This is a genomic window from Reyranella sp., from assembly GCF_017305915.1.
Classification (GTDB): domain Bacteria; phylum Pseudomonadota; class Alphaproteobacteria; order Reyranellales; family Reyranellaceae; genus Reyranella.
Window position 1 is genome coordinate 1 of record NZ_JAFKJN010000011.1, and the last position, 224,420, is coordinate 224,420.

Here is a 224,420-nt window from a genome sequence, read left to right on the forward strand (position 1 = left end):
CCCGCTTCCGCAACGGGCCGGGACGCTGCGGTAGAGGGGGCCTCCGCGCCCCGGCCCGTTGCAACACCGTCCCTCACGGGACATTCAAAGGCACAGGAGACGCCAGGATTCTCAAGTTAAGCGTGGTCCGAAGAAACAGGGCAGGTCACCAATTCCATCAAGTGCAGCGTCTCGCTCGTCCCCATGTTGTCGGGTTTCCCATTGTCGGCAATGCCCAGGCAGTCAACCTATGCAAGGCAGGCTTCTATGAGCACTGGATGGGGTACATGGAGGTCAATTCAATCGGCCTCAGCATAGGGCAGATAGCCTCAGCCCGTTTGCAAGACCGGCGACCTCAAGCTCCCATACCTGCGCCGGCAAAGCAGCCAGTTAAGCACTTCATCAACCAAAAAATGTTCTACTGGAAGGAGTGCTTCTACACGCGGTCGGACGTAATTCGTTGGCTGGCAAATCGATTCGGCGGTGCCCACCTCGATTTTCGGCGGCAAGCTGATGAACAGCACATTGACGAGATCAAGAACTACTTCGGCCTAGAGATGATCGGCACCAACCACAAGATGCTGATCGGCCAAGAGATCGCCGACGGCCGCGCTGACCCGCAAAGGCGTCCACGCATCTACGACGCAACAGAGCTGATTGCAGCGGACTCGGCCCGCATCTTCGCGATCGGCGTCGCGAGTTCGGCGGCGGCCCTGAACTCCCTGCTGCGGTAGACAGGCTCGCGACGAGCAAGCCCGCCCAACGCGCGAACACGCAGGGCGGGGCCGCTGGGGGCACGCAACATGACATCACATGGGAAAAGGCGGTCGTTGGCCAGCGGTTGTTATTGATTATTCTTGTGGTTCTACCCAACGGTTGGTGCGCCTAGCGTAGGCCTCCGCTTCGGCGCGAGTAATGAAGTGGTAGATACCGCCGGAGAACTCGTCCCATCGGTTCGTCCCCCACTTGTCGCTGCGCACGATATTGCCCGCGCGATATTCAGTCGTACCGTCATGCATCGCCACGCCAACCTCGGCGCCGTACACTTTTAGAACTTGGGCGAACTCCGCTCGTGCTCTCCGCGTCGCCGCGCTACTGCGACGGGCTTCTGCCGGGATCAGGAGCTTCACAATGACTTCGTTCTTGCACTTCTTCCAACCGATGTAGCTGCCGACCTCTGGTACAGCCAGAGGGATGGTTGCCTCGGGGAAGGCCACAGCGTCGCAAAGGCGGACCCCATCAACATCGGCGCCTTCGAGGTTGGCGCCAGCCAAGTTCGCCCCAATGAGTGGGACATCCCGCAAGACAGTACCTTTCAGGATCGCTTGCTTAAGGTCAGCGAACGAGAGGTCTGCTCCTCCGAAATAGCAGCCGCTCATGTCCGCCCCGAACAGCAAGGCGCCTTGAAGATTGGCGCCCTGGAGGATCGCCCCCGACATCAAAGCGCCTTGAAGATTGGCGCCCCGCAGGATCATGCCTCCCATGTAAGCGCCCCGCAGAGTAGCTCCACGCAAGATCGAACTCCTGAGATCGGCGTTGCCGAGATCAGCGCCGGCTAAGTTGGCGCCGGATAGGTCGATGCCGGCAAGGTTCATGCTGGACAGGTCGATGCCGGCAAGACTCACGCCCTCTCTAGCGCTTTCCTCAAGGGCCGCCTTCTTTCGGAGTTCTTCCTCCGAAGGGGCCCGGCAAATGTGCTGTGTTGTGTGGTGCAATTGGTCACGTTTGAGTAAGAGGAAAAAAGGGCCCAGCTTTGGATGCCGGGCCCGCTTGTTGGGACTACTGCAGCCGATTGCCCATATGTGGACTATTCGCGAGCATGCGCTCCCGGCTCTTTGCGTCGTTGACGATCATCGTTTCCGATCCACGTCTCGGTTCACGCGCCGGTACTTGCCGCTCTCGCGGTCCAGCTCGACGAGTCCATAGGCGAACCTAGCGGCGTGGTCGGCGGCCATGACGGTGCCGCGGCCGAACGCCATGCGCTCCCCGGCTTCATACAGCCGGTCCATCTCACGAGCAGGGTAGAGTCGACGCCTCAATGGTACTGGCTCCAGCTCGCAATCTCGGAGTCGATGTCCTGGCCCTTGCCGGGCTTTGAGCCTCGGTCGTCGAACGCATCGTAAATCTTGAGCCCCGCCTTGATCGCGGAACCGCCAACGGCCAGCCAAGGGGCCATGGGGTCGGGCTTCACGGTGGAGCTGATGATCGACTGCGCCTTGGTCCGTGAGGCCTCCGCTTGGTTCGTCAGGTCCTGCTGCGTGGTGGCGTAGTTGTAATCGATGTTGCCGCGAGCGCGGCCTTCCCGCGCCTCGTAGTCGGACATGAGGTTGGCGAAGGATACGCCACCTACACCAGCCTCGCCGGCAGAAGCGTTAGCTCTGCCCTTCACCTCGGCCATCTGCCGGGCAACGTCGAAGCTCTCGCTCTGGGCCTTGTCGGCTTCCTGCTGTTGGCGGGTCTGGATCGAGTTGTAGTTCTGCGCCAGGGCGCGGTTGGCGTTGGCGATGGTCTGGTCATAGTTGGTCGCGACGGCGCCCTGCTTGCTGAAAGCGCTGGCAGCAGAGATGCCGACCGAAGCCAACGATGAGGCGGCCGTCAGGGCGGCGAAGGTGGTGGGTTCACACATGAGGTGTTCCTTGGGAGTTGAGGGAGGCTTGGGCGGCGGCATAGCGCCGGCCAAGGTCGAGTAGGGCCCGGTTACCCTCGACAAGGCCAAGGAGCGCGGTCGCGTTGAGCACGCGGCGGCCCTTGGCTAATTGGTCGAACGCTAGAAGCGCCAGCCCGGGCGTCGTCCCGAACTCGGCGGCGGCTTCTTCAAGAGCGGTGGAGAACGCGGTGCCCTCGGTGGTTCCGAGGCAGCGAACCTCTACGGCACGAGCGAGCGCCGCCAGGGCGTCCGCCAAGAGCGAAGCTGTGAGGGGCGGCGGGACGGTACTGGTTTCGGTGGTGTCCATCGTGATGTCTTTGCTGTTAGCGGACAGAGATGAGGCGCTGCCGCACAGCTACACTCCAAGGCATCTCGCCACGACCTGGGACCTTTACGAGTATCTGCTTGCTCGGAGCATCCCACCGGACTGAGCGGCCGGCAGTGGTGTTCGCTTCCAAGATTCGGGCGGGATCGACTTGGTCAAGGTTCGCTACGAAGTCGATCACGAACGACCCATAGTCGGCCCTGCCGCTCTGGAAGTGCGCATTCATCGCGGCGCGGAAGTCGCTCGATCCGGTGCGCCGGAAGTGCTCGAAGGCTTCCGCGACCATTTCTTCCGATGTGCCAGCCGCTTTCGCTGCGCTGGTCGTCGCCTCCTTCGCATAGGCCGCTTGGACGCTCGCAATCTTAGCCCGCACTTGGGAAGGCTCCATGCCGAGTTCAGCCGCGAGCTGCCCGACCTGTGCGTCAGGGACCTCGCCGCCGTTGTCGATGGCCGCCACAGCAACGCCAATCGAAGCGCCGGGCGCTCGCGTAAGCGCATCGGTGATCGTGGCCTCGCTCTCGTCGTCCAGGCGGGTATTCGGCGTGTCCTGCTGGCGCTCGTCCTGCTGAGGCTGCAGAGGCGGTTTCGGGCCCTTGTCATCCGGGGGAGGAGACGAGGGCGGGGCCGCCGCACCCACGGGCACGATGTGCCCTGCAGGACTGCGGGCGAGGAGCCCCATCGCCATCGCCACGGCGACGCTGGTCTCGCCCATGCCATTGCCCAGGTTGACCACGTCATCCGGCTTGATGGCGGCCGGATCATGTACGGCCATGCCGCTGGTCGTGCGGAATGAAAGCTGGTCGCCGGTCGGGGCCGACATCGGTACGGCGTCCGTCGAGCTGACGCGGCCGCTTCCGACGCGCGTCGAGATGCCGAGGTCGTTGGTCTCGGTTGAGGAGGACTGCGTCGCGTAGACGGCGGCGAGCTGATTGTCTGGAGTTTCGTAGGTGCTCATGTGGTGCTGTTGTTGTTGGAGGTGAGGAAAGGCGCGTCGTCATGGGAGACACGCGCGACGGGACGGAGATCGCCTGTGGCTGAGCGGGAGCCGCCTAGGCGCTTGTTGAGTTCGTCGGCGGCGCGGAAGGCGAGGAGGCCTAGGGCGGCGTTGACGCGGTCGAAGGCGAACCTCCGGACACTGAAGTTGATGCGACCAACGGCGGTGCCGTCCGCGCTGCCGTCTTCGGTGTGCTGACGGGCCCATGCGGGTGCACCGAGGGGCTGCGGATGCAGCAGGAGCTTCGCGGCCTGGTGCTGGAAGTGGGAGTCGTCTCGGAAGCTGCGGCGCTGCGATCTCGGCTCCTCGGCGTCGAGCTGCCGGAACGCATACGCGGCGACCCAACGGGCGACGAAGTCGTCGGGACCGACGCCACCGGCTCGGAGCCGGGCGAGGGCACGGCTGTAACCGGTGTGCGGTCGTCGAGGGTCGGAGCGGCGTGCCGCTTTACCGCTTCCGAACAGCTCGCCGGCTGCCCAGGAGACCGCTGCGTCGATGCCGGGATGCGCTAGACGGAGCTGCTGTCCGACGAACGACGCAGCCTCGACCACCCAGGGACGCCATGTGCCGCGCCGGATGGTTCGAGCGGTGGGATGGCCGGTGGCCTCGTAGTGCCGCGCGTGGGCACGGCAGCGCGACCCGAGTTTCCAGCGGGACCGGTGACAGTCGGGCACGTCGCAGCGGTGTTCCTCGTTCCGGGCTATCTGCCCGGTGAGGGGCCGGCAGTCGGGGGCATGGCGAAGCACAAGCCGGCCGCGTGAGATGCGCGACAAGAGCCCGGACTTGGGCTGGATGTTGTCCATTCTGGTTGTCCTGAGGGCGGGGAGGCCGAGTCGGCCGGCCCGCGAGTTAGACGCCAAGTCCCTAAAGAAGAAGAGCCCCTATTAGGGAGCTGGCGTTTAAGTCGGGTGGGGAGTGAACAGCCGGGCAAGGGAGCGCCCAGACAGCGCCCACGGGACGAGGCTCGAGACATCCCGTAGGGCGTGAGTGAAGGACCGCCCGGCCACGCCGCGCAGTCCTGCCGCATCCTTGAGCTTGCGCGTCGAGATGCGGTCAACATCGCCCGGCAGCCCAGCGAGGAACTGGGCTATCCGGCTGGCCGTGGTCGCCACGGTCCCAGCCTTCGCCTCGCTGTGGACTGGCTCCCAGCCCTTCCAAACGGCGCCCGGCATCACCTCCGAGAGTGCCCCACGGATCGCGGGATCTCGGTGGATGATGTAGCCGGTCATCCGTGAGGCCTTGCCATCTTCGATCACCCGACAGGCCCCTCGGGAGAGTGCCTGATAGATGACGTGACACACCTCGGAGCGGGCGACTTGTCGAATGGTCTTGGACGGTACGTCGGAGCGAAGGTCGTTCGCCTGCCCAATATAAGCCCCCGCGAGGTCGAGCGATGATCGCTGAAGCACGCCGGCCAGGATGACATGACGGCAGTGGGCGAAGGAGTTGAGCGAGGTTTCCATTCCCCACGTCACCACGTTGATGCGGTCGAAGTCCTTCGGTTCGCCGTTCTCGACGCCGCGCACCTTGGCGGTCGTGTCTATGCCAGCCTTCTCAAGGTCGGCCAACATGGTGGAGCGATAGTCCACCCGCTCGCCGTGTTTGTGCTTGAAGACGAAGATCAAGACCGACTCGTCAGGAGGAACGTTCTTCACGATCTCCACCACTTCGCGGGTCGTCCTCCGGTCCCCGTGGTCGCGCTCGAAGTCTCGACGCATCGACTCCCGACCGCCGGCAACGAACATCTGATGAAGAGCGACGTTGTCGAAGGTCTTGAGCTGGGACAGCGACACCCCAATACGCTTCACGGCAGGTAGATGTTGCTCGGCGTCGCGGATGGTGCTGTCGGCTTTCACGAGTGCGCGGATGGGATAGCTCGCGTCCAACACGATGATGTTGCGAAGCTCGGCCGGCACTGAGACCTCGTACCAAACCGCGCCGCCGTCATCCGTAGGTAGGACGCGGAGCTGTTCCTTCGCGAGGTCCAGCAAGGTGAACAAGGGTGCCACCGCAGGGCGGCGGGGCAGCATTCGGCGGAACTCCCCGAGTTGCTGGTCGTCGATCTCGGGGAGGGCGATCACGGTGGGTTCGTTTGGTGTGGCCCGTGCGGTGTCCAGCGCGTCGTGAATCGCCTGCTGCGCCTGGGTGAGGTAGGCAAGACACGGCGCATAGCCGGTGTTGTCTAACCAGAGACCTTGGAGAAATCCCAACGCGGCCCTCAGCTCACGCACCGACACACCTTTGGCGTCCGACGCGATCAAGCTCTCGTCGTACAGCATCAGGTCACGCGGCCGGCCCTGGTAGGAGTTGAATCGGGCGAGGCCTGTCCGCGACCGGACGCGAGCATGCGAGACGAGCATGATTTGACGCTCGGAGTTGTCATCGGTGCGGGGCTCGGAATACCTGCCCCCGTCCGCGTACAGCAGGCCGATGCGCTCCTCAGGGATACCGTGGGTGATCATGTCCCGCTTGAGCTGGCACAGGGCCTCGACCTTGGAGGCTGCGACCGACACCGAGATGTGGTCATGGCCCTGGCTCACGAGCGCGGCGCACCACGCGATGATGGCCGAGGTCTTGCCCATGCCGGTCGGAAGGCCGAACGCCCAGCGGCCAGGAAGCTTGCCCTGTGCCGACTCGGTGAAGAGGCCGAGCATGGCGAACAAGGCGGCGCGGTGCTGTTCAGACAGGCGATTGCCGTTGGCGCAGAGGTGTGCCTCCAGCCGAGCGAAGCTCCCCCGCGTCAATGCGCCGTGAGAGATGCCGTTGTGCACGGTGTTGATGCCGGCGCGTGCGGCTTGCTTCGCTGCCGCTCGTCGGGCGGCGCGATTGAGGGTCGCCATTCGGTTCTCCTGGGGAGGCTTTAGGGTGTTGAGGGGTGGGCGGATTCGTCGTCCTCGGCAGGCGCGAAGGATTCACCCGCATGGGCTACCCGTTCGATACCTATTTCGGCGTCCTCGAAGACGGGGAGCTTCGCGAATAGCTCACCCATCCTTTTGGTCATGCCAACCCCGCGCTGAAGAGCGGTGCTGTCGACGCCGTTGTCAGCGAGGAAGGCACGCGCGACGTTCAACAAGGCGGCGGAAGGCTTCTTCTGGAGCGCGGCCAAGAGGGCGATCGCCTGTGCTCCCCAGATGTGGGCTAGAAGCTCCTCGCGGTCGGCTCCAGTCGTCGGCAAATTGGGCAGCGAGTTGAAAACGTCGTCGCTCACGGCGCGACCCTGGTTTCGCCCCGGCGCTCGCGGACGGCGAGAAGTTCAGCCCGAAGACGGGCTTCTTCGACGGGGTCGCGAAGTGCCTGCGTGCACTTCTCCGCGAGGAGATTGAGAGCAAGGCGCAGCACGAGCGGGTTGGAAACGGGCCGCCCAACGTGCAGTGAGAGCGTAGCCCGAACGGCAGTAAGGCCAGCGTGCTCAAGTCTGGTCATCCAGATGCGCTGCTTTACGTGCTGGCCGCGACGGGACCGCAGCTTGGTTGCCGGCGAGCTTGGCAGCGAGTTACGCGTATCGGTGGCAAAGGGCGCTGTCTCGCAAGGCCTGTAGGCCCGCGATGATGGCCGCCCGGTCATTGTCGGTGATGTCCATGGTGGTGTCTGGTGATGTGCGATGGGAAGACCGTTCCACGCGTGGACACATCCACTGGTGGAACAAAGTAGGAAAGATCGTTCTGGAGTTGCACCCTCATCGGACCTACAGTCCGCCGCACTCCGACGGTTCGGAGTGGAATGGAGCGGAGATGATTGAGCGGATGCGGGATGCGTTGGGGCAATTCAGGTTCGAGATGTACGGGCGCCTAGGAAATGGCTTCGGGCTGTACGTGCGAGTGCCTTGGCTTGGCTCGGCGTACGTCGGCCACGGCATGACCACGTTCGACTCTTGGGGCACGTTGCGTGCAGCCCCCGGTGAACGGCTAGGCGGCCTCTAGTCCGTTTGGGGACATTGCCGCGAACTTAAGCGGGCGCTGTTGCAAGGATGTCATTGCCTTGTCGCAGCGCCCGCTTTCGTTTCCGCTCCACTGTTAACCCACGGCCGCGCCGTGCACCTGAACCTAGCGGTCGCGACAGCGGGGGCTTGGGAGAGGTCCTCGGGTTGTGATCATGCACGCCCCTAGAAGAGCCCGAGGTTCTAGGCTGTGCTATGGTGGGTGGTAATGGCCCCATGCGGGTACTCGACCGGCAGGGGCTACGCCATGACAGACACAGCGGACCGCCACGCGCACTACCCCGCGCCACCAGATGCCCCGCCGTGGGCCTGCGGAGTCCACTAGAGGGCATCAGGGGCCGGGCCTAGGGCGGACCTAGCAGCGAGCCGCCATCGACTCTGTACGGGCAGGAAAAGGGCCGCCGCGCGTTGCTCCGCTGTGCGAGTCCGCCCCCGGTCTTGCGCTTGGTGGGCGGCCGGGTCCGATGGTACACGCGCGTCCCCAACGGAGGGCACGCACGCCATGGAAGTCCTAGGCGCACTGCAAGCGCGGCGGGTAGTCGATGTGCGGCCGGGCGAGGTGTTCGTAGGTAACTACGGCGGCGCCAATGGCGTCCTCGCAATGATCGTCCGAAGGGTTCCCGCGGAACGGCCCAGCCGATGCGTCGTGCTATCGCCGCCGAGCAAAGGGGTGCCGTCCCTCGTCGAGTTACAGGACGCGGTTCTGGCAGTACTCCCCGACGTCTTCATAGGGCCCGAGGGGCATCCGACCAAGACCTCCGGGGGCCAGCGGGCGACAGCGGGCGGGCTCTTCCTGACGCCCCGCGCAGCCTACGTCGGAGCGCAGCATGGGGCGAGCACGGTTTGGGTAGACATCGCAACGGGCCTGCTCGTTGAGCATGCTGGTGAAGAACAGCCGGGCTTGTTGTTTATGGCTTGGGACCTTGGAGTACCCAAGCTTCCGCCAACGGAGTGGCTCTATAAATTCGACTTGAGCAGCCAGCGACAGAAGGATGCGGCGAACGCGGGCCTAGAGCCCTAGTCGGCCGCGCAGCCGCGCCACGCCCATCGGGTGCCATGACCCGCCGCGCGGCGCCTCGATCTCTCTCGTGTTCAACTCTGCCGCGACTGCCGAGTGCGAGGTGTGCCCGCCCGCCAGCACATCCGCCAACGTCTCGCGCAACTGTTCGGCCCGCTGTGAGGCAGCAGCCTTGACCGCCGCGACTGCCGCGCGGTTCCCCTTGCGAGCCCTACGGAGCGCCTGAGCGCCGTTGGGATTGCCGAGCGTGCGGCCCTCCTTGGCGAGGCGACGACGCGCTACAGCCAGCGCGGCTTTCGTTCGTTGGCCGATCAACTCGCGCTCCCGTTGGGCGATCACGGCCATGATACCGACCACCGTCTCATCCGCGTTCGGTAGGTCCGCCGCGACGAAGCGCACGCCACTGTCGCGGAGTTGGAGGAGGAACGCGGCACTCCTCGACAACCTGTCTAGCTTCGCGATCACGAGCCGAGCGCCGCTCACCTTGGCGCGAGTGATCGCTCGTTGCAGCTCGGGGCGGTCGTTCCGCTTGCCGCTCTCCACCTCGACGTATTCGGCCAGCAGTCGGCCGCCTTGGTTGCGCACCAGTGCCGTCACCGCGTCGCGTTGGGCGTCGATGCCGAGCCCGTCACGGCCCTGCCGCGCCGTCGACACCCGCAGATACGCCACCCACTTCGTCTCGCCCATGTAGTTCTGCCTCCGCTTCACAAAGCGCCTAACGACGGTTGCGCGGATTGATAAGGCCCGGCTGGTGCCCTGTCTCTGCGGCGGCGTGACTCACTTCGATTGGCTCGGCTCCCAGCGCGGTCCATGATCCCGCTGAGGTTGTGGCGGGGAGGGAAGGCATGGGACCGGATGATGCTGTGACGCGGGCGCTGCGTTCCTGGGGATGGGTGTTCAAGTACGGAGGCATCGCTCTGGCGCTGTGGATCGCGTTCGGCATGGCCGAGAAGGCGATGGAAGGCCTGCGAGCCCAAGGGCGTGCAGAGGTCTGCGAGCAGATCGGTTGGCGTCACCCAGTGTGCTGGAGAGGGAAGCCCTGACGCTCGCTGTCGTCCGGGTGCCCGGCCGCGACCTAGTGACTCACCTTTCGTGGTGACGTTGCTAAGGGCATCGGCCGCAGCGATGTGCCCGGAACCGTGCCCAGAACCCAGCCGCGCGACCGCCGCAGGGCACAAGGCACGCGCGTTGGGGGCACCGGGGGGAGCGGCGCAGCGAGCCGTATCGCGGGGATCAAACAGATTTTTGCTTCGGAATATTCGGCAAGCGTGGATCAGCAATGTACTCGCCTTCATGGAAGAGGGTGCTGAATCCTTTGTCATCCATTGCGTCATCCGAAATGGGATCAGATGCGCCCGACATGAAGAGCTTGCCCCGCCACGGCTGCAGCGCGAAGCGCAGATACTTTCCCCGGATCGCCGGGTCCAAGCCAATAAGCTGCGGATCACTAGGGGGCTCAGCGCGGAGAATCAGACGTTCCTTCGCGGCGTCTATATCGGACATGAAAGAGGGCCGGGGATGAAGGCGGTCGTTTAGGTATGACAACTCTGCGAACACCTCTCGGAGCTGAATTGGGCTAAGCGGGCCGGTGATCCTACTGAGATGGCCCGTATAGTAAGCTCCTGCCTTTCCGCAGTCGTTGAGAGCTGCCACGAAGCCAACGCCATCGAAGCGCAACAGTACGGTTTGGGTTTCATAGATATCGAAATAGTCGAACTTCTCCTGGGCGTCGGCGGCAGGTAGCGCCCAGAGAGAGCCGATGTTCCAACTGTCGACCGGCGCACCAACGTAGATGTTTCGCACCAGCGTGTGGATATGGTGGAGCGCGTGCCACTCATAGAGGTCTGCAATGCGCTTACTTCCTTTACGCTTGTCCAGATGAAACCGGAGATGCCGGTCGTACAAGTGTGTCTTGAGAAATATGAGAGCCATCCAAACAAACAACATCATTGCAGCGCTGGGGCTTTGGATGAGCTTTCGACTTTCGCTTGGGCCCCGCGCCACGGCCTCACTTATCGGCTCTTCGACGCTTGTTCCCAGCAAGGCGTTGCAATCCACGCAGCACGGCACCTTGTACCTGCCATAGGGGAGTTGGATGCCATTGGGCAGCGTGATCTTACGGTCGTACAAATCGTACCGACGCAGCGCCCATTGCGGAATGACATGCTCATCGTTGAATTCAATTGCCGCCCTGTCGCGGCCACAGATGAAGCAGCAATGTCCGAGCCCGATGTCGCTTATGAAGCGGGTGGGGCTGAAATAGATGACTTTACCATCGTCTGCGACAATCGACCCGTCGGCCGTCTTAATCCACATTGATCTCGCCTCTTGGTCGTCCACCGTCTTTGCGTCAGCAGCCGGGGCCTCTTGCGCAAACAGCCCACGGGAGCGGCCCCGTGGGGTCACATGGGATATCGGAGCTTCGCCAGCGCGGCCCGCTTGACTGCGAGCGTTGCACCGCCCGAGTACAGTCCATACGTGATGCGCGGCTTCTCGTGGCCCACGATGTCCGCCGCGAGGTTCTCCGAGACGCCTGCGTTCTCCAGCAGCGTCACCACCGTTTTACGGATCGAGTGGAATACGTGGCTCTTGCCGAACCCCGCCGCCTTCTTGAGGCGACCGAAGCGCTTGCCAATCGCGTTCGACCTGTCACCAAACTTGTTCGGCTTGAGATCGGCCAGGACGTAGCCGTCGCGGCGATCTCCGATGAGGCGCCGCATGGTGGGCAGGAGGCTCTCGTGGATTGGCACCTCGCGGATGCCGGCCTCCGTCTTGGCGTCTGACACGGAGAACGCTTTCCCCTTGAGGCCCACCTCTGCGACCTTGAGGGCACACAGTTCCTCAATGCGTGCACCGGACCACATGCCGAGGTCGATGAGGTCGGCCAGTTCCTTGTCACCTTCCTTCGCGGCCAGCTTCTTAAGCGTGACCACCTGGGTAGGAGAGAAGGGCACCCAGCTCTTGCCCTTGCGGGCCGTCGAGGGCGGCGACAGGCCCGCGAACGGATCGGCGGCAGTGATGCCCTGCTCTCGGAGGTACTTCCAGTAGCCCCGCAGGAACGACAGGATGCGCCCAATGGTCTTGGCCGATGCACCACCCTTGGCGAGCCCAGACAGCCACTTGGCCGCGGCGGGGCCGCCCACGTCCTGCACATGCGCAAATTGCTTCCCGAGCTTCAAGACCTCCGCCCGTTTCATGGCCTTGGTCTTGTCGGTGTCGTCGATGGCCGCCAACCATTCGTCTAAGTGTTCGGTGAGGGGGATAATCCGGCCAGTTGCTAGATGCGCGAACCGGATAGCCTCGTCCGCCGCTGCCTCGTCGCCGCGCGTCAACGCCCGCTCCGCGCGGTCGCGGGCAAGGTCTCCCACATGGTCCTTGAGGCTCTCCCGTTCTTCGTCGGTGTTTGCGTTGCGGATCAGCGCTCGGAAGAACAGGGCCTCCTTGTCGTCCGCGACTGCTGCGGCTTCGCCGTCTATCTGCCGCTTCCAATCGTGTAGCCAAAGGATATTGGCGAGCCGTTCAGCTTGTGATTTGTTGCTTGTGCCGAGCGACTTCGAGAGGCGGCGGCCTAGCTTGTCGTGAAGGCGGCGCGGGACATCGTGCAGCGCCCAATAGGTCTGGTGACGTTTGACGAGATACATGACTCTCCGCCGGGTTCCACACAGGAATTCCACACAGCCATAGAGCCCGGATTCGTAGATTTCAAGCAGCTTGGGCACTCAGGCGGGGCGAGTCGGTAAATCCCTTCCTCTCCGCCATTACCCCAAGTGTGAACGATCTCTGGGATCGCGGCTGGCCAGCAAGAGCTCAACTGCCGCCGGCTTCCGCGAAGGCCGGTCGGGCGGGCGTCAGAGCTTTTCAACCCCGGCGCGGGCACAATCCTCGTCTTCTTGTGCGGACCCACCGCCGACGCCGCAGGCACCGATCGGCACCCCTTGGCGGAAGATGGGCACGGCGCCCTGGCCATAGAACATGTGGTTGCCTTCGGCCGCGGCGATGCCGCGCAAGGTCGGATGGTCGGCACGTGGCGTCAGATCGCCGCTCGGGCGTCCGAAGGCAGCCGAAGCCATGGCCTTGCCCTGGCTGCCGAAGGAGCCAGCCCACATGGCGCCATCCATGCGCTGAAAGGCAAGCAGCCGTCCGCCGGCATCGCACACGGCGATGTTCATCTTGGCGCCGATCTGGTCGGCCTTCTCGATGGCGCCGGCGATTACCCGATTGGCATCCGCGAGGGTGAGGGTCATGAGGGCAATCCTTTCCGGTCGGGAGCTCACCAGGATGCTGGCGCGCGCTCGAGGATCGACAGGCCTCGATTGCGATCGATCAGGTAGATCAAGCCTCGATGGTCGACGAAGACGTCGTTGCTGCAGACGCGCTGGGCCCCCGCGGGCACGTCCGGCATCCACCAGGCAGCCTGCCTCATCGACAGGGGATTGGAGATGTCGATCACCCGGAGCCCGTTGGCGAACCAGGCGGCGGGGACCTCGTTGCCGGTGATGGTTTCGACGGGCTGGTGGCACGCCGTCATCAGGGGCGTCTCGATCCCGACCAATTCCGGCAGCTGGAAACAACTGACCGGTATCGGACGGGTCTCGTCGGTGATGTTCACCATCCAGAGCATCGCGGGCAGCTCTGGCGAGAGCTTGGGATCCAGGGGCTGCACGTGCTCGTCGGCGACGAGCATCCAGCGATGGCCGGCGATCGGCACATCGATCGGAACCAGGCTGTGCGTCGGCCAGCCGAACGGCGGACTCCAGTCGAGGCTGGCGATCAGCTTCGGCTTCGTCATGTCGCTGATGTCGAGGATGACACCGCCGCCGTACCAGTAGCTGACATACAGGCGATCGCCGCGCCGGATCGGATGGTGGCAGCGGTGGTTCTTCGCCTTCCAGCTTGGCGTTTCGCCGCCGGCGACCCACTGCCCTTGCATCCACCAGCGGCCGACCTCTTCAGGGCTGGTCGGATCCTTGAGGTCGAGGATCATGACGATGGTTCCGACATAGCCCTCCTGCTCCGTGGAAATGTAGGCGTAGCGGCCGTCGAAGGTGAAACGGTGCACACCCATCCCGGCGCACGGCCAATGGCAGATGTCGCGCGGGTTGCTCGGTCGGCTGACGTCGAAGATGCGCAGCCCGACGAAATCACCGGCCGGCTTCTCGCCCCGCGTACGCTCGCGGTTCACCACCATGACGTCATTCGCTACGCGTACCTTGTGGGAATGCAACCCCGGCGGAATATCGATCGAAGCGACGACCCTTGGATGCGCCGGATCTTCGACGTCGATGACGGTGGTGCCGTGCGGCGGCTGCATGTGTCCGACATAGGCGTAGTTGCCGTTCAGGACGACTTGGCCGCCACCGGGGATGTCGACCCAGGCAACCTCGCGAATGCCGGAACCGTGACCCATGGTGTTCTCCCCCTCAGTCGTTCCGACGCACCGGGCCAACAGCCTTGGCCGGCTGGTCTCCATGCCGGAGTACAGACATCGCCGTGCCGAGGTGCAGCGTCTCCCCTGTCGACATGGCCCGAATAGACGGCCCCGTCCGGGGCAGCCTGCCGCGGAAGGTTAGGCCCTGGCGTCGACCGGCCGCAATGGCGAAAGGTGTCGGGTGCGCTGCCGCGGGCGCAGCAAATCCGCGTGCAGATGCAGCGGCACGGCTTCGTGGCGCGCTCGTCGACGCCGGGAGAATTGGCGGCCTACATGAAGGACCAGCTTGCCGTCTGGAACACGGCGCCGCGGACCGCCGGCCTGATCCCGTAGGAGCGCGTCGCGCGGCGACATCCCTACTTGCTGTTGCAATGGATACCGGCAATATGGTTGCGCGGCGGTTGGGCCTACCGGACAGCGTGAAGCCGGAGTCCATCGGCCATCATCGTGGCGTTGCCGGTGATCGGCGATGCCGTCGGGGGAGTCGGCGGATTGGCACGTTCGAGCGCAATCATCTTGGCTTGCTCGGTCCTTCTGAGCGGCTGCGCGTCGATCTTCGAAGGCACCACGCAGCAGATTTCGGTGAACACCACGCCGTCCGGCGCGCGCTGCACGTTCTGGAAGAACGGCGCGCTGATCGCTGACGTCGCCGCGACGCCCGGCTCGGTGCAGATCCGCAAGAGCAAGGACGACCTGTTCATCGTCTGCGACAAGCCGGGCTACGCCTCGGCGACCTTCGTGAACAAGTCGGGCCTGGCGATGGCGACCATCGCCAACGTGCTCACCGCCGGGCTCGCCTGGGCGGTCGATTCCAGCCGCGGCGCCGACAACAAGTACCAGGGCGAGGTCAGCATGGCGCTGGTCCCGACCGCGACGCCGGCGCCGATCGAACGGCCGTACGCGCCGCCGCCGGCCGCGCCCGCGACGGTTGCCCAACCGCGGCCGGCGGCGCCGCCGGCGCCGCCGCCGCCGGCTCCCGTGGCAGCGCCTGCAGCCCAGCAGCTCGAGTGCGCCGCGGCCGACGGCTCGCGCATCCGCGTCAGCGGCTCGGCGTGCCCGGCGGGCTGGACGGTGGCGCGATGAGCGGCTGGGTGAACGGCGCCATCGCGGCTGCGGTTGTCCTCGCCGGAGCGACAGGCGCCGGCGCGCAGGGTCCGCCCGCCTGCCCGGCGCCGGGAACGATCTACACGTTCAGCGATTCCAGCAGCATCCAGGCGCTTGCGGGGGCGGCCGCGCCGTTCTGCCGCTTCGCCAATCTCAACGGCGGCCAGCAGGTCGACCTGTTCCTCGGCGCCTTCAGCGCCGGCTCGCCGATCGTGCAGGCCAACATCGACGTGCTGAAGGCGTTTCTGCCGCTGCAGGTCGGCAAGACGGCGCATCTCGCTCGTGTCGGCTCGGGCGACCGCGGCTGGCAGGCCACGGTGCTGGTCGAGAAGCAGGAGACTGTCGAGGTGCCGGTCGGCCGGCTCGCCTGCTACGTCCTGCTGTGGAGCGAGCCGAGCGGGCAGGGCAAATGGGAGCGCCGCTGGTGGTATTGCCCGTCGCTCGAATACGTCGCCAAGTACACCGCCCAGTTCGAGGTCGTCGGCGCCGGCGGCAAGCCCTTGTCCTCGCAGCCCACCAGCTGGGAGCTGATGGGCGTGCGAGTCCCCTGAGCCGTCGTCAGGCGCAGCCGCTGCGGATGAAGGCGCCGATCTCGGCGCAGGCTTCGCCGCCCTCGGACAGGATCGGCGCGAACAGCGGGAAGACATGCAGCATGTTCGGCCACACCGCGAGGCGCACCGCGACGCCGGCGCGGTGCAGCTTCTGGGCGATGCGCGTGGCGTCGTCGAGCAGCGTCTCGGCGGTGCCGACCTGGATCAGGATCGGCGGCAGGCCGGCGAGCTCGGAATGCAGCGGCGCGGCGAGGGGAGTCCGCGGATCGGCGCCATTCAGGTAAAGCCCGGCCATCCAGAGCAGGCCTTCCTTCTGCACCATCGGATCGTCCGACGCGCGCGCGGTGATGCTGGTGCCGACGCCTTCGAGATCGACCCACGGCGAGATCGCGACGGCGCAGGCCGGCAGCCCGAGCTTGCGGTCGCGCAGGTTGACCAGCGTCGCGATGGTCAGTCCGCCGCCCGCCGAATCGCCGGCGATCGCCAGGCGCTGCGGCGCGAAGCCCTGGCTCAGCAGCCAGCTCCAGGCCTCGGCCGCGTCGTCGATCGCCGCCGGAAACGGGTGCTCGGGCGCCAGGCGATAGTCGATCGCCAGCACGCGCGCGCCCGACGCGGCGGAGATGTTGTAGGCCAGCCGCCGATGGGTGTTGATCGAGCCGATGACGTAGCCGCCGCCATGCAGGAACAGCACCGCGCGGGTCGGATCGCAGCCCGGCGCATCGACCCATTCGGCGGCCACGCTGCCGGCCTTGACGGGCTCGCACTTGGCCTCGGCCGGGCGGCCGAGCAGCTCGCCCATCTTCTCGAAGCGCGCGCGGGACTGGCCGACGTCCTGCACGGCCGGCGCAGGACGGGAGCGCAACAGGGTGATCAGGCTGTCGAGCTGGGCGACGGTCATGGCGGTTCCTCCAGTGTCTCCCACAGGCTAGCATGCGGCCGTTCTTTGCAAAGGGAGACGCGTCATGAGCACAGCAGTCCTCGAAGCCAAGACCACCGAATTCGACGTCGAAGAAGTCGAGTACCTGCGCCACGGCGACAAGCCGCTGCTGGCGACCATTTACAAGCCGCGCGGCGCCGGGCCGTTTCCCGCCATGGTCGAATGCCATGGCGGCGCCTGGTGCCAGAGCGACCGCTTCACCGAGAAGCTGCGCCATCAGTACATGGCCTCGCACGGCATCGTGTCGGTCGCGCTCGACTTCCGCTCGGGCAACGAGGATCCGTATCCGGCCTCGGTGCAGGACATCAACTACGCGGTGCGCTGGACCAAGCTCCATGCGCGCGAGCTCAAGACCCGCCCCGACCTGGTGGGGATCACCGGCCAGTCGAGCGGCGGCCATCTCGCGATGCTGGTCGCCATGCGGCCGCACGATCCGCGCTACGCCGCGATCCCCTTGCCGGCCGGCGCGTCGGCACAGGACGCCACGGTGCGCTGCGTCAACATGGCGTGGCCGGTGATCAATCCGCTGAGCCGCTACCGGCACGGCAAGCGCGCCGCCCAAGCGGCCAACCCGCCGGCCTGGCCGAAGTCGATCATCGGCCGCCAGGATTCCTATTGGCAGTCCGAAGCCAACATGGCCGAGGGCAACCCGATGCTGGCGCTGGAGCGCGGCGAGAAGCCGATGACGCCGCCGGCGGTGTGGTTCCAGGGCCGCAACGACACGCTGCACGACTACAAGGATGTCGAGTCGAGCTTCGACGGCAACGAGCCGCAGCGCTTCGTCGCCAACTACCGCAAGGCCGGCGGCACGATTTCGCTGGAATACATCGACATGGACCGCGGCGTCGGCCATGCGCCCGACCTGTCCAACACCGGCGACATGTTCGACCGCATGGTGGCGTTCATCGAAAGACACATCACGGCGTGATCGTTCGGCGGATGAGCGCACCGAGGCGTATCGCGTTGATCATTGCGGCAGATGAGCCAGCGCTTTTCTATGACTCCGTGGCGTCAGCAGAGTTGGACTTGGAGGCCATAGATGTCCGCGATGGCGTTTATGGCCCCGTCTATGGGCGTAACGGTGAAGCATACCGCATTGACGCGGTGGGAGGCCGGGTGGTTATCGTTCCCGACCGATCGAAAACTAGCGACCCCGATGGTCTCAGGCAGGTTCTCACGGCCTTTCTGCGTCAAGCGATGCCTAATGCAAAGGTCGATAGCGATTTGGCAACTCTGTTGCTGCACTGTGAGCCTTACCTTGAACGGATTTCCGTCGGCACTAAAACATGGTGATCGATGCGAGGGCGACCACCGGCAGAAGGTTTCGACGGTGTGATGACCCCGCTGAACTAAGCGGTTGGGCACCAGGGGGCGAAATCTCCCGGCAATCGGCATGAAACCGAATTCGGCGCTCCTTTTGCTAGGGTAGGGCCGTAGCGACAGGAGCATCGGGTATGGACAGCGAGATCGACGCCAAGACCTTCTGGAAGGCGATCGGCTGCCGCGCGATCGGCGTGGCGATCGTCACGGCCCGGGGCACCGAGGGGCCGGCGGGCTTCCTGGCCCTGTCGGCCACTCATCTGACGGCCAGCCCGCCGATGATGATGGTGTCGATTGGCCTCACCACCTCGGCGCTGGCCGCGGTTCGGCAGGGCAATCACTTCGCCATCAACTATGTGCCCAAGGGCAGCGAGGCCTTGGTCAAGGAGTTCGGCGGCGGCGGCGCGCTCAAGGGTGCCGACCGCTTCCTGCCGGGCGCCTGGAGCCCGCTGAAGAGCGGCGCGCCGACCCTGGTCGATGCCGTCGGCGTCATCGACTGCGCGCTGGACGAGCTGATCGAGCGCCACGGCACGGTGATCGCGCTCGGGAAGGTGATCGCCTACAGCGCCGGGACCAAGGAGCCGATGATCAGCTTCCGCGGCGGCTACATCTGAAGATCAGATCCGTCGCCACAGCGGCTGCGTCGCCGCCAGCGCCAGCAGGCCGAGGGCGCCGGTGATCACCATCGCCTCGGCCGCGCCGATCCGGCTGGCCAGCCAGCCGAGCCAGACGAAGCCGATCGGGCCGGTGCCGATGCAGACGGAAAGGACGCCGAGCACGCGCGAGCGCATCTCGGTTGGGGCGGCGAGGTAGACGATCGTCGCCTGCAACGTGGAGAAGGCGGCGCCGGCCAGTCCGGTCAGCAGCAGCGCGGCGCCGGCCAGGATCGGGTCGGGCGCCAGGGCGAATCCGATCACGCCGAGCAGGTAGACCGCCACGCCGCCGACATAGCCGCGGGCGTGCCAGCCCGGCGTCAGCCACATCGCCAGCGCCAGTGCGCCGGCGAAGGCGCCGATGCCGTCGAAGCTGGTCAGGATGCCGACGCCTTCGGGGCCGAGCTGCAGCCGGTCGCGGGCGATCACCGGGATCATGCTGGTGAATGGCCAGGCGAAGACGTTGTAGATCACGGTCACCAGCATGGTCGCGGCCAGCCGCTGGTCTCTGAAGACGATGGCGATCGCTTCCCAGGTGCGGCCAAGGATCGCGCCGGCGCCCGGCGAGGGCGGCAGGCGGCTGTGCACGGCCAGGGTGGCCGCGATCGCCGTGAGGTAGAGGATCGCGCTCAACAGGAACGCACCCTCGATGCCGATACCGGCCAGCAGCAGGCCGCCCGCCGTCGGCCCGACCATGCGGCTGGCATTGGCGGCGCCGACATCCAGCGCCATCGCGGTGGCCATGCGGTCGCGACCGACCGCCTCGCCCATGATCATGCGGCGGAGCGGATTGTCGGTCGCCCAGCCGCAGCCGTTGACGAAGGCGCCGAGCGCGAGCAGCCAGATGTCGAGCGGTCCGGTCCAGGCGATCGCCGACAGGGCGGCCGAGGTGACCGCCAACAGGCCGAGCAGCCCGGCGAGCGTGAGGCGGCGGTCGAACCGTTCCGCGAACGCCCCGAGAAAGGCGCCGAACAGGCCCATGGGCAGCAGGCGCAGCATGGTGATGACGGCGACGAGGAACGGCGAATCGGTCTGTTGGTAGACGACGATGCCGACGGCCACGGTCTCGAGCCAGCGTACGGTCGTGGTGACCATGCCGACGAGCCAAAGTCGCCAGAAATCTCCAGGAAGGGCGCGCAGCATGATTTTACAGAGCGGGTGTCGGCTTAGCCGGTTTCGCTGTCCATAGGGTCTTTTCGCTCAGCGCTGGCGCAAGCGGCGGGATGCGGTAACGTCTGCTTCCATGAGCAAGCCAGTGGTGGGCGTGATCGGCAACGCCCACGTCATAAACGAGCGTCACAACGTCCAGATCGTCGGCCAGAAGAACATGCGCGCCGTCGCCGAGGTCGCGGGCGCACTGCCCCTGATGTTCGCCGCCACGCCCGACATCACCGATGTCGACGCCCTGCTGGACTCGGTCGACGGCATCCTGCTGACCGGCGGCCGGGCCAACGTCCATCCCAGTCATTTCGGCGTCGAGCCCAACCCCAAGCACGAGCCCTACGACGAGCCGCGCGACGCCATGGCGCTGAGCCTGATCCGGGCCAGCGTCGAGCGCGGCGTGCCGCTGCTCGGCATCTGCCGCGGCCTGCAGGAGATGAACGTCGCCTTCGGCGGCTCGCTGCACCCGGAAATCCGCGAGCTGCCCGGGCGCATGAACCATCGTGCGCCGCGGCTGGAGAACGGCGAGATCCATCCCGACCCGAACGTGGTGTTCGCCGACCGCCACGAGGTGACGCTGGCCGAGGGCGGTTTCTTCGCCAGGCTGCTCGGCTGCCCGGCGATCCGCGTCAACTCGCTGCACGGCCAGGGCATCCTCGAGCCCGGCCCGCGGGTCATCCTCGAAGGCATCGCGGAGGACGGCACGATCGAGGCGATCCGCATCGCCGACGCGCCTGCCTTCGCGATCGGCGTGCAATGGCATGCCGAGTACGATCCGCAGATCAACCCGATCAACAAGGCCCTGTTCGAGGCGTTCGGCGCCGCGCTGGCGGAGCACAAGGCGAAGTCGTCATGACACGGCAGATGCATCTCAACCTGTTCATCCAGAGCCGCGGCCATCACGAGGCGTCGTGGCGGCATCCCGATGCGTCGCCGTTGCCGCTGACCGACATCCGCTACTACCGGGACGTGGCTCAGCGCGCCGAGGCGGGGCTGTTCGATTCGATCTTCCTCGCCGACCAGTTGGCGCTCGACGGCGATGTCGGGCGGGCCGGCCGCAGCTGGCTCGAGCCGATCACCGTGCTGGCGGCGCTTGCGACCTCGACCGATCGCATCGGCCTGATCGCCACCGCCTCGACGACCTACACCGAGCCGTTCAACCTGGCGCGGCAGTTCGCGTCGATCGACCACATGAGCAACGGCCGCGTGGGCTGGAATATCGTCACCTCGTGGCTCGCCGCGGCGGCGCGCAACTACGGCGGCGACGCCCAGGTGACCCACGCCGACCGCTATGCCCGCGGCGAGGAGTTCGTGGCTGTCGTCAAGGCGCTGTGGGATAGCTGGGCCGACGACGCCGTGGTCGACGACCGCGACGGCGGGCAATATGCGCGGCCCGACCGTATCCGGCCGATCAACCATGAGGGCGAGCACTACAGGGTCGCCGGCCCGCTCAACATGCCGCGCAGCCCGCAGGGCCGGCCGGTGTTCGTGCAGGCGGGCTCGTCCGACACCGGGCGCCGTTTCGCCGCGCGCCACGCCGAGGCGGTGTTCACCGCGCAGATGGAGAAGGCGACGGCGCGCGACTTCTACGCCGACATCAAGGCGCTCGCGGTGGCGGAGGGGCGTTTTCCCGAGCAGGTGCTGATCCTGCCGGGACTCAGCCCGCTGATCGCCGACACCGAAGCCGAGGCGCAGCGCCAGGCGCGCGCGCTGAACGACCTCACCGATCCCGAGGTCGGCCGCAAGCGGCTGTCGGGCCGCTTCGGCGGACACGACTTCTCGCATCTGCCGCTCGACAAGCCGCTGTCGCCCGAGGACTTCCCGGACCCGGGCACGGTCGAGGCGGCGCGCAGCCGCACCGAGGTGATCGTCGGGCTGGTCCGCCGCGAGAAGCCGACCCTGCGGCAGCTTCTCGCCTATCTCGCCGGCGCGCGCGGCCATTACACGACCGCCGGCACGCCCGAGCAGGTCGCCGATCTGATGGAGAGCTGGTTCGCGGAGGGCGCGGCCGACGGCTTCAACGTCATGCCGCCGGTGCTGCCGGCGATGCTCGACGTGTTCGTCGCCGAGGTGATCCCGATCCTGCAGAAGCGCGGGCTGTTCCGCACCGAATACGAAGGCGAGACCTTGCGCGATCATTACGGCCTCGACAGGCCCGAGGGGGGAGCATGGAACTGAAAGGAAAAGTCGCCGTCGTCACCGGCGGCAATGGCGGTCTGGGCCAGCGCATCTGTCACGCGCTTGCGGCACAGGGCTGCCACGTTGCCGTCGTCTATGCCCAGAGCAAGGCGCAGGCGGAGGGCGTGGTGAAGGATCTCGGGAAGCACCAGGTCGGCGCCGCGGCGTTCGCCTGCGACGTCACCAGCCGCGACCAGGTGCAGGCGATGGTCGACGACGTGGTCAAGCGGTTCGGCCGGCTCGACATCCTGATCAACGACGCGGCCTACAATAAATCGATCCGGTTCCAGGATCTCGATGGGCTGACCTACGAGGAATGGATCAAGATCATCGACATCAACCTCACCGGGCCGATGCTCACCACCAAGGCCGCCGGCGCGGTGATGAAGAAGCAGGGCAGCGGGCGCATCGTGAACATCTCCTCGGTGGCGGGGCTGGGGCCGACCGGCTCGTCGATCGCCTATGCCGTCTCCAAGGCCGGGCTGATCCATCTCACCAAATGCATGGCGGTGGCGCTGGCGCCGGAGGTGCTGGTGAATTGCGTGGCGCCCGGCTTGCTCGAGGGCACGCGCGCCACGGCCAACCTGCGGCCCGAGGCGGTCGAGACCGGGCGCAAGGCGTCGCTGCTCGGCGTCGCGGCCGACAAGGACGACTGCGCCGACCAGGTCGTCACCATGTGCCGCACCAACACCATGACCGGGCAGACCATCGTCATCGATTCCGGCCGCACCTTCCACTGATCGGGCCACCGAGGTCACCATGAGCAATCAATCCGGCATCGTCTTCACCCATTGCGCGGTGACGGCCGCGGCGGCGGACCACGGCCATGCCCACAGCCACGCCAGGCGCCGCGAGGTCGTGATCGCCGGCAAGCGGGTGAAGACCGTCGACATCCACGCCCATTGCTGCGTGCCGAAGGCGATGGAGGTCATCAAGCATCCGCTCGAAGCGCCCGGCCTGTTGATGGAGGACACCTCGACGCGCATCGCGGCGATGGACAGCCAGGGCATCGACGTCGAGTGCCTCAGCATCAATCCCTATTGGTATCGCGCGAGCAAGGACGAGTCGGCCGAGGTGATCCGGCTGCAGAACGAGGCCCTGGTCGAGTTCTGCGCCAGGCAGCCCGACCGGTTCGTGGCTTTCGCGACGGCGGCGCTACAGCATCCCGAGCTGGCCGCCGAGCAGGTCGAGCATGCGGTGAAGAAGCTCGGCCTCCGCGGCGTCAGCGTCGGCGGCAGCGTCGCCGGCCTCGAGCTTGCCGATCCGAAGTTCAATCCCTTCTGGAAGAAGTGCGAGGAGCACGACCTGCTGGTGTTCCTGCATCCGACCGGCACGCGCGAGCTGGAGCCCAGCGGCCGCCTCGGCGGCAGCGGTCTGCTGACCAACACCATCGGCAATCCGCTGGAGACGACGATCGCGCTGTCGCACCTGATCTTCGAGGGCACTCTCGACCGCTTCCCGGGTCTGAAGATCTGCGCCGCGCACGGCGGCGGCTATCTCGGCTCCTACGCCAACCGCTCCGATGCAGTGATCCGCACCTTCCCGAACCGGGTCGGTCCCTTGCCGAAGAAGCAGCCGACCGCCTACCTGCGCGACGGCCAGCTCTACTTCGACACCATCGTGTTCACGCCCGAGGCGCTGCGCCACCTGATCGCCGAGAGCGGGCCCGACAGGATCATGATCGGCACCGACTATCCGTTCCCGTGGACCGCCACCGAGGTCGACCTCGTGCTGTCGACGCCGGGCCTCAGCGACGATCAGCGCATCGCCATCCTGGGCGGCACGGCGCAGAAGCTGATGGGCATCAAGCCCTGAGCAATCCCGACACGATCGACAAACTCCGGACGCGCATCCAGGGGCTGCGCGCCAAGACCGTCGCCAACGGCTGCACCGAAGGCGAGGCGGTGGCCGCCGCCGCGAAGGTGGCCGAGTTGCTCGATCGGTACGACCTGTCGCTGACCGATGTCGAGGTCCGGGAGGCGCCCTGCGAGCGGCGCGTCTACGAGACCCGCAACAGGAGGCGCATCCCGCTCGACGAGTGCATCGGCGCCATCGCCGAGTTCTGCGACTGCCGCGTGTGGCGCGAGAAGGACGCGGCCGGCGAAGTGCGTTACGTCTTCTTCGGCCTGGCGTCGGACATCGAGGCCGCGCACTACCTGACCGAGCTGATCGACTCGGCAGTCCGCGCGGAGCTCGGCCGCTACAAGACCTCTCCGGAATATCGGCAGTTCCGCCATCAGGAGCGGCATCTCGCCAATGCGTCGTTTGCGCTGGGCATGGTGGCGTCGATCGCCGACAAGCTCGCGGCGATGAAGGCCGAACGCGACCAGATGAAGAACAGCACCGGGCGCGGTCTCGTCGTCCTCAAGACGGCGGTCGTCGACAGCGAGTTCGAGAAGCTCGACCTCAAGCTACGGACAGTGGACCGCCCGAGCCGGATGATCGCCCCCGAGGCCTACGATGCCGGCGGTGTCGCCGGCGCTTCGCTCGCCATCAATCCGGCGATTCGCCAGCGCTAAAAGCCTGTGGATAGGTATGCGTGGCGCAGATGCTTTCTGGGCAATGGAATGCGGTTTTCGGCCCGATTCCGTGGGAAACGTGAGGTTCCATTGCCCATAATAGGTGTTTGCCCCGTGCTGCTGCAGAGTCACGCGCATGAAAATGCTCGTGCGGCGCCTGCTGTTGCTTTTCGGCCTACGATGTCGATGGCACCGGTGTTTACTCGTCTCGAAGAAACAAGTGTGTTTTTTTCCGGGGGGCCGGTGTCGATGGATTCGTGGACTCGAGGCCTTCGATGCCGATGCCATCGACATCGAAGCGGTCCACACCGGAGTGGACTCTTGTGGACTCCGTGGACTCGTGCTGACCGGGTCAGACGGCCATCGCCGGCCGCTTTCCGCGCCAGGGCGTCGCCGTCTCGTAGGCGTGGGCCGCTCGGAACAGCAGCGGCTCGCTGAACGGCTTGCCGGCGAGCTGGATCGAGACCGGCAGGCCGCCTTCGCCGAAGCCGGTGCAGATGCTGATCGCCGGAAAGCCGGTGACGTTGAACGGCATGGTGAAGGAGGGCTTCTCCATGTTCACCCACTTCGGCACCTCGGCGATCTTCGGCGCCTCGCCCGGCTGGGAGGCGCTGACAATGATGTCGAGGTCGGCCATCGCATCGGTCATCTCGCGGCACAGCACGCGGCGCCGGCGCGTGGCCTGCACGATGTCGGGGCCGCTGACCGTGGCGGCGAGCGAGACGCGGTCGCGGAACAGCTCGCCGTAGTCCTTGAAGTGCTTGCGCATCCAGGGAGCGTGCAGGGAGAAAGCCTCGGTGACCATCAGCAGGTAGCCGACTGCGTGATAGTCGGCGGCTGGCGACAAGGTGATGTCGCGCACCTCAGCACCTTCCTTGCGGAAGAAGTCCAGCGCCGTATCGATGCCCTTGCGCGTCGCGTCCGACGCGCGATGGTCGGTCTCGAAGAAGTGGCGCACCACGCCAATGCGCAGGCCCTTCACGCTCTTGCCGATCTCGGCGGTGAAGTCGGGCACCGGGCGGTCGACGCTGGCCGGGTCTTCCGGATCGTGGCCGGCCATGCCCTGCAGCAGCAGGGCGCAATCCTCGGACGTCCAGGCCATCGGGCCGGCATGGTCGAGGCTGAAGGCGAGCGGCAGGATGCCGACGCGGCTCGACAGGCCATAGGTCGGCTTGATGCCGGCGATGCCGCACAGCGCGGCGGGTCCGCGGATCGAGCCGCCGGTGTCCGAGCCGGTGCCGCCCAAGATCAGGCCGGCCGCGACGGCCGCGCCGGTGCCCGAGGAGGAGCCGGCGGTGAAATGCTCGGTGTTCCAGGGATTGCGCGCCGGCGGCCAGGGCAGATCGAAGGAGGGGCCGCCGAAGGCGAACTCGTGGGTCGCGAGCTTACCCAGCACGACGGTGCCGGCATCGGCCCACTTCTTCACCGTATAGGCGTCGCGCGTCGGCACGTTGTGCTCGAGCAGCTTGGAATGCGCCGTCGTGCGGATGCCGGCGGTGCAGTAGATGTCCTTGTGCGCGATCGGGATGCCGTCGAGCTTGCCGCGCAGCGATCCCGACATCTGCCGCGCCTCGGCCGCCTTGGCGTCGGCGAGCGCCCGCTCCTCGGTCACCAGCAGGAATGCGTGCAGTTGCGGATCGAGACGGCGGATGCGCTCGAGATGAGTCTTGGCCAGCTCGACCGGCGAGAGCTTCCTGGCCGCGATCTGCTTGGCGGCCTCGGCGATGGTCAGGACCGACATCACTTCTGCTCGACGTCGAAGATGAGGGCGGGCTCGGCCTCGCGCGGTAGCGGCTCGTTCACGCGCGCCAGCATGCGCTGGAAGATCTCGGCGCCGGGCAGGAGCTCGCGGAGCTGCTCAGGGGAGTGCGGCAGGCCGGCGCGCGCCAGCATGGCCTTGAGTTCGGCTTCGTCGATCGTGCTCATGGGGTCACCGTTGCAATTCCTGGGCCGCGGCGCGGCCGCGATAGGCCGCATCGCGGGCCATCTCGGCGCACAGGCCGGTATAGGCGGTCGGGTCCAGCAGCTTCTTGATCGCCGCCGGTTTCATGTGCGCGGTCACGCGCTTGTCGGCAGCGAGCAGGTCGCCGAACGACTTGCCCTCGACGAAGGCGGCTTGGGCGGCGTCGTAGACCACGTCGTGCGCGTGCTGGCGGCCGATCGCGGCGCCGAGCTCGAGCATCACCGCCTCGGCCATGATCAGGCCGCCGCCGAGATCGAGATTGGCGCGCATGCGCGCAGGATCGACCTTGAGCCCGCGCGTGATCTCGCCCAGCCGGGACAGCACGTCGCCCATGGCGATGCAGGCGCGCGCCTCGGCGCTGTCCGACATCAGGCTGGTCGTGCGATCGGCCTCGTGCTCGGTGGTCATCGCCTCGAGCGCAAATGGCACGAGGCTGCGGACCTCGGCCGCGGCAGCAATCACGTCCTGGCAGAGCTTGGGGTTGCGCTTCTGCGGCATGGTCGAGCTGCCGACGGTGCCGGGCGGCACCGGCTCCTCGACCTCGCCAAACTCGGTCTTCATCAGGGTATAGACCTCGCGGCCGATCTTGCCGCAAGTCGCGGCGAGCAGGCCGAGGATGCAGATGTTCTCGGCGAGATGATCGCCCAGCGCGCGCGAGGGCACCCGCATCGAGCCGAAGCCGAGCAGCCGGCCGATCGCTTCCTGCACCGGCGGGCCGTTCTTGCCGAGCGAGGCGAAGGTGCCGGCGCCTCCGCCCAGCATGGCGACGAACAGGCGCGGCCGCGCCTCGCGCAGGCGGTCGGCGTGGCGCATCAGCTCGTCGATCCAGACCGCGACCTTGTAGCCGAAGGTCGCCGGCACCGCGTGCTGGCCGTGCGTGCGGCCGGCCATCGGCATGTCGGCGGTGCGCTCGGCCAGATCGGCCATCGCCGACAGGATCTCGCCGAGCTGCCTGAAGAAGATCGCGTGCGCCTGGCGCAGGACCAGGAGGTCGCCGGTCTGGGTGATGTTCTGGGTGGTGGCGCCCCAATGGACCCAGCCGCCGTGCGGCTCGCCGACCACGCGGGAGAGCTCCCACACGAGAGGCACGAGCGTGTGCCCGGTGCGGGCGAAGCCTTCGTCGATGCGCGCGCGGTCGATCAGCTCGAGCTTCGACTTGGCGGCGATCGCCTCGGCGGCTTCGGCCGGGATGATGCCGAGCTGCGCCTGGGCGCGCGCCAGCGCCGCCTCGACATCGAGCCAGGCCTGCCAGCGATTCTCCTGGCGATAAAGAGCGCGCAAACCCGGGTCGGAGACTCGGGTCGCGGTGGGAAGCGTGTCGCCGGGCATCAGGCCGTCGCCACTGTCGTCCAGAGCGGCCGCACGTCCTTGTCGGGATCGTCGATGGTCTTGGAGTCGTCGTTGAAGACCATCGTGGTGCGCCTGTCGGCGGTGTACGGCGCCCAGTCGGCCTTGCCGGTACGCGCGAAGGTGGCCCAGGTCTTCGACACCTTGTCGGCCAGCGCCTGCGCGCCGGGCTTGTGATGCCGTTCGCCGATGACCTTGAGCGTGTCGAACACAAAAGGCACCTCGATCGAATGGCAGGACTTGAGCTTGCCGTCGAAGGCGGGCGTCTCCCAGGCGAACTCGTACATCCACACCGGCGCCTTGGCACGGGCCGCCTTGCGCTCCGCCAGCAGGGTGCCGCGCACGCCGAAGTTGGAGGCGGTCGTCGCGGTGATGAAGCGCTCGGCGGCATTGGCCTTCGGGCTGCAGCAGGAATAGTAGGCGAGGATCGGATCGGCGGCGCCTCCGGCAATCGCCTCGATGCGCTTGTGCAGCTCGGCGTCGGTGAGCGCGCGGTTCCAGATCGCGTCGTCGGGCGCCATGAAGATCGCGGATTCGTCCTTGGTGCCGCCGACCATCACCGGGATGTCGTCCGACACGGGCGTCGCCGGCTCGAACGGCTGCGCCGGCAGCACCGTGCCGTCGATCACCGGGCCGAAATTGTAGCGGTCGAGCAGGGGGTAGCGCGGCTTGGGCAGGGTCTTCTGCGCCGGCGCGATCACCTTGGAGAGCTCGGCGGCGGGTAGCGCCTGCAGCGTGTCGAGCTGGTCCTTGCCGAGGCCGAGCTGCTTCAGGACGGCGTCGGCGAGCTGCGCGGTGCGCTCGCGTTCGGCGAAGCGCACGCTCGAGCCGCTCTGCACGATGGCCTTGTGGAACAGGCCCTTGGCCTGCGGCATCGCGAGCAGGGCGCAGACTTTTCCGCCGCCGCCCGACTGGCCGAAGATCGTGACGTTGGCCGGATCGCCGCCGAAGCGTGCCGCGTGGTCGCGCACCCATTCGAGCGCGCCGACATTGCCCGACCGGGCGAAGCGCTCGCCGCCCAGCGACGACAGATCGAGATGGCCGAAGATGTTGAGGCGATGGTTGACCGCGACCACGACCGCGTCGTTGCGGGCGGCGAGCCGGGTGCCGTCGTAGCGCGGCGAGTTGGCCGAGCCGTAGGAGAAGGCGCCGCCATGCAGCCAGACCATCACCGGCCGCTTGGCGTTGTCGAGGCCGGGCGTCCAGACATGCAGGGTCAGGCAATCCTCGCCGACCGGCAGGGTGTCGATCGCGCCCCACACGGTCGCGAGCTCGGGGCGCTGAGCGGCGGCTGCGGCCTGCGGCGAGCGGCCGGCGTAGGCGATGCAGTCGCGCACGCCGTTCCACGGCGCCGCCTTCTTGGGCGGCATGAAGCGGTTGGCGGCGGCGGTCGAGGCTCCGTAGGGGATGCCCTTGAAGACGTGGACGCCGTCCGACGTCACGCCCGAGACTTTGCCCGAGTCCGTATCGACCACATTCGCGGCCATCGCGCTCCTCCCCTCGTTTCCGGGGGGAGGCTGCGCGGGATGGCGATGAAGGTCAACTCAACGAGGCAGGACCTTTCGGTAGAGGTGCCATGTCGCATGGCCCAGCACCGGGAAGACGATCGCCAGGCCCAGCAGCAGCGGGATCGAGCCCAGCAGCAGCAGGCCTGCGATGATCAGGCCCCACAGCGTCATCGGCCCGGGATTGGCACGCACCACCTCGATCGAGGTCGCGATCGCGGTGCCCATGCCGACGTCGCGATCGAGCAGCAGCGGGAACGACACCACGCTCAGCACCAGCACCGCCAGGGCGAACACGAAGCCGACGGCGATGCCGATGATGGTCATGGTCCAGCCGGCGCGGGTGGTCAGCACATCGTCGGCAAAGGCCGCCAGGGAGACCGGCGGCTCGGGACCCAGGGTCAGCAGCCAGATGATGTGCGCGGTGCCCAGCCACAGCACGAACAGCGCCAGCAGCAGGAGACCGAGCCCCATGATCGAGCCCAGCGCCGGCGATTGCGCCACGCCGAAGGCATCGCCCCAGCCTTCGGCGCGGCCGGCCTCGCGGCGACGGCTCATCTCGTACAGGCCGACGGCGAAGAACGGCGCGATCAGCGCGAAGCCCGAGGCCAGCGGAAAGAGCAGGGGCACCATGCCGTAGCCCCAGATCAGCCGCGACAGCACCAGGCCGACGATCGGATAGAGCAGGCAGAGGAAGATCACGTCGGTGCGGTAGGCGCCGAAATCCTCGAAGCCCTGGCGCAGCACCTCCTTGAGGTCGGCCGTGCCGATGCGGCGCACCCTGGGCACGGAGCGGTCGCGGCCTTCCCATGCGCCTTCGATGGTGTGGCCGGCCGAATTCAGCGCGCGGCCGGTCTGCTTCAGCGAATCCCATCCCCATTCGATTGGGTTGCGAATGTGTTGATGCATGGCCATGGGGGTCTCCTTCAGCACTCGAAGGGGCCGCGGGCCGCGTGGCTTGACCTTGATAGTCCGGTCGCAAGTCACGAAGAACCGCGAACCACCACGGGCAGTACTTTACGCCTTTCAACCCCGGAAGTCCGCGCAAAGATTTGGTTCGCGCCAGGCAACCATGTGGCGCATCCTTGCACAGCCCGGCCCCGGGGAGAGGCTCATGCAAGCGGACAAGACACGGACGGTGATCGCGGCCGGCGCGATCGGCAACGTGCTGGAATGGTACGACTTCGCGATCTACGGCTACTTCGCAACCGCGATCGGCCGCACCTTCTTTCCCAGGGAAGATCCCGTCGCCCAGGTGCTGTCGGCCTTCGGCATCTTCGCCGTCGGCTTCCTGATGCGACCGGTGGGCGGCGCGCTGGTCGGCTATATCGGCGACAGGCTCGGCCGCCGCGCGGCGCTCACCTTCTCGGTCACCGCCATGGCGATCCCGACCTTCCTGGTCGGCATCCTGCCCGGCTATCAGGTGCTGGGCATGGCGGCGCCCTTCCTGCTGACCCTGCTGCGCATGATCCAGGGCCTGTCGGTCGGCGGCGAATACACCACCTCGATCGTCTTCATGGTCGAGCACGCGCCCGCCAACCGTCGCGGCATGATCGGGGCCATGGGCTGCTGCGGCGCGGTCGGCGGCATCCTGCTGGGCTCGGCGACCGGCGCGCTGCTGAGCGCGATCCTGCCGGCCGAGAACATGCAGGCCTGGGGCTGGCGCATTCCCTTCCTGCTCGGCCTGGCGGTCGGGCTGGCCGGCTTCTTCCTGCGCCGCCATCTCGCCGAAGGCGCGATCCCGCGGGCGGCCGGTCACTCGCCGCTCAAGGAGACGGTGCGCAACCACGGCGGGCTGCTGGTGCGGCTGGCCGGCCTGTCGGCCTTCAACGCCGTCGGCTTCTACCTGCTGTTCGTCTACATCGTGAGCTGGCTGCAGCTCGCCGACGGCATCGCGCCGGCGCATGCGCTGGAGATCAACTCGCTCAGCATGCTGGTGCTGCTGCCTTGCATGATCGTCATGGGCGCGCTGTCGGACCGGCTGGGCCGCAAGCCGCTGCTGCTCGCGGCGACGGCGATCGCCTTCCTGTCGGCGGTGCCGCTGTTCATGCTGATGCAGCACGACCAGCGGCTCTACGTCCAGATCGGCCAGCTCGGCTTCGTGCTCTCGGTCGGCATGTTCCTCGGCACCCAGCCGACGCTGATGGTCGAGGAAGTGCCCGCCGCTGTCCGCTGCACGGCGATCGCGCTCGGATACAACGTCACGCTGGGCGTGGTCGGCGGCCTCAGCCCGCTGGTGGCGACCTGGCTGGTCGAGCGCACTGCCGACCAGACGGCGCCGGCCTTCATGATCATGGCCGCCGCCGCGGTCTCTTTCCTCGCGGTGCTGGGCTTCCGCGAGGGCAGTCGTTCGCCGCTGGCCGCCGTCAACCCAGCGTGATGTCGGCGCCCGACGGATCGAGCCGCTGCTTCACCTGGGCGTCGGTGCATGGGCACAGCAAGTGCTGCGCCCGCTACGCTACGCCTGAGGATACGCACTCTAGATCTTGCCCCACATCTCCTCGACGACCCAGAGCGGGGCCTCGCCGCGTGCGACGCGCTGGACGTTGTCGAAGCCGTTGCGCAGGCGGGTGATGTTGCTCTCCCAGGTCGGGCCGGCGAGATGCGCGGTCAGGATGACGTTGTCGAGCTTGAGCAGCGGATTGTCCGGCGGCGTCGGCTCCTCGTCGAACACGTCGAGGCCGGCGCCGAACAGGTTGTTCTTGGACAGCGCTTCGGTCATCGCCTTCTCGTCGATCACCGGCCCGCGCGAGGTGTTCACGATGATCGCCGACTTCTTCATCGCGGCGAGCTCCTGCTTGCCGATCATGCCGCGGGTCGAATCGTTCAGCGGCACGTGCAGCGACAGGATGTCGGCGTGGCGCAGGATCTCGGGCAGCAGCCGGAAGCGCACGCCGAGCGCGTCCTCCTGCTCCTCCTTGAGCCGGGCGATGTCGTAGTAATGCACGTGCATGCCGAACGCCTGGGCGAGACGCGCCACCTTCTTGCCGATGGTGCCGAGGCCGACGATGCCCAGCACCTTGTTGCGCACCTCGTGGACGGTCGGCGGCGAATTGCCGTGCCAGCGGCCGGCGGTGACGTTGGTGTGCTGCGTGATCAGACGCCGCGACACCGACAGCATCAGCAGCATGGCGTGCTCCGACACCGCCACCGAGTTGGCGCCGCCGTTGTTGCACATCGGCACCTTGGCCTTGATCGCCGCCGGGATGTCGGCGCGGTCGTAGCCGGCGCTCAGGAGCTGGATCAGCTTCAGCCTGGGCGCGTCCTTGAAAAGCTGCGGGTTCACGTATTGCTGCACGAAGCCCACGAAGTAGTCGGCGCCGGGGAGGGCGGCCTTCTGCTCCGGCGAGTTGTGCAGCGCCTTGACGATCTCGAAACCCTTGGGGGCGAGGTCGTCGACCATGGAAATGGTGTCCTTGGGTCCGACGACGAGTACGCGTTCAACCATCAGAAAGCCTCCGCAGCAGCACGATGCCCTTTGAGCAGGCCGGGCAACCGGCCCGGCTCGGTCCGCCCCCAGCCGCACTCGGCCGAGAGCCCGAAATCAGAGAGGAATTTCTTCGCCACGGCGACGCGCGTTCTGTCGCCCGTTTCGTCGTCGTGGTGCAGCAGCCCGAGATAGAGCTTGGTGCCGACTGGTCGCTTCCACTTCTCGAGCGGCGCGTAGAACGCCTCGTCGGTGCGCTCCTTGGGTACCGGGATATGGAAGAAGTCGATCGAGCGCGTCGTGGCGGCGGCGATTCCTTCCATCATCTCGACCAGGACGGCGGAGTCCTTGGGCTGCACCAGATGCTCGTCGGCCGGCGAGCCGTAGCAGAGGTGGTAACCCATCTCGACAGCGGCGGGCACTGCATCGCCCAGACGGCCCAGCATGTCGAAGGTCTGCTTCTTGTAGTCGGCCGGTCGGTCCTTGAAGTAACCTTCGAAGGCCAGCACTTCCTGGCAGACGTCCCACTGGATCGCGAGATCGGCCGCCGGGATCGCCTTTACGATATTCGCCAGCGCTGTCAGCAGCGCGCGCTCGTAGACGCGGAAGTAGGCCTGGCGCGCCGGACCGCTGACATAGAGGTAGCCGCTGGAATGCGGCGTCGGCAACGACACCTGGAAGCGCGTGCCTTTGGCGATCGCGCCGGCGTCGCGTAGCCGCGTGAAGACCTCGTAGGAGGCGGCGGCCGCCTTGTCGTAGCCGGTGTCGAATGCGACCTTGTCGGGATCGACGCCCGGCTTGAAGCGGACCTGCGCGATCTCGCGTACCACCTTGCCGTCCCATTGCACGAACGGATAGAGCGGCACCGTCGGGTCGATCTCCATGTCGGGATGGGCGCGCAGCTTCTGGCCCTGGAAGTAGACCCAGCGCGAGCGCTCGCCGGTCTCGCCGTCGGGAATGCGGCCGAAATAGGCCCCGAGCTCCTTCGACAAAGTGCGAAACACCTCCTCGCTCGAGGCGAGGGGGATACTGCCGATCAGATGCAGGCGCTCGCCAGCCTGCATCAGGCGACCTTCTCCAGCTTCTGCAGCGAGCGCAGGTAGTTCGGCACCGGCACGCCGGGATGCGTGCCCGACCAGTTGGTGTAGCTCACCTCGCCGACATAGATGCTGTCCTTGGAATCGACGGCGAGGCCGTGCGGCGACAGGAACTTGCCCGGCTCCTGGCCCGGCCCGTCCTGGCCGCCGAGGCGGGCGATGGTGGTGCCCTTCCTGTCGACGATGGTGAGACGCGGGCCGATGTTCTTGTGGTTCGTGTTGACCGGCATGCCCGGCCCGAGCTCGCCGATGATGAAGTTCGGATTCTTGCCCCCGCAGCAATAGAGCGCGCAAGGCCGGTGCATGTTGTTCCACTGTGCCTCGTACTTGCCGTTGCCGTCGAACACCTGCACGCGATGGTTCTCGCGGTCGGCGACATAGACCCATCCGTCCTCGTCGGTGACGATGTTGTGCACGATGTTGAACTCGCCGGGATCGGTGCCGGTGGTGCCCCAGCACATCAGGTGCTTACCGTCGGGCGCGTACTTGTGAACGCAGGAATTGCCGTAGCCGTCCGAGACATAAATTTCGCCTTTCGGCGAAAGGGCGGTGTGGGTGCAGCGATTAAAAGGTTTGCCGCTCAAAAAGGGCGCGGGCTGATTGGGCACGCCGATGGTCAGCAGCACCTTGCCGTCGGTCGTGATCTTGCGGACGGTGTGGTCGCCGTCGTCGGTGCAGTACAGCGTGTCGTCTGAATCGATGTGGATGCCGTGGGCGCGCTTGAACAGGCCTTCGCCCCACGAGCGCAGGAAGTTGCCGTCGCGATCGAACACCATCATCGGGTGCTGGCCGCGGTTGAAGACATAGACGCGGTCCTTGCTGTCTACCGCGACCGCGGCGACGTCGCGGAACTCCCAGCCGTCGGGCAACTTGGCCCAGTTCTCGACCACCCGATAGCGGTGCTCGCCGCTTCCCAGGACTACCGACATGTGTACGCACTCCGTTCTGTCGTCCTGAGCGCAGCGAAGGACCTCACGCCAGCAGCGGACTCGGTGATCGTTCTGCCAGGTCCTTCGCTTCGCTCAGGACGACAATTATGCCGCAAGAATCGCCTCCGAGATCTTCTCCGCCGTCATCAGGGTCGGGAAGTTGGTGTTGGCACAGGGCACGATCGGGAAGATCGAGGCATCGACCACCCTGAGGCCCTGCACGCCCTTGACCCGCCCCTGGGTGTCGACCACCGACATCGGATCGTCGGCGCGGCCCATGCGGCAGGTACAGGAAGCGTGCCAGACACCGATCGCCGCCTTGCGCACGAAGGCCTCGAGCGCCTCGTCGTCTGTCATCACCTGATCGAAGGTGAAGCCCTCGATCACGAAGTTGTCGATCATGTACTTGCGCAAGGCCGCCGGCCCGTCGAGCAGCTTGGCCACGACCGAGGTGATGATCTTGTTCTTGTTGTTGACCACGCCGATCTGGCGCACCCGGTCGGAGTAGGAGGCCGGGAAGGGGTTGTCGGTCACCGCCTTCAGGGGCTCCATCATCTGCAACGCCGCCATCTTCCTGAAGCCGGTCATCAGCCGGTCGAGGTCGCGCTTGTCGGACAGCAGGTTGAATTCGACGATCGGCTCGGAGCGCCAGTCCGTCGTCGCCAGCTTGACCTGGCCGGTCTCCGAATAGGTGCGATTGATGAAGGTGAGCAGCGAGGCGATCTGCTCGCCGACCGCATGCCAGGCCGACTTGCTGACCACCGCCACGAACATGTCGCCCTTGGGGATGCCCGGCAGGTCCGACGAGTAGCGGATGCCCATGTGGATGTGGCGCCGCGTGTGCTCGTTCATGCGCGCGCCGCGGCGGATGAACGACGACAGCGAGATCGACGGATGGTCCATCAGCCGCTGGCCGACGCCTTCCAGCGCCGACACCACCGGAACGCCCATGTCCTTGAGATGCCCAACCGGGCCGATACCAGCGCGCATCAGATGCGCCGGCGAATGGATGGCGCCGGAGGACAGGATCACCTCGCGGGCGCGGAACTCGACGTCCTTGCCGTCGACCCGTGCGGTCACGCCGACGCACTGCGTGCCTTCGAACAGCAGCGACTTCACCTGGGTATTGGTCGAGATGGTGAGGTTGGATCGCTTGCGCGTCGCGGCGCCGAGATAACCCATCGCCGCCGAGACCCGCGCCTCGTTGGCATTGGAATGGGTCACCGGGAAGTAGCCGTCGACGAACTCGCCGTTCTGGTCGGGCAGGAACTTCATGCCGGAGAGCTTGCAGGCCTCGGCAACCGCCGCTGCGTGCCGGGTCCAATGCTCGACCGGGATGCGGCGCACCGGGATATGGCCGTCCTTGCCGTGCCATTCGTTGCTGAAGTCGAGATCGCGCTCGACCTTCTTGAAATAGGGCAGGACCTTGTCCCACGCCCAGCCCTCGGCGCCGCGCGTCTCCCATTCGGCGTAGTCGGTCGGCGCGCCGCGGTTCGCCATCTGGCCGTTGATCGAGGAGCCGCCGCCCAGCACGCGCGCCTGCTCGTACTTGCGCAGCGGCGGCCGGTTCTCGTGCGGATTGTTGTGGCTCACGATCTGGGTGTGGACCTTGAGCTCCGTCCAGTGGAATCGCGGATCGAAATAGGCGGTGCCGGAGTAGGAATCCTTGATCTCCGGCGGTTCGGCACCCGGCGGCGTGTCCTGACCGGCCTCGCAGACCAGCACCTTGTTGGCGCTGCGCGCCGACAGCCGGTTGGCGAGCACCGATCCGGCCGAGCCGCCACCCACGATGATGTAGTCGTATGCCACGCGTTTCCCCGATTGATTGGGCCAACGCTACGCCTGTGGCGAAATGCGGGCAAAGCAAGAATGCGGCTCCGGAACGTCCGTTCCGCGTCGCGCGTTGCAGGGGGAGCCCACAGCACAGGAGAGGAGAACCCCATGAAGCGCACTTTGCTGACGATCGCCCTCGTGGCCGCGGCCGGCACGGCCGGAGCGCAGACCGTCTCGACCCCGGCGACCGGCGGCGTCGATGCCGGCGCGGGCGCTGGCGCCGCGGCGACCATGACCGCTCCACCCGCCGGCGGTGACGCCCAGATGAACAGCAACACCCAGATGAACACCAACGCCCAGATGCCGGCCGGCCAGACGAACGGCAACATGGGCACCAACATGGGTGCGGGCGCGAACGCCAATACGAACATGGCAAACGCCCCGGCCGAGCGTCTGACCGGCGCGGCCGGGACTGCCCAGAAGCGAATCGAGCAGGATGGCTACAAGGGCGTCCAGAACCTGCAGAAGGGCGCCGACGGCCTGTGGCGCGGCGACGCCATGCGCGGCAATGCCAAGGTCCAGGTGACCGTGGATCGCGCCGGCCGCGTCTCGGCCCAGTAAGCGTCTGCGTTTCGGGAAGCCAGCCTTGCTCCGGCAAGGCGGGCTTTCTGTTGCCGCGCGGCGGCCGGCCTGCAATCGTTGGTCAACCAACGAGGAGGACCGCGCATGCCGGATGCTTCGACCGCCAACAGCAGCGACACCGCCACGCCCGAGCTGATGAAGGCGATCTCGGCGGCGTTCAACAGCCGCGATGTCGATCGCATCGTCTCGTTCTTCACCGACGACGCGACCTTCTGGCTGGCGCGCGGGCCCGAGCCGGTCGGCCGCACGCTCGCCGGCAAGGAGACGATCCGCAAGGCACTCGCCGACCGCTTCAAGGTCATCCCGGACATGCGCTGGGACCACAAGGAGTACATCTTCGCCGGCAACCGGGCGATCTCGGTCTGGACGGTGAAGGGCAAGGGCGCCGACGGCGAGGACCTGAACTACGAAGGCTGCGACATCTACACGTTCCGCGGCGGCAAGATCTCCGCCAAGAACACCTTCTGGAAGATGGTCGAGCGCAAGGACCGGCTTTGATCGTCCGCTGGCTCGCGTTGTTCGTCGTCCTCCTCGCCGGGACGGCGAACGCGCAGCCGGTCGGCGTCGAGATCGTGCAGTACGGCCTGTACCGCTCCGACGTCGTCGACAAGCAGCGCGACGTCGCGGGCGTCACGCACAACGTGATCGACAACATCTGCCACCTTGCGACGACCGAAGTCGTGCCGATGAAGATCGGCGTGCATTTCGGCGTACGCTACAAGGTGACGGGTCCGGTCGCCGGCCAGCGCGTCCTGCTGAAGAAGGTGCTGCGCTATCCGACGGTGATGGCGTCGCCGACGCGCAGCGCGTCATCCATGGTCGTGAACTTCGTCGAGCTTCCGGTCGGCACGACTTCCTATACCGAATACGCGCTCGAGCAGCCGTGGGAGCTGGCGTCCGGCGCCTGGACCTTCCAATTCTTCGAGCGCGACCGCATGCTGGCGGAATTCCGCTTCACCGTGGCCGAGGATGCAACGGTGGCTGAATCGAACGAGCCGATCTGCTTCCAGCTTTCGAGTTAGGAAGTTTGAAGGAGCAGCAGCAACGTCTGCCTCAGTCAGCCAGGCAAAAGGCACAGGCCTGCTGTGGCCAGCGCCAGCATCCAGATCGCATCAAGGTTGATCCAGGCGCGACGCAGGATCTCCACCCCGATCCACTCGTACACCGTGATTGCGATCGTTGCCGTGACCGCGACGATCGCCAGCGTGTGCACGCCGACGCCCAGGACGGCGGGCAGCAGCGGACCGCTATCGGGGGCGCGCCCGGACGGGAAGCAGAGCGGCATCAGTGCGGGCCACAGCATAAGACCGGCGCCGTGTGCCGTGGCCATTAGGAACGACCACAGGCCGAGCCCCATAAGGCCGGTCTTCAGACCGACGCGCACGCGGTGCCGCGACCTGAAGTGCCAGCGGTAGATTGCCCATGCGATCAACGTGATGCCGGCGGCGATGCGTACGATCGTGCCGTCAATCAGGGTGCCGGCCAGGACGAACAGGAGGGCGACGGACGCGACCGACAGGGCATGACCGAGGCCGATCGGCAACAGCGACAGCCAAACGACGCGACGGCTGCCGCGATGCAGGCCCAGCGCCACGGAGAACAGCCAGCCCATGGCAGGATTGAGTCCATGAAACGCGCCGAGCCCGGCAAGCATCAACCAGGGCCATATCTCGCTCATGTGGCAGGCTGCCGTTCGTTGTCGGCGACCAAACTAGGGATAGCAGTACGAATCCGACGAGCAGTCGCCGCCTTCCAGGCGCACCTGATGCGGGCGGTGCGATTTGGGCCACTTGACGAAGAACTTCGGGTCGAAGGCGATGCCGCCGGAAGGTGCGACATCGAGCTTGACCATCCAGCCGTCGATGCCGTCAGGATAGAACTGTGGGTCGATCGCGCCATAGAGCGAGTTGGTGAAGTAGACTCGCCGGCCGTCGCGGCTGATCTCGACCATCTGCGGACCGCCGCTCAACATGCCGCTGCCCGAAGGATGGGTGGTGCGCGAGACGATGCCGCCGATGCGCACCTTGCCGGTCAGCTTGGGGTTCATGGGATCCGAGACGTCGTATTGCTGCAGGTCGCCCGTGCCCCAGCAGGCGACGTAGAGAAACTTGTCATCCATCGACAGGTCGATATCCGTCACCAGAGGCGGACAGGCCTTGAAGCCTTTGAGCACCGGCGGCAGATCTTCCTCCTTGGCGGGCTCGGCAGGAATTTCGATCACCTTTTTCACCGCCCACTTGTCGCCATCGCGGTACCAGGTCCAGATCGACGACGACAGATCCTCCAGGCTGACGACGCAGTTGACGAAGCCGTAGGCCTTGGTCGGATCATGCGCCGGCCGCAGCTCGAACACGAGCTGGTACTTGTCGCCGAAATCGATGGTCTGCACGTGCTTGCGCTTATGCAGGTCCCAGAAGTGCAGGCGTCTGCCGTACTTGGCGCCCAGCAACATTTCGGGGATCAGGCCGTTCTCGAACGTATCGGGCGTGCCCCACTCGCTGGTCACCATGGTGTCGTGTCCGAGATGCCACCAGGCATCGTAGGCGAAATGCTGCGGCCCGCGATCCATCTCCCACTGGCCGCGCACGTCGAAGCTTTCATGGTCCATCAGGAAAATGCCGCCCGGGCCCTTGCCTTCGTGGTTGCCCAGCGCTGCGACATAGATGCCTTCCGGTCCGCAATGCACCGTATGCGGCCGCGTATAGCCGGCCCGCTCGGCGACCTCGGCCGGCTCGATGACCTTGACGATCTCGGGTTTGCGCGGGTCCGGCTTGGTATCGAGGATGTGGATGCGCGAGGAGCGCAGGCCTGGCACCACGAGATAGCGACGCTCGATATGCGGGTGCGGCGCGTTGGGGCACAGGGTCGAGGAGCAGGCATTCCAGCCGAAATGGTGCAGCTCATCACCCGCGTTGGGCATCGCCGTTTTGCCGATAATGGACGAATAGCGCTGCGAAGCGGGATCGACGTCAATCACGTCGATCTCGTCCGGCACCGTTCGTGCCGGATCGAAGGCCGCGACGTACGCAAGCTTCTCCGGCGCTGCTTTCATCGCCATGCGCGGCGAAGGGTAGAAGCTGGGATCAGGAGTCCAGGTTGCCATGTCGGTTCTCCGTCAGTGCGCGCGGCAGATGTACCAACGCTGAACGGATGCCACGCCATCGCCCAATTCGGGCATACTGCTGCCGACGACATTAGGGCCACGCCCGGGGGCCTGGCGCAGAGCCTACCACACCTGCAGGGGCGATAGTCCTACGGAATGGCGGACACAAGCCAGGGAATGTTAAGAATTAGCGCCTGTTTAGGAGTATACGGCCTAGCCCACGGGAGGAGAACATGGCGTTGGACCTGGTCATTCGCGGTGGCACCGTCGTCGACGGTTCGGGCAAGCCGCGCTTCACCGCCGACATCGGCATCAAGGACGGCCGCATCGCCGAGATCGGAAAGGTGACGACGGCCGCGGCGCGCACGCTCGATGCCGACGGGCTGATCGTCTCGCCGGGCTTCATCGACGGCCACACCCACATGGACGCTCAAGTGGCGTGGGATCCGATCGGCAGCTGCTCGTGCTGGCACGGCGTCACCTCGGTGGTGATGAGCAACTGCGGCTTCGCCCTGGCGCCCTGCAAGCCCTCGGATCGCGAATGGTACGCGCGGTGCCTGTCGGCGGTGGAGGACATCCCGACCGAGGCGATGGCCGCGGGCATCGACTGGACCTGGGAGACCTTCCCGGAATATCTCGCGACCGTCGAGCGTCTGCCCAAGGCGATCAACTACGGCATGTATATCGGCCACTCGGCGCTGCGCATGTACGTCATGGGCAAGCGGGCGCTCAGCGAAGCGGCGACCGATGACGACATGACCCGCATGGCGCGGGCCGTGCAGGAGGCGCTGAAGGCCGGCGCGCTCGGCTTCTCGAGCTCGCGCGCCTCGACCCATCTCACGCCGGACGATACGCCGGTCGCCAGCCGGCTGGCGGAGTGGGAGGAGATCGACCGCATCATCGGCGCGATGGCCGAGCTCGACGCCGGCATCTTCCAGATCGGGCCGGACATCGGCAGCGGACCGCGTCATCGCGCCTTCCTCGAGCGGTTGCGCCAGGTCGCGCTGGCGACAAAGCGGCCGATCATGTTCGGCGTGCTGTCGACGAAGCAGGGCGAGGACCCGACGACCTGGAACTACCAGACGAAGTACATCGACGACACGGTGGCGGCGGGCGGACGCATGTTCGGCCAGGGCACGACGCGCTCGATCAACGCGATCTTCTCGCTCAAGTCTTACCTGCCATTCGACGTGCTGCCGGCGTGGAAGCCGATCCGCGCCCTGCCGCTGGACGAGCAGAAGAGGCGGCTGCGCGATCCCGAGGTGCGGCGCGCGCTGGTCGCCGCCGAGGGCGCGATGAAGCCGCGCGACAAGACCTTCCAGGGCGGCGGGGCGGCAACCACCGATCCGCGCAAGCCCGACTACGCCAACCTGTTCGCGCTCAAGGGCGTCGACTGGGACGATCCGACCGTCGAGCAGCTCGCCGAGCGGCGCGGCCAGCATCCGGTCGAGGTGATGATCGACCTGTCGCTGGTCGACGACAACCAGATCTATGTGCAGCCGCTGGTCAACGAATCGCCGGAGGATGTGCTGGGCATCCTGCGCCACGACCGCACGCTTGCGACCTTCTCGGATTCGGGCGCGCACGTCTGCCAGGAGATGGGCTCGTCGCTGCAGACCCATTTCCTGAGCTACTGGGTGCGCAAGCGGCGCGCCTTCACGCTCGAGCAGGCGATCAAGAAGCTGAGCCACGACAATGCCGTCGCCTGGGAGATGCCGGGCCGCGGCCTGCTGCGCGAGGGCTACCAGGCCGACATCGTGCTGTTCGAGGAGGACCGCATCCGCCCGCAGCTGCCGACAGTCGAGAAGGACCTGCCGGGCGGCGCGCGCCGGCTGGTGCAGAAGGCTGAGGGCATCCGCGCGACGCTGGTCAACGGAGCGGTCACCTTCGAGAACGGCGAGGCGACCGGTGTGCGGTCCGGCATTGTCCTGAAGGGGAAGCTGGCGTCATGACCCGGTTAGTATTCGCGGCGGCGCTCGTCCTGATGTCGGCGTCGGCTTTCGCGCAGACCCGCGGTCAGGCGGCCGCCGCCGGCGCAGCGGGTGTGACCGCGCGGCTGCAGTCGCAGGGCTATCGCGACATCCACGACCTGCGCCGGACGCCCGACGGCAAATGGACCGGCAAGGCGATCCGCAACGGCGCGCCGGTCACCGTCACCTCCGATCCCGCCGGGACCACGATCGCCCGGTAATCCGCCTGGCGCGGTATCCTAGCACCGTTGGGGGGTGGGGGTGTTGCGGCAGGATTCGCTGAAAAGCCCCGCGCCATCGGCATCGGAGGCTTCCCACGCGCGTGGGAAGTGTCATCCCGAGCGTAGCGAGGGATCTATGCGGACCAGGATGGATCGCTCGCTACGCTCGGGATGACAGCTAAAGCTCGCGCCGCACGATCGCGGCACCCTCGGCCAGCGCCCTCAGCTTCCCGAAGGCGGTGGCGCGCGGCAGGTATTTCATGCCGCAGTCGGGGGCGGGCAGCAGCTTGTCGGGCGGCAGGTACTTCAGCCCGGCGCGGATGCGCTCGACGACCTTCTGGGGCGTCTCGACCTCGCGGTCGCTGAGGTCGATCACGCCCAGCATCACCTTCTTGGGGGCGAGGTCCTTCAGCACGCCGAGATCGATCTTGGGCTGCGCCGATTCGATCGAGATCTGCTGGGCGATGGTGTCGGCGAGCTGCGGCAGGAAGGAGTAGCCGGTCGGCTTCAGGCCGGTGACGACCGCGGCATAGCCGAAGCAGAGATGCACGACCGTCGGCACGGCGATGCCCTCGAGCGCGCGGTTGATCACCTTGACGGCGTAACGCTTGGCCTCGTCGGGGTTGTTGCGCAGCCAGGGCTCGTCGAGCTGGATCACGTCGGCACCGGCCTTGACCAGCTCGCGCGCCTCCTCGTTCACCGCCGCGGCGTAGTCCATGCACATCGCCTCGGCGTCCTTGTAGAACTCGTCCTTCACCTGCTGGCCCATGGTGAAGGGGCCGGGCAGGGTGATCTTGGCCTGCTTGTCGGTGTTGGCGCGCAGGAACTGCATGTCGCGCAGCTCGACGGCCCGCGTGCGCCGGATCTCGCCGACGACCCGCGGCACGACGGTCTTCTGGCCGCGGTTGTTGACGATCTCCGCCGGCTTGTCGTTGTCGACGCCCTCCAGCGCGGTCGCGAAGTGGTTGGAGTAGCTCTCGCGGCGCATCTCGCCGTCGGTGATGATGTCGATGCCGGCGCGCTCCATGTCGCGAATGGCGAGCAGCGTGGCGTCGTCGTGCGCCTGCTGCAGGAACGGGTCCTGGACGCGCCACAGCTCGTGCAGGCGCGTGCGCGGCACGCCCTTGGCCAGCAGCGCACGATCGACCAGCCAGTCGGGCTGCGGATAGGAACCGACGACGGTGGTCTGCAGAAGGGTGTTGCTCATCACTGTGCCTTTATGCCGGCGGCCTTCACCAGGTCGCGATATTCGCCGAGCTCGCGCACGACCAGCTCGTCGAACTCCTTGGGCGTTGTCGGCGACGGATCGCCGCCGATCTTGGCCAGCCGCTCCTTGACCTCGGGCAGGGCGAGGGCCTCGATCACCGCCTTGTTGAGCTTGTCGATCACTGCCGGCGGGGTGCCGTTGGGCGCCAGCAGGCCGGCCCAATAGTCGTAGCCGCTGTTCTTGTAGCCGGCCTCTTCGGTGGTCGGCAGGTCGGGCAGCACCGAGGAGCGCTTCGGGCTGCCGTTGGCCAGCGCCACCACCCGCTTGTCGCGGATCAGCGAGAGGGCAGAGACGACCGGCGAGAAGAAGTACTCGACGCGGCCGCCCATCACGTCGTTCAGCGCCTCGGGTGTGCCTTTGTACGGCACGTGCAGCACATCGATGCCGGCGGCGACCTTGAACTTCTCGCCGTTGATGTGGGTGGCGCTGCCGACGCCCGCCGAGGCGAACGAGATCTTGCCCGGCTGCTCCTTGGCCTGCTTGACGAGATCGTTGACGGTCTTCCAGCCCTTGTCGGGCGAAGCCACCATGATGTTGGGCTGGCGAGCGAGCAGGCTGACGCCCCGGAGGTCCTTGGCCGTGTCGTAGGACAGGTTGGCGTAGATCCACGGACTGACCGTGTGGCCGGACGAGTTGACCAGCAGCGTGTAGCCGTCGGGTGCCGCCTTGGCGACCAGGCCGGCGGCGATGGTACCGCCCGCGCCGGGCTTGTTCTCGACGATCACCGGCTGGCCGAGCTTGGCCGACAGCTCATTGGACAGAGAGCGCGCGATCACGTCGGTCGCGCTGCCGGGCGTGAAGGCGACGATGACGTGGACCGGCTTTTCGGGCCAGGTCTGCGCCCGGGCGATGGTCGTGCTTGCCAATGCCGCGGTGAGCGCAGCAATCAAGAGACGCATTGGTTTCCTCCCGTTGTTTCTTCATTCGGCGGCAACTTGGCGGCTGATGCTGGGCACGTTCAAGCGCCCCAGGATGCGTTCGCCCGAGGCGGCGAGTTTGGTGCGGATGGCGGCCAGGTCGGCGCGCAGCAGCTTGCCGTCGCGCTTGGCGAAGCGGCCGGCGACCAGCACGTCGCGCATCCGCGCGCCGCTGCCCTGCATGACCACGGTTGCCACCGCGTCGTGCACCGGCCACATGGCGAGCGGCCCGAGCGACATGATGGCGATGTCGGCCTGCTTGCCCGGCGCCAGGCTGCCGATGCGGTCGCCCATGCCGAGCATCGCCGCGCCGCGCGTGGTCATCCAGTCGAGCGCCTCGCGCACCGGGATCGTCGAAGTGCCGGGGATGCCGCCGCTCTTCGCCCGCTCCGCCGCATTGTCGAGCGCGCGCTGGCTGGCGAGCGCCATGCGCGCGACGGTGAACATGTCGCCGGCGATCGCCGATTCGAGGTCGACGCCGATCGACGGCGCCGCACCCAGCGCCCGCAGCCGGCCGGTGATCGGATGGCCGTGCCCCTGCGCCATCTCGTTCTCCGGCGTGATCGAGAAGGTGACGCCGGCTTCGACGAACGCCTTGAGCTGCGCGTCGGTGAGGTTGTTGCCGTGCACCACGTTGATGTGCGGTCCGACCAGCCCCTGCGCCATCAGCGCCTCCCAGCCGCCGGGAGTTCTGGCCTCGCCGCCGCCCTGGTGCATCGACGCGATCAGCCCCAGCTCCTTCGCCAGCGCGAAGTCGTGCGCGCTCACCTCGAGCGTCGAGTAGTGTGGGCCCAGCACCGCCATGCCGAGGATCACCAGGGCGTTGCGGTCGGACAGCGGGCCCTTCATCAGACGCTCGATCTCGGACCGCGGGTGGGGGACCTCGGAGAAGTGCGGCTCGCCGGGCTTGGGATCGGGCTTGGGCGAGCCGTGGAAGAAGGCGGCGCGGATACCGCTCTGCTGCAGCGCCTCGACGCCTGCGTCGGTATGGGCCGGCGTCGGGTTGTTGTGCGCCCAATCGACCAGCGTCGTGACGCCGTGGTCGAGCTGGTTTAGCGCGCCGGCCAGCGTCGCGATGTGGACGTCCTCGGGCACGAAGACCGTCGCGAGGCCGGCATGGACGTGGCGGAAGTACTCGAGCAGCGTCCAGTTGGCGGCGACCGAGCGCAGCGCGGTCTGCCAGGTATGCATGTGGGCGTTGATCAGGCCCGGCAGCACGAAGTGGCCGCTGCAGTCGACGACCTCGGCGTTCGGCGCCTCGAGTCGCGGTGCTATCGCGGCGATGCGATCGCCCTCGACCAGCACATCGCCGGCCGGCAGCACGCCATGCGCCGCATCCTGCGTGACGACGATGCCGGAGCGCAGCAGGAGCAGCGCCATGGTCAGAGCCCGTCGCCGACCTTCACGTTCTCCGGCTCGAGCTTCATGCCGGCGGCGCGCGCCAGCTCGAGCAGCAGCACGGAGAAGTCGATGTCACCCGGGTACTGGTTGGCGAGCGACTGCAGGCTCTCCCGCGTTGCCGATGCGGTCGGCATCGTCACGCCCTGCGCCTTGGCCGCCCCCATGCCGAGCTCCAGGTCCTTGAGCAGCAGCTTGGGCGTGAAGGTGGTGGTGAAATCGAGGTTGACCAGCGCCGGCGTCTTGTAGCGGGTGTACATCGAGCCGAGCACGCTGTCGTTGATCGAGGCGAGGAAGACGTGGCGCGGGATGCCGGCTTTCTCGGCCATCAGCGTGATCTCGCACAGGGAATGGATGATGACGCCGAACATGGTGTTGTGCGCGATCTTCCAGATGCGCGAGAGCTCGCCCTCGCCGACATACATCGCCGCCCGCCCGAGCGCTGCCAGCAGCGGCTGCACTGCGTCGTACTCGGCCTTCGGGCCCGAAGCGACGACCAGCAGCTTGCCGGCCTTCGCCACCTTGGCGTTGCCCGAAACCGGTGCGCTGAGATAGGCGACGCCGGCCTTGGTCAGTTCCTTGCGGATGTCGGCCGAGCCGGTGTCGGAAATCGACGACATGTCGACCACGCGCTTGGGCCGCGCCTTGCCGGCCAGCACGCCGCCGGAACCGAACAGGATCTCCTTCAGGTCGTCCGTCGTGGACACCATGGTGAAGACGGTAGCGCAGTGGGCCATCGCGGTCTTGTCGATGACGACCTCGGCACCGATCTGGGCGAGGGGATCGGCTTTCGATGCCGTGCGGTTCCAGACCGAGAGCTTGTGGCCGGCCTTGATCAGGCGCGCGGCCATGGCTTCACCCATGCGACCCAGGCCAATCCAGCCGATCTCGTGCGATGCCTTGCTCATTGTGATGAAACCTCAAGCCTTCTCTTGCGTTTCTCGTCGCGCCGCAGTTTGGGAGGGGATGACCGCACTGTCCATGTCTCTTCGGCTTCTGATCGTTGCGGCACTGGCGACGGTGCTTGCCTCGTGCGGCGGCAACCTGCCCAACAGCGCCATATCGCGGCATCTCGCCGGCCGCTATGCCGGAGCGCTGACGGATTCGACGGCGGTGGCGACCGTCATCCGCGACCGCGGCATCCGGCCGCCCGATCTTTCGTCCGGTGTGCCCGTGGTCGAGCAGCTGCGTGCCGAGCTGGCGAAGAGCGATCCGACCGGCGCCTACGCCGGCATCACCTACGACCTGACGCGCGGCAACCGTCTCGGCGGCGACTGGATCGTGCACACGCCGGACGATATGTGGGGCCGCAAGGCGAGCGATCTGCCGCCGGGCCATTCCGACAGCCTGGTGCGACTGGTGCACGACCTGGTCGCCTCGGCGCAGCGCCGGGTCGACATCGCGCTGCTGCAGCCCTCGCCCGACGGGCCGTTCCTGGAAGCGTTGCGGAGCGCCCTTCAGTCGCTGGCAAGTCGAAGCCGGCCGATCACGGTGCGCGTGATCCTCGGCCAGTACCCGCCCGACAATGTCGACGTGCCGGCCTTCCTCAAGGCGCTCAGCGAGGGCATCGACACGACACGCATCGATCTCAGCGTCGCGGCCTTCCGCTCGTGCGTCGCGACGGAGGATTGCGACAGCTATTCCTGGAACCACGCCAAGATCGTCGCCGTCGACGGCCGCGAGGCGCTGGTCGGCGGCCATAACCTGTGGGCGAAGGACTACCTGCACGCCTCGCCGGTCGGCGATCTGTCGATGCGCCTGCAGGGGCCGGCCGCAGCGAGCGCCGTACGTTACATCGACCGGCTCTGGCAGTACGTCTGCGCCAATACGGGCAAGAAGGACCCGATCGCGCTTGCCGGCAGCAGCGGCCGCTGCCCGTCACCGACGCCGCTGCCGGCGATCGCGGGAAGAGACGGGGTGCCGATCCTCGCCGTCGGCCGGCTAGGCGCCGGGATCACCAAGGACTTCGCCAACCAGAGCGACGTCGCGCGCGACATGATGCTGGCGGCGGCGCGACACGAGATCCGCATCGTGCAGCAGGATCTCGGCTTCGGCCTCGGCCGCGCCGACGTGCTGTTCCCCGACAGCACGATCGACCGGCTGATCGACTTCCTGCGCCGCGGCCAGGGCGACATCTACATCGTGCTCTCCAACCTCGGCGCCAAGGGCAGGAGCGGCAGCACCTATTCCAACGACGTGACATTGCAGCAGCTCGCCCGCCATCTGCGTCGCGAGGTGGAGCGCCGCGTCGAGGCGCGCGATCCGCTGTCGCGCTGGGAGATCCGTCGCGGTCCCGATCCGGTGAACGCGCTGCTGTGCGAGCACGTCCATCTCGCGCCCTATCGTTTCGGGCCGGAGGCGAGCTGGCCGGGCGGCGTGCCGATCGCCAACCACGCCAAGTTCTGGATGGTCGACGGCCGCACCTTCTATATCGGCTCGGACAACATGTACCCGGTGAACCTGCAGGAATTCGGCTACATCGTCGACGATCCGAAGGCGGCGCGGGAGATCAGCGCCGCCTACTGGACGCCGCTGTGGCAATGGTCGTCGAAGGCGGCGGTGTCGGGATCGGGCGTCGAGAACTGCATTTTCCGTGAAGTGATCAAGTGATCGTGCATCGCCAGCCGTGCGTATAGAGCGCAGGAGGCCATCATGATCACCATCCGTTTGCTGGCGCTGCTGCTCGCGGCGTCACTCCCCGTCTCGGCCATGGCGCAGTCCGCCGACACGGCCTACTGCAACTCGCTGATCCGCGACTACTACCGCTACGTCGTGAAGGTCGGCAGCCACAGTCCCAACACCGGTAGCCTCGACGGCCAGGTCGCCGTCGAGCAGTGCCGCGCCGGCAACACGGCCGCCGGCATCCCGGTGCTGGAGCAGAAGCTGCGCGGCGCCGGCGTTTCGCTGCCGGCGCGCGGCTAGGCCTTTGCCGGGTCCACTGGCGTCACCACGCCCTCGGCCGCCTCGATGACCTCACCGGCGTCGAAGCAGAGGTCCTCGCGGTTGCGCATCGCCATGATCTGAACGCCGGTGCGCAGCTTGCCGCTGCGGCCGACCGGCACGGCGAGGCCCGGCAGGCCGAGCTACGGCGCCATCAGGGTCGGGCGCATGGAATCGAAGATCGCGCGCTGGCCTTCGACCGTCGTGTCGGCCACCTGCTTGGGCGGCAGGTCAGCCAAGGTCGGCAGGATCACGAGAGGCCATTGCTGCAGGAAGCCCATCCACCGGAACAGCACGCCCTCGCGCTCGGTCAGCGCGCCGAGGTAAGCCGCGAGATCGACCGGCTTGTGGAGGTCGAGCCACGCCCGCATCGCCGCGATGCCGTCGGGATCGCCCATCTTCTGCATGTTGGGCCACAGGCCGTGATGCGATTCGGTGGCGATGATGGCGTGCCACAGCTCGACGCCGCGCTCGAGGTCGGGCGGCAGCACCTCCTCGCAGACATAGCCCGCCGCCTGCAGATGCTTGCCGGCCGCGCGCACCGCCGCGGCCTGGGCCGGATGCGTCGTGCAGCCGGGGAACTCCGGCACCAGCGCGACCTTGATCGGCCGGGCCGGCGGGTGCCCGCGCATCGGCACGTCGTTCCAGCGCCAGTCGCGGGTGTCGCCCCGGGCCATCACCTCGAGCGCCAGCCGCGCGTCGCGCACCGTGCGGGTGTGCGGACCCTGCACCGCCATCAGGACGGCGCCGATCGGCCGGCCGGCATTGGCCGCGGTCGCGTTGTAGGAGGGGATACGCGCGAAGCCGGTGCGCAGACCGACCACGCCGTTGCAATAGGCGGGAATGCGCACCGAGCCGCCGATGTCGTTGCCGTGCGCGATGCAGCCGATGCCGACTGCGGTCGCGGCACCCGCGCCGCCGCTCGAGCCGCCGGGCGTCACCGTCGGATCGAGCGGATTGAGCGTGCGGCCGTGCAGGGCGTTGTCGCTGAAGATGCGCATCGAGAAGGCCGGCGCATTGGTGCGGCCGATGATGATGGCGCCGGCATTGCGCAGGTTGGCGACGACCGGGCTGTCCTCCTTGGCCACGAAGTCCTTGAGCGGAATGACGCCGTTGTCGGTCGGCTTGCCGGCGACATCGACGTTGATCTTGATGGTCACCGGCACGCCGTGTAGCGGCGGCAATGCATGGCCGCGGGCGCGCGCGGCATCGGCGGTCTCGGCGGCGGCGCGCGCTTCGTCCTCGTAGACGCGCACCACGGCGTTGATCGCCAGATTGACCTTGTGCAGGCGGCCCAGCACCGAATCGACCGCCTCCCGGGCCGAGGCGCGGCCCGTGCGGATGAGGCGCGCTGTTTCGGTCGCGTCGTACTGCCAGAGCTCCATGTCGTGATCCTTCAGGTCTTCGGGGTTTCCATTCCGAAGGAGAGCATGTTGCCGTGGAGATCGGCCACCTCGAAATGCATCATCGGGTTTTGCCTTTGCTGACGTGCTTCTGGAACGCCAGCAACGCACTCGAGCACAGCATGTCGCGCCGCCGCACGAACAGCGTCTGGACCCGCGCCTCGGCCTTGGGCAGGCGATGGACGGCGATGCGTCCGCCGCGCCAGCCGGGACCGACGAGCGTGCGCGGCATCAGCGTGATGCCGAGGCCCGCGGCGACCGCGCCGAGGATCGCCTCGAGCGTGCCGAACTCCAGGCGACGCAGGCCGACGATGCCGCGCCGCGCCAGCAGCTCTTCCAGCCGCTGGCGATAGGAGCAACCGGCGCGCAGGATGATCAACCGCAGGTCGGGCTGGCGCAGCAGCTCCGCAACGGAGCGATGTGCCGGCGCGCTCAGCAGGGCGAGCTCTTCCTCGAAGAGCGGCGTCGCCGCGAGATCGGCGTGGGCGACCGGGCCGCAGACGAAGGCGCCTTCAAGCTCGCGCGCCAGCACGCGCTCGATCAGCTCCGCGGTGGTGCCGGTGCGCAGCACCAGGTCGACCTTCGGATGGGCGGCGACGTAGGAGGCGAGCAGGGGCGACAGGCGCAGCGCCGCCGTCGTCTCCAGCGCGCCGACCGCCAGGATGCCGCGCGGCGCGCCGTCGTCGCGCGCGGCCCGGCCCGCCTCCTCGAGCAAGGCATCGAGCCGGTCGGCGTAGGGCATCAGCCGCGCGCCGGCGGCGGTGAGCCGGGCGCCCGAACGGCTGCGCTCGAACAGCGCCACCCCCAGCGTCTCTTCCAGCCGCCGCACACGCTGGGTGACGTTGGACTGAACGGTGTTCAGCGCGCGGGCGGCGCGGCCCATGCCGCCCAGCCGTGCGACGGTCGCGAAGGTGGCGATGTCTCTCGTGTCCATGCCATCGAATTTACCGATGGGCGTGATCGATATAAATCACTATTTGCGATGGTCGCAGCGCCCTATCCTTGCCGTGAACCAAGGAGCGTCCGATGAAGTGGAACGACCGACGTCTGCTCGACCTGTTCGGCATCGAGCATCCGATCCTCCAGGCCCCGATGGCGGGTGCCGTCTCGCCGCAGATGGCGATCGCGGCGTCGGAGGCAGGCGCCCTGGGCTCGATCCCTGCCGCCATGCTGACGCCCGAGACGCTGCGCGGCGAGCTGCAGATCGTGAAGCAGGGCACGGCCCGGCCGATCAACGTCAACTTCTTCGTCCACGACGATCCCGTTCCCGACGACAAGCGCGAGACGGGGTGGCGCAAGCGACTCGAGGCCTACTATGGCGAGCTCGGCCTGGCGGCGGATGCCGGCCGCAATGCGCCGACCCGCGCGCCGTTCTCGGCGGCGATGTGTGATGTCGTGCTGGAGTTCAAGCCCAGGCTCGTGAGCTTCCATTTCGGCATGCCCGATCCGGCGCTGCTGAAGCGCGTGAAGGATGCCGGCCTCCTGGTGACCAGCTCGGCGACCTCGGCGGAGGAGGCGCGCTGGCTGGAGGACCACGGCTGCGACGTGGTGATCGCCCAGGGCAACGAGGCGGGCGGCCATCGCGGCATGTTCCTGAACGACGACATCTCGCGGCAGGCCGGCACGATGGCGCTGGTGCCGCAGGTCGTCGATGCGGTGAAGGTGCCGGTGATCGCCGCCGGCGGCATCGGCGACGGCCGCGGCATCGTGGCGGCGTTGGCGCTGGGCGCGGCCGGCGTGCAGATCGGCACGGCTTTCCTGCTGACGCCCGAGGCCAAGACCTCGGCGCTGCACCGCGCGGCGCTGAAGCAGGCACACGACAACAGCACGACGCTGACCAACGTCTTCACCGGCCGGCCGGCGCGCGGCATCGTCAACCGCTACGTCCGCGAGGTCGGGCCGATGTGTCCCGAGGCGCCGCAGTTCCCGCTGGCGGCCGGCGCCAGCCAGCCGATGCGCGCTGCGGGCGAGGCCAGGGGATCTTCCGACTTCACGCCGCTGTGGAGCGGTCAGGCGCCGACCTTCGCCCGCGAGATGCCGGCGGCGGACTTGATCGCGACCCTGGTGAAGGAGACGGAAGCGGTGATGGGACGTCTGTCATCCTGAGTCGCGCGGAGTAACCTCCGCGCTTTAGCGAAGGATCCGCGAATCCGGCGAGCGCGTCGAATTTCCGCAAATACCGGGTGCTGCCGATCGACATGGACGGCTATCGCCACGTCGCCTTCGCCCGGTCGGTGCTGTGGGATGCAAGGCGCGGCGACGTCAAGGAGGCGCTGAGAGGAAGCGAGGACGTCTATGTCTATATGCCGGGAATGCGCTACCTGGAGGCGACGACGCTGGCGATTTTCGGCGATTCCGAATTCGGTCCGATCCTTTTTGCCTCCCTCACGGTCGTCGGCCTTTTCTATTTCATCGCCACCTTTGCGAATGCGGCCACCGCGCTGGTTCTATGCGCGGCATTCCTGTGCGGCCCGAAGCTTCTCACCCAGCCGTTCCTGCTCGACCTCGACATCTGGCTGCACGTCTATTTCGGCCACTGGGCCGACGGCGCCGCGGCGCTCGCCTTCCTGACCGGCAGCGCGATCCTGGTCCGCCTCGCGGACGGCAGGATCGTGCCGACCTTCGGCGCTCTGGTCGTGCCGGGGATTCTGGTCTCCGTCGCCGTATTCCTGCGCGCCAACTTCGGGCTGGCCGCAGGGGCAGTGATGGTCTGCAGCCTTTGGCACTTGCGGCCGGTCCTGCGGCCTTCGCGTCTGGCGGTCGTGGCCGCCGGCTTCGCCTTCCTCGGGACCGCGGCGCTGCACAATTGGCTCTTCTCGAGGCGAGTCGTGCTCGGCCTTGCAACGAACCGGAGCGACGCCGCACGGCTGGCCATCGTCGGCCATCTGAAGTCGTGGCTCAGCGATCTCGTCACAGACGAATGGGCAAGTGCGTCTGGCTGCGGGCAGCCGCGCTCGCGCTCCTGCTCGCCTTCGTGCTGTTCAAGCGGATTCGGACTCCGGCGACTGTGACTTTGCTGGCAATCATCGTTGCCGCACATCCACCCTTGCTCTTCTTCCTCAATACCGGGCGCTACGGATTGATCGCCTGGCCTTGCACGCTGCTTGGCGCCGTGCTTGTCCTTCGCGCCGCAGCGGCCGGTGCGATCGACTATTCTAGAAAGTGGAGAAGTATTCGCGCTGCTCCCAGTCGCTGACCTCCGCATTGAAGCGGTCGATCTCGGCCTGCTTGAGCTTGAGGTAGTAATCGACGAAGAAATCGCCGAAGCCCGCGCGCAACACCTTGTCCTCGCGCAATGCCGCCAGCGCCTCGTCGAGCGACCGCGGCAGCATCGGCGCCTTGGCCTCATAGGGCGTGTCGGCCGAGCGGCCGGGATCGGCCTTGCGCATGAGCCCGTCGAGGCCGGCCACGACCTGGCTCGCCATGTAGAGGTAGGGATTCGCTGCCGGCTCGCCGACCCGGTTCTCGAGATGACTCGCCTTGTCGCCCGGCGAACCCAGCACGCGCACCATGACGCCGCGATTGTCGCGGCCCCAGATCGCACGGTCCGGCGCGAGCGAGAAGGGGCGGTAGCGCTTGTAGCCGTTCAGCGTCGGCGTCGAGAAGGCGGCCGCGGCACGGGCGTGCTCCAGCAGGCCCGCCATCCAGTGCTTGCCGACCGCGGACAACGGCTCGTTGGGATCGGCGAAGGCGTTGTTGCCGGCCTTGTCCTTGAGCGACTGGTGCAGATGCCAGCCGCTCGACATGACGTTCGGTACCTTCGGTCGGCACATGAAGGTCGCGTGATAGCCGTTGCGCTGGGCGATCTGCTTGGTGGCGCTCCTGAACAGCACCATGTCGTCGGCCGGCGCCAGGCCCGTGCCGGCGCGGAAGGTGAACTCGACCTGGCTCGGTCCGAACTCCACCTCGAGAGAACGCAAGGGCAGGGCGAGGCCCGCGATGTTGGTGTGCAGGATCTCCAGGATCGGGTCCATCTCGTCGTAACGGGACTCGGTCAGGTACTGGTAGCCCTGGTTGAGCAGCGAGACCTCGGGTGGCGTCCCGGGCTGGCCGGGCTGTGCCGCATCGCCGAAGCCGAGGCTCGTCTTCTCCAGCTTGAACAGATGGAACTCGACCTCGAGACCGGCGAAGAATGCGTAGCCCGCGTCCTTGAGCGACGACAGCGCCTGGCGATAGACCGTGCGGGTGCTGATCGGCATCGGCCGGCCGTCGGCGAAGACGATGTCGCACAGCATCCAGCCGGTATGCGGCGCCCACGGCAGCACGCGGAAGGTCGACGGGTCGGGCAGCATCATGCAATCCGCCGCGCCCTCCCATTCGTGGGAGCCGAACGCGCCGCCCGCGCCCCACACCGGGAACACCGTGCGGTGCGAGGTGTCCTTGAGCAGCATCGTCGTGGTGAAGCCGACGCCGCCGGTGATCGCCGTGCCGACCTCGCCTGCGGTCAGGGTTTTGCCGCGCAGGATGCCGTGCTGATCGGCGAAGGAGAGCCGCACCACGGTGAGCTCGCCGGCATGGATGCGGCGCTCGACCTCGCGCGCCGCGGTCTTGCGGTCGTCATCCCACAGACCGGCCTTCTCGGCGAGATGCATGTCTACCGTCGTCCCGACCGGAGCCTCGCGAAGCGAGGCGCAGTGGAGGGACCTGTTCTGTGCGATGCGCGACTGATGAAGAGGTCCCTCCACTGCGCTTCGCTCCGGTCGGGACGACGGTAAGTCATCTACGCCACCAGCGGCGAGCGCGTGCCGGCCGCCCAGCTCGAGCCGGAGCGGCGCTTGGCGTCGAACTCCTTCCAGTACGCCTCCCAGCCGACCGTCGGGCCCATGCCGTCGACGGTGACCGGCCCGCGCACCTGGGTGGCGCGCTCGGCGTCGAGCCACATCGGCGGCTTGCCGCCGCTCGCCACCTGGCCGATCGCCGACAGCAGCATGCGGCGATAGGCGATGATCGCCTTGTCGCTGGTGCCGAGATGCTCGCGGCTGCGGTCCTGGATGCGGCCCTGGCTCTCGATCGCCCATTGGTCGTGGACGTTGATGTCGAAGCCCATGCCGGTGAAGGTCTTGGTCTTCTGCTCGGCGACGTCGTAGCCGTAGTTGTTGTGGCGGCCGATGCGCGGCCGGTAGTCGGGCAGCTCGTAGAGCCTGAGCCGCTGCTCGCGCATCTGCCGGTGGTCGACCGGTTCGGTGAACGAGGTGAAGATCGCGTACCAGTAGCAGGAGGTGTCGTCGATCGGCACGTGCCACTGGGTGATCGTCATCTCCGGGCTCATCGGGATCACGAAGGCGTAGGGGAAGACGAGGTTGGTCACCCGCACATGGGTGTGCTTCTCGCTGATCTTGCGCAGGGTGAACAGGCGCAGGCCGAAGTCGGTGCCCTCGATGTCGATGGTCGGCCGGTCGTACTCGCGCATCATGCGCGACATCGGGATGTTGGAATCGGCCGAGTTGGCGCGGAACTGCTTGCCGTAGGCGGCGCCCGACGGGTCCTCGTCCTCGTAGAAGCGATGCAGGTAGGAGGCGTGCGCCGGGTCGATGCCGACCTCGAGCGCCTGCAGCCAGTTGCAGTCGATCATGCCCTTGAAGGCGAAGGCGTGCGTGCCGGGCGCCAGGAAGCAGTCGAAGTCGGGGAAGGCCGGCGCCTCACCACCCTCATCCGATTGGCCGAGCCAGGCGAAGATGATGCCGTTCTTGACGACCACCGGATAGGAGCGCTGCCGCACCCGCTGGCAGAGCACGCTGCCTTCGGGCTCGGCCGGAGTCTCGAGGCACTTGCCGTCGACGTCGAACAGCCAGCCATGGAACAGGCAGCGCAGGCCGCCATCCTCCAGCCGGCCGTAGGCGAGATCGGCGCCGCGGTGCGGACAGCCGCGGTCGAGCAGGCCATGGCGGCCGCGCTCGTCGCGGAACAGCACGAAGTCCTGGCCCAGCACGCGCACCGCCTTGGCCGGCCGCTCGTCGGGCAGCTCGTCGGTCAGCGCCACCGGGTGCCAGTAATGCCGCATCAGCGCGCCGCACTTGGTGCCGGGCCCGACGCGGGTCATCAGGTCGTTCTGCTCGGGAGTCATGGCGAGTCCCCCCTGTTCAATTAACGAACATTCGTTCTATAATGAATACTCCCATGAGCCGACTGCGTTCGCAAGATGCAGCAAAGCGCGCGGCGCGCGCCAATGCTGCGGATTTTTCTGAGGCGCTGGCGCGCGGCCTCGGCGTCATCAACGCCTTCGACGACCATCGCCGCCAGATGACCTTGTCCGATGTCGCCCGGGCCGTCGACTTGCCCCGCGCAACCGCCCGGCGTTCGCTCGCGACCCTGGTGGAACTCGGATATCTCGAGACCGAGGGACGGATGTTCCGGCTGACGCCCCGCATCCTGCGACTGGCGATTTCCTACCTTTCCGCCGATCCGGTGCCCGGCATCCTGCAGCCGGTTTGCGAGCGCATCTGCCGCCAGGTCGGGGCCTCGTGCTCGGTGGCGGTCCGCGATGGCGACGAGGCGGTGATGATCGCGCGGGCCCAGCCGGTGCGGCCGGCCTCGGTCGGGTTGGGCGTCGGCTATCGGCTACCGATCTTTTGCAGCGCCCTCGGGCGTGTCCTCGCCGGCGCCCTGTCCGATTTGGAACTCGATGCGTTTCTCGCCCACGTGAAGCCGACGCGTTTCACGCGACAGACCGTGGTCTCTCGACCCGAGATTCGCCGCTTGATCCTCGATGCCCGCAAGAAGGGCTATGCGCTGGCCGATCGGGAGGCAGAGGTCGGCATCCGCTCGATCGCGGTCCCGCTCATCCGCTTCGACCGCCGCGTCGTGGCGGCGATCAATATCGGCGTGCATCCCGAACAGAAATCGGCCAAGGCCATGATCGCCGAGTATCTGCCGTTGCTGCAAAACGAGGCCGCTGCGCTCAAGGAGCAACTCGTCTGACCATGTGCTCCTCATACTGGGGCAGGTCGTCGGTGATGGTGAACCAGGGTGCCTTGGAGCCGACGAAGATGTGGTGGGTGGGCCGGATGGTCGGTTCGTCGGCCAGCGATCCCAAGGCCACGTGGATGTACTGGCCGTCGCGGACCAGCGAATAGAGGAAGGAGCCGCAGGTCCCGCAATGGGCGTTGTGGGCCTCTTCGACGTCCCGGCCATGGATCAGAAGCTTGTCCTGGCCCTGGGTGACGGCGAACTTGCCGCGCTCGATCCCGGCGAAGGGCTTGAAGGCGGCGCCGGTGGTGCGCCGGCAGCCCGAGCAATGGCAGTTCATGGCGTAGGCGAATTCGTCCGCCACCGCATAATGGATGGCGCCGCAGTAGCACCGGCCGGCGAGCGTCTTGGCCATGGGCTTTCTCCCTTTCGAGGGGACAGTCTATACACTGGCGCCATGACCAAGCTCGACGGCGTTCCGGGCCCGACCTCCCGGCATTTCATCTCCCAGCGTTTGCGCATGCACTACGTCGATTGGGGCAACCCCGACGCTCCGCCGCTGCTGCTGGTCCATGGCGGCCGCGACCATTGCCGCAACTGGGACTGGGTGGCGCAGGCGTTCCGCCGCGACTGGCACGTGATCTGCCCCGACCTGCGCGGGCACGGCGACAGCCAGTGGTCGCCGGACGGCAACTACTCGATGTCGGCCTACATCTACGACCTCGCCCAGCTGATCCATCAGCAGAACCTGGCGCCCGTCACCATCGTCTCGCACTCTCTAGGGGGCAACATCTGCCTGCGCTACACCGGCATCTATCCCGACAGCGTGCGCAAGCTGGTTGCGATCGAGGGCCTCGGCCCGTCGCCCAAGATGATCGCCGAGCGCGGCAACAAGTCGATGACCGACCGCATGAACGCCTGGATCGACGAGCAGCGGATGCTCTCCGGCCGCCTGCCGCGACGCTACGCCAGCATCGAGGACGCCTTCAGGCGCATGCAGGAGGAGAACAAGCACCTCTCGGCCGAGCAGGCGCGCCATCTCACCGAGCAGGGCGTCAACCAGAACGAGGACGGCACCTATAGCTGGAAGTTCGACAACTATGTGCGCGTCAACCCGCCCTACGACATGGGCTATCCCGAGATCGAGAAGCTGTGGACGCAGATCACCTGCCCGACGCTCCTGGTCTACGGCAAGGAGAGCTGGGCCTCCAACCCGGAGAAGGACGGCCGGCTGAAGTATTTCAAGACGGCCAAGGTGGTCGAGTTCGAGAATGCCGGCCACTGGGTGCATCACGACCGGCTCGACGCCTTCGTCGACACGGTGCGGAGCTTCATTGCCTAAATCTGTCGTCCTGAGCGGAGCGAAGGACCTCATGGCGTTGGCCAACGGCACGCCGCTTGAAGCGCAATGAGATCCTTCGCTGCGCTCGGGATGACAAGATGCTGATCGACGAAGTCCGCGCCTGCACCGTTTGCACGAAGGTCCTGCCGGCCGGCCCGCGGCCGGTCGTGCAGTTCAGCCCGACGTCGCGCCTGGTCATCATCGGCCAGGCGCCGGGCTCCAAGGTCCATCAAAGCGGCGTGCCCTGGCAGGACGACAGCGGCGACCGGTTGCGCGCCTGGACCGGGCTCGGCGCAGAGGTATTCTACGACCCGGCGAAGGTCGCGCTGATGCCGATGGGCTTCTGCTATCCCGGCAAGGGCAGGAGCGGCGACCTGCCGCCGCGGCCCGAATGTGCGCCGCTCTGGCACGCCCGAATTTCGGCGACGATGACCGACTGCCGGCTCACTTTGCTGGTCGGCAGCTATGCACAGGCGCATTACCTGAAGACGGCTAATCTGACCGACGCGGTAAAGGCCTTTCGCACGCACGGCCCCGGCTTTTTTCCGTTGCCGCATCCGTCGTGGCGCAGTGGAATCTGGATGAAGCGCAATCCGTGGTTCGAGACGGACGTGCTGCCGGCGTTGCGACGGGCCGTGCGGAAGGCATTGGGAGGAAAGAAGACATGAAGGCAGCGATTTTCCGCGGCGGCGACATCGTCGTCGATACGATCCCCGAGCCCAAGCCGGCGCAGAACCAGGCGCTGGTGAAGGTGCTGGCCTGCGGCATCTGCGGCTCGGACCTGCATGCCGCCAAGCATTCCCATCGCGTGGTCGAGGTCAGCCGCCGGGTGCCGGGCCGCATCCCGATGGATCTCGACCGCGACGTGGTGATGGGCCACGAGTTTTGCTGCGAGCTGATAGACTACGGGCCGAGCACCGAGAAGAAGCTGAAGGCCGGCACGCGCGTCTGCGCCATGCCGGTGATGCTCGGGCCCGATGGCCCCAAGGGCATGGGCTATTCCAACAGCTATGTCGGCGGCTATGCCGAGCAGATGCTGCTGGCGGCGCCGCTGCTGCTCGAAGTGCCGAACGGCCTCGCGACCGAGCACGCCGCGCTGACCGAGCCCCTGGCGGTCGGCGTGCACGCGGTCGAGAAGGCGCTGCTGGGCGGCGACGAGGCGCCCTTGGTCGTGGGCTGCGGTCCAGTCGGCCTCGCGGTGATCGCAGCGCTCCGGCTGAAGAATGTCCGGCCGATCGTCGCCGCCGACTTTTCGCCCATGCGCCGCGAGCTCGCGGTGAAGATGGGCGCCGATGTCGTCGTCGATCCGGCCAGGGAAGACCCGTACGCAAAGCTCGCCGCCGGCAAGCGCGCGGTGGTGTTCGAATGCGTTGGCGTCCCGGGATTGATCCAGCAGACCCTGGAGAAGGCGCCGCGCGACGCCAAGATCGTCGTGGTCGGCGTCTGCATGGAGCTCGACACGATCGAGCCGATGTTCGGCATCGTGAAGGAGCTGAGCCTGCAGTTCGTGCTGGGCTACACGCCCGAGGAGTTCGCCCGCTCGCTGCGCCTGCTGGCCGAGGGTGCGGTCGACGCGCCGTCGCTGATCACCGGCAAGGTCGGGCTCGATGGTGTGAAGGGTGCCTTCGAGGAGCTGGGCAGCCCCGAGCGCCATACCAAAATCCTGGTGGAGCCATGGCGTTAAAAGTACCGGGTGCGCTCGGCCCGGCGGTGCAATACAGCTGATGACGCACCATCTATGCTTGGTTGGATCGTTGAGAGCGCTGGGAGCGCGAGGCCAGGGAGGGGCTGACCCCGCCCATCTTGGGGGAGGGGGCGCTGCGAGTTTGAGACTCGAGGGCGGAAAAGCATTATGCCATTGGCATCGACCGAGTCTCACGCCATGAGATTCGATGACAGGGGAGGAGAGACAATGAAGTTCTACAACTCGCGCGGCCCCAACCCGCGCATGGTCCGCATGTTCATGGCCGAGAAGGGGATCGACATCCCCAAGGTCGAGATCGACCTGTTGGCTGGCGAGAACCGGCGCGAGCCTTACACCACCAAGGTCAATCCGGCCGGCCAGTGTCCGGCGCTCGAGCTCGACGACGGCACGGTGATCGCCGAGATCACGGCGATCTGCGAGTACCTCGACGAGATCAAGAAGGACACGCCCTCGCTGATCGGCGACACGCCGGCCGAGCGCGCCAATACGCGGATGTGGACCCGCCGCATCGACCTCAACATCATCGAGCCGGGAGCCAACGGCTTCCGCTTCTCCGAAGGTCTCAAGCTGTTCGAGAACCGCGTCCGCTGCATTCCCGAGGCGGCCGAGGGGCTGAAGGCGACGGCACGCGACAAGCTCGCCTGGCTCGACGGGCTGATGGGCGCCAAGCCGTTCGTCGCCGGCAACAAGATCAGCATGGCCGACGTCCTGCTGTTCTCCTTTATCGACTTCATGGCCAACGTGAAGCAGCCGCTCGACCCGGCGAACAAGAACATCGGCGCCTGGTTCGAGCGCATGAAGGCGCGACCAAGCGCCGCCGCCTGACCCGTTTGCCCTTTTTTCGTCGTTTTCGGGGCAGTAGCTTCGCGCCCACGAAAACGGGGATGTTTTCTACAAGACGCAGGGACCTGAAATGCGCCGTCTGATTGCTCTGCTTGCTCTTCTTCTCGCCACGCCTGCGTTCGCCGCCGATCCGCCGGCAGCCCCGGCCGTGAAGGGGCTATGGCTCTTGACCGACTATCCGTCGCAGACCGTGCGGCCGGGTGAGGTCGCCAACATCCGCTTCAAGCTGCAGAACGCAGGCCTCGCCCCCGAGCCGCTGGCGCTCTCGGTGCAGGGCGCGCCGGACGGCTGGAAGGCCGACATCCTGGGCGGTGGCCAGCCGGTCGCCGCGGCGATGCCGGGTGCCAACGAGAGCAGCAGCCTGCAGCTGCGCGTCGACGTGCCGAAGGACGCCAAGCCCGGCTCGCAGACCCTGACCATCAATGCCAAGGGCGGTTCGCAGGCGATCGCCCTGCCGGTGACGCTCACCATCGCGAGCGAGACGCCGGCCAAGCTCACGATGAAGACCAAGCTGCCGTCGCTGATGGGCACGCCGAAATCGGCGTTCGAGTACACGCTGTCGGTCAGCAACGATTCGGGCAAGGACCTGACCGTGGCGTTGTCGGCCCAGGCGCCGGCCAACTTCCAGGCCACCTTCACCGAGGGCTACGGCTCGAACGAGATCAGCTCGATCCCGATCGAGGCCGGCCAGTCCAAGGACATCAAGGTCAAGGTGACGCCGCCGCGCGACGTCAAGGCTGGCAACTATCCGGTGCTGGTCAGGGTCGCGGCCGAAGGCGCCACCGCCGAGCAGCGCGTGACCCTGCAGATCAGCGGCCAGGGCCGCCTGTCGCTGACCGCCAAGGACGGCCGCCTGAGCGGCGAGGCGCAGGCCGGCAAGACCGCTGAGTATACGCTGGTCGTCAGCAACGACGGCACCGCGCCGCTCGAGGAGGTCGAGATCTCGGGCTCGGTGCCGACCAACTGGAAGGCCGAGTACAATCCCAAGACCATCCCGAGCGTGGCGCCCGGCGAGAAGAAAGACGTGCAGGTCGCGGTGACGCCGTCGGACAAGACGATCGCCGGCGATTACGTCGCCTCGTTCCGCGCCAATGCCAAGGGCGAGTCGTCGAACGCCGACTTCCGCATCACCGTCACGACCTCGACGCTGTGGGGCATCGTCGGCATCGGCATCATCGCGGTGGCGCTGCTGGTCCTGCTGGGCGCGGTCGCGCGCTTCGGCCGGCGCTGACGGCGGGCGGGCGCAGATGAGCGACCCCCTCGAGGTGGACAACGTCATCGAAGCCCGCGGCCTGCTGAAGCTCTACGGATCGGCCCGCGCGGTCGATGCGATCGATCTCAGCATCCGCAAGGGCGAGATCTTCGGCCTGCTGGGGCCCAACGGCGCCGGCAAGACGACGACGATCCTGATGATGCTCGGTCTCACCGAGACCAGCGGCGGCTCGATCGAGGTGCTGGGCTTCAACCCGGTGCGCCAGCCGCTCGAGGTCAAGCGGCGTGTCGGCTACCTGCCCGACGCGGTCGGCTTCTACGACAACCTGACGGCGCGCGAGAACCTGGTCTACATCGCGCGACTGCTCGACATCCCGCGGCGCCAGACCACTGCACGCATCATGGAGGCGCTGGAGGCGGTGCAACTCGCCGACGTCGCCGACAAGCGCGTCGCGACCTACTCGCGCGGCATGCGCCAGCGGCTGGGCATCGCCGAGATCGTGATGAAGAAGGCCGAGGTCGCGATCCTCGACGAGCCGACCTCGGGCCTCGACCCGCACGCCACCTTCGAGCTGCTGGAGATGATCCGCGGGCTGAAGAAGGCTAATGTGGCGGTGCTGCTGAGCTCGCACCTGCTCGATCGCGTGCAGAGCGTTTGCGACCGGGTGGCGCTGTTCAACAAGGGCAAGATCGCCCTGATGGGCACCGTCGTCGAGCTCGCGAACCAGGTGCTGGGTGCCGGCCATCCGATCCTGGTCGAGGCGAGCGGTATCGACGTGCCGGCTGTCCTCAAGGGCATCGAAGGCGTGCAGCGCGTCGTACCGGAAGGCGGAGCCTGGCGTATCGTCGCCGACCGCGACGTACGCGCGGTCGCGGCACAGCGCATCGTCGCTGCCGGCGGCTCGCTGACCCGGCTCGCCGAGCTGCAGCCCAGCCTCGAGGAAGTCTATACGCGTTACTTCGAGGAGGCTCGCCGTGCAGCGTAATCAGGGGCGGCGTGAAGGCTCTCCCTTCACCGGCCTCGGGCCGGTCTTCGTCAAGGAACTGTCCGATCACCTCAGCAGCACCCGCATGATGGTGCTGACCCTGTTCGTGATCGTGTTCGGCGCGCTGCCGGTGGGCTTCACCCTGCAGACGCTGCGCCAGGTCACACAGTCGGACCAGTTTCTGTTCCTGCGCATCTTCACGGTCGAGCCGGAGCAGGCGCCGATCTCCTTCTACGCGGCGCTCACCTTCATGATCCCGCTGATGGCGATCGGGCTCGGCTTCGACGCGGTGAACAGCGAGTTCAACCGCCGCACGCTCTCCCGCGTACTGTCGCAGCCGATCTATCGCGACGCCCTGCTGCTCGGAAAGTTCCTCGGCGGCCTTGCGACTCTCGCGGTGGCATTGACGGCGCTGTTTCTGATCGTGTTCGGCGCAGGTCTGCTGCTGCTCGGTCTGCCGCCGCGCGGACCGGAGGTGGCGCGCGGGCTTGCCTTCCTGGTGGTGGCGATCGCCTATGGCGGGGTGTGGCTGGCGGTGGCGATGCTGTTCTCGGTGATCTTCCGCTCGACCGCGACCTCGGCGCTGTGCGCGCTCGGCCTGTGGCTGTTCTTTTTCATCCTGTGGCCGATGATCGCCCAGGCGATCACCACGGGGTTCGCGCCCTCGCAGTTCCGCAGCGTCGACGAGGTCCTGTCTCTGGAGGCGTTCGGGCAGGCCCTGCAGCGGCTGTCGCCCGGCACGCTGTTCGGCGAGGCGGTGATCGGCCTGCTGCAGCCCGAAACCAAGGCGTTCGGCCAGTTTGCCAATCTGGTGATGCAGCAGACCCGGGGCATGATCCAGGGCACGCCGCTGCCGTTCGACCAGAGCCTGCTCTTGATCTGGCCGCAGATCACGGGCCTGATTGCCGGCATGATCGTGGTCTTCTCGATCGCCTACATCGTCTTCCAGCGCGAGGAAGTCAGGGCCTGAAGGACTGGACAGCCACAGCCGCGCTCAACAATGCGCGTTGGTGCAATGCCGTGTGCTTCGCGCACGGCACGGCGGGACGGTTTTTGGCCCACACCTGGGTCAATGCCGAGCCGGTGCCGCGCTTCTATCCCAACGTGGTGACGCTCACGACCGGCGATTCAGACGTCGCCGAGCAGCGCCAGGCGGTGCGCATCCTGCAGAAGTCGCACCTGCCCGGCCGCTGGGCGGTCAAGGACAGCTTCCGCACGCTCGACATCGCCCGGCTGGGCTTCGAGGTGCTGTTCGAGGCCCAGTGGATCCGCAAGGCGGTGCCGAAGCCCGCGACGATGGTCTCCGGCCTTGCCTGGGGGCGGGTGACGGCGGGCAGCGGCGATTTCCCCGCCGCACTGTTCAGCGACCACAACTTCGCGATGTTCGCGGCCAAGCGCGACGACACCGTCGTCGCCGGCGGCACCTTCTATCGCGCCGACGGCGTGGTCGGCCTCAGCAACGTGATCGCCGAGGCCGACGACGAGCCCGCGGTATGGCGGGACCTCGCCTCGCTCGCCGCGGCGACGTTCCCCGGCCTGCCCTTGGTCGGCTACGAATCGGGCGACGAGCTCGACGCGGCGAAGAAGGCCGGCTTCGAGATTGGCGATCCGCTCAGGATCTGGGTGCTGGCGCGGCAGTAGCCGCGTAGCCGCAGGCCTGCAGCGCCTTCAGCATGTGCGCCGGCGGCGGCGCTTCGACTCGGATCGGCGGCTTGGTCTTGCTGAGCGGCAGCACGATCGCATGGCTCTGCAGGTGGAGTTGGCGGTTGGGCGCTGCCTTGCCGTAGAGCCGATCACCGATGATCGGACAGCCGGCGTGGGCGCAATGCACACGGAGCTGATGCGTGCGGCCGGTCTCCGGCGTGAGCTCGAGCCAGCTCATGCCGGGCGCGCGGCCCAGCACGCGGTAGCGCGAGACAGCCGTCTGACCCGTGTCGGACACCTTCACCGACCAGCCGCTCCGGGTATTCACCTTGAGCAACGGCCAGTCGAACACGCCCTCGTCGGCTGGCGGCGCGCCCTCGACAACGGCCCAGTAGGTCTTCTCGGTGTCGCGACCGGAGAACAGCCGGCCGAGCTTGGCCAGCGCCTTGGGATGCCGGCCGAGCACCAGCACGCCCGCGGTGTCGGCATCGAGGCGATGCGCCAGCGCCGGCGGCCGCGGCAGGCCGTAGCGCAGGGCGTCGAAGCATTCCTCCAGGTTCGGCGCGCCGCTCGGGCCGGCATGGACGGCGAGGCCGGCCGGCTTGTCGATCACCAGGATCAGCCCGTCGCGATGGAGCACGCGCGCCTGGATCTCCTCCGCCGTGAGCGGAGGACGGCGCCTCAGAGGTCGGGCCATCGCTCGAGCCAGCGCGTGCTCGCCTCGTAGATCGCGGCGGCGCGCAGGATCGACGCCTCGTCGCGGAAGCGGCCGAGGATCTGCAGGCCGATCGGCAGGCCGTCGCTGCCGAAGCCGCAATTCACCGTGATCGCCGGATGGCCGGTGATGTTGAACGGCATGGTGTAGGGGAACCAATTGCGGCGCAGCTCGCCGACCTCGATGCCGTCGACCACGATCGGCTCGAACAGGTCCTGGTCGATCGGCAGCGCGGTGCGCGACAGCGTCGGCGTCACGAGATAGTCGGCGCCGTCGAGCCACTTCTGCACCATGCGGAACAGGTCGGCGCGCTGGAACATCGCGCGCTGGTAGTCAGCGCCGCTCCATTCCTCGGCCATTGCCACCTGCCGCACCAGCGACGGCGTCATGCGGTTGCCGTCGCGCAGGATCATGTCGGCGAAGCGCGCCCGCCAGGTGGTGTGATTGATGACCCGCCAGATCGGCTCCATGTCGGGCAGGTCGCCGGTAAGCTCGACCAACTCGGCGCCGGCGTCGCGCAGCTTGACGAGAGCGGCCTCGTAGACGGCCGCCACGTCCTTCGACACGAAGCGGTTGCCGAGCGTCAGGCTGTGCAGGATGCGCTTGCCCTTGAGATCGCCTTCCGGCAGCGCTGCCGCGACATAGTCCTGCGGCATGGTGCCGATCGACCATGGATCGCTGGGGTGCGGGCCGGCCATCGCCTGCAGCATCAGGGCGGTGTCCATCACCGTGCGGGTCATCGGCGTCACGTAGGTATAGTTGCCGAACAGGTCGGCGACCTGGCTGTGCGGGATGACGCCGTTGCTCTGCTTGATGCCGACCACGCCGTTGGCCGCCGCCGGGATGCGGGTCGAGCCGCCGCCGTCGGTCGCCACGCCGATCGGCCCGATGCCGGCCGCGACCGCGACCGCCGCACCGCCGCTGGAGCCGGCCGAGGTGCGCTCGGCGCTCCAGGCATTGCGCGTGCGGCCGAACAGCGGCGCGTCGGTCAGCGCCTTGTGGCCGTATTCCGGCGTCGTGGTCTTGCCGAACAGGATGGCGCCCGCCTGCTTCATCCGCGCGGTAGCGACGGCATCCTCCTTCGGCACGTTGTTCTCGTGCAGCAGCGAGCCGAAGGTGGTGCGCACGCCGGCGGTGTTCACCAGGTCCTTGGCGGCGTAGGGGATGCCGTGCAGCAGGCCGAGCGGCTTGCCCTGCATGACGTCGTCCTCGGCCTGCCTCGCCGCCGCCATCGCCTGCTCGGGGATCAGGGTGATGAAGCAGTTCAGCACCGGCTGCAGCTTCTCCGCGCGCGCCAGCACGGCAGTCATCAACTCGACCGGCGAGAGCTGCCTGGCGGCGATCTTCTCCCGCAGTTCCGACGCTGGCAGGCGGGTGAGGTCGCTCACTTGAGCAGGCCGCGGCCGGCGAGGTTGCGCATCAGCGCCGAGATGCCGAAGGTCCAGGGCGCGATCTTGTCGCAATGGTTCACGCGGTTGGTGAGCGTGCCGAGCTTGGGCGAGCGGATCGACACCAGGTCGCCGACCATGTGGGTGAAGCCGTGGCCGCCCGGCTTGCGTTGCTCGGTCGGCGCGAACAGCGTGCCGGTCATCAGCGCCATGCCGTCGGGATACTGGTGCAGCTTGCCCATCGCGTGGGTCACGAGGTCGGTGGGATCGCGGCTGATCCTGGAGAGATCGCTCGAGCCGCGCAGGCGGAACTGGTCGGGCCCGGTGACCTCGAGATCGACCTTGGCCTTGCGCACGTCGTCGAGCGTGAAGGTCGCATCGAACAGCCGCACGAACGGCCCGATCGCGCAGGAGGCGTTGTTGTCCTTGGCGATGCCGAGCAGCAGCGCGCTGCGGCCCTCCATGTCGCGCAGGTTGACGTCGTTGCCCAAGGTCGCGCCGACGATCTTGCCGGCGGCATTGACGATCAGCGTCACTTCGGGCTCGGGATTGTTCCAGTCGGAGTCGGGCCGGATGCCGATCTCCGCGCCGTAGCCCACGGCCGACATCGGCGGCGCCTTGGTGAAGATCTCGGCATAGGGGCCGATGCCGACCTCGAGGTAGGGCGACCAGGCGCCGCGCGCGACCAGCGTCTTCTTCAGCGCCTCGGCCTCGGGCGTGCCCGGCTTGATGGTGGTGATGTCGACGCCGATGATCGAATTGAGCTCCTTGCGCACTTGATCGGCGCGGCTGAGGTCACCCTTGGCATGCTCCTCGATCAGCCGCTCGAGCAGGCTGACGGCGAAGGTGACGCCAGCCGCCTTGATCGCCTGCAGATCGATCGGCGCCAGTAGCGCGTGGACCACGTCATCCAGCGAACCGAGCCGCTCGCCCTTCGACCGCGCCAGCGCCGCCGGATCGGCCGCATTGCACAGATCGGCGACGGTCGGCGCGGCGGCGCTGATGTCGAAAACACCGTCCCGGCGCACCGCCACGACACTCGGGCCGGCGGGCGTGTTGACCCGGCCGATCAGGGTGCCGGCAAAGCCGTCTTCCGGGAGGATTTCTGCCACTAGACGTCTCCGGCGCTTGGATGCGAAAACAGGCGCGCCATTTCCCGAAGGACATAACATCATGGCCGCCCAGCGGATCAAAGGCGTTCTTTCGCCCGTCGTCACTCCCTTCAAGCGCGACCTGTCGCCCGACGTCGGCCGCTTCATCGCGCACTGCAAGTGGCTGCTTAGCCAGGATTGCGGGCTGGCCGTGTTCGGCACCAACTCCGAGGCCAACTCGATGTCGGCCAAGGAGCGGATGGGCCTGCTCGAAGCGGCGGTCTCTGCAGGCGTGCCGACCGACCGCATGATGCCGGGCACAGGCGCCTGCTCGATCAACGAGGCGGCCGAGGTCAGCGCGCACGCCACCAAGCTCGGCGTCGGCGGCGTACTGATGCTGCCGCCGTTCTACTACAAGGGCGTTCCGGAGGAGGGGTTGTTCCGCTTCTTCTCGGAGGTGGTGCAGCGCGTCGGTGACGACCGCCTGCGCGTCTACCTCTATCACATCCCGCCGGTGTCGGCGGTGCCGATCACCCACAAGCTGGTCGAGCGGCTGCTCAAGGCCTACCCGAAGCAGATCGCCGGCATGAAGGACAGCGCCGACGACTGGTCGCACACCAAGAGCATGATCGACGCCTTCGCCAAGGATGGCTTCGACGTCTTCTCGGGCAACGAGAAGCCCTTGATCGACAACATCAAGTCGGGCGGCGCGGGCTGCATCAGCGCCACGGCGAACATCAACCCCGGCAAGATCGCCGAGACTTACAAGAAGTACGCCACGCCTGAGGGCGAGAAGCTGCAGACCTGGATCAACGAAGTGCGCGGCGTGATGCAGGGCTACGTCATGATCCCGGCATTGAAGTACGTCATCGCCCATTACGGCAGCGACGCGGCGTGGATGCCGGTGCGACCGCCGCTGGTCGAGACCGCCGAGGCGCAGGGCAAGGACATGATCGCCAAGCTCGACAAGCTCGGCTTCACCATGCCCGGGTTGAAACAGGCGATGGCTGTCGCGGCGGAGTAGTCAGCCGCTAGTGTCGGAGCGGGCGATGTCCGCCCCGACGGCCGCCAGTTTCTCCGCCATGCCGTCATAACCGCGGTCGAGATGCTCGAGGCCGTCGAGCCGCGTCTCGCCGTCGGCGGCGAGGCCCGCGATGATCAGGGCCGCGGCGGCGCGCACGTCGGTGCAGGTGGCGGCGGCACCCTGCAGCCGCGCAACGCCGCGCACCAGCGCGGTGCGGCCGACGACCGCGATGTTGGCGCCGAGCTTGCGCAACTCGCCGACATGGCGGAATCGCTGCTCGAATACCGTCTCGGTGACGGCGCTCGCGCCGGCGGCCAGCGCCAGCAGCGCCATGGTCGGTGCCTGCAGATCGGTAGCGAATGCCGGGTAGGGGCCGGTCGTGATGTCGATGCCACGCAGTCCGTCGCGGGCACGCTCGACGATCACGCCGTCCTGCGTCTCGTGCATGGCGATGCCGGCCGCCTCGTAGAGGGGCGCCGCGGCGCCCAGCAGCGCGATGCGGCCGTGCGGCAGCACGAGGCGGCCATCGCTCGCCGCGGCGGCGCAGGCCAGCGTGCCGAACTCGATGCGGTCGGGCAGCACGGCGTGCACGGCGCCGCCGAGGGCGCGGCCGCCCTCGATCGTCAGCTGATGGCTGCCGATGCCCGCGATCCGCGCGCCCATGGCGGCGAGGCAGGTGGCGAGGTCGGCGACTTCCGGTTCGCACGCGGCGTTTCGGATGATGGTGCGGCCGTTCGCCAGCACCGCCGCCAGCATCAGGTTCTCTGTGGCGCCGACCGACGGCGTCGGCAGCAGGATGTCGGCGCCGTGCAGGCCATCGGGGGCCGTCGCTTCGATCATCCCGCCGTCGAGGGCGATGGTGGCGCCCATCGCGCGCAGGCCGGCGATGTGGAAGTCGATGCCGCGCAGGCCGATGGCGTCGCCGCCCGGCAGCGGCAGGCGCGCCTCGCCGCAGCGCGCCAGCAGCGCGCCGAGCAGCAGGACCGAGGCGCGCATGCGCGAGACCAGTTCCGGGTCGATGTCGGCCGGTCGCAGCCGATCGGCCGACATCGTCACGGCCAGACCATCGGCGCGAGCCGACCAGTGCATCTCGCAGCCCAGCCGCTGCAGCAGCGCGGCCAGCACGGCGACATCGAGGTTGCCGGGCACGTTGCGCAGGGTGACGAGATGCGGCGTCAGCAGGGCCGATACCATCAGCGGCAGGGCGGCGTTCTTGGCGCCGCTGATCGGATAGGTGCCGACGAGCGGCCGTCCGCCGCGAACGACGAGGACGCGTCCGCTGCCGGGCCGCCACCACGGCGCGGCGGCGAGAAGCGAGGAGGTCATCGCCGGATGATAGGTGCCCGCCGTTGACAGGGCCACCACGGCGGCTTAAACAACCGCCCATGACCACGAACCTGCTCACCAAGGGTTGGTATTTTACGTCGCTAAAATAGGCGGCGCGAAAGGTCATGAACCCAACGAAGCCGCCGCTCCCGGCGGCTTCATTGTTTCTGAGACTGGGCCTCCGGGTCGCGGCGGGACCGCAAACGGAGGATCAGATGTCGATCGCAGAAGCCCTCTCAGACGAAGCGGAAAGACCGCCGCTAGCCATTCGTGTGCGTCAGGCGAGCCTGCGCGACTACGAGGAGTTGTGCGCGCTGTTCGACGAGCTCGACGAGATCCATCGCCAGGCGCGGCCGGACATGTTCCAGCCGTTCCCGCCGCCGGCGCGCACGCGCGAGCAGGTTGCCCATTGGCTGGCGCAGCCGGAATCGACGGTGCTGGTGGCGCAGAGCGAGGAGGGCGTGGTCGGCCTCGCCGTGTTGCTGACCCGCGTGCCGTCGGGCTTCGCCGGCGCCGTGCCGCGCAAGGTGATCGAGGTCGACAATCTCGTGGTCCGCGCCGACCAGCGCGGCCGCAAGATCGGCCGCCGTCTGCTCGCCGCCGCCGTCGAATGGTCGCGCCAGCGCCGCGCGACGCATGTCGAGGTCGCCGTGCACGACTTCAACCGCGACGCCAAGCGCTTCTACGAGAGTTTCGGCTTCTCGCCCTCGATCGACCGCCTGGTGCTGGCGGCCTGACCGGAGGCATCGATGAAGCTGATCGGCGTCAACCGCTCGCCCTACACCAGGCGTGTGGCGATCACCCTTACGGCCCTGGGGGTGCCCTACGAGCAGAGCTGCGTTTCTGGCTTCGGCAATCGCGAGGAGGTGCGCGGGCACAATCCGCTCGGCCGCATCCCGGCGCTGGTGCTCGACGACGGCGAGACGCTGATCGACAGCGGTGCGATCGTCGATCATCTCGACGAGCGTTACGGCGGCGGGCGGCCGACGATCCCGCGCGCCGGGCCGGAGCGGCGCGCGGTGCTGAAGCTGGCGGCGATGATGATCGGCGCCTGCGACAAGGGCCTGCAGGCCGCCTACCATCGCAACCACACGCCAGCCGAGAAGCGCCACCAGCCCTGGGTCGACGACTGCACGGCGCAGATGGTGCACGCGCTGACGGCCGTTGACGCAATGGTCGATCCGGCGGCGCCGTACCTGCTGCTCGGCCGACTGACCCAGGCCGACATCACGGCGTTCGTCGCCGAGCGGCTGGCGCGGTTCGGCCTCAACGTCGACACGGCGACGCAGATGCCGCGGCTCTACGCGCACGCGCGCAAGCTCGGCGAGGAGGCGGCCTTCCGCTCGACCGAACCCTGACTACTGCTTCAGATTGGCCGCGAAGAATTTGGCTGCCTCGGTCTTCGCTTCCTGGTCGACCTTGGCGTCGTACTTGAGCGGCAGGTTGAACTTCTGGCCCATCGCCGTGGCTTCGGGATTGGTGAAGGCGTGCACGGCGCCGGGATACTCGATGATCCGGTAGTTGGCCTTCGCCGCGTCGAAATCCTTCTTGAGCGCGTCGTACTGCTCGCGCTTCACGAAGGGATCGTCCGCGCCGTTCAGGATCAGGACCTTCGCCTTTACGGCGCCCGCCGTCGGCGCCGGGGTGTTGAGGCCGAGCGAGGCGTGGAAGCCCGCAACCGCCGCCAGGTTGTCGCCGGTCCGCGCCATGTTCAGCACGACGGCGCCGCCGAAGCAGTAACCAACGGCACCGATGCGCTGCGGATTGACCGTGGCGTGCTTGGCGAGTTGCTGTTGAGCGGCCTTGAAGCGCGATTCCATCGTCGGCGGAGCCTTCATCACCGAACTCGCGAGGGTGCCGGCGTCCTTCGGATTGTCGGCGGTCTTGGCGTCACCGTACATGTCGGCGATGAAGGCCGTGTAGCCCTGCTCGGCGAATTTCTTTGCCTCGGTATGGACGTGCGGGGTGATGCCCCACCATTCGTGCACCATGACGATGCCGGGGCGCTTGGCGGTTGTGGCGTCATCGTAGACGACGAAGCCCTTCATGGTGGTCGTGCCGTCCGTATAGGTGACGGGCTCTTCCTTGATCGCAGCATGGGCGTTGGCGACCACTGCAAGGGCGCAAAGTGCACTCACGACAATCATTCGCATGCTGACCTCCCGCGAGTTGGCCCAACGACCCTGGCACGCTCCCAAGTCCGGCGCCAGACCGCGGCCTGTCAAATCGGCGTCAGACCAGGGGCTTCACCTCGGTTGCGAAACGCTGGAGGCGCTCGACGCTTTCGGCCATCGACTGGCCGCGGAAGTCGAAGATCAGCTCGTGCACGCCGATCTTGCCGAAGGCGCGGACGTCGTCGGCGATCTGCTCGGGCGCGCCGGCGAAGCTGCGGCGGTTGCCGCTGCGGTCGGGCACCGCGGCGTCGTAGATCGGCGCCTTGTAGGAGATGTGGAGCTGCGCGAAGTCGCGGCCCTCGGCCTCGGTCAAACGCTTGAGCGTGTCGAGGTGCTTGCGTATCTCGTCCGGCGGCAGGGGCGAAGCGGCGACCGCCCCGACCGGATGCCAGCCGTCGGCATGCCGCGCGGTGCGGCGCAGCGCGGCCGGCGAATGGCCGCCGACCCAAATCGGCGGATGCGGCTTCTGCGCCGGGAACGGCTCGCAGCGTATGTCGGCGTAGTCGTAGAACCGGCCCCTGAAGGTGGCCGGCGACTGCGACCAGAGCTGCTTGAAGATCGCGATCCATTCGTCGGTCACCGCGCCGCGACGTTCGAAGTCGGGGCTCTTGAGCGCCTCGAACTCCTCCTTCAGCCAGCCGACGCCGATACCGAGCGTCACCCGGCCGCCGGACAGCACGTCGAGCGACGCCACCATCTTCGCGGTCAGCACCGGATTGCGATAGGGCAGGATCAGCACCGAGGTCACGAGCCTGAGTTTCTCGGTCGCGCCGGCGACGACGCCCAGGATGGAAAAGGCTTCGAGCGCATCGCCGACGCTCGGATGCTTGCCGTCGAGCGTGTAGGGGTAGGGCGAATCGCTGCTCACCGGGAAGACGATGTGGTCGGCGATCATCGCCGAATGCAGGCCGAGCCGCTCGCCCTCGCGCGCCAGGGCGAGGACGCCGTCGCGGGTGGCGAGCGGGCCGCGGGTGGGAAGATAGAAGCCGTAGCGCATGGGTCTTTCCGTCGATGGTGCGAATGCGATTGTGCTGCATCCGCAAGATAAAGCGAAGCGGTGCCGATGCGCATCGGATTGGCTAGGCTGGCGCATCGGAACGAGGGAGCTCTCGATGCGCGTTCTCTTGTCGCCGGCGGGTGTGGCGCGCGACACCGCTGGATTCGCCGATGGCTGCGGCTGGCTGACGGCCGCCCTGCAACGCCTGATATCGGAGCGCGGATGTCGGGACGATCGTCATCCAGGTGCCGAGGTCCTTGCCGTTCGCCAAGCAGGACTTCCGCCCGGCCAAGCCGTAGCCGCGCCAAGCCGTACCCGTGATAGAGTTCCGCCCCAGGCGCCTTGATCCAGGAGCGGGGGAGCGGCATGCCGGACGGAGAGCGGGCCAACGGGTCGTGGAGCAGGGCGTCGCTGATGTCGCTGTTCGATCGGGAGCGCGGCGTGCTCGACCGCCGCGTGCTGTCGGACGAGAGCCTGTACCGGCTCGAGCTGGAGCGCATCTTCGCCCGTGGCTGGAACTTCATGTGCCACGAGTCGCAGCTGCCCAATACCGGCGACTACCTGGTGAACTACATCGGCGAGGACCAGGTCATCGTCGTGCGCGATGAGAGCGGCCGCATCAACGTCCTGCTCAACACCTGCCGGCATCGCGGCAATGCGCTGTGCCGTGCCGAGCAGGGGCGGGCCAAGTCCTTCGTCTGCACCTATCACGGCTGGAACTACGGCCTCGACGGCCGGCTGATCGGCGTGCCCGGCCTGAAGACCTACTACCGCGACGACCTCGACCTCGAGCGGCATGGCCTGGTCAAGGCGGCGCAGGTCGACAGTCATCTCGGCTTCGTCTTCGCGACCATGGCCGCGGACGCGCCGCCGCTCAGCGACTATCTCGGCGACGTCGGCCTGGCCGGGCTCGGCATGGTGGGCGCGTTCGGCGAGGTCGAGGTGATCGACGGCATCCAGAAGAACGTGATCGACTGCAACTGGAAGATCGCGGTCGACAACCTGTTCGACTGGTATCACGTCACCTACAGCCACGCCTCGGCCAACAGCTCGGGCTTTACCGAGATCGCCCGCTTCCTGCAGCCCAACCAGCAGATGGTGATGCTGGGCGAGTACGGCCATGCGATCAGCGGCCCGGCCATGCCCAAGGCGCGGCAGGACCAGATCGACGGGCTGAGCGACGAGCAGCGGGTCGAGATGGCCAAGACCCTGCCGGGGAACATCGTCCGCATCCGGCCGAAGGCAGCGGCCGGCCTCATGGGCGCCGAGGGCGTGCGCAGCCTCGGGCATCCCAACATCTTTCCCAACCTCTGGATCACCCTGGGCGGCCTGCAGATGTGCCTGCGCCTGCCGCGCGGGCCGTCGTCGACCGAGCTGTGGTGGTACACCGTGGTGCCGAAGAACGCCTCGCCCGAGTTCCGGCGCCAGGCGATCCGCTTCTGCAACCACGCCTTCGGCCCGGCCGGCCTGTTCGAGCAGGATGACGGCGAGAACTGGAGCCAGAGCACGCGCGCCGCGCGCGGCGTGTCGAGCGGCGCGATCGGTCATCACCTCGGCATGGGCGTCGGCCGCGACCGGGTGACCGTCTCGGCCACCGGCGAGCGCTTCATCGAGACCTGCATCAACGAGCACGCGCAACGCTGGCTCTATCGCTCTTGGACCGAATGGATGGCGGCGCGCGATTGGGCGGAGCTCAGGGCCAACCATTCGCCGGCGCCGACGGCGGCGGTGTGATGCAGCTCGCCGAACGCGTCCTGCTGCAGCACGAGGTCGAGCAGTTCCTCTACGCCGAGGCGGCGCTGCTCGATGCCCGCCGGTATCGCGACTGGCTGGGGCTGCTGGCCGACGACATCCACTACTGGATGCCGATCCGGCGCACAGTGACGGTCGGCGATCTCGACATGGAGTTCACCAAGCCGGGCGCGATGGCCTATTTCGACGACGACCGGCAACTGCTCGAGATGCGCGTCAAGAAGCTCGAGGCCAGCACCGCCTGGTCGGAGAACCCGCCGTCGCGCTCGCGCCACCTCGTGACCAACGTACGCATCGCCGGTGTCGAAGGCGACGAGGTCACGGTCGAGGCCTGCTTCCACCTCTATCGCACGCGGCTGAACTCCGAAGTCGACGGCTGGGTCGGCCGGCGCATCGACGTGCTGCGCCGCGCAGGCGACAGCTTCCGGCTGGCCAGGCGGCACATCTTCCTCGACCAGACGGTCATTCTCGCTACCAACATGAGCACTCTGTTCTGACGGACAACCGTTATGATAGGCTTCCGTAGGCAGGAGTTTTCGGGCTGGGCAGAGGGAGGCCTGCCCCGGGGGGTGCCATGATTCGCCGCGTGATCTGCGTTGCTTTGTGCTTGCTGAGCGCCGCCTGTGCCAGCGCACAATTGAACCACAATACGACAGACCTCGCCTCCTCCCTGAGTTCGCTGGCCAAGACCCAGATTCTTTACAATCTTGCGCAAGCGATCACCGATCCTGAATTCGTCCCCTCGCAGGTGACGATCTCCGTCGGCACGGCGCAGACGGCGAATTCGGTGAGCCCTTCGGTTTCGGTTCCGCTCGGTCCGAGCTTCGCCGTGGCCAACCGCATCACGACCGGGGGGAGGGGCGGGAACCAGCTCTCCAACATCTCGACGAACGCCGCGCCGGGCCTCGGCATCCAGGTCACCGATGCCTGGAACCAGAGCTGGACCATGGTGCCGGCCAATTCAGCGAACCAACTCCGGCGTCTGCGTACCCTCTATCAGTTCGCCACCGGCACCCTGGCGCGCCGGGACCCGACCAAGGACCTCACGGAAAAAGAGGCGGAGAGGCAGTTCCTGTGCGACTACGCCATGCAGTCGTTGGCGGTTCATCCGGAGTCGGCCGGCGGCAACGTCAGATACAGGGTGGACGACTGCCTGGACAGTTCCGGTGCATTGACCTCACGCCTGTTCTACGCCGATCCGAGTTTCACGCAGGGGCCGAGTTGCGTCGTGTGCATCGGGGACCTTCATGAGAAGTCAGCCCGCCCGCATCTCAACCCCGCTTTGAAGTACCACTTCATCCGCACCAACACGCAAAAGACCGACGATATGGTACGGCTGGGCTCGCACGGTGGGACGGAGTTCTACGTTTGCGGATCGGCCGCCGGCGCCTGCGGCTTCGTCCCGGGCCAGCGGCCGTTCGACGGCCGCCGGGCCTTCAGCGACTTCGTGCTGTTCGTGCACGAAGCCATGAGCCAGCCGGGAGGCGGCACCACCGGAAGCCCGAGGCAGAGCTCCGGCGCCGCGTTCGTCTACGCGGTGCGGTGACCTAGGCCGGCTCCTTCGCCCGTTCGGCCCACATCTTCCGGAAGGCCGGGCGGGCCTGGCAGGCGGCGAGCCAGGCTTTTACGCGCGGCGCTGCGTCGAACAGCTCCGGCGCGGCCTGGGCATAGCGGATCACCTCGGCGACGTTGATATCGGCGACGGTGAAACGGCCGCCGACGAGGTGGCCGTCGGCGAGGGCCGCGTCGAGCACGGAGAACGGTCCCTGTAGCGCCTCGACCGCGGCATCGCCGATTTTCGAGTCCGTCGGCCGGTCCTGATTCGTGACGCGGTGATAGAGGACGTTGATGGTGTGCGGTTCGGCCTCGATCGCTGCCCACAGCGCCCACATCGTCATCGCGCCGTCCTCGGCCAGGTCGGCGGGCGCCAGCGGGCCGCCATGCCTCTTGGCGAGGTAGAGTGTAGTCGCGAGCGATTCGTGCAGCACCACGCCGCCGTCGTCGATCGTCGGGATGTGGCCGTTGGGATTGACCGTCAGGAACTCCGGCGACTTGGTGTGCATGACGCCGGCCGGCGGCGGATCGGGCAGGCGATAGCGCTGCATGACCGGCACGAGCTTGAACGGGAGCCCGAGCTCGTTGGCGAGCCAGATCGTGCGCGAAGCGCGGGAGCGATAGACGCCGTAGATGGTCAGCATGGGCGAACCGTCTAGCAGCGGACCGGGGGCTTGTCCTTGTTGGCAAGCGGGCGGGGGACTAACCTTTGCTCATGACCGCCGCCGAAAGACTTAAACCCGTCAAGGACGCCAGCCACCTCTACGAGGTCGAGCGTCGCGCCCGCCATGTCCAGCGTCCGGGCTTCCACATCAGCGAGCTGCAGCTCTCGCCGACCCAGACCGTGCCCTGGCACTTCCACACCAACATCGCCGACACCTTCTACGTACTGGAAGGCGAGATGCGGTTGTTCCTGCAGAATCCCAAGCAAGAGGTCCGCCTCAAGCCGGGCGATACCTACACCGCCGTAGCCAAGCGGCCGCACCTGGTGACGAACGCAGGTAAGACCTCGCTCACCTTCCTGGTGCTGCAAGGCATGGGCGAATACGACTACGTGCCGATGGTCTGATGGAACCGCTTGAGGCGCCCGCCCAGGAAAACTAATTGCAGTTCGCCGTCCGCCGTGTCCGGAGCGTCCGGGCGCGTCCGGCCTGGGGGGTGGCGCCGGATTCCGGATTCTCGAGGAAAACCCTTATGGAATCGGCATTGGAGGTGTCCGGACGCTGGCCGGCTTCCGGGCTGGACGCCTCCCCAGCGCGCTCTAACTGATTGCCGGCGCTACCGTGCCCACGAACTGGCTACGCAGCTCGCGCTTCAGGACCTTGCCGGTGGCATTGCGCGGCAGCACGTCGACGAAGGCGACCGACTGCGGCACCTTGAACTTGGCGAGCCGGCCGAGGCAATGGCGGATGACGTCGCCTTCCTCCAGCGCCTGGCCCTCCTTGCGCACGATGATGGCCAGGCCGACCTCGCCCCAGCGCTCGTTGGGCACGCCGATGATCGCGGCGTCGGCGACCTGCGGCAACTGGAACAGCACGTTCTCGACCTCGGCCGGGTACACATTCTCGCCGCCCGAGATGTACATGTCCTTCCAGCGGTCGACGATGTAGATGAAGCCCTCGTCGTCCATGCGGCAGGCGTCGCCGGTGTGCAGCCAGCCGTCGGTGAAGGCGCTGGCGGTCGCTTCGGGCCTGTTCCAGTAGCCGGGCGTGATGTTGGGGCCCTTGATCAGCAGCTCGCCGATCGCGCCCGGCGCCACGTCGTCGCCCTGGTCGTCGACGATGCGGATGGCGGTGTGCATCATCGCCTTGCCCGCCGAGCCGACCTTGCGGATCGCGTCGGCGGCGTCGAGCATGGTGCCGGCCGGGCTGGTCTCGGTCATGCCCCAGCCCTGCAGCAGCACCACGCCGCGCGCCGCCCAGCCTTCGAGGATCGCCAGCGCGCAGGGCGCGCCGCCGACGCCGGAGATCTTGAGGCGCGACAGGTCGGCTCCCTGGAACTTGGGATGCTGCATCATGAACTGGTACGGCGCCGGCACGGCGAAGAAGTGGGTGATGCCGAGCTTCGGGTCGGAGACGTAGTCGAGCGCCAGCCCGGGCTCGAAGGCGCGCATGATCAGGATGGTGCCGCCGGCATGCAGCACCGGATTGGCGTAGCAGTTGAGCCCGCCGGTGTGGAACAGCGGCAGGATCACGAGCTGCACGGTCTGCGGCGAGATCAGCGCCGGGACGCCGAGATTGACGGCGTTCCAGAACACCATGCCGTGGGTGATGATCGCGCCCTTGGGATGCCCGGTGGTGCCCGAGGTGTACATGATCATGCCGATGTCGTCGTGCGTCAGCGCCAGCGGCGCCGGCACTGATGCGCCCGACGCCAGCGCGCGTTCGTAGGCGCTGCTCGGACTCTCCGGATCGATCTCGAGCCGGTTCTTCGACAGCGCTTCAGCCTGCTGCGCGAAGCTCTTGTCGTGGATCAGCAGCTTCGGGCTCGCGTCACCCAGAATGTAGTCCAGCTCCGGCACGGTGAGGCGCCAGTTGAGCGGCAGCATGATCGCACCCAGCCGTCCGCAGGCGAACTGGATCTCGAAGTACTCCGCGCAGTTGGGCGCCAGCAGCGCCACGCGGTCGCCCTTGCCGACGCCCTGTGCCGCCAGCCAGCCGGCCAGCCGGTCGGTGCGCCGGTGAAGCTCGGCATAGGTGAAGGTGCGACGGGTTTGCAGATCGTTGATGGCGAGCTGTTTCGGCCGGCGGTGGGCGTGGTGGGCGATCCAGTCGTAGTAGGGAGGAACTCCGGGCATCTCTTCAATTCACCGCCTTCGTGTAACCCGTCCAATAGGGCTCGCGCAGCTCGCGCTTCAGGACCTTGCCGGCGCCGCTGAGCGGCAGCGCCTCGCCGCGGAAGTCGACACTGCGCGGGCATTTGTAGCCGGCAATCTGCTCGCGGCAATGCTCCATAACCTGCTCCGGCGTCAGAGTCGCGCCGGGCTTCGGCACGATGATCGCATGCACCCGTTCGCCCCAGCGCTCGTCGGGCACGCCGATCACCGCGACCTCGCCGACCTCGGGCATCAGCGAGATCGCGTTCTCGACCTCGGCCGAATAGACGTTCTCGCCGCCCGAGATGATCATGTCCTTCAGCCGGTCGACGATGAACACGAAGCCTTCGTTGTCCATGTAGGCACCGTCGCCGGAGTAGTACCAGCCGTCGGCCAGCACGGCATCGGTCTCGTTCGGCTTGTTCCAGTAGCCCTTCATGATGTTGGCGCCGCGCGCCGCGAGCTCGCCCGGCGTGCCGCGCGGCACTTCCTGCCGGTTGGCGTCGACGATCTTGACCTCGCAGGTGAGCGCCGCCTGGCCGCACGATTTCAGGCGGCCGGCGTAGGGGCCGCTCAAGGTCGTGTAGCGCGGCGGGAGCAGGGTGACGATCGGCGCCGCCTCGGTCATGCCGTAGCCGTGGCACATGCCGACCCGCGGCATCGCCTCGAGCGCCTTGCGCAGCACGCCTTCGGGCATCGGCGAGGCGCCGTAGAGGATGAACCTCAGCGTCGAGATGTCGAACTCGCCGAAGCGCGGATGGTTGACCAGCATGTTGATCATGGTCGGCACGAACTGCGCGTGCGTGACCTTCTCGGCGGCGATGGTCTGCAGCACCTCGACCGGCTCGAAGCGCGGCACGAAGGCGTGCCGGCCGCCCGCGAGCGTGACGCCGAAGGTCGAGGCGCCGTCGGCCAGGTGGAACATCGCGCCGGAATGGATGTAGGCGGTATCGGCGTCGAAGCCCATGCCCGCGACCGCGTTCATCGCGTTCACGACCAGGTTGGTGTGCGTGAGCATCACGCCCTTGGACCGCCCGGTCGTGCCGCCGGTGTAGAACAAGCCGGCCAGATCGTCGTCGCGCGCGCCGACATCCTCGGCCGCGTCATAGGCGGTGAGGTCCTCGTAGTGCAGCATGCCGTCGGGCGAGGCGATGTCGTCGAGCCAGATCACCTCGCGCACGCTGGCCATCCTGTCCTCGAGCGCGCTGAGGTGATGGGCCATCGCCGCATCGATGAACAGACCGACGGCGCCTGAGTTCTCCAGGATGTGGTCGATCTCGGGCGCCGCCAGCCGGGTGTTGAGCGGCACCATCACCGCGCCGATCCACGGCAGGGCGTACATCAATTCGAAATAGCGGTCGCTGTTCAGCGCCAGGATCGCGACCCGGTCGCCGCGCTTGATGCCGAGGGCGGTGAGGGCGCCGGCGACGCGTGCCGCCCGATCCGCGGTCTGCTCCCAGGTCCGCCGCCGCGTGCCGAAGGCGGTCGAGGGTCCGTTCGGCCGGGTCTGCAGGGCGCGGCGCAGGCCCTGGGTTAAGGAAAACATTCCCGGATGCTAAGTGTGGGTTCATTCGCGCGGCAAGAGGGATCGTGGTAAAGGAGGCCATGAACGAAATGACGCCCCCGTCATCGGACGGATCGCTGGTCTTCGACCCGCTGTCGCCCGCCTTTCTCGCCGATCCCTATCCCTTCTATCGGCGGCTGCGCGAGGCGGCGCCGGTCTACAAGACCCAGCAGGGCTTCTGGCTGCTGAGCCGCTACGACGACGTTGCGCTGTCGCTGCGCGACCGCCGCTTCGGCAAGGACTTCGCCGGCAACATCACCCGCCGCTACGGCGAGGACCGCATGAGCGAGCCGGTGATCGCCAATCTCGCGCGGACCATGCTGGTTCTCGACCCGCCCGACCACACGCGGCTGCGCAGCCTGGTGACCAAGGCCTTCACCGCCCGCCGCGTCGCCGACATGCGGCCGCGCATCGCCGCGCTGGTCGACGAGCAGCTAGACCGGGTGATCGACAGAGGCGAGATGGACGTGATCCGCGATCTCGCCCATCGTCTGCCGGTGATCGTGATCTGCGACATGCTGGGGATTCCCGAGGATCATCGCGCCGGCTTCCTGGTCGGCAGCAACGTCTCGGGCCGCGTGCTCGATCCGGCGCCGATGAGCCGCGAGGAACTCGACCGCGCCAACCAGATGACGGTGGTCGGCAACGCCTACTTCGACCAGCTCTGCGAGCTGCGCCGGCGCGAGCCGCAGGACGACCTCACCACCGAGCTGGTGCGCGCCGAGGAGGCGGGCGACCGGCTGTCGGGCGAGGAGCTGCGCGCCAATATCGGCCTGCTGTTCGGCGCCGGCCACGAGACCACGACCAACCTGATCGGCAACGGCCTGCTGGCGCTGCATCGCTCGCCCGACCAGTGGCAGCGGCTGAAGGACGATCCGTCGCTGATCCCCGGCGCGGTCGAGGAGCTGCTGCGCTTCGATTCGTCGGTGCAGATGACCGGCCGCGTCACCCACACCGAGCTCGAGATCGGCGGCGTGACGGTGCCGGCGGGCGAGAGCGTGATCACGCTGCTGGGCGCCGCCAACCGCGATCCGGCTCAGTACGCCGCCCCCGACACGCTCGATGTCGGTCGTCAGAACGTGCGGCCGATGTCGTTCGGCGGCGGCATCCATCATTGCCTCGGCGCGCAGCTGGCGCGGCTGGAGGCCGAGCTGGTCTTCACCGCGCTGATCGAGCGGCTGCCGAACCTCGAGCTGCCGAAGAAGGATACGCCCGCCTGGCGCGGCACCTTCACCTTGCGCGGCCTGCACGAGCTGCCGGCCGTCTGGCACTGACCATGGCGTGGCGCGGCGAAGGTGCGCAGCACCGGGGCGCGCGCCCGTATCAGGAGGACAGCTGGGCCCTGCGCACGCTCGCCGATGGCGCGTTGCTGGCCGTGCTGGCCGACGGCATGGGCGGGCACGCGGGCGGCGCGACGGCATCGCGCCTCGCGGTCGGTGCCTTCCTGAAGGCGATGGAGAGCGGCCGCAGCCTCCGGGACGCGCTGGACGCGGCCAACGGCGCGGTCGGCGCGGCGGCGCGGCGCGATGCGGCGCTCGACAACATGGGCACGACGCTCGTTGCCGCGGTCGTCCAGGGTGACGAAGTGCGCTGGATCAGCGTCGGCGATTCACCCTTCTATCTCGCGACTCACGGGCAGCTCGAGCGGCTCAATGCCGACCACTCGATGGTGCCGCAGATCGAGGCGCTGGCCGAGCGCGGCATCATCACGCCCGAGGAGGCGGCGCACCATCCCGGCCGCCACACCCTGCGCGAAGCCGTGATGGGCAACCCCTTGACCTTGATCGACGAAGGCCGCAGAGGGCTGGGGCCGGGCGACCGGCTGCTGGTCTGCAGCGACGGCATCGAGACGCTGGAGTCCGCGGAGATCGCGCGCCAGGCGCCCAAGCCGGTGCAGGCGCTGATCGACGCCGTGTTGGCGGTCGGCGTGCTGGGCCAGGACAACGTCACGGTCATCAGGTTGGAACAGGAAGTATGAGCAAGAGTCCGGTCGTCATCGAGGTCACGCGTGGGCCCGTCGTCGAGAGCCGCCACGAGGGCATCGCGGCGGTGATCAGGTCCGACGGCACGGTCGTCGAGTCATGGGGCGACATCGATGCCCCGATCCTGCCGCGTTCGGCCAACAAGCCGATCCAGGCGATGGCCTTCGTCGAAAGCGGCGCGGTCGAGAGGTTCGGCCTCGGCGACGAGCATATCGCGTTGTCCTGCGCCTCACACAGCGGCGAGACGCGTCATGTCGAGACGGTGCGCGCCTGGCTGAAGAGGATGGGGCTGAGCGAGGACGATCTCGAATGCGGCACCCATGCGCCGCGCCTGCAGGCGAGCATCGAGGCGCTGGCGCGGGCCAACCAGCTGCCGACGCCCGCTTTCAACAACTGCTCGGGCAAGCACACCGGCTTCCTGTCGACCGCGCTCGCCCACGGCGAGCCGACCAAGGGCTACATCAAGTACGACCATCCGGTACAGCGCCGCCTGCGTGCCGTGATGACCGACCTGTGCGGCAGCAATGCCGACGATTTCGCCTACGGCACGGACGGCTGCGGGATTCCGACGCTGGCGACGCCGCTGCGCCTGCTGGCGCGCGCCATGGCCAGCATGGCCGACCCGTCCGGGCTGTCGAACGCGCACGCCGAGGCGGCGGCCCGCATCCGCAAGGCGATGAATGCCGAGCCGTTCATGATGGCCGGCACCGGCCGCTTCTGCACCCGCATCAACGAGGCGCTGCCCGGGGTGGCGCAGGTCAAGACCGGCGCCGAGGGTGTTTTCTGCGGCATGCTGCCGACCCTGGGCCTCGGCATCGCGATCAAGATGTGGGACGGCGCCGCGCGCGCTTCGGAAGTGGCGATGGCGACGTTGCTCGCCCACCTCGGGGTGCTGCCGGGCTCGCGGCGCGAGGAGCTGCTGCATCCGCCGGTGAAGAACGTGGTCGGCCTGCTGGTCGGCGAGATGCGGCCGGCCAAGAGCTGGCTGGGGTAGGTCGCCCGTGCCGCTGACGCTCGACATCCTCGAGATGGGCGCGCGGGGCGACGGCATCGCCGAACTGGACGGCGAACGCTACTTCGTGCCCTTCGCGCTGCCAGGCGAGGTCGTCGAGGCCGAGCCCATCGACAAGCGCGGCGAAGGCATCGCCGCCGATCTGCTCGAGGTGCTGTCACCGTCGCGCCATCGCGAGACGCCGCCCTGCACGCATTTCGGCATCTGCGGCGGCTGCGCGCTGCAGCACTGGCGGCACGACGTCTACAGCGCCTGGAAGGCGGGGCTGATCGAGCGCGCGCTGAAGCAGCGCGGCGTGGTGGCGCCGGCCTTCGAGCCGCCACTGCTGGGCACGCCGGGCGAGCGCCGGCGGGTTGACTTCGTCCTGCGCCGGCAGGGCAAGCGCGTGCTGGCCGGCTTCCACGAGCGCGGCAGCGCCCGCGTGGTCGATGTCGGCACCTGTGTGATCGCCCGGCCGGCCCTGACGGCCTTGCTGGAGCCGCTGCGCGCGACGCTGGCCGAGGTGCTGCCGGACGGTGCGGCGGCCGACGCCATCGCCAACGAGACCGACGGTGGCCTCGACGTGCTGCTGCGGCCGCACCGGCGGCTCGGCCTGTCGATCGACCAGCGGCAGAGGCTGGTCGGCCTGGCCGAGCGTGCCAATCTCGCGCGCCTGAGCTGGGGCGATCGCGCCAATCCCGATCCGATCGTGACCCGGCGGCCGCCGCTGCTGGTGCTGGGCGAGGTCACCGTCGAGCCGCCGCCGGGCGCCTTCCTGCAAGCGACCAAGCGCGGCGAGCAGGCGATGCGCGAGGCGGTGACGGCGTGGGCCGGCGATGCGCCGAAAGTCGCAGACCTGTTCGCCGGTGTCGGCTCGCTGTCGCTCGGTCGGCCGGGGCGACTGGCATTGTTCGAGAGCGACAAGCCATCAGTCACAGCGGTCGATGCGGCTGCGCGCAAGATCGGCGGCAACCGCGTCGCGGTAGAGCGGCGCGATCTCTTCCGCAATCCGCTGCTGGAGAAGGAGCTAAACGCCTTCGACGCGATCGTTCTCGATCCGCCGCGGGCCGGGGCGGCGGCGCAAGTTGCAGAAATCGCGCGCTCGAAGGTCAAGCGCGCGGTCTATGCCTCGTGCGATCCCGGCAGCTTCGCGCGCGACGCCCGTGCCCTGCAGGACGCGGGCTACCGGCTGGAGAAACTGAAGCCCATCGACCAGTTCCTCTGGTCAGGGCATGTCGAAGCGGTCGCGCTGTTCGTGAAGGGGCTGGCGTGAGCCGCCGCAGTAGGAGACGATGCCTGCGGGGGAGCTTCAGATGATCGAGGTCGCAGGCGACGACGACGATTTCCGATTCCGGCGATGCCTGGCGCTGCTCGAGGAGCAGGCCGGCAAGATCCGCCCGGGAACCGTTTGGCTGGATCTTGGTTGCCATCAGGGACAGCTCCTGAGGCTGCTGGTCCGGAGCCGTGGCGTTCGCGGCACCGGCTTCGACGACTGGGATGTGGCGCTCAAGCTTCCGGGCCCGGACGACAGCTGGGAGTATCGCCAGGCCGATCTTGCGGAGGATCTGCCCTGGTCCGGCCCGGTGCAGGTGATCTCGGCCCTGGAGGTGATCGAGCACATCGTCGACACCGACGGCTTCCTGCGGCGCGCCTACGAGAAGCTGGACCGCGGCGGCTGGATCGTCATCTCCACGCCCAACATCAACAGCTTGCGCAACCGGACCATCGTGCCGCTGGGCCGCTATCCGGCGGGGCTCGAGTACCGCACCGTCATCCACCATGTCCGCCTGTACAACGCCGCGGTGCTTCGGGAGCATCTGCTGGCGACGGGCTTCGAAGCTGTGCGGCTGCGCGGTGTCGCCTGCCTGCCGTTCTGGATGGGGCTGGGACAGACGCGCGTCAGCCAGGCGCTCGCCGATGCCTTTCCCGCCTTGTCCGCCAATCTGATTGCCGTCGCGCGCAAACCGTAAGGGACACCGACATGACCAGCCCAACGATGTTCGATCTTTCCGGCAAGGTGGCCGTCGTGACCGGCGGCAGCCGCGGCATCGGCCGCTCGATCTGCGAGCAGATGGCCGCGCACGGCGCCAAGGTCGTGGTGTCGAGCCGCAAGCTGCCGGCCTGCGAGGAGGTCGTGAAGGGCATCAAGGCCAGGGGCGGCGAGGCGAGCGCGGTCGCGGCCAGCATCTCCGACAAGGCGCAGCTCGAGGCGCTGGTCGCCGTCGCGCGCAAGACCTACGGCAGGATCGACATCATGGTGTGCAACGCCGCCTCCAATCCCTATTTCGGGCCGCTGAGCGGGCTGAAGGAGGAGGTCTTCCTCAAGATCATGCAGAACAACGTGATGTCGAACATCGCCATGATGAACATGGTCGGGCCGGAGATGGCGGAGCGGAAGGACGGCGTGTTCATCATCGTGTCGTCGATCGGCGGGCTGGTCGGCTCGGCGCACATCGCCGCCTACAACATGAGCAAGGCGGCCGACATCAACCTGGTGAAGTCGCTGGCCATGGAATGGGGCAAGCACAACATCCGGGTGAACTGCATCGCGCCCGGCCTGATCCAGACCGACTTCGCCAAGGCGCTGTGGGACAACCCCGAGATCCGCAAGGCCAACGAGAGCAAGGCTGCGCTGAAGCGCATCGGCCAGCCCGACGACATCGGCGGCGTCGCGGTCTTTCTGGCCTCCAAGGCTGGCAACTTCGTCTGCGGTCAAACCATCATCGCCGACGGCGGCGTGATCGGCACTGGCGCGGAGTAAACGGTCGGACCGCCAGACTACTTCAATCCGTTCAATTCCCGCTGTCGCCACAAAAAGGCGTCCTGGTCGAAGCCATCGGCGATGAGACGCGCCTCGTGCCACTCGACGTCCTGCTGGCGGACGAGAGCGAGATACTGGCGCGGCGGCACGTTGAAGCGCGCGCGAAATGCTCGGCTGAACTGACTCGTGCCGCCGAAGCCGCAGCTCTTGGCGATGTCCGTCAGCGAGCGCTCGTCCTTGCTGTCTGCCAGCATGAGTCGCAGGGCCTGGTCGAGCCGACGCGTCGACAGCACGGCGCGAATGCCGCCTTCGGCCGCCAGAAGCCGATAGAGCGACGCGCGTGAGACGTTGGCCGCATCGGCGATCTCGCCCGGCCCGAGCCGCGGGTTCGCGAGATGCGCGTCGATGTAGTCGAGCGCGGCCCTCCGCCGCGACTTGACGTGATCGGCTTCGTCGCCCGCCAGCCTGGCGCGGGCGCAGGCGGTCGTCAGCGCCACGATGCCCTCGATCGCCGCCTCGGCTTCGCTCACCGTCAGATCGTCGGCCAGCAAAAAGAGCTCCCGGATCGCGGCGCCGATCAGGCACGCTGCGCCACTGCCGCGTCGAAAGACGAGGCCGTGCGGCTCGAGCGCCAGCAGGGCCGCGGGCACGCTGTCGCGTGCCAGGTGGACGATGAGATTCGCATAGTCGGTCGACGCACTGTGAAACGGCCGCGCATAGTCGACGATCGCAACATCGCCCGCCTCGATCCGGTTGCGGCGCCCGGCGCAGTCGGTCTCACACGAGCCTTCGAGCTCGAGATAGATGATCAGCTGATCGGCGCCGCGCGCAATCTGAGCGGGACCACGCGTCATGGTGAATGCCGTGCCCTGAGTGCGCATCAAGATCGCGCGGGGCGTCGGGTAAGTGCGGGTGTAAAGCGTGAAGCGTTCTTCCTCCGACGGGTCCGGCAGCGACACCGTGTAGAGGTGCGCGAGGGTGTCGCGAAACGCCTGCCAGAACTGGGGGCCGAACGCGCGTTGTCCGTTGGTATCCAACCCTTGCAGTTTGGGTGAAGAGTCGCGATCGCTGAAGTCTTTCCGGGAAAATGCCGCGGGAATGCCTGCTTTCGAAATGTTGGTTCTGGTATCGGCCATCGCGACGTTTCTAACACGCAACACGAGGCGGTTGAAGGTTGGACGTCCGGGACAATTCGATCGCTTGGCACGGCTACATGAAGAACTCTTCCAGGCGAAACTGACACTGGAGATCAAATGATTGACGAGGCGTCTCAATCTTTGGCGCAACGCCGGTTCACGCTTGAACCGAATTGACGGCTTCCCCTACATGCGGCGTCACGACAAGCGCATCAGCGCGAACCGATCAACCGGTAGTCGTGTCGGTCTTGAAGCGGGGAGTTGGGTCATGGCCCTTGGCGACAGTCGATCGGACCGTGGACTTTCGACCGTCGAGATCTTCGCCATAGCCGCCGCTGCGGCCATCGCCATCGCGGTCGTTGCCTACCATCCGAAGGCCGACGCCGGGAGCATCTCTCTCGGCATGGAGGCGGCCGCACGGCTCCCCGGGACGACGTCCAGCGCACAGGCCCATCGGACGGCCAGCAACCAACTCGCGACATTTCTGGAGCGCTGGACAAGCACAGCGGACACAGCGGGGGACGACCGTGACCACTAACTCTGAAGGCAAGAACGTGCCGTCGAAAGGCGAGCTGATTTCGCGGCTGAACCGGCCGACTCGAGAGCAGGTTCTTCAGGCGCACCGCGAACGCGGCCTGATGCTGCGCGGCCTGATCGCGGGGGCGGTGCGCTGGGTGGCCCTTGCGTGCGCAGGTCGACGGAGCGGCGGCGCGCCGCGGCGAGCGCGGCAGAGTTAGCGACAGCAGCCGCAGGGACATCGGGGCATGGAGACGCTGCTGAGCGGCCTGATCTTCGCCGTTTTCCTGCTCGCGCAGGTCGCCGCGGTCATCTCGATCCACGCCGACTGGCCGGAGGCCTGCGGTCCGGCAAGACTAGCCGACGTCGAGCTCGCACCAGACGGGGACGTGGTCGCTGGGCTCGGCCTTGCCGCGCTCGGCCTTGTCGATGCCGACGGCGGTGAGGCGGTCGGCGGCCTGCGGCGACAGCAGCAGGTGGTCGATGCGCAGGCCGTTGTTCTTCTGCCAGGCGCCGGCCTGGTAGTCCCAGAAGGTGTAGTGCGGCCCCTCGACATGGAGGGCGCGCACCGCGTCGGTCATGCCCATGTTGAGCAGCGTGCGCAGCGCCTGGCGTGACTGCGGCTGGGTCAGGGCGTCGTTGGCGAAGGCGGTCGGGCTGAAGACGTCGGCGTCGGTCGGGATGACGTTGTAGTCGCCGCCAAGCACGAACATCTCCTCGGTCGCCAGCAGCTGGCAGGCGCGCTGGGCCAGCCGGTCCATCCAGGCGATCTTGTAGGCGAACTTGTCGGTATGGATCGGGTTGCCGTTGGGCAGGTACAGCCCGCCGACGGTCAGCGGGCCCTGGGGCGTCTGCACTCTGCCTTCGATGTAGCGCGCCTGCTCGTCGGTCTCGGGATCGGGCAGCGAGCGGGCGGTGATCTCGACTGGATGCAGCGACAGGAATGCCACGCCGTTCCAGCTCTTCTGGCCGACGATCTCGACCTTGTAGCCGGCCGCCTCGATCTCGAGCCGCGGGAACTGCGCCTCCTGGGCCTTGATCTCCTGCAGCACGGCGATGTCGGGCTTGGCGCTCTGCAGCCAGCTGACGAGGTTGCCGGTCCGCTTGCGGACGGAATTGACGTTCCAGGTCGCGATCTTCATGCCCGAAAAATACTGTATCCTGTAGGCTGTTGTCGTTGGGGGAGAGTCATGACGCGTATTTCAGCCCTTGCCTTCGTGGCGTTTATGGCCCTGGCCCCGGCCGCGCACGCCGACGACTTCATGGATGCCTGCATGCTGGGCAACAGTCCGGCGAGCGACATGCCCAGGACCTGTGCCTGCATCTCGACCAAGATCGCGGCCGATGTCCGCGCCGATGCGACGGCCGCCTTGCGGCGGTCCTACGAGGCGACGCGGGATACCTCGAAGTCGATCGATCCGTCGACCCTGCCGCCGAATCTGATGCGGGGATTGCAGGCCTACGTGGCTGCCCAGGCCGACTGCCTGTGACCTGAGCTAGACACTAAAGGAGTTGCCGCAGCCGCAGGACGAGGTGGCGTTGGGGTTCTTCACCTGGAAGGCCGACCCCACCATCTCCTCGACATAGTCGAGCTCGCTGCCCTTCAGGAACTCGAGCGAGGTCGAATCGACCACCACCGCGGCGCCGTCGTGCTCGATCAGCAGGTCGTCGTCGTTTTTCTGTTCCTCGAACGAGAAATTGTACTGGAAGCCGGAGCAGCCGCCGCCCAGGACCGCGACCCGCATCATCACGGGTTTCGGCTCCTTGGCGGCCAGGAAAGCGATGCGCTTGGCGGCGTTGGGGGAAACGCTAAACTGGGTCTCGCTCATGTCCTACAAGATGTGGGTCGGGGCCAGTTTCGTCAATGGGTCAGGCCAGGGCTTCCAGGCCCCGTGCACGGGCCCGAATCCGCTCCCTGTGGAGGACATAGAGCCCGGAGCCGATCACCAGCGGCAGCCCGAGCCAGACCGTCCAGGACGGCTCCTCCTTGAACCACAGGTAGCCGTAGAGCATCGCCAGCACGATACCGGCATAATCGAACGGCGCCAGGACGGCGGCCGGGGCGAGCCGCCAGGCCCGGGTCACCAGCACCTGCGCCACCCCGCCCAGCAGACCGAGCAGCAGCAGCCAGACCCAGTCGATGGCCGTCGGCCACACCCATTCGGGGATGGCGAGGCCGAGGGAAACGCCGCTCGAGACGATCGAGAACCAGAAGAGGGTGGCGGCGTCCGAATCGTGCCGGCTGATCGCCCGCACCAGCACGGTCGACAGCGAGTAGCAGAAGGTCGCCGCCAGCACGACCAGCGAGATGGTGTGGAAGGAGATGCCGAACGGATCGAGCATCACGATCACGCCGACGAAACCGACCGCGACCGCGCTCCAGCGCCGCCAGCCGACCTGCTCGCCGAGCAGCGGCACCGCCAGCCCGACCATGAAGAAGGGTGCCGCGAAGGAGATTGCGTAGGCGTCGACCAGCGGCATCCGCGGGAAGACGTAGAAGAAGCCCGCCGTGCTGCCGAGGCCGGCCATGATGCGGACCGCCTGCAGCCACGGCCGATTGCTGCGCACGATGCGGAGGTCGCCGGCACGCCAGACGATGACGGCGACCGGGATCATCGCCACGGTGCTGCGGAACAGCATCAGCTGGAACGGCCCGTAGACGCCGCCCAGCGCCTTCACCATGGCGTCCATGGTGCAGAAGAGCAGGAGCGAGCCCAGCTTGAAGTAGATGCCGGACAGGGACGCGTGGACGGGGCCGGTGAGCATGATCTCGGCGACTGGCGTAAGGGCGCGCTATTTGGCTTGGGAGCCGACGTTCCGTAAAGTGAGTTCGGCAGGGAGATGTCCACCGGATGCGCTGGCTCTGGCGTTGGTTGTTTGGCGGGGATAGAGCGCCGCGCGCGCCGATCCTGGTGGCGCTGCTGGTCCTGCTGAACGCGCTGCTGCTGCGCATTGCCGATCCGCCGGTCCTGAACCGGCTGCGCGACATCGCCTTCGACAACTACCAGCGCCTCAAGCCGCGCGAGCGGCCAGCCGACATCCCGGTGCGCATCGTCGACATCGACGAGGCGGCGCTGGCCGAATACGGCCAGTGGCCGTGGCCGCGCACCCTGCTGGCGACGCTGATCGAGAAGCTCGCCGAGAAGGGTGCGGCGGTGATTGCCTTCGACGTGGTGTTCGCGGAGCCTGACCGCACCTCGCTCGGCCAGATGGTCAAAGGCCTGCCGGACGACGCGCTCTCGGCAGAGCTCAGGCTCCTGGCCGAGAAAGCGCCGGACAACGACCGGATTTTCGCCGCGGCGATCAAGGACGCCACGGTCATCACGGGCTTCGGCTTCGACGCCCATGGCGGGTCGGTGCCGCCGCGCCGCTTCGCCGGCGTCGCCCACAACACCGGCGAGCAGAACGCGAAGTCGGTGTCGCAGCTGATCGCCCAGTTCATCCCGCAGCAGACCGGCGCGGTGAAGACCATCGACGTGCTCGAATCCGCCGCCCAGGGCGGCGGCAGCGTCACCACCGAGGTCGACAGCGCGATCGTACGAGAGGTGCCGATGCTGTTCCGCCTCGCCGGCCAGCGCGACGAGGATCTCTTTCCGGCGCTGTCGATCGAGACCTTGCGCGTCGTCCAGGGCGCCTCGACCTACCTGGTGCGCTGGTCGGGCGCGCAGGGCTTCGAATCGTTCGGCGCGCGCACCGGCGTCGGCGCGATCCGGGTCGGCAATGCCTCGATCGACACCGACGCGCACGGCCGGGTGGCGCTCTACGACACCGGTCACCTGGCGGAGCGCTTCGTTTCGGCGCGCGACGTGTTGAAGGGCGCCGTGCCGGCGGAGAAGATCGACAGCCACATCGTGTTCGTCGGCACCTCGGCGGTCGGCCTGAAGGATCTGCGCAACACGCCGCTGCAGAGCTCGGTGCCGGGCGTCGAGATCCATGCCCAAATCGTCGAGCAGATCCTGAGCCAGAATTTCCTCGAGCGGCCGGATTACGCCGATGGCGCGGAGTTCCTCTATCTCGCGGCGATCGGCCTGGTGTTCGTGATCCTGATCCCGCGGCTGAAGGCGGCGACGATGTTCCTTGTGGCGGCGCTGTTCGTCGCCATCGGCATCGCCGTGCCGTGGCTCGCCTTCACTCGAATCCATCTGCTGTTCGACCCGATCTATCCGCCGGTCACGCTGGCGGCGATCTACATCACGGGCTCGGCGCTCTCCTTCATGCGCGCCGAGCGCGACCGCCGCGAGATCCGCGGCGCCTTCAACCTCTATTTGTCGCCCGACCAGGTCGAGGCGGTGGTGCGCAATCCCGAGCTGCTGGCGCTGGGCGGCGAGCAGCGCGAGATCACAGTGATGTTCACTGACGTGCGCGGCTTCACCCGCATCTCCGAGCAGTTCGACCCCCAGGGCCTGACCCGCTTTATGAACCGGCTGCTGACGCCGATGACCGGGCTGATCCAGGAGCGCCGCGGAACCATCGACAAATACATGGGCGACGCCATCATGGCGTTCTGGAATGCGCCGGTCGATGTGCCCAATCATGCCCAGCGGGCCTGCGAGACCTCGCTCGCCATGCAGGCGCGCCTGGTCGAACTCAACGCCGAATGGAGGACGGAAGCCGAGGCGGAGGGCCGGCCGCACATCCCGGTCGCGATCGGCATCGGCCTCAACACCGGCCAGGCGACGGTCGGCAACTTCGGCTCGACGCAGCGGCTGCAGTATTCCTGCCTGGGCGACGAGGTGAACCTCGCTTCGCGGCTGGAGGGGCTGTGCAAGACCTACGCCGTCGGCATCGTCGTCGGCGAGAACACGTGGCGGCAGGCGTCTGAGTTCGCGATGATCGAGCTCGACCTCGTGATGGTGAAGGGCAAGACCGAGCCGGAGCGCATCTGCGCGCTGGCCGGCGATGCGTCCGTCGCGGCGCGGCCGGCGTTCAAGACACTGGTCGATCGCCAGGAGGCGTTCCTCATCCTCTACCGCACGGGCGCCTTCTCCGAGGCCTTGTCGGTCATCGCGGAGTGCGCTGAAGCGGCACAGGCATTGGGCTGGCGGCAGGGCTATTACGAAATGATGCGCGAGCGGGTCGACGGGCTGATCGACGATTCGCCGCCGGATTGGAACGGAGTGTATGTCGCCACCGAGAAGTAGCGCGCTTGAGTCCGTCGAAGCGTTGGTCTGCCGCGATGTCGGCCGCGGTACGCAGGCCCTGATCGAGGCGAGCCGCGGCGAGCTGGCGGTGGCGGCGCGCGCGCTTGCCCACGCCACGAGCATCGGCTTCATCACCGGCTTCTTCGTGCCGCGCGACGGCGTGGCGGCACCGGAAACCGACGGCCCGGTCGGCACGGCGCTGCTCGCTGCGGCGCTCGGCGCCTGCGGCGTGCCGGTAAGGATCGCCGTCGATTCGCCCTGCGCCGACGCCGTGCGCGCGGCAGTGCACGAGACCGGGATCGAGGTGGGCGTGGACGAGGTCGGCGTCGAGGATCGTCCCGGCATCGAGCGGGTCGCCGCGGCATGGCGCGCGGCGGGCGTCAGCCATGCCGTCGCCATCGAGCGCTGCGGCCTCAGCCCCGACGGCCGGCCGCGCAACATGCGTGGCGCCGACGTCTCGCCGTGGACCGCGCCGCTCGACGATCTCTACACCGCCGGCGACTGGGTGCGGCTGGGCGTCGGCGACGGCGGCAACGAGATCGGCATGGGCAAGCTGCCGGCCGGCCTGATCGCGCGCACCGTGCCGAACGGCGAGAAGATCGCCTGCATCACCTCGTGCGATCATCTGGTGGTGGCCGGCGTGTCGAATTGGGGCGCCTACGGGCTGATGGCGGCGCTGGCAGTCGTGCACGCGCCGTGGTCGCCGGTGCTGTCCCGGTTCCTGACCGCGGAACGGGACCACGCGATCACCCAGGCGATCGTAGAGAAGGCGGGCGCCGTCGACGGTGTCACGGCGCGAAACGAGCCCACGGTCGACGGCTTTCCGGCCGACGTGCATGCCGAGGTGATCGACGGGCTGCGCCGCATTGCTTGGGGTCAGGCGGCGGACTAGGGCATATTCCGTTCGGCTGGAATCAGCCGAACGGAATATGCCTGCTGCAACAACAACCCCCGTGCGCGCATTTCCGAGCAGATGGAACCGCTCGCGGTTCCATCTGCTCGGAAATCGCTCTAGAACGCCGCCATGGACACTCACGCCGCTGAAAATCCCTACGCGCCGACACATCCCGAGATCCGTGACGCCGTGCGCGCGCTGTGCCTCAAGTTCGACGGCGCCTACTGGCGCAAGCTCGACCGCGAGCGCGGCTATCCGACGGAGTTCGTCAAGGCACTGACCGAAGCCGGCTGGCTGTCGATCCTGATCCCCGAGGAGTATGGCGGCGCTGGTCTCGGCATCGCGGCCGCGTCGGCGGTGTTGGAGGAGATCCACAAGGCCGGCTGCAACGCCGCCGCCTGCCACGCGCAGATGTACATCATGGGCACCGTGCTGCGGCACGGGAGCAAGGAGCAGAAGGAACGCTACCTGCCCAAGATCGCGTCGGGCGAATTGCGCCTGCAGGCGTTCGGCGTCACCGAGCCGACCAGCGGCACCGATACGCTGAGCCTGCGCACCACCGCCGTGAAGAAGAACAACAGCACCTACGTGGTGAACGGCCAGAAGGTGTGGACCAGTCGCGCCGAGCATTCCGACCTGATGCTGCTGCTCGCTCGCACCACGCCGCGCGAGCAGGCGCAGAAGCGCACCGAGGGCCTGTCGGTGTTCCTGGTCGACATGCGGGCGGCGCTCGGCAAGGGCCTGACGATCCGGCCGATCCGCACCATGATGAATCACAACAGCACCGAAGTGTTCTTCGACGACATGGAGGTGCCGGCGGAGAATCTGATCGGCACGGAAGGGCAGGGCTTCCGCTACATCCTCTCGGGCATGAATGCCGAGCGCGTGCTGATCGCCTCGGAGTGCATCGGCGACGGCCGCTGGTTCATCGACAAGGCGGTGAACTATGCCAAGGAGCGCAAGCTGTTCGGCCGGCCGATCGGCCAGAACCAGGGCGTGCAGTATCCGATCGCGCGCGCCTACACCCAGATCGAGGCGGCCGACCTGATGGTGCGCAAGGCGGCGGCGATGTTCGAGGCCGGCATCAATGCCGGCGCCGAGGCCAACATGGCCAAGATGCTGGCGTCGGAGGCGGCGTGGGCCGCGGCCGAGATGTGCGTGCAGACCCACGGCGGCTTCGGGTTCGCCGAGGAGTACGACGTCGAGCGCAAGTTCCGCGAGGCGCGGCTCTACACGGTGGCGCCGATCTCGACCAACATGATCCTGAACTTCGTCGCCGAGCACGTGCTCGGCCTGCCGAGGTCGTACTAGAAGACCGACTTCAGCAGGCTGATCACCACCATCGGGCCGACGATCAGCAGGAACGCGGTCCAGGCTAGGGTCACCAGCGTCAGCAGCCAGCCGAGCATGGCCATCAGGCCGTCATCCTCGAGCAGGGCGAGGCAGAAGAACAGGGTCCCCCAGGCGGCGAACAGATTGTCGAACGGGATCGGCAGCGCCAGGATCACGACGATCGCCGCGCAGCCGACGTGGATCGCCCGGCGCGGGACGCCCGCCACCCACCACGAATACCGCGGATGGATCGCCGCCTCGATGCGTTCCAGGCGCGGCCGCATTCGGGCGAGAAAGTCCTGCAGCCGGCCACGCTTCAGGGCGTAGCGGCCGATCGACCGCGGCAACCAGGGCGTCCGGCGGCCGAGGAACGCCTGCGCGATGACCAGTACCATCGGAATGCCGGTCACCGTCGACAGCAGAGGAATGCCGGTCGGCACACAGTTGGGCAGCACCAGCGCCGCCACGATGAACGGATAGGAGCGCGTCTCCAGCCCTTCGAGGAACGCCGCGATGGTGAGCTGGGACTCGCGCGCGCCCGCGAACAGCCGCTCGAGCGTCGGCAGCAGCGAGCGGCCGCCCGTCATCCAGCGCGTGCCGTCAGGCGGCGCGCCAGCACGAGGTGCGGCTTGTCCAGCATCTTGCCGTCGAGCGTCAGCACGCCCGAGCCGGGATTGCTTTCGAACGCGGCGATCACGCGCTTGGCCCAGTCGACTTCCTGCGCCGACGGCGTGAAGACTTCGTGAATGACCGCGACCTGGTCGGGATGGATGGCGATCTTGCCGCCATAGCCCATGCGCCGCGCCTCCTGCGCCTCGGCGCGCAGCCCATCGGCGTTCCTGATGTCGGGATAGACCGTGTCGTAGGCGGTGACGCCCGCCGCCACCGAGGCCATCAGGTTGACCGTGCGGGCGAACCGGAAGGTGTCGTCATAGACGCCCGGCGCCGGCCCCTTGGCCAGCGCGCCGAGATCGGCCATCAGGTCCTCGCCGCCCCACGAATGGCCCATCAGGCGCGCGTGCTTGGCCGGCGCCGCGGTGAGCGCCAGGATCGCCGCTGCGCTCTCGGTCGCGATGGTGAGGATCTTCGTCGCGCCGGCAGCGATGCCTTCGCGCGCTTCGAGCGCGTCGAGATAGGTCGCCAGCAGATCGAGATCGCGTTGGCCGACGCACTTCGGGAACACGATACCGTCCGGTTTGCCCTGCATCACCACCGCGAGGTCGCCCAGCGTCAGGCCGGTGTCGAGCGCGTTCACGCGAACGTACAGCTTCGGCCCGGCTTTGGCGGCGCACAGGTAATCGAGCGCCATCTGACGCGCGATGGGCTTGCGGTCGGTCGCGACCGAGTCCTCGAGATCGAGGATCAGGCCATCGGGGCCGCTCAGCGGGCCCTTGGCGAGCTTGCGCTCCGAATCGGCGGGAACGAACAGGAAGGAACGCATGGCTCGAGAGGTCCGCTTGTTGACGACGCCTTACGATAGCCGGGCCGGCCAACTTACGTCCCAGGTAATCGACCGAGTCGGCCGGCCGACTTAGCTTCCGCTGCATGGAAAGACGAGATCTGCTTCGTGCCGTCGTCGCCATCGGCATCGCGGTGCCGGCTCTGTCCGAAACGCGGGCCGAACCCCAGCCTCACAGGAGAACAGCGATGAGCAACGTCAACGAGATCGTCGTGCGCTACCTTGCGGCGTGGAACGAGCGCGAGCCCGAGAAGCGGCGCGAGCTGGTGGCCAAGACCTGGACCGACGATGGCACCTATGTCGATGCCGCGCGCGATGGCAAGGGTCACGACGCCCTCGACGCCATGATCGCGACGGCGCAGGGGCATTTCCCCGGCTACCGGCTCAATCTGGCGAGCGGCATCGAAGCGCATCACGACTGCCTGCGCTTCAGTTGGGCCGCCGGCGGCACCGCGGAGGCGCCGCTGTTCATCAAGGGCACCGACTTCGTGATCCTCGGTGGCGACGGCCGCATGAAGTCGGTGGTCGGCTTCACCGACGCCGCTCCCGCACGCGTCTGAGGAGAGGCCGGCCATGGACAGGAGGAGTGCGCTCGCCGCCGCCGCCACCACCGCGCTGGTCGGGGTGGCGGCGGCAAAGGCCGAGAGCAAGGGCACGGCGAGCGGCGGCCGGCCGTCGTTCGTCGAGACCGACGACGGCGCCAGCCTGTTCCACCTCGACTGGGGCACCGGCAAGCCGGTGGTCTTCTGCCACCCCTGGGCCCTCACGGCCGACATCTGGGAGTACCAGCTCACGGAGCTGGTCGACCACGGCCTGCGCTGCGTCGCCTATGATCGGCGCGGCCACGGGCGGTCGAGCGATCCCGGTCGCGGCTACGACTACGACCGGCTGGCCGACGACCTGGCCGCGGTCATCGAGCGGCTCGATCTGCGCGACGTCACGCTGGCCGGCTACTCGATGGGCAACGGTGAGGCGGTCCGCTATCTGTCGCGGCACGGCAGCAGCCGGATCGCGCGGCTGGTGATGGTGAGCACGGTCCCGCCGCAATCCGGCGGCAACTTCGACGCCTTCATTGCCGCCCTGAAGCAGGATCGCCCGACGTTCTTCACCAAGGGCGTCACGGCCTTCACCGGCGGCCATCCGGCGGTTTCGCCGGCGATGACCGAGTGGGTGATCGCGCAGTTCATGCGGTCCTCTCCGAAGGCCGTCATCGACTGCATGCGCGCCATCTCGCGCGGCAACTTCGAGGCCGAGCTGCGCGCCGTCAAAGTGCCGACGCTGGTCGTCCATGGCGACAAGGATCAGGTCAATCCGCTGGAGAGGACCGGAAAGAAGGTCGCCGAGCTCATCCCGAACGCGACGCTCAAGGTCTACGAAGAGGGCCCGCACGGCCTCGCCGTCACGCACCGCGACCGCCTGGCGCGTGACATTTTGGCGTTCGCCCGAGCCTGATTCATTTGGACCGCGGACCTCCAGGTCCGCGGTCCGAAAGACGTCAAACCTTCGGCCGCTTGCGCATCAGCGCCTGGCGCTTGCATTCGGCGACGATCTCGCCGCGCTGGTTGGTGGCGGTGTGATTGAACTCGACGATGCCCGCGTCGGGCCGCGACTTGCTTTCGCGCACGCTCAGTACGGTGGTGCGTACCCTCAGTGTGTCGCCATGGAACACCGGCTTGGGAAACCTGACGTCGGTCATGCCGAGATTGGCGATGGTCGTGCCGATCGTGGTGTCGTTCACGGTGATGCCGATCATCAGCCCCAGCGTGAACAGGCTGTTGACGATGCGCTGGCCGAACTCGGTCTTCTTGGCGAATTCCTCGTCGAGATGCAGCGGCTGCACGTTCATGGTCAGCGAGCTATAGAGCACGTTGTCCATCTCGGTCACGGTGCGCGTCCAGGCATGGTCGAAGCTGCGTCCGACCGTGAATTCCTCGTAATAAAGGCCCGCCATCTTCCTCCTCGCGAAAGCCAGCCGTTCTAGCACGGATGGACGCTTTTCCATGGTCATCGTATCAAGGAGGCCACGGATCGAAACGGGAGCGAACGATGCGCGCCATGATGAGCGAAACGCCGGGCGGGCCGGAAAGCCTCAAGCTGATGGAGATGCCGTCCCAGCCGCTGGGCAAGGGCCAGGTGCGGATCGCTGTGAGAGCTGCGGGCGTCAACTTCCCCGACACGCTGATCATCGCCGACAAGTACCAGTTCAAGCCGCCGCGTCCCTTCGCGCCCGGCCATGAGGTCGCCGGCGACATCACCGAGATCGGCGCGGGGGTCGGCGAGTACAAGGTCGGCCAGCGCGCGATCGGCATGATCGGCCATGGCGGCTACGCCAGCGAGGTCGTGGCCGATCAGGGCCAGCTCCTGCCGATGCCGGACAACATGAGCTACGAGGATGGTGCTGCCTTCACAATGACCTACGGCACGTCCTATTACGCGCTGAAGCAGCGGAGCTCCTACAAGCCGGGCGAGACCCTGCTGGTGACCGGCGCCTCGGGCGGCGTCGGCCTGACTGCGGTCGAGCTCGGCGCGCTGATGGGCCTGAAGGTGATTGCCGCCGTCGGCTCCGACGAGAAGATGGAAGTCTGCCGCAAGTACGGCGCCACCATGTTCGTGAACTACTCGAAGGAGAAGATGCGCGACAAGGTGAAGGAGCTGACCGGCGGCAACGGCGCGGACATCATCTACGACGCCGTCGGCGGCGACGCCTTCGACGAATCGGTCCGCTGCATCGCCTGGTACGGCCGCCTGCTGGTGGTGGGCTTTGCCGCCGGCCGCATCCCGTCGCTGCCGGCCAACCTCGCGCTGCTCAAGAGCTGCGACGTGCGCGGCGTGTTCTACGGCGCCTGGCGCGGGCGCGAGCCGGTCGAGGCGCGCAAGAACTTCGACGAGATGCTGGCCTGGTATGCGCAAGGGCGGCTGAAGCCGCACATTTCCATGCGCTTCCCGCTGGAGAAGGGGCCGGACGCGATGAACGCGCTGCTCTCGCGCAAGGCGACGGGCAAGGTCGTCCTCACCATCGCCTGACATGAGGCCGATTGCGTCGAGGATCTCCCGGCGATGCCTGACTGCCGGGCTCGGCGCCGCGCTGCTGCCCGCGGCAGCGCGGGCCGACGATTTCCCGACGCATCCGCTGACGCTGGTCGTGCCGTTCGCGGCCGGCGGCTCGATCGACGTGCTGGCGCGTCTGATCGGCGACCAGGCCGGGCGGGCGCTCGGTCAGAACGTGGTGATCGACAATCGCGGCGGCGCGGCCGGCCTGATCGGCGCCGCCTCGGTCGCCCGCGCCGAGCCCGACGGCTACACCCTGCTGATGGCCTCGGCGGCGCAGGTCACCATCCCGCCCTGGATCAACCGGTCGCTCAGCTTCGATCCGCCGCGCGATCTTGCGCCGGTCGCGCATCTTGTCGACACGCCGATGGCGCTGGTCGTCTCGGTGAGATCGGAGGTGAAGAGCGTCGACGATTTCGTCCGCGACGCCCGCGGTCATCGCGGCGGGCTGAACTATGCCTCGACCGGCGTCGGTACGATCTCGCACCTGGTGATGGAATCGCTGAAGCTCGCGGCTGATATCGATATCGTGCACGTGCCGTATCGCGGTGCTGCGCCGGCGCTCAACGATTTGTGGGCGGGCAGGGTGCAGGGCATGTTCACCAGCACTGCGTCCGCTGCTCCCATGATCGGCTCGGGCAAGCTGCGGCCGCTCGCGGTAACCACGCCGGCGCGCTCGGCCCTGCTGCCCAATGTGCCGACCATGGCCGAGGCTGGCTGGCCGACCGCCGAGGTCGCCGTATGGGCCGGCGTCATGGCGCCCGCCGGCATGGCGCGCACGACGGTGCGGACGCTCGAACGCGCCTTCATCGAGGCGGCGCTCTCGCCGGAAGTGCGCGAGCGGCTGGTCAAGCTCGGCGCCGATCCCGTCGGCCGTGGCGCCAAGGCGTTCTCGGCCGTTCTGGAGAAAGATCTTGCCCTGTGGCAGCGCGTGGCGCTGGCCTCGGGCGTCAAAGTCGAATGAAGGAGGAAGCGATGGGCAGGCTCAACGGCAAGATCGCCATCGTCACCGGCGCCGCCTCGGGCATCGGCCAGGCCTCGGCCAAGCTGTTCGCCGACGAGGGCGCGCAGGTGCTGGCGGTCGATCGGCCGGAATCGGCACTCTCCACGGCGCATGCCGGCACCAACGCGATCGCGACCTGCGCCGTCGACATCACCGGCGACGATGCGCCGAAGAGGATCGTCCGCACGGCGCTGGAGAAATTCGGCGCGCTCGACATCCTGTTCAACAATGCCGGCGTCAGCGGCCGCGCCTTCGTCGAGGAGATGACCGACGAGCAGTGGGACCGGGTCAACGGCGTCAATGTGCGCGCCATGTTCCGGCTGTGCCGCGAGGCGATTCCGGCGCTCAAGGCGCGAGCGAGGGAGAAGGGCAGGGCACGGATCGTCAACACCGCCTCGGTGATGGCGTTCGACACCGACTATGGGCTGGCGGCCTACTGCGCCTCCAAGGCGGGCGTCGGCGGGCTGACCCGGACGCTGGCGCTCGAGCTCGGCAAGTTCAACATCACCGCCAATTATGTCTGCCCGGGCGCGATCTATACCGGCATGACGCGGACCAACTTCGACAATCCGGAAATTCGCGCGGTATGGGAGAAGAAAGCGGCCTTGCGCCGGCTGGGCCAGCCCATCGATATTGCCCGCGGCGCGCTGCTGCTCGCGTCCGACGAGGCCGACTTCATCACCGGTCACGAGCTGGTGGTGGATGGCGGCCTGACCCTGCGTACCTAGGATTGCCCTATGTCCAACATTCATTCCTTCGCCGCCGACTACAGCGAGGCGCGCGAGAAGTTCCTGTCGGCCGCCCGCATCGCCGGCGCGACGCACCATCGCTACGACAATCCGACCAAGGGCCCGCGCGGCGAGGCCCTGTCGACCGACGTGGCGCGGCTCGGACCGGAGGATGCCTCCAAGATCGTCATGACGATCTCCAGCACCCACGGCGTCGAGGGCTATTGCGGCTCGGGCTTCCAGGTCGACTGGCTGACCAGCGTCGGCGCGGCCGGCCTGCCCAAGGACACCGCCGCGGTCATGGTGCATGCGATCAACCCCTACGGCTTTGCCTGGACACGGCGGGTGACGGAGGAGGGCAACGACCTCAACCGCAACTATGTCGACCATTCCAAGCCCTATCCGGTGAACGAGGGCTATCTCGACATCGCCGACCATCTCATCCCGAAGGATCTCGGCGAGGCCACGATCAAGGCCTGCGAGGCCAAGCTCGCCGAGTACCGCAAGAAGGTGGGCGACATCGCCTATTTCCGCGCCGTGTCGGGCGGCCAGTACAGCCATGCCGACAGCATGTTCTTCGGCGGCGGCGGCGCAAGTTGGTCGAACCGCACCCTGCATGCGATCGCCGACAAGTTCCTCAAGGGCCGCAGCGACGTCGCGGTGATCGACTTCCATACCGGCCTCGGGCCGTACGGCTACGGCGAGCCGATCACCCACTATGACATCGACACGCCGGCCTCGCGCCGGGTGCGTGCTTTCTGGGGCGAATCGGTGACCGAATCCAAGCGCGGCCAGACCGCGTCGCAGGCGCGCGACGGGCTCGGACACTACGGCCTGCTGCGCGTCCTGCCGGAGCCCGAGACCCGGCTCACCATGTGCACGCTGGAATACGGCACTTTCGACCGCGAGAGCGGGCAGCGGGCGTTCCGCGCCGACCATTGGCTGCACAAATACGGCGATCCGCTGGGCAAGGAGGCCGGGCCGATCCGGGCCGCGATGCGGCGCCAGTTCTACCCGGACACCGACGACTGGAAGGAAGCCGTGCTGTTCCGCGGCCATCAGGTCGTGCGCCAGGCGATCGCCGGGGTTCAGAGAACCCTGTAAGGCACTGGGGACAATCGACAAAAAGCCGTACGGCATGGGGACGTTCCTGCTACAAGGAGCCCCATGCGGGTCCTGATGGCGCTGATCGCGTTCGCGGTGGTGACGGCGCTCAATCTCCTTTGGTGGTGGTGGCCGAACCGGCCGGTCGAAATCGCGGGATGGACCTCGGCGCCGCTGCAGAGCGTTTCCTTCGCGCCTTATCGGCCGGGCCAGAGCCCGCTTTCCCGGACCTTTCCGACGCCCGACCAGATCGAGCAGGACCTCAAGCGCCTGCAAGGGAAGGTCCAGGCGGTGCGCACCTATTCGGCCGGCGAGAACCTCGAGACGGTGCCGCAGCGCGCCGGCAAGTACGGGCTCAAGGTCTGGCACGGCGCCTGGCTGAACGACAACGACAAGGAGAACCTCGAGCAGATCAGCCTGCTGATCGATCACGCCAACCGCTATGCCGGCACGGTCGAGCGGGTGATCGTCGGCAACGAGGTGCTGCTGCGCAAGGACCTCACCGCCAACCAGTTGCGCGGCTACATCCGGCTGGTGAAGAGCCGGGTCAAGCAGCCGGTGACCTACGCCGACGTCTGGGAGTTCTGGCTGCGCAATCCGCAGCTCGCCGACGAGGTCGACTTCATTACCATCCACCTGCTGCCCTACTGGGAGGACGAGCCGATCGGCCTCGACCGCCGCGAGGCCGACGGGCAGCTCCGCATCGAGAAGCACATCGTCGACATCTATCGCAGGGTGCAGGCGCGCTTTCCCGGCAAGAAGATCGTGATCGGCGAGACCGGCTGGCCGAGCGACGGCCGCATGCGCGCCGACGCGCGGCCGGGCCGGGTCGAGCAGGTGCGCTACTTCTCGATCTTCCGCCAGATCGCCGATCGCGAGCACTTCGACTACAACGTCGTCGAGGCCTTCGACCAGTACTGGAAGTCGCGGCAGGAGGGCACGGTCGGCGGCACCTGGGGCCTGCTCGACGCCGAGCGCAACGACAAGTTCGAGCTCGGCAAGCCGGTCACGGCCGAGCCGCGCTGGCGCGTGCTGTTCGCGCTGTCGACCATGGGCTCGGCCCTGATCGTGCTCGCCTTCGCGAGCTGGCGCCGCAAGCCGCCGGCGCGGTCGATCGCGATCTTCACCGTCTTCACCCAGCTCGTGATGACGGCTTACGTGCAGTCGGTCTGGATTGACCTGACACGCACCTTCTATGTCGAGCGTATGCTGGGCGTCGTCTTCTGGGCGCTGCTGCTCGGCGCCTTCAGCTACGCGCTGCTGCGCGGCATCGCCGAGAGCCTGATCCGGCGCATGGCCGATCCGTCCTTGTATGGCGCGCGGGTGCGCGAGGCCTGGCAGGCCTGGCGCGAGCTGCCGCGGTTCCGCATCGTGCGCCGCGTCGACCTGATGCTGCAGATGCTCTACCTGGCGCTGACGCTGCTCTGCATCTTCTACCTGATCGTCATCACCATCGACTGGTACGACGGCGTCATCCGCCTGAGCGAGACCTTCTACCGCCAGATCGCGATCGACGGGCGCTACCGCGACTTCCCGATGTGGAGCTTCGTCATCCCGAGCCTCGTGCTGATGGCCTGGAAGATCCTGACCGTGCTGCGCAAGGAGAAGGTGCCGCGGTACGAGCGCCTCATGAAGGCGCTCTCGTTCGGCCGGCTGCTGGGCTACGACGGCACCGCAGGCTACGTGCGCATGAACAAGTCGTTCAGCCGGGTGCGGCCGATCCTGCCGGAGATCGCGCTGGCGGGCATGCTGATCCTGTGGGCGATCGCGCTGGTGGTCACCGAGGGTGCGATCAAGCTCTTCGACGGCGGCGCCGGCGGCTTCGTGGCGGCCGATGGCGGCCGCTGGGTGATCCGCACCCTGTTCTGGAATACGCAGGCCAACTGGTTCGCCTTCATGTCGATCCTGATGGCCATTCCGTATCTCGCGACGATCTACGTTTCCTTGCGCGAACCGCTGGCGGAACCGCCGCCGGATTCCTATACCAGTAAGTGGTAGGCGGGCAGGCTTCCTCCCCATTCATATGGGGAGGTGGCGCGTAATCCGCGATGGAGGGGTCAGAAGCGACACCGCATGACGCCTCCGACTTTTCGAACTTCGTTCGAAAAGTCGCAGACGGCGCCATCTCCCCATATGAATGGGGAGGAAAAGGAGCAGGAGCAACGAGATGGATATCAAGGGCGAGTACAGGATCGCGGCGCCGCGCGAAAAGGTCTTCGCGGCGCTGAACGACGCGGAGGTGCTGAAAGCCTGCATCCCGGGCTGCGAATCGCTCGAGAAGCTCTCCGACACCGAGATGACCGCCAAGGTGCGGCTGCGCATCGGCCCGGTCAGCGCGGCGTTCAGCGGCAAGGTCACCTTGTCCGATATCGATCCGCCCAACGGCTACAAGATCAGCGGCGAGGGGCAGGGCGGCGTCGCCGGCTTCGCCAAGGGCGGCGCCTCGGTGCGGCTCACCGACGATGCGGGAACGACGGTGCTCGCCTACGACGTCGACGCGCAGGTCGGCGGCAAGATCGCCCAGGTAGGGGCCCGATTGATCCAGGGCACCGCCAGGAAACTGGCCGATCAGTTCTTCGGCAAGTTCGCCGAAAGCGTCGGTGCGCCGCCGCTGGCTGCTGCGGCCGAACCCGCCTGATGGTGATGCCCCACGATCCGCCGCCGCCGGTCCCGCAGGATGCGGTGCAGCGCGGCATGAAGCACTGGACGATGATCGGCGTCGGTGCCGTGATCCTGATCCTGGTCTTCTTGGTCAGCCGATAGGCGTGGCGTTATCCTTAATCCGCAATTCGCTTGACCGGCGCGGGACCGTCTTGCGAGAGTCCGACAACGCCCGGGGTGGACGCGTTTGCGCGCCACAACCAACGCTGTGAGGGAGAAGATTGATGACCATCAATGTTGCCATGACCGTCAATGGCAAGGCGGCGTCCGGCAAGGTCGAGGCCCGCACGCTGTTGGTCCAGTTCCTGCGCGAGCATCTCGGGCTGACCGGCACCCATGTCGGCTGCGACACCAGCCAGTGCGGCGCCTGCGTCGTCCATCTCGACGGCAAGTCGATCAAGTCGTGCACCATCCTCGCGGTCCAGGCCGAGGGCGGCAAGGTGACGACGATCGAGGGCTTGGCCGAGAGCGCCGAGAAGCTGCATCCGATGCAGGAGGCGTTCCGCGAGAACCATGCGCTGCAGTGCGGCTTCTGCACGCCGGGCATGGTGATGAGCGCGATCGACATGGTGAAGCGCCACAACTACCAGCTCGACGAGGCGACCGTGCGCCGCGAGCTCGAAGGCAACCTCTGCCGCTGCACCGGCTACCACAACATCGTGAAGGCAATTCTGGCCGCCGCGCCAGCAATGAAGTCTGCAGGAGTGTGACGCCATGACCGCCGAGACCGGAATCGGCGCGCGGGTGAAGCGGAAGGAAGACCAGCGCTTCCTCACCGGCACCGGCCGCTATGTCGATGATCTGCCGCTCGCCCGAGCGACCTACGCGTATTTCCTGCGTTCACCGCATGCCCACGCGAAGATCAAGAGCATCGACACCGGAGCGGCGAAGGCCATGCCGGGCGTGGTCGAGATCTTCACCGGCAAGGACACCGCCGACGCCAAGGTCGGCGGCCTGATCTGCGGCTGGGTGGTGAAGGGCAAGGACGGCCAGCCGCACAAGGCGCCGCCGCACCCGGTGATGGCGCTCGATACCGTCCGCTATGTCGGCGACACGGTGGCGATGGTGGTGGCCAACAGCGCCGACGAGGCGCGCGATGCAGCCGAAGCGATCAAGGTCGATTACGAGGTCAAGCCCGCCAACGTCGATCTCGCCAAGGCGTTCGACAAGGGCACGCCCGAGGTTCACGCCGAGGCGCCGGGCAACCTGATCTACGACTGGGAGATCGGCGTGAAGGCCGATGTCGATGCGGCGTTCGCCAAGGCAGCGCACGTCACCAAGCTCGACCTCGTCAACAACCGCCTGATCCCCAACGCCATGGAGCCGCGCGCCGCGGCGGCGGAGTACGACAAGGGAACCGGCAACTACACGCTGTGGTCGACGTCGCAGAATCCGCACGTGCTGCGTCTGATCCTGTCGGCCTTCGTGCTCGGCATTCCCGAGCACAAGCTGCGCGTGATCGCGCCCGACGTGGGCGGCGGCTTCGGCAGCAAGATCTTCTGCTACAACGAAGAGACCATGGTCACCTGGGCGGCATCCCGCGTCGGTCGGCCGATCAAGTGGACGGCCGAGCGAGCTGAGTCGTTCATGACCGATGCGCACGGTCGCGACCACGTCACCCATGCCGAGCTGGCGCTCGACAAGGACGGCAAGTTCCTGGGCCTCAAGGTCGACACTATCGCCAACATGGGCGCGTACCTGTCGACCTTCTCGACCGCGGTGCCGACCTATCTCTACGCGACGCTGCTGGCCGGCCAGTACACGACGCCGGTGATCCACGCCAACGTGCGGGCGGCGCTGACGCACACTGCGCCGGTCGATGCCTATCGCGGCGCCGGCCGCCCCGAGGCGACCTTCGTGATCGAGAGCATCGTCAGCAAGGCCGCGGCCGAGCTGAAGATGGATCCGGCCGAGCTGCGCCGGAAGAACTTCATCCCGGCGGATGCCTTCCCGTACCAGACGCCGGTGGCGCTGCAGTACGATTCGGGCAACTACCCGCCGATCATCGACGAAGCGATGAAGATGGCCGACTACAAGGGCTTCGAATCGCGGCGGGCCGAGGCCAAGTCGCGTGGCAAGCTGCGCGGCATCGGCTTCTCGTCCTACATCGAGGCCTGCGGCCTGGGACCGTCCCGCGTCATCGGCCAGCTCGGTGGCGGCGTCGGCCAGTGGGAATCGGCGCAGATCAAGTTCAACCCGACGGGCAACGTCCAGATCCTGACCGGCGCGCACAGCCACGGCCAGAGCCACGAGACGACCTTCGCCCAGCTCGTGTCGGACAAGCTCGGCGTGCCGATCGAGAACGTCGAGGTCGTGCACGGCGACACCGCGACCACGCCGTTCGGTATGGGCAGCTACGGCAGCCGCTCGCTCGCGGTCGGCGGCTCGGCGATCATGAAGGCGGCCGACAAGGTGATCGCCAAGGGCAAGAAGATCGCCGCCCATCTGATGGAAGCCGACGTGGCCGACGTCGTGTTCGAGCAGGGCACCTTCAAGGTCGCCGGCACCGACAAGAACGTGCCGCTGGGTGCGGCGGTGTTCGCAGCCTACGTGCCGCACAACTATCCGCTGGAAGAGCTCGAGCCCGGCATGGACGAGAACGCCTTCTACGATCCGTCCAACTTCGTCTATCCGGCCGGCACGCAGATCTGCGAGGTCGAGGTCGATCCCGAGACCGGCGTGGTCGAGGTCGTCAACCACACGGCGGTCGACGACTTCGGCAACATCATCAATCCGATGATCGTCGAGGGCCAGGTCCATGGCGGCATCGTCCAGGGCGTCGGCCAGGCGCTGATGGAGAACGCGGTCTACGACAAGGAGACGGGGCAGCTCGTGAGCGGCTCGTACATGGACTACACCATGCCGCGCGCCGACGACGTGCCGTCCTTCAAGCTCGGCAACAAGGTCACGCCTTGCCCGCACAATCCGCTGGGCGTGAAGGGATGCGGCGAGGCCGGGGCGATCGCCGCACCGGCTGCCGTGATGAATGCCGTCCATGACGCGCTGGCGCCGCTCGGCGTCACGCATGTGCCGATGCCTGCGACGCCGCAAACGGTGTGGCAGGCCATCCACGGAGGAAAGTGAGATGTACGATTTCGCCTATCACCGCCCCAAGACGATGGCCGAAGCGACCGCCGCGCTGAAGGGCAAGCCCGAGGCGCGGCCGATGTCGGGCGGCATGACCCTGATCCCGACCCTGAAGCAGCGGCTGGCCAAGCCGTCCGACGTGGTCGACCTCAACGGAATCAAGGAACTCGCCGGCATCAAGGTCGACGGCTCGGGCGTCACCGTCGGCGCGATGACTCGCCATGCCGACGTCGCCTCCTCGGCCGACGTCAAGGGCGCGATCCCGGCGCTGGCCGATCTCGCGGGCCATATCGGCGATCCGGCGGTGCGCAACCGCGGCACCATGGGCGGCTCGGTCGCCAACAACGATCCGGCGGCCGACTATCCGGCGGCGGTGCTCGGCCTCGACGCCACCGTCACCACCACCAGCCGCACGATCAAGGCCGACGATTTCTTCAAGGGCCTGTTCGAGACGGCGCTCGAGGACGGCGAGCTGATCACCTCGATCACCTTCCCGAAGGCGGAGAAGGCGGGCTACATGAAGTTCCCCAACCCGGCGTCGCGCTACGCCATGGTCGGCGTGTTCGTCGCCAAGACCGCGGGCGGCGTGCGCGTCGCGGTCACCGGCGCGGGCCCCTGCGTGTTCCGCGTCAAGGCGATGGAGGATGCGCTGGCCAGGAACTTCTCGGCCGACGCGATCAAGGACATCAAGGTCCCGGCCGACGGCCTCAATAGCGACATCCACGGCAGCGCCGAATACCGCGCGCACCTGGTCACCGTGATGGCGCGCCGCGCCGTCGACCAGGCCAACAAGTAGCCGCCGCGTCGCGGACCGGCTAAAGTCGAAGGGCGCCCCGGAAAGGGCGCCCTTTTTCTTTATGGATGGGCATGAAAGCGCTGGTCACCGGTTTCGATCCCTTCGGCGGCGACAAGGTCAATCCGTCGGGTCTCGCCATCGGCCGGCTGAAGCGCCGCCTGGCGGGGCTGTCGATCCATACCGTCCAGTTGCCGACCTCCTACGCGCGATCGCCGATCGTGCTGCGCGCGGCGATCCACGAGGCGCAGCCCGACATCGTGCTGGGCGTCGGGCAGGCGGGCGGACGCACCGAGCTCTGCCTCGAGCGGGTGGCGATCAACGTCCAGGACGCGCGCATCAAGGACAACGACAGCAAGCAGCCGATCGACCGGCCGGTCGTGCGCGACGGGCCGGCGGCCTATTTCTCGACCCTGCCGATCAAGGCCTGCGTCGCCGAGCTGCGCAAGGCGGGGCTGCCCGCCGCGGTCTCCAACACCGCCGGCACCTTCGTCTGCAACCACATCTTCTACGCCACCATGGACATGGCCGAGCAGCACCGCATGGGCTTCCGCGGCGGCTTCCTGCACATCCCCTACCTGCCCGAGCAGGCCGCACGCGTCGGCACCGCGCCGTCGATGAGCCTCGACGACATCGTGCGCGGCATCGAGATCGTGCTGACCGTCAGCGCCGCCCGACAAACCGACTTGCACACCGTCGAAGGCCGGATTTCGTAGCCCCGTCGTCCCGAGCGGAGCGAAGCGAAGTCGAGGGACCTCTTTTTTCGCTCCATCAACAAAACAGGTCCCTCCACTACGCCTCGCTTCGCGAGGCTTCGGTCGGGACGACGGAGGGGGCACCATGGCGAAGCTGAAATCGATCGACGCCCAGCACTTCCGTATCCCGCTCGACACGCCAGCCTCTGACTCGACCCACGGCGTCATGACCTCGTTCGAGCTGATCACTGCCATCGTCACCGATGCCGACGGGCAGGAGGGGGTCGGCTACACCTACACCACCGGCCACAATGGCGGCGCGATCCATCATCTGCTGGCCAAGGAAATCCCTGGCATCGTCGCCGATGCCGACTGCGAGCTGATCGAGGCGGTCTGGCAGAAGGTCTGGTGGGCGCTGCATTACGGCGGCCGTGGCGGCGCAGTCGTGCTGGCGCTGTCGGCGCTCGACATGGCGCTGTGGGACCTCAAGGCGAAGCGGGCCAAGCTGCCGCTCTACCGCCTGCTGGGCGGCCACGACGACCGCGTGCCGTGCTATGCGGGCGGCATCGACCTCGATCTCTCGGTCAAGGACCTGCTCGAGCAGACCGACGGAAATCTTGCGAAGGGCTTCCGCGCCATCAAGACCAAGGTCGGCCGCGACCTGCTGCACGAGGACGTCGAGCGGATCGGCGCCATGCGCAAGCATCTCGGCGCCGGCTTCCCGCTGATGGTCGATGCCAACATGAAATGGTCGGCCGACGAGGCGATCCGCCGGGCGCGAGCGCTGCGCGACTTCGATCTCGTCTGGCTGGAGGAGCCGACCATCCCCGACGATGTCGCGGGACACGCACGAATCCTGCGCGACGGCGGGCTGCCGGTGGCGACCGGCGAGAACTTCCGCACGCTGTGGGAGTTCCAGCAGATGATCTCGGCCGGCGGCGTCAGCTATCCCGAGCCCGACGTCACCAATTGCGGCGGCATCACCGTTTTCATGAAGGTCGCGCACCTCGCGGAGGCGTTCAACCTGCCGGTCACCTCGCACGGCGCCCACGACGTGACGGTGCATCTGCTCGCCGCCTGCCCGAACCGCAGCTTCCTCGAGACGCACGGCTTCGGCATCAACAGCTACATCGCCAATCCGATGCGGATCGAGGAGGGCAAGGCGGTCGCGCCGGAGCGGCCCGGCCACGGCGTCGCCTTCGACTGGAAGAAGCTGGCGAGCGTCCGGGCGTAAAGCCTGTGGATAAGCTTGCGCGCGCGAGACTCATTATGGGCAATGGAACGCGACTCTCGGCCTGATTTTCAGGGCGAAAAATCGAGGCCAATGCCCAAAATAGGAGTCTGCTCCGGTTGCGTGCAGAGTCGCGCGCATGATCGCGTTTCTCTGCCCATACCCGTTCGTTGCGAGGCTTCCAGCCAAAATGATGGGGGTCGGGGGATGGGTGTCCGGGATTCTGGGACTTTCGGCCGAAAATGCTGTTGTCGCAAAGGGTTGGCAGTCCAGACCGGGTGGACGGTTTGGGACTCCCCTCGGTCGCGGCCTTAGCCTGTGCGGGCCTGGCTTGGCGTCACTCCGCGGCCAAAGCCAGCGGTGGTGGGACATGTTGTGCCGACTGCGCCGCCGCTTCGGTCGATGGCTTCCGGACCCGGAACCAAGCAGCGTAGAGCGCCGGCAGGAAGAGCAGGGTGAGGGCGGTGGCGATCAGCAGTCCGCCCATCAGCGCCACCGCCATCGGGCCCCAGAAGACGCTGCGCGACAGCGGGATCATGGCGAAGATCGCGGTGCCGGCGGTGAGCAGGATCGGGCGGGCGCGGCGCACCGTGGCGTCGACCACGGCGTCCCACGCGGCATGGCCGGCGGCGATGTCCTGGTCGATCTGGTCGACCAGGATCACCGAGTTGCGCATGATCATCCCGGCCAGCGCGATCGTGCCGAGCAGCGACACGAAGCCGAACGGCTGGTTGAACAGCAGCAGGAACAGCGCCACGCCGATCATGCCGAGCGGCGCCGTGAGCAGCACCAGCGCGAGCTTGGAGAAGCTCCTGAGCTGCAGCATCAGGAACAGCAGGGTGAGGAAGCCGAGGACCGGCATCATCTTGAAGATCGAGCCCTGGCTCTTGGCGCTCTCCTCCTTGTCGCCGCCGACCTCGATGCGGTAACCCGCCGGCAGCGATGCGCGCACCGATGCGAGCGCCGTGTCGAGCCGCGTCGCGACGTCGGGACCCTGCACGCCGTCGCGCACACCGGCGCGCACGGTCATCAGCAGCTCCTTGTTGCGCCGCCACAGGATCGGCTCCTCGAGCTCGTAGTGCAGGGTCGCGAGCTGGGCCAGCGAGACGATGCCGCCGGTGGCGGTGCGCATGTGGATCGACTCGAGGCCCTCGACGCTGAGGCGCTCGGGCGCGACGGCGCGGGCGACGACGTCGATCGTCTCGGTGCCTTCGCGGTACTGAGTCACCACCACGCCGGACAGGATGGTCTGCAGCGCGTTGCTCAAGAGCTGGGAGTCGACGCCGAGCGCGCGCGCCTTGGCTTGGTCGACATCGAGGCGGACCGACTTGGCGAGCTCGTTCCAGTCGAAGTTGACGTCGCGGGTGTCGGGATCGGCCTTGAAGACCTGGCGGACCTGCTCGGCGACGGCGCGGACCTGCTGCGGGTCCTCGCCCAAGACGCGGAACATCACGGGGTAGGCGACCGGCGGGCCGTTCTGCAGCCGCTGGACGCGGCCGCGCACCGCCTCGAAGCCGTTCCGGAACAGCGCGTCGAGCTCGGCGACGACGCGCTCGCGCGCCTCGATGCCCTTGGTCATGACGATGACCTGGCCGAAGTTGGCGTTGGTCAGCTCCGGCACCGTCGGCAGGTAGAAGCGCGGCGAGCCCGCGCCGATGTACGAGGTGTAGAAGGCGACGTCCTGGTTCCTGGCCAGCCAGCGCTCGAGCTTCTGCACCTCGAGGTCGGTCGCGCCGTAGGAGGCGCCCTGCGCCAGCCGCAGGTCGACGATCAGCTCGGGCCGGTTGGCGGTCGGGAAGAACTGCTTCTGCACGAACTGGAAGGAGGCCATGGCGGCGACGAACGCGGCCACGGTGACGGCGATCGTGGTCCAGCGCCAGGCGATGCACCAGGTCACCAGCCGGCGGAACAGCGTGTAGAGGCGGCTGTTGTAGGGATCGTGATGGCCGGGCTTGGGGTTGGGCAGCAGGCGGTAGCCGATCCAGGGCGTGAACAGCACCGCCACGAACCAGGAGATCACCAGCGACAGCCCGACCACCCAGAAGATCGAGTTGGTGTACTCGCCGGCGCTCGACTTGGCGAAGCCGACCGGCACGAAGCCGGCCGCGGTGATCAAGGTGCCGGTGAGCATCGGGAAGGCGGTCGAGGTGTAGGCGAAGGTCGCCGCCTCCATGCGGCTAAACCCCTGCTCCAGCTTCACCATCATCATCTCGACGGCGATGATGGCGTCGTCGACCAGCAGGCCGAGCGCGATGATCAGCGCGCCGAGCGAGATGCGCTGGAAGTCGATGCCCAGCAGCATCATGCCGACGAAGGTGATGGCCAGCACCAGCGGCACGCTGAGCGCCACGATGATGCCGGTGCGAAAGCCCAGGCTGATGAACGATACGACCAGCACGATGCCGAGCGCCTCGGCCAGCGACTGGGTGAACTCGTGCACCGATTCGTCGACCACCTCGGGCTGGTTGGCGACGCGATGGACGGTGACGCCGACCGGCAGGTCGCGCTGGATCTCCTCCATCGCCCTCTCGAGCTTCTTGCCGAGCTCCTGGACGTTGCCGCCGGCTTGCATGACGACGCCGAGGCCGATCACCGGCTTGCCGTTGAAGCGCATCGAGAGCCGCCGCGGATCGGTGTAGCCGCGCTTGATGTCGGCGACGTCGCCCAGCGTGAGCGTGCGGCCGGCGGCGCTGAAGGGCAGCGCCATCAGCTGCTCGGCCGAGGTCGGCGCGCCGTCGACGCGGATCGCCAGGCGCTCGCCCTTGGTCTCGATCGTGCCCGCGGCGGCGATCGCGTTCTGCTTGCGCACCACGTCGAGGATCTGGTCGACCGGCACGCCGAGCATGGCGAGCCGGGCGTGGCTGAACTCGATGTAGATCTTCTCGTCCTGCACGCCGAACAGGTCGGCCTTGGTGACGTCGGGCACGCGCAGCAGGCGCAGCCGCGCCTCCTTGACCATCGCCTTGACCTCGGCGTCGGAGAAGCCGTCGGCCTCGAACGCCCAGATCAGGCTGTAGGTGTCGCCGTACTCGTCGTTGAAGTTCGGCCCGACCACGCCCTGCGGCAGGCTCCCGCGGATGTCGCCGATCTTCTTGCGCACCTGGTACCACAGGTCGGGCACCTTGGCCGGCGGGACGTCGTCGCGCAGCGACACGTAGATCACCGTCTCGCCCGGCTTGGTGTAGCTCTGGACGTTGTAGAAGTAGGGCAGCTCCTGCAGCTTGGTCTCGAGCTTGTCGGTGACCTGCTGCTCCATCTCGCGCGAGGTGGCGCCCGGCCACTGCGCCGACACGACCATCTGCTTGATGGTGAAGGGCGGGTCCTCGCCGCGGCCGAGGCTGAGATAGGCGAAGACGCCGGCCAACGTCAGCCCCAGCATGAAGAACAGCGTCAGCGTGCTGTTCTTCAGCGCCAGCTCGGAAAGATTGGGCCCCCGCGCGCTCATCTAGCGCTCTCCGGCCAGGAGCGGCTTCACCTTCTGTCCCGGCTCGAGCTTGTGGACGCCCGCGGTCGCGACGATCTCGCCGTCCTCGACGCCCGAGGTGAGCAGCGCCGTCTCGTCGCGCCAGCGCGAGATCGTCACGGACCGCAGCGCCACGGCGCCGGTCTGCTTGTCGACCACCCAGACGGCGGGCTCCTTGCCCTTCTGGAAGATCGCGGTCAGCGGCACCTCGGCGAGCTTCTCCGGATCGGGCTTGGCGAGCGTCAGCGACGCGGTCATGCCGATGCCGATGAAGTCCGGCGCATCGACCACGGTGAAGCGCGCCGGATAGGTGCGGGTCATCGGATCGGCGCTGGGCGACAGCTCGCGCAGCCTTGCCTTGTAGCGACGGCCGGTATCGGACCACAGCTCGAAGGTAATGCGGCTCGCCTCGCGGACGTTCTTCAGCCGGTTCTCCGGAACGCCGACCAGGATCTCGAGCTCCTCGCTGCGCGCCAGCTTCACCATGCCCTGGCCCTGCGGCAGCACCTGGCCGACCTCGGCGATGACTGCGGTGATGACGCCTGCGGCATCGGCATGCAGCTCGGTGTAGGCGAGATTGTTCTCGGCGGTGGCGAGCTGGCTCTTCGCCTGCTCGACCTTGGCCTGCGAGGTCGACGACACCGACTGCCGCGTGTCGAGCGTCTGGGTCATGAAGGCCGCGCTGCCGCGCAGCGCCTGGTAGCGGTCGAGGTCGGCCTTGGCGCGGGCATAGTCGGCCTCGGCCGAAGCGAGCGCCGCGCGCGCATTGTCGACCGCCAGCCGGTAGTCGGTGGGATCGATGCGGGCCAGGAGCTGGCCGGCCTGCACGACGGCGCCGACATCGACCTCGCGGCTGGTCACCTTGCCGGCGACGCGGAAGCCCAGCGTGGTCTCGATGCGCGGCACCACTGTGCCGGCCAGCATCAGGCTGCCCATGTGCGTGCGGTACTGGACTTCTGCGACGCGGGCCGGCCGCACGACCTCCTCGCGCACCGGCGCGCCGGCCGGGCCCTTCCAGGAGAAGGCGCCGAGCGCCACCAGGGCCACGGCGCCGACGGCGGCGGTGGCCAGGACGGCCTTGCGGGAGAGGGATCGGGCGAAGCCATCAACAGAGAGCCGCATGGTGGCCATCCTTGTGTAGCGGGGTAGAATTAACCGGCCGCTTGAAGCTGAACGCTGATAACTTAACATTGATAACTTACCGGTGTTAAGCTATCTGTCAAGGGATGGAACGCGCTTTGTCCACGATTTCCGCCGGCACCCGTAAGCGCCGCGGCGAGGGGCATACCCGCCGCGAGGAGATCCTCATGGCCGCGCAGGAGCTGTTCCTGCGCGACGGCTACGAGGCGACGACGATCCGCCGGATCGCCGACCTGGTCGGCGTGTCGGCGCCGGCGCTCTATCTCTATTTCAAGGACAAGGACGCCATCATGCTGGCGCTCTGCGACCAGACCTTCCGCTCGCTCAACGAGGTCATGGACGGGATGGAGAAGGAGGACGTGGCGCCGATCGCCCGCCTGCGCCGCTGCGGCACCGCCTACATCCGCTTCGCGCTCGAGCATCCGCGGCAGTACTGGCTGACCTTCATGTCCGGCAACACGCCGGACAAGATCAAGAAGCGCGGCCACAAGCCCGACACCGCCGGCCTCGATCCCGAGGAGCCGGGCGCGCAGGGCGCGATCGCCTTCTCGCGACTGATGGGCATCTTCCGCGAGATCGAGAACAGCGGCTACGCGCTCAACTACCCGGTCGACACCGCCGCCGAGCTGGTGTGGATGTGCCTGCACGGCCTGGTCGCGGCGATCATCAACAATCCGGAATTCCCGTGGACGCGGCGCGATGCGCTGATCGAGGGCATGCTCGAGGTGGCGGTGCGCGGCGTCGTGAAGATGCCGGGCTGACGATCGAGGTCAGCGTTCCGCCATCATTCGCGACTTCGGATTCAGCTGCTGCCAGACCTCGTCGTCGCGCCCGTAGACATCGGCGCGAAATTGCAGCTTGCCGTCGACATCCGCGAACGCGGTCTCGTAGACCACGAATACCGGCACCGGCTTGGGCAGACTGCGCCGGTTGGTGCTGCCGGTCGCCGTCGCTCGATCGATTGCAGCGGCCGGCTGCTGCATCAGCAGGGCGGCCAGCGTCTGTGAGTTTTCCACCCTGATGCATCCATGACTGACGCGGCGGTCGTCGCGGCCGAACAGATCCTTCGACGGGGTATCGTGCAGGTAGACGTCGAAGCGGTTCTTCATGTCGAACAGCAATTGCCCGAGCCCCGAGCTGACTCCCGCCGACTGCTGCAGGGTGCCATTGGGCAGCAGAACCATGTTGTGCCGTGCCAGATAATCCGGGTCCTGGCTGGCCTTCGGCAGGATCTCGTCCCTGGCAATGTCCTCCGGGACGACCCAGGGCGGGTTGAACCAGATGGCATCGATCGAGGCCTGGAACTCCGGGCTCTGATTGCGTCTCTCGGCTTGGCCGACAACCACCCGCGTCGAGAAGGCCGGCCGATCGTCGCGGTACATCACCAGCCGCTGGTCGGCAGCGTTGACCCAGACGCGGTCCGCCGGCAGCCGCCGCGGCAGCCAGCGTTCGCGCTCGAGGTTCACGCGAACTTCGCGCAGGCCGGTCGTCGCGGTCCTGCCGCCGACCGGGATGCCCGCGCGAAAATCGTACAAGGCCTGCCGCAGCGCACGGTAGGTCGACGTCTTCGGTGCCAGCGCTTCGATCACCGCCGCGGGATCGGGGCTTCCGATAGCGGCGTCCAGCACGGCCGCGACATCGACCGGCTCGGGCGCCAGAACCTGGTCATCTCTTCGGCGCTCAGCCGGCATGACTCCGCGCGCCAGCGCGTCGGCATAGGAGAGGAAGGCGTTCGACAGCAACAGTTCCCGGTCAAGCGTCGGCAACTTTGACGACGACCGCAGCAAATCGGCATGGAACAGCTCGGGGGCGAGGCCATGATCGTCGGCGCGCGACACGGCATTGATCAGTGAATCCGCTTGCGACTGCCGGGTCGTCCAGACGGGCGCAAAGCCATGGCGCGCGTAGAAGCGCCGCAGCAATTCGACGTTCAGCCGTTCACCCGCGACGACCGGCCTGGGCGCGCTCTCGATCAGGTCGCCGAGCTCGGTTTTGGCATGCGCTGCCATCGGGGCGGGCGGTGCCGACACGAGCGCTGTCGGCGGCCCCTGGTCCGCTGCGGGAACCGTCGGATCGGTAGGTGCACATGCCGCTGCGGCGAGCGCAATCGCGCCGCCTGCAATCGGTCCGATGCGCGCCAGGAGGCCCCTCATCGAGAAGCTGCAGGATTGGAACAAGGGACCCTCACCGACAGCGCGATCCCGCCAGGTCTTGCGCGGCCATTGGGTGAACAATGGCGATACGCGTGCGCGGTTCCGGATCGAGTTGCACGGAACGAGCTTGCTTCACGCGGCAGCAAAAGCAAGATATTCATTGTTCGGCCCTCCGGCATGCGCCGCCGGGGGCCCATCCCGCAGAGGTTGCGGCGACCAAAGCACGATATTTGGCGCCATGGGGCGGGAACCGGAATGCCCCTTCGACGTTTACCCTCGATCATCCTCCGATTGTTGTGTTGTACTGGCGTCCCTCAACCGTGGAGAAAATGATGTCTGAAAAAGTGGCTCACTTCAGGCAGTTGCGCACTATCGCGCTGCTTGCAGTCGTGATCCCGGCGGCACTGCTTGCGGGATGTTCCTCGCCGCAGCCGGCTCCGCCGCCGCCGCAACCGGCTGCCGCGCCGCCGCCTCCGCCGCCGCCTCCGCCTGTCCGCGGCTAACCGGTTCGGCAACGGTCGAGGATCCGATCCTCGACCATCGATCCAATGACCTGATTGCCATCGACAGGGGCGCAGGCGAGCCTCGAGGGGCGCGGAAGATCATGGCCGCGCTTCAAGGGCACGCCGCCCTAGACGACCTCCGACGGCGCCAGTGTGCAAGGATGCGCGGGATCGCCGGCTTCGATCTGCAAGGTCGCGTGCTGGATGCCGAAGCGCGTCGAGAGATCGCGACAGGCCTGCGACAGCAGGCTGTCGTCGAGCGGCGCCCCGGGACGAACCAGATGGGCGGTGAGGGCGACCTCGGTCGTGCTCATCGGCCAGATGTGCAGGTCGTGCACCTCTGAGACGCCGGGCAGCCCGGTCAGGTATCGCTCGATGGCGGTGCGGTCGATGCTGGCCGGCACGGCGTCGAGCGACAGGCTGACCGACTCCTTCAGCAGCGACCAGGTGCCGACCACGATCACGACGGCGACGATTATCGACACGGCCGGGTCGACCCACAGCCAGCCGGTGAACAGCACCAGCAAACCGCTCAACACGACACCCAACGACACCACCGCGTCGGCCACCATGTGCAGAAAGGCGCCGCGGATGTTGATGTCGTTCTTGCGGCCGGCCACGAAGCCCAGGGCCGTGACGCCGTTGATCACGATGCCGACCAGGGCCACCCAGATCACCGTCATCTCGGCGACCGGGGCCGGCGACTGCAGGCGGTTGATCGCCTCGTAGATGATGGCGCCGCTCGCCACCAGCAGCAGCATGGCGTTGGCGAGCGACGCCAGGATCGGCGTGCGCTTCATGCCGTAGGTGAAGCGCGCGCTCGGCTTGCGCTTGGCCAGCGAAGCGGCGACCCAAGCCAGCAGCAGGCCTAGCACGTCGCCGAGATTGTGGCCGGCATCGGCCAGCAGGGCGAGCGAGTTGGCGAGGAAACCGTAGACGGCCTCGACGATCACGAAGCCGACATTCAGCGTGATGCCGATCAGGAAGGCGCGGTCGAAGTTCGCCGGGGCATGGCTGTGCGAATGCCCGCCCGGGCCGTGTCTATGTCCGGAGTGGTCATGCCCGGAATGATCGTGATCGTGGTGTTGATGGGCGGCCATGCGCCATTTTACCGACCGCACGGCCGTACACTATTGCCTGTGTCTACTGCATGAACCAGCCGTGGCTGACCACGATCGACTGGCCGGTCAAAGCGTTGGTCTTGGCGCCGGCGAAGAACAGCACGCAGTCGGCGACGTCGTCGGTGGTGGTGAACTCGCCGTCCACGGTGTCATTCAGCATGATGGTCTTGATCACCTGTTCCTCGCTGATGTGCAGCTCGCGCGCCTGCTCTGGGATCTGCTTGTCGACCAGCGGCGTGCGCACGAAGCCCGGGCAGACGACGTTGGCGCGGACATGGAACTCCGCGCCTTCCTTGGCCACCACCTTGCACAGCCCGACCAGCCCGTGCTTGGCGGTCACGTAGGGCGCCTTCAGCCGCGAGGCTTCCTTGGAGTGCACCGAGCCCATGTAGACGATAGCGCCGGACTTGGCGGCGTACATGTGCTTGAGGCAGGCCTTGGTCGTCAGGAAGGCGCCGTCGAGATGGATCGACAGCAGCTTCTTCCAGTCGGCGTAAGGGAAGTCGACCAGCGGATGGACGATCTGGATACCGGCGTTGCTGACCAGCAGGTCGATGCGGCCGTACTTGTTCATGACCTCGTCGACACCCCCGGTCACGGCGTCCTCGTCGATCACGTTCATGGCGACCGCGAAGGCGTCGCCGCCCTTGCCCTTGATCTCCTCGGCCGTTGCCCTGGCGGCATCGAGGTTGAGATCGGCGATCACCGGCGTGCCGCCGTCGGCGGCATAGCGCAGCGCGATCTCCTTGCCGATGCCGCTGGCGGCGCCGGTGATGATGCCGACCTGCTTGTCGAAGCGAGCCATGGACGTCCTTTCTTATTCACCGGGTTGGCGCTTGAGATCGAAGGTGAACACGCCGTCGGGGCTCTGGGGCCGCTCGAGCACCTCGGGGTAGGCGAGCGTGCGCGTCATGTCGCGGTAGCCGGCCGCCCAATGCTCTTCCATCGTGCGGCGGGAGAACTCGTAGTCCTTCGAGGCGCCCTCGTAGACCCGCGTGCGATAGATCATCTGGATGATGTTGTAGACCTTCTCGTCCGCCTCGCCGGCAAGCAGCTGGCCTTCGGGCGTGTTACGTAGCTCTTCGGGCATCTGGGCCAGCAGCTTGGCGGTGGCGCGCCGCAGCTTCTGCATGCGACGGAACTGGTCGGTGCCCAGGCGCGTGCGGCTGGAGTAGCGAATGTCCTTGAGCCGCGTGTCGACCTCGACCATGTCGCGCGGCAGCTCGCCGCGCGCGCTCCACAGGTCGATCTGGAAGGCGAGCGTGTCCTGGCGCGGCGAGGCATCGAGCACCCATTGCAGCGGCGTGTTGGAGACGACGCCGCCGTCCCAGTAGAACTCGCCGTCGATCTCGGTCGCCGGGAAGCCTGGCGGCAGCGAGCCGCTGGCCATGATGTGCTCGGGGCCGATCGGGCACCGGAGGGTGTCGAAAGTGACGCCGTTGCCGCTCTTGACGTGGGTGGCGCCGACGCTGAGCCGCATCTCGCCCGAGTTGACCCGGTCGAAATCGACCAGCTGCCCGAGCAGCGTCTTGAGCGGCGAGACGTCGTAGAAGCCCAGGTCGCCGATGCTGCTGGTCGGCAGGAAGATCGGCGGCGGGATACGCGGCTTGAAGAAGCCCGGCGCGCCCCACAGCAGCGCGCCCATGGCGCGGCTCTGGTTGACGAGCTGGTGGACTTGGTCGTTCTTGATCTCGCGCGGCACGAGATAGTGCACGCCGAACGGCCCTTCGGTGACGGTCTCCCAGAAGGTGCGCAGGCGCTCGACCCGCCGCTGCGGCGCGTTGCCGGCGATCAGGGCGGCGTTGATGGCGCCGATCGAGATGCCGGCAACCCAATGCGGATGGAGATCGGCCTCGGCCAGCGCCTGGTAGACGCCGCCCTGGTAGGAGCCCAGCGCGCCGCCGCCCTGCAGCAGCAATGCGATACGCTCGAAATCGGGGCGAATCTGCGAGCCTTGCGGCTCGGAGCCCATTGCGGTCTTGGGGGCCATGGCACGTTCTCCAGCCTCGGCATCTAGCGCATCGGAGATGTCGCGATCATGACGCCGCAGGCAAAGACCCTGCCAGTGGACTAAAGTCTTATGACGGGCGCGGCCACACGCGCGGGAACAAGTCGCACGTCATGCGCGCGCCGGCCGCAAGATCCGGCTTGTGCGGGAACTGGAAGGTCCCGGGCCGAGGATCGTAGCGCGCATCGTCGCCGGTGTAGCGCAGCGACAGCCCGCGCCGGCGGGCGCCCGGCGTGTCGTTGCCCCCTGTTTCGTTGCCAGGCGCGCCGTGCACGATCATGGCGTGGAAGACCAGGCAATCGCCCGGCGCCATGGTCCACCAGCGGATGTCATACCGGCTGCGATCGGCGTCAATGTCGGGGATCTGCTGCAGGTCGCTCGATGTGAACTTGATCTCGTGGCCCTTGCGAAAGGGTGTCGGCCGGTAGTTGACGCCCCATTTGTGCGAGCCGGCGATGAATTCGACGGCACCGTTGCTGCGGTCGATCGGATCGAGCGCGATCCACACCGACGTGATCTGCCAGCCCTTCACCGGCCAGTAGGGCTGGTCCTGGTGCCACGGCGTCGGATGGGCCGTGCCCGGCTCCTTCACGAAGAGCTGGTCGTAGAAGAAGTCGGCGCCCGACGAGCCCATCAGCCTGGCGGCTACTGCGGGAGCGGGGGAGGCGAGCGCGGCGGCGCGGAAGTCGGGATCGGACTTCCACATGAACATGTCGCCGAAGAACTTTCCGGCCGTGCTGCCCTCGGCGAAGTTGGTCGCGCTGGGGCCGGGTGAGGCGAGGTCGCGCTCGATCGCGGCGCGCATCCGCTCGATCCAATGCGAATCGAACAGCCCGCGCAGACAGACGACGCCGTCGCGGTCGTAGGCGGCGACGTCGTCGTCGCTGATGCCGATCAGATCGCTTACGGCGATCAAGTCGGCGAGAGCACGTGGATGACGCGGCTCGCGATGTTCTCGCGCGTCTTGGCCGCGTAAGCGGCCATGTGCGGCGCGGCGGAGTGCGCCTTGAGCGCGTCAGTGCTCTCCCACTTCTCGACCACGACGAAGGTGTCGAGGCCGAACTTGGTCTGGAACGAGCCCATGCCGTCGGTGTCGACCGTGGCGCCGTACTCGATGCAGCCCTTCTCGGCGCGCACCGCCGGCACGTTGGCGCGGAAATGGCCGAGGATCTCGTCCCGCTTGCCGGGCTTGGCGGTGATGATGGCGATGACGTGGATCATGATGTCCTCCCGTTGAAAGCTTTTGCGTTGCCTTCCCCCTCCGGCCTTCGGCCACCTCCCCCGTCTGACGGGGGAGGCCGGGAGGGGGAGGGCCTCAGGCCGCCTTGCCGTTCCTAAGCACGCGGCCGGGCAGGCGGTCGTTGGCAGCGACGGTGTCCTTGCCGTCGCGCCGGATGATACGGCCGTTGACGATCACGGCGGCGATGCCGTGCGCCTCGGAGACGAGGCGGTCGGCGCCGGCCGGCAGGTCGTGGACGCGCTTCAGCGGGCCGGGGCCGACGGTCCTGGGATCGAACACCACGACGTCGGCGGGACGGCCCTCGGCGAGCACGCCGCGGTCGGTGATGTCGAAGGTCTCGGCCGGCCGCTGGGTGAGGTTGTGCACGGCCTGCTCGATGGTGAAGGTCCCGCGCTCGCGCACCCAATGGGCAAGCAGGTGGGTGGAGTAGCAGGCGTCGCAGAGCTGGCTGGCATGCGCGCCCGCGTCCGACAGCGCGATGATGGTGTTGGGATCGGTGATCAGCTCGGCGACTTCCTTCTCGTCGAAGTTCATCACGGCCATGCGGAAGCGGGTCTGCAGGTCGTCGGCCAGCGCGATGTCGAGCGCGAGGTCGACCGGGTCCTTGCCGAGCTTCGCGGCGGCGGCCGTCAACGGCTGCTCCTCGAGCTCGCGATGCGACGGCGACCAAGCGACGATGACGCGGTCCCACCAGTTGCGGAACAGGGGCGTGACCTCGCTGCGCAGCTTCTCGCGCCAGGCCGGATCGGCATAGGCGCGGCGGCGGGTGCCGGCCGCTTTGGCGTCGGCTTGGGAGAGCTCGATCATGAATTTCATGACGTCGAAGATGAACGGCTCGGCGAAGGTGAACTCGAAGTTGAGCGGCCGGCAGCTCACCTGCGGGATCACCAGCGCGCCCGACTTGCGCTGCTCGGCCGCAAGATCGAGCTGCCTGCGATGGCCGCCCGGGCCGTAGAGGTAGGAGAGCAGGGCAGTCCAGGTGACCGGAACGCCGTACTTGCGGCTGACCTCGGCCATGTGGCGGGTCGAGAAATCGCGGCCGATGGTGATCTGCATCAGGCCGCGCTTCAGTTCGCCCATGACGGAGACCAGCGCGTCCATCTCCTCGACGGTGGCCTGGCGGCTGGGCACCGGCTTGCCGCCATAGCCGTTGTGGCTGACCGACACCGAGGTGCCGAAGCCGATCGCGCCGGCATCCATCGCCTCGCGCACCAGCGTCTTCATCTTCACGATCTCGTCCGGCGTGGCGGCGCGCTCGGTCGATTCCTCGCCCATGACATAGAGGCGCAGCGGCGTGTGGCCGAACAGCGCGGCAATGTTGATCGCCGAGCCGCGCTTCTCGAGTGTGTCGAGGTACTGCGGGAAGGTCTCGAATGGCCAGGCCGTGCCGAGACCTGCTTCGAGCGCCTCGAGGCTCATGCCTTCGACCTTCTCGAGGGTCTGCATGATCATCTTGCGATGCGCGGCGCGGGTCGGCGCAACGCCGAAGCCGCAATTGCCGATCACCGTCGTGGTGACGCCGTGCCAGGGCGAGATCGACAGCAGGCGATCCCACAGGATCTGCGCGTCGTAATGGGTGTGCACGTCGACGAAGCCCGGCGATACGACCTTGCCGGCCGCGTCGATCGTGGTCGTGGCCGGCCCGTCGGCCTTACCGAGGGCCACGACCTTGCCGTCCTTGATCCCCACGTCGCCCGTGTAGCCCGGCTTGCCGGTGCCATCGACGATCGTGCCGCCCGTGATCTTCAGATCGAAGGCCATAACTATACACTCCCGTAAATGCCCATTCATATTGTCAAGCAGGCCGCGGATGAGCAATGCTGCAAACGGATCAGGCCCATGCGCGATTCGGCAGAGTCGGAACCCCCGAAAAATCCCGTCGCTGAAGCCGTCGGTTTGCCGGATGCGCCGGTGCTGACGACACGTGCGGCCCGGGATACGGGCATGGCGTTCCTCGAGCTCAATTGCGAGCGTCGCAATGCCGGGCTGTCGTCCGTGTGCGAGGACGCGTTCGTGGTCGCGCTGCAGATGAGGACGTGTCCCGATTTCGATCTGTACTCGGATGGCCGGTTGATCCAGCCGAAGAACTTTGATGTGGGCGCCGTCGCTATTTTCGACTTGAGGACGGAGTTGACGGCCGATCTGCGAGACCCCTTCCACGCGATCGACTTCTATTTGCCCCACAAGGCGCTCGTGGCCATGGGCGAGGACGGCGACATCCCTCGGCATATCGAGGAGCTTCGCCATACACCGGGTGCCACCGTTCGCGATCCGATCATCCGCGATCTGCTGCTGTCCATGCGCCCGGCCTTCGCTGCACGGCCGGAGGAAACCCCCGAGCTCTTCGTCGACCACGTCGCCTTGGCGCTTTCGATTCACGTCGCGCACAAGTACGGCGACGTCGCGGCCTTGCCCCAGAGATGGGGAGGGGGGCTTGCCCCCTGGCAAGAGCGTCGCGCCAAAGAACTGCTCGAAGCCCACATTGTCGGCGGCATCAGCCTGAACGTCCTCGCGCGCTCGTGTGAGCTTTCGACCAGGCACTTCACGCGGGCCTTTCGGCAGTCGACTGGAATTGCGCCCTATCAGTGGCTTCAGTTCCGGCGCATGCAGAAAGCCAAGCAGCTCCTGGAGTCATCCTCTGCTTCGCTGAGCGCCATCGCCCTCGAATGCGGCTTCGCGGACCAGAGCCACTTTACGCGAACGTTCTCCCGAGCCATCGGCATCACGCCGCGCAAATGGCGCCGGACCAGACGCGAATAGTCCTGATCGTTCCACGTTTGGCCGTTTCGTGCATGATCGCCGTGCCATGCCCCTGCATAGAAGCCGGACCCTTTGGAGGTGCTGAATGGCCAACATCGCTTTGATACACGGCGGCTTCGTGGATGGCTCCGGCTGGGAACAGGTCTATGCCCTGCTCAAGAAGAACGGCCACACCGTGTACGTCGTCCAAAATCCGACCACGTCGCTGCCCGATGACGTCGCGGCCACCAAGCGCGCGCTGGCCGGGGCGACGGGTCCGGTCATTCTTGTCGGCCATTCATACGGCGGCGTCGTGATCACTGAAGCAGGCAATGATCCGAAGGTCGCGGGGTTGGTCTACATCACGGCCTTCGCGCCGGACCGCGGCGAGTCGGTGGCGTCGCTCATCAAGGATCCCGCGCCCGGCGCTCCGGTGCCGCCGATCATGCCGCCGCAGGACGGCTATCTGCTGCTCGACAGAAGCAAGTTCGCCGCGTCGTTCGCCGCCGATCTGCCGGCGGACAAGGCGGACTTCATGGCCGCCGCCCAACTGCCTTGGGGCGTGACTGCTCTGGAGGGCGCGGTGACGGAGGCGGCCTGGCGGCGCAAGCCGAGCTGGTACCTCGTCGCGACCGACGACAGGATGATCCCGCCCGAGGCACAGCGTGCCATGGCCAAGCGCGCTGGCGCGACGGTCGCTGAGGCTAAGGGCAGCCACTCGATCTACGTGTCGAAACCCGAGGCGGTGGTTGCGCTGATCGAGAAAGCTGCCAAGGGCACGAAAGCAGCAGCGTAGCAATTGGACCTTGCCATGGTTTCCTTTACGGTGCGGCCGTCAAGTCGCGCCCAAAGAGGAAACACATGGCCAAGCACAAGATCGCCCTCATTCCGGGTGACGGAATCGGCAAGGAAGTTCTGCCGGAGGGCGTGCGCGTGCTCGAAGCCGCTGCGCGGCGCTTCAACTTCCAGCTCGAGTTCACCGAGTACGACTGGTCGTGCGACCGCTTCGCCAAAACCGGCAAGATGATGCCCGACGACGGCATGGAGACGCTGAAGCAGTACGAGAGCATCTTCCTCGGCGCCGTCGGCTGGCCGGGCGTGCCCGATCACGTGTCGCTGTGGGGCCTGTTGATCCCGATCCGCCGCGAGTTCGACGAGTACGTCAACCTCAGGCCGGTGCGGCTGTTCGAGGGCGTGCCAAGCCCGCTCGCCAACCGCAAGCCGGGCGATATCGACTTCTGGGTGGTGCGCGAGAACACCGAGGGCGAGTACAGCTCGATCGGCGGCCGCATGTTCCAGGGCACCGACGACGAGATGGCCATTCAGCAGGCCATCTTCACCCGCAAGGGCGTCGACCGCGTGCTCAAGTTCGCCTTCGACTTCGCCAGCACGACCAAGAAGAAGCACGTTACTTCAGCCACCAAGTCCAACGGCATCATCCACACCATGCCGTTCTGGGACGAGCGCTTCGACGCGATGAAGAAGAAGTACCCGAACATCAAGTCGGACCAGTATCACATCGATATCCTGACAGCGCATTTCGTGCGCAACCCGGACTGGTTCGACGTCGTGGTCGGCTCCAACCTGTTCGGCGACATCCTGTCGGACCTCGGGCCCGCCCTGACCGGCTCGATCGGCGTGGCGCCCTCGGGGAATATCAACCCGGAGCGCAAATTCCCCTCGATGTTCGAGCCGGTCCATGGCTCGGCCCCGGACATCGCCGGCAAGTGGATCGCCAACCCGATCGGGCAGATCTGGTCGGGCGCCATGATGGTCCGACATCTTGGCTATGCGGAGGCGGCGGAGGCCATCGAAAGAGCCATTGCAGCGTCACTTGTCGAGGGCGGCCCCCGCACCAAGGACCTCGGCGGCAACGGCGACACCAAAACCGTCGGCGCGGCTATTGCAGAACTTGTGAAGACGGTGTAGCAGCCCGCCCCGTAAGGGGTGTGACATGAAACTGCAACGTCGTTCTCTGCTGGCGGGCGCTACCGCCAGCCTCGCGGCCTTTGCTCCCAACGCCTGGGCGCAGGGCTATCCGACCAAGCCGATCACCGTGGTCGTTCCGTTCGCGGCTGGCGGCCCGACCGACGCGCTGGCCCGCGTGCTTTGCCAGAAGATGAGCGAGCATCTCGGCCAGCAACTGGTGGTCGAGAACATCGGCGGCGCCGGCGGCACGATCGGCGTCAACAAGGTCGCCAAGGCGAACAGCGACGGCTACACGCTGCTGTTCACCCACATGGGCACGCTGGCGGTCAACATCGCGCTCTACAAGTCGCTGCCCTACGACAGCCAGAAGGACCTCGAGCCGATCGGGCTCGGCGGCACCAACCCGATGGTGCTGGTCACCAAGAAGGACCTGCCGGCCAAGACCTTCCAGGAGTTCCAGGCCTATGTGAAGGCCAACCAGAAGAAGGTGCAGTACGGCATGGCCGGCATCGGCGCGGCCTCGCATCTCGGCGGCCTGATGCTGAACAGCATGATGAAGGTCGAGGTGCTGGAGATCCCGTACAAGGGCACCGGCCCGGCACTGAACGACCTGGTCTCCGGCCAGTTCGACTACATGGTCGACCAGGCGGTGAACGTGCTGCCGCAGATCAACAGCGGTAACATCAAGGCGCTGGGCGTCTCGACGCTGAAGCGCCTGCCGCAGCTTCCCGACGTGCCGACCATCGACGAGGCCGGCCTCAAGGGCTACGAGGTCACGATCTGGAACGGCCTCTTCGGGCCCAAGGGCATGGCGAAGGAGCAGATCGCCAAGGTCAACGAGGCGCTGGGCAAGACGCTGGCCGACGCTGCCGTCAGCAAGCGCCTGACCGAGCTGGCGGTCGACCTGCCGAGCAAGGAAGAGGCGACGCCCGAGGCGCTGCGCAAACAGCTCACGGCGTCGATCGACAAGTGGGTGCCGGCCGTCAAGGCCGCCGGCGTGAAGCCGGAGTAGGCGTCACCCCTGTTGAGGGGCGGGAGCCTGCGGGCTCCCGTCCGGATTTTGCCGGCGCTGGTGCCGGTGCTGCCCCTGGTGCTTGCGATGTCGCCGCGGCTTGGCGGCGGGATCGCCCGGATTGGACGGCGGGCTGGTCACGCCGTCATTGCTGTTGGCCGCGAACCCCGGCAGCGCGAGCAGGGTGAAGGTGAGGGCGGCCAAAGCCGTCGCCAGGATTTTCAGAAGGGTCATGTTCGTGATACGCCGGGGCGTATCGATCATCCCCGTGAAATCGCCTTGATCGCGCCCCACATACGTCAGCCATGAAGCAGCACCTGAAGCGCGCGCTCCAGATGGCGCTCGTGCCGTTCGCGGCGGCGATCGTCTTCTTCGAGCAGACGCTGATCCGCTACCTGAACCTGGTGACGGCGGCGATCGCGGCCTGGCCGCCGATCGCCCGGCTCGAAACCTGGCTGATGCGGCTGCCGCCCTACTGGGCGTTGCTGACCTTCGCGACCCCGTCGATCCTGATCCTGCCCGTCAAGCTCGCGGCCTTCTGGTTCGGTGTCCACGGCCGGTACGCCCTGGCCCTGGGCTCGGTTATCCTCGGCAAGGTGCTGGCGACGGCGATCCTGGCACGGCTCTATCGTATCCTGCGGCCGACCCTGATGAGCATCCGGTGGTTCGCCTGGGCCGACACCAGGTTCTTCGCCTGGCGCGACCGCGCCTATGCCTTCGTGAAGTCGCTGCCGGCCTGGCAGAAAGCCCACGCGCTGGTCCAGGCCGTGCGCGCCCGGATGACGGAATTGGTTTCCGCCCTGTTTGCGCGCTAGGCTTTCGCCATGAAGGTCGTTCCGCTCGACGCGCCGCTGGGCGCCCGCATCGAAGGCATCTGCTGGGAAGACGCGACCAAGCCCGACGTCGCGCAGGCGCTCAACAAGGCGCTCGGCGAGCATCTGCTGGTCGTGGTGCCGGGCCAGCCGATGACGGCGCCGCTGATGCGCGACTTTGCGGCCGCCTTCGGCAAGCCGCGCGCGCAGCTGCTGCGCTACAAGCGCAACGGCGAGGTGCCGGAAGTCTCGACCATGGTCAGCACGCTGATGGCCGACGGCACGACCGACAAGACGGCGCTGCGCTCGGAGGACTGGCACACCGACGACAGCTACATGGCGGTGCCGGCCAAGGCGACCCTGCTGCACAACATGGAAACCCCGAGCCGCGGCGGCCGCACCTGGTTCTGCAACATGCACACCGTCTACGAGGCGCTGCCCGAATCGACCCGCAAGCGCATCGACGGCAAGCGCGCGATGCACGCCTACGACACGCCGCGCGCTCGCAATCGGCCGTCGACGCGCACGGTGCAGGAGATCGCCGAGACGCCCGACGTCGAGCATCCGCTAGTCCGCACCCATCCCGACACCGGCCGCAAGGCGCTCTATCTCAACTTCAACCGGCTTGACCGCATCCTCGGGATGGAGCGCGCCGAGAGCGACGAGCTGCTCGACGAGCTCGCCGCCGAGGCGCGCAAGCCCGCCCACCATTTCGGTCACGCGTGGACGGTCGGCGACTGCGTGGTGTGGGACAACCGCGCCACCATGCACCGCGTCGACGTCGACTACCCGATGGGCGAGCGCCGCATCATGCAGCGCGTCCTCATCGAAGGCGACAAGCCGTTCTGATTCTCCCGGTCCGGCGAGATTCTAGCGCTTAGCCACTGTCGCCGCTTTGGATGCCACCATCTTGTCGATGTCGGCCGTGCCGTAGCCCATCTCCGTCAGGATCTCGCGCGTGTGCTCGCCGTAGAGCGGGGCGTGCGTCTCGTTCTCGCGCGCGCCGCCCGAGAAGACGTTGGCGAGCTTGCTGCGGCGGATCTTGCCCTCGCTCGGATGCTGCTCCTCGCGGAAGAAGCCGACATCCCCGAGGTGCGGGTCGGTCATCAGGTCGTCGATGGTGTTGTAGCGCGCCGCTGGAACGTCGAGCTTGTCGAACAGCTCGACCCATTCGTCGGTCGTCTTGTGGCCGAGACAGGTCGCCTGGACCTCGAAGTAGGCAGCCGCGTTCTTGGTGCGCGACGCGGCGCTGTCGAAGCGCGGATCGGTCTTGAGCTCGGGCCGGCCGATCGCGTCGAAGAAGGCGAAGGCCTGGGTGTTGGTGTTGGGCCGCACCGTGACGTAGCCGTCCTTGGTCGGCACCGGCTTGTAGTTGGGGCTGAGCAGACGGCCATCGCCCGTGGGTCCCACGGGCGGGTCGAAGGTCGCCGCTCCAAGATGCTCGCTCGACACGAACGAGGCCATGTTCTCGAGCATCGGCACGTCGATCGCCTCGCCCTTGCCGGTCTTCTCGCGGCGGAACAGCGCGAAGCCGATCGCCTGCGCAGCGATCAGGCCGCTGGTGTGGTCGGTCATCACCATCGGCACGAAGCGCGGCTCGCCGGTGGCGCGGGCGATCGTGCCGGCGACGCCGGACAGGCTCTGGATGACCGGATCGTAGGCGGGGCGGCCGTAGTAGCGGCCGCCGCGGCCGAACGCCAGGATCGAGCAGTGGATCAGGCGCGGGTTGCGCTTGCTGAGGCTCGCATGGTCGAGGCCGGCGCGGGTCAGCGCGTCGGGCCGCACGTTGCTCACGAACACGTCGGCCTTGTCGATCAGGCGCAGCAGCGCCTCGAGGCCCTCGGGCTGCTTGATGTCGAGGCCGATGCTGCGCTTGTTGCGATTGAAGTTGATGAACTTGCCGGACATGCCGGGATTGCGGCTGCCCTCGGCCATGGTGCGCAAGAGGTCGCCGCCCGGCGCCTCGACCTTGATCACGTCGGCGCCGTAGTCGGCGAGCGTGCGGCTGCAGATCGGGCCGATGACGATGGTCGTCAGGTCGACGACGCGGACCCCGTCGAGCGGCCCGCTCACGGCTTGAACTCCAGGTCCATCTCGCCGCACAGCGTGCCGTTCTGGTCGGCCGCCCAGAGCTTGAGCTTGCCGTCGACCTGGGTCTCGCCGCGCACCTCGATGCGGTCGCCGACCCACAGCGGATGGACGAGGCGGGCGGTGTAGCCGCTCAGCGTGCCCTTGGCATGCTTCAGCGCGGCGTCGACCATCAGATGCATCGACAGGCCGCCGTTGGAGACGATCGCCGGATAGCCTTCCTCACTACGCGTGTAGTCGCCGTCGTAGTGGATCCGATGCGCGTTCCAGGTGATCGCGCCGTAGCGGAAGTTGAGCGTGTTGAGGAGCGCGGTGGTCTCGCTCCACGCGTGGTCGGTGCGCGCCTTGGTCGGCACGGTCTGGGTGGTCTTCTGGCCGGGCGGCACGGCGGGGCGGTAGATCGCGTCGAAGGTGTCGACGGCGATGGTCTCGCCCGCCTGCTCGATGGTGTGGCGCATGGTCAGCACGAAGATGTCGCCCGAGCGGCCGCTCTTGGGGACGATGTCGGCGACCTCGGCCTTCTTCACCGCGGGCTCGCCGGCGCGCAGCCGGCCCATGATCTGGACGCGCCGGCCGGCGCCCATGCGGCGCGGCATCGGGATCGGCGGCAGCACGATGCCCTTGTTGGGATGGCCGTCGGGGCCGAGCTCGCCCTGCACGATGGTCTCGCCGAAGAACACGGTGAACCAGTGCGGCGGCAGCAGGTCGCCCCTCCCGATGCTGTCGGGATCGACGTTGAAGGTCGAGGCGACCCGGCGGATGGCCATCATCCCGAGATCGTCCTCCACCATGCGCACCCGCCCGATCCAGGGGCGCAGCTCCACCATCGCGTCGTCCATCCAGCCCATTGTCCTGTCCTCGCTTTGCGGGCCGGACTCTGCACCAAAAAGAAGGGCCCGCAAAAGCGGGCCCTTCCATAGTCCGAAAGAGGACGGTCAGATCGAATAGTACATCTTGTACTCGATCGGGGCCGGCTGGTGCTCCCAGGCGTAGACCTCTTCCCACTTGAGCTCCATGTAGGCGTCGATCTGGTCGTCGGTGAACACACCGCCCTTGGTGAGGAAGGTGCGGTCGGCGTCGAGGCAGTTCAACGCCTCGCGCAGGCTGCCGGCGACGGTCGGGACCTTCGACAGCTCCTCCGGCGGCAGGTCGTACAGGTTCTTGTCCATCGGGTCGCCCGGATGGATCTTGTTCTGGATGCCGTCGAGGCCGGCCATCAGCATCGCTGCGAAGGCGAGGTAGGGGTTGGCCGACGGATCGGGGAAGCGCACCTCGACGCGCTTGCCCTTGGGCGAGGACGCGTAGGGGATGCGGCACGAGGCCGAGCGGTTGCGGCTGGAGTAGGCGAGCAGCACAGGCGCCTCGAAGCCCGGGATGACGCGCTTGTAGGAGTTGGTGCTGGCGTTGCAGAAGGCGTTCAGCGCCTTGGCGTGCTTGATGATGCCGCCGATGTAGTACAGCGCCGTCTCGCTGAGGTCGGCGTAGCCCGAGCCCGCGAACAGCGGCTTGCTGTCCTTCCAGATCGACTGGTGGGTGTGCATGCCCGAGCCGTTGTCGCCGTACAGCGGCTTCGGCATGAAGGTCAGCGTCTTGCCGTAGCTGTGGGCGACGTTGTGCAGGGTGTACTTGTACTTCTGCACGTTGTCGGCGGTCTTCACCAGGGTGTCGAAGCGGAAGCCGAGCTCGTTCTGGCTGGGCGCCACCTCGTGGTGATGGATCTCCATGACGAGGCCCATCTCGGTCGCGACCGACATCATCTCGGCGCGCAGGTCGTTCATCGAATCGACCGGCTGGACCGGGAAGTAGCCGCCCTTGATGCCGGGACGATGGGCCATGTTGCCGCCCTCGAACTCGGCGCCGGCGTTCCACGGCGATTCGCTCGAATGCAGCTTGAAGAAGGAGCCCTGCATCTGGACGTCGAAGCGGACGTCGTCGAACACGAAGAACTCGAGCTCGGGACCGAACACCGCGGTGTCGCCGATGCCCGACGACTTCATGTAGGCCTCGGCGCGCTTGGCGGTCGAGCGGGGGCAGCGGGCATAGAGCTGGCCGGTCGAGGGCTCGACGACGTCGCAGTTCACGATCAGCGTGGTCTGCGCCGTGAAGGGGTCGAGCACGGCGGTCGACGGATCCGGCATCAGGATCATGTCGGACTCGTTGATCGCCTTCCAGCCGGCGATCGAGGAGCCGTCGAACATCACGCCGTCGGTGAAGGAGTCTTCCTGGGTGGCCGAGGCCATGCGGGCGGTGTGCTGCCACTTGCCGCGAGGATCGGTGAAACGGAAGTCCACGAACTTCACGTCCTTTTCCTTGATCATCGCCAGAACTTGTTTGGCGTCCATTGTTCGATCGTCCCTCTTTCTGGTGTTACCCGGCCCCCTGCGGGCCGTTTCTCATACGGCGGCGTCGCCACGCTCGCCAGTACGAATTCGGATGGCGTCCTCGATGCTCGACACGAAGATCTTGCCGTCGCCGATGCGGCCGGTCTGCGCCGAGGAGCGGATCGCCTCGACCGCCTTCTCGACCATCTCATCCTCGATGATGAGCTCGATCTTCACCTTGGGCAGGAAGTCGACGACGTACTCGGCGCCGCGATAAAGTTCGGTGTGGCCCTTCTGCCGTCCGAAGCCCTTGGCCTCCAGGACGGTGATGCCTTTCAGCCCGATCTGGTTCAGCGCGTCTTTGACCTCGTCCAGTTTGAAGGGCTTGATGATCGCTTCGATCTTCTTCATTTGCTGAGCCAACTCCACGCGCCGACGCCGGCGCCGTCAAACGAGGCTCCGTGCGTGCCCCTGTTAAGCAGCTTTCATGCCAAGAATTTCCACAGCCCTGAAGGCGAAAATCGCCGACTTTGTGCCGATCTAAGCGGCATCATGAGTAAGGACTGAGCGAATTTCTGCCCAAATAAGAACCAGAAACGAGAGTCCTTGATGAAGACTGCCAATTCGCTGATGTCCGGCCTCGGCACCACGGTGTTCGAGGTCATGTCGGCGCTCGCCCGCGAGCACCGGTCGGTCAATCTCGGCCAGGGCTTTCCGGACGACAAAGGCCCGGAGCCTGTGCGCAAGGCGGCGGCTGACTATTTGATGGACGGCCACAACCAGTACCCGCCGATGATGGGCCTGCCCGAATTGCGCCAGGCCGTGGCCGAGCACGCCAAGCGCTTCCAGGGTCTCGAGGTCGACTGGCAGAGCGAGGTGATGGTGACTTCGGGCGCCACCGAGGCGCTGGCCGACTGCCTGTTCGGCCTGATCGAGCCGGGCGACGAGGTCGTGCTGATCGAGCCGCTCTATGACTCGTACTTGCCGATGGTGCGCCGGGCAGGGGGCATCCCCAAGCTCGTCCGCCTCGAGCCGCCGCACTGGAGCCTGCGGCGCGCCGAGCTCGAGGCTGCGTTCAGCGACCGCACCAAGCTCATCCTGTTCAACACGCCGATGAATCCGTGCTCCAAGGTGTTCGACCGCGCCGAGCTCGAGTTCATCGCCGCGCTGTGCCTGAAGCACGATGCCTACGCGGTGTGCGACGAGGTCTACGAGCACATCATCTTCGACGGCAAGAAGCACCAATCGATCATGACGCTGCCCGGCATGCGCGACCGCACGGCGCGCATCGGTTCGGCCGGCAAGAGCTTCAGCCTCACCGGCTGGAAAGTCGGTTATGTGACGGCGCCGCCGGACATGATGAAGGCCATCGGCAAGACCCATCAGTTCATGACCTTCACCACGCCGCCCAACCTGCAATGGGGCACCGCGGCCGGCCTGCGCCTCGCCGACGGCTACTACGCCGAGCTCGCTGGCGACATGCAGCGCAAGCGCGACCGGCTGGCCGGCGCCTTGGCCAACATCGGCTTCGGCGTGCTGCCGGCGCACGGCACCTATTTCGTGACCACCGACTTCCGGCCGCTGGGCTTCAACGGCACCGACGAGGATTTCTGCCGCCACATCACCGTTGAGGCCGGGGTCACGGCGGTGCCGGTCAGCGCCTTCTACGACAGCCCCGAACAGGCTCCGCGGCACCTCGCTCGGTTCTGCTTCTGCAAGCACGACGAGACCCTGGACCGGGCCGTGGAGCGGCTGGGCCGGCATTTTCGGCAATAAAGAGCGTTCACTGAAATTTCAGGGGCGAGGCGAATTTCTCGGCGAAACTAGGCGACGTGCGCGTCAGTTTGCGGCATATTACTGCACTGGAATTGCCATTATCTCGATCATCTATCAGCATTGACGCCGCAACCTTGTGGCTGAGAACGCCCGGAAGTCGACTTGCCAGACGCACCCGCCAAACCTCCTCGTATCGACGGCCGCCGATTGCGCAGCGAGCGCACCAAGCAGCTGATCATCGAGGCTTTCCTGTCGCTGCTGCGGGAAAATCCGCAGATGCCGACGGCGGTGCAGATCGCCGAGCGGGCGGGCTATTCCGTGCGGTCGATCTTCGAACGCTTCCCGGATCTCAATGCCCTGCGCGTGGCAGCGACCGACTACAGCCTGGCTCAGGCACTGGCGCTGGCACCGCCGCGCGGCGCCGACGGCGACCGCGAGACTCGACTGCGCTCGCAGGTCAACACGCGCGCCCATACGTGCGAGCGCGGCATCGCGCTCTGGCGGGTGCTACTGCAATTTGCAGATCAGGATGAAACTGGTCAGCTCAAGCAGCGCGTGGCGCGCAGCCGCGAGACCACGATCGGCCGCATCGAGCTGATGTACAGGCCCGAGCTCTCGCCCATGCCGGAAGAGGAGCGGCGCCAGCTGCTGATCGCGCTCGAGGCGTTGACCGACTTCGAGAGCTGGGCGCGGATGCGCGAGCAGCACGGCCTGTCGTTCGACGAGGCCTGCGAGGTCTGGATCCATGCCATCGACCGCCTGCTGCCGCCGACGCCGGTGGTGGAAAGCGCCGCGGCGGCCTGACCATGAACGAGACGCCGGACATCGCCAGCGACGCCGACCAGGGCGTGCACGCGCCCCGGACCGACGGCCGGCGGCTGCGCAGCGAGCGCACGCGGCGGCTGATCATCGACGCCTACATGGCGCTGGTGCGGGAAAACAACCAGATGCCGACGGCGGTGCAGATCGCAGAGCGTGCGGGCTATTCGGTGCGCTCGATCTTCGAGCGCTTTCCCGACCTCAATGCGCTGCGCGTCGCAGTCACCGACTGCGCCATTGCCGAGGCCCGCTCGACCGGCGCGCTGCGCGATCTCAAGGGCGATCGCGAGACGCGCATCCGCTCCCAGGTCGAGCAGCGCGGCCGTGGCTGCGAGCACTGGTTGCCGCTGTGGCGTGTGCTGTCGTCCGACGCCCGGACGTCGCCGGACCTGCATCAGCGCATCGGCATGATCCGCCAGCTGATCGTCATGCGCATGGAGATGATGTTCCGCCCCGAGCTTTCGACGGTGAGCGACGACGTGCGCAAGAAGATCATGCTGGCGCTCGAATCGCTGCTCGACTTCGAGAGCTGGGCGCGCATGCGCGAGCTCTACGGCCTGTCGTTCGACCAGGCGAGCGGCGTCTGGGTGAAGGCCATCGACCGCCTGCTGCCGCCGACGCCCGCCGGCGCATGAGCGGCAGCGCCCCGACGCCGATCGTCGACGGCCGCCGGCAGCGCAGCGAGCGCACGCGCCAGTTCATCATCGAGGCCTACCTAGCGCTGCTGCGCGACAACCCCCGGATCCCGACCTCGAACGAGATCGCCGAGCGCGCCGGCTATTCCGTGCGCTCGGTGTTCGAGCGTTTCCCCGACCTGTTGTCGCTGCGCATCGCCGCGACCGACCACGCCTTCGCGCTCGGCTCGGCGCAGGCGATGATCCGCGACGCCGACGCCGACCGGACGACGCGCATCCGCAGCCAGGTCGAGACGCGGGCCCATATCTGCGAGAACTGGCTGCCGCTGTGGCGCGCGCTCAACGCCAATCAGGGCGAATCGACGGAGCTCAAGATGCGCATCGCCCTGGTGCGCGAGGCGATCTGGAAGCGGCTGGAGATCATGTACCGGCCCGAGTTGTCTGGCTTGGACGAGGGCCGGCGCCGTCATATGCTGATCGCACTCGAGGCCATCACCGATTTCGAGAGCTGGGGGCGCATGCGCGAGGGCAACGGGCTGAACGTGGAGCAGGCCTGCGCCGTCTGGATCAAGGCGATCGACCGCCTGCTGCCGCCGACGCCGGCGACCTGAGCATCATGGCCGTCGAGAGCCGGACGGTGATCGACGGCCGGCGGCTGCGCAGCGAGCGCACGCGCCAGCACCTCCTCGAAGCCTACATCGCTCTGCTGCGCGACAACCCGCGGCCGCCGACGGCGAGCCAGATCGCCGACCGCGCCGGCTACTCGGTGCGCTCGCTGTTCGAGCGCTTCCCCGACCTGCTGGCGCTCAGCCTCGCCGCGGCCGACATGGCCTTCGCCCAGGCCCATGCACAGGCGACGATCCGCAACCTCCACGCCGACCGCGCCACCCGCATCCGCACCCAGGTCGAGACCCGAGCCAAGACCTGCGAGGACTGGCTGCCGCTGTGGCGGGCGCTGATCCTCAACCAGCACATGTCGAGCGAGCTGCAACAGCGCATCCGGCGGATACGCGAGGCGGTCCTGGCGCGGATCGAGATGATGTACCTGCCCGAGCTCGACACGCTCGAAGCGACGGTGCGTCGGCGCACCCTGATCGCGCTTGAGGCGATCACCGACTTCGAGAGCTGGGCACGAATGCGCGAGGCGGCCGGCCTGTCGATCGACGAGTCCTGCACGGTCTGGATCCGAGCCATCGACAGCCTGCTGCCGGCCACGCCGGTTTCTCGAGGCCCAAATTCTCAACGTCCGATTTCTTGACGCTCTGGGCCGCGGAGCGTAGGAAGGCGCGCTTCGTCGGGAGCCCCCTGCGATGGCGGCCGTAGCTCAGTTGGTTAGAGCGCTAGATTGTGATTCTAGATGTCGCCGGTTCAAATCCGGTCGGCCGCCCCAATCCCCCGCTCGTCATGGCTGACGTAGCCCCCCAATCCGACCTTGCCCTCCTGACCTGTGCGCAAATGGCCGCCGCGGATGCTGCCGCCATGGCCGCGGGGACCCCGGGCATGGTGCTCATGGAGGCGGCCGGCAAGGCCGTCGCCCGTGCCATGGCCGAGCGCTACCCCAAGCAGCCGGTGCTGGTGCTGTGCGGGCCGGGCAACAACGGCGGTGACGGTTTCGTGGCGGCGCGCCACCTCGCGGGCATGGGCTGGCCGGTGACGCTGGCGCTGGTCAAAGGGGCAGGAGACCTGCGCGGCGATGCCGCGTGGGCCGCCGGCCTGTGGACCGGCGCGGTCGTGGCCCCGTCGACCGACCTGCTCGACAGCCGGCCGCTGGTGATCGACGCGCTGTTCGGCGCGGGGCTGACGCGGCGTATCGAGGGCGTGGCGGCGGCGCTGATCGATCGCATGAACCGCGACAGGCTGGCGGTCGTCGCGGTCGACGTGCCGAGCGGCCTTCACGGCGACACCGGCGAGGTGATGGGCACGGCGTCGCAGGCCGAGCTCACGGTCACCTTCTTCCGCGGCAAGCCCGGCCACTACTCCCTCGAAGGCCTGCGTCGCTGCGGTGTGCTGCAGATCGTCGACATAGGCATTTCGCCGGCCGTGCTCGACGCGATCGCCCCGCGGCTCTGGCGCAACGAGCCCGCATTGTGGGCGCCTGCGCTGAGGCGCAGCGATCCGGGCGACCACAAATATGCGCGTGGCCATCTCACGATCCTCGGCGGCGAGCAGGCGACCGGCGCAGCGCGGATGGCGGCGCTGGCGGCGCGGCGCGCCGGCGCCGGCCTGGTGACCATCGCCTCGCCCGAGGCCGCCGCCGCGATCTATCGCGCGGCAGAGCCGGGCAACCTCGTCAATACCGATGCGGTCGAGCGTCTGGTCGAGGACGCGCGCCGCAACGCCTTCCTGATCGGGCCGGGCTCGGGTGTGAACGACCGGACGCGCGGGGCGGTGCTGGCGGCGCTCGCGGCCCGGCGCGCGGCGGTGCTCGACGCCGATGCCGTGACGGTCTTCGCCGACGATCCGGCCTGGCTGTTCGCGGCAGTCGCCGGGCCGGTTTTGCTCACGCCCCATGAAGGCGAGTTCAAACGGCTGTTTCCCGACCTCTCCGGGCCCGCCAGCAAGGTCGAGCGGGTGCGTGCGGCGGCGAAACGCAGTGGCGCCACCGTCCTGCTCAAGGGCGCCGACACGGTGATCGCCGCCCCCGACGGCCGGGCGGTGGTCAACGTCCATGCGCCGGCATCGCTGGCGACTGCAGGATCGGGGGACGTGCTGGCCGGCATCGCGGCCGGGCTGGTGGCCCGAGGGCTCGACCCTCTGGCCGCCGGCGCGGCCGCCGCCTGGATCCACGGCGAGTGCGCCTATCGCTTCCGGACCTCCGGTTTGATCGCCGAGGACTTGTTGGTGCAACTTCCTGAAGCCCTTGATAAAGCGATCAATTGACCGCCCCGCGGGCGCGGGCTAAGAGGCCCGCCCATTCAGCCCTCAGCGACCGGCGGGCGGGCGTGGTGGAATTGGTAGACACGCGAGACTTAGGATCTCGTGCCGCAAGGCGTGGGGGTTCAAGTCCCTTCGCCCGCACCAGACGGAATAGATGGAAGTGAAGCAATGCAAGTGACGGAACTCGCAGCCGACGGGCTGAAGCGGCAATTCAAAATCGTCATTCCGGCTCAGGATCTTACCGCCAAGGTCGACGAGCGCGTCGCCGAGATGGCGCGCACCGCCTCCCTGCCGGGCTTCCGCCCCGGCAAGGTGCCGGCCGGCCTGCTCAAGAAGCAGTACGGCCAGGCTCTGCTGGGCGAGGCGCTGGAGCAGGCCGTCAACCAGGGCACGGCCAAGGCGATCGACGATCGCGGCCTGAAGCCCGCCTTGCAACCGCGCGTCGAGCTCAAGGGCGAGTTCGCCGAAGGCAAGGACGTCGAGTTCGAGGTCGCGATCGAGATCCTGCCGGAGATCGGCCAGCTCGACTTCTCGGGTGTCGAGCTCGAGCGCCTGAAGGCGGTGGTGCCGGACAAGAGCGTCGACGAGGCGCTGGAGCGGATCGCCAAGGCGAACCGCGAGCAGAAGCCGGTCGACCCGCCGCGCCCGGCCCAGAGGGGCGACGCGCTGAAGCTCGACTTCGTGGGCTCGGTCGACGGCGTCGAGTTCCCCGGCGGCGCGGCGCAGGACTACGTCCTGGAGCTGGGCTCGGCCTCGTTCATCCCGGGCTTCGAGGACCAGCTGATCGGCGCGGAGATCGGCAAGCCGGTCGACGTGAAGGTGAAGTTCCCCGACGACTACGGTAACACCGAGCTCGCCGGCAAGGACGCGGTCTTCAAGTGCACGGTCAAGGAGATCCGCGAGTTCGTCGACCAGCCGATCGATGATGCGCTCGCGAAGAAGAACAACTTCGAGACCCTCGACGCGATGAAGAAGGCCGTCTCCGACCGCATCGGCCAGGAATACACCCAGGTCTCGCGCGGCATGATCAAGCGCCAACTGCTCGACAAGCTCGCCGAAACCCACAAGTTCCAGGTGCCGGAAGGCCTGGTCGAGGGCGAGTTCAACGCGATCTGGCAGCGCATCGAGGAAGCCAAGAAGAACGGCGAGAAGATCGAGGACGAGGAGAAGGCCAGGACGGAATATCGCGAGATCGCCGAGCGCCGCGTGCGCCTCGGCCTGTTGCTCGCCGACGTCGGCCGCTCCAACAACATCGATGTCACGCCCGAGGAGCTCAACCAGGCGATCATGCGCGAGGCCATGCGCTATCCCGGCCAGGAACGCCAGGTGCTGGAGTTCTACAGCAAGAACGAGCAGCTCAAGGAGCAGATGCGCGCGCCGATCTTCGAGGAGAAGACGGTCGACTTCATCCTCGAGCTGGCCAAGGTGACCGACAAGCCGGTTACCCCGGAGGAACTGCTCGAGGCTGCCCGCAAGGCGGACACCGACGAAGAGACGCCCGCAGGGCAATCGCCGTCTGCGAATTGATTACGACCCGGCGGGCTTGAATGGGGCCGCCGGCACTGCCACCTTTCCATACGAAAGTCACAAAGGGGTTGGCGATGGCGCGCGACCGCGATCCGCTGGAAGTCTACAACAACTATTACGTGCCGATGGTGGTCGAGCAGTCGGCCCGGGGCGAGCGCGGCTACGACATCTGGTCGAGGCTGTTGAAGGAGCGCATCGTCTTCTTGAACGGTCCGATCGAGGACAACGTGGCGGGCGTCCTGTGCGCCCAGCTCCTGTATCTCGAATCCGAGAACCCGACGAAGGACGTCTCCTTCTATATCAACTCGCCGGGCGGCGTGGTGACCTCGGGGCTCGCCGTGTACGACACCATGCAATACATCCGGCCCAACATCTCGACCCTGGTGTTCGGTCAGGCCGCCTCGGCCGGGTCGCTGCTGCTGATGGCCGGCCAGAAGGGCAAGCGGTTCTCGCTGCCCAACTCACGCATCATGATCCACCAGCCCTCGGGCGGTGCCCAGGGCCAAGCGACCGACATCGAAATCCATGCCCGTGAGATCCTTCAGACCCGGGCACGTCTGAACCAGATGTACGTTAAGCACACGGGTCGGACGATCGACGAGATCGAAAAGGCGATGGAACGCGACAAGTTCTTCTCGCCGGACGAAGCCAAGGAGTTCGGCCTAATCGACGAGGTGCTCGAAAACAGGCCGGTTCCGACCATCCAGGCCGCGGCTTCCTGACAAGGTCTCCGCGACCAATTGCATGCCGTTCACGGTGCGACACACAACATTTTGAAGTTGTCGCCGTCCGTGACGGGCGTTTAACATAGCCTTGGGTGTCTGCCCGCGGGCCTCGCGGGCTGCCCAAGCGGAGGTGCGTTAAGAACATGCCAGCCGCCAAGTCTGGGGGCGACTCCCGCAATACCCTCTATTGCAGCTTCTGCGGCAAGAGCCAGCATGAGGTGCGGAAGCTCATTGCCGGGCCGACGGTGTTCATCTGCGATGAATGCGTCGAGCTCTGCATGGACATCATCCGGGAGGAGAGCAAGACCACCCTGGTGAAATCCAAGGATGGCGTGCCGTCCCCCAAGGAAATCCGCCAGATTCTCGATGACTATGTGATCGGCCAGGACCAGGCCAAGCGCATCCTCGCTGTTGCGGTGCACAATCACTACAAGCGCCTCAGCCATGGCGGCAAGGCGAACGACGTCGAGATCGCCAAGTCGAACATCATGCTGATCGGCCCGACCGGTTGTGGAAAGACGCTGCTCGCCCAGACCCTGGCGCGCATGCTCGACGTGCCGTTCACCATGGCCGACGCCACGACCCTGACCGAAGCCGGCTACGTCGGCGAGGATGTGGAAAACATCATCCTCAAGCTGTTGCAGTCGGCCGACTACAACGTCGAGCGGGCGCAGCGGGGCATCGTCTACATCGACGAGGTCGACAAGATCAGCCGCAAGTCCGACAACCCGTCGATCACCCGCGACGTGTCGGGCGAGGGCGTGCAGCAGGCTCTGCTCAAGATCATGGAAGGCACGGTCGCTTCGGTCCCGCCGCAGGGCGGCCGCAAGCATCCGCAGCAGGAGTTCCTCCAGGTCGACACGACCAACATCCTGTTCATCTGCGGCGGTGCCTTCTCCGGCCTCGACAAGATCATCTCGATGCGCCGCCAGGGCACGTCGATCGGCTTCGGCGCCGAGGTGCGCGGGCCGGAGGATCGTCGCACCGGCGAGATCCTGCGCGATCTCGAACCCGAGGATCTGCTGCGTTACGGACTTATCCCCGAGTTCGTCGGCCGCCTGCCGGTGGTCGCGACACTCGAGGATCTGGACGAGGGCGCGCTGATCGAGATCCTGACGCGCCCCAAGAACGCGCTGCTCAAGCAGTACCAGCGCCTGTTCGACATGGAGAACGTGAAGCTCAAGTTCTCCGACGACGCTTTGCGTGCGGTCGCCCAGAAGGCGATCCTGCGCAAAACAGGTGCCCGCGGCCTGCGCTCGATCATGGAGACCGTGCTGCTGGATACAATGTACGACCTGCCGTCGCTCGACGGCGTCGAAGAGGTCGTGATCAATCGCGAAGTGATCGAAGGGCGCGCCCAGCCGCTCTACGTGCACGGTGAGCGCAAGGAAGGCATTGCCGCGGCGCCGGCCTAGCTTTTGCTCCGCCGATGGAGGGCCATCGGCGGCTTTCGCCGAAGGTCTTGAACGGCAACCCGTTCGGGACAACATCTGTATGCGAGTGTGCGTGGCTTTACGTCGCGGGCTGCCCGTCAGGGGGCCTCGGCTGCGGTCCGCGACAGCTCTAACAGTGTAGATTGCGAGGCATCATGAACGCCCCCACCACCACCGCCCCCGGAACCGTCTATCCCGTCCTGCCGTTGCGCGACATCGTCGTGTTCCCCGGCATGATCGTTCCGCTGTTCGTCGGCCGCGAGAAGAGCGTCAAGGCGCTCGAAGAGGTGATGAAGGACGACAAGCAGATCCTGCTGATCGCCCAGAAGAACGCCACCCAGGACGATCCCGCTCCCGAGGACATCTACAGCATCGGCACGCTCGGCACGGTGCTGCAGCTCTTGAAGCTGCCGGACGACACCGTGAAGGTGCTGGTCGAGGGCGGCCGCCGCGTGCGTATCGGCGGCTACACCGACAAGGTCGAGTTCTTCGAGGCCCATGCCGTCGACATGGAAGAGCAGTCGGGCGATCCTGCCGAGTTGCAGGCTGCCGCGCGCACCGTGGTCTCGGAGTTCGAGAACTACGTGAAGCTCAACAAGAAGGTGCCGCCCGAGGTTGTGGTCTCGATTAACAAGATCGAGGAGCCGGCCAAGCTCGCCGACACCATCTCCGCGCACCTGGCGCTCAAGGTCGCCGACAAGCAGCAGCTGCTCGAGCTCGACTCGGTGTCGAAGCGGCTGGAGCGCATCCTCGGCCTGATGGAAGGCGAGATCGGCGTCCTGCAGGTCGAGAAGAAGATCCGCAACCGCGTGAAGCGTCAGATGGAGAAGACGCAGCGCGAGTACTATCTCAACGAGCAGATGAAGGCGATCCAGAAGGAGCTTGGCGAGACCGAGGACGGTCGCGACGAGATCTCCGAGCTGGAGAAGCGCATCAAGAAGACGCGGCTCTCCAAGGAGGGGCGCGAGAAGGCCAATGCGGAGCTGAAGAAGCTGCGCACCATGAGCCCGATGTCGGCCGAGGCGACGGTGGTCCGCAACTACCTCGACTGGCTGCTGTCGATCCCGTGGCGCAAGCCCACCAAGATCATCAAGGACCTCAAGTACGCCGAGGACGTGCTCAATGCCGACCACCACGGCCTGGAGAAAGTGAAGGAGCGCATCCTCGAGTATCTCGCGGTCCAGCAGCGCGTCGACAAGATGAAGGGCCCGATCCTGTGCCTGGTCGGTCCTCCGGGCGTCGGCAAGACCTCGCTCGGCAAGTCGATCGCCAAGGCGACGGGGCGCAACTTCGTGCGCATGTCGCTGGGCGGCGTGCGGGACGAGGCCGAGATCCGCGGCCATCGCCGGACCTACATCGGTTCGCTGCCGGGCAAGGTCATCCAGTCGATGAAGAAGGCGAAGTCGTCGAACCCGCTGTTCCTGCTCGACGAGATCGACAAGCTCGGCGCCGACTTCCGCGGCGACCCGTCGTCGGCGCTGCTCGAGGTGCTCGATCCCGAGCAGAACGCGACGTTCAACGACCACTACCTCGAGGTCGACTACGACCTGTCGAACGTGATGTTCATCACCACGGCCAACTCGCTGCGCATGGCGCAGCCGCTGATGGACCGCATGGAGATCATCCGTCTCGCGGGCTACACCGAGGACGAGAAGGTCGCCATCAGCCGCAAGCACCTGATCCCCAAGCAGATCGAGGCGAACGGGCTGAAGGAGGGCGAGCTCGATATCCACGACGACGCCGTGCGCGACCTGGTGCGCTACTACACGCGCGAGGCCGGTGTCCGTAACCTCGAGCGCGAGATCGCGAACCTCGCCCGCAAAGGCGTCAAGGAGATCCTCATGAAGGGGACCTCCAAGGTGAAGATCTCGGCCAAGAACCTCGACAAGTACGCCGGCGTCCGCCGCTTCCGCTACGGCGAGGCGGAGCTCGAGGACCTGGTCGGCATCACCACTGGTCTGGCGTGGACGGAAGTCGGCGGCGAGCTGCTGCAGGTCGAGGCCGTGCTGGTCCCGGGCCGCGGCCGTGTCTCGGTCACCGGCAAGCTGGGCGACGTGATGCAGGAGTCGGTGCAGGCGGCCAACGCCTATGTCCGCTCCCGCGCCGCGGCGTTCGGCATCAAGCCGAACATCTTCGAGAAGCGCGACATCCACGTGCATGTGCCGGAAGGCGCGACGCCCAAGGACGGTCCGTCGGCCGGCGTGGCGATGATCACCTCGATCGTCTCCGCCCTGACCGGTGTCGCGGTCCGCAAGGAAGTGGCCATGACCGGCGAGATCAGCCTGCGCGGCCGAGTCCTGCCGATCGGCGGCCTCAAGGAGAAGCTGCTGGCGGCGTTGCGCGGCGGTCTCAAGACCGTGCTCATCCCGAAGGAGAACGAGCGCGATCTGCCGGAGATTCCCGACAACGTGAAGAAGGGCCTGGAGATCGTCCCGGTCTCGACCGTCGACGAGGTTCTGGCCCGCGCGTTGGTCAAGCCGCTGACCGCGATCGAATGGCCGAACGACCTCGAGGTGCCGCCCAAGCCGGCGGAGCCTGCCGAGGTCCGCGCCCACTAGTGGGTCCGGCAAACGAACACAGGAAGCCCCGGAGAAATCCGGGGTTTCTTCGTTTTGGGCACCATCTGTAAGGGGTAGTCGCCGCAGAATGCACAAAATGTGGTATTCAGCGTTGACGCCGTTTTGCAGCCGCCCCTACACTCAAGGCTGCCGGTTTTTTTGCAGGGGATCGCTGGTGAACAAGCACGATTTGGTTTCCGCCGTGGCCGCCTCGACCAATCTGTCCAAGACCGACGCCCAGAATGCCGTGGATTCGATCCTCAGCCTGATCACCAAGTCGCTGAAGAAGAAGGAGAAGGTCCTGCTGGTCGGCTTCGGCACCTTCCAGGTCTCCCGGCGCAAGGCCACCGAGGGCCGCAATCCCCAGACCGGCGAGAAGATCAAGATCCCGGCCGCGACCGTGCCGCGCTTCAAGGCCAGCAAGGCGCTCAAGGACGCGATCAACTAGCGCTGTTTGTGGTAAGACGCGCGCCGGGCGATTAGCTCAGCGGTAGAGCATTCCCTTTACACGGGACAGGTCGGCGGTTCGATCCCGTCATCGCCCACCATCCTGCTTCGCGCTGCGCGCGCTTCGCAGGATTTGTTTCCCTACACGAAGTTCATGACCTGCGTTGCTTCTGAGGCACGCTGATGTCGCGACGTCTTCACGAAGCGGCGTCGGTCGAGCGCGTGCATGGGGTAATGGGAAAGTGGGAAGAATCGCCAGAAAGCCAAGTGGGACAGCGTTTTAGACTTCCCACGCGTGTGGGAAGTCGGCGGAAGTCCGTGGGAAGACGGGACGCGCCGCTATGCGCGACAGGCGCTTGCAAAATCCGGCTGCCTTCTGCATCCCGGGAAGCCGTCATGTGCCACGCGGAAATTCGCTGGAAATTCCGGTACTTACACACGCTCTCGCGGGTGCGGTAAGCTTGACACCATATAGGGGGTCCTTTATTTCTCCGCGCGCCGTTTGGGGCTTCAGCGGGCGTAGTTCAGTTGGTTAGAACGCCGGCCTGTCACGCCGGAGGTCGCGGGTTCGAGTCCCGTCGCTCGCGCCAGCCCCAAGAGCTGGCAAGCCCAAACGGGGCGAAGGAGTGACGATGGAAGCTCTTCTGAAGGAATACCTTCCGATTTTGATCTTCCTCGGTCTCGCCTTCGCGCTGTGTTGCGCCATGCTCGGCGGCTCCTACCTGATCGCCCGCCAGAACCCGAACTCGGACAAGCTGTCGCCGTTCGAATGCGGTTTTGCGCCGTTCGACGACGCCCGCGGCCAGTTCGATGTGCGTTTCTATCTTGTGGCGATCCTGTTCATCATCTTCGACCTCGAGGTCGCCTTCCTGTTCCCGTGGGCCGCGTCCCTGGGTGACATCGGATTGTTCGGGTTCTGGTCGATGATGCTGTTCCTCGGGATCCTGACGGTGGGCTTCATCTACGAATGGCGCAAGGGAGCGCTGGAATGGGAGTAGTCGATTCCCCAAAGGGAGCCAGGCTGACGCCGACGGCGGAGGCGGCGCTGTCGCGTGCGCTGTCCGACGAGCTCGCCGACAAGGGCTTCGTCGTCGCCCAGCTCGACAAGCTGGTCACCTGGGCGCGCACCGGCTCGCTGTGGGGGCTGACCTTCGGCCTCGCCTGCTGCGGCGTCGAGATGATCCACGCCTGGATGAGCCGCTACGACCTCGACCGCTTCGGCTTCGCGCCGATGCCGAGCCCGCGCTCGGCCGACGTCATGATCGTGGCCGGCACGCTCACCAACAAGATGGCGCCGGCATTGCGCAAGGTCTACGACCAGATGGCCGAGCCGCGTTACGTGATCTCGATGGGCTCGTGCGCCAACGGCGGCGGCTACTATCACTACAGCTATTCGGTGGTGCGCGGCTGCGACCGCATCGTGCCGGTCGACATCTACGTGCCCGGCTGCCCGCCGACCGCCGAGGCGTTGCTCTACGGCATCCTGCAGCTGCAGAAGAAGATCCGCCGCACCGGCACTCTGGTGCGCTAATGGAACAGCTCGGTACCCACATTGCCCAGGCGACCGGCGCCACGGCCACCGTGCGCCTCGGCGAGCTGATGCTCGACACCACGGCCGACAAGCTGCTCGCGCTGCTGACCTTCCTGCGCGACGACCCGAAGTGCCTGTTCAAGCAGCTGGTCGATATCTGCGGCGTCGACTGGCCCGACCGGCCCAAGCGCTTCGACGTCGTCTACAATCTGCTCAGCCTCAGGAACAACTGCCGGGTCCGCGTGAAGGTGCAGACCGACGAGGGCACGCCCGTGCCGTCGGCCGCCTCGGTCTACAGCGCGGCTGGCTGGTTCGAGCGCGAGACCTACGACCTCTACGGCGTTTGGTTCTCCGACCATCCCGACCTGCGCCGTATCCTCACCGACTACGGCTTCGAGGGCCATCCGCTGCGAAAAGACTTCCCGCTCACCGGCTTCGTCGAGGTGTGGTGGGACGACGAGCAGAGGCGGGTGGTCAACCGCCCGGTTAAGCTCGCGCAGGAATTCCGCCGCTTCGACTTCCTGAGCCCGTGGGAAGGCGCGCACTACGTGCTGCCCGGCGACGAGAAGGCCCAGGAGAAGGGCAAGAGCTGATGGCCGACGTCGAGATCAAGACCCTGACGATGAACTTCGGGCCGCAGCACCCAGCGGCCCACGGCGTGCTGCGCCTCGTCGTCGAGATGGACGGCGAGATCGTCGAGCGCTGCGACCCGCATATCGGCCTGCTCCATCGCGGCACCGAGAAGCTGATCGAGTACAAGACCTACCTGCAGGCGGTGCCGTACTTCGATCGGCTCGACTACGTGTCGCCGATGAATCAGGAGCACGCTTTCGCCCTGGCGACCGAGAAGCTGCTCGGCATCACCGTGCCCGAGCGCGGCCAGTACATCCGCGTGCTGTTCTCCGAGATCACGCGCATCCTAAATCACCTGCTGAACGTCACGACCTTCGCGATGGACGTCGGCGCCCTGACCCCGCCGCTGTGGGGCTTCGAGCAGCGCGAGTTGCTGATGGAGTACTACGAGGGCGTCTCGGGCTCGCGCATGCATGCGGCCTATTTCCGGCCGGGCGGCGTCCATCAGGACCTGCCGGACGGCATGCTCGATTCGATGGAAGGGTGGATCAAGCAGTTCTACCCGTTCCTCAAGGACATCGAGAACCTGCTGAACGACAACCGCATCTTCCGCATGCGCACCGTCGATATCGGCGTCGTCAACGCCGAGCAGGCCGTTGACTGGGGCTTCTCCGGCCCGATGATCCGCGCCTCCGGCTTGCCGTGGGACCTGCGCAAGTCGCAGCCCTACGACACCTACGAGCGCATGGACTTCGACATCCCGGTCGGCAAGACCGGCGACTGCTTCGCCCGCTACCTGGTGCGCGTCGAGGAGATGTACCAGTCGGCCCGCATCATGGAGCAGTGCATCAAGGCGCTGCGCACCGTGACGGGTCCGGTGCGCGTCGACGACCGCAAGATCGCGCCGCCGCGCCGCGGCGAGATGAAGGGCTCGATGGAGGCCCTGATCCATCACTTCAAGCTCTACACCGAGGGCTACAAGGTGCCGGCCGGCGAGACCTACACCGCGGTCGAGGCGCCGAAAGGCGAGTTCGGCGTCTATCTCGTCTCCGACGGCACCAACAAGCCCTACCGCTGCAAGATCCGCGCGCCGGGTTTCCCGCACCTGCAGGCGCTCGACATGATGACCAGGGGACACCAGCTGGCCGACATGTCGGCCAACATCGGCTCGCTCGACATCGTGTTCGGCGAGATCGACCGCTAGGAGACGAATTCAAGATGGCGATGATCACCGCCGATCCGCAGGACGTGCCGAAGGTCGAGTCGTTCTCCTTCACGCCGGAGTCCATGGCGAAGGTGAACGCACTGATCGCGAACTATCCGCCGGGCCGCCAGGCCTCGGCCGTGATCGGCGTCCTCGATCTCGCGCAGCGCCAGCAGGGCTGGCTGCCGCGCGTGGCGATGGACGAGGTCGCACGCATCCTCGAGATGGCGCCGATCCGCGTCTACGAGATCGCGACCTTCTATACGATGTTCCAGCTCAAGCCGAAGGGCAGGTACCTGCTGCAGGTCTGCACCACGACGCCGTGCTGGCTGCGCGGCTCCGACCACGTGATGAAGGCCTGCCAGGAAGCGGCCGACGGCGTCACCTTCAGCGTGCAGGAGGTCGAATGCCTCGGCGCCTGCGTGAATGCGCCGGTGGTGCAGATCAACGACGATTTCTACGAGGATCTCGACGCCGCCTCGACCAGGCGCGTGCTCGACGCCTTCCGCCGCGGCGAGACGCCGGCGCCCGGCCCGCAAGTCAACCGCCAGACCTCGGCGCCCGAGGGCGGCCCGCTTACACTGAAGGGTGAGTGACAGAAATGCTCGCCGACAAGGACCGCATCTTCACCAACCTCTACGGCCTCCATGACTGGCGGCTGGCCGGCGCGCGCGCCCGCGGCGCCTGGGACAACACCAAGGCGATCCTCGACAAGGGCCCCGACGCCATCGTCGAGGAGATGAAGAAGTCCGGCCTGCGCGGCCGCGGCGGCGCCGGTTTCCCGACCGGCCTCAAGTGGTCCTTCATGCCCAAGCAGGTCGGTGACCGGCCGCACTATCTCGTGGTCAATGCCGACGAATCGGAGCCCGGCACCTGCAAGGATCGCGACATCCTGCGCCATGACCCGCACCTGCTGGTCGAGGGCTGCCTGGTCGCGGGCTTCGCCATGCGCGCGCACGCGGCCTACATCTACGTGCGCGGAGAATTCTACAACGAGGCGCAGCACCTGATCGAAGCGGTGCGCGAGGCGCGCGAGGCTGGCCTGCTCGGCAATAACGCCTGCGGCTCGGGTTGGAAGTTCGAGGTCTACGTCCATCGCGGTGCCGGCGCCTACATCTGCGGCGAGGAGACCGCGCTGATCGAGAGCCTCGAGGGCAAGAAGGGCATGCCGCGGCTGAAGCCGCCGTTCCCGGCTGGCGCGGGCCTCTATGGCTGCCCGTCGACGGTCAACAACGTCGAATCGATCGCCGTCGCGCCGACCATCCTGCGCCGTGGCGCCACCTGGTTCGCGGGCTTCGGTCGGCCGAACAACACCGGCACCAAGCTCTTCTGCATCTCGGGCCACGTGAACAAGCCGTGCAATGTCGAAGAGGAGATGAGCATCCCGCTGAAGGAGCTGATCGAGTGTCATGCCGGTGGCGTGCGCGGCGGCTGGGACAATCTTCTGGCCGTGATTCCGGGAGGCTCGTCGACGCCGCTGCTGCCCAAGTCGATCTGCGACACCGTCCTGATGGATTTCGACGCCTTGAAGGAACAGCAGAGCGGCCTCGGCACGGCGGCGGTCATCGTGATGGACAAGTCGACCGACATCATCAAGGCGATCGCTCGTCTGGCCTACTTCTACAAGCACGAGAGCTGCGGCCAGTGCACGCCGTGCCGCGAGGGTACCGGCTGGATGTGGCGCGTGATGGAACGCATGGTCATGGGCAACGCGCGCATCGAAGAGATCGACACGCTGTACGATGTCACCAAGCAGGTCGAAGGCCACACGATCTGCGCCTTGGCAGACGGCGCCGCCTGGCCGGTCCAGGGCCTGATCCGGCACTTCCGGCCACTGATGGAAGAGCGCATCCGCATGCGAACCGAAAAGCTGGCGGCAGAGTAGGGGCGAGCAGACATGCCCATAGTCAAGATCGACGGTAAGGAGATCGAGGTGCCCGCAGGCATCACGATCCTGCAGGCCTGCGAGCTGGCGGGCGTCGAGATCCCGCGCTTCTGCTACCACGAGCGCCTGTCGATCGCCGGCAATTGCCGCATGTGCCTGGTCGAGGTGAAGCCCGGCCCGCCCAAGCCGCAGGCGAGCTGCGCCATGCCGGTGGCCGACAAGCAGGAGATCATCACCAACTCCGCCGTCGTGAAGAAGGCGCGCAACGGCGTGATGGAGTTCCTGCTGATCAACCATCCGCTCGACTGCCCGATCTGCGACCAGGGCGGCGAGTGCGACCTGCAGGACCAGGCGATGGCCTACGGCTTCGACCGCAGCCGCTATCACGAGAACAAGCGCGCGGTGCCCGACAAGGAGCTCGGGCCGCTGGTCAAGACGTCGATGAACCGCTGCATCCAGTGCACGCGCTGCGTCCGCTTCGCCGCCGAAGTGGCCGGCGTCGAGGAGCTGGGCGCGACCGGCCGCGGCGAGGGGATGGAGATCACGACCTACGTCCAGCACGCGCTGACGACGGAGCTCTCCGGCAATCTGGTCGATATCTGCCCGGTCGGCGCGCTGACCTCCAAGCCCTACGCCTACGAGGCGCGGCCGTGGGAGATGCGCAAGACCGAGTCGGTCGACGTGTTCGATGCGCTCGGCTCGGCCATCCGGGTCGACGTTCGCGGCAACGTCGTGATGCGTGTCCTGCCGCGTCTGAACGACGACGTGAACGAGGAGTGGATCTCCGACAAGACCCGCCACGCAATCGACGGCCTGCGCTACCAGCGCCTCGACCGGCCGTATGTCCGCAAGGGCGGCAAGCTCGCCGAGGCGACCTGGGACGAGGCCTTCGCCGCCATCGCCGCCAAGCTGAACGGCCTGGACGGCAAGAAGATCGCCGCCATCGCCGGTGACCAGTGCGATGCCGAATCGATGGTCGCGCTCAAGGACCTGATGGCAGCACTTGGCTCGCCCAACGTCGATTGCCGCCAGGACGGCAGCAAGCTCGAGGCCGGTGCCCGCGGCGGCTACATCTTTAATGCCGGCATCCGCGGCATCGACCAGGCCGACGCGATCCTGCTGGTCGGCAGCAATCCGCGCCTCGAATCGCCTGTATTGAACGCCCGCATCCGCAAGCGCTACCTCCGCGGCCGCTGCGCGATCGCCAGCATCGGCGCGCCGGTCGACCTGACTTATCCGGTCGAGCGTCTCGGCGCCGGCGCGGCGACGCTTCGCGACCTCGCCGAGGGCAAGGGCAGCTTCGCCGAGAAGTGGAAGGCCGCGAAGAATCCGCTGGTCATCGTCGGTCCGGGCGCGCTGGCGCGCGAGGACGGTGCCGCGGTGCTGGCGCTGGCCCGCAGCCTCGCGACGGTGCGCGACGACTGGAACGGCTTCGCCGTGCTGCACACGGCGGCGAGCCGCGTCGGCGGCCTCGATCTCGGCCTGGTGCCGGGCGCCGGCGGTCGCGACGTCGCCGCCATCCAGGCCGGCGCGCAGGGCAAGGAGATCGAGGCGGTCTTCCTGCTGGCGGCCGACGAGCTCGACCTGTCGAAGTTCGGCAAGGCCTTCGTGGTCTATATCGGCCATCACGGCGACGCCGGCGCCCACCGCGCCGACGTGATCCTGCCGGGGGCGGCCTATACCGAGAAGCCGGGCACCTACGTCAACATGGAGGGCCGCGTGCAGCTCGGCCAGCGCGCTGCCTATCCGCCGGGCGACGCCCGCGAGGACTGGGCGATCCTGCGCGCTCTGTCGGAGCGGCTGGGCAAGACGCTGCCCTACGACACGCTCGACCAGGTGCGGGCGCGCCTGATCGCGGTGAACAAGAGCTTCGCCGCGCTCGACACGCAGGCGCCGGGGCTATGGGTTGAGTTCGGCAAGGCCGGCGATGTCACCGACGCGCCGTTCGAGACGCCGATCAAGAACTTCTACATGACCGACCCGATCAGCCGCGCCTCGCGCACCATGGCCGAGTGCATGGCGTCGCGTCAGCAGCAAATGCCGGTGGCGGCGGAGTAATCGGATGTTCGCGGCCGTCGCCACCTTCCTCACCACGCACTGGCTCGGTCAGGCCATCCTGATCCTGCTCGAGTGCCTGGCCGTCACCGTGCCGCTCCTGGTGGCGGTGGCCTACATGACCTACGTCGACCGCAAGGTCTGGGCCTCGATCCAGCTCCGCCGCGGTCCCAATGTCGTCGGTCCGTTCGGCCTGCTGCAGCCGCTCGCTGACGGCTTGAAGCTCTTCCTGAAGGAGAGCATCGTCCCCTCGAGCGCCAACACCGTGCTGTTCCTGCTCGCGCCGATGATCACCTTCATGACGGCGCTGATCGCCTGGGCGGTGGTGCCGTTCGACGACGGCTGGGTGATCGCCGACATCAATGTCGGCATCCTCTACCTGTTCGCGATCTCCTCGCTCGGCGTCTACGGCATCATCATCGCCGGCTGGGCGTCGAACTCGAAGTACGCCTTCCTCGGCGCGCTGCGCTCGGCGGCGCAGATGGTGTCCTACGAGGTCTCGATCGGCTTCGTGCTGATCACCGTGCTGCTCTGCGTTGGTTCGCTCAATCTCAGCCAGGTGGTGATCGCTCAGTCGGGCTGGTTCTGGAACTGGTTCTGGCTGCCGCTGCTGCCGATGTTCGTCATCTTCTTCGTCTCGGCGCTGGCCGAGACCAACCGCACGCCGTTCGACCTGCCGATGTCGGAGGCCGAGCTGGTGCAGGGCTTCCAGACCGAATATTCGTCGATGCCCTTCGCGCTGTTCTTCCTCGGCGAATACGCCAACATGATCCTGCTGTCGGGATTGGGCGCGATCCTGTTCCTCGGCGGCTGGATGTCGCCGATCCCTTACGCGCCCTTCACCTGGATCCCGGGTGTCGTGTGGTTCGCGCTCAAGATCGCCCTGCTGCTCTTCGTCTTCTCCTGGACCAAGGGCACGCTGCCCCGCTACCGCTACGACCAGCTGATGCGGCTGGGCTGGAAGGTCTTCCTGCCCGTGTCGCTGGGCTGGGTCGTCCTCACCGCCGCCGTCCTGCAGTTCGGCGGCTGGGTCCCCAAGCACTGAGGTCCGCATCATGGCTTCCCTGGACCGTATCGCCCGCCAGTTCCTCCTCACCGAGGTGGTGTCGGGCTTCCTGCTGACCTTGCGCTACATGTTCAAGCCCAAGGCGACGATCAATTACCCGTACGAGCGCAGCCCGCTCAGCCCCCGGTTCCGCGGCGAGCATGCGCTGCGCCGCTATCCGAACGGCGAAGAGCGCTGCATCGCGTGCAAGCTCTGCGAGGCGATCTGCCCGGCCCAGGCCATCACCATCGAGGCCGAGCCGCGCGAAGATGGCAGCCGCCGCACCACGCGCTACGACATCGACATGACCAAGTGCATCTACTGCGGCTTCTGCCAGGAAGCCTGTCCGGTCGATGCCATCGTCGAAGGTCCCAACACCGAGTTCTCGACCGAGACCCGCGAGGAGCTGCTCTACGACAAGGACAAGCTGCTCGCGAACGGCGACCGCTGGGAAGCCGAGCTTGCGGCCAACATCCAGTCCGACGCGGCGTATCGCTAGGCCGGGGCAGGGGGGAAGATGCTGCTCCAGGCGATAGCCTTCTACGTGTTCGCGGCGGTGCTCGTGGCGTCGGGCGCCATGGTCGTGGTGTCGCGCAATCCCGTTTATTCCGTTTTGTTCCTGATTCTCGCTTTCTTCAACGCCGCGGCGCTGTTCGTGCTGATCGGCGCCGAGTTCATCGCGATGATCCTGGTGATCGTCTATGTCGGTGCGGTCGCGGTGCTGTTCCTGTTCGTCGTGATGATGCTCGACATCAACATCGTCAAACTCAAGGAAGGCTTCCTCGACTATCTCCCGATCGGCGCCATGATCGGCGCCGCGCTGCTGGCCGAGATCCTGTTCGGCCTGGGCGTGCTGGGCGGCACCTCGGGCACGGTCAGCACCTTCAGCAAGGCCGGCGCCCAGGCGTTGGCGATCGACAACACCCGCGCCATCGGCCGGGTGCTCTACACCCAGTACTTCTATCTCTTCCAGGTCGCGGGCCTGGTCCTGCTGGTCGCCATGATCGGCGCCATCGTGCTGACGCTGCGGCGCCGGCCGGGCGTGCGCCGCCAGCGCGTCAGCGACCAGCTCTACCGCCCGAAGGAAGAGTCGGTGACCCTGGTCAAGGTGCCGAGCCGGGGAGGCGTGTCGTGATCGGCCTCGAGCACTACCTGACCGTCGCCGGCGTGCTGTTCACGCTCGGCATCCTCGGCATCTTCCTGAACCGCAAGAACGTCATCATCATCCTGATGTGCGTCGAGCTGATGCTGCTCGCCGTCAACATCAACCTGGTGGCCTTCTCGGCCTATCAGGGCAACGTCGTCGGCCAGGTCTTCGCCATGCTGGTGCTGACCGTGGCGGCGGCCGAGGCGGCGATCGGGCTCGCGATCCTCGTGGTGTATTTCCGCAATCGCGGCACCGTCGAGGTCGAAGACATCAACGCGATGAAGGGCTAGGGCAGGGACGCACCATGGATCTTGCCATCAAGCTCATCGTCCTGCTGCCGCTGCTCGCCGCGGCGATCGCCGGGCTGTTCTGCCGGGTGATCGGCGACCGGCCGGCGCAGATCGTCACCTGCGCGGCGCTGCTGATCGCGGCGGCGCTGTCGATCCTGGTGTTCGCCACCATCGGCTTCGGCCACGAGAAGCAGGTGATCGTCCCGCTCTTCACCTGGATGACGTCGGGCACGCTCGAGGTCGGCTGGTCGTTGCGCGTCGACACCCTGACCGCGGTGATGCTGATCGTGGTCACCGGCGTCTCGTCGATGGTCCATGTCTACTCGGTCGGCTACATGGCCGAGGACCCGTCGATCCCGCGCTTCATGTCCTACCTCAGCCTGTTCACCTTCTTCATGCTGATGCTGGTGACGGCGGACAACCTGGTGCAACTGTTCTTCGGCTGGGAGGGCGTCGGCCTCGCCTCGTACCTGCTGATCGGTTTCTGGTACGACCGGCCGTCGGCCAATGCCGCGGCGATCAAGGCCTTCGTCGTCAACCGCGTCGGGGACTTCGGCTTCGCGCTCGGCATCTTCGCCGTCTGGATGCTGAGCGGCAGCGTCGACCTCAAGGAGGTCTTCGACAAGGCCCCGGAGATGGCGCAGGCCAGCTTCATGTTCCTCGGCTATCAGGTGCCGGCGCTCGAGACCGCCTGCCTGCTGCTGTTCGTCGGCGCCATGGGCAAGTCGGCCCAGCTCGGCCTGCACACCTGGCTGCCGGACGCGATGGAAGGTCCGACCCCGGTCTCCGCCCTGATCCATGCCGCGACCATGGTGACGGCCGGCGTGTTCATGGTCTGCCGCCTGTCGCCCTTGTTCGAGCTGGCGCCGACCGCGTCCGCGGTCGTCACCCTGGTTGGTGCGGCGACGGCGTTCTTCGCCGCCACGATCGGTCTCACCCAGTTCGACATCAAGCGGGTGGTCGCCTACTCGACCTGCAGCCAGCTCGGCTACATGTTCTTCGCCGCCGGCGTCGGCGCCTACTCGGCGGCGATGTTCCACCTCATGACGCACGCCTTCTTCAAGGCGCTGCTGTTCCTGGGCTCGGGCTCGGTGATCCATTGCCTGCACCACGAGCAGGACATGCGCAACATGGGCGGCGTGAAGGAGAAGGCGCCGCAGACCTTCATCCTGATGTGGATCGGCACGCTGGCGCTGGCCGGCATCGGCGTGCCCTTCATCCTGGGCCATGGCCTGGGCTTCGCGGGCTTCTATTCCAAGGACGCGATCCTCGAGGCGTCCTACGGTGCCCATTCGACGGTCGGCCAGATCGCCTACTGGCTGGGCGTCGTCGGCGCCTTCATGACCGCCTTCTACTCGGCGCGTCTGATGTTCATGACCTTCTACGGCACCTACCGCGGCGACCATCACACCTGGGACCATGCGCACGAGTCCCCGCCGGTGATGCTGATCCCGCTCTACGTGCTGGCCGCCGGCGCGCTGCTGTCGGGCCTGGTCGCCTACGGCTGGTTCGTCGGCGAGGGCTGGGAGAACTTCTGGGGCACCTCGATCGCGGTCAAGGCGACCGAGCACATCCTCCACGCCATGCATGAAGTGGATACCTGGGTGAAGCTGCTGCCGCTGGTCGCGGCGCTGAGCGGCATGGCGCTCAGCTATTACTACTACGTGGTCAATCCCGCGATGCCGGCGAAGACCATCCGTGCCTTCAAGCCGTTGCATACCCTGTTCTACAACAAGTGGTACTTCGACGAGCTGTACGACGCGATGCTCGTCCAGCCGGCGTTGGCCATCGGCCGCCTGTTCTGGAAGAAGGGCGACGGCGCCACCATCGACGGGCTCGGGCCCGACGGCCTGGCAGCGCGGGCGAACGACGTCGCCGGCGTCCTCAGCCGCTTCCAGAGCGGCTACCTCTATCACTACGCTTTCGTGATGCTGGTCGGCGTGGCCGCACTCGTCAGCTACTTCATGCTGTTCGTGAGATAGCGCGATGGCGAGCTGGCCAATCCTTTCCGTCGTCACCTTCCTGCCGCTGGTGGGCGCGCTGTTCTGCCTGGTCGTCCAGGGCCCCAAGGAGGCCGTCGACCGCAATTGCCGCAGCGCCGCGCTGATCACCTCGCTGGTGACCTTCCTGGTATCGCTGCTGCTGTGGGTGCACTTCGATCCGACCAAGGCGGGCTTCCAGTTCGAGGAGAAGGTCGCCTGGATCCCCGCGCTCAACATCGGCTACCACATGGGCATCGACGGCATCTCGCTGTTCTTCGTCCTGCTGTCGACCCTGCTGACGCCGATCTGCATCCTGGCGAGCTGGGAAGCCGTCGAGACCCGGGTCAAGGAATACATGGTGGCCTTCCTGGTCCTCGAGACCTTCATGGTCGGCATGTTCTGCGCCCTCGACCTCGCGCTGTTCTACGTCTTCTTCGAGGGCGTGCTGATCCCGATGTTCCTGATCATCGGCGTCTGGGGCGGCAAGCGGCGCGTCTACGCGGCCTTCAAGTTCTTCCTCTACACGCTGCTCGGCTCCGTCCTGATGCTGCTGGCGATCATCGCCATCTACTGGCAGGCCGGCACGTCGGACTTCCCGACGGTGATGGAGAAGCTGCAGCTGCCGTTCCAGTGGCAGTTCTGGCTGTGGCTCGCCTTCTTCGCCTCCTTCGCCGTGAAGGTGCCGATGTGGCCGGTCCATACCTGGCTGCCGGACGCCCACGTCGAGGCGCCGACCGCGGGCTCGGTCATCCTGGCCGGCGTCCTGCTGAAGATGGGCGGCTATGGCTTCATCCGCTTCTCGGTGACCCTGTTCCCCGAGGCGACGCAGTACTTCGCGCCACTGGTCTTTGGCCTGTCGGTCATCGCGGTGATCTACACCTCGCTGGTCGCCCTGGTTCAGGAGGACATGAAGAAGCTGATCGCCTATTCGTCGGTCGCCCATATGGGCTTCGTGACGATCGGCATCTATGTCATGAACATGCAGGGCGTGCAGGGCTCGATTTTCCAGATGCTGAGCCACGGCATCGTCTCGGCCGCGCTTTTCCTCTGCGTCGGGATCGTCTATGACCGCATGCATACCCGCGAGATCGCAGCCTATGGCGGCCTGGTCCATCGCATGCCGCGCTACGCCTTCGTCTTCATGTTCTTCACCCTGGCCAGCGTCGGTCTGCCCGGTCTCTCGGGCTTCATCGGCGAGTTCCTGGTGCTGATCGGCACTTTCAAGGCCAATACCTGGGTGGCGTTCCTGGCTGCGACGGGCCTGATCCTGGGTGCGGCCTACGCGCTGTGGCTCTACCGCAAGATCATCTTCGGCGAGCTCACCAAGGACTCGTTGAAGGCCATCCTGGACATGAACCGGCGCGAGGTCGCGGTGTTCCTGCCGCTCGTGCTGATCGTCCTGTGGATGGGCATCTATCCCAACTCGTTCCTCGATCCGATGGCGCCCGCCGTCGACAAGCTGATCGGGGACTACAATGCGGCGCTGAAGCTCGCGCGCACGGCGGCCCTGCCATGAACGACATCATCGGCCTCGAGCACTGGACGCTGGCCCGTCCCGAGCTGTTCCTCGCGGTGGCGACGTCGCTGCTGCTGCTCTACGGCGTGCTGCGCGGCGAGGCGTCGACCGCCTTCATCTCGATCGCGACCTCGGTCGCCCTGATCGTGACGGCGATCCTGCTGTTCGCGCCCTATCGCGAGGGCACCGCCTTCGCGTCGCTGTTCGTCACCGACCGGCTGACCACGACCATGAAGGCGCTGGTGCTGATCAGCTCGGCGGTCGCCCTCCTGATGAGCCGTGCCTATTTCGAGCGCGCTCAGGTCTGGCGGTTCGAATATCCGCTGATCGTGGCGCTGGCCACGCTCGGCATGATGCTGATGATCTCGGCCAACGACCTGATGTCGCTCTATGTCGGGCTCGAGCTGCAGTCGCTGGCGCTGTATGTGATTGCCGCCTTCCAGCGCGATTCGGTGCGCTCGACCGAGGCCGGCATCAAATACTTCGTCCTGGGCTCGGTCGCCTCAGGCATGCTGCTGTTCGGCGCCTCGCTGATCTACGGCTTCTGCGGCGGCACCGCCTTCGTGCAGATCTCGCAAGCCCTGCTGGCCGGCAAGGCGGCCGAGATCGGCACCACCATCGGTCTGGTGTTCGTGGTCGCGGGCCTGGCCTTCAAGGTCGCCGCCGTGCCGTTCCATATGTGGACGCCCGACGTCTATGAGGGCGCGCCGACCCCGGTCACCGCCTTCTTCGCCGTCGCCACCAAGATCGCCGGCGTCTCGCTACTGGTCTCGGTCCTGATGGGCCCGTTCAAGCCGATGTTCCCGCAGTGGCAGCAGATCATCGTCGCCGCCGCCGTGCTGTCGATGGCCTGGGGCGCGTTCGCCGCGCTGCGCCAGCAGAACATCAAGCGTCTGATGGCCTACTCGTCGATCGCCAACGTCGGCTACGTGCTGCTCGGCGTCGCCAGTGGCACCGAGAAGGGTATCCAGTCGGTGGTGTTCTATCTCGCCATCTACATGGTCATGAACCTCGGCACCTTCGCCATCATCCTGCTGATGAAGCGGCGTGACATCATGGTCGAGAATGTCTCCGACCTCGCCGGCCTCGGCCGCAGCCATCCGCTGCTCGCCCTCGCCATGATGGTGTTCATGTTCTCGCTGGCCGGCATCCCGCCGCTCGCCGGGTTCTGGGGCAAGCTCTACGTCTTCATGGCGGCGGTCGAGGCCAGGCTGTTCTGGCCGGCCGTGCTCGGCGTGCTGGCCTCGGTCGTGGCGTCCTACTACTACCTGCGCATCGTCAAGGTGATGTACTTCGACGAGGGCACCGAGGCGATCGACCAGCCGGTCTTCAGCATGAACCGCGCGGTCGCCTTCGTGTCGGCCGTGCTGGTCGCGCTGTTCTCGCTGCTGCCGCAGCCGCTCAGTGCCATTGCGGCCGCCGCGGCCAAGGGCCTGTTCCCGTGACATTCTCGCCCGTCCTGCCGGACGGGTGGACGCTGGTCGCGCTGCCCAGCGTCGGCAGCACGAACGACGAAGCCGCGCGTCTCGCCGAAGCCGGCGCCACCGAAGGCACCGTCGTCTGGTCGCGCGAGCAGACCGGCGGAAGAGGGCGGCGCGGCCGGTCGTGGGCCTCGCCGGTGGGCAATCTCTACAGCTCGACCATCCTGCGCCCCGACTGCCCGGCAATGCGCGCGGCCGAGCTGGGCTTCGTGGCGGCGCTTGCGGTCGCGGACATGGTGCCGTCTGGCCGCGCTGTGCGGGTCAAATGGCCCAACGACGTGCTGGTCGACGGCGGCAAGGTGGCCGGTATCCTGCCCGAGAGCTCCATCGCCGCCGACGGCAAGGCCGAGCACGTGGTCCTGGGAATCGGCGTCAATGTCGGCTTTGCCCCGAACCTGCCCGAGATGCGCTATCCCGGGGCCTGTCTCGGCGGCACGGTCGAGGCGGCGCTCGAGGCGCTGACCGCGGCGCTGGCGCGGCGGATGGTGCAGTGGCGGCGCGACGGCTTTCCGGCGGTGCGGGCGGAGTGGCTCGCCAAGGCCGGGCCGCTTGGCCTCGAGGTCGACGTCAAGCTGGGTGACGAGCTGGTGCGCGGCCGCTTTGCCGGAATGGACAGCGAGGGGGCCTTGCTGCTCGATACCGAGGCGGGGCCGCGTCGGATCGTCGCCGGCGAGTTGTTGGCCCGCGTGGCGTAGAAGGGAACCGAGTCATGCTGCTGGCGATCGATGTCGGCAATACCAACTCCAAGTTCGCCGTGTTCGACGGCGACAAGCTGGTGTCGCAGTACCGCCTGCGTACCGAGGCCAAGCGCACCGCCGACGAGTACGCCGCCTGGATCACCCAGCTCATGCATCTGCAGGGCTTCGAGCCCAGGACCATCACCGGGGCGATCCTGGCCAGCGTCGTGCCGCAGGTGAACCCGAACCTGCGCCGCCTGTGCCAGACCTACTTCGGGACCGAGTTGCTGGTCGTCGGCGAGCCCGACTGCAAGCTCGGCATCAAGGTGCTGATCGACCGGCCACAGGATGCCGGCGCCGACCGGCTGGTCGGCGTGATCGCCGGCTACAAGAAATATGGCGGGCCATTGATCACCGTCGACTTCGGCAGCGCCACCACCTTCGACATGGCCGACAAGGACGGCAACTTCATCGGCGGCGTGCTGGCGCCAGGCGTCGAGCTCACCATCGAATCGTTCTACCTGATGACCGCGCGCCTGCCGCGCATCCGGGTCGAGCGGCCGGAGAAGGTGATCGGCAAGGCGACCGTGCCGGCCATGCAGTCGGGCATCTTCTGGGGCTATGTCGGGCTGATCGAGAGCCTGATCAAGCGCATCCGCGCCGAGTACGGCGAGCCGATGAAGGTCGTGGCGACCGGCGGCCTCGCCAACGTGTTCAAGGACGAGATCGGGCTGTTCGACGCGATCGAGCCCGACCTGATGTCGCTCGGGCTGCTGGAGATCTGGCGGCGCAACCGCGGATGACCGTCCCCTCCAACGACGAGCTGCTGTTCGTCGCGCTGGGTGGCGCGGGCGAGATCGGCATGAACCTCAACCTCTACGGCCATGCCGGCAAGTGGTTGATGGTCGATCTCGGCATCGCCTTCGGCGACGACACCATGCCGGGCATCGAGGTGGTGATGCCCGATCCGACCTTCATCGAGGAGCGCAAGGAGGACCTCGCCGGCATCATCATCACCCACGCCCACGAGGATCACCTCGGCGCGGTCGCCGACTTGTGGCCCAGGCTCGAGGCGCCGGTCTATGCCACGCCGTTCGCGGCCTCGGTGCTGAAGCGCAAGCTGCGCGACGCCGGTCTCGTGGACGAGGTGCCGCTCACCGAGATCCCGCTGGGCGGCAAGTTCACCGTCGGGCCGTTCGAGCTCGAGATGATCACCATGACGCATTCGATCCCCGAGCCGAATGCGCTGGCGGTGCGCACCAAGTTCGGCACGGTGTTCCATACCGGCGACTGGAAGATCGACCCCGAGCCGCTGCTGGGTGAGGTCACCGACGAGGCGACCCTGCAGAAGATCGGCGAGCAGGGCGCGCTCGCCATGATCTGCGACAGCACCAATGTCTTCGTCGAGGGCGAGGCCGGCTCAGAGGCGACCATCCGCGCCAATCTCGAGAAGCTGGTGAAGACGCGACGCTGCCGGGTGGCGGTGACCTGCTTCGCCTCGAACCTGGCGCGCGTCGAAAGCATCGCCAAGGCGGCGGTCGCCGCCGGGCGGCATCCGGTCCTGTCGGGCCGTGCCCTGCAGCGCATGGTCGAGGCGGCGCAGGAATGCGGCTACCTGCTCGACTTCCCGACCACGGTGTCGGAGCAGGAAGCCGGTTATCTGCCGCGTGAGAAAGTCCTGTTCATCTGCACCGGCAGCCAGGGCGAACCGCGCGCCTCGATGGCCAAGCTGGCGACCGGCGAGCATCGCGACCTGGTGCTGGAGGAGGGCGATACGGCGATCTTCTCCTCGCGCGTCATCCCCGGCAATGATCGCGCGGTCGGCCGGCTGCAGAACGCCCTGATGGCGCGCGGCGTCGAGGTGATCGTCGACGGGCCGGAGGAGCACCTCCACGTCTCGGGCCATCCGGCGCGCGAGGAGCTGGTGCGCATGTACCAGTGGGTGCGCCCCCAGATCGCCCTGCCGGTGCATGGCGAGATGCGCCACATGGTCGAGCATGTCGCGCTGGCGGGTCACTGCCAGGTGCCGGAGACGGTGCTGGCGCCCAACGGCACCCTGGTGCGGCTGGCCCCGGGGCCGGCGACGGTGATCGACCATGTCCATGCCGGCCGGCTGGCGCGCGACGGCGACATCCTGATCGAGCTCGACGGTGAGGCGCTGCGCGAGCGGCGCAAGCTGATGTGGAACGGCGCGGCCGCGGCGACCCTGGTGATCGACGCCCAGGGTCGGGCCAAGGCCGATCCGGTGGTCAGCCTGCGCGGCATCGACGACGGCGAAGGCGAGCTCGTCGGCGCCATCGTCGCCGGCCTGAAGGAGATGCTGGCCGACCTCAGCGCCGCCGAGCGCCGCGACGACGGCCGGATCGAGAACGCCGCGCACCAGACGGTGCGGCGGATCGTGCGGTCCCATCTCGGCAAGAAGCCGTTGACGGACGTCCACATCGTCCGCATCTAAAGACCCAGGAGCACCCATGATCGGACGCCTGAACCATATCGCCATCGCGGTGCCGGACCTCGCCAAGGCGGCCGACCTCTACGCCAAGGTCATGGGCGCCAAGGTGAGCGCCCCCAAGCCGCAACCGGCGCACGGCGTCACTGTCGTGTTCGTCGAGCTGCCCAACACCAAGATCGAGTTGCTGCACCCTCTCGGCGAGAAGTCGCCGATCGCCAATTTCCTGAGCCGCAACGCCGACGGCGGCATCCACCATGTCTGCTACGAGGTGGAGGACATCTACGCCGCCCGCGACAAGCTGAAGGCCGAGGGCGCCCGGGTGCTGGGCGACGGCGAACCCAAGATCGGCGCCCACGACAAGCCGGTGCTGTTCCTGCATCCCAAGGACTTCAACGGCACCCTGATCGAACTCGAACAGGTCTAGATCATGAGCTGGGCAACCGGCGTCATGGTCTATCTTGTGATCTGGTGGACCATACTATTCACCGTCCTGCCGCTGGGTGTGAAGCGGGTCGAGAACCCCGGCCGCGGCCAGGACCATGGCGCCCCCGACAAGCCCCAACTGGTCCGCAAGGCGGTCATCACCAGCCTGGTCGCGGCTGTCCTCTGGCTGGGATTCTACTTCCTGCACCAGATGGACATATTCAGCTTCCGCCCGTAAGTGCCTGAACAGAAAAGCGGCGGTCCCCGTGTGACCGCCGCTTCTCTCATACCCCGAAGTGGTCCGGACGGCTTTTGCCGCCTCTCCTCCCTAGAACTCAGGCCAGCGCCTAAGGCCTAGGCTGTGTAAAGCACCTTCGTCACATTGCCAAGACAATTTCTTTCCGTCCGCCGGGCTTGACGGATCGATTGTTATGGGCACGCGCGGTTCGTGGACAAACAAATGACCGTGCGCCCTGTCGGATTACGCGTTGGCTATGGAATGAACACGTACTTGATCACGAACAGCACAGCGAGAATTCCCACCGCCGGATGTATTTCGCCGAGCTTGCCGGCGACGAGTTTGATGACCGTGTAGGCGATGAAGCCGAACGCGATTCCTTCCGCGATGGAGAACGTGAACGGCATCGCGATCGCGGTGATGACGGCGGGCGCCGCTTCGGTGATGTCGTTCCATTCCACTTCGACGAGGCCGCGCATCATCAGGCAGGCGACATAGAGCAACGCCGGCGCTGTTGCGTACGGCGGAATGGAGCCGGCGAGCGGCGCCACGAACAGCGCGAGCAGGAACAGCACCGCGACCGTGAGCGCGGTGAGTCCGGTCCGTCCGCCGGAGTTGATGCCCGACGCGCTCTCGATGTAGCTCGTCGTCGTCGAGGTGCCGACCGCGGCACCGATCATCGCCGCCGCGCTGTCTGCCATCAGGGCATTGCGCAGCCGCGGCACCGTGCCGTCCGGCCGCATGAAGCCGCCGCGATGGGCTAACGCAATCAACGTGCCGGTGTTGTCGAACAGGTCGATGAACAGGAAGGTGAAGACCACCGTCACCAGTCCGACGCCCAGTGCGCCGGCAAGATCCATTTGCACGAACACCGGCGCGATCGAGGGCGGCACGTCGAACACGCCTGCGAACTTCTGCTGGCCGGCGATGATCGAGATGATGGTCACCACCAGGATGCCGATGATCACCCCGCCCAGCACCTTGCGATACTCGAGGGCTACGATCAGGGCGAAGCCGAAGGTCGCCATCAGCACGGGCCAGCTCTTGAGGTTGCCGTGGGTCACCAGCGTGGCCGGATCCCCAACCACGATGCCGGCATTCTTGAGCGCGATCAGCGCCAGGAACAGGCCGATGCCGGCAGCGATCGCCATCTTGAGCGACTTCGGGATCGCGTTGACGATCCACTCCCGGATCGGCAGCACGCTGATGATGAAGAAGATGATGCCCGAGAAGAAGACGCAGCCGAGCGCCACCTGCCAGCTGAAGTGCATCTTCCCGACCACGACGAAGGCGAAATAGGCGTTGAGTCCCATGCCCGGCGCCAGCGCGATCGGGTAGTTGGCCAGGAAGGCCATCAAGAGGCAGCCGATCGCGGCGGCGACGCAGGTCGCCACGAACACCGCGCCGAACGGCATCCCGGCTTTGCTGAGGATGTCCGGGTTGACGAAGATGATGTAGGCCATGGTGAGGAAGGTCGTGATCCCGGCCACGATCTCCGTCCGCACCGTCGTCTTGTTCTCGCTGAGTTTGAACAGTCGTTCGAGCATTCGCGGTCTCCCCCGTGAATTGCTGCAGTGTGCGGGCATCGTCCTGTGCAAAACCAGCCGTCAAGCGTCGCAGTTTGCCTTTGTCCACAGCGTTCCCTACAGTCCGCCGCCATGCGAATGAGCCAGTATTTCCTGCCCACCCTGAAGGAGAACCCCTCGGAGGCGCAGATCGTCTCGCACCGGCTGATGCTGCGTGCGGGCCTGATCCGCCAGACCAGCGCCGGCATCTATGCCTGGCTGCCGCTCGGGCTTCGGGTGCTGAGGAACATCGAGCGCATCGTGCGCGAGGAGCAGGACGCCGCGGGCGCCCAGGAAGTGCTGATGCCGACCATCCAGTCGGCCGACCTGTGGCGCGAGAGCGGCCGCTATGACGCCTACGGCCCCGAGATGCTGCGCATCAAGGACCGCGGCGACCGCGAGATGCTCTACGGCCCAACCAACGAGGAGATGATCACCGTGCTCTTCCGCGACGGCGTGAAGAGCTACCGCGACCTGCCGAAGAACCTCTATCACATCCAGTGGAAGTTCCGCGACGAGGTCCGGCCGCGCTTCGGCGTGATGCGCGGCCGCGAGTTCCTGATGAAGGACAACTATTCCTTCGACCTCGACAAGGCGGGTGCGATCCGCTCGTACAACAGGATGTTCGTGGCCTACCTGCGCACCTTCGCGCGCATGGGCCTGAAAGCGATCCCGATGCGCGCCGACACCGGCCCGATCGGCGGCGACCTCAGCCACGAGTTCATCGTGCTGGCCGACACCGGCGAGAGCGCGGTGTTCTGCCACAAGGGCCTGGTCGACAAGGACATCCTCGCGCGCACGATCGCCTATGGCGGTGACCTGCAGCCGCTGGTCAACGAATGGACCTCTCTCTACGCCGCGACCGACGAGATGCACGACAAGGCCGCCTTCGAGCAGATCCCCGAGGGCGAGCGGCTGGCCGCGCGCGGCATCGAGGTCGGCCACATCTTCTATTTCGGCACCAAGTACTCCAAGCCGATGAACGCCGTCGTCGCCGGCCCGAAGGGCGAGCAGGTGACGGTCGAGATGGGATCCTACGGCATCGGCGTGTCGCGCCTGGTCGGCGGCATCATCGAGGCGAGCCACGACGAAGCCGGCATCGTCTGGCCGGAGTCGGTGGCGCCGTTCAAGGTGGCGATCGTCAACCTCAAGCCCGACGACGGCGCCGTCGCCGGCGCCTGCACCAAGCTCTACGATGCCTTCAAGGCGAAGGGCGTCGAGGTGCTGCACGACGACCGCGACATCCGCCCGGGCGGCAAGTTCGCCGACATGGACCTGATCGGCATCCCCTGGCAGGTGATCGTCGGCCCCAAGGGCCTCGCCGCCGGCAAGATCGAGGTGAAGAACCGCAAGACCGGCAACCGCGAGGAACTTCCGGCCGACCAGGTCGTTAGCCGGCTCGCATGATTCGTCGTCCCGAGCGAAGCAGCCCGCGGGGCTGCGCAGTCGAGGGACCTGTTCTGGCGGCAAGCAGTGACGGAATAGGTCCCTCCGCTTCGCCTCGCTGCGCTCGGCTCCGGTCGGGACGACGGTAGTGGCCTTCGCCTCAGTCGAGCGCCTGATCGCCTTCCGCTACCTGCGTGCCCGCCGCGAGGAAGGCTTCATTTCGGTGATCGCCGGCTTCTCGCTGGTCGGGATCGCGCTCGGCGTTGGCACGCTGATCGTGGTGATGGCCGTGATGAACGGCTTCCAGCTCGAGATGCTGCGCCAGATGGCGAGCATCAGCGGCCAGCTCGGCGTCCAGGGCAACCGCGACGGCCTGCAGGCCACGCCCGAGCTGCTGACCAAGCTGCGCGCCATCGCGGGCGTGCGCTCGGCGACGCCCGCGGCCGAGGGCCAGGTGATCACGGTCGCCGGCGAGAAGGTGAGGGGCGTGCTGATCCGCGGCATGACGCCGGACGACTTCCGCGCCCGCACCCCGCTCGCGGCGGCGATCGACGGCTCGCCCGCCACCCGCGAGCGCTATCGCAACCTCTGCCGCAGCGACGACGGCAGGGCCATCGACTGGGGCACGCTCAAGGACTTCGGCGACGGCTTCACCGTCGCGGTCGGCAGGCGCTTCGCCGACCTGATGGGGCTCAAGGTCGGCGACCGGCTGCAGATCGTCTCGCCGGTGTCGATCGCCACGCCGCTCGGCGTCATGCCGCGCTCGGCGATGGCCGAGGTGACGGCAATCTTCTGCGCCGGCATGTACGACTACGATTCGAACTTCGTCTACGCGCCGCTGCCCGAGGTGCAGCGCCTGCTGGCGATGGGCGACAGGGTCACGACCATCGAGCTCTTCCTGGCCGAAGGCACGCCACTGGGGCCGGCCAAGCGCCAGGTTGCCCAGGTGGTCGGGCTGCAGGGCTGGGTGTTCGACTGGTTCCAGGCAAACTTCGGATTCTTCGCCGCCATCCAGGGTCAGACCAACGTGCTGTTCATCGTGCTGACCATGATCGTGCTGGTGGCGGCCTTCAACATCGTCTCCAGCCTGGTCATGCTGGTGCGCACCAAGACCGGCGACATCGCCATCCTGCGCACCATGGGCGCCACACGCGGCACGATCCTGCGGCTGTTCCTGCTCGATGGCCTGGCGATCGGCGGCATCGGCGCGCTGATCGGCGTCGTGCTGGGGCTGGCCTTCGCCCTGAACATCGAGGCGATCCGGCAGTGGCTGCAGCACACTTTCGGCCTCGTGCTGTTCGACGAGACCCTGTACCTGCTGGCCGAGATGCCCGCGCACATCACCTGGCAGGAGGTGGCGGTGATCGCCGGCATGGCGCTGGTCTTCGCCCTGGTCGCCTCGCTCTATCCGGCGTTCCGCGCCGCGCGGCTCGACCCGGTGGAAGGGCTGCGCCGTGAGTGACCAGGCCAGAAACGGGGCCGTCGAACGCTGGCTCGCCTGGCGCTATCTCGCGACCCGCCAGCGCGAGGGCTTCGTGTCCTTCATCGCGATCTTCTCCCTGATCGGCATCGCGCTCGGCGTCGCCACGCTCATTGTCGTGCTGTCGGTGATGGGCGGCTTCCGCGCCAGCCTGATCGGCCGGCTGATCGGCATGAACGGCCACATCGTCATCACCGCCAGGGACGGCGGCCTGCTGCAGACCTCGCCCGAGCTGCTGGCGGCGCTGCGCGGCGTGCCGGAGGTCAAGACGGTGCGGCTGACGCTCGAGCGCCAGGCGCTGGTCGGCAACCCGGCCGGCCAGACCCGAGGCGGGCTGCTGCGCGGCGTGCGGGTGGAGGACCTGACCTCGCGCGAGATCGTGACCAGGAACATCGTGCAGGGCGAGCTCGGCGCCTTCGATACCAGGCCCGGCGTGGTGATCGGCGAGCGCCTGCGCCAGGCCCTGGGCATCGGCATCGGCGACAAGATCACGGTGACGACCCATCGCCTCAACCAGTCGGGCACCATCGCGCCGCGCTATGCCGACTACGAGGTGCTGGCGAGCTTCCTGACCAAGCGTTACGAGTTCGACAACGCCCTGGTCTTCGTGCCGCTCCGGATGCTGCAGGAAGACCTCGAATACGACAACCGCACCGTCAGCTCGATCGATCTCGACCTCGCCGACGCCAACCGCGCACCGCAGGTCGCCGAAACCATCCGCAGGACCCTGAAGCGCGACGACCTCAAGGTCGCCGACTGGCAGACCCTGAACGCCCGCTTCGTCGGCGCCCTGCAGGTCGAGCGGGTCATGATGTTCATCATCCTGACCCTGATCGTGCTGGTGGCGGCGATGAACGTGGTCGCGAGCTTCACCATGCTGGTGCGGGTCAAGCGCGGCAGCATCGCCATCCTGCGCACCATGGGCGCGGCGCCCGGCACCATCGTGCGGGCCTTCTTCATGTCGGCCGCGGCGGTCGGCCTCGTCGGCACCCTGGCGGGCACCGCGCTCGGCCTGGTGGTCTGCGGCAATATCGTGCCGATCGCGCATTTCATCGGCAGCCTCGGCGCCGGCCAGAACGGCAACTGGGTGGAGATCGAGTTCATCACCTCCGCCCCGGTGCGCGTGCAGACCGGCGAGGTGCTGACCGTGATTGCGATCGCCCTGGTGCTGTCGCTGGCCGCCGCCGCCTATCCCGCCTGGCGCAGCACGCGGATCGAACCGGTCGAGGCCTTGCGCAATGAGTGACGGTTTTCCTCTTTCCCTGCGCGACATCAGGCGCACCTTTCAGCAGGGCGACCGCAAGCTCGAGGTGCTGCGCGGCATCTCGCTCGGCCTCAAGGCCGGCGAGATCGTGGCGCTGGTCGGTCAGTCGGGCAGCGGCAAGTCGACCCTGCTGCACATCGCGGGCCTGCTCGAGCGGCCCGACGGCGGCGACGTCGTCGTCGACGGCAAGTCGGCCGGCAAGGCGGGCGACGGCGCGCGAACCGCACTGCGGCGCAAGTTCCTGGGCTTCGTCTACCAGTACCACCACCTGCTGCCGGAGTTCTCGGCGCTGGAGAACGTGATGCTGCCGCAGATGTTGAACGGCCTGTCGCGCAGCGAATCGCGGGTGCGTGCCGACGCCCTGCTGTCGATGGTCGGTCTCAAGGAGCGGGCGGATCATCGTCCGGGCCGGCTGTCCGGCGGCGAGCAGCAGCGGGTCGCGATCGCCCGCGCCGTCGCCAATGCCCCGCGCGTGCTGCTGGCCGACGAGCCGACCGGCAACCTCGATGCTTCGACCGCGGAAACGGTGTTTCGCCAGCTCCTGGCGCTGGTGCGCGAGACCGGCATGGCCGCGCTGATCGCGACCCACAACTCCGAGCTCGCCGCCCGCATGGACCGCACGGTGCGGATCAGGGACGGCATTCTGTCATCCTGAGCGAAGCGAAGGATCTAGCGCTTCGACAGAATCGCTGGTCGGTCCGCTAGGTCCTTCGCTACGCTCAGGACGACAGAGGCGTGTAGATCACCAGCTTCAGGCCCGGATCGTCGTTGCATTGGAACGAGGCGTGCTGGAAGCGCAGCACGCCCTTCTTCGGGTGCGCCATGCGCTTGACGCCGGCGGCGGCGTCGCGGATGTCGTGTGCCTTCCACCAGCTTGCGAACTCGGCGCTGCCGTCGCGCAGCCGGCCGAGCAACTCGATGAAGGCGGGATCGCCGGCCCACAGGTCATGCGTTTTGCGGAACTGCGCCACCATGCGCCGCGCCTCGTCGGCCCAGCTGTTGCCGAACAGCCGGCGGGTCATCGGATTGGTCAGCATGCAGAGCAGGGTGTTGCGGTCGCCCTCGGGGATGCGCCCCCAGGCGAAGATCTTGTCGGCTGCGTCGTTCCAGGCCAGCACGTCCCAGCGCCGCCCCGAGACATAAGCCGGATGCGGCAGGCTCTGGACCACGCGCAGGACCGCCTCGGGCACGATCTCCCTGGCGAAGGCGCGCTGGTCGCCGTGGCGGGCGAGCGAACGCAGATGATTGTGCTCGCTCTTGCCGAGCTTCAGCGCGCGGGCGAGGGCATCGATGGTCATCAGCGACGGGTTGACGTCGCGGCCCTGTTCCAGCCGGACGTACCAGTCGACGCCGATGCCGGCCAACTCAGCTACTTCCTCGCGGCGCAGGCCGGGCGTGCGCCGCCGGCGCGTCGCCGGCAGGCCGACGGCCTCGGGTCGCAGTCGCTGCCGCCGGGAGCGGAGGAAATCACCGAGTTCGGTGCGCCGTGCGTCCATAGGTCTTTTAATCCCAGGATAATACCAGGTCTGAATGACCATAGGTCGCGGCGGCACAATGGGCCATCCCCAAATCGAGGTGATCCATGAAAGCAGCCGTCCTCAAGGCGCTCGGCGCGCCGCTCGCCGTCGAAAGCGTGCCCGACCCCGTGCTCGGCACCGGCGAGGTGATCGTCGATGTCGTCGCCACCCGCATGCTCGCGTATGCCGGCGAGGTGTTCAGCGGCGAGCGGCAGTACCTGCTGGAGCTGCCGATCGTGCCGGGTCCAGGCGGCGTCGGCCGGGTACGCGCGGTCGGTCCGGACGCCACACGGCTCGCGGTTGGCGACTGGGTGTCGATCGACCCGACCGTCCGCTCGCGCGACGACACGGTGTCGCCCGACATCATCCTGCAGGGCCTGACCGCGGGCAGCCAGGCGGCGCTGCGCCTGCAGCGCCACTATCACGACGGCGCCTTTGCCCAGCAGGTGAGGGTGCCGACCGAGAATATCAGCCTGATCGGCGCCATCGATGCCGCCGACGCCGGCCGCTGGTGCGCGCTCGGCACGCTGCTCATCCCCTACGGGGGATTGCTGGCCGGCCGGCTGGCGGCGGGCGAGACCGTGCTGGTCAACGGCGCCACCGGCGCCTTCGGCAGCGCCGGCGTGGCGGTCGGTGTCGCGATGGGCGCGTCGGTGGTCGCGACGGGCCGCAACGAGGCGGCGCTGGCCGATCTCGAGCGCCGCTTCGGCAACCGCGTGCGGACGGTGAAGATGACCGGCAACGAGGAGGACGACCGCCGGCAGATGCAAAGGGCAGCCGACGGGCCGGTCGACTGCGTCCTCGACCTGCTGCCGCCGATGGCTGAATCGAGCTGGGTGCGCGCCGCGGTGCTGGCGGTGCGGCCCTGCGGACGCGCCATCCTGATGGGCGGCATCCGGGACGACGTGGCGCTGCCTTATGCCTGGATGATGCGGGAATGCATCGAGATCCGGGGCCAGTGGATGTATCCGCGCGACGCCACCCAGCGCATGATCGGGCTGATCCGCTCGGGCCTGATCCGGCTGGAAGACTTCGCGGTGACCGAGTTCCCCTTGGACAAGGTCAACGAAGCCGTGGCCCATGCAGCGGGCAATACCGGGCCTTTCAAGATGACGGTGGTGCGGCCCTGATTCATGCCTCGTTTTCCACAACATATGGGAGCCATAGTGGGGTGTGCCCCTCGCTGACTTCATCCATCTCAAGGTCCGGTCCGCCTATTCGCTCACCGAAGGCGCGAACAAGGTCGACAAGATCGTGGGCCTGGCCAAAGAAAACGCCATGCCTGCGGTCGCCGTCACCGACCGCAACAACCTGTTCGGTGCGCTGGAGTTCTCCCAGTACGCCGCCAAGGCCGGCATCCAGCCGATCGTCGGTGTCGATCTCGCGATCCGCCGCGAGGAAGAGGGCGGCATCGCCTCCAACAAGCTGCCGTCGGTCGACTGGCTGACCCTGCTGGTCCAGAACGAGGAAGGTTACCTCAACCTGATGCGGTTGGTGAGCCGCGCCCATCTCGACTTCAAGACCGGCTCGACCGCGGCGCTGCCGTTCGACGAGCTGGTCGGCCACACCTCGGGCCTGCTGGCCTTCACCGGCAGCCCCTCGAGCCAGCTCGGCCGCCTGCTGGGCGCGGGGCAGGGGCCGGCGGCGCAGCACCAGGTCGATCGGCTGGCGAAGCTGTTCGACGGCCGTCTCTATCTCGAGGTGCAGCGCCACGGCGAGGACAACGAGCGCCGCATCGAGGCGCCTCTGATCGATCTCGCCTATGCCAAAGGCCTGCCGCTGATCGGCACCAACGACGTGCATTATCCCAAGGCGGCGATGTACGGGGCGCACGACGTGCTGTTGTGCATCGAGCAGGGCGCGCATATCGAGGATCCCAACCGCCGCCGGCTGACGCCCGAGCACTACTTCAAGTCGGCGCAGCAGATGCGCGAGGTCTTCGCCGACCTGCCGGAGGCTTGCGACAACACCCTGGTCGTGGCGCAGCGCTGCGCCTACATGCCGGAGCCGCGCAAGCCGATCCTGCCGAGCTACACCAAGCTCGACGGCCGCACCGAGGGCGAGGCGCTGCGCCATCTCGCGCGCACCGGTCTCGAGGAGCTGCGTGCCGCCGATCGGCTGGCCGCCGACATCGACTTCAAGACGTACGAGGAGCGGCTCGTCTACGAGCTCGACATGATCGAGAAGATGGGGTTCGCCGGCTACTTCCTGATCGTCGCCGACTTCATCCAGTGGGCAAAGGACCACGACGTGCCGGTCGGGCCGGGCCGTGGCTCGGGTGCGGGCTCGCTGGTCGCTTGGTCGCTCAAGATCACCGACCTCGATCCATTGCGCTGGGGGCTGCTGTTCGAGCGCTTCCTCAATCCCGAGCGCGTGTCGATGCCGGACTTCGATATCGACTTCTGCCAGGACAAGCGCGACCGCGTGATCCGCTACGTGCGCGACGAGTACGGCCACGACCGCGTCGCCGCCATCATCACCTTCGGCAAGCTGCAGGCGCGCGCGGTGCTGCGCGACGTCGGCCGCGTGCTCGGCATGCCCTACGGTCAGGTCGACCGCATCTGCAAGCTGGTGCCGAACAACCCGGCCAACCCGGTGACGCTCGCCAAGGCGCTGGAGACCGAGCAACTCCTCAAGGACCAGTACGAGGCGGATGAGGAGATCAAGCGCCTGATCGACCTGGCGCTGCAGCTCGAGGGCCTCTACCGCAACGCCTCGACCCACGCGGCCGGCGTGGTGATCGGCGACCGGCCGCTCGACCAGCTGGTGCCGCTGTTCCGCGATACCGACAGCCGCGACTCCCTGCCGGCGACGCAGTTCAACATGAAGTGGGTCGAGCCGGCCGGGCTGGTGAAGTTCGACTTCCTCGGCCTCAAGACGCTGACGGTGATCGAGAAGGCCTGCGACCTGATCGGCCGCGACAAGATCGACATCGCCAAGCTGCCGCTCGACGACAAGAAGACCTTCGAATTGCTGGCCCGCGGCGACGGATCCGGGGTGTTCCAGCTCGAAGGCAACGGCATGCGCGACGTGCTGCGCAAGCTCAGACCCGACCGCTTCGAGGACATCATCGCCGTGGTCGCGCTCTACCGCCCCGGCCCGATGGAGAACATCCCGAGCTACATCAAGCGCAAGCACGGCGAGGAGACGCCCGACTACCTGCATCCGATGCTCGAGGGGATCCTGAAGGAAACCTACGGCGTCATGATCTACCAGGAGCAGGTGATGCAGATCGCCCAGGTGCTGTCCGGCTACACGCTGGGCGGCGCCGACCTGCTGCGCCGCGCCATGGGCAAGAAGATCAAGGCCGAGATGGACGCCCAGCGGCAGAGCTTCATTGAGGGCGCCGAGAAGAACGGCGTCAAGAAGGACAGGGCCTCGTCGATCTTCGACCAGGTCGACAAATTCGCAGGCTACGGCTTCAACAAGAGCCACGCTGCCGCCTACGCGCTGGTCTGCTACCAGACGGCGTATCTGAAGGCGAACCATCCGGTCGAGTTCTTCGCAGCGACCATGACCCTCGATATGGGCAACGCCGACAAGCTGAACGGCTATCGGCGCGACCTCGAGAAGGTTGGCGTCGAGCTGCTGCCGCCCGACGTCACCAGGTCGACCGATGAGTTCACCGTCGAGGTCACGCCCGAAGGCAAGAAGGCGATCCGTTACGCGCTCGCCGCCATCAAGGGTGTCGGCCGCGACGCCATGAGCCGTCTGGCCGCCGAGCGCGCCGAGAACGGGCCGTTCAAGAACCTGTTCGACCTGGCCGAGCGGGTCGATCAGAAGGTGTTGAACAAGCGGCTGGTCGAGAGTCTCGTCAAGGCCGGCGCGTTCGACACGCTGAACAAGAACCGCGCCCAGACCTTCGGCGCCATCGAGGCGCTGCTGCGCCATTCCGCGGCGACACACGAATCGCGGGTCAGCAACCAGAACAGCCTGTTCGGCGACGACACCGCACAGCGCCGGCCGCAGCTTCCCAAGGTCCCGGACTGGGCGCCGATGGAGCGGCTTCAGCAGGAATTCTCGGCGATCGGCTTTTACCTGTCGTCGCATCCATTGGCGCAGTACGAGGTCAGCCTGAAGCGGCTGGGCGTGACCCGCGCCGCCGACCTGCCGGCGCTGCTCCAGCGCGGCGCGCCGGGACGCATCAAGCTCGCCGGCACCGTCATCGACCGCATGGAGCGCACCTCGGCCAAGGGCAACCGCTTCGCCTTCGTGAGCTGCTCCGACCAGTCGGGTGCGTTCGAGCTCACGGTGTTCAGCGAGGTGCTGAGCGCCAAGCGCAACCTGCTCGAGGCCGGGCAGGCGGTGCTGATCTCGGCCGACGGCCGGCTCGACGGCGAGCAGGTCAAGCTGATGGCGCAGACGGTCGAGAAGCTCGAGGACGCGGTGGCCAACGCCGCGGCCGGCCTGCGCATCGTCATCAGCGATCCGAGCTCGCTCGAGGCGCTGCGCAGGGCGCTGGACGGCAAGAAGGGACGCGGCCGCGTGACGCTCGTGGTGCCGATCGAGAAGGATGAGTCCGAGGTCGAGGTGACCTTGCCCGGCACCTATTCGATCGCCGGCGGCCTGCGCGACATCATCGGCAGCATGCCCGGCGTGGCGCAGGTGGAGGAAATTTGAGCCGTAGCTTTCCTCCCCATATGAATGGGGAGGAAGCATTTGTTGATGGAGCGAGATTGAGCCAGCAGCCCAGCCTGTTCGAACAGCCGGGCGAGCCCAAGCGGTCCAAGCCCGCACCCGGCGAGGTGCGTCCCTCGTGGGACTCGCCGCTGCTGCAGGCGCCGGTGCTGCCGACCGACATCCGGTTGGGCACCTCGTCATGGTTCTTCCCCGGCTGGCGCGGCCTCATCTACGAGGGCGTGCATCCGCAGACCGCGCTCAGCAAGAAGGGCCTGGCGGCCTACGCCCAGATCCCGTTGCTGCGCACGGTGAGTCTCGACCGCACCTTCTACGCGCCGATCACCACCGTCGAGTACGCCCGCTACGCCATGCAGACGCCGGACCACTTCTCCTTCGTCGTCAAGGCGCCGGCATTGGTCTGCGACGCGGTGATTCGTGGCGAGGACGGGCACGGGAAGGTGCCCAACCCGCATTTCCTCGATCCCGGCATCGCGGCGCGCGAGTTCGTCGTGCCGTGCCTCGAGGGGTTGGGCGCGAAGGCGGGGCCGCTGGTGTTCCAGGTGTCGCCATTGCCGCGCAGCCTCGTCGAGGAGGCGCCGATGCTGATCGAGCGGCTGGAGGCGTTCTTCGCGGCGCTGCCTCCGCAGCTTGGCAAGCAGGAGCCGCTGTACGCGCTCGAACTCCGGAACGCCGAATTGCTGACGCCGCGACTGATGCGGATGCTGCGTGATCAGGGCGTGCGCTATTGCGTCGGCCTGCACGATCGCATGCCGGAGGTAGAGCGGCAGGAGACGGCGCTGTCGGTCCTCGACGGCGAGGCGCCGGGCGACCTCGTCGTGCGCTGGAACCTGCACCGGGGCTTTCTCTACCAGGCGGCCAAGCAGCGCTACGAGCCGTTCGACAAGCTGGTCGACGAGGACCCCGAGACCCGTCGGATACTGGCCCGGATGGCGGCCAAGGCCTTCAAGGCTGGTCGCAAGGTGTGGATAACGGCCAACAACAAGGCGGAAGGCTCGGCGCCGCTGTCCTTGCTCAAGCTGGCCGAGGAGGTCGCCAACAATTTGCACTAGGGCGTCCGGACCATCCGGGATTGTCCGGCCGAGGGGGGAGGGGCCGGATTCCCGGATTCGCGCATAAAACCCTTGTGGGATCGACATCCGAGGTGTCCGAGATCGGGCCGGATTCCATCGAATGGGTTGCTTTCCCGCCGCCGACCCTCTAGATAGGCGCCACTTCGCACGCGGGTTTGCGGTCGACGGGGAGACATCCCGCCGCTCGCTCCGGTGTTCCCCATCCGGGGGACGACGCCCGCGGAGGCCTAACCGGAAAAGGAGTTGCGGCATGGCTATGCCGACTTTTACGATGCGTCAGTTGCTGGAAGCGGGTGTCCATTTCGGTCACCACACCCGGCGTTGGAACCCCAAGATGAAGCCGTACCTGTTCGGGGTGCGCAACGGGGTCCACATCATCGATCTCACCAAGACCGTGCCGTTGCTGGAGCAGGCGCTACAGCAGGTCCGCCAGGTCGTGTCCAACGGCGGCCGCGTGCTGTTCGTCGGCACCAAGGCGGCGGCCTCCGAGCGCGTCGCCGACGCGGCCAAGCGCTGCGGCCAGTACTACGTCAACCACCGCTGGCTGGGCGGCATGATCACCAACTGGCAGACCATCTCTGCCTCGATCAAGCGCCTGCGCGAGCTCGATGACCGCCTCAAGGGCGACGTCGTCGGCCTGACCAAGAAGGAGCAGCTCGACCTCACCCGCGAGCGCGACAAGCTCGAGCGGTCGCTGGGCGGCATCAAGGAAATGGGCGGGACGCCCGACATGCTGTTCATCATCGACACCAACAAGGAAGCTATCGCGGTGCAGGAAGCCCGCAAGCGCGGCATTCCGATCGTGGCGGTGCTCGACAGCAACTCCGATCCCGACGGCGTCGACTTCCCGATCCCGGGCAACGACGACGCGATCCGCGCCGTGTCGCTGTATTGCGACCTGATGTCGGGCGCGGTGCTCGACGGCATCCGTGCCGAGATCGCCGCTTCCGGCGGCGACGTGGGCGAGCTCGACGAGCCGCCGACCGACGATGTTCCCGCCGCCGAGACCGACGGCGCGGGCGCCGAGGCATCGCCGGCCGAGTAGGCCGGCCCTCCGCGAACCAAGTCAGGGGCCGGTCGCAAGACCGGCCCCATTGCACTGATGGAGCTGAACGATGGCTGAGATCACCGCATCGCTGGTCAAGGATCTGCGCGAGAAGACCGGCGCCGGCATGATGGATTGCAAGAAGGCGCTGAACGAGGTTGCGGGCGACCTCGAGAAGGCGATCGACTGGCTACGCACCAAGGGCCTGTCGGCCGCCGCCAAGAAGGCCGGCCGCGTCGCCGCCGAGGGCCTGGTCGGCGTCGCCGCCGACGGCACCAAGGGCGCCGTGGTCGAGGTCAACGCCGAGACCGACTTCGTGGGCCGCAACGAGCAGTTCCAGAAGTTCGTCGGCAGCGTCGCCAGGATCGCGCTCGACAATGGCGGCGACCTCGCCAAGACCGCGGCGGCGGCCTATCCGGGCACCGGCCGCGACGTGCAGGGCGAGCTCACCAACCTGATCGCCACGATCGGCGAGAACATGAGCCTGCGCCGCTCGGCCTCGCTCTCGGTCTCGGACGGCGTGGTGGTCGCTTACACCCACAACTCGGTCGCGCCGGATCTCGGCAAGATCGGCGTGCTGGTGGCGCTCGAGTCGACCGGCGACAAGGCCCAGCTGGCGCCGCTCGCCAAGCAGCTCGCCATGCACGTGGCCGCGGCCAACCCGCAGTCGCTGACCGTCGCCGACCTCGACCAGGCCGTGGTCGAGCGTGAGCGCGCGGTGCTGAGCGAGAAGGCCGGCCAGTCGGGCAAGGCCGCCGACATCATCGCCAAGATGGTCGAGGGCGGCATCCGCAAGTTCCACCAGGAGGTCGTGCTGCTCGAGCAGGCCTTCGTGATGGACGGCAAGACCAGGGTTTCCAAGGTCGTCGACGATGCCGCCAAGCAGGTCGGCGGGGCGGTCCGCATCGCGGGCTACTTGCGCTTCCAACTGGGCGAGGGCATCGAGAAGAAGTCGGAAGACTTCGCCGCCGAGGTGGCCGCGCAACTCAAGAAGTAGTATGAACGGCAGGCCGGCGCGGGCACGGGTAGCCCGCGCCGTCCAAAAACTTTGAACCGAGGCCGCCTCCATGCCGCCCGCTCCACGTTATCGCCGCGTCCTGCTCAAGCTCTCGGGAGAGGGCCTGATGGGCGAGCGGGAATATGGCCTCGACCCCAAGATGGTCGGCATGGTCGCGCAAGAGATCAGGACCGTGGTCCAGATGGGCGTGCAGGTCTGTCTGGTGATCGGTGGCGGCAACATCTTCCGCGGCGTCTCGGCGGCAGCCTCGGGCATGGACCGCGCCAGCGGCGACTACATGGGCATGCTGGCCACGGTCATCAATTCACTGGCCATGCAGAGCGCTTTGGAGCGGCAAGGCCTGCAGACCCGTGTACAGTCGGCCATTCCGATGACCACGGTCTGCGAGCCCTACATCCGCCGCCGCGCCGCCCGCCACATGGAGAAGGGCCGGGTGGTGATCTTCGCTGCCGGCACCGGCAACCCGTTCTTCACCACCGACACTGCCGCAGCCCTGCGTGCCGCCGAGATGGGTGTCGATGCGATGCTGAAGGGCACGCAGGTCGACGGCGTCTACTCGGCCGATCCGCGCAAGGACAAGAACGCCAAGCGCTACGACACGCTCACCTACATGGACGTCCTGCAACAGGACCTGCAGGTGATGGACGCCTCGGCGATCTCTCTCGCGCGCGAGAACAAGATCCCGATCATCGTGTTCGACATCCACAAGCCCGGTTCGTTCGCCGAGACCATGGCGGGCGAGGGCACCCACACCGTCATCAAGGACGAGGGCTGAAAATGAGCACAGACCTCAAAGAGCTCGAGAAACGCATGGGCAGCGCCATGGACGCGCTCAAGAAGGAGTTCACCGGTCTGCGGACCGGCCGTGCTTCGGTGAACCTGCTCGATCCGGTGCAGGTCGAGGCCTACGGCCAGCGCATGCCGCTGAACCAGGTCGGCACGGTGAGCGCCCCCGAGCCGCGGCTGCTGACCGTCAGCGTTTGGGACAAGGGACTGGTGACGCCGACCGCCAAGGCGATCCGCGACGCCGGCCTCGGCCTCAACCCGGCGCCGGACGGCCAGCTGATCCGTATCCCGATTCCCGAGCTCACCACCGAGCGCCGCAACGAGCTCGCCAAGCTCGCGCACAAGTACGCCGAGCAGGGCCGGGTGGCCGTGCGCAACGTCCGTCGCGAGGGCATGGAAGCGCTCAAGAAGGCCGAGAAGGACCACAAGATCTCGCAGGACGAGCATCGCCAGAAGTCCGACGAGGTGCAGAAGCTCACCGACCGCTACGTCAAGCAGGTCGACGAGACGCTCGCCCACAAGGAAAAAGAGATCAAGACCGTCTGATGTCGACCGCGCCGCTGCCTGCCGGGCCGGAGTCTTCGCCAGGCCCACACCACGTCGCCATCATTATGGATGGCAACGGGCGCTGGGCGAAGGCGCGGGGATTGCCGCGCGTTGCCGGCCATCGGCGCGGCGCCGACGCCGTGCGGCGGGTGATCCGCGGTGCCGGCGAGCTCGGCATTCCGGTGCTCACCCTGTTCGCCTTCTCGACCGAGAACTGGACGCGCCCGGCCGACGAGGTCAGCGACCTGATGGGACTGCTGCGCCACTACCTGCGCAACGAGCTCGAGGAGCTCGGCCGCAACGGCGCCCGCCTGCGGGTGATCGGCGACCGGACGCGGCTCGCGCCCGATATCGTCAAGGACATCTCCGACGCCGAGCAGCGGACCCGTAGCAACACCCGTATCGACGTCAACATCTGCATCAACTACGGCTCGCGCGACGAGATCGTCCAGGCGACCCGCAGCCTTGCCCGCAAGGCTGCGGCCGGCGAGGTCGTGCCGGAGAAGATCGACGAGAACCTGTTCGAGCGCGAGCTACTGACCGCCGGCGTGCCCGATCCAGACCTGCTGATCCGCACCAGCGGCGAGCAGCGCATCAGCAATTTCCTGCTCTGGCAGTGTGCCTACGCCGAGCTCGTGTTCGTCGATACGCTATGGCCCGACTTCGGCAAGGAGCATCTCGAGCGCGCCATCGCCGAGTTCCGCCGCCGTGAGCGTCGCTATGGCGGCGTCGGTAGCTAGCGCCCCGCCGGGGCGCTTCCGTGGCCTGCTGCTCCGGATCGTGTCGGCGGTGGTGCTGGGGCCGCTGCTGTTGGCGGCCGTCTGGTTCGGCTTTCCCTGGATCGACGTGGTGGCGGCGATCGTGGCGCCGCTGATGATCGGCGAATGGCTGCGGCTGACGCGCGGCCGGCCGGTCGCCCGCGGGCTCTTCATCCTCTATTCGATCGCGGCCCTTCTGGCGCTGCTGTGGCTGCGCCACCAGCCGGGCTTTGGCCGCGAGACCATCCTGTGGCTCCTGGCCTGCGTCTGGGCGACCGACATCGGCGCCTATTTCATCGGCTCCTATGCCGGAGGCGCCAAGCTCGCGCCCTCGATCAGCCCGAGCAAGACCTGGTCGGGCCTGATCGGGGGCATTTGCGCGTCCGCGGTCGTGAGCGCACTCTGCACCCTTGTATTCGACGCTGGCGACACCGTGATGCTGGCGGTGACCGGCGCCGCCATCGCGGTGGTCGCCCAGGTCGGCGACCTGCTGGAATCGGCGGCCAAGCGCCGCGCCGGCGTCAAGGACAGCGGTCGCATCATCCCGGGTCATGGCGGCATCCTCGACCGCATCGACGGGCTGATCGCCGCGCTGCTGCTGATCGCCGTCATCCGGTTGCTGACAGGAGGAGAATGGCCATGGGCATGATGCGCTGGACCCCGCCGTCGCCCGACACGCCGCGACACGTCACCATCGTCGGCTCGACCGGTTCGGTGGGGCAGAGCACGGCCGACCTGATCGCCCGTGCGCCCGACAGCTACCGGGTCGAGGCGCTGGTCGCCGGCAATTCGGTCGAGGCGCTGGCCGAGCAGGCGCGGCGGCTCAAGGCCAAGATGGCGGTGGTCGCCAATCCGCAGCGCTACCGCGCGCTCAAGGACGCGCTCGCCGGCACGTCGATCGAGGCGGCGGCCGGCCCTGAGGCCGTCATCGAGGCGGCGTCCCGGCCGGCGGAGTGGGTGATGGCGGCCGTGGTTGGCTATGCCGGCTTGGCGCCGACCCTGGTGGCCGCCCGCCGCGGTGCCATGGTGGCGCTGGCCAACAAAGAGGCGCTGGTCTGCGCCGGCAACCTCCTGATCGATGCCATCGGCGAATCGGGCGGGGCGCTTTTGCCGGTCGATTCAGAGCACAACGCCATCTTCCAGGTGTTCGATCCCGGCCAGCGGGCGGCCATCGATCGCCTCATCTTGACGGCGTCAGGTGGACCGTTCCGCAACTGGTCGCTGTCAGATATGGCCGAGGCGACACCCGAGCAGGCGCTCGCCCATCCCAACTGGGACATGGGGGCCAAGATCTCGATCGATTCGGCGACCATGATGAACAAGGGTCTGGAGTACATCGAGGCGCACCTGCTGTTCGGCCTGCCGGCGGAGCAGATCGAGATCGTCGTCCATCCGCAGTCGGTGATCCATTCGATGGTCGCCTACCGCGACGGCTCGGTGCTGGCCCAGCTCGGCACGCCCGACATGCGGATACCGATCGCCCATGCCCTGGGCTGGCCGGCGCGCATCGACGGCCCGGCGGCGCGGCTCGATTTCACCAAGCTGGCGCCGCTCACTTTCGAGCGGCCCGATTCCGGCCGTTTTCCTTCGCTACGTCTCGCCCGGGAAGCTTTGGCCCTGGGAGGGTTTGCGCCGGTGGTGCTCAATGCAGCGAATGAGGTCGCGGTCGCGGCCTTCCTGGCGCGGCGCATCGGTTTCCTCGATATCGCCCGCATCGTCGAAGACGTCATGAGCGTGACGGCCGGCCTGCGCGGGCCCGTCACCGGGCTGCAGCAGGTTCAGGCGGCCGATCTCGAGGCCCGCCGCCGGGCCGAAGAGGCCGTTCGCGGCCATGCCCTAACTCATTGAATTACAAGGTCATTGGTGGTGTAGTCACGCATGCCCAACTTCGTCAGCCTGTTCACGACTTACCTGCCGTACTTTGTCCTCGTGCTGACGCTGCTCGTGTTCGTCCACGAGTATGGGCACTACTGGGTCGCGCGGCGCTTCGGCATCCATGCCGAGGTCTTTTCGATCGGCTTCGGGCCGGAGCTGATCGGCTGGACCGATCGCAACGGCACGCGCTGGAAGATCTCGGCGGTGCCGCTCGGCGGCTACGTCAAGTTCCTGGGCGACAGCGACGCCGCCAGCGCCACGCATGACGCCGAGGCCTTGGCGCCCGACCAGCGCAAGCGCGCCTTCTTCAACCAGCCGCTCTATGCCCGCGCCGCGGTCGTGCTGGGCGGCCCGGCGGCCAACCTGGTGTTCGCCGTCCTGCTGCTGACCGGCGTGTTCTACGCGGCGGGCGAGCCCTACTCGCCGGCGATCCTGGCGGTGCAGGCCGACGGGCCGGCGGCCAAGGCGGGTCTCAAGACCGGCGACATCGTCGTCGGCCTCAACGGCAAGCGCATCAACCGCTTCGAGGACATCCAGGACTCGCAGTTCCTCAATCTCGCCGCGCCGATGGCGGTCGAATTCCAGCGCAACGGCGAGCTGATGACGACGCGGATCGTCCCGCAGTTCTGCGAGCGTACCGACAAGTACCAGAACACCATGCGCTACGGCGAGCTGGGCATCGATCCGCTGATCCGCCCGGTGGTCGGCGGCTTCGTGCCCAACAGCCCGGCCGAGGCGGCCGGGCTGAAGGTCGGCGACGTGCTGCAGAAGATCGACGGCCAGCCGGTCCAGCACTTCACCCACATCCCCGAGCTGATCGGCGCACGGGCCGGCCAGCCGGTGACCATCACCTACAATCGCGGCGGCAAGGACCTCGAGACCACGGTCGTGCCCGAGCCCGACAAGGTCACCGACTGCACCGGCAAGGAGAAGACCGTCGGCCGGCTGCGCATCCGCCCGGCCAGCGTCACCGAATTCCGCAACCACGACATCCTGGGCGCGATGGGCGCCGGCGTCCGCCAGGTCTGGGGCATGACCCAGATGTTCTATACGTCGATGGCGCAGATCGTGACTGCGGCCCGGCCGGTGGACGAGCTGGGCGGCCCGATCCGCATCGCCAAGGCGGCGGGCGAGGCCTCGTACAGCGGTTGGGTCGGCATCCTGCAGCTAGTGATCGCGCTGTCGGTCGTGCTCGGCGTCTTCAACCTGCTGCCCGTTCCGATGCTCGACGGCGGACACCTCGCGATGTACCTGTACGAGGCCGTGCGCGGCCGGCCGCTGGGCCTGAAGGCACAGGAGGTTGGGCTGCGAATCGGCTTCGCGTTGGTGATCGGCATGGCGCTCGTCGCCACCTTCAACGATATAAAGTTGATTCTCCGCCAATTCGCACTATAGCTGGGGACAAAACGGGGTGACGAACCCTTCTGGGCCGGTTTATGAAGCTGCCTTCTGAACATCGTCCATGGCATGCGGTGAAGGTGGCGGAGTGCGTGTGATTCTTCGTTCGGCTGTCCTCGTTCTCGCCGCGATCCTGGCTTTCGCCGTACCGGCTGCCGCCCAGCGCGGGCCGGCGCTGGCGCCCCGGCCGGCCGCCGGCGGCACCATCACTGCCGTGCAGATCCAGGGCAACGTCCGCTCCGAGGTCGAGACGATTCGCTCCTATCTGCAGCTCAAGGAAGGGCAGCAGTACGACGCCGCCGCGGCCGACCGCTCGCTGAAGGCGCTGTTCTCGACCGGCCTGTTCTCCGACGTCGTGATCGACATGCAGGGCTCGACCCTGGTGGTGCGCGTCACCGAGAACCCGATCCTCAATCGCGTCGCCTTCGAGGGTAATCGCAAGATCGAGGACGACAAGCTGCGCGACGAGGTGCAGTCCAAGCCGCGCCAGGTCTTCACCCGCGCCCGTGTGCAGTCCGACGTCGAGCGCCTGCTTTCCATCTATCGCCGCACCGGCCGCTACAACGCGACCGTCGAGCCCAAGATCATCCGGCTGGAACAGGGCCGCGTCGACCTGGTGTTCGAGATCGACGAAGGCGACGTCACCGGCATCAAGCGCATCAGCTTCGTCGGCAACGAGCATTTCAGCGACGGCACGCTGCGCGGCAAGATCCGCACCACCGAGAGCGCGTGGTGGCGCTTCCTGTCGTCGGACGACCGCTTCGATCCCGACCGCCTCAACCTCGACCGCGAGCTGCTGCGCAAGTTCTACCTGTCGGAGGGCTACGCCGACTTCCGCATCGTCTCGGCGGTGGCCGAGCTGCTGCCCGACCGCTCGGGCTTCTTCATCACCTTCACCATCAGCGAGGGCGAGCGCTACAAGTTCGGCAAGATCGACGTCACCTCGCGCTTCGAGGGGCTCGATGTCGACACGCTGAAGACGTACCTCACCATGAGCGAGGGCGACTGGTACGACGCCGACGAGGTCGAGAAGACCGTGACGGCGATGGCCGACGCCGTCGGCACGCTGGGCTACGCCTTCGTCGATGTCCGACCAAACATCCGGCGCAACAAGGACGACGTCACCGTCGACGTGACGTTCGACGTCCAGGAGGGGCCTCGCGTCTATGTCGAGCGCATCAACATCTACGGCAACACGCGAACGCTGGACAAGGTCATCCGCCGCGAGTTCCGATTGTCTGAGGGCGATGCCTTCTCGACCGCCAAGGTGCGGCGCAGCCAGCAGCGCCTGAAGAACCTCGGCTTCTTCGAGAAGGTCGACGTCTCGGCGGCCCCCGGATCGTCGCAGGACAAGACCAACCTCGAGGTCCAGGTGGTCGAGCAGAGCACCGGCGAAATCTCGTTCGGCGCCGGCTTCTCGACCTCGTCGGGCATCCTGGGCGACGTCTCGATCCGCGAGCGCAACCTGCTCGGCAAGGGTCAGGACCTCCGGCTTGGCCTGTCGCTCGGCACCTTGAGCACCTTGATCGACCTGAGCTTCACCGAGCCGTACTTCCTCGATCGAAACGTCGCGGCCGGCTTCGACATTTTCCGCACCTCCAACGACCGCCAGAACATCGCCTCGTACAGCGACCGCAGTCTGGGCTTCGCGCTGCGCACCGGCTGGGCCTTCACCGAGCATACCCGCCAGCAGGTGCGCTACACGCTCCGCCAGTCGGAGATCTACAACGTCCAGCCTTGGGCTTCGTCGATCGTGCAGCGCCAGTCGGGCTCCTCGATCGTGTCGGAGGTCTCCACGACCATCGGCTGGGACACCCGCGACACTCGCCTCAACGCTACCAAGGGCTGGCTGCTGCGCAACACGGCGGCGGTCGGCGGCCTGGGCGGCACCGAGTACTATTTCCGCACCTCGTTCGATGGCGTGATCTACCAGACCATCGTCGAGGACTTCGTCGCCTCGATCGGCGGCTCGGTCGGCTTCATCGCACCGTTCAACAACACCACGCTGCGCCTCAACAACCGCTTCTTCATCGGCGGCGACACGCTGCGCGGCTTCCGTGTCGGCGGCATTGGCCCGCGCGACGCCAACACCACCGACTCGTTGGGCGGCAAGTACTACTATACGGGCACTGCCGAGCTAAGCTTCCCGCTCGGCCTGCCCAAGGAGATCGGCATCCTTGGCAAGGCATTCATCGACATAGGCTCCCTGTGGGGCAGCGCCGACGACCCGAGCCAGGTCAGCATCCTGGACAGCCAGTTGATGCGCGTGGCCGGCGGCCTCGGTATCCAATGGATATCGCCATTCGGGCCGATCCGTGTAGACTACGCCGTCCCGATCCAGAAGGAATACTTCGACAAGACCGAGAACTTCCGCTTCAGCTTCGGGACGCGCTTCTGAGCGGAGATGGCGTCGACATGAACATGCAGACCGACAAGACCAGCATGGCGACGCCGACGGCGACGTCGGTGGATATCAGGCGGATCCTGCAGATGATCCCGCACCGCTATCCCATGCTGATGGTCGACAAGGTCACCGAGATGGTGCTGAACGAGAGCGCCCTCGGCATCAAGAACGTCAGCATCAACGAGCCGTTCTTCCAGGGCCATTTCCCGTCCGAGCCGGTGATGCCGGGCGTGCTGATCGTCGAGGCGATGGCGCAGACCGCCGCCGTGCTGGTGGTCGCGACCTTCGGCGCCGAGTCAGAGGGTAAGCTGGTCTATTTCATGTCGATCGACGGCGTGCGCTTCCGCCGCCCGGTGATGCCGGGCGACCGGCTCGAGTTGCACGTGAAGAAGGTGCAGAGCCGCGGCAATGTCTGGCGCTTCGAGGGCCGGGCGATCGTCGACGGCAAGGTGGCGGCCGAGGCGACCTTCGCCGCCATGATCCGCGACAAGTAGGAGGGGAAGATGCCCGATACCGCCGCCAACTACCGCATGCTGCACACGATGATCCGGGTGAAGGATCTCGACAAGTCGCTGGCCTTCTACACCGGCCCGATGGGCATGCAGCTTTTGCGCAAGCGCGAGGTGCCGGAAGGCAAGTACACGCTGGCCTTCGTCGGCTACGGCGACGAGAAGGAGCATTGCGCCGTCGAGCTGACTTACAACTGGGACCAGGAGAAGCCATACGACCTCGGCAGCGGCTTCGGTCATCTCGCGGTCGGCGTGCCGGACGTCTACGGTCTGTGCGAGGGCGTCACCAGGGCCGGCGGCAAGGTCACCCGCGCGCCCGGCCCGGTGAAGTTCGGCACCACCGTGATCGCTTTCGTCGAGGATCCCGACGGCTACAAGATCGAGCTGATCGAGCGCAAGTAGCACGAAGAGCTAGCCCTGGCGCTTCTCCATCGCGGCCAGGGCCCGGGAGATCGCGTCGGGCGCCACGGCGTTCTCGCCCTTGTATGGCGAGTCCATGATGAACACGAAGCCGACGAAAGCGCCGAGAACCGCGAGCTGGGCGGCGAGCACGGCCGAGCGGAACGGCGTTCGCGGGATCGCGCTGCTGACCAGCAGCAGCATCAGCACGCTGAACAGGATCACGATCCAGTAGATCCCCGGCAGGCCGACCGCCACGCTGTCGAGCCGCGCGTCGCGCGACTGGGCGATCGCGTCGAGCGACTTCAGCATCTCTGCGAAGATCAGCGCCTGCCGGCCTGCGGCCGGGTTGAGCGCCAGCACCGCGCGCGATACCGAGGTGAAGGCGAGGCGGGCCCTCTCGCTGCCTTGACCCTGCCGCAGCATCGTCGGCCATTCGTCCCTGACGATCGACTGGGCGTAGGCGCGCAGTAACGGCCGGGCGGCCCGGGCGTCCGCATCGTCGAACCGCGCCAGTAGGCGGTCGAGCTGGCTGATCTGCGACGCCTCGGTCGTGATGTTCGAATCGACTTGGCGGAAATTACGCTCCGCCTCGATCAGTGTGAAGGTCAGCACCAGCGCCGTCATGGTGAAGAGCGGCGCCTGCATGCGGATGACGAACTCGAATCCCGGCTCGGTCGGAGCGAGGAACGGCACGCGCTGGACCAGCCGCGGCAGCTGGGTGACGGCCAACGCAAGCAGGCCGGCCGCCAGCGCGACCAGCAGCAGTTCGGGCAGCCTGTATAACCAGTCGGTCATCGTGGTGCCGCCATCCCGTTCATCGTGCTAACCGTTGCGTCACGGCGATGGGCGCGCGAGATTGCCGGAGCGCTTGGTGTTGCTGACGAACAGGCAAAGAATGAGATTGTTGATCCCATTTCGATTTCTGATTTCCCCGCTCTCCATCGCAGCGATCAACCTTCTCATCCTGTGGCCCCTGGTGCTGTCGGTCGTCGACTTGATCGAGAGCATCAGGATACATCGCGACTTTAACGAAGCGGTCGACACCGTGTCGACCATCGCCATTGTCTTGATCGGCTGGGGCGTGGCGCTCGAGGAGCGCAACGTACTGCGCGGAGTGTTCAAGATGGCGGGGCGCCCTGACGAGCGATGGCAACACGGGATCGACGAGGCCTGCCACCGCTCGGGCGTGGGGGTGCTGATCCTCGGCCTGTTCGCCGAGGTCTGTTCCGAGTTGATTCACCTGCCGAATCGCATCATCGATACGGCTGGGCGTGAATATCCGCTGCTCGCCGTAGGGACCGTCTTGCTGTCGCTGGGCGGGTTGATCCTGGTGCGGCTCATCATCCAGCTGATCGGCTCGCTCGGGGTGCGGCGGGACAACCCCCGCATCTCACCGGAGGAGAGCCACTAGAGCAACAACGATCACTCATGCGCTCGGTTCCATCTGGCCGGAAATCGCTCTAGCGGAAGATCCATTCCCCGACGGCGAACGCAACTGCCGCCGCCGCGATGCCGATCACAACGAGGCGAGCCCGCAGGTTCCGCAGGCGCGTATTGTCGTTGGCGGCGCGCCCCAGGCGCACGACCCGCGGCGGCAATGGCCGCGGTCCTTGCGCGGCTGCCCAGGGCAGCGCGCGTCGGGAGCCGTGCGAGGAGCGCGCCACGGCGCTAGCCCCGAAGGTGCAGCGGCTTGTAGGGGCGCTCGGTCTGGCCGGCGTAGAGCTGGCGCGGACGGCCGATCTTCGAGTCCGGATCCTCGAGCATCTCGTTCCACTGCGAGATCCAGCCGACGGTGCGGGCCACGGCGAACAGCACGGTGAACATCGAGGTCGGGATGCCGATCGCGCGGAAGATGATGCCCGAGTAGAAGTCGACGTTCGGGTACAGCTTCTTGCTGACGAAGTAGTCGTCCTTGAGCGCGATCTGCTCCATCTCCATCGCCAGCTCGAGCAGCGGGTCGTGGTTGATGCCGAGCGCGGTCAGGACCTCGTGGCAGGTCTGGCGCATCACCTTGGCGCGCGGATCGTAGTTCTTGTAGACGCGATGGCCGAAGCCCATCAGGCGGGTGTGGTCCTGCTTGTCCTTCACGCGGCTCAGGAAGCCCGGGATGTTCTGCTTGCCGCCGATCTCGTGCAGCATGTTGATCACGGCCTCGTTGGCGCCGCCGTGGCTGGGGCCCCACAGCGAGGCGATGCCGGCGGCGATGCAGGCGAACGGGTTGGCGCCCGAGGAGCCGGCGAGACGGACCGTCGAGGTGGAGGCGTTCTGCTCGTGGTCGGCGTGCAGCATCAGGATGCGGTCGACCGCCTTCTCGAGCACCGGGCTGACCTCGTATTCCTCGGCCGGGACCGAGAACATCATGTTGAGGAAATTGCCGGCGTAGGAGAGGTTGTTGCGCGGGTACACGAACGGCTGGCCGACCGAGTACTTGTAGGCCATCGCCGCGATCGTCGGCATCTTGGCGATCAGCCGGTACGACGCGACCATGCGCTGGTACGGATCGTTGATGTCGAGCGAGTCGTGATAGAAGGCCGACAGCGCGCCGACCACGCCGCAGCACACCGCCATCGGATGGGCGTCGCGGCGGAAGCCGCGATAGAAGGTGCTGAGCTGCTCGTGCAGCATGGTGTGCATGGTGATGTCGTGGACGAACTTGTCCTTCTGCGCCTTGGTCGGCAGCTCGCCGTTCATCAGCAGGTAGCTGACTTCCATGTGGTCGCTCTGCTCGGCCAGCTCGGCGATGTTGTAGCCGCGGTAGAGCAGCACGCCTTCGTCGCCGTCGATATAGGTGATCTTCGAGCCGCACGAGCCGGTCGAGGTGAAACCCGGGTCGTAGGTGAACATGCCCGATTCGCCATACATCTTGCGGATGTCGACCAGGCGCGGGCCGATGGTGCCGTGGATGATCGGGAAGTCGTAGGATTTACCGGTTTCATTGTCGGTCAGCGTGGCAGTCGACTTGGCCATGGCAGCACTCTTTCGGCTCGATTTGACGGGTTCGTCGGCACCCTAACAAGCCGGTCGAAAAGGCGCAATTGTGCGGGCCGGCCGCTATTTCGCGGGATGCAGGAGGCGACCCATGCGGCCGTCGATCACCGCCAGGCCGAGCCCGATCACGGCCATGCCAGCGAAGTGCCGGGGCTCCAGCCGCTCCTGCAGAAAGAGCGAACCCAGCACGATGGATGTGACCGGTATCAGGAAAGTGACGAGCAGCAGATTGGTCGCCCCGGCCGCCGCGAGGATGCGGAAGTAGAGGACATAGCCCAGCGCCGTCGACAGCAGTGCGAGGCCGGCGAGGGCGGCCCAGGTTTCCGATGGCGGCAACGGCAGAGTCCAGGGCTGGTCGACCGCCAGCATGATCGGGAGAATCAACACACTGCTCGTGGTCACCTGTCCTGCCGCGGCATCGAGGGGCGCCACGCCCATCGCCCGGAAGCGGCGGCCGTAGATGCCCGCGAAGGCATAGGACAGTGCGGCGCCGAGGCAGGCGAGCTCACCCCACAGGCTGCCGCTCGGCTGGGCAAGAGCCGCCGGCCCGATCAGCACGGCGACGCCGGCGACACCCATCAGCAACGCGCCAACCTTGGCGCCAGTCATCTTTTCGTCATCGGTGAGGGCGTGCGCGACCACGATCGTGAACAGCGGCGTCGTCGCATTGAGGATCGAGGCTAGCCCGGAAGCGATATGGGTCTGGCCCCAGAAGATCAATGCGAAGGGCACGACGTTGTTCAGCGCTCCCATGGCGAAGAAAGCGCGCCAGGGCGCGTCGCGCCGCAGCGGATTCACGAGATTGAGCGCGAGTGCGGCTAGCGCCACGCGGCCGAACACGACGGTCAGCGGGGGAAGTGTCTCGATCGCCACCTTGGCGAAGAAGAACGAGCCGCCCCACAGCACGGACAGCGACAGCAACCAGATCCAGACGCGCCAGCTCATGGCGCGATGGATGCCGCATTCAGGCGGTGCCGGTCTATCCGGCGGCCGCCAGCAATCTCTGCTTGGTCTCCGAGGGCCCGAGCACCGACAGCACCTCGAAGATGCCAGGCGACACGGTCGAGCCGCTGAGCGCCACGCGCAGCGGCTGCGCCACCTGGCCGAGTTTCACGCCCTCAGCCTCGGCGAAGCGGCGGACGGCGCCTTCCATCGCCTGCTCGCTCCAGTCGTTCTCGCCGTCGAGCGCCGTGGCGAGCTTGCCGAGCAGGCCCTTGGCGTCGACCGTGAGTTGGGCGCGAGCCTTGTCGTCGGCGATCGCGGGCGCGCCGTCGCGTGCGTAGAAGACGAGGTTGTCGGCCAGCTCAGCGAGGGTGCGCGAGCGCTGCTTGACGCCGTTCATGCCCTGCGAGAGGCGCCTGAGGCCGACCGCGTCGACCTTGCCGCCGATCTTGGCCTCGATGCGCGGCAGCACCAGCGGCAGCAGCTCGGCGTCCGCCATCTCGCGCATGTAATGGGCGTTGAGGTTGGTGAGCTTCACCATGTCGAAGCGCGAGGCGGCGCGGCCGACTGCCGGCAGGTCGAACCATTCGATTGCCTGCTCGGTCGAGATGATCTCGTCGTCGCCATGGCCCCAGCCCAGCCGCAGCAGGTAGTTGCGCAACGCTGCCGGCAGGAAGCCCATGTTGCGGTAGGCGTCGACGCCCAGCGCGCCGTGACGCTTGCTGAGCTTGGCCCCGTCGGCGCCGTGGATCAGCGGGATGTGGGCATAGACTGGCTCGGGCCAGCCCATCGCCTTGATGATCTGCAACTGGCGGAAGGCGTTGTTGAGATGGTCGTCGCCGCGGATCACGTGGGTGACGCCCATGTCGTGGTCGTCGACAACCACCGCCAGCATATAGGTCGGCGTGCCGTCGGCGCGCAGCAGGATCATGTCGTCGAGCTGGGCGTTCTCGACCGTGACCTCGCCCTGCACCGCATCCTGGATCACCGTCTTGCCGCTCTGCGGCGCCTTCAGGCGGATCACCGGGGCGACGCCGGCCGGCGCCTCCGCAGGGCTGCGGTCGCGCCAGCGGCCGTCGTAGCGCATCGGCACGCCGGCCTTCTTCTGGGCCGCCCGCATCTCGTCGAGCTCCTGGGGCGAGGCGTAGCAGTGGTAGGCCTTGCCCTCGGCCAGCATCTGCTTGGCGACCTCGGCGTGACGCGCGGCGCGCTCGAACTGGTAGGTGACCTCGCCGTCCCAATCGAGGCCGAGCCACGACAGGCCATCGAGGATCGCCTCGATCGCGGGCTGGGTGGAGCGGGCGCGGTCGGTGTCCTCGATGCGCAACAGGTACTTGCCGCCATGGTGCTTGGCGAACAGCCAGTTGAAGAGCGCGGTGCGGGCGCCGCCGATATGGAGATAGCCGGTCGGCGAGGGGGCGAAGCGTGTGACGACGGTCATGTTTTGCCGCATTTGGGCCTAAAAAGCGCGCCGTAGGTAGGGGAGCGTCGCTGACCTGTCAAACGAGGGGAGATGACGGGAACACGCGCCTGGATCCTGCAACAACTCGACGCCGAGCGCGGTCGCTGGCTGCTGTGGTTGCCGGTCGCGATGGGCCTTGGGATCGCGGTCTATTTCGAGCTGCCGGTCGAGCCGGCGCTGTGGCTCGGGCCGACGGTCGCCGGCGCCGCCATCGTCGCCGTCATCCTGGCGCCCGCCGGCAGCCAGGCGCGGGCGCTGTGCATCGGCCTGGCCGCGGCGGCGCTGGGCTTCGGGCTGGCGACCTGGCGGACCGCGCATCTGGCAGCGCCGACCATCGGCCGGCCGCTGTTCAGCATCAATGTCGAGGGCCGCATCGCCGACATCCAGCGCCTGCCCGAGGGCGTGCGGGTCGTGCTCGAGGCGGTGCGGCTGAAGGGCGACCACGTGCCGCCGCCGGAGATGATGCCGCAGCGAGTCCGGGTATCGCTCGGCAAGGGCGCGCCGAAAATCGGCGTCGGCGACCGCCTGCTGGTGCTGGCCAACCTCTCGCCGCCGTCGGGGCCGGCGACGCCCGGTGCCTTCGATTTCCAACGGGTCGCCTGGTACCAGCAGCTCGGGGCCGTGGGCTACGCGCTGGCACCGGCGGTCGTGATCGAGCACGGCAAGCCTTCGGGGTTGGTGAGAGCTATCGACGGCCTGCGGGCCGACATCACCGAGCGCATCCTGAAGGCGCTGCCCGGCCCCGAAGGCGGCGTGGTCGCGGCCCTGCTCACCGGCGAGCAGACCGCGGTCGACAAGGACATCAACCAGGCGATGCGCGATTCGGGCCTGGCGCACATCCTGTCGATCTCGGGCCTGCACATCGTGTTCATCGTCGGCCTGGTGATGGGCTTGATCCGCTACGGCGTCGCTCTGGTGCCGCCGCTGGCGCTGCGGGTCGACGCCAAAAAGATCGCCGCCGTCGTCGCCCTCGCGGCGGCGCTGTTCTACACCGCGCTGGCCGGCGCGCCGGTGCCGGCGCAGCGCGCCTGCGCCATGGCGGCCTTCGCCCTGCTGGCGGTGCTGCTCGACCGCACGGCGCTGTCGCTGCGCCTGGTGGCATGGTCGGCGATCGTCGTGCTGGTGGCGGCGCCCGAGTCGCTGACCGGCGCCTCGTTCCAGATGTCGTTCGCGGCGGTGGTCGCGTTGATCGCCGCCTGGGAGATGGGCGCGGGCTGGCGGCGGCGCCAGCACGATCGCGCCGAGCGCCAACGACATCGCTGGCTGCGCCGGCTGGTGGCGGGATTCGGGGCGAGCCTCGCGACGACGCTGATCGCCTCGGTAGCGACCGGCGCCTTCGCCGCCTACCATTTCAATCGGCTATCGCTGCTCGGCGTGGTCGCCAACCTGCTGGGCGTGCCGCTGACCGGCTTCTGGATCATGCCGTGGGGTCTGCTGGCGATGCTGCTGATGCCGTTCGGGCTGGAGCGCGTCGCCCTGGTGCCGATGGGCTGGGGCGTCGACGGGCTGAACGCCATCGCCTTCCATGTCGCCGCCTGGCCGCAGGCCGCGACGCTGGTGCCGTCGCTGCCCGGCGCCAGCCTGTGGCTGATGACGCTGGGCGGCTTGTGGTTCTGCCTGTGGCGGCGACGTTGGCGATTTGCCGGCCTGCCGCTCGTCGCCGTCGCGCTGATGCTGGGGCCCGGCCGGCCGCCCGACCTGCTGATGAGCGAGGACGGCCGCGTGCTCGGCCTGCGCGACAAGGGCGTGGTGCATGTCGCCTCGGCGCGCCTCGACCGCTTCGTCACCGACACCTGGGCGCGGCGCAGCGGCCAGGACGGCGCCAAGAAATGGCTGGCGAGCGCCGATGAGCAGGCGCTGGGCCTCGGCTGCCAGACCGGGCTGTGCCGCTGGCGCAAGGGGCCGTGGCGGGTCGCGCTGGTCAGCGACGACCGGCGTCTCGCGGAAGCTTGCGGCAGCGCCGACATCGTGCTCTCGACCGTCGATGCCCAGGGCAAATGCCGCGGCCCGCGCCTGGTCATCGACCGCCGCGACGCCTGGCGCGACGGCGCGCAGGCGCTGTGGCTGGACGAATCGGGCGTGCGGCGCGAGACCACCAACGCCGCGCGCGGCGACCGGCCGTGGGTGCCGAACAGCTCCTCGCGTCAGTCGGCGCCGGTCAAGGCGCCGGGCGCTTGATCAGCCCTTCTTCCTGATGAGCTGCGGATACATCACCTGGTCGCCGTGGGTGGCCATGTAGGCCATCTCCTCCTCGGTGACGTCCTCCGCCGTCTTGCCGTTGGCGGCGCACAGCATCTCGACGATGATGTTGCGCTTGATCTCGCTCACCAGCACGCAGGTGCGGTGATAGGCCTCCGACACGGAGCGGCCGAGCACGGTGAAGCCGTGCCGCTTCATGATGATGCAGTTGGTGTCCTGGATGAAGGTCTTGATCGGGCCGACATCGTCCTCGACGTTGACGCTGGCCGGCAGGTAGTGGGCCGGCTTCTGCATCAGGTAGCCGTAGGTCAGGCTGAACGAACGGATCTTGTCGTAGCCTGCCGCCATGAAGGCGATCATCTCGTCGTGATGCAGATGGATCACCGAGTTGATGTCGGGCCGCAGCCGCAGGATCTCGCGGTTCATCTGATGGCCGACGGTGGTCGCGCGCTCGCCGGCGAGGATGCGGCCGTACGGGATGTCGGTGATGACCAGATCGCCGTCCTCGACCTCCTCGAGGCTGATGCCCTGCGGCTTGGCGTAGCACACGCCGTCGAGATGGTTGGGATGCGGCACGCGGATCACCATGCCGCCGACGCTCGAATTCACCAGCCCACGATTGGCGATGCGATGGGCGTAGGTGACGTAGTCCTTCACCACCTTGGGATCGAACGAGACGGCCGGATCGGGCGTCAGCTCGTTGACGCGATAGGTCGGGGTCGGGCTGCCATCCATGGTGCGTCTCCTGTTATTCGGGCTTGAGGCCGAGGCGGTCGGCCAGCGCCTTCCAGCGCGCGGTGTCGGTGGCCATGATGCTGGCGAATTGCTGCGGCGTCGACATCACCGGCTCGACATCGAGCGCGCGCATCTTGGCGCGACCGGGATCGGCGAGGAAGCCTTGTGCCAGGATCTTCTGGATGCGCTCGGCGATCTCCGGCGGCAGGCCGGCCGGCGCCACGACGCCGTACCAGAACACGTCCTCGAAGTTCGTCACGCCCTGGCTGTCGAAGGTCGGCACGTCGGGCACCGCCGCCGATGGCCGCGTCACCGCGAAGCCGGTCAGCCGCTTCTCGCGGACCAGGCCGGCTGAGCCCGAGGGATTGTCGAGCATCACCGCGACCGTGCCGTTCATCAGATCGGGATAGACCTGGGCCGCGCCCTTGTAGGGCGTGTCGATCATCTTGAGGCCGGTCACCAGCTCGAACTGCTGGGTCAGCAGGTAGCCCAGCGTCGAGGGGCCGAGCGAGGCGCAGGGCACCTTGCCGGGCTGCGCCTTGATGTTGGCGATCAGCGTCGGCAGGTCCTTGGCATTGGCCGACGGGCCGCCGATCAGGATGTAGGCGGTGGTGCCGAGTTGCGTGACGGCGGTGAACGATTTCACCGGATCGTAGGGCAGGTCCTTGCGGAACACCGGCGCGGCGGCGTGGCTCGACGAGGTCGCGATGCCCAGCGTGTAGCCGTCGGGCGCCGCCTTGGCGACGATGTCGCTGCCGATCGTGCCGCCGGCGCCGGGCTTGTTCTCGACCACGACCGCGACGCCCAGCGCCTCGGAGAGGCGCTGCATCGCGAGGCGCCCGGTCGAATCGGTACCGCCGCCCGGCGGCAGCGCGACGACACAGCGAATGGGACGGCTGGGCCAGGTATCGGCGCGCACGACCGCGGGCGCCGCCAGCGCCGCAGAGGCGCCGGCAAGAATTGCACGACGAGTGTGTTTGATCATGGACACGTTTGATCACGTGTCCTGCGATGCTTCAATTAGCGCGGGGACATCCCCGCGCATGAGCGGGGTCATCCCCGCGCATGAGCGCTAATGGTAGCGGCGATAGATTCCTGCCAGGCGGCCCTGGATCTTCACGCGGTCGGGTCCGAAGATCCGAGTCTCGTAGGCGGCGTTCGCCGGCTCGAGTGCGATAGACGCACCCTTCTTGCGAAGACGCTTGAGCGTCGCCTCGGCATCGTCGACCAGTGCCACGACGATCTCGCCCGATTCGGCCGAGTCGGCGCTTTTGATGATCGCGATGTCGCCGTTGAGAATGCCGGCTTCGACCATCGAATCGCCCTGCACCTCGAGGCAGTAGTGCGCGCCGGAGCCGAGCAGGGACACTGGCACGTCGACCGTCGTGGAGTTGTCGCGCAGCGCCTCGATCGGCGTGCCGGCGGCGATCCGGCCGTAGAGCGGCAGGCTAAGCGCCTGCGCCTCGTTGGCGGCCTGGATGGCGCCGGCCAGCGGCAGCTTCTCGCCGCGTACGATCTGCGGCACGAAGGCTTCGCGGCTCTCGGCCATTCCGCGGCGCGAGTCGAGCAGGGGCGTGACGTTGGGGGCCGGCAGGGCGGCAGCGTCGGGCAGCTTCAGGACCTGCAGCGCGCGCGCCCGATGGGGCAGGCGGCGCAGGAAGCCGCGCTCCTCCAGCCCGGTGATCAGGCGATGGATGCCGGACTTGGACTTGAGCCGGAGCGCCTCCTTCATCTCGTCGAAGGACGGCGAGACGCCGGCCTCGTTGAGGCGCATGTTGATGAACAGAAGCAGTTCGTTTTGCTTGCGGGTTAGCACCGTCTTCTCCCCGAAATGCCTACCAGATTCCGGAACAAATCCTGAAACCCGGCACATGTTCTAGTTTAGTTCCGGGGAATCGTCAAGTTATCCCAGGGAATGTGGGGATTCAGGCGGTTGCTTCTACATTCATGATATGTGCAATAGCACGGCGTGAGATTTCACATTCGCGGTTCTCTGGTGCGTTCGGGGAGGCGGTTGCTGCCCAAGGGTGTGCAGCGGTCGCTGCTGCTCGCCTGGGGCGTCAACCGGCCCTATGGACACCTTCCGGGCCTGGCGAGCCGGCGGTGCCTGGAGACCGAGATCCTGCCGCGGATGCGTGACCGCTGCAGGTCGGTCCTGTTCGTCGGCACGGCGTCCTACACCTGGCACTACGAGAGGCTGTTCCCCGCCGACCGCTACACCACCCTCGACGTCGCCCCTCGCGTGGCCGTGTGGGGAGCACGCCGCCATATTATGGCGCCGGTCCAGGAGCTCACCCGTCACCGCCCGGCGGGCTTCTTCGACGGCGTGGTCTTGAACGGCGTCCTGGGCTTCGGCATCGACACGCCCGAGCAGATGCGCCGCACCTTCGACGAGCTGCACCGGATACTGCCGCCACAGGGCCTGCTGGTCGTCGGCTGGAACACCGGCCGCCACGAGGATCCGGAAGAGCTCAGCCTCTATGACGGGTTCGAGCGATCGGGCGACCGCCGCACTTTCCCGGGCGAGACGCACGTCTACGACCTCCTGGTCAGTACCCGCCCGGCACTGCCGACAGGTCGATGATCTGCACCGCGTCGCCGGCCTTGCGGGCGGGATCGTGCGGCGGCCGGATCATCAGCGCATTGCACCACGACAGCACCGACAGCATGGAGCTGTCCTGGATCTTGTGCGGCTCGACGACCAGCGTGCCGTCCGCCTGCCGCCGGGCCAGCGAGCGGACATAGTCCTCGCGCTGGTCGTTCTCCTTCACGCCGACGGCGAGGCGGGCGGTGACGGTGGCGGGCAGGGCGCCGGCCTGGCCGGTCATGCGCTCCATCGCGGGTTTCAGGAACAGCAGCGCGCAGACCATGGTCGAGACCGGATTGCCCGGGAAGCCGATCACCCGCGCGCGGTCCCTGGCGGCGAACATCAGCGGCTTGCCGGGGCGCATGGCGATGCGCCAGAAATCCATGCCGAAGCCCTGTGCCTTGAGCGAATCCTGCACCAGGTCATGGTCGCCGACCGACGCGCCGCCCAGGGTGATCAGCACGTCATGCTGCGCGCCCGCGAGGATCGCCTGTCCGGTGGCCTCGCGCTCGTCGCGCACGATGTCGAACAGCGTCGGATCGCCGCCCCAGGCGCGCACCAGCGCCGCCACCGCGACGCCGGACGAGGAGATGATCTGGTTGCGGCCGATCGGCTCGCCCGGCAGCACCAGCTCGTTGCCCGTCGACAGGATCGCCACCCGCGGTTTGCGGAACACCGACAGCCACGGCAGGTTCATCGACGCCAGCAGCGCGACGTCGCGCGTGGTCAGCGTATGGCCGGCCGGGAAGGGCGCATCGCCGGCGCTGAAGTCGAGGCCGGCCTTGCGGATGTGCCGGCCGATCTTCGGCGCTTCGAGGATGGTGACCTTCCTGGCCTCGGCCTTGGTGTCTTCCTGGATGACGATCGAATCGGCGCCCATCGGCAGCGGACCGCCGGTGAAGATGCGCACCGTCTCGCCGGGTTTCAGCGCCTGGTCGTACGAGCCGCCGGCCGGTGCCTCGCCGACCAGCGTCAGCGTGGTCGGCGCCGCGGGCACGTCCTCCGCACGCACGGCGTAGCCGTCCATCGCCGACAGATCGGCCGGCGGCTGGGTCAGCCGCGCCTTGGGCGCACTCGCCAGCACGCGGCCGGCCGCATCGGCGATCGATACCGTTTCGGCGGGCAGGGGCGAGAAGGCCGCGATCACCCGCGCATGCGCCTCGGCGACGGAGAGCATCTTAGCCGGCATTGAAGGTCCCCGACTTGCCGCCCGACTTGTGCAGCAGCTTCACCTCTTCGATCACCATGCCGCGATCGACCGCCTTGCACATGTCGTAGACGGTGAGCGCCGCGACCGAGGCCGCGGTCAGCGCCTCCATCTCGACGCCGGTCTTGCCCTTGAGCTTGCAGGTCGCCTCGATGTCGACGGCGTTGCGCTTCTCGTCGAGCGCGAGGGTCACCTGCACCGACGACAGCGCCAGCGGATGACACAGCGGGATCAGGTCCGCCGTCTTCTTGGCCGCCATGATACCGGCGAGCTGTGCCACCGCGAGCACGTCGCCCTTGGCTGCTTTCTTGTCGCGGATCAGCGCGAGCGTCGCCGGCTGCATGACGATGCTGGCCTTCGCGGTCGCCACCCGTTCGGTGACGTCCTTGTCGCCGACATCGACCATGCGGGCATTGCCTCGCTCGTCGAAGTGGGTGAGATCGCTCATGCCTTCACCAGGATCTCGCGTACCGCCGCCTCGACGTCGGGCTTGCGCATGAAGCTCTCGCCGATCAGGAACGCCGACGCGCCGACCTTGGCCATGCGCGCGAGATCGGCCGGCGAGCCGAGGCCGCTCTCGGCGACCAGCACACGATCCTTCGGCACCTTGGGCGCCAGTGCCTCGGTGGTCGCGAGATCGACGGCCAGCGTCTTGAGGTTGCGGTTGTTGACGCCGATCAGGTCGCTGTCGATGGCGAGCGCACGCTCGAGCTCGTCGCCGTCATGCACCTCGACCAGCACGTCCATGCCGTAGAGATGGCTGAGCCGCGCCAGCTCGGCCGCGAGCTGGTCGTCGAGGCAGGCCATGATCAGCAGGATGCAGTCGGCGCCCAGCGCCCGCGCCTCGGCGATCTGGTACGGATCGATCATGAAATCCTTGCGCAGCGCCGGCATCTTGGTCGCGCCGCGCGCCTGGCCGAGGAACTCGTCCTTGCCCTGGAAGTAGGGCTCGTCGGTCAGCACCGACAGGCAGGTCGCGCCGCCGCGTTCGTAGGCCTTGGCCAGCGACAGCGGATCGAAGTCCGGCCGGATCAGGCCCTTGCTGGGCGAGGCCTTCTTGATCTCGGCGATCAGGCCGTAGCGGCCCGAGGCAATGGTCGCCTTCAGCGCCTTCGCGAAGCCGCGCGGCGGCTCGGCGGCCTCGGCGCGCGTCTCGCATTCGGCCTGGGAGCAGACGGCCTTGCGCGCGGCGACGTGCCTGCGCTTGTCGTCGACGATCTTCGCCAATGTATCGCTCACGGCGTGTCGCTCATGCGCAGATCCTCACCAGGGTTTCGAGCGCCTTCCGGGCCTTGCCGCCGTCGATCGAGGCGACGGCCATCTCCGCGCCTTGCTTGAGGTCGGACGCCTTGCCCGCGACCATCAGCGCGGCGGCGCTGTTCAGCACCACGATATCGCGGAAGGCATCGCGATGTCCCGCCAGCACGGCGCGGATCGCGTCCGCGTTGTGCGCCGGATCGCCGCCCTTGAGCGCGGCCATGTTCGCGCGCGGCACGCCGACATCCTCGGGCGCGATCTCGATCTCGGTCACCTTGCCGTTCTCGAGCGAGGCCGCCCAGCTCGTGGTCGTGGTGGTGAGCTCGTCCATGCCGTCCTGTCCGTGTACAACCAGCGCGCGCTCGAGCCCGAGCTGGCCCAGCGCCTCGGCCACCGGCCTCAGCCAGCGGCGATCGAACACGCCGACGAGCTGACGCTTGACCAGGGCCGGGTTCGACATCGGCCCCAGCAAATTGAAGATGGTGCGCGAGGGCGAGAGTTCCACCCGGGGGCCGGCGACGTTGCGCATGGCGCTGTGATGCCGCGGCGCCATCAGGAAGCAGACGCCCGCCACCATCAGCGCCTTCTCCAGCGTCTCGATCGGCAGGTCGAGATTGATGCCCAGCGCGCCCAGCACGTCGGCCGCGCCCGACTTGGAAGTGAAGGCGCGGTTGCCGTGCTTGGCCACCGGCACGCCTGCGCCGGCCACGACCAGGGCCGAGCAGGAGGAGACGTTGTAGGTACCGTGATGGTCGCCGCCGGTGCCGACGATGTCGATCGCCCCGTCCGGCGCGTGCACCCGCTGGACCTTGGCGCGCAGCACCTTGGCGCCGCCGGCGAGCTCCTCGGCCGTCTCGCCGCGCACCTTGAGCGCCATCAGGAAGGCGCCCATCTGGGCCGGTGTGGCGTCGCCCGAGGTCATGATGTCGAACGCCCGCTCGGCCTCGCCGATCGAGAGGCTCGCGCCGTTGCCGACCTTGGCCAGAAGGCCGCGAAAATCGTCGATGTCGCCGCTCAAACCTTGAATCCCCGGGTTATTTTGCCCCTTGCCGGCCGGGCGGCGGGGCGCGTAGCTATATCACATGGCTGAAGAACTGATCCTCAAAGTGACCGGCATGGACTGCGACGGCTGCGTCAAGGCCGTCACCCGCGCCGCGACCGGCGCCGGCACCGCGCCGATCTCCGTCGACCTCAAGAGCGGCGAGATGCGGCTCCCCAGGGAAGCCGACGTCGCCGCCATTACCCGGGCGATCCAGCGCGCAGGCTTCGGCGTCGCGCCGTAGACCTTTGATTTGATTGAGCTCCTCACCCTGAGGAGAGCCCTGAAAGGCCGCGCGTCCGGGGCAACGACGCCGAATCCGGCGGACTCCCGGACGCCTCCGATGCCGATTCCATAAGGGTTTTCTGCACGAATCCGGGAATCCGGCCCCCACCCCCAGGGCCGGACGGTTCCGGACGCTCCGGACGAGAGAGTGCAATTACTTGGAGGCTGGAGTCGCGGCCACTAATCGATTTTGACGCCGGCCGCTTGGATGACGCCGCGCCACTTGGCGATCTCGGCCTCAATGTAGGCGGCGAACGCCTGGCGCGATTCGCCGGCCGGCACGAACGACAGGCCTTTCAGCTTCTCGACCACCTCGGGCTCCTCGAGGATGCGCTGCATCTCGGCGTTGAGCCGGTCGAGGATCGGTCCCGGCACGTGTGCCGGCGCCGACAAGCCGATCCAGCCGACCGCGACGATGCCCGGCACGCCCTGCTCGATGATGGTCGGCAGGTCCGGGAGATAGGGCGATCGTTTGTCGTCGGCGATGCCGATCGCCTTCGCCTTGCCGCTGCGCACCGGCCCGACCGCGCCGGGGATCGCGTCGGACATGATCTGGATGTCGCCGCTCTGCAGCGCGAGGTAGGCGTCGGCGTTGCCCTTGAACGGCACGTGGGTGAGCTTGATGCCGGCGGCGGCGCGCAACTGCTCGACCGCGAGATGGCTCGCCGAGCCGTTGCCGGACGAGCCGTAGTTCAGGTCGCCGGTCTTGGCCTTGGCGATCAGGTCCTGCACCGAGGTGATGCCGCTCTTCAGGCTCGCCATCAGCACCTGCGGCGTCAGCCCGACATTGATGATCGGCGCGAAATCCTTCAACGGGTCATACGGCAGCTTCGGGTACAGCGCCGGCGCGATGCCGTGGGTCGAGATCGTCACCATCAGCAGCGTGTAGCCGTCGGGCGTCGCCTTGGCGGCGGTATCGCTGCCGATCGTGCCGGCCGCGCCCGGCCGGTTCTCGACGATCACCTGCTGCCCGAGCGCCTTGCCGAGTTGCTCGGCCGTCACACGCGCCAGGATGTCGGTCGACTGGCCGGCGGGGAACGGCACGATGATGCGCAGCGGCTTGGTCGGCCACGTCTGAGCACGCGCGGAAAAGGCGAGGAAGAATGGCAGGCCGGCAATGAGGCGGCGGGAGAGTTTCATCGGATGTCCCGCAGTCCGATGACTACGCCGCTTTCTTCTTCTGCTGAGTCGGATGCTCGCCGGCGATCTTGAGGAAGTTCTCGAGGATCTTGTGGCCGTGCTCCGAGGCGATGCTCTCGGGATGGAATTGCACGCCGTGGATCGGCAGCGTCTTGTGGCGCAGCCCCATGATGATGTCGCCGGTCCCTGGAGTTTTAGTGAGGGCCGTGACCTCGAGCTCGCCCGGCAGGCTCCGGGGATCGACGATCAGCGAATGGTAGCGGGTCGCCTCGAACGGCGAGGGCACGTCCTCGAACACGCTCTGGCCCTTGTGCTGGATGCCGCTCAGCTTGCCGTGCATCGGCACCGGTGCGCGCACCACCTTGCCGCCGAACACCTGGCCGATCGCCTGGTGGCCGAGGCAGACGCCGAACAGCGGCACCTGCGCCTTGGCCGCAGCCTCGATCAGGTCCATGCAGATGCCGGCTTCGTTGGGCGTGCAGGGGCCCGGCGACAACACGATGCCGTCGGGCTTCAGCGCCATCGCCTCGTCGACCGTGATCTGGTCGTTGCGATGCACGGTGCAGCGCGCGCCCAGATCGCCCAGAAAGTGCACGAGGTTGTAGGTGAAGCTGTCGTAATTATCGATCAGAAGCAACATGGGCACATTTTCGCCGTTTCAGGCGTAGAAAGAAAGCCTGATGGAATTTGCGATACCGCGGCTGGGCCTCGCGCAGGCGCGGCGAATTCTCCTGCTGCAGGGCCGGCTGCGCTCCCACGAGCCGACGCAGATTCTCGTCTGCGCGGTGTTCGGCGGGCTGATCGGTGCCCTGACCATCGGCCTGCACGAGCTGATCGATACCGCCCACCACCTGATCTTCAACATCCAGGGCGTGCATACCCTCAGCACCGGCATCAGCGTCGACCCCCAGCGGGTGATGATCGTGCCGGCGATCGGCGGGCTGGTCCTGGGCATCTCCGTCTACCTCATGCGCCGCTATTGGCCGGTCGACGTGGTCGACCCGATCGAGGCCAATGCCCTGCACGGTGGGCGCATGTCGATGAAGGACAGCCTGCGCCTGCTGATCGCCACCATCTGGTCCAACGCCTCGGGGGTCGCGGTCGGCATGGAGGCCGGCTACAGCCAGCTCGGCGCTGCCGTCCTCGCCAAGGTCGGCCAGTACTTCCGCCTGCGCCGCGAGGACCAGCGCATCTTCGTCGCCGCCGGGGCGGGGGCCGCGATCGCCGCCGCCTTCAACGCGCCCTTGGCCGGCGCCTTCTACGGCTACGAGCTGATCCTGGGCGGCTATTCGGTGCGCGCGCTGGCGCCGATCGCCGCCGCGTCGATGGCGGCGACGCTCGCCCAGCGGACGATCGCCCCGCCGTCGCCGCTGTTCTGGGTCGGGCCGTTCCCGCCGATCCCGCCGTGGTTCTACCTGGTGATCGTGGTGCTGGGGGCCGTCGCGGCGGGCTACAGCGTGCTCGCCATGCAGTCCGTCACCTGGACCGAGCGCTTGTTGCGCCGCCTCCCCCTGCCGCAATGGCTGCGGCCGGCGATCGGCGGAATCCTCGTGACGGCGGTCGCGCTCGTCGTGCCGCAGGTGCTGGGCGGCGGCCACGGCGCGATCCAGGGCCTGTTCGACCACAATCCCGGCCTGCTGATGCTGGGGGTGCTGGTGGTCGGCAAGGTGCTGGCCTCGGCGCTGTCGCTGGGCTCGGGCTTCCGCGGCGGCATGTTCAGCTCCTCGCTGCTGCTGGGCTGCGTGTTCGGCGCCGTCTTCGGCCAAGGCCTGGCCCTGCTGGTGCCGAGCGTGGCCGGCCAGGTGCCGATGCTGATGCTGGTCGGCATGGCGTCGGTGGCGGCGGCGGTGATCGGCTCGCCGCTCACCATGGCGTTCCTGGTGCTGGAGGGCACCGACAACTTTCCGGTGACGGTCGGCGTCATGGTCGGCGTGGTGATCGCCTCGACCATCGTGCGGCTCTCCTTCGGCTACTCCTTCTCGACCTGGCGCTTCCACCAGCGTGGCATCGGCATCCGCGGCGCGCACGACATCGGCTGGCTGGCCGACCTCACGGTCAGCCGCCTGATGCGCGCCGATCCCAAGATCGAGCCGGCGACCACGCCGCTCGCCGAGCTGCGCGAGAAATACCCGCCCGGCAGCATCACGCGCGTGTTCGTGGTGTCGGAGGAGGGCGACTTCATGGGCTCGCTCGACATCGCCGCGCTGCACGACGAGAAGCGGACCGAGACCGCCGCCAGCACCGCCCGCGACTTCGCCCGCGAGGCCGACCTGCACCTGCTGCCCTACGAGAACGTGCGCACCGCGCTCGCCCGCTTCGAGGAGAAGGAGATCGAGACCTTGCCGGTGCTCGAATCGCCCACAGACAAAAAAGTGATCGGCTATCTCACCGAGCAATATGCGCTGCGCCGCTACAACCAGGAGCTCGAGCGCCGCCGCGGCGCCGATCTCGGGCAGCGAGACCTCTTCTCGATCGCCGAGCCGCCGCGCTAAACTGCCTGCATGAACCGCGTCCTCGCCTGTCTCGCCCTCGCTGCCGTTCTTGCGGCACCCGCCTGGGCCGAGGTCAGGTGCTCCGAAGACCTCGAGGCGGTCGACAGCGGCGCCGCATCGCGCATGACCGCGCAGGACTTCGCCCGCGAGGTCCTGGCGAAAGAGGCGGACTTCGCCAAGGCGCTCGCCAACTTCGGCTACAAGACCGAGGCGGTGGTCGAGACGCTCGACGGCGACACGGTCGACGGCGCGTTCCGCCAGGTCTCGACGCTCGGCTTCGACGCCAACGGTCCGAGGCGCGAGGTCGCCGACGGCGCGGTCGACACGTTGACGCGGATCAAGTTCGCCGACCGCGACCTCGACACGCTGCGCGACGCCTTCACCCTGACGGCGGACCGCGTCGCCACCGGCGATATCGTCTATTCCGGCCGCCAGCGCACCGGCCAGTTCAACGCCTCGCTGTTCGACATCCTGCCGCGCGATCCGTCGGCCGATGTGCGCGGCTTCCAGGGCCGCGTCTGGGTGAGGGGGCGCGAGGATTCCATCATGCGGCTGTGCGGCCGCAGCGCCTATACGCCGATCGCGCCGATGCGCTTCCTCGTGGTCCGCGAGCTGGTCGCCGAGCAGTACTGGTTCCCGGTGCTGATCCGCGCCGACGAGGATGCCCGGATCGGCAAGGTGACCGTGCATGTGCGCCTGACGGTGACGTACTCGGACTACAAGGCGCGCTGAACCGAGATGGTCGTCGAACCCCTGGTTGTAGCGCTGCTGCTGGCAGCGGCGCTGATGCATGCGACCTGGAACGCGCTGCTCAAGGCCGACCGCTCCGACCGCCTCGCCACCTTCGGCGTGATCATGACCACCGGCACGCTGATGGGCGTGATCGCCGTGCCGTTCCTGCCCAAGGTCGAGTACGCGGCGTGGAAGTACCTCGCGGCGTCGGTGATCATCCACGTCGCCTATTACACGTTCCTGCTGAAGGCCTATTCCTACGGCGATCTCAGCCACACCTATCCGATCGCGCGCGGGCTCGGGCCGTTGCTCGTGGCGATGGTCTCCGGCCAGATGATCGGCGAGCATCTGCGCGTCCAGGACATCGCCGGCGTCGTGCTGCTGAGCGCCGGGCTCGTGGCTCTGGCCTTGCCGCTCAAGGGCGTCGTCGCTGCGCCGGGCGGGCGCCACGGCCTGGCGACGCTGTTCGCCGTTCTGACCGGCATCACCATCGCCGCCTACATCATCGCCGATGGAATGGGCGTGCGGTCGGCCGGGCCGGACTTCCAGCATCGGCTGGCCTACATCGCCTGGCTGTGCGTTCTGGAAGGGCCATGGCTGCTGGTGCTGGCGATCGTCCTGCGGCCGCAGACCGTGTGGTCGCATCTGCGGCGCACCTGGTGGCGCGGCGTGATCGGCGGCGTGATCGCCAACACCGGCTACGGCATCGCGATCTATGCCCTGGTGCTGGGGCCGATGGCTCATGTCGCGGCGCTGCGCGAGACCTCGGTGCTGTTCGGCGCGCTGATGGGCACCCTGCTGCTCAGCGAGCCGTTCGGCCGGCGCCGCGTGGTCGCCGCGGCGGTGATCGTGTGCGGGCTGGTGCTGATGAACGGGCCGAAGCTCTTCTAGGCCGTAAACTCATAAATTGCGGTGACCGGGATGGGCGGGGAAAGCGGACTGACGGCTTTGGGATGAGGTTTTACCTAACGGGCCGCTGAAAAAACCCTCGTTTGTGAGGTCGGATCGTGATTCGCTGAGCCTGCAAGGGCGGGCAGGCAATGCGAGGGTCTGACGAACAAACGGGCAGCTTGCTCAGCTATGTGAGCTGCGAGGCTCGCGTGCCGCCAGGGCATCCGCTGCGGCTGATCGGGCAGTGGTTGATGAGGCGCTGGACGCTCTTTCGCTAGAATTCGACCAGCTTTATGCGCGTGTCGGCCGCCCGGGCATCGCGCCCGAAAAGTGCTGCGGGCGCTGCCGCTGCAGGCAGCTCTCTACTCGATCCGCTCGGAATGGCAACTGATGGAGCAACTGGATTACAACCCGCTGCCAGCACGTTCAGCAAGAATCGCGACCGGGTCGATTGACACGCCCGACGACCTGCGCAATTGGCCTGAGCCGCCGCGCCGGCAGCGCGAGTTCGCTAGACTTGTTCGCTCACTCCAGCAGTAGGACACCACCATGAGCATTCGCGTCGGCATTGTCGGGATCAGCGGTTTTGGCGGCGGCGAGGCAATGCGCCTGGTCGCGAGCCACCCGTCTTTCGAGCTAATCTACGCCGCGGGCGAGGGCAGCGCCGGCAGCCGTTTGGTGGACCGCTTCCCCGGTGTGCCGGCCAAGCTGGCCGAGCTGGTGATTGAGAAGTGGGACCCTGTGACCCTGCCGAAGCTCGACGTGCTGTTCGCGTCGCTGCCCACGGGCGCCTCGGCGGAGGCGCTGGCGCGCGTCCCCAAGGACGTGAAGATCGTCGACATCGGCGGCGACCACCGCTACGTCGAGGGTTGGGCGTACGGCCTGGCCGACGTCTGGCCAGCCCAGATCGAGGGTCAGATCCGCGTTGCCAACCCCGGCTGCTACCCCGCGGCGACGCTGAACGCGCTGGCGCCGCTGCTGGTCAACAAGCTGATCGAGCCTGGCAACATCGTGATCGACGTCAAGACCGGCATCTCCGGTGCCGGCCGGGGTGGCGCCGACAGCAAGTTCGGCTACGCCGAGAGCAACGAGAACTTGGTGCCCTACGGTCTGCTCAAGCACGTCCACATGCCCGAGATTGCCAAGACAATCGAGCGGCTGAGTGGCGGCAGCGCGGCCGGGCTGGTGTTCACGCCACACTTGGTGCCGATGACCCGCGGCGTACTCGCCACCATTTACTGCCGCGGCCGCGCCACCACGGGCCAGTGCTTGGACGCGGCCCGGAGCTTCTACGCCGGGCGGGCGTTCGTCCGCGTGACCGACAAGCCGCCGCAGACCAAATGGGCTACCGGCTCGAACCTTGCGTTCGTCAGCTATGCGGCCGATCCAGAGCGCAACTTGGTGATCGCGATGGGCGTGGTCGACAATCTCGGCAAGGGAGCGGCCGGTCAGGCGGTGCAGAATGCGAACCTGATCTGCGGCCTGCCAGAAACCGCGGGGCTGGACGGCGCACCTGTTTGGCCATGAGATCTTTTGCGAGTCAGTGTTGTCCGCCGTTTGCTTGTCCGAAGTTGAAATTGACCCCATTTCACGGACTGTACCGCCCCGGGTTTCGAGGAGGCTGGTTGACTTTGAGTCAGGCCGGCATGGCCTGCATCGGGTTGTTTGCCGACTGTCGGCCTTCACACACCGCCGGATTCTGGTTTGCTGCCAACATGAGCCAATACAACCTGACCGACTTCGAATGGCGGGTAATCAAACCGCACTTACCCGCCAAGCCGCGACGTGTGCGCCGCGTCGATGATCGGCGTCGTTGTCGACGCGCAAGGGCCTCCCAATTCGACTCGGCCTAACAGCCGGACAAGCGCATGACGGGCAGATCGCCGACACGCTGCTCGACCCTCTTGGTCCACGCACCATCGTGCTGGCGGACAAGGCCTACGATGCGGATCGCATCCGGAAGCTGATCCAAGGCCAGGGTGCCGCGCCCTACATCCCGCCGAAAAGAAACCGGCGTCAGAAGCCTTGCTTCAGCAAGCGCCTCTACCGCGAGCGCAACTTGATCGAGCGCTTCTTTTCCAAGTTGAAGCACTACCGTCGTGTCGCTACCCGCTATGACAAGCTCGCCGCCAACTTCCTCGCCATGGTCCAACTCGCTTCGATGCGACTCTGGCTCCGTGTTATGAGTCTACGGCCTAGATCGACATCACCCTGGGGATATGTGCGTTTCGGCTGCCTCATTCTGGGCAATGGAACGCGAGTCAAGGCGCGGAAACCGGGGCTTTTTACGGCTTCCAATGCCCATAATAGGTCCGGTGTTGCAGTCGTGCTTATGTCCACGCATGAGCAGCGACGACATCCTGAAAAGCGAAAGTCTGGCGAAAAACGGTGAAAACGGCGGAAACCGCGATTTACTCCGGCGCGGAGTAGAGGCGCGCGGCGTCGGCGTGCAAGCCGGCGCGGCTCGCGGCCCGCAGGTACATCATGTGGCCGCCGGGCTGCAGGCTGAGGCTCACGCGATCGCGGGTCAGCGAGGCCGGCAGATGGTCGAGCACGTAGCGGCTGGTCATGTACGGCGTCACCAGGTCGGTCATGCCGTGCGCGACCGCGACCTTGAAGCCGCGGTTGGCCGCCAGCACCTCGCGCAGCGAATCGGCGGCGCCGGCGTAGCCCTCGCGGCCGCCCATGCCGCTGCGCCAGTTCCACTGCCGCGCCACCTGGTTGTTGAGCAGGCGGTAGGGCAGGTCGGTCTGCACGCCGAGCGACTGGCCGAGATAGTCGGTCATGGCGTTGGCCAGCACCGAGCGCAGGCCGTCGTAGAAGGCATCGCCGCGCGTGCGGTTGGACTCGGGGTAGGGATCGGGCGCGGTCGCCGAGCCGTCGTAGCGGCTGATCAGGAGCTTGTCGGACCGCCGCGCTTCCTTGACGAACAGGTTGAGCGGCACGCGGCCCTCGTACTGCGCGATCACCGCCTCGGGCACGCCGGTGAAGCGCGCCACCTCGGGGTAGACCGCGCGCAGGGCGGCCTCGTCGCGCGGCGTGGCGGCGAGCGCCGTGAGATAGGGGCCGAGCGCGAACTTCTCGACCTCGGCCAGCGCCGCGGGCTTCAGCATGCCCGACTGCTCGAGCCGCACGGCGGCGTAGGAGGGCAGCCGCAGCACGTCGGGCAGCAGCGCCAACGCGTCGCCGCCGATCAGGCTGAACTCGATCACCGGCGACACCAGGAACACGCCGGCGATGCCGACGCTGTGGTTCTCGGCCAGCACGTCGGGCAGGCGCGCGCCGCGGAATCCGCCGTAGCTTTCGCCGACCAGGTATTTCGGCGAGGCGCGCCGGTTGTTCAGGGTGAGATAGCGGTCGATGAAGCTCGCGAGCGATTCGAGGTCTTCGCTGACGCCCCAATAGCGCTTGCCCTCGCCGACCGGCCGGCTGTAGCCGGTGCCGACCGGATCGACGAACACCAGGTCGGTGAGGTCGAGCCAGTGATCGGGATTGTCGACCAGCTTGGCGGCAGGCTCCGGCATCTGTCCTTCGGCGCCGAACGGCACGATGCGCGGGCCGAGCGCGCCGAGATGCAGATAGGCCGAGCTCGCGCCCGGGCCGCCGTTGAACACGAAGCTGATCGGCCGGCGATCGGGATCGGCGCCGTCGCCCGTGTAGGCGACGTGGAAGATGCCGGCGCGGCGCTCGCCCTTGTCGTCGTTCAGCGGCAGGGTCGCCGCCGTCACGGTGAAGTCGACGTCGCGATCGCCGATCTTGAATTGATGATGCGTGACGGCGTCAGGTGCCGAATCCGGCACTGCGCCCCAGGCTGTGGAAATCGGCGCGGCGGGAACGGCCGCAGCGGCCAGCAGCCCGAGCGCGGCGCGGCGCGTCAACGGTCGCGGCGCGTTCGGCTTGTCTGGCACGAGGTTCGCTGTCATGCAGGTGGCGCAATAGTTGGCGATGGTCCTTAACCATGTCCACACGCAATCTCGACAAGTTGATGGCGCCCCAATCGGTGGTCGCGATCGGCGCCAGCGAACGGCCCGGCTCGGTCGGCGCAGCCGTCACGCGCAATCTGCTGGCCGGCGGATTTGCGGGCGAGATCCATCTGGTCAACCGCAAGGGCGGCGAGATCGCCGGCCGGCCGGTGTGGCGCTCGCTGTCGGAGCTGCTGTCGCCGCCCGATCTCGCGATCGTCATGACGCCGGCGCCTACCGTGCCCGGCCTGCTCAGGGAACTCGGCGCCAAGGGCACGCGGGCGGCAGTGATCATCAGCGCCGGCCCCGGTGCCGGACCCGATGCGCGCGAGGACAATGCGCGCTGGCGGCAGAAGCTGCTGCGCGCCGCCCGGCCCCACCTGATGCGGCTGGTCGGGCCGAACTGCATCGGCTACGTGGCGCCGCGGCTCGGGCTCAATGCGAGCTTCGGGCCGGCCAACGTCAAGGCGGGCCGGCTGGCGGCGATCGCGCAGTCGGGCGCGGTGCTGGCGGCGCTCGCCGACTGGGGCAGCGCCCAGGGCATCGGCTTCTCCCATCTGATGTCGATGGGCGACATGGCCGACGTCGATTTCGGCGACATGCTCGACATGCTGGCGGCGGACTACGAGACGCGCGCCGTGCTGATGTATGTCGAGGGCGTCACCCAGGCGCGCAAGTTCATGTCGGCGGCGCGCAGCCTGGCGCGCATCAAGCCGGTGATCGTGCTCAAGGCCGGTCGCCATGCCGCGGCGGCGCAGGCCGCGGCCTCGCACACCGGCGCGATGGCGGGCTCGGCCGCCGTCTACGAAGCGGCGTTCGCGCGCGCCGGCCTGGTCTCGGTGAAGGGACTGGGCGAGCTGTTCGACGCTGCCGAGACGCTGGGCCACGGTCTGGTGCCGCGCACCGAGCGGCTGGCCGTCCTGACCAACGGCGGCGGCGCCGGCGTGGTCACCACCGACCTGCTGATGGACGAGGGCGGCGAGCTGGCGGCGCTGCATGCGCGGACCATCGGCCAGCTCGACAAGGTGATGCCACGCGCCTGGTCGCGCGCCAATCCGGTCGACATTGTCGGCGATGCCGACGGCGCGCGCTACGCTGCGGCGCTCGACATCCTGGCCGACGATCGCGCCGTCGGGGCGGTGCTGGCGGTCAACGTGCCGACGGCGCTGACCTCGCCGGTCGAGGCGGCGCGCGCGATCGCCGGCGCCGCCGGCCGCAAGGTCGTGCCGGTGATCGGCTGCTGGATGGGCGGGCCCGACGCCGAGGCCGGCCGCAAGGTGCTGCACGATGCCGGCATTCCCGCCTACGACACGCCGCTGCGCGCGGTGCGCGGCTTCACCCACATCGTCGCCTATCGCCGCGGCCAGCGCGCGCTGCATCGCACGCCGCCGTCGATCCCGGAGGCGCGGTCCGATGCCGAGCTAGTGCGGGCCATCGTCAAGGGCGCGCTCGCCGACCGGCGCAGCGTGCTCACCGAGCCCGAGTCCAAGCGCGTGCTCGCGGCGTACGGCATTCCGGTGGTGCCGACCGAAGTCGTGCTCGACGCCGCCGAGGCGGCGCATGCGGCGACGCGCATCGGTTTCCCTGTCGCGGTGAAGGTACTGTCGCGCGACATCGTCCATAAGACCGATGTCGGCGGCGTGGCCCTCGAGCTGCGCACCGAGCAGGCGGTGCGCGACGCCGTCAATCTGATGCATGACAAGATCTGCACCGCCGCGCCCGGCGCGCGCATCGACGGCTTCGTGGTGCAGCCGATGATCAAGCGGCCGGACGCGGTCGAGCTGATCCTGGGCGCAGTCGAGGATCCGGTGTTCGGGCCGATCCTGATGGTCGGCCATGGCGGCGTCGCCGCCGAGGTGATCGACGACAAGGCGCTGGCGCTGCCGCCGCTCGATCCGGTGCTGGCCGAGGACGCGCTGAGCCGCACGCGGGTCGATCGGCTGCTGCGCGGCTATCGCGACCGTGCGCCGGCGGCGCGCGGCGCGGTGGGCGAGGCGATGATCCGGCTGTCGCAGTTGATCGCCGACGTGGGCGAGATCGCCGAGCTCGACATCAACCCGCTTTTGGTCGACGCCGAGGGTGTGATTGCGCTCGATGCGCGGATCGTCGTTCGCCAGCGGGCGCACGGCGACGAGCGCGCGGCGCGCTTCGCCATCCGGCCCTATCCGATCGAGCTCGAACGCTGCATCGAGCATCGCGGCGAGCGCCTGCGCGTGCGGCCGATCCGGCCCGACGACGAGGCGCTGCTGCAGCGCTTCGTCCGCCACATGAGCGCCGAGGACATCCGCCTGCGCTTCTTCGGGCCGTTGCGCGAGCTCACGCACGAGATGGCGGCGCGGCTGACCCAGATCGACTACGACCGCGAGATGGCGTTCCTGCTGCTCGACGGTTCCAAGGACGGCGAGGAGCTGCTCGGCGTCGGGCGACTCGCCGCCGAGCCCGGCTTCGAGCAGGCGGAGTTCGCGTTGATCGTCGCGTCCGATCGTCAGCGCCGCGGCTATGGCGAATTGCTGCTGCGCCACGTGCTCTCCTACGCCAGGGCGCGCGGCATCAAGCGCGTGGTCGGGCACATCCTGCGCGAGAACCGGCGCATGATCGACCTCAGCAAGCGGCTGGGCTTCGCGCCGCAGGCCGGACGGTCCGGCGGCAGCGACCTGACCATGGTCAAGCAGATGGCGGAATTGTGATGGCGCTCCAACCCATTAGACTCTGCGGTTGAGATGCCGTCGAAGAAGAACAGAAGGGGGAAGGCGAACAGAAGGAGTCCGGCGGCGCTGGTTGCGTTGCGCTCCTGGTTCGACTCGCATCGACGGCAGGCGATCGTCGGCGGATTCGCCTTTCTGTTCGTCGGTGCGATCGTCGGCGGCTATTGGCTCGCACAGAAGCTCGAGCCCAAACCGAAGAAACCGATCTACGCGCGCATCGAGGACATCCCGGGCCTGCCGCAATACACCGAACTCGAGCCCGGCCAGAAGGTCGCGACGATCGAGGAGAAGCCGCGGCCCAAACCCGAACCGCAAGTCGCGGCTGCTGCGAGCAGCGAGCAGCAGCAGACGTGGCGGCGCAACGCGGTGCCGTTCCGCGATCTCGCGAGCAAGCCGCTGATTGCGATCGTGATCGACGATGTCGGCCTCGACCGGCCGCATTCGAAGCGTGCCTGGGAGCTGCCGGGGCCGCTCACCATGTCGTTCCTGCCTTACGCGAAGGATCTGCGCGAGCAGGCCAAGGCCGCGCGCGCACGCGGGCAGGAGTTGATGCTGCACCTGCCGATGGAGCCGGGCGGCCATGCCGATCCCGGGCCGAATGCGCTGCTGGTGTCGCTGAATGACAACGAGCTCAAGCATCGCGTCACGGTCGCGCTCGACAGCTTCGACGGTTATGTCGGCGTCAACAACCACATGGGCAGCCGCTTCACCGCCTACCGGCCCGGCATGGAGACGGTGCTGCGCCAGTTCAAGGCGCGCGGGCTGCTGTTCCTCGATTCGCGCACCACGCCGTCGACGGTCGCCGACCAGGTCGCGCAGGAGCTCGGCGTGCCGAGCGTGGCGCGCAACGTCTTCCTCGACGACGAGGAGACGGTCGACGCGGTGCGCCGCAAGCTCGCCGAGACCGAGGCGGTGGCGCGGCGGCAGGGGTTCGCGGTGGCGATCGGCCATCCGCACGAGGCGACGATCCAGGCACTGGCCGAATGGCTGCCCGGCGTCGCGAGCAAGGGCTTTGCGCTGGCGCCGCTGTCGGCGGTGTTGCGCAAGCGCAACGGCTGGGATTGAGTCAGAACATCCTCCCCCGTCAGACGGGGGAGGTGGCGCGGTAATCCGCGACGGAGGGGGAAGGCCGCACAAACGTCGTGTGGCTTTCCCCCTCCGGCCCTTCGGGCCACCTCCCCCGTATGACGGGGGAGGGAAAACACGAGGAAGCGTTCGTGCGGTACAAGAAGTCATCGATGATCGTGGCGCCGCAGCCGGAGCCGACCGAGGCCGGCGCCGACATCCTGCGCGAGGGCGGCAATGCGGTGGATGCGGGCATCGCCTGCGCGCTGGTCCAGGGCGTGGTCGATCCGCAGATGTGCGGCATCGCGGGCTTCGGCTCGTGCGGCATCTACATGCCGGGCAAGAAGTTCCACGGCTACATCGATGCCCATGCGCCGGCGCCGCTCGCCGCGCGGCCCGACATGTGGGCCAACCTGATCGAGAGCGAGGCGCGCGACGGCTACGGCTTCATCCTCAAGGGCCGGGTCAACGACATCGGCTACAAGTCGATCTGCGCGCCGGCCAACCTCAAGATGTACTACGAGGCGCATCAGGAGCACGGCAGCCTGCCGTGGTCGCGCATCGTCGAGGCCGCGATCCATTGGGCCGAGACCGGCTGGGCGGTGCGACCGCACGTCCATTTCTGGTGGGCCGACGAAGGCAATTTCGGCCGCGCGCCGAACTACGAGCGCACCGGCTTCACGCCGCCCGCCCGCGCGCTCTACTGCCGGCCCGACGGCATGCCGAAGAAGGTCGGCGATCGGGTCGTCAACCGCGACTACGGGCAGGTCCTGCGCGCGATCGCCAAGGGCGGCGCCGACGTCTTCTATTCCGGCGAGATCGCCAGGGCGATCGACGAGGACATGAAGAAGAACGACGCGCTGCTGTCGATCGAGGACCTCGAGACCTGGAAGACGACGCGTAATCCGCCGCTGTGGGGCGACTATCGCGGCTATCGCGTCTCGACCAACCAGCCGCCGGGCGGCGGCGTGATGCTGCTCGAGATGCTGAACATCCTGGAGAATTTCGACATCGGCGCGCTCGAGCACGGCTCGACCGAGCACCTGCGCATCGTGGCGGAGGCGATGAAGCGCGCCACCATCGACAAGGACGCCAAGGTCGGCGATCCCAAGTTCGTCACCGTGCCGGTCGAGGAGCTGACCTCGAAGGCCTACGCCAGGACGATGGCCGGCGAGATCATGCGCGGCGTCAAGGCCACGGTGCCGCGGTTCAACTCGGGCGCAGTCTCCAAGGACACCACGCACATCTCCGTGCTCGACAAGGACGGCAACTGCTTCACCATGACCCATTCGCTGGGCATGCCGTCGGGCGTGATCACGCCGGGCCTGGGCTTCATGTACAATGGCTGCATGGGCGTGTTCGACCCGCGGCCCGGCCGCGCCGGCTCGATCGCGCCGGGCAAGGCGCGCTTCAGCTCGGTCGTGCCCAGCATCATCTTTAAGGACGGCAAGCCACACCTGATCATCGGCGCGCCGGGCGCGACGCAGATCGCCATGGGCGTGCTGCACGCGATCCTGAACGCCCTCGACTTCGACATGACCATGGTCGAGGCGGTGAGCGCGCCGCGCTTCTCGGCGACCTCCGACACCATCGACATCTCCAACCGGATCCAGGGCCGCGTCGAGCGCGAGCTGAAGGCGCAAGGCTACCCGGTTGTGCGCAGCCCCTACGGCTTCGGCTTCGCCGCCGTCCATGCCATCCGCATCCACGAGGACGGCTTGGACGGCGGCGCCGACCCCGGCCACGACGGCGTGGTTATCGCAGTCTAGGTTTTTGCGAGGGAGGCGACGATGCGCAAACTCATGACTCTTCTCCTGCTGCTGGCTGCGGCCGGATGCGGCGGTTCGAAGCCGACCGGCAACGAATTGGGCGGTGTCATGCCCTGGTCGGGCCAGAGCCCCGAAAGCGCCTTCAAGGCCGCCGACGCACACTGCAAGAAAGTGAACAAGGCCGCGCGCATCACTCAGATCGTGCAGCCGACCTCCGGTACCGAAGGCGCAGTGGTGTTCGCCTGCGAGTAGCTGACGACCCGAGGTCAGGCCGCTGCGCGCATCGCTGCCGCGCCGGCGTCGAGCACCGGCAGGACCTTGTCCTTCGCCTCCGGGGGCACGCCGAACACGATGCGGGCGACGCCGGCCTCTTGCGCCCGCTTGATCTCGTCGACGTTGGGGCGGATGCCGAACAGCGTGACCGGCACGTCCTCGGGCTTGCGGCCGGCCTGCTTCAGCATCTCGTGGAACGGCTTTATCATGCCGAGCGTGTCGCCGCCGCGGCCGCCGATCGGCATCCAGCCGTCGGCGTAGGCCACGGCGCGCTTGGCGCCGTGCGGGAAGCCGCCGCCGACGATGATCGGCGGATGCGGCTTCTGCACCGGCTTGGGCCACATCATCATCTCGTCGAACTTCACCATGTCGCCCGAGTACTTGGGCTTGGAGCGCGCCCAGATCTCCTTCATCGCCTCGATGCGCTCGCGCATCAGCTTGAAGCGCGTCTTGAAGTCGGTGCCGTGGTCGGCCATCTCCTCGGCGTTCCAGCCGCCGCCGATGCCGAACAGCACGCGGCCGTTGCTGAGGCGGTCGACGGTCGAGACTTCCTTGGCGGTGTGGATCGGATCGCGCTGCACCACCAGGCAGACGCCGGTGCCGAGCTTGATCGTCTTGGTGGCCACCGCGGCGGCACCCATCGCCACGAACGGATCGTAGGTGTCGTAGTACCACTTGGGCAGCTCGGGGCCGCCCGGCCACGGTGACCTGCGGCTGGTCGGGATGTGGCTGTGCTCGGGGAACCACACCGATTCGAAGCCGCGCGCCTCCGTCTCCATCGCCAGCTCGTGCGGCGGGATGGCGTAGTCGGTCGGGAACATGGTGATGCCGAACTGCATGGCGTCCTCCTGCATGACGTCGAAAGCCTGTGGATAAGGCCTTCCGGCAAACTCGCATTATGGCCAATGGACCGCGAGTCGACCCGCATAAAACGCGGCCGAATTTCGCGTCCATTGCCCATAATAGGTGTCCGTCGCGCGATGGTGCAGGGTGCTGCGCATGACGGTGTTGACTCGCAGGCCTTCGATGCCGATGCCATCGGCATCGAGGCCGTCCCACAGGCCCTTGAGACGGGTGGGACTCGCGTCGGCGCTAGGGCGCGGCCAGGCCGGGCGGCTTACGCGCGTCGGTGGCCTGCTCGAAGGCGTAGGCGAGCCGCAGCAGCGTGTGCTCGCTCCAGGCGCGGCCGGCGAAGGTGACGCCGAGCGGATAGTCGGGCGTGTCCTTGCCCTCGACGCCCGAGATGAAGCCGCCCGGCACCATCACGCTGGGATAGCCGGCCTTGGCCGCGATCGAGGCGCCGGCGGTGCCGGGGAACACGACCGCGTCGAGCTTGTGCCGGGTCATGTAGGCGTCCATCCCGCGCTCCTTGGCGGCGAGCAGGTCCATCGCGCGGGCCGACTTGTATTCGAGCTCCGAGAGGTCGCCTTTGGTCGCCTGGGCGGCGAGGAACAGGTCCTGACCGAAGCGCAGCGCCTTGTCGGCATGGGCCTCATTGAAGGCGATGATGTCGGCCATCGTCTTGATCGTCGTGCCGGTCGCCCAGTCGCGCAGATAGAGATTGAGGTCGTGCTTCAGCTCGTAGAGGAAGACGATCGGCGGGTTGGCGGGGTTGCCCTTGTTGCGGCTGAGCGGATTGCGGTTGAGCACGCCCATGGTGGTGCCCGGCCCGCCGATCCAGCCCGCGGTCGGCATGCTGGCGCGCACGAGGATGGCGCCCGCGTCCTGCAGCGCCGTGAGGGCCTCGGCCATCACCGCCTTCGCGAGCGGGGACAGCTTGCCGTAGTAGGTGTCGTTCAACGGATCGTCTGCATCGCTCGGCACGCCGAGGCGCGCGCCCTTCAGCGCATCCTTGTCGAGGCCGGCGGTATAGTCGGTCGGCCGCTGCAGGTGCTGCGTCGCCGGATCCTGCGGATCGCGCTGGGCCAGCACGTTCAGCAGGATCGCCGAATCGCGCACCGTGCGGGTGAGGGGCCCTGCGGTGTCCTGGCTGTGCGAGATCGGCAGGATGCCGGCGCGGCTGATCAGCCCGACCGTCGGCTTCACCGTGACCAGGCCGTTCTGGTTGGCGGGGCTGAGCAGCGAGCCCGACGTCTCGGTGCCGATCGCCGCCGCGCACAGGCCGGCCGCGACCGCGACGGCCGAGCCCGCGCTCGAGCCGCCGGGCTGCACGACCGGGATGCCGCGATCGTCGAGCAGCGTCGGCGAATAAGGGTTCTTCACCTGGCCGCCGAGCGAGCTGTAGCCCGACGGCATATCGACCGCGATGATGTTGGCGAACTCGGTCAGGTTCGCCTTGCCGAGGATCACCGCGCCGGCCGTGCGCAACTGCTTGACCACCGTCGCGTCGGCCTTGGCGCGCGCCGCTTCGAGCGCCAGCGAGCCCGCCGTCGTGTGCTGCTTGTCGCCGGTGGCGATGTTGTCCTTCACCAGGATCGGCACGCCGGCGAGCGGCTGCTTGGCCGACGGCTTCACCTCGTCGAGGCGGCCGGCGATCGCGTGAGCCTCGGGATTGACCTCGCGCACCGAGTTGAGGCCGGGGCCGCCGCGATCGACCTTCTCGATGCGCTCGAGATAGGCGCGGGTGAGGGCGCTCGCGGTGGTCGCGCCCTTGCCCAGGGCGTCAAGAACCTCGGTCAGCGAGGCATTGTCGACGGGAACGGTCATCTCAGCCTCCGCCCGTCCCGCAGCGACGCCCAGCACCAGCGGGAGCAGGGCGATGTCGCGGCGGGTCAGGTTCATGGATCAAACCGGCCCCTAGACCGGCATGATGCGTTTCTGGTGAGCGCGACCGACCTTGGCGGTCTCGGGATTGTGCCCGGAGATCACGCGCACGCCCTCGTCGAGGCTCTTGGCGATAGTCTCCGGCGTGGCGCCTTCGAGGAAGGCGAGCTTGTTCTTCTTGCAGGCGCCGAAGACCTTGGCCCGCGCCGCCTCCATCTCGGGCGGATAGGGGCGGCGCTGCAGGGTCGTGTAGCCCAGCGACAGGCCGAGATCGCCCGGCCCCAGCTCCGCAAAACCCAATCCTGGCATCGCCAAGATTTCGTCGGCGTTGGCGACGCCCGCGGGGCTTTCGATCTTTACACCGAGCAGAAGCTCGCCCGTGGGGTTGAGCGGCCAGGGATCGGCGAGATTGAAGTATTCCTGCTGGCTCACCGCCCAGATCGGCGCGGCTGTGGGCTCCGAGCCGCGGCCGCGGCTGCCCGTGCCGAGCGTGTCGACGCCGGCCTTGTTGTGCGGGAAGCGGCAGGCGCGCACGAACTCGCGCACCGCGTCGGCGGATTCCGCTTGGCAGAGCAGGATGCCGTGAACGCCGCGCGCCAGGATCTGGCGGAACTGCCAGGCATTGAAGGCGACGTTCGGCCCGTCGGTGCCGTTGACCGGCGCCTCGACGATCACCGTCGGCGTCAGATGACCCGAGCGGGTCGGGCCGCCGTCGAGCAGGCCGCGCATGTATTCCTCGAGCCCGGTCATGTCGAAGGCGCCGTGCTCCATGCCGACATTGATGTAGTCGGCCCAGGTCTGGGCGTCGGCGCGGCCCTGGTCGTAGGTCAGCACGTGACCGGTGTGCGGCCCGTCGTAGTAGATGGCCTGGTCCGCTTCGAGCAGCTCGATGGCGCGGTTCAGTCGGCTACCCATCGCATTTCCCCGTTGTCTTTCCTGTGTCGCAGCATAGACCGTACACTCGCGGGTGCGGAGGGAAGAAATGGTGAAGTTGGGCAGACGCGCGGCTCTTGCCGGAACGGTGTCGCAGATGGCAGGCGCCGCCGCGGCGCAGGCGAATTATCCGGACCGGCCGATCCGCCTGGTGGTGCCGGCGGGCGCCGGCGGGCCGACCGATGTCGTCGCCCGCATCCTGCAACCGCATCTCTCGCAGATACTCGGCCAGACCGTCGTCGTCGAGAACAAGGCGGGGGCGAGCGGCAATATCGGCTCGGCGATGGTCGCCCAGGCCGCACCGGACGGCTACACGCTGCTGATGGCGCCCTCGACCAACGCGCTGACGCCCGCGCTCTACGGCAAGACGCTGGGCTACGACGTCGTCAACGGTGTGACCGGCATCTCGTACGTCGCCAGCGTGCCGCTGATCGTCGTCGTGCCGACCGACGGCGCGAAGACCCTGCGCGAGCTCATCGCCACGATGAAGAAGGAGCCGGGCAAGTATTCCTACGCGTCGTCGGGCAACGGCGGGATGATCCATCTGTCGGGCTTCCTGTTCCTGGAGAAGGCGGGGGTCGAGGCGCTGCACGTGCCGTATCGCGGCTCGGCGCCCGGCATGATCGACACCATCGCCGGCCGGCACGCCTTTCAGGTCGACACGATCGGCTCCAGCAAGGGCTTCATCGATGCCGGCAAGCTCAGGGTCCTGGCGGTGATGGCCGACAAGCGGCTGCCGCAGCTTCCCGACGTGCCGACGGTCGAGGAGGCCGTCGGCTTCAAGCTGTCGATCAACACCTGGTACGTTGCTCAGGCGCCGGCGGCTGTTCCGCGCCCGATCATCGTGAAGCTGAACGCGGTGTTCAACGAGGCGCTCAGGAACCCCGAGGTCGTGAAGCGCATGGCCGAGCTCGCCATCGAGCCGATCCAGTCCACGCCCGAGGAGGCGAAGACGTATTTCGACGGTCAGATGGCGTTCTGGGATCCGATCGTCAAAGCATCCGGCGCCAAGCCGGAATAGGAGAGCGGCATGATCAAGTTCTATTACAATCTCGCGCCCAACCCGACCAAGGTCGCGCTGTGCCTCGAGGAGATGGCGCTGCCCTATGACCTGGTGCCGGTCGACACCCGCAAGGGCGAGCAGCACACGCCGGAGTTCCTGGCGATCAATCCCAACGCCAAGGTGCCGGCGATCGTCGACGACGGCGCGACGGTGTTCGACAGCAACGCCATTCTGCTCTACCTCGCCGAGAAGACGGGCAAGTTCCTGCCGGGCAAGCCGGCCGATCG

At 67.2% G+C, this 224,420-nt stretch carries 219 protein-coding genes, 4 tRNA genes and 2 pseudogenes (1 of these 225 running past the window's edge); 139 read left to right on the forward strand and 86 right to left on the reverse strand.

The window, feature by feature from the left end; translation table 11 throughout:
• Positions 1–161: 161 nt before the first annotated feature.
• The gene (locus tag J0J01_RS09020) at positions 162–713 is read left to right on the forward strand and encodes a hypothetical protein (RefSeq protein ID WP_296379940.1); all 552 of its coding nucleotides are present in this window, start codon (positions 162–164) and stop codon (positions 711–713) included.
• A 117-nt stretch (positions 714–830) separates the two neighbouring features.
• Here J0J01_RS09020 and J0J01_RS09025 read toward each other — a convergent pair whose 3' ends face one another.
• The 13 genes from J0J01_RS09025 to J0J01_RS09085 form a co-directional block, all read right to left on the reverse strand.
• On the reverse strand, positions 831–1,604 hold the full coding sequence (locus J0J01_RS09025) for a pentapeptide repeat-containing protein (RefSeq protein WP_296379941.1): 774 nt from the start codon (positions 1,602–1,604) through the stop codon (positions 831–833).
• Between the two features lie 225 nt (positions 1,605–1,829).
• The gene (locus tag J0J01_RS09030; protein WP_296379942.1) at positions 1,830–1,988 is read right to left on the reverse strand and encodes a hypothetical protein; all 159 of its coding nucleotides are present in this window, start codon (positions 1,986–1,988) and stop codon (positions 1,830–1,832) included.
• A 26-nt stretch (positions 1,989–2,014) separates the two neighbouring features.
• Entirely contained in the window at positions 2,015–2,605 is a 591-nt protein-coding gene (locus tag J0J01_RS09035; RefSeq protein WP_296379943.1) for a hypothetical protein, read from the reverse strand.
• Positions 2,598–2,933, reverse strand: a complete 336-nt coding sequence (locus tag J0J01_RS09040) for a hypothetical protein (protein WP_296379944.1) — start codon at positions 2,931–2,933, stop codon at positions 2,598–2,600. Before J0J01_RS09040 ends, J0J01_RS09035 begins: the two co-directional genes overlap by 8 nt.
• Before the next feature lie 16 nt (positions 2,934–2,949).
• Positions 2,950–3,906, reverse strand: a complete 957-nt coding sequence (locus J0J01_RS09045; protein WP_296379945.1) for a hypothetical protein — start codon at positions 3,904–3,906, stop codon at positions 2,950–2,952.
• Complete coding sequence (locus tag J0J01_RS09050; RefSeq protein ID WP_296379946.1) at positions 3,903–4,748, reverse strand: hypothetical protein; 846 nt, start codon at positions 4,746–4,748, stop codon at positions 3,903–3,905. The genes J0J01_RS09045 and J0J01_RS09050 overlap by 4 nt, the downstream gene beginning before the upstream one ends.
• A 96-nt stretch (positions 4,749–4,844) precedes the next feature.
• Positions 4,845–6,785, reverse strand: a complete 1,941-nt coding sequence (locus J0J01_RS09055) for a hypothetical protein (RefSeq protein WP_296379947.1) — start codon at positions 6,783–6,785, stop codon at positions 4,845–4,847.
• 20 nt (positions 6,786–6,805) lie between these two features.
• Complete coding sequence (locus tag J0J01_RS09060) at positions 6,806–7,153, reverse strand: hypothetical protein (RefSeq protein ID WP_296379948.1); 348 nt, start codon at positions 7,151–7,153, stop codon at positions 6,806–6,808.
• A 1,738-nt stretch (positions 7,154–8,891) separates the two neighbouring features.
• Positions 8,892–9,587 carry a recombinase family protein gene (locus tag J0J01_RS09065; RefSeq protein ID WP_296379949.1) on the reverse strand — a complete coding sequence of 232 codons (696 nt, stop codon included), beginning with the start codon at positions 9,585–9,587 and terminating at the stop codon, positions 8,892–8,894.
• A 546-nt stretch (positions 9,588–10,133) separates the two neighbouring features.
• Positions 10,134–11,216 carry a hypothetical protein gene (locus J0J01_RS09070; RefSeq protein WP_296379950.1) on the reverse strand — a complete coding sequence of 361 codons (1,083 nt, stop codon included), beginning with the start codon at positions 11,214–11,216 and terminating at the stop codon, positions 10,134–10,136.
• Positions 11,217–11,302: 86 nt separating this feature from the next.
• The gene (locus J0J01_RS09075; protein ID WP_296379951.1) at positions 11,303–12,619 is read right to left on the reverse strand and encodes a tyrosine-type recombinase/integrase; all 1,317 of its coding nucleotides are present in this window, start codon (positions 12,617–12,619) and stop codon (positions 11,303–11,305) included.
• Positions 12,620–12,748: 129 nt separating this feature from the next.
• Positions 12,749–13,144 carry a heme-binding protein gene (locus tag J0J01_RS09080; protein ID WP_296379952.1) on the reverse strand — a complete coding sequence of 132 codons (396 nt, stop codon included), beginning with the start codon at positions 13,142–13,144 and terminating at the stop codon, positions 12,749–12,751.
• 26 nt (positions 13,145–13,170) lie between these two features.
• Entirely contained in the window at positions 13,171–14,307 is a 1,137-nt protein-coding gene (locus J0J01_RS09085; RefSeq protein ID WP_296379953.1) for a hypothetical protein, read from the reverse strand.
• 195 nt (positions 14,308–14,502) lie between these two features.
• Between J0J01_RS09085 and J0J01_RS09090 the strand changes: the two genes are divergently transcribed.
• A complete protein-coding gene (locus J0J01_RS09090) occupies positions 14,503–14,661 on the forward strand; it encodes a hypothetical protein (RefSeq protein ID WP_296379954.1) in 159 nt (52 codons plus the stop codon).
• Positions 14,662–14,735: 74 nt separating this feature from the next.
• On the opposite strand, the gene J0J01_RS09095 is transcribed toward J0J01_RS09090, so the two are convergent.
• Positions 14,736–14,918, reverse strand: coding sequence for a hypothetical protein (locus J0J01_RS09095; RefSeq protein ID WP_296379955.1), 183 nt, complete (start codon positions 14,916–14,918; stop codon positions 14,736–14,738).
• On the opposite strand from J0J01_RS09095, the gene J0J01_RS09100 reads away from it, so the two are divergent.
• Positions 14,911–15,411 carry a hypothetical protein gene (locus tag J0J01_RS09100; protein WP_296379956.1) on the forward strand — a complete coding sequence of 167 codons (501 nt, stop codon included), beginning with the start codon at positions 14,911–14,913 and terminating at the stop codon, positions 15,409–15,411. The genes J0J01_RS09095 and J0J01_RS09100 overlap by 8 nt on opposite strands.
• Positions 15,408–15,983 (forward strand): hypothetical protein, encoded by a 576-nt coding sequence (locus J0J01_RS09105; RefSeq protein WP_296379957.1) that lies wholly within the window; start codon positions 15,408–15,410, stop codon positions 15,981–15,983. Before J0J01_RS09100 ends, J0J01_RS09105 begins: the two co-directional genes overlap by 4 nt.
• A gap of 7 nt (positions 15,984–15,990) precedes the next feature.
• On the opposite strand, the gene J0J01_RS09110 is transcribed toward J0J01_RS09105, so the two are convergent.
• Entirely contained in the window at positions 15,991–16,881 is an 891-nt protein-coding gene (locus J0J01_RS09110) for an alpha/beta hydrolase (protein ID WP_296379958.1), read from the reverse strand.
• Positions 16,882–16,945: 64 nt separating this feature from the next.
• On the opposite strand from J0J01_RS09110, the gene J0J01_RS09115 reads away from it, so the two are divergent.
• The 3 genes from J0J01_RS09115 to J0J01_RS09125 all read left to right on the forward strand — a co-directional run bounded on the left by J0J01_RS09115 (position 16,946) and on the right by J0J01_RS09125 (position 18,854).
• Positions 16,946–17,848: an alpha/beta hydrolase gene (locus tag J0J01_RS09115; RefSeq protein WP_296379959.1), complete on the forward strand. Its 903-nt coding sequence runs from the start codon at positions 16,946–16,948 to the stop codon at positions 17,846–17,848.
• 11 nt (positions 17,849–17,859) lie between these two features.
• On the forward strand, positions 17,860–18,213 hold the full coding sequence (locus J0J01_RS09120; protein WP_296379960.1) for a hypothetical protein: 354 nt from the start codon (positions 17,860–17,862) through the stop codon (positions 18,211–18,213).
• Between the two features lie 161 nt (positions 18,214–18,374).
• A complete protein-coding gene (locus J0J01_RS09125) occupies positions 18,375–18,854 on the forward strand; it encodes a flavin reductase family protein (RefSeq protein ID WP_296379961.1) in 480 nt (159 codons plus the stop codon).
• A gap of 3 nt (positions 18,855–18,857) precedes the next feature.
• Here J0J01_RS09125 and J0J01_RS09130 read toward each other — a convergent pair whose 3' ends face one another.
• A complete protein-coding gene (locus J0J01_RS09130) occupies positions 18,858–20,036 on the reverse strand; it encodes an MFS transporter (RefSeq protein WP_296379962.1) in 1,179 nt (392 codons plus the stop codon).
• Positions 20,037–20,136: 100 nt separating this feature from the next.
• On the opposite strand from J0J01_RS09130, the gene J0J01_RS09135 reads away from it, so the two are divergent.
• From J0J01_RS09135 to J0J01_RS09155, 5 genes are read left to right on the forward strand one after another with little or no spacing between them, the layout of a single operon-like run.
• Entirely contained in the window at positions 20,137–20,910 is a 774-nt protein-coding gene (locus tag J0J01_RS09135) for a gamma-glutamyl-gamma-aminobutyrate hydrolase family protein (protein ID WP_296379963.1), read from the forward strand.
• Positions 20,907–22,232, forward strand: coding sequence for an LLM class flavin-dependent oxidoreductase (locus J0J01_RS09140; protein WP_296379964.1), 1,326 nt, complete (start codon positions 20,907–20,909; stop codon positions 22,230–22,232). Before J0J01_RS09135 ends, J0J01_RS09140 begins: the two co-directional genes overlap by 4 nt.
• Positions 22,223–22,972, forward strand: a complete 750-nt coding sequence (locus J0J01_RS09145) for an SDR family oxidoreductase (protein WP_296379965.1) — start codon at positions 22,223–22,225, stop codon at positions 22,970–22,972. The genes J0J01_RS09140 and J0J01_RS09145 overlap by 10 nt, the downstream gene beginning before the upstream one ends.
• A 19-nt stretch (positions 22,973–22,991) precedes the next feature.
• Positions 22,992–24,047 (forward strand): amidohydrolase family protein, encoded by a 1,056-nt coding sequence (locus tag J0J01_RS09150; protein ID WP_296379966.1) that lies wholly within the window; start codon positions 22,992–22,994, stop codon positions 24,045–24,047.
• Complete coding sequence (locus J0J01_RS09155) at positions 24,044–24,751, forward strand: DUF2786 domain-containing protein (protein WP_296380209.1); 708 nt, start codon at positions 24,044–24,046, stop codon at positions 24,749–24,751. Before J0J01_RS09150 ends, J0J01_RS09155 begins: the two co-directional genes overlap by 4 nt.
• Before the next feature lie 352 nt (positions 24,752–25,103).
• Here J0J01_RS09155 and J0J01_RS09160 read toward each other — a convergent pair whose 3' ends face one another.
• From J0J01_RS09160 to J0J01_RS09180, 5 genes are read right to left on the reverse strand one after another with little or no spacing between them, the layout of a single operon-like run.
• On the reverse strand, positions 25,104–26,492 hold the full coding sequence (locus J0J01_RS09160) for an amidase (protein ID WP_296379967.1): 1,389 nt from the start codon (positions 26,490–26,492) through the stop codon (positions 25,104–25,106).
• A complete protein-coding gene (locus J0J01_RS09165) occupies positions 26,492–26,677 on the reverse strand; it encodes a hypothetical protein (protein ID WP_296379968.1) in 186 nt (61 codons plus the stop codon). Before J0J01_RS09165 ends, J0J01_RS09160 begins: the two co-directional genes overlap by 1 nt.
• A gap of 4 nt (positions 26,678–26,681) precedes the next feature.
• The gene (locus tag J0J01_RS09170; RefSeq protein WP_296379969.1) at positions 26,682–28,043 is read right to left on the reverse strand and encodes an adenylosuccinate lyase family protein; all 1,362 of its coding nucleotides are present in this window, start codon (positions 28,041–28,043) and stop codon (positions 26,682–26,684) included.
• A complete protein-coding gene (locus J0J01_RS09175) occupies positions 28,043–29,548 on the reverse strand; it encodes a carboxylesterase family protein (RefSeq protein ID WP_296379970.1) in 1,506 nt (501 codons plus the stop codon). Before J0J01_RS09175 ends, J0J01_RS09170 begins: the two co-directional genes overlap by 1 nt.
• Before the next feature lie 57 nt (positions 29,549–29,605).
• Positions 29,606–30,481: a DUF2189 domain-containing protein gene (locus J0J01_RS09180; protein ID WP_296379971.1), complete on the reverse strand. Its 876-nt coding sequence runs from the start codon at positions 30,479–30,481 to the stop codon at positions 29,606–29,608.
• 199 nt (positions 30,482–30,680) lie between these two features.
• On the opposite strand from J0J01_RS09180, the gene J0J01_RS09185 reads away from it, so the two are divergent.
• A complete protein-coding gene (locus J0J01_RS09185; protein WP_296379972.1) occupies positions 30,681–31,946 on the forward strand; it encodes an MFS transporter in 1,266 nt (421 codons plus the stop codon).
• A 99-nt stretch (positions 31,947–32,045) separates the two neighbouring features.
• Here the strand turns inward: J0J01_RS09185 and J0J01_RS09190 are convergent, their stop codons facing one another.
• The 4 genes from J0J01_RS09190 to J0J01_RS09205 form a co-directional block, all read right to left on the reverse strand.
• On the reverse strand, positions 32,046–33,014 hold the full coding sequence (locus J0J01_RS09190; RefSeq protein ID WP_296379973.1) for a 2-hydroxyacid dehydrogenase: 969 nt from the start codon (positions 33,012–33,014) through the stop codon (positions 32,046–32,048).
• Positions 33,014–34,057, reverse strand: a complete 1,044-nt coding sequence (locus J0J01_RS09195) for a hypothetical protein (protein WP_296379974.1) — start codon at positions 34,055–34,057, stop codon at positions 33,014–33,016. The genes J0J01_RS09190 and J0J01_RS09195 overlap by 1 nt, the downstream gene beginning before the upstream one ends.
• Positions 34,057–35,019 carry a peptidyl-alpha-hydroxyglycine alpha-amidating lyase family protein gene (locus J0J01_RS09200; RefSeq protein ID WP_296379975.1) on the reverse strand — a complete coding sequence of 321 codons (963 nt, stop codon included), beginning with the start codon at positions 35,017–35,019 and terminating at the stop codon, positions 34,057–34,059. Before J0J01_RS09200 ends, J0J01_RS09195 begins: the two co-directional genes overlap by 1 nt.
• Before the next feature lie 105 nt (positions 35,020–35,124).
• Positions 35,125–36,828: a GMC family oxidoreductase N-terminal domain-containing protein gene (locus J0J01_RS09205; protein WP_296379976.1), complete on the reverse strand. Its 1,704-nt coding sequence runs from the start codon at positions 36,826–36,828 to the stop codon at positions 35,125–35,127.
• A 132-nt stretch (positions 36,829–36,960) separates the two neighbouring features.
• Between J0J01_RS09205 and J0J01_RS09210 the strand changes: the two genes are divergently transcribed.
• The 3 genes from J0J01_RS09210 (at position 36,961) to J0J01_RS09220 (ending at position 38,456) form a co-directional block, all read left to right on the forward strand.
• Positions 36,961–37,413, forward strand: coding sequence for a hypothetical protein (locus tag J0J01_RS09210; RefSeq protein WP_296379977.1), 453 nt, complete (start codon positions 36,961–36,963; stop codon positions 37,411–37,413).
• 105 nt (positions 37,414–37,518) lie between these two features.
• Complete coding sequence (locus tag J0J01_RS09215; RefSeq protein ID WP_296379978.1) at positions 37,519–37,932, forward strand: nuclear transport factor 2 family protein; 414 nt, start codon at positions 37,519–37,521, stop codon at positions 37,930–37,932.
• Between the two features lie 17 nt (positions 37,933–37,949).
• On the forward strand, positions 37,950–38,456 hold the full coding sequence (locus J0J01_RS09220; RefSeq protein ID WP_296379979.1) for a DUF3859 domain-containing protein: 507 nt from the start codon (positions 37,950–37,952) through the stop codon (positions 38,454–38,456).
• 35 nt (positions 38,457–38,491) lie between these two features.
• On the opposite strand, the gene J0J01_RS09225 is transcribed toward J0J01_RS09220, so the two are convergent.
• Both J0J01_RS09225 and J0J01_RS09230 read right to left on the reverse strand, forming a co-directional pair.
• A complete protein-coding gene (locus J0J01_RS09225; RefSeq protein ID WP_296379980.1) occupies positions 38,492–39,088 on the reverse strand; it encodes a hypothetical protein in 597 nt (198 codons plus the stop codon).
• Positions 39,089–39,145: 57 nt separating this feature from the next.
• On the reverse strand, positions 39,146–40,537 hold the full coding sequence (locus tag J0J01_RS09230; protein WP_296379981.1) for a selenium-binding family protein: 1,392 nt from the start codon (positions 40,535–40,537) through the stop codon (positions 39,146–39,148).
• A 233-nt stretch (positions 40,538–40,770) separates the two neighbouring features.
• Here J0J01_RS09230 and J0J01_RS09235 point away from each other — a divergent pair, with 233 nt between their 5' ends.
• Both J0J01_RS09235 and J0J01_RS09240 read left to right on the forward strand, forming a co-directional pair.
• Positions 40,771–42,489, forward strand: a complete 1,719-nt coding sequence (locus J0J01_RS09235) for an amidohydrolase family protein (protein WP_296379982.1) — start codon at positions 40,771–40,773, stop codon at positions 42,487–42,489.
• Positions 42,486–42,728, forward strand: a complete 243-nt coding sequence (locus tag J0J01_RS09240; RefSeq protein ID WP_296379983.1) for a PepSY domain-containing protein — start codon at positions 42,486–42,488, stop codon at positions 42,726–42,728. Before J0J01_RS09235 ends, J0J01_RS09240 begins: the two co-directional genes overlap by 4 nt.
• Positions 42,729–42,906: 178 nt before the next feature.
• Here the strand turns inward: J0J01_RS09240 and J0J01_RS09245 are convergent, their stop codons facing one another.
• The 4 genes from J0J01_RS09245 to J0J01_RS09260 are packed head-to-tail and all read right to left on the reverse strand — an operon-like array spanning position 42,907 to position 47,218.
• Positions 42,907–43,935 carry a 5-methyltetrahydropteroyltriglutamate--homocysteine methyltransferase gene (locus tag J0J01_RS09245; RefSeq protein ID WP_296379984.1) on the reverse strand — a complete coding sequence of 343 codons (1,029 nt, stop codon included), beginning with the start codon at positions 43,933–43,935 and terminating at the stop codon, positions 42,907–42,909.
• Positions 43,935–44,894 carry a tripartite tricarboxylate transporter substrate binding protein gene (locus J0J01_RS09250; RefSeq protein WP_296379985.1) on the reverse strand — a complete coding sequence of 320 codons (960 nt, stop codon included), beginning with the start codon at positions 44,892–44,894 and terminating at the stop codon, positions 43,935–43,937. The genes J0J01_RS09245 and J0J01_RS09250 overlap by 1 nt, the downstream gene beginning before the upstream one ends.
• A gap of 21 nt (positions 44,895–44,915) precedes the next feature.
• The gene (locus tag J0J01_RS09255) at positions 44,916–46,292 is read right to left on the reverse strand and encodes an amidohydrolase family protein (protein WP_296379986.1); all 1,377 of its coding nucleotides are present in this window, start codon (positions 46,290–46,292) and stop codon (positions 44,916–44,918) included.
• 2 nt (positions 46,293–46,294) lie between these two features.
• Positions 46,295–47,218 carry an NAD(P)-dependent oxidoreductase gene (locus J0J01_RS09260; RefSeq protein WP_296379987.1) on the reverse strand — a complete coding sequence of 308 codons (924 nt, stop codon included), beginning with the start codon at positions 47,216–47,218 and terminating at the stop codon, positions 46,295–46,297.
• A gap of 73 nt (positions 47,219–47,291) precedes the next feature.
• On the opposite strand from J0J01_RS09260, the gene J0J01_RS09265 reads away from it, so the two are divergent.
• Both J0J01_RS09265 and J0J01_RS09270 read left to right on the forward strand, forming a co-directional pair.
• Positions 47,292–48,920 carry a hypothetical protein gene (locus J0J01_RS09265; protein ID WP_296379988.1) on the forward strand — a complete coding sequence of 543 codons (1,629 nt, stop codon included), beginning with the start codon at positions 47,292–47,294 and terminating at the stop codon, positions 48,918–48,920.
• A gap of 42 nt (positions 48,921–48,962) precedes the next feature.
• A complete protein-coding gene (locus tag J0J01_RS09270) occupies positions 48,963–49,232 on the forward strand; it encodes a hypothetical protein (protein ID WP_296379989.1) in 270 nt (89 codons plus the stop codon).
• Here the strand turns inward: J0J01_RS09270 and J0J01_RS09275 are convergent.
• From J0J01_RS09275 to J0J01_RS09285, 3 genes are all read right to left on the reverse strand, one after another.
• Entirely contained in the window at positions 49,229–49,372 is a 144-nt protein-coding gene (locus tag J0J01_RS09275) for a hypothetical protein (RefSeq protein ID WP_296379990.1), read from the reverse strand. The genes J0J01_RS09270 and J0J01_RS09275 overlap by 4 nt on opposite strands.
• 21 nt (positions 49,373–49,393) lie before the next feature.
• Entirely contained in the window at positions 49,394–50,635 is a 1,242-nt protein-coding gene (locus J0J01_RS09280; RefSeq protein ID WP_296379991.1) for an amidase, read from the reverse strand.
• Positions 50,636–50,714: 79 nt separating this feature from the next.
• Complete coding sequence (locus tag J0J01_RS09285) at positions 50,715–51,587, reverse strand: LysR substrate-binding domain-containing protein (protein ID WP_296379992.1); 873 nt, start codon at positions 51,585–51,587, stop codon at positions 50,715–50,717.
• 92 nt (positions 51,588–51,679) lie between these two features.
• Between J0J01_RS09285 and J0J01_RS09290 the strand changes: the two genes are divergently transcribed.
• Together J0J01_RS09290 and J0J01_RS09295 are read left to right on the forward strand one after the other, a co-directional pair.
• Positions 51,680–52,759, forward strand: coding sequence for a nitronate monooxygenase (locus J0J01_RS09290; protein ID WP_296379993.1), 1,080 nt, complete (start codon positions 51,680–51,682; stop codon positions 52,757–52,759).
• A 77-nt stretch (positions 52,760–52,836) separates the two neighbouring features.
• A complete protein-coding gene (locus J0J01_RS09295; RefSeq protein ID WP_296379994.1) occupies positions 52,837–53,664 on the forward strand; it encodes a hypothetical protein in 828 nt (275 codons plus the stop codon).
• 144 nt (positions 53,665–53,808) lie between these two features.
• On the opposite strand, the gene J0J01_RS09300 is transcribed toward J0J01_RS09295, so the two are convergent.
• Both J0J01_RS09300 and J0J01_RS09305 read right to left on the reverse strand, forming a co-directional pair.
• Complete coding sequence (locus J0J01_RS09300; RefSeq protein WP_296379995.1) at positions 53,809–55,245, reverse strand: glutamine synthetase family protein; 1,437 nt, start codon at positions 55,243–55,245, stop codon at positions 53,809–53,811.
• A 128-nt stretch (positions 55,246–55,373) separates the two neighbouring features.
• The gene (locus tag J0J01_RS09305) at positions 55,374–56,717 is read right to left on the reverse strand and encodes an aromatic ring-hydroxylating dioxygenase subunit alpha (protein ID WP_296379996.1); all 1,344 of its coding nucleotides are present in this window, start codon (positions 56,715–56,717) and stop codon (positions 55,374–55,376) included.
• 53 nt (positions 56,718–56,770) lie between these two features.
• Between J0J01_RS09305 and J0J01_RS09310 the strand changes: the two genes are divergently transcribed.
• On the forward strand, positions 56,771–57,571 hold the full coding sequence (locus J0J01_RS09310) for an IclR family transcriptional regulator C-terminal domain-containing protein (protein WP_296379997.1): 801 nt from the start codon (positions 56,771–56,773) through the stop codon (positions 57,569–57,571).
• On the opposite strand, the gene J0J01_RS09315 is transcribed toward J0J01_RS09310, so the two are convergent.
• The gene (locus tag J0J01_RS09315; RefSeq protein WP_296379998.1) at positions 57,552–57,974 is read right to left on the reverse strand and encodes a GFA family protein; all 423 of its coding nucleotides are present in this window, start codon (positions 57,972–57,974) and stop codon (positions 57,552–57,554) included. The genes J0J01_RS09310 and J0J01_RS09315 overlap by 20 nt on opposite strands.
• A 42-nt stretch (positions 57,975–58,016) precedes the next feature.
• Here J0J01_RS09315 and J0J01_RS09320 point away from each other — a divergent pair, with 42 nt between their 5' ends.
• The 8 genes from J0J01_RS09320 to J0J01_RS09355 all read left to right on the forward strand — a co-directional run bounded on the left by J0J01_RS09320 (position 58,017) and on the right by J0J01_RS09355 (position 65,288).
• Entirely contained in the window at positions 58,017–58,901 is an 885-nt protein-coding gene (locus J0J01_RS09320; RefSeq protein ID WP_296379999.1) for an alpha/beta hydrolase, read from the forward strand.
• A gap of 98 nt (positions 58,902–58,999) precedes the next feature.
• On the forward strand, positions 59,000–59,569 hold the full coding sequence (locus tag J0J01_RS09325; RefSeq protein ID WP_296380000.1) for a uracil-DNA glycosylase family protein: 570 nt from the start codon (positions 59,000–59,002) through the stop codon (positions 59,567–59,569).
• Positions 59,566–60,585, forward strand: coding sequence for a zinc-binding dehydrogenase (locus J0J01_RS09330; RefSeq protein WP_296380001.1), 1,020 nt, complete (start codon positions 59,566–59,568; stop codon positions 60,583–60,585). The genes J0J01_RS09325 and J0J01_RS09330 overlap by 4 nt, the downstream gene beginning before the upstream one ends.
• A 228-nt stretch (positions 60,586–60,813) precedes the next feature.
• Positions 60,814–61,431: a glutathione S-transferase gene (locus J0J01_RS09335; RefSeq protein ID WP_296380002.1), complete on the forward strand. Its 618-nt coding sequence runs from the start codon at positions 60,814–60,816 to the stop codon at positions 61,429–61,431.
• An 88-nt stretch (positions 61,432–61,519) separates the two neighbouring features.
• A complete protein-coding gene (locus J0J01_RS09340) occupies positions 61,520–62,680 on the forward strand; it encodes an NEW3 domain-containing protein (RefSeq protein ID WP_296380003.1) in 1,161 nt (386 codons plus the stop codon).
• A gap of 16 nt (positions 62,681–62,696) precedes the next feature.
• Positions 62,697–63,647: an ABC transporter ATP-binding protein gene (locus J0J01_RS09345; protein WP_296380004.1), complete on the forward strand. Its 951-nt coding sequence runs from the start codon at positions 62,697–62,699 to the stop codon at positions 63,645–63,647.
• The gene (locus J0J01_RS09350) at positions 63,637–64,617 is read left to right on the forward strand and encodes an ABC transporter permease subunit (protein WP_296380005.1); all 981 of its coding nucleotides are present in this window, start codon (positions 63,637–63,639) and stop codon (positions 64,615–64,617) included. The genes J0J01_RS09345 and J0J01_RS09350 overlap by 11 nt, the downstream gene beginning before the upstream one ends.
• A gap of 83 nt (positions 64,618–64,700) precedes the next feature.
• Positions 64,701–65,288 carry a hypothetical protein gene (locus J0J01_RS09355; protein WP_296380006.1) on the forward strand — a complete coding sequence of 196 codons (588 nt, stop codon included), beginning with the start codon at positions 64,701–64,703 and terminating at the stop codon, positions 65,286–65,288.
• Here the strand turns inward: J0J01_RS09355 and J0J01_RS09360 are convergent.
• The 3 genes from J0J01_RS09360 to J0J01_RS09370 are packed head-to-tail and all read right to left on the reverse strand — an operon-like array spanning position 65,260 to position 68,566.
• Positions 65,260–65,988: an RNA pseudouridine synthase gene (locus tag J0J01_RS09360; protein ID WP_296380007.1), complete on the reverse strand. Its 729-nt coding sequence runs from the start codon at positions 65,986–65,988 to the stop codon at positions 65,260–65,262. The genes J0J01_RS09355 and J0J01_RS09360 overlap by 29 nt on opposite strands.
• Positions 65,973–67,394, reverse strand: a complete 1,422-nt coding sequence (locus tag J0J01_RS09365; protein ID WP_296380008.1) for an amidase family protein — start codon at positions 67,392–67,394, stop codon at positions 65,973–65,975. Before J0J01_RS09365 ends, J0J01_RS09360 begins: the two co-directional genes overlap by 16 nt.
• A complete protein-coding gene (locus J0J01_RS09370; protein WP_296380211.1) occupies positions 67,391–68,566 on the reverse strand; it encodes a fumarylacetoacetate hydrolase family protein in 1,176 nt (391 codons plus the stop codon). Before J0J01_RS09370 ends, J0J01_RS09365 begins: the two co-directional genes overlap by 4 nt.
• Before the next feature lies 1 nt (position 68,567).
• Here J0J01_RS09370 and J0J01_RS09375 point away from each other — a divergent pair, with 1 nt between their 5' ends.
• Positions 68,568–69,509, forward strand: coding sequence for a dihydrodipicolinate synthase family protein (locus J0J01_RS09375; protein ID WP_296380009.1), 942 nt, complete (start codon positions 68,568–68,570; stop codon positions 69,507–69,509).
• Here J0J01_RS09375 and murA read toward each other — a convergent pair whose 3' ends face one another.
• Positions 69,510–70,835, reverse strand: a complete 1,326-nt coding sequence (murA, locus tag J0J01_RS09380; protein ID WP_296380010.1) for a UDP-N-acetylglucosamine 1-carboxyvinyltransferase — start codon at positions 70,833–70,835, stop codon at positions 69,510–69,512. It lies immediately after the preceding gene.
• A 272-nt stretch (positions 70,836–71,107) separates the two neighbouring features.
• On the opposite strand from murA, the gene J0J01_RS09385 reads away from it, so the two are divergent.
• Positions 71,108–71,572, forward strand: a complete 465-nt coding sequence (locus J0J01_RS09385) for a GNAT family N-acetyltransferase (RefSeq protein ID WP_296380011.1) — start codon at positions 71,108–71,110, stop codon at positions 71,570–71,572.
• A gap of 12 nt (positions 71,573–71,584) precedes the next feature.
• Entirely contained in the window at positions 71,585–72,193 is a 609-nt protein-coding gene (locus J0J01_RS09390) for a glutathione S-transferase family protein (protein ID WP_296380012.1), read from the forward strand.
• On the opposite strand, the gene J0J01_RS09395 is transcribed toward J0J01_RS09390, so the two are convergent.
• Positions 72,194–72,988, reverse strand: coding sequence for a dienelactone hydrolase family protein (locus tag J0J01_RS09395; RefSeq protein ID WP_296380013.1), 795 nt, complete (start codon positions 72,986–72,988; stop codon positions 72,194–72,196).
• A 79-nt stretch (positions 72,989–73,067) separates the two neighbouring features.
• Positions 73,068–74,006: an LLM class F420-dependent oxidoreductase gene (locus J0J01_RS09400; RefSeq protein ID WP_296380014.1), complete on the reverse strand. Its 939-nt coding sequence runs from the start codon at positions 74,004–74,006 to the stop codon at positions 73,068–73,070.
• 366 nt (positions 74,007–74,372) lie between these two features.
• On the opposite strand from J0J01_RS09400, the gene J0J01_RS09405 reads away from it, so the two are divergent.
• The 3 genes from J0J01_RS09405 to J0J01_RS09415 all read left to right on the forward strand — a co-directional run bounded on the left by J0J01_RS09405 (position 74,373) and on the right by J0J01_RS09415 (position 77,304).
• Positions 74,373–75,740 carry an SRPBCC family protein gene (locus tag J0J01_RS09405; protein ID WP_296380015.1) on the forward strand — a complete coding sequence of 456 codons (1,368 nt, stop codon included), beginning with the start codon at positions 74,373–74,375 and terminating at the stop codon, positions 75,738–75,740.
• Positions 75,740–76,255 (forward strand): 3-phenylpropionate/cinnamic acid dioxygenase subunit beta, encoded by a 516-nt coding sequence (locus tag J0J01_RS09410; protein ID WP_296380016.1) that lies wholly within the window; start codon positions 75,740–75,742, stop codon positions 76,253–76,255. Before J0J01_RS09405 ends, J0J01_RS09410 begins: the two co-directional genes overlap by 1 nt.
• Before the next feature lie 77 nt (positions 76,256–76,332).
• Positions 76,333–77,304: a hypothetical protein gene (locus J0J01_RS09415; RefSeq protein ID WP_296380017.1), complete on the forward strand. Its 972-nt coding sequence runs from the start codon at positions 76,333–76,335 to the stop codon at positions 77,302–77,304.
• A gap of 1 nt (position 77,305) precedes the next feature.
• Here the strand turns inward: J0J01_RS09415 and J0J01_RS09420 are convergent, their stop codons facing one another.
• Positions 77,306–77,956: a glutathione S-transferase family protein gene (locus J0J01_RS09420; protein WP_296380018.1), complete on the reverse strand. Its 651-nt coding sequence runs from the start codon at positions 77,954–77,956 to the stop codon at positions 77,306–77,308.
• Between the two features lie 71 nt (positions 77,957–78,027).
• On the opposite strand from J0J01_RS09420, the gene J0J01_RS09425 reads away from it, so the two are divergent.
• Positions 78,028–78,381 (forward strand): cupin domain-containing protein, encoded by a 354-nt coding sequence (locus J0J01_RS09425; protein ID WP_296380019.1) that lies wholly within the window; start codon positions 78,028–78,030, stop codon positions 78,379–78,381.
• A 192-nt stretch (positions 78,382–78,573) separates the two neighbouring features.
• Here the strand turns inward: J0J01_RS09425 and J0J01_RS09430 are convergent, their stop codons facing one another.
• Positions 78,574–80,109 (reverse strand): long-chain fatty acid--CoA ligase, encoded by a 1,536-nt coding sequence (locus tag J0J01_RS09430; RefSeq protein ID WP_296380020.1) that lies wholly within the window; start codon positions 80,107–80,109, stop codon positions 78,574–78,576.
• 4 nt (positions 80,110–80,113) lie between these two features.
• Positions 80,114–81,673, reverse strand: coding sequence for a long-chain fatty acid--CoA ligase (locus tag J0J01_RS09435; protein ID WP_296380021.1), 1,560 nt, complete (start codon positions 81,671–81,673; stop codon positions 80,114–80,116).
• Between the two features lie 59 nt (positions 81,674–81,732).
• Between J0J01_RS09435 and J0J01_RS09440 the strand changes: the two genes are divergently transcribed.
• The 6 genes from J0J01_RS09440 to J0J01_RS09465 are packed head-to-tail and all read left to right on the forward strand — an operon-like array spanning position 81,733 to position 87,425.
• Positions 81,733–82,965: a cytochrome P450 gene (locus J0J01_RS09440; protein ID WP_296380022.1), complete on the forward strand. Its 1,233-nt coding sequence runs from the start codon at positions 81,733–81,735 to the stop codon at positions 82,963–82,965.
• A 2-nt stretch (positions 82,966–82,967) separates the two neighbouring features.
• A complete protein-coding gene (locus J0J01_RS09445) occupies positions 82,968–83,669 on the forward strand; it encodes a protein phosphatase 2C domain-containing protein (protein WP_296380023.1) in 702 nt (233 codons plus the stop codon).
• Complete coding sequence (locus J0J01_RS09450; protein ID WP_296380024.1) at positions 83,666–84,667, forward strand: asparaginase; 1,002 nt, start codon at positions 83,666–83,668, stop codon at positions 84,665–84,667. The genes J0J01_RS09445 and J0J01_RS09450 overlap by 4 nt, the downstream gene beginning before the upstream one ends.
• A 7-nt stretch (positions 84,668–84,674) precedes the next feature.
• On the forward strand, positions 84,675–85,937 hold the full coding sequence (locus J0J01_RS09455; RefSeq protein ID WP_296380025.1) for a hypothetical protein: 1,263 nt from the start codon (positions 84,675–84,677) through the stop codon (positions 85,935–85,937).
• Positions 85,938–85,977: 40 nt separating this feature from the next.
• Positions 85,978–86,634 (forward strand): class I SAM-dependent methyltransferase, encoded by a 657-nt coding sequence (locus tag J0J01_RS09460; RefSeq protein WP_296380026.1) that lies wholly within the window; start codon positions 85,978–85,980, stop codon positions 86,632–86,634.
• Between the two features lie 11 nt (positions 86,635–86,645).
• Positions 86,646–87,425 carry an SDR family oxidoreductase gene (locus J0J01_RS09465; protein WP_296380027.1) on the forward strand — a complete coding sequence of 260 codons (780 nt, stop codon included), beginning with the start codon at positions 86,646–86,648 and terminating at the stop codon, positions 87,423–87,425.
• A gap of 17 nt (positions 87,426–87,442) precedes the next feature.
• Here the strand turns inward: J0J01_RS09465 and J0J01_RS09470 are convergent, their stop codons facing one another.
• Positions 87,443–88,561 carry a helix-turn-helix domain-containing protein gene (locus J0J01_RS09470; protein WP_296380028.1) on the reverse strand — a complete coding sequence of 373 codons (1,119 nt, stop codon included), beginning with the start codon at positions 88,559–88,561 and terminating at the stop codon, positions 87,443–87,445.
• Between the two features lie 268 nt (positions 88,562–88,829).
• On the opposite strand from J0J01_RS09470, the gene J0J01_RS09475 reads away from it, so the two are divergent.
• Both J0J01_RS09475 and J0J01_RS09480 read left to right on the forward strand, forming a co-directional pair.
• A complete protein-coding gene (locus J0J01_RS09475; RefSeq protein WP_296380029.1) occupies positions 88,830–89,099 on the forward strand; it encodes a hypothetical protein in 270 nt (89 codons plus the stop codon).
• Complete coding sequence (locus J0J01_RS09480) at positions 89,089–89,298, forward strand: hypothetical protein (RefSeq protein ID WP_296380030.1); 210 nt, start codon at positions 89,089–89,091, stop codon at positions 89,296–89,298. Before J0J01_RS09475 ends, J0J01_RS09480 begins: the two co-directional genes overlap by 11 nt.
• Positions 89,299–89,433: 135 nt before the next feature.
• Here the strand turns inward: J0J01_RS09480 and xth are convergent, their stop codons facing one another.
• Complete coding sequence (xth, locus tag J0J01_RS09485; RefSeq protein ID WP_296380031.1) at positions 89,434–90,219, reverse strand: exodeoxyribonuclease III; 786 nt, start codon at positions 90,217–90,219, stop codon at positions 89,434–89,436.
• A gap of 48 nt (positions 90,220–90,267) precedes the next feature.
• Here xth and J0J01_RS09490 point away from each other — a divergent pair, with 48 nt between their 5' ends.
• Positions 90,268–90,567 carry a hypothetical protein gene (locus J0J01_RS09490; RefSeq protein WP_296380032.1) on the forward strand — a complete coding sequence of 100 codons (300 nt, stop codon included), beginning with the start codon at positions 90,268–90,270 and terminating at the stop codon, positions 90,565–90,567.
• A gap of 6 nt (positions 90,568–90,573) precedes the next feature.
• On the opposite strand, the gene erpA is transcribed toward J0J01_RS09490, so the two are convergent.
• Together erpA and J0J01_RS09500 are read right to left on the reverse strand one after the other, a co-directional pair.
• Positions 90,574–90,906: an iron-sulfur cluster insertion protein ErpA gene (erpA, locus tag J0J01_RS09495; RefSeq protein ID WP_296380033.1), complete on the reverse strand. Its 333-nt coding sequence runs from the start codon at positions 90,904–90,906 to the stop codon at positions 90,574–90,576.
• 40 nt (positions 90,907–90,946) lie between these two features.
• Positions 90,947–91,843 (reverse strand): DMT family transporter, encoded by an 897-nt coding sequence (locus tag J0J01_RS09500; RefSeq protein ID WP_296380034.1) that lies wholly within the window; start codon positions 91,841–91,843, stop codon positions 90,947–90,949.
• Positions 91,844–91,929: 86 nt separating this feature from the next.
• On the opposite strand from J0J01_RS09500, the gene J0J01_RS09505 reads away from it, so the two are divergent.
• From J0J01_RS09505 to J0J01_RS09515, 3 genes are all read left to right on the forward strand, one after another.
• Entirely contained in the window at positions 91,930–94,218 is a 2,289-nt protein-coding gene (locus tag J0J01_RS09505) for an adenylate/guanylate cyclase domain-containing protein (protein WP_296380035.1), read from the forward strand.
• A 22-nt stretch (positions 94,219–94,240) separates the two neighbouring features.
• Positions 94,241–95,110, forward strand: a complete 870-nt coding sequence (locus J0J01_RS09510) for a glutamate cyclase domain-containing protein (RefSeq protein ID WP_296380036.1) — start codon at positions 94,241–94,243, stop codon at positions 95,108–95,110.
• Positions 95,111–95,242: 132 nt separating this feature from the next.
• Positions 95,243–96,424: an acyl-CoA dehydrogenase family protein gene (locus J0J01_RS09515; protein ID WP_296380037.1), complete on the forward strand. Its 1,182-nt coding sequence runs from the start codon at positions 95,243–95,245 to the stop codon at positions 96,422–96,424.
• On the opposite strand, the gene J0J01_RS09520 is transcribed toward J0J01_RS09515, so the two are convergent.
• Both J0J01_RS09520 and J0J01_RS09525 read right to left on the reverse strand, forming a co-directional pair.
• Positions 96,421–97,032 (reverse strand): exopolysaccharide biosynthesis protein, encoded by a 612-nt coding sequence (locus tag J0J01_RS09520; protein ID WP_296380038.1) that lies wholly within the window; start codon positions 97,030–97,032, stop codon positions 96,421–96,423. The two genes, J0J01_RS09515 and J0J01_RS09520, sit on opposite strands and share 4 nt — an antisense overlap.
• Entirely contained in the window at positions 97,029–97,886 is an 858-nt protein-coding gene (locus J0J01_RS09525) for a CoA ester lyase (protein WP_296380039.1), read from the reverse strand. Before J0J01_RS09525 ends, J0J01_RS09520 begins: the two co-directional genes overlap by 4 nt.
• A gap of 206 nt (positions 97,887–98,092) precedes the next feature.
• Between J0J01_RS09525 and J0J01_RS09530 the strand changes: the two genes are divergently transcribed.
• Positions 98,093–98,464 (forward strand): nuclear transport factor 2 family protein, encoded by a 372-nt coding sequence (locus J0J01_RS09530; protein ID WP_296380040.1) that lies wholly within the window; start codon positions 98,093–98,095, stop codon positions 98,462–98,464.
• Positions 98,465–98,477: 13 nt separating this feature from the next.
• Positions 98,478–99,356 carry an alpha/beta hydrolase gene (locus J0J01_RS09535; RefSeq protein WP_296380041.1) on the forward strand — a complete coding sequence of 293 codons (879 nt, stop codon included), beginning with the start codon at positions 98,478–98,480 and terminating at the stop codon, positions 99,354–99,356.
• A gap of 43 nt (positions 99,357–99,399) precedes the next feature.
• Here J0J01_RS09535 and J0J01_RS09540 read toward each other — a convergent pair whose 3' ends face one another.
• The gene (locus tag J0J01_RS09540; protein WP_365736488.1) at positions 99,400–99,906 is read right to left on the reverse strand and encodes a MaoC family dehydratase; all 507 of its coding nucleotides are present in this window, start codon (positions 99,904–99,906) and stop codon (positions 99,400–99,402) included.
• Between the two features lie 44 nt (positions 99,907–99,950).
• On the opposite strand from J0J01_RS09540, the gene J0J01_RS09545 reads away from it, so the two are divergent.
• From J0J01_RS09545 to J0J01_RS09600, 12 genes are all read left to right on the forward strand, one after another.
• Entirely contained in the window at positions 99,951–100,928 is a 978-nt protein-coding gene (locus J0J01_RS09545; RefSeq protein ID WP_296380043.1) for an NADPH:quinone oxidoreductase family protein, read from the forward strand.
• 1 nt (position 100,929) lies between these two features.
• Positions 100,930–101,916, forward strand: coding sequence for a tripartite tricarboxylate transporter substrate binding protein (locus tag J0J01_RS09550; protein ID WP_296380044.1), 987 nt, complete (start codon positions 100,930–100,932; stop codon positions 101,914–101,916).
• Between the two features lie 11 nt (positions 101,917–101,927).
• Entirely contained in the window at positions 101,928–102,683 is a 756-nt protein-coding gene (locus J0J01_RS09555; RefSeq protein ID WP_296380045.1) for an SDR family NAD(P)-dependent oxidoreductase, read from the forward strand.
• A gap of 9 nt (positions 102,684–102,692) precedes the next feature.
• Positions 102,693–103,787 carry a M14 family metallopeptidase gene (locus tag J0J01_RS09560; RefSeq protein WP_296380046.1) on the forward strand — a complete coding sequence of 365 codons (1,095 nt, stop codon included), beginning with the start codon at positions 102,693–102,695 and terminating at the stop codon, positions 103,785–103,787.
• A gap of 63 nt (positions 103,788–103,850) precedes the next feature.
• Complete coding sequence (locus J0J01_RS09565; protein ID WP_296380047.1) at positions 103,851–105,785, forward strand: hypothetical protein; 1,935 nt, start codon at positions 103,851–103,853, stop codon at positions 105,783–105,785.
• Positions 105,786–105,954: 169 nt separating this feature from the next.
• On the forward strand, positions 105,955–106,425 hold the full coding sequence (locus tag J0J01_RS09570; protein ID WP_296380048.1) for a carbon monoxide dehydrogenase subunit G: 471 nt from the start codon (positions 105,955–105,957) through the stop codon (positions 106,423–106,425).
• Positions 106,425–106,550 carry a hypothetical protein gene (locus J0J01_RS09575; protein ID WP_296380049.1) on the forward strand — a complete coding sequence of 42 codons (126 nt, stop codon included), beginning with the start codon at positions 106,425–106,427 and terminating at the stop codon, positions 106,548–106,550. The genes J0J01_RS09570 and J0J01_RS09575 overlap by 1 nt, the downstream gene beginning before the upstream one ends.
• Positions 106,551–106,672: 122 nt before the next feature.
• Positions 106,673–107,158 carry a (2Fe-2S)-binding protein gene (locus J0J01_RS09580; protein WP_296380050.1) on the forward strand — a complete coding sequence of 162 codons (486 nt, stop codon included), beginning with the start codon at positions 106,673–106,675 and terminating at the stop codon, positions 107,156–107,158.
• Between the two features lie 4 nt (positions 107,159–107,162).
• Positions 107,163–109,532, forward strand: a complete 2,370-nt coding sequence (locus J0J01_RS09585) for a xanthine dehydrogenase family protein molybdopterin-binding subunit (protein WP_296380051.1) — start codon at positions 107,163–107,165, stop codon at positions 109,530–109,532.
• Position 109,533: 1 nt separating this feature from the next.
• Positions 109,534–110,331 carry a xanthine dehydrogenase family protein subunit M gene (locus J0J01_RS09590; protein WP_296380052.1) on the forward strand — a complete coding sequence of 266 codons (798 nt, stop codon included), beginning with the start codon at positions 109,534–109,536 and terminating at the stop codon, positions 110,329–110,331.
• Positions 110,332–110,402: 71 nt separating this feature from the next.
• Complete coding sequence (gene pcp / locus J0J01_RS09595; protein WP_296380053.1) at positions 110,403–111,044, forward strand: pyroglutamyl-peptidase I; 642 nt, start codon at positions 110,403–110,405, stop codon at positions 111,042–111,044.
• 124 nt (positions 111,045–111,168) lie between these two features.
• Entirely contained in the window at positions 111,169–112,257 is a 1,089-nt protein-coding gene (locus tag J0J01_RS09600; RefSeq protein ID WP_296380054.1) for a mandelate racemase/muconate lactonizing enzyme family protein, read from the forward strand.
• 334 nt (positions 112,258–112,591) lie between these two features.
• Here J0J01_RS09600 and J0J01_RS09605 read toward each other — a convergent pair whose 3' ends face one another.
• A complete protein-coding gene (locus J0J01_RS09605) occupies positions 112,592–115,699 on the reverse strand; it encodes an efflux RND transporter permease subunit (protein ID WP_296380055.1) in 3,108 nt (1,035 codons plus the stop codon).
• Positions 115,700–116,839 carry an efflux RND transporter periplasmic adaptor subunit gene (locus tag J0J01_RS09610; protein ID WP_296380056.1) on the reverse strand — a complete coding sequence of 380 codons (1,140 nt, stop codon included), beginning with the start codon at positions 116,837–116,839 and terminating at the stop codon, positions 115,700–115,702.
• A 185-nt stretch (positions 116,840–117,024) separates the two neighbouring features.
• Between J0J01_RS09610 and J0J01_RS09615 the strand changes: the two genes are divergently transcribed.
• Positions 117,025–117,618: a TetR/AcrR family transcriptional regulator gene (locus J0J01_RS09615; protein WP_296380057.1), complete on the forward strand. Its 594-nt coding sequence runs from the start codon at positions 117,025–117,027 to the stop codon at positions 117,616–117,618.
• 9 nt (positions 117,619–117,627) lie between these two features.
• On the opposite strand, the gene J0J01_RS09620 is transcribed toward J0J01_RS09615, so the two are convergent.
• From J0J01_RS09620 to J0J01_RS09650, 7 genes are all read right to left on the reverse strand, one after another.
• Positions 117,628–119,010, reverse strand: coding sequence for a L,D-transpeptidase family protein (locus J0J01_RS09620; RefSeq protein ID WP_296380058.1), 1,383 nt, complete (start codon positions 119,008–119,010; stop codon positions 117,628–117,630).
• 631 nt (positions 119,011–119,641) lie between these two features.
• Positions 119,642–120,613 carry a cation diffusion facilitator family transporter gene (locus J0J01_RS09625; RefSeq protein WP_296380059.1) on the reverse strand — a complete coding sequence of 324 codons (972 nt, stop codon included), beginning with the start codon at positions 120,611–120,613 and terminating at the stop codon, positions 119,642–119,644.
• Between the two features lie 43 nt (positions 120,614–120,656).
• A complete protein-coding gene (locus J0J01_RS09630; protein ID WP_296380060.1) occupies positions 120,657–121,439 on the reverse strand; it encodes a 3-hydroxybutyrate dehydrogenase in 783 nt (260 codons plus the stop codon).
• Positions 121,440–121,451: 12 nt separating this feature from the next.
• Positions 121,452–122,624, reverse strand: coding sequence for a patatin-like phospholipase family protein (locus tag J0J01_RS09635; protein WP_296380061.1), 1,173 nt, complete (start codon positions 122,622–122,624; stop codon positions 121,452–121,454).
• 88 nt (positions 122,625–122,712) lie between these two features.
• A complete protein-coding gene (locus J0J01_RS09640; protein ID WP_296380062.1) occupies positions 122,713–123,558 on the reverse strand; it encodes a phytanoyl-CoA dioxygenase family protein in 846 nt (281 codons plus the stop codon).
• A complete protein-coding gene (locus tag J0J01_RS09645; protein ID WP_296380063.1) occupies positions 123,555–123,863 on the reverse strand; it encodes a putative quinol monooxygenase in 309 nt (102 codons plus the stop codon). The genes J0J01_RS09640 and J0J01_RS09645 overlap by 4 nt, the downstream gene beginning before the upstream one ends.
• Before the next feature lie 94 nt (positions 123,864–123,957).
• Positions 123,958–125,643 carry an amidohydrolase family protein gene (locus J0J01_RS09650; RefSeq protein WP_296380064.1) on the reverse strand — a complete coding sequence of 562 codons (1,686 nt, stop codon included), beginning with the start codon at positions 125,641–125,643 and terminating at the stop codon, positions 123,958–123,960.
• Between the two features lie 18 nt (positions 125,644–125,661).
• Here J0J01_RS09650 and J0J01_RS09655 point away from each other — a divergent pair, with 18 nt between their 5' ends.
• The 4 genes from J0J01_RS09655 to J0J01_RS09670 all read left to right on the forward strand — a co-directional run bounded on the left by J0J01_RS09655 (position 125,662) and on the right by J0J01_RS09670 (position 129,562).
• Positions 125,662–126,642 carry an AraC family transcriptional regulator gene (locus J0J01_RS09655; protein ID WP_296380065.1) on the forward strand — a complete coding sequence of 327 codons (981 nt, stop codon included), beginning with the start codon at positions 125,662–125,664 and terminating at the stop codon, positions 126,640–126,642.
• A gap of 85 nt (positions 126,643–126,727) precedes the next feature.
• Positions 126,728–127,417, forward strand: a complete 690-nt coding sequence (locus J0J01_RS09660) for an alpha/beta hydrolase (RefSeq protein WP_296380066.1) — start codon at positions 126,728–126,730, stop codon at positions 127,415–127,417.
• Between the two features lie 65 nt (positions 127,418–127,482).
• Positions 127,483–128,550 (forward strand): tartrate dehydrogenase, encoded by a 1,068-nt coding sequence (locus J0J01_RS09665; protein WP_296380067.1) that lies wholly within the window; start codon positions 127,483–127,485, stop codon positions 128,548–128,550.
• 25 nt (positions 128,551–128,575) lie between these two features.
• The gene (locus tag J0J01_RS09670) at positions 128,576–129,562 is read left to right on the forward strand and encodes a tripartite tricarboxylate transporter substrate-binding protein (RefSeq protein ID WP_296380068.1); all 987 of its coding nucleotides are present in this window, start codon (positions 128,576–128,578) and stop codon (positions 129,560–129,562) included.
• A 3-nt stretch (positions 129,563–129,565) separates the two neighbouring features.
• On the opposite strand, the gene J0J01_RS09675 is transcribed toward J0J01_RS09670, so the two are convergent.
• A complete protein-coding gene (locus J0J01_RS09675) occupies positions 129,566–129,826 on the reverse strand; it encodes a hypothetical protein (protein WP_296380069.1) in 261 nt (86 codons plus the stop codon).
• A gap of 41 nt (positions 129,827–129,867) precedes the next feature.
• Here J0J01_RS09675 and J0J01_RS09680 point away from each other — a divergent pair, with 41 nt between their 5' ends.
• Positions 129,868–130,377, forward strand: a complete 510-nt coding sequence (locus J0J01_RS09680; protein WP_296380070.1) for a hypothetical protein — start codon at positions 129,868–129,870, stop codon at positions 130,375–130,377.
• 9 nt (positions 130,378–130,386) lie between these two features.
• Positions 130,387–131,223, forward strand: coding sequence for a TauD/TfdA family dioxygenase (locus J0J01_RS09685; protein ID WP_296380071.1), 837 nt, complete (start codon positions 130,387–130,389; stop codon positions 131,221–131,223).
• Positions 131,224–131,244: 21 nt separating this feature from the next.
• On the opposite strand, the gene J0J01_RS09690 is transcribed toward J0J01_RS09685, so the two are convergent.
• From J0J01_RS09690 to J0J01_RS09705, 4 genes are all read right to left on the reverse strand, one after another.
• Entirely contained in the window at positions 131,245–132,447 is a 1,203-nt protein-coding gene (locus J0J01_RS09690) for a CoA transferase (protein ID WP_296380072.1), read from the reverse strand.
• A complete protein-coding gene (locus J0J01_RS09695; RefSeq protein WP_296380073.1) occupies positions 132,444–133,301 on the reverse strand; it encodes a hypothetical protein in 858 nt (285 codons plus the stop codon). Before J0J01_RS09695 ends, J0J01_RS09690 begins: the two co-directional genes overlap by 4 nt.
• Before the next feature lie 96 nt (positions 133,302–133,397).
• Positions 133,398–134,804, reverse strand: coding sequence for a type I glutamate--ammonia ligase (glnA, locus tag J0J01_RS09700; protein WP_296380074.1), 1,407 nt, complete (start codon positions 134,802–134,804; stop codon positions 133,398–133,400).
• Between the two features lie 51 nt (positions 134,805–134,855).
• Complete coding sequence (locus J0J01_RS09705; RefSeq protein WP_296380075.1) at positions 134,856–135,194, reverse strand: P-II family nitrogen regulator; 339 nt, start codon at positions 135,192–135,194, stop codon at positions 134,856–134,858.
• A 198-nt stretch (positions 135,195–135,392) separates the two neighbouring features.
• Between J0J01_RS09705 and J0J01_RS09710 the strand changes: the two genes are divergently transcribed.
• From J0J01_RS09710 to J0J01_RS09875, 34 genes are all read left to right on the forward strand, one after another.
• Complete coding sequence (locus J0J01_RS09710; protein WP_296380076.1) at positions 135,393–136,559, forward strand: aminotransferase; 1,167 nt, start codon at positions 135,393–135,395, stop codon at positions 136,557–136,559.
• A 162-nt stretch (positions 136,560–136,721) separates the two neighbouring features.
• Positions 136,722–137,363 carry a TetR/AcrR family transcriptional regulator gene (locus tag J0J01_RS09715; protein ID WP_296380077.1) on the forward strand — a complete coding sequence of 214 codons (642 nt, stop codon included), beginning with the start codon at positions 136,722–136,724 and terminating at the stop codon, positions 137,361–137,363.
• A 2-nt stretch (positions 137,364–137,365) separates the two neighbouring features.
• A complete protein-coding gene (locus tag J0J01_RS09720; RefSeq protein WP_296380078.1) occupies positions 137,366–138,013 on the forward strand; it encodes a hypothetical protein in 648 nt (215 codons plus the stop codon).
• The gene (locus J0J01_RS09725; RefSeq protein WP_296380079.1) at positions 138,010–138,624 is read left to right on the forward strand and encodes a TetR/AcrR family transcriptional regulator; all 615 of its coding nucleotides are present in this window, start codon (positions 138,010–138,012) and stop codon (positions 138,622–138,624) included. The genes J0J01_RS09720 and J0J01_RS09725 overlap by 4 nt, the downstream gene beginning before the upstream one ends.
• Before the next feature lie 5 nt (positions 138,625–138,629).
• Positions 138,630–139,271 (forward strand): hypothetical protein, encoded by a 642-nt coding sequence (locus J0J01_RS09730; RefSeq protein ID WP_296380080.1) that lies wholly within the window; start codon positions 138,630–138,632, stop codon positions 139,269–139,271.
• Between the two features lie 55 nt (positions 139,272–139,326).
• Positions 139,327–139,403 (forward strand) — tRNA-His (locus tag J0J01_RS09735).
• Positions 139,404–139,468: 65 nt separating this feature from the next.
• Complete coding sequence (locus J0J01_RS09740; RefSeq protein WP_296380081.1) at positions 139,469–140,893, forward strand: NAD(P)H-hydrate dehydratase; 1,425 nt, start codon at positions 139,469–139,471, stop codon at positions 140,891–140,893.
• A 56-nt stretch (positions 140,894–140,949) separates the two neighbouring features.
• Positions 140,950–141,034, forward strand: a tRNA-Leu gene (locus tag J0J01_RS09745).
• A gap of 24 nt (positions 141,035–141,058) precedes the next feature.
• Complete coding sequence (gene tig, locus J0J01_RS09750) at positions 141,059–142,417, forward strand: trigger factor (RefSeq protein WP_296380082.1); 1,359 nt, start codon at positions 141,059–141,061, stop codon at positions 142,415–142,417.
• Positions 142,418–142,491: 74 nt separating this feature from the next.
• Positions 142,492–143,139, forward strand: a complete 648-nt coding sequence (locus J0J01_RS09755; RefSeq protein WP_296380083.1) for an ATP-dependent Clp protease proteolytic subunit — start codon at positions 142,492–142,494, stop codon at positions 143,137–143,139.
• Positions 143,140–143,285: 146 nt separating this feature from the next.
• Positions 143,286–144,557 (forward strand): ATP-dependent Clp protease ATP-binding subunit ClpX, encoded by a 1,272-nt coding sequence (gene clpX / locus J0J01_RS09760; protein WP_296380084.1) that lies wholly within the window; start codon positions 143,286–143,288, stop codon positions 144,555–144,557.
• Positions 144,558–144,730: 173 nt separating this feature from the next.
• Entirely contained in the window at positions 144,731–147,133 is a 2,403-nt protein-coding gene (gene lon, locus J0J01_RS09765; protein WP_296380085.1) for an endopeptidase La, read from the forward strand.
• A gap of 175 nt (positions 147,134–147,308) precedes the next feature.
• Complete coding sequence (locus J0J01_RS09770) at positions 147,309–147,581, forward strand: HU family DNA-binding protein (protein WP_296380086.1); 273 nt, start codon at positions 147,309–147,311, stop codon at positions 147,579–147,581.
• A 25-nt stretch (positions 147,582–147,606) separates the two neighbouring features.
• Positions 147,607–147,681 (forward strand) — tRNA-Val (locus J0J01_RS09775).
• A 412-nt stretch (positions 147,682–148,093) separates the two neighbouring features.
• Positions 148,094–148,170: transfer RNA gene (locus tag J0J01_RS09780), tRNA-Asp, on the forward strand.
• Positions 148,171–148,212: 42 nt separating this feature from the next.
• Positions 148,213–148,578: an NADH-quinone oxidoreductase subunit A gene (locus J0J01_RS09785; protein ID WP_296380087.1), complete on the forward strand. Its 366-nt coding sequence runs from the start codon at positions 148,213–148,215 to the stop codon at positions 148,576–148,578.
• The gene (locus J0J01_RS09790; RefSeq protein ID WP_296380088.1) at positions 148,569–149,111 is read left to right on the forward strand and encodes an NADH-quinone oxidoreductase subunit B; all 543 of its coding nucleotides are present in this window, start codon (positions 148,569–148,571) and stop codon (positions 149,109–149,111) included. The genes J0J01_RS09785 and J0J01_RS09790 overlap by 10 nt, the downstream gene beginning before the upstream one ends.
• Entirely contained in the window at positions 149,111–149,704 is a 594-nt protein-coding gene (locus J0J01_RS09795) for an NADH-quinone oxidoreductase subunit C (protein ID WP_296380089.1), read from the forward strand. Before J0J01_RS09790 ends, J0J01_RS09795 begins: the two co-directional genes overlap by 1 nt.
• The gene (locus tag J0J01_RS09800; RefSeq protein WP_296380090.1) at positions 149,704–150,888 is read left to right on the forward strand and encodes an NADH-quinone oxidoreductase subunit D; all 1,185 of its coding nucleotides are present in this window, start codon (positions 149,704–149,706) and stop codon (positions 150,886–150,888) included. The genes J0J01_RS09795 and J0J01_RS09800 overlap by 1 nt, the downstream gene beginning before the upstream one ends.
• 14 nt (positions 150,889–150,902) lie before the next feature.
• Entirely contained in the window at positions 150,903–151,484 is a 582-nt protein-coding gene (locus J0J01_RS09805; RefSeq protein WP_296380091.1) for an NAD(P)H-dependent oxidoreductase subunit E, read from the forward strand.
• Positions 151,485–151,489: 5 nt separating this feature from the next.
• Positions 151,490–152,773 carry an NADH-quinone oxidoreductase subunit NuoF gene (gene nuoF / locus J0J01_RS09810; RefSeq protein ID WP_296380213.1) on the forward strand — a complete coding sequence of 428 codons (1,284 nt, stop codon included), beginning with the start codon at positions 151,490–151,492 and terminating at the stop codon, positions 152,771–152,773.
• A gap of 12 nt (positions 152,774–152,785) precedes the next feature.
• The gene (nuoG, locus tag J0J01_RS09815; protein ID WP_296380092.1) at positions 152,786–154,831 is read left to right on the forward strand and encodes an NADH-quinone oxidoreductase subunit NuoG; all 2,046 of its coding nucleotides are present in this window, start codon (positions 152,786–152,788) and stop codon (positions 154,829–154,831) included.
• Between the two features lie 4 nt (positions 154,832–154,835).
• Positions 154,836–155,873 carry an NADH-quinone oxidoreductase subunit NuoH gene (gene nuoH, locus J0J01_RS09820; RefSeq protein WP_296380093.1) on the forward strand — a complete coding sequence of 346 codons (1,038 nt, stop codon included), beginning with the start codon at positions 154,836–154,838 and terminating at the stop codon, positions 155,871–155,873.
• Between the two features lie 10 nt (positions 155,874–155,883).
• Positions 155,884–156,372 (forward strand): NADH-quinone oxidoreductase subunit NuoI, encoded by a 489-nt coding sequence (gene nuoI, locus J0J01_RS09825; protein ID WP_296380094.1) that lies wholly within the window; start codon positions 155,884–155,886, stop codon positions 156,370–156,372.
• Positions 156,373–156,390: 18 nt separating this feature from the next.
• Positions 156,391–157,008 (forward strand): NADH-quinone oxidoreductase subunit J, encoded by a 618-nt coding sequence (locus J0J01_RS09830; RefSeq protein ID WP_296380095.1) that lies wholly within the window; start codon positions 156,391–156,393, stop codon positions 157,006–157,008.
• Positions 157,005–157,310, forward strand: a complete 306-nt coding sequence (gene nuoK, locus J0J01_RS09835) for an NADH-quinone oxidoreductase subunit NuoK (RefSeq protein WP_296380096.1) — start codon at positions 157,005–157,007, stop codon at positions 157,308–157,310. Before J0J01_RS09830 ends, nuoK begins: the two co-directional genes overlap by 4 nt.
• A gap of 14 nt (positions 157,311–157,324) precedes the next feature.
• A complete protein-coding gene (gene nuoL, locus J0J01_RS09840; RefSeq protein ID WP_296380097.1) occupies positions 157,325–159,292 on the forward strand; it encodes an NADH-quinone oxidoreductase subunit L in 1,968 nt (655 codons plus the stop codon).
• A 4-nt stretch (positions 159,293–159,296) separates the two neighbouring features.
• The gene (locus tag J0J01_RS09845; protein ID WP_296380098.1) at positions 159,297–160,808 is read left to right on the forward strand and encodes an NADH-quinone oxidoreductase subunit M; all 1,512 of its coding nucleotides are present in this window, start codon (positions 159,297–159,299) and stop codon (positions 160,806–160,808) included.
• Complete coding sequence (gene nuoN / locus J0J01_RS09850; protein WP_296380099.1) at positions 160,805–162,253, forward strand: NADH-quinone oxidoreductase subunit NuoN; 1,449 nt, start codon at positions 160,805–160,807, stop codon at positions 162,251–162,253. Before J0J01_RS09845 ends, nuoN begins: the two co-directional genes overlap by 4 nt.
• Positions 162,250–162,984, forward strand: a complete 735-nt coding sequence (locus J0J01_RS09855; RefSeq protein ID WP_296380100.1) for a biotin--[acetyl-CoA-carboxylase] ligase — start codon at positions 162,250–162,252, stop codon at positions 162,982–162,984. The genes nuoN and J0J01_RS09855 overlap by 4 nt, the downstream gene beginning before the upstream one ends.
• A 14-nt stretch (positions 162,985–162,998) precedes the next feature.
• Positions 162,999–163,769: a type III pantothenate kinase gene (locus tag J0J01_RS09860; RefSeq protein ID WP_296380101.1), complete on the forward strand. Its 771-nt coding sequence runs from the start codon at positions 162,999–163,001 to the stop codon at positions 163,767–163,769.
• A complete protein-coding gene (locus J0J01_RS09865) occupies positions 163,766–165,421 on the forward strand; it encodes a ribonuclease J (RefSeq protein ID WP_296380102.1) in 1,656 nt (551 codons plus the stop codon). Before J0J01_RS09860 ends, J0J01_RS09865 begins: the two co-directional genes overlap by 4 nt.
• A 16-nt stretch (positions 165,422–165,437) precedes the next feature.
• Positions 165,438–165,842 (forward strand): methylmalonyl-CoA epimerase, encoded by a 405-nt coding sequence (gene mce, locus J0J01_RS09870; protein WP_296380103.1) that lies wholly within the window; start codon positions 165,438–165,440, stop codon positions 165,840–165,842.
• A gap of 3 nt (positions 165,843–165,845) precedes the next feature.
• Positions 165,846–166,079 (forward strand): DUF1467 family protein, encoded by a 234-nt coding sequence (locus tag J0J01_RS09875; protein WP_296380104.1) that lies wholly within the window; start codon positions 165,846–165,848, stop codon positions 166,077–166,079.
• Positions 166,080–166,333: 254 nt separating this feature from the next.
• On the opposite strand, the gene J0J01_RS09880 is transcribed toward J0J01_RS09875, so the two are convergent.
• On the reverse strand, positions 166,334–167,626 hold the full coding sequence (locus tag J0J01_RS09880; protein ID WP_296380105.1) for an NCS2 family permease: 1,293 nt from the start codon (positions 167,624–167,626) through the stop codon (positions 166,334–166,336).
• A 111-nt stretch (positions 167,627–167,737) separates the two neighbouring features.
• On the opposite strand from J0J01_RS09880, the gene proS reads away from it, so the two are divergent.
• From proS to J0J01_RS09900, 4 genes are all read left to right on the forward strand, one after another.
• A complete protein-coding gene (gene proS / locus J0J01_RS09885; protein WP_296380106.1) occupies positions 167,738–169,051 on the forward strand; it encodes a proline--tRNA ligase in 1,314 nt (437 codons plus the stop codon).
• 127 nt (positions 169,052–169,178) lie between these two features.
• Entirely contained in the window at positions 169,179–170,492 is a 1,314-nt protein-coding gene (locus J0J01_RS09890) for an FtsX-like permease family protein (RefSeq protein WP_296380107.1), read from the forward strand.
• A complete protein-coding gene (locus J0J01_RS09895) occupies positions 170,485–171,756 on the forward strand; it encodes an ABC transporter permease (protein WP_296380108.1) in 1,272 nt (423 codons plus the stop codon). Before J0J01_RS09890 ends, J0J01_RS09895 begins: the two co-directional genes overlap by 8 nt.
• Positions 171,749–172,429, forward strand: coding sequence for an ABC transporter ATP-binding protein (locus J0J01_RS09900; RefSeq protein WP_296380109.1), 681 nt, complete (start codon positions 171,749–171,751; stop codon positions 172,427–172,429). Before J0J01_RS09895 ends, J0J01_RS09900 begins: the two co-directional genes overlap by 8 nt.
• Positions 172,430–172,493: 64 nt before the next feature.
• Here J0J01_RS09900 and J0J01_RS09905 read toward each other — a convergent pair whose 3' ends face one another.
• Positions 172,494–173,270 carry a helix-turn-helix transcriptional regulator gene (locus J0J01_RS09905; RefSeq protein WP_296380110.1) on the reverse strand — a complete coding sequence of 259 codons (777 nt, stop codon included), beginning with the start codon at positions 173,268–173,270 and terminating at the stop codon, positions 172,494–172,496.
• A gap of 86 nt (positions 173,271–173,356) precedes the next feature.
• On the opposite strand from J0J01_RS09905, the gene J0J01_RS09910 reads away from it, so the two are divergent.
• The 14 genes from J0J01_RS09910 to gloA all read left to right on the forward strand — a co-directional run bounded on the left by J0J01_RS09910 (position 173,357) and on the right by gloA (position 189,743).
• Complete coding sequence (locus J0J01_RS09910) at positions 173,357–174,421, forward strand: alcohol dehydrogenase catalytic domain-containing protein (RefSeq protein WP_296380111.1); 1,065 nt, start codon at positions 173,357–173,359, stop codon at positions 174,419–174,421.
• A gap of 43 nt (positions 174,422–174,464) precedes the next feature.
• Positions 174,465–177,911, forward strand: coding sequence for a DNA polymerase III subunit alpha (gene dnaE, locus J0J01_RS09915; RefSeq protein ID WP_296380112.1), 3,447 nt, complete (start codon positions 174,465–174,467; stop codon positions 177,909–177,911).
• A 56-nt stretch (positions 177,912–177,967) separates the two neighbouring features.
• Positions 177,968–178,981 carry a DUF72 domain-containing protein gene (locus J0J01_RS09920; RefSeq protein WP_296380113.1) on the forward strand — a complete coding sequence of 338 codons (1,014 nt, stop codon included), beginning with the start codon at positions 177,968–177,970 and terminating at the stop codon, positions 178,979–178,981.
• Between the two features lie 271 nt (positions 178,982–179,252).
• Positions 179,253–180,047: a 30S ribosomal protein S2 gene (rpsB, locus tag J0J01_RS09925; protein ID WP_296380114.1), complete on the forward strand. Its 795-nt coding sequence runs from the start codon at positions 179,253–179,255 to the stop codon at positions 180,045–180,047.
• A gap of 70 nt (positions 180,048–180,117) precedes the next feature.
• Positions 180,118–181,044 carry a translation elongation factor Ts gene (tsf, locus tag J0J01_RS09930; protein WP_296380115.1) on the forward strand — a complete coding sequence of 309 codons (927 nt, stop codon included), beginning with the start codon at positions 180,118–180,120 and terminating at the stop codon, positions 181,042–181,044.
• A 70-nt stretch (positions 181,045–181,114) separates the two neighbouring features.
• Positions 181,115–181,840 (forward strand): UMP kinase, encoded by a 726-nt coding sequence (gene pyrH, locus J0J01_RS09935; protein ID WP_296380116.1) that lies wholly within the window; start codon positions 181,115–181,117, stop codon positions 181,838–181,840.
• 2 nt (positions 181,841–181,842) lie between these two features.
• Complete coding sequence (gene frr / locus J0J01_RS09940; protein WP_296380117.1) at positions 181,843–182,397, forward strand: ribosome recycling factor; 555 nt, start codon at positions 181,843–181,845, stop codon at positions 182,395–182,397.
• Positions 182,397–183,137, forward strand: coding sequence for an isoprenyl transferase (locus tag J0J01_RS09945; RefSeq protein WP_296380118.1), 741 nt, complete (start codon positions 182,397–182,399; stop codon positions 183,135–183,137). The genes frr and J0J01_RS09945 overlap by 1 nt, the downstream gene beginning before the upstream one ends.
• Positions 183,106–183,804 (forward strand): CDP-archaeol synthase, encoded by a 699-nt coding sequence (locus tag J0J01_RS09950; protein ID WP_296380119.1) that lies wholly within the window; start codon positions 183,106–183,108, stop codon positions 183,802–183,804. Before J0J01_RS09945 ends, J0J01_RS09950 begins: the two co-directional genes overlap by 32 nt.
• On the forward strand, positions 183,801–185,003 hold the full coding sequence (dxr, locus tag J0J01_RS09955) for a 1-deoxy-D-xylulose-5-phosphate reductoisomerase (RefSeq protein ID WP_296380120.1): 1,203 nt from the start codon (positions 183,801–183,803) through the stop codon (positions 185,001–185,003). Before J0J01_RS09950 ends, dxr begins: the two co-directional genes overlap by 4 nt.
• Before the next feature lie 30 nt (positions 185,004–185,033).
• A complete protein-coding gene (rseP, locus tag J0J01_RS09960) occupies positions 185,034–186,425 on the forward strand; it encodes an RIP metalloprotease RseP (protein WP_296380121.1) in 1,392 nt (463 codons plus the stop codon).
• Positions 186,426–186,522: 97 nt separating this feature from the next.
• On the forward strand, positions 186,523–188,826 hold the full coding sequence (bamA, locus tag J0J01_RS09965) for an outer membrane protein assembly factor BamA (protein WP_296380122.1): 2,304 nt from the start codon (positions 186,523–186,525) through the stop codon (positions 188,824–188,826).
• Between the two features lie 17 nt (positions 188,827–188,843).
• On the forward strand, positions 188,844–189,326 hold the full coding sequence (gene fabZ / locus J0J01_RS09970) for a 3-hydroxyacyl-ACP dehydratase FabZ (protein ID WP_296380123.1): 483 nt from the start codon (positions 188,844–188,846) through the stop codon (positions 189,324–189,326).
• Between the two features lie 9 nt (positions 189,327–189,335).
• On the forward strand, positions 189,336–189,743 hold the full coding sequence (gene gloA / locus J0J01_RS09975; RefSeq protein WP_296380124.1) for a lactoylglutathione lyase: 408 nt from the start codon (positions 189,336–189,338) through the stop codon (positions 189,741–189,743).
• A 9-nt stretch (positions 189,744–189,752) separates the two neighbouring features.
• Here the strand turns inward: gloA and J0J01_RS09980 are convergent, their stop codons facing one another.
• Positions 189,753–190,538, reverse strand: a complete 786-nt coding sequence (locus J0J01_RS09980) for a DUF4239 domain-containing protein (protein WP_296380125.1) — start codon at positions 190,536–190,538, stop codon at positions 189,753–189,755.
• Positions 190,539–190,614: 76 nt separating this feature from the next.
• On the opposite strand from J0J01_RS09980, the gene J0J01_RS09985 reads away from it, so the two are divergent.
• Positions 190,615–191,154, forward strand: a complete 540-nt coding sequence (locus J0J01_RS09985; protein WP_296380126.1) for a hypothetical protein — start codon at positions 190,615–190,617, stop codon at positions 191,152–191,154.
• 257 nt (positions 191,155–191,411) lie between these two features.
• Here the strand turns inward: J0J01_RS09985 and gltA are convergent, their stop codons facing one another.
• From gltA to gltX, 3 genes are all read right to left on the reverse strand, one after another.
• On the reverse strand, positions 191,412–192,710 hold the full coding sequence (gltA, locus tag J0J01_RS09990; protein ID WP_296380127.1) for a citrate synthase: 1,299 nt from the start codon (positions 192,708–192,710) through the stop codon (positions 191,412–191,414).
• 84 nt (positions 192,711–192,794) lie between these two features.
• Entirely contained in the window at positions 192,795–193,676 is an 882-nt protein-coding gene (locus tag J0J01_RS09995) for a DMT family transporter (RefSeq protein ID WP_296380128.1), read from the reverse strand.
• Positions 193,677–193,710: 34 nt separating this feature from the next.
• The gene (gene gltX, locus J0J01_RS10000; RefSeq protein WP_296380129.1) at positions 193,711–195,114 is read right to left on the reverse strand and encodes a glutamate--tRNA ligase; all 1,404 of its coding nucleotides are present in this window, start codon (positions 195,112–195,114) and stop codon (positions 193,711–193,713) included.
• A gap of 72 nt (positions 195,115–195,186) precedes the next feature.
• Here gltX and J0J01_RS10005 point away from each other — a divergent pair, with 72 nt between their 5' ends.
• Complete coding sequence (locus J0J01_RS10005; protein WP_296380131.1) at positions 195,187–197,313, forward strand: ComEC/Rec2 family competence protein; 2,127 nt, start codon at positions 195,187–195,189, stop codon at positions 197,311–197,313.
• On the opposite strand, the gene J0J01_RS10010 is transcribed toward J0J01_RS10005, so the two are convergent.
• The 3 genes from J0J01_RS10010 to lexA all read right to left on the reverse strand — a co-directional run bounded on the left by J0J01_RS10010 (position 197,314) and on the right by lexA (position 199,885).
• On the reverse strand, positions 197,314–198,069 hold the full coding sequence (locus J0J01_RS10010; protein ID WP_296380133.1) for a class II aldolase/adducin family protein: 756 nt from the start codon (positions 198,067–198,069) through the stop codon (positions 197,314–197,316).
• A 13-nt stretch (positions 198,070–198,082) separates the two neighbouring features.
• A complete protein-coding gene (locus tag J0J01_RS10015) occupies positions 198,083–199,054 on the reverse strand; it encodes a tripartite tricarboxylate transporter substrate-binding protein (RefSeq protein WP_296380134.1) in 972 nt (323 codons plus the stop codon).
• A gap of 87 nt (positions 199,055–199,141) precedes the next feature.
• Positions 199,142–199,885, reverse strand: coding sequence for a transcriptional repressor LexA (gene lexA, locus J0J01_RS10020; RefSeq protein ID WP_296380136.1), 744 nt, complete (start codon positions 199,883–199,885; stop codon positions 199,142–199,144).
• Positions 199,886–200,083: 198 nt separating this feature from the next.
• Here lexA and J0J01_RS10025 point away from each other — a divergent pair, with 198 nt between their 5' ends.
• Positions 200,084–200,653 (forward strand): class I SAM-dependent methyltransferase, encoded by a 570-nt coding sequence (locus J0J01_RS10025; protein ID WP_296380137.1) that lies wholly within the window; start codon positions 200,084–200,086, stop codon positions 200,651–200,653.
• Here J0J01_RS10025 and glp read toward each other — a convergent pair.
• The 4 genes from glp to trpD are packed head-to-tail and all read right to left on the reverse strand — an operon-like array spanning position 200,619 to position 204,126.
• Positions 200,619–201,845, reverse strand: coding sequence for a gephyrin-like molybdotransferase Glp (gene glp / locus J0J01_RS10030; RefSeq protein WP_296380139.1), 1,227 nt, complete (start codon positions 201,843–201,845; stop codon positions 200,619–200,621). The genes J0J01_RS10025 and glp overlap by 35 nt on opposite strands.
• Positions 201,835–202,311, reverse strand: a complete 477-nt coding sequence (moaC, locus tag J0J01_RS10035) for a cyclic pyranopterin monophosphate synthase MoaC (protein WP_296380141.1) — start codon at positions 202,309–202,311, stop codon at positions 201,835–201,837. The genes glp and moaC overlap by 11 nt, the downstream gene beginning before the upstream one ends.
• Positions 202,308–203,102, reverse strand: a complete 795-nt coding sequence (trpC, locus tag J0J01_RS10040; protein WP_296380143.1) for an indole-3-glycerol phosphate synthase TrpC — start codon at positions 203,100–203,102, stop codon at positions 202,308–202,310. The genes moaC and trpC overlap by 4 nt, the downstream gene beginning before the upstream one ends.
• A gap of 10 nt (positions 203,103–203,112) precedes the next feature.
• Entirely contained in the window at positions 203,113–204,126 is a 1,014-nt protein-coding gene (trpD, locus tag J0J01_RS10045) for an anthranilate phosphoribosyltransferase (protein ID WP_296380215.1), read from the reverse strand.
• A gap of 76 nt (positions 204,127–204,202) precedes the next feature.
• Here trpD and J0J01_RS10050 point away from each other — a divergent pair, with 76 nt between their 5' ends.
• Positions 204,203–204,403 carry a heavy metal-associated domain-containing protein gene (locus tag J0J01_RS10050; RefSeq protein WP_296380144.1) on the forward strand — a complete coding sequence of 67 codons (201 nt, stop codon included), beginning with the start codon at positions 204,203–204,205 and terminating at the stop codon, positions 204,401–204,403.
• 221 nt (positions 204,404–204,624) lie between these two features.
• Here J0J01_RS10050 and J0J01_RS10055 read toward each other — a convergent pair whose 3' ends face one another.
• Positions 204,625–205,584 (reverse strand): tripartite tricarboxylate transporter substrate binding protein, encoded by a 960-nt coding sequence (locus J0J01_RS10055; RefSeq protein WP_296380146.1) that lies wholly within the window; start codon positions 205,582–205,584, stop codon positions 204,625–204,627.
• A 22-nt stretch (positions 205,585–205,606) separates the two neighbouring features.
• A complete protein-coding gene (locus J0J01_RS10060) occupies positions 205,607–206,224 on the reverse strand; it encodes an aminodeoxychorismate/anthranilate synthase component II (protein ID WP_296380148.1) in 618 nt (205 codons plus the stop codon).
• 40 nt (positions 206,225–206,264) lie between these two features.
• Between J0J01_RS10060 and J0J01_RS10065 the strand changes: the two genes are divergently transcribed.
• From J0J01_RS10065 to J0J01_RS10090, 6 genes and pseudogenes are all read left to right on the forward strand, one after another.
• Complete coding sequence (locus J0J01_RS10065) at positions 206,265–208,076, forward strand: chloride channel protein (RefSeq protein ID WP_296380150.1); 1,812 nt, start codon at positions 206,265–206,267, stop codon at positions 208,074–208,076.
• Between the two features lie 9 nt (positions 208,077–208,085).
• A complete protein-coding gene (locus J0J01_RS10070) occupies positions 208,086–208,808 on the forward strand; it encodes a hypothetical protein (RefSeq protein ID WP_296380152.1) in 723 nt (240 codons plus the stop codon).
• Between the two features lie 6 nt (positions 208,809–208,814).
• Complete coding sequence (locus J0J01_RS10075; protein WP_296380153.1) at positions 208,815–209,699, forward strand: EamA family transporter; 885 nt, start codon at positions 208,815–208,817, stop codon at positions 209,697–209,699.
• A 149-nt stretch (positions 209,700–209,848) separates the two neighbouring features.
• A pseudogene (locus J0J01_RS10080) lies at positions 209,849–210,116 on the forward strand (transposase); the annotation flags it as partial.
• Between the two features lie 132 nt (positions 210,117–210,248).
• Positions 210,249–211,226, forward strand: a complete 978-nt coding sequence (gene argC, locus J0J01_RS10085; RefSeq protein WP_296380155.1) for an N-acetyl-gamma-glutamyl-phosphate reductase — start codon at positions 210,249–210,251, stop codon at positions 211,224–211,226.
• Between the two features lie 286 nt (positions 211,227–211,512).
• Positions 211,513–211,875, forward strand: a pseudogene (locus tag J0J01_RS10090) (IS5 family transposase); the annotation flags it as partial.
• A gap of 235 nt (positions 211,876–212,110) precedes the next feature.
• On the opposite strand, the gene J0J01_RS10095 reads toward J0J01_RS10090, so the two are convergent.
• Positions 212,111–213,622: a carboxypeptidase gene (locus J0J01_RS10095; RefSeq protein ID WP_296380157.1), complete on the reverse strand. Its 1,512-nt coding sequence runs from the start codon at positions 213,620–213,622 to the stop codon at positions 212,111–212,113.
• A 35-nt stretch (positions 213,623–213,657) separates the two neighbouring features.
• Between J0J01_RS10095 and J0J01_RS10100 the strand changes: the two genes are divergently transcribed.
• The 4 genes from J0J01_RS10100 to J0J01_RS10115 all read left to right on the forward strand — a co-directional run bounded on the left by J0J01_RS10100 (position 213,658) and on the right by J0J01_RS10115 (position 219,452).
• Positions 213,658–216,348 carry a bifunctional acetate--CoA ligase family protein/GNAT family N-acetyltransferase gene (locus J0J01_RS10100; protein WP_296380159.1) on the forward strand — a complete coding sequence of 897 codons (2,691 nt, stop codon included), beginning with the start codon at positions 213,658–213,660 and terminating at the stop codon, positions 216,346–216,348.
• Positions 216,349–216,444: 96 nt separating this feature from the next.
• On the forward strand, positions 216,445–217,431 hold the full coding sequence (locus J0J01_RS10105; RefSeq protein ID WP_296380162.1) for a divergent polysaccharide deacetylase family protein: 987 nt from the start codon (positions 216,445–216,447) through the stop codon (positions 217,429–217,431).
• Between the two features lie 173 nt (positions 217,432–217,604).
• On the forward strand, positions 217,605–219,200 hold the full coding sequence (locus J0J01_RS10110) for a gamma-glutamyltransferase family protein (protein WP_296380217.1): 1,596 nt from the start codon (positions 217,605–217,607) through the stop codon (positions 219,198–219,200).
• A 21-nt stretch (positions 219,201–219,221) separates the two neighbouring features.
• The gene (locus J0J01_RS10115; protein WP_296380165.1) at positions 219,222–219,452 is read left to right on the forward strand and encodes a hypothetical protein; all 231 of its coding nucleotides are present in this window, start codon (positions 219,222–219,224) and stop codon (positions 219,450–219,452) included.
• Positions 219,453–219,466: 14 nt separating this feature from the next.
• Here the strand turns inward: J0J01_RS10115 and J0J01_RS10120 are convergent, their stop codons facing one another.
• The 3 genes from J0J01_RS10120 to J0J01_RS10130 all read right to left on the reverse strand — a co-directional run bounded on the left by J0J01_RS10120 (position 219,467) and on the right by J0J01_RS10130 (position 223,112).
• On the reverse strand, positions 219,467–220,312 hold the full coding sequence (locus J0J01_RS10120) for an LLM class F420-dependent oxidoreductase (protein ID WP_296380168.1): 846 nt from the start codon (positions 220,310–220,312) through the stop codon (positions 219,467–219,469).
• Between the two features lie 253 nt (positions 220,313–220,565).
• A complete protein-coding gene (locus J0J01_RS10125; protein WP_296380169.1) occupies positions 220,566–222,215 on the reverse strand; it encodes an amidase family protein in 1,650 nt (549 codons plus the stop codon).
• 15 nt (positions 222,216–222,230) lie between these two features.
• Positions 222,231–223,112 (reverse strand): aldolase/citrate lyase family protein, encoded by an 882-nt coding sequence (locus J0J01_RS10130; RefSeq protein WP_296380171.1) that lies wholly within the window; start codon positions 223,110–223,112, stop codon positions 222,231–222,233.
• 67 nt (positions 223,113–223,179) lie between these two features.
• Here J0J01_RS10130 and J0J01_RS10135 point away from each other — a divergent pair, with 67 nt between their 5' ends.
• Together J0J01_RS10135 and J0J01_RS10140 are read left to right on the forward strand one after the other, a co-directional pair.
• Positions 223,180–224,151 carry a tripartite tricarboxylate transporter substrate binding protein gene (locus tag J0J01_RS10135; protein ID WP_296380173.1) on the forward strand — a complete coding sequence of 324 codons (972 nt, stop codon included), beginning with the start codon at positions 223,180–223,182 and terminating at the stop codon, positions 224,149–224,151.
• Between the two features lie 9 nt (positions 224,152–224,160).
• Positions 224,161–224,420: the 5' end (the start) of a glutathione S-transferase N-terminal domain-containing protein gene (locus tag J0J01_RS10140; protein ID WP_296380175.1), read on the forward strand. 424 nt of this gene lie beyond the right edge of the window; the window shows 260 of its 684 coding nt (coding positions 1–260); its start codon is at positions 224,161–224,163; its stop codon lies beyond the right edge, outside the window.

Bases quoted from the DNA above. Each gene is read 5' to 3' on its own strand.
- J0J01_RS09845 (WP_296380098.1), top strand. From the start codon at position 159,297: ATGGCGAGCTGGCCAATCCTTTCCGTCGTCACCTTCCTGCCGCTGGTG.
- J0J01_RS09255 (WP_296379986.1), bottom strand. From the start codon at position 46,292: ATGGCGCTGCTCCTGCTGCGCTCCGGCATCGTCGTCACGCAGGATGCG.
- J0J01_RS09105 (WP_296379957.1), top strand. From the start codon at position 15,408: ATGAGCGGCTGGGTGAACGGCGCCATCGCGGCTGCGGTTGTCCTCGCC.
- J0J01_RS09190 (WP_296379973.1), bottom strand. From the start codon at position 33,014: ATGGTTGAACGCGTACTCGTCGTCGGACCCAAGGACACCATTTCCATG.
- J0J01_RS09755 (WP_296380083.1), top strand. From the start codon at position 142,492: ATGGCGCGCGACCGCGATCCGCTGGAAGTCTACAACAACTATTACGTG.
- J0J01_RS09050 (WP_296379946.1), bottom strand. From the start codon at position 4,748: ATGGACAACATCCAGCCCAAGTCCGGGCTCTTGTCGCGCATCTCACGC.
- tig (WP_296380082.1), top strand. From the start codon at position 141,059: ATGCAAGTGACGGAACTCGCAGCCGACGGGCTGAAGCGGCAATTCAAA.
- J0J01_RS09045 (WP_296379945.1), bottom strand. From the start codon at position 3,906: ATGAGCACCTACGAAACTCCAGACAATCAGCTCGCCGCCGTCTACGCG.
- J0J01_RS09725 (WP_296380079.1), top strand. From the start codon at position 138,010: ATGAGCGGCAGCGCCCCGACGCCGATCGTCGACGGCCGCCGGCAGCGC.
- rpsB (WP_296380114.1), top strand. From the start codon at position 179,253: ATGGCTATGCCGACTTTTACGATGCGTCAGTTGCTGGAAGCGGGTGTC.
- J0J01_RS09250 (WP_296379985.1), bottom strand. From the start codon at position 44,894: ATGCGTCTCTTGATTGCTGCGCTCACCGCGGCATTGGCAAGCACGACC.
- J0J01_RS09345 (WP_296380004.1), top strand. From the start codon at position 62,697: ATGAGCGACCCCCTCGAGGTGGACAACGTCATCGAAGCCCGCGGCCTG.
- J0J01_RS09670 (WP_296380068.1), top strand. From the start codon at position 128,576: ATGAAACTGCAACGTCGTTCTCTGCTGGCGGGCGCTACCGCCAGCCTC.
- J0J01_RS09175 (WP_296379970.1), bottom strand. From the start codon at position 29,548: ATGGCCGCGAATGTGGTCGATACGGACTCGGGCAAAGTCTCGGGCGTG.
- proS (WP_296380106.1), top strand. From the start codon at position 167,738: ATGCGAATGAGCCAGTATTTCCTGCCCACCCTGAAGGAGAACCCCTCG.
- J0J01_RS09270 (WP_296379989.1), top strand. From the start codon at position 48,963: ATGATCACCATCCGTTTGCTGGCGCTGCTGCTCGCGGCGTCACTCCCC.
- J0J01_RS09135 (WP_296379963.1), top strand. From the start codon at position 20,137: ATGAGCAAGCCAGTGGTGGGCGTGATCGGCAACGCCCACGTCATAAAC.
- J0J01_RS10075 (WP_296380153.1), top strand. From the start codon at position 208,815: ATGGTCGTCGAACCCCTGGTTGTAGCGCTGCTGCTGGCAGCGGCGCTG.
- J0J01_RS10015 (WP_296380134.1), bottom strand. From the start codon at position 199,054: ATGATCAAACACACTCGTCGTGCAATTCTTGCCGGCGCCTCTGCGGCG.
- J0J01_RS09395 (WP_296380013.1), bottom strand. From the start codon at position 72,988: ATGCGAATGATTGTCGTGAGTGCACTTTGCGCCCTTGCAGTGGTCGCC.
- J0J01_RS09235 (WP_296379982.1), top strand. From the start codon at position 40,771: ATGGCGTTGGACCTGGTCATTCGCGGTGGCACCGTCGTCGACGGTTCG.
- argC (WP_296380155.1), top strand. From the start codon at position 210,249: ATGAGCATTCGCGTCGGCATTGTCGGGATCAGCGGTTTTGGCGGCGGC.
- clpX (WP_296380084.1), top strand. From the start codon at position 143,286: ATGCCAGCCGCCAAGTCTGGGGGCGACTCCCGCAATACCCTCTATTGC.
- J0J01_RS09785 (WP_296380087.1), top strand. From the start codon at position 148,213: ATGGAAGCTCTTCTGAAGGAATACCTTCCGATTTTGATCTTCCTCGGT.
- fabZ (WP_296380123.1), top strand. From the start codon at position 188,844: ATGAACATGCAGACCGACAAGACCAGCATGGCGACGCCGACGGCGACG.
- J0J01_RS09520 (WP_296380038.1), bottom strand. From the start codon at position 97,032: ATGACGGGCGGCCGCTCGCTGCTGCCGACGCTCGAGCGGCTGTTCGCG.
- nuoL (WP_296380097.1), top strand. From the start codon at position 157,325: ATGGATCTTGCCATCAAGCTCATCGTCCTGCTGCCGCTGCTCGCCGCG.
- J0J01_RS09145 (WP_296379965.1), top strand. From the start codon at position 22,223: ATGGAACTGAAAGGAAAAGTCGCCGTCGTCACCGGCGGCAATGGCGGT.
- J0J01_RS09230 (WP_296379981.1), bottom strand. From the start codon at position 40,537: ATGGCAACCTGGACTCCTGATCCCAGCTTCTACCCTTCGCCGCGCATG.
- J0J01_RS10130 (WP_296380171.1), bottom strand. From the start codon at position 223,112: ATGGGTAGCCGACTGAACCGCGCCATCGAGCTGCTCGAAGCGGACCAG.
- J0J01_RS09575 (WP_296380049.1), top strand. From the start codon at position 106,425: ATGGTGATGCCCCACGATCCGCCGCCGCCGGTCCCGCAGGATGCGGTG.
- J0J01_RS09530 (WP_296380040.1), top strand. From the start codon at position 98,093: ATGAGCAACGTCAACGAGATCGTCGTGCGCTACCTTGCGGCGTGGAAC.
- J0J01_RS09410 (WP_296380016.1), top strand. From the start codon at position 75,740: ATGCAGCTCGCCGAACGCGTCCTGCTGCAGCACGAGGTCGAGCAGTTC.
- J0J01_RS09130 (WP_296379962.1), bottom strand. From the start codon at position 20,036: ATGCTGCGCGCCCTTCCTGGAGATTTCTGGCGACTTTGGCTCGTCGGC.
- J0J01_RS09315 (WP_296379998.1), bottom strand. From the start codon at position 57,974: ATGGCCAAGACGCTCGCCGGCCGGTGCTACTGCGGCGCCATCCATTAT.
- J0J01_RS09790 (WP_296380088.1), top strand. From the start codon at position 148,569: ATGGGAGTAGTCGATTCCCCAAAGGGAGCCAGGCTGACGCCGACGGCG.
- mce (WP_296380103.1), top strand. From the start codon at position 165,438: ATGATCGGACGCCTGAACCATATCGCCATCGCGGTGCCGGACCTCGCC.
- J0J01_RS09070 (WP_296379950.1), bottom strand. From the start codon at position 11,216: ATGTGGATTAAGACGGCCGACGGGTCGATTGTCGCAGACGATGGTAAA.
- J0J01_RS10010 (WP_296380133.1), bottom strand. From the start codon at position 198,069: ATGGATGGCAGCCCGACCCCGACCTATCGCGTCAACGAGCTGACGCCC.
- J0J01_RS09655 (WP_296380065.1), top strand. From the start codon at position 125,662: ATGCCCATTCATATTGTCAAGCAGGCCGCGGATGAGCAATGCTGCAAA.
- erpA (WP_296380033.1), bottom strand. From the start codon at position 90,906: ATGAGCGAGACCCAGTTTAGCGTTTCCCCCAACGCCGCCAAGCGCATC.
- J0J01_RS09710 (WP_296380076.1), top strand. From the start codon at position 135,393: ATGAAGACTGCCAATTCGCTGATGTCCGGCCTCGGCACCACGGTGTTC.
- J0J01_RS09525 (WP_296380039.1), bottom strand. From the start codon at position 97,886: ATGCGTTCCTTCCTGTTCGTTCCCGCCGATTCGGAGCGCAAGCTCGCC.
- J0J01_RS10050 (WP_296380144.1), top strand. From the start codon at position 204,203: ATGGCTGAAGAACTGATCCTCAAAGTGACCGGCATGGACTGCGACGGC.
- J0J01_RS09550 (WP_296380044.1), top strand. From the start codon at position 100,930: ATGAGGCCGATTGCGTCGAGGATCTCCCGGCGATGCCTGACTGCCGGG.
- J0J01_RS09305 (WP_296379996.1), bottom strand. From the start codon at position 56,717: ATGACTCCCGAGCAGAACGACCTGATGACCCGCGTCGGGCCCGGCACC.
- J0J01_RS10115 (WP_296380165.1), top strand. From the start codon at position 219,222: ATGCGCAAACTCATGACTCTTCTCCTGCTGCTGGCTGCGGCCGGATGC.
- J0J01_RS10060 (WP_296380148.1), bottom strand. From the start codon at position 206,224: ATGTTGCTTCTGATCGATAATTACGACAGCTTCACCTACAACCTCGTG.
- J0J01_RS09630 (WP_296380060.1), bottom strand. From the start codon at position 121,439: ATGGCTCGCTTCGACAAGCAGGTCGGCATCATCACCGGCGCCGCCAGC.
- nuoN (WP_296380099.1), top strand. From the start codon at position 160,805: ATGAACGACATCATCGGCCTCGAGCACTGGACGCTGGCCCGTCCCGAG.
- J0J01_RS09535 (WP_296380041.1), top strand. From the start codon at position 98,478: ATGGACAGGAGGAGTGCGCTCGCCGCCGCCGCCACCACCGCGCTGGTC.
- J0J01_RS09215 (WP_296379978.1), top strand. From the start codon at position 37,519: ATGCCGGATGCTTCGACCGCCAACAGCAGCGACACCGCCACGCCCGAG.
- dxr (WP_296380120.1), top strand. From the start codon at position 183,801: ATGATGCGCTGGACCCCGCCGTCGCCCGACACGCCGCGACACGTCACC.
- J0J01_RS09555 (WP_296380045.1), top strand. From the start codon at position 101,928: ATGGGCAGGCTCAACGGCAAGATCGCCATCGTCACCGGCGCCGCCTCG.
- J0J01_RS09730 (WP_296380080.1), top strand. From the start codon at position 138,630: ATGGCCGTCGAGAGCCGGACGGTGATCGACGGCCGGCGGCTGCGCAGC.
- J0J01_RS10125 (WP_296380169.1), bottom strand. From the start codon at position 222,215: ATGAACCTGACCCGCCGCGACATCGCCCTGCTCCCGCTGGTGCTGGGC.
- J0J01_RS09400 (WP_296380014.1), bottom strand. From the start codon at position 74,006: ATGCGCTACGGCTTCTATCTTCCCACCCGCGGCCCGCTCGCCACCCGC.
- J0J01_RS09390 (WP_296380012.1), top strand. From the start codon at position 71,585: ATGAAGCTGATCGGCGTCAACCGCTCGCCCTACACCAGGCGTGTGGCG.
- lon (WP_296380085.1), top strand. From the start codon at position 144,731: ATGAACGCCCCCACCACCACCGCCCCCGGAACCGTCTATCCCGTCCTG.
- glp (WP_296380139.1), bottom strand. From the start codon at position 201,845: ATGCCGGCTAAGATGCTCTCCGTCGCCGAGGCGCATGCGCGGGTGATC.
- J0J01_RS09880 (WP_296380105.1), bottom strand. From the start codon at position 167,626: ATGCTCGAACGACTGTTCAAACTCAGCGAGAACAAGACGACGGTGCGG.
- nuoI (WP_296380094.1), top strand. From the start codon at position 155,884: ATGGCTTCCCTGGACCGTATCGCCCGCCAGTTCCTCCTCACCGAGGTG.
- J0J01_RS09085 (WP_296379953.1), bottom strand. From the start codon at position 14,307: ATGGGTCACGGTTCCGGCATTCGCGAGGTTGCCTGGGTCGACATCCCC.
- J0J01_RS09425 (WP_296380019.1), top strand. From the start codon at position 78,028: ATGACCGCCGCCGAAAGACTTAAACCCGTCAAGGACGCCAGCCACCTC.
- J0J01_RS09675 (WP_296380069.1), bottom strand. From the start codon at position 129,826: ATGATCGATACGCCCCGGCGTATCACGAACATGACCCTTCTGAAAATC.
- gloA (WP_296380124.1), top strand. From the start codon at position 189,336: ATGCCCGATACCGCCGCCAACTACCGCATGCTGCACACGATGATCCGG.
- J0J01_RS09570 (WP_296380048.1), top strand. From the start codon at position 105,955: ATGGATATCAAGGGCGAGTACAGGATCGCGGCGCCGCGCGAAAAGGTC.
- J0J01_RS09340 (WP_296380003.1), top strand. From the start codon at position 61,520: ATGCGCCGTCTGATTGCTCTGCTTGCTCTTCTTCTCGCCACGCCTGCG.
- moaC (WP_296380141.1), bottom strand. From the start codon at position 202,311: ATGAGCGATCTCACCCACTTCGACGAGCGAGGCAATGCCCGCATGGTC.
- J0J01_RS09995 (WP_296380128.1), bottom strand. From the start codon at position 193,676: ATGAGCTGGCGCGTCTGGATCTGGTTGCTGTCGCTGTCCGTGCTGTGG.
- J0J01_RS09040 (WP_296379944.1), bottom strand. From the start codon at position 2,933: ATGGACACCACCGAAACCAGTACCGTCCCGCCGCCCCTCACAGCTTCG.
- J0J01_RS09465 (WP_296380027.1), top strand. From the start codon at position 86,646: ATGACCAGCCCAACGATGTTCGATCTTTCCGGCAAGGTGGCCGTCGTG.
- J0J01_RS09115 (WP_296379959.1), top strand. From the start codon at position 16,946: ATGAGCACAGCAGTCCTCGAAGCCAAGACCACCGAATTCGACGTCGAA.
- J0J01_RS09650 (WP_296380064.1), bottom strand. From the start codon at position 125,643: ATGGCCTTCGATCTGAAGATCACGGGCGGCACGATCGTCGATGGCACC.
- gltA (WP_296380127.1), bottom strand. From the start codon at position 192,710: ATGGCCAAGTCGACTGCCACGCTGACCGACAATGAAACCGGTAAATCC.
- J0J01_RS09120 (WP_296379960.1), top strand. From the start codon at position 17,860: ATGAGCGCACCGAGGCGTATCGCGTTGATCATTGCGGCAGATGAGCCA.
- J0J01_RS09265 (WP_296379988.1), top strand. From the start codon at position 47,292: ATGTCTCTTCGGCTTCTGATCGTTGCGGCACTGGCGACGGTGCTTGCC.
- J0J01_RS09860 (WP_296380101.1), top strand. From the start codon at position 162,999: ATGCTGCTGGCGATCGATGTCGGCAATACCAACTCCAAGTTCGCCGTG.
- J0J01_RS09160 (WP_296379967.1), bottom strand. From the start codon at position 26,492: ATGTCGGTCCTGACCATCGCCGAGGCCGCCAAGCAGATCGCGGCCAGG.
- J0J01_RS10070 (WP_296380152.1), top strand. From the start codon at position 208,086: ATGAACCGCGTCCTCGCCTGTCTCGCCCTCGCTGCCGTTCTTGCGGCA.
- J0J01_RS10100 (WP_296380159.1), top strand. From the start codon at position 213,658: ATGTCCACACGCAATCTCGACAAGTTGATGGCGCCCCAATCGGTGGTC.
- J0J01_RS09720 (WP_296380078.1), top strand. From the start codon at position 137,366: ATGAACGAGACGCCGGACATCGCCAGCGACGCCGACCAGGGCGTGCAC.
- J0J01_RS09490 (WP_296380032.1), top strand. From the start codon at position 90,268: ATGACGCGTATTTCAGCCCTTGCCTTCGTGGCGTTTATGGCCCTGGCC.
- J0J01_RS09240 (WP_296379983.1), top strand. From the start codon at position 42,486: ATGACCCGGTTAGTATTCGCGGCGGCGCTCGTCCTGATGTCGGCGTCG.
- J0J01_RS10055 (WP_296380146.1), bottom strand. From the start codon at position 205,584: ATGAAACTCTCCCGCCGCCTCATTGCCGGCCTGCCATTCTTCCTCGCC.
- J0J01_RS09585 (WP_296380051.1), top strand. From the start codon at position 107,163: ATGACCGCCGAGACCGGAATCGGCGCGCGGGTGAAGCGGAAGGAAGAC.
- J0J01_RS09440 (WP_296380022.1), top strand. From the start codon at position 81,733: ATGAACGAAATGACGCCCCCGTCATCGGACGGATCGCTGGTCTTCGAC.
- nuoH (WP_296380093.1), top strand. From the start codon at position 154,836: ATGTTCGCGGCCGTCGCCACCTTCCTCACCACGCACTGGCTCGGTCAG.
- J0J01_RS09805 (WP_296380091.1), top strand. From the start codon at position 150,903: ATGGCGATGATCACCGCCGATCCGCAGGACGTGCCGAAGGTCGAGTCG.
- J0J01_RS09945 (WP_296380118.1), top strand. From the start codon at position 182,397: ATGTCGACCGCGCCGCTGCCTGCCGGGCCGGAGTCTTCGCCAGGCCCA.
- J0J01_RS10110 (WP_296380217.1), top strand. From the start codon at position 217,605: ATGATCGTGGCGCCGCAGCCGGAGCCGACCGAGGCCGGCGCCGACATC.
- J0J01_RS09900 (WP_296380109.1), top strand. From the start codon at position 171,749: ATGAGTGACGGTTTTCCTCTTTCCCTGCGCGACATCAGGCGCACCTTT.
- J0J01_RS09610 (WP_296380056.1), bottom strand. From the start codon at position 116,839: ATGCGGCTCTCTGTTGATGGCTTCGCCCGATCCCTCTCCCGCAAGGCC.
- J0J01_RS09625 (WP_296380059.1), bottom strand. From the start codon at position 120,613: ATGGCCGCCCATCAACACCACGATCACGATCATTCCGGGCATGACCAC.
- J0J01_RS09680 (WP_296380070.1), top strand. From the start codon at position 129,868: ATGAAGCAGCACCTGAAGCGCGCGCTCCAGATGGCGCTCGTGCCGTTC.
- tsf (WP_296380115.1), top strand. From the start codon at position 180,118: ATGGCTGAGATCACCGCATCGCTGGTCAAGGATCTGCGCGAGAAGACC.
- J0J01_RS09035 (WP_296379943.1), bottom strand. From the start codon at position 2,605: ATGTGTGAACCCACCACCTTCGCCGCCCTGACGGCCGCCTCATCGTTG.
- J0J01_RS09500 (WP_296380034.1), bottom strand. From the start codon at position 91,843: ATGCTCACCGGCCCCGTCCACGCGTCCCTGTCCGGCATCTACTTCAAG.
- J0J01_RS09245 (WP_296379984.1), bottom strand. From the start codon at position 43,935: ATGAGCAACACCCTTCTGCAGACCACCGTCGTCGGTTCCTATCCGCAG.
- J0J01_RS09325 (WP_296380000.1), top strand. From the start codon at position 59,000: ATGCTGATCGACGAAGTCCGCGCCTGCACCGTTTGCACGAAGGTCCTG.
- J0J01_RS09450 (WP_296380024.1), top strand. From the start codon at position 83,666: ATGAGCAAGAGTCCGGTCGTCATCGAGGTCACGCGTGGGCCCGTCGTC.
- pyrH (WP_296380116.1), top strand. From the start codon at position 181,115: ATGCCGCCCGCTCCACGTTATCGCCGCGTCCTGCTCAAGCTCTCGGGA.
- gltX (WP_296380129.1), bottom strand. From the start codon at position 195,114: ATGACCGTCGTCACACGCTTCGCCCCCTCGCCGACCGGCTATCTCCAT.
- J0J01_RS09335 (WP_296380002.1), top strand. From the start codon at position 60,814: ATGAAGTTCTACAACTCGCGCGGCCCCAACCCGCGCATGGTCCGCATG.
- J0J01_RS09435 (WP_296380021.1), bottom strand. From the start codon at position 81,673: ATGTTTTCCTTAACCCAGGGCCTGCGCCGCGCCCTGCAGACCCGGCCG.
- J0J01_RS09280 (WP_296379991.1), bottom strand. From the start codon at position 50,635: ATGGAGCTCTGGCAGTACGACGCGACCGAAACAGCGCGCCTCATCCGC.
- J0J01_RS09620 (WP_296380058.1), bottom strand. From the start codon at position 119,010: ATGAGGGGCCTCCTGGCGCGCATCGGACCGATTGCAGGCGGCGCGATT.
- frr (WP_296380117.1), top strand. From the start codon at position 181,843: ATGAGCACAGACCTCAAAGAGCTCGAGAAACGCATGGGCAGCGCCATG.
- J0J01_RS09515 (WP_296380037.1), top strand. From the start codon at position 95,243: ATGGACACTCACGCCGCTGAAAATCCCTACGCGCCGACACATCCCGAG.
- J0J01_RS09195 (WP_296379974.1), bottom strand. From the start codon at position 34,057: ATGCAGGCTGGCGAGCGCCTGCATCTGATCGGCAGTATCCCCCTCGCC.
- J0J01_RS09210 (WP_296379977.1), top strand. From the start codon at position 36,961: ATGAAGCGCACTTTGCTGACGATCGCCCTCGTGGCCGCGGCCGGCACG.
- J0J01_RS09125 (WP_296379961.1), top strand. From the start codon at position 18,375: ATGGACAGCGAGATCGACGCCAAGACCTTCTGGAAGGCGATCGGCTGC.
- J0J01_RS09645 (WP_296380063.1), bottom strand. From the start codon at position 123,863: ATGATCCACGTCATCGCCATCATCACCGCCAAGCCCGGCAAGCGGGAC.
- J0J01_RS09740 (WP_296380081.1), top strand. From the start codon at position 139,469: ATGGCCGCCGCGGATGCTGCCGCCATGGCCGCGGGGACCCCGGGCATG.
- J0J01_RS10095 (WP_296380157.1), bottom strand. From the start codon at position 213,622: ATGACAGCGAACCTCGTGCCAGACAAGCCGAACGCGCCGCGACCGTTG.
- J0J01_RS09795 (WP_296380089.1), top strand. From the start codon at position 149,111: ATGGAACAGCTCGGTACCCACATTGCCCAGGCGACCGGCGCCACGGCC.
- J0J01_RS09705 (WP_296380075.1), bottom strand. From the start codon at position 135,194: ATGAAGAAGATCGAAGCGATCATCAAGCCCTTCAAACTGGACGAGGTC.
- J0J01_RS09600 (WP_296380054.1), top strand. From the start codon at position 111,169: ATGGCGAAGCTGAAATCGATCGACGCCCAGCACTTCCGTATCCCGCTC.
- J0J01_RS09665 (WP_296380067.1), top strand. From the start codon at position 127,483: ATGGCCAAGCACAAGATCGCCCTCATTCCGGGTGACGGAATCGGCAAG.
- J0J01_RS09420 (WP_296380018.1), bottom strand. From the start codon at position 77,956: ATGCTGACCATCTACGGCGTCTATCGCTCCCGCGCTTCGCGCACGATC.
- glnA (WP_296380074.1), bottom strand. From the start codon at position 134,804: ATGGACGCCAAACAAGTTCTGGCGATGATCAAGGAAAAGGACGTGAAG.
- J0J01_RS09695 (WP_296380073.1), bottom strand. From the start codon at position 133,301: ATGGACGACGCGATGGTGGAGCTGCGCCCCTGGATCGGGCGGGTGCGC.
- J0J01_RS09290 (WP_296379993.1), top strand. From the start codon at position 51,680: ATGAAGTGGAACGACCGACGTCTGCTCGACCTGTTCGGCATCGAGCAT.
- J0J01_RS09370 (WP_296380211.1), bottom strand. From the start codon at position 68,566: ATGTTATGTCCTTCGGGAAATGGCGCGCCTGTTTTCGCATCCAAGCGC.
- J0J01_RS10135 (WP_296380173.1), top strand. From the start codon at position 223,180: ATGGTGAAGTTGGGCAGACGCGCGGCTCTTGCCGGAACGGTGTCGCAG.
- J0J01_RS09415 (WP_296380017.1), top strand. From the start codon at position 76,333: ATGATTCGCCGCGTGATCTGCGTTGCTTTGTGCTTGCTGAGCGCCGCC.
- J0J01_RS10120 (WP_296380168.1), bottom strand. From the start codon at position 220,312: ATGCAGTTCGGCATCACCATGTTCCCGACCGACTACGCCATCCCGCCG.
- nuoG (WP_296380092.1), top strand. From the start codon at position 152,786: ATGCCCATAGTCAAGATCGACGGTAAGGAGATCGAGGTGCCCGCAGGC.
- J0J01_RS09540 (WP_365736488.1), bottom strand. From the start codon at position 99,906: ATGGAAAAGCGTCCATCCGTGCTAGAACGGCTGGCTTTCGCGAGGAGG.
- J0J01_RS09445 (WP_296380023.1), top strand. From the start codon at position 82,968: ATGGCGTGGCGCGGCGAAGGTGCGCAGCACCGGGGCGCGCGCCCGTAT.
- J0J01_RS09200 (WP_296379975.1), bottom strand. From the start codon at position 35,019: ATGTCGGTAGTCCTGGGAAGCGGCGAGCACCGCTATCGGGTGGTCGAG.
- J0J01_RS09065 (WP_296379949.1), bottom strand. From the start codon at position 9,587: ATGGGCGAGACGAAGTGGGTGGCGTATCTGCGGGTGTCGACGGCGCGG.
- J0J01_RS09300 (WP_296379995.1), bottom strand. From the start codon at position 55,245: ATGCATCTCGCCGAGAAGGCCGGTCTGTGGGATGACGACCGCAAGACC.
- J0J01_RS09405 (WP_296380015.1), top strand. From the start codon at position 74,373: ATGCCGGACGGAGAGCGGGCCAACGGGTCGTGGAGCAGGGCGTCGCTG.
- J0J01_RS09180 (WP_296379971.1), bottom strand. From the start codon at position 30,481: ATGGCCATGCATCAACACATTCGCAACCCAATCGAATGGGGATGGGAT.
- J0J01_RS09800 (WP_296380090.1), top strand. From the start codon at position 149,704: ATGGCCGACGTCGAGATCAAGACCCTGACGATGAACTTCGGGCCGCAG.
- J0J01_RS09905 (WP_296380110.1), bottom strand. From the start codon at position 173,270: ATGGACGCACGGCGCACCGAACTCGGTGATTTCCTCCGCTCCCGGCGG.
- J0J01_RS09475 (WP_296380029.1), top strand. From the start codon at position 88,830: ATGGCCCTTGGCGACAGTCGATCGGACCGTGGACTTTCGACCGTCGAG.
- xth (WP_296380031.1), bottom strand. From the start codon at position 90,219: ATGAAGATCGCGACCTGGAACGTCAATTCCGTCCGCAAGCGGACCGGC.
- J0J01_RS09110 (WP_296379958.1), bottom strand. From the start codon at position 16,881: ATGACCGTCGCCCAGCTCGACAGCCTGATCACCCTGTTGCGCTCCCGT.
- J0J01_RS09635 (WP_296380061.1), bottom strand. From the start codon at position 122,624: ATGGCCCCCAAGACCGCAATGGGCTCCGAGCCGCAAGGCTCGCAGATT.
- J0J01_RS09285 (WP_296379992.1), bottom strand. From the start codon at position 51,587: ATGGACACGAGAGACATCGCCACCTTCGCGACCGTCGCACGGCTGGGC.
- J0J01_RS09375 (WP_296380009.1), top strand. From the start codon at position 68,568: ATGGCCGCCCAGCGGATCAAAGGCGTTCTTTCGCCCGTCGTCACTCCC.
- J0J01_RS09165 (WP_296379968.1), bottom strand. From the start codon at position 26,677: ATGAGCACGATCGACGAAGCCGAACTCAAGGCCATGCTGGCGCGCGCC.
- J0J01_RS09980 (WP_296380125.1), bottom strand. From the start codon at position 190,538: ATGACCGACTGGTTATACAGGCTGCCCGAACTGCTGCTGGTCGCGCTG.
- J0J01_RS09080 (WP_296379952.1), bottom strand. From the start codon at position 13,144: ATGACCCTCACCCTCGCGGATGCCAATCGGGTAATCGCCGGCGCCATC.
- J0J01_RS09660 (WP_296380066.1), top strand. From the start codon at position 126,728: ATGGCCAACATCGCTTTGATACACGGCGGCTTCGTGGATGGCTCCGGC.
- J0J01_RS10005 (WP_296380131.1), top strand. From the start codon at position 195,187: ATGACGGGAACACGCGCCTGGATCCTGCAACAACTCGACGCCGAGCGC.
- J0J01_RS09865 (WP_296380102.1), top strand. From the start codon at position 163,766: ATGACCGTCCCCTCCAACGACGAGCTGCTGTTCGTCGCGCTGGGTGGC.
- J0J01_RS09560 (WP_296380046.1), top strand. From the start codon at position 102,693: ATGTCCAACATTCATTCCTTCGCCGCCGACTACAGCGAGGCGCGCGAG.
- J0J01_RS09055 (WP_296379947.1), bottom strand. From the start codon at position 6,785: ATGGCGACCCTCAATCGCGCCGCCCGACGAGCGGCAGCGAAGCAAGCC.
- pcp (WP_296380053.1), top strand. From the start codon at position 110,403: ATGAAAGCGCTGGTCACCGGTTTCGATCCCTTCGGCGGCGACAAGGTC.
- J0J01_RS09590 (WP_296380052.1), top strand. From the start codon at position 109,534: ATGTACGATTTCGCCTATCACCGCCCCAAGACGATGGCCGAAGCGACC.
- J0J01_RS09875 (WP_296380104.1), top strand. From the start codon at position 165,846: ATGAGCTGGGCAACCGGCGTCATGGTCTATCTTGTGATCTGGTGGACC.
- J0J01_RS09910 (WP_296380111.1), top strand. From the start codon at position 173,357: ATGAAAGCAGCCGTCCTCAAGGCGCTCGGCGCGCCGCTCGCCGTCGAA.
- J0J01_RS09685 (WP_296380071.1), top strand. From the start codon at position 130,387: ATGAAGGTCGTTCCGCTCGACGCGCCGCTGGGCGCCCGCATCGAAGGC.
- nuoF (WP_296380213.1), top strand. From the start codon at position 151,490: ATGCTCGCCGACAAGGACCGCATCTTCACCAACCTCTACGGCCTCCAT.
- J0J01_RS09430 (WP_296380020.1), bottom strand. From the start codon at position 80,109: ATGCCCGGAGTTCCTCCCTACTACGACTGGATCGCCCACCACGCCCAC.
- J0J01_RS10065 (WP_296380150.1), top strand. From the start codon at position 206,265: ATGGAATTTGCGATACCGCGGCTGGGCCTCGCGCAGGCGCGGCGAATT.
- J0J01_RS09260 (WP_296379987.1), bottom strand. From the start codon at position 47,218: ATGAGCAAGGCATCGCACGAGATCGGCTGGATTGGCCTGGGTCGCATG.
- rseP (WP_296380121.1), top strand. From the start codon at position 185,034: ATGCCCAACTTCGTCAGCCTGTTCACGACTTACCTGCCGTACTTTGTC.
- J0J01_RS09580 (WP_296380050.1), top strand. From the start codon at position 106,673: ATGACCATCAATGTTGCCATGACCGTCAATGGCAAGGCGGCGTCCGGC.
- J0J01_RS09030 (WP_296379942.1), bottom strand. From the start codon at position 1,988: ATGGACCGGCTGTATGAAGCCGGGGAGCGCATGGCGTTCGGCCGCGGC.
- J0J01_RS09615 (WP_296380057.1), top strand. From the start codon at position 117,025: ATGGCCGCGCAGGAGCTGTTCCTGCGCGACGGCTACGAGGCGACGACG.
- J0J01_RS09140 (WP_296379964.1), top strand. From the start codon at position 20,907: ATGACACGGCAGATGCATCTCAACCTGTTCATCCAGAGCCGCGGCCAT.
- J0J01_RS09470 (WP_296380028.1), bottom strand. From the start codon at position 88,561: ATGGCCGATACCAGAACCAACATTTCGAAAGCAGGCATTCCCGCGGCA.
- J0J01_RS09150 (WP_296379966.1), top strand. From the start codon at position 22,992: ATGAGCAATCAATCCGGCATCGTCTTCACCCATTGCGCGGTGACGGCC.
- J0J01_RS09330 (WP_296380001.1), top strand. From the start codon at position 59,566: ATGAAGGCAGCGATTTTCCGCGGCGGCGACATCGTCGTCGATACGATC.
- murA (WP_296380010.1), bottom strand. From the start codon at position 70,835: ATGACCTCCTCGCTTCTCGCCGCCGCGCCGTGGTGGCGGCCCGGCAGC.
- J0J01_RS09830 (WP_296380095.1), top strand. From the start codon at position 156,391: ATGCTGCTCCAGGCGATAGCCTTCTACGTGTTCGCGGCGGTGCTCGTG.
- J0J01_RS09310 (WP_296379997.1), top strand. From the start codon at position 56,771: ATGAGCCGACTGCGTTCGCAAGATGCAGCAAAGCGCGCGGCGCGCGCC.
- J0J01_RS09320 (WP_296379999.1), top strand. From the start codon at position 58,017: ATGACCAAGCTCGACGGCGTTCCGGGCCCGACCTCCCGGCATTTCATC.
- J0J01_RS09170 (WP_296379969.1), bottom strand. From the start codon at position 28,043: ATGCCCGGCGACACGCTTCCCACCGCGACCCGAGTCTCCGACCCGGGT.
- J0J01_RS09460 (WP_296380026.1), top strand. From the start codon at position 85,978: ATGATCGAGGTCGCAGGCGACGACGACGATTTCCGATTCCGGCGATGC.
- J0J01_RS09225 (WP_296379980.1), bottom strand. From the start codon at position 39,088: ATGCTTGCCGGGCTCGGCGCGTTTCATGGACTCAATCCTGCCATGGGC.
- J0J01_RS09360 (WP_296380007.1), bottom strand. From the start codon at position 65,988: ATGGCCCGACCTCTGAGGCGCCGTCCTCCGCTCACGGCGGAGGAGATC.
- J0J01_RS09185 (WP_296379972.1), top strand. From the start codon at position 30,681: ATGCAAGCGGACAAGACACGGACGGTGATCGCGGCCGGCGCGATCGGC.
- J0J01_RS09605 (WP_296380055.1), bottom strand. From the start codon at position 115,699: ATGAGCGCGCGGGGGCCCAATCTTTCCGAGCTGGCGCTGAAGAACAGC.
- J0J01_RS09545 (WP_296380043.1), top strand. From the start codon at position 99,951: ATGCGCGCCATGATGAGCGAAACGCCGGGCGGGCCGGAAAGCCTCAAG.
- J0J01_RS09565 (WP_296380047.1), top strand. From the start codon at position 103,851: ATGCGGGTCCTGATGGCGCTGATCGCGTTCGCGGTGGTGACGGCGCTC.
- J0J01_RS09505 (WP_296380035.1), top strand. From the start codon at position 91,930: ATGCGCTGGCTCTGGCGTTGGTTGTTTGGCGGGGATAGAGCGCCGCGC.